Below are 229,314 nucleotides of genomic sequence, written 5' to 3' on the forward strand. Positions count from 1 at the left end.
CCGGCCTCTTCGCGGGCTTGCCCGCTCCCACAGGTCTGCGGATTGCCCAGGCCTGTGGTGATCCTGTGGGAGCGGGCGTGCCCGCGAAGAGGCCGGGCCTGAAAACAACTGATCCAGGAAGGATGCCATGGCCCCACCCCCGGTAACCGGTCTTATCCTTTCTGGCGGCGGCGCCCGCGCGGCCTATCAGGTCGGCGTACTGGCCGGCATCGCCGAGCTGCTGCCGGCCGGCGCGCACAACCCGTTTCCGGTCATCGTCGGCACCTCTGCCGGGGCCATCAACGCCGTTACCCTGGCCAGCGGCGCTACCCATTTCAACGATGCCGTGCAGCGGCTCACCGCCTTCTGGCAGAACTTCCGCAGCCATCTGGTCATCCGCAGCGACTGGCCCGGCGTGGTCCGCCAGGCCAGCCGCTTCGTCGGCCACAGCCTGCTCGGGTTGGGCGGGCAGGCGCCAGTGGCACTGCTGGACAGCAGCCCATTGCGCAGCCTGTTGCAAGCACACCTGAACCTGGACGGCATCGGCCATTCCCTTGCCGCCGAGCAACTGCGTGCCGTGGCAGTCACCGCCTTTGGGTACGAGTCTGGCCAGGCGGTCACCTTCTACCAGGGCCGCGGCACCATCGAAGCCTGGTTGCGCCACCGTCGCATCGGCGTACCCACGCCGTTGACCATCGACCACCTGCTGGCCAGTGCGGCGATCCCGTTGCTGTTCGCCCCGGTACAGTTGGGTGACGAATACTACGGTGATGGCGCGGTGCGCCAGTCGGCGCCGATCAGCCCGGCCCTGCACCTGGGCGCCAGCCGGGTGCTGGTGGTCGGGGTCAGTGGCAACCCGCAGCGGCCAGCGCCGCCGTTGCCGACCCAGCGGGTGTTCAGCGGGCAGCAGCCGAGCCTGGCGCAGATTGGCGGGCACATGCTCAACAGCACCTTCATCGACAGCCTGGAAGATGACATCGAACTGCTGCAGCGGCTCAACCATTTGAGCCGGTTGCTACCGGCGCACCTGGATGCCCGGCGCCTGGGGCTGGCGCCGATCGACGTGCTGGTAGTGGCGCCCAGCCAGCCACTGGACGAAATCGCTGCCCGGCATCGGCGCGAGTTGCCAGCGGCATTGCGCCTGTTCCTGCGGGGGCCGGGGGCGACGCGCACCAGCGGGGCGGGGGTGTTGAGCTATTTGCTGTTCGAGGCGAGCTATTGCAGTGAGCTGATCGAACTGGGGCGAAGGGATGCTCTGGCCAAGAAGCGGGAGCTGTGCCAGTTCCTGGGGATTTGATGTTGGCTGTACCGGCCTCTTCGCGGGCTTGCCCGCTCCCACAGGTACCGCACAACCTTCAGGAATTGTGCAATACCTGTGGGAGCGGGCAAGCCCGCGAAGAGGCCAAGCCTGCTTACTCGGCTATCTGCAACTTGCGCGCCTGGGTATACACATACCGCACTTTTTCGTACTCGAACGGCGAGTTCAGCTGGCCATAGCGGAATTTGGTGGTATAGCGCTTGTCCACCACTTTCAAGGCAAAGATTTCCGGGTGGTCGGTGCTGGCTTCGGCCACGTTCAGGTAGTTGATGGCTTGCTCGCCCGCATAGTCCACCACCAACCCGGTGGTATCACGCAGGTTCGATGGGCCCAGCACCGGCAGCATCAGGTACGGCCCGTCTGGCACACCATAGAACCCCAAGGTCTGGCCAAAGTCTTCGCTCTGGCGCGGCAGGCCCATGCTGGTCGCAGGGTCCCACAGCCCACCTACGCCAATGATCGTGTTGAACATCAACCGGGCAGTGATCTCTGCCGAGCGCTTGGCCTTGAGCTGCAGCACGCTGTTGAACAGGTTCGGCACATCGCCGATGTTGTTGAAGAAGTTACTTACCCCGGTACGCACGAAGCGCGGTGTGACGTACTGGTAGCCACTTACCAGCGGCAGCAGCACCCACTGGTCCAGCCGGTAGTTGAAGTGGTAGATGCGCCGGTTGATCGACTCCAGTGGGTCGTACACGTTCAGCGCCTCCAGGGTGGAGCGCTCGAACTCGCGCTGGTCCAGCCCCGGGTTGAATTTGAGCTCGCGCAGCGGGTCGATGAAGCCATCGGCCTCGGGTACCAGCGGTGCGGCAGTCACTTGCGGATCAGCCTCGATCACGCTGGCGCGAGGCGCGGTTTCGGCGGCCAGGGTGTGGCCGGCGGCAAGCAGGGCAGTGGCGAAGAGGAGTTTGTTAACCACGGAAGAACTCCAGCATGGCGTCACTGTTGACGCGGTAATTGAGGTTGCCGCAATGGCCGCCATGGGGGTAAAGGGTCAGGCGCTCACCAAACACCTTGCGCAGGAAGCCGATATCGCCCGGGCCGAGGATGACGTCGTCGGCGTTGTGCATCACGGCAATCTTGTCGCTGCTGCGCAGGTAGTCTTCCAGGGCATACAGGCTCACCTGGTTGGTAAGTTGCAAAATGCTGTTGCCGTCGGTGCGGGCGCGCCACATCGGGATCACCTGCTCGGTCATGTAGCAGTCGAAGTCGCATTGCAGGGCGCGTTTGAAGAACGGGGTGAGGCTGCTGCCTTCGGTGATCGGGAACTTCGGCGGAATGATCAGGCCACGGCGGTTGATCAGGTCGGAAGTGAAGGCGATGTCGGCCGCCGAGAAGCGGAACGAGGTGCCGATCAGCATGGCCATCTGCTCGTTGGACAAGTGCTGTTTCGACTGCTGGAAGTCGTACAGCAGGGCGTCGTTGAGGTCGATGTAGCCCTTGTCCTGGAAGTAACGCGTGAGCTTTTGCAGCATCAGTTCATAGAACGTGGTGCTGCGGTCGATGCCCTTGACCTGGGTTTGCACCAGCTTGTCCAGGTTGTTGATCGAGGTGTACAGGTTGACCGGCGGGTTGAGCAGCAGCACGCGCTTGAAGTTGAAGCTGCGGCGGGTTTCGTCCAGGTGGCTGACAAAGGCCGCATCGAGCGCGCCCAGGCTGTAGCCGGTGAGGTAGAACTCGCTGATTGGCAAGCGCGGGTGCTGGGCACGTACGGCCTGCATCACCCGGTACATGTCTTCGGCGTCTTCCTGGCTGACGCCGGGGGTGGCAAAACGCGAGGCGGCGCTCATGAAGTCGTAGCTGGTGGGCGACGACAGCTGCACCACGTGGAAGCCGGCCTGGTAGAAGAGCTTCTTCAGGTATTCGTTGATGCTGCTGCTATAGGGCGCGCCGGTGCCCGCGATGATGAAGATCAGCGGTGCCTCGTGGTCCTGCCGGGCCATGCGGTACTTGAGCTTTTTCACCGCCCAGAAGTTGTCGGGCAGGGTGAACTCGCGCTCCGGGCGCAGGTTCAGGCTGTAGTCGGACTGGTTGATTTCGTCGTCGCTGGGCAGGGTCGGGCGCTGCTCCGGCGGCGTGGTGGCGATGGTCGCCTCGAACGGGTTGGTCAAGGGGTAGCCGTAGCTCGCGGCGTCGATATCCCGCGCCGAAGCGGCCACAGCCATGAGCAGGCTGCCGAGCAAGGCAGCGAGGCGCAAAGATCGAAGCATGTAATCCCCCAAAAGAACGCAAGGTCGAGCAGTGTGCAGGCTAGGACCACATCAACGCGGGCAAAGTTGCCTGGCGCGGTGGCCTTTGGTGTGCTGGTTATCTGCAACATAGCTGCAGGGTTGTGATTTTGCCTTACATCGGGGCATAAGCGATCATGGATGCTTTCGATTACCGCTATTGGAGAACGGGATGTCTCGTGCGCTGCCAGCTGCTCTGCTTGTGCTGTTTCTCGGGCTGTGGCTCGCTGCCAGTTATGGTGTGCGCTATGGGCTGATGGAGGATGGCCAGTGGGTTGGGCTGTGCACGGTGCCGGCGGCGTACTGGCAGTGTGAGGTGCGGTCGTTGCTGGGGTTGGGCATTCACCACCAGGTGCTGGCCTGGGGCGGGTTGGGCCTGGCGCTGCTGGCGCAGGTGGTTTCCGGCCGCGCCGGCTGGTGGCTGGCGGTGTTGGCCCTGGTGCTCGCGGTGCCGGCGCTGGTGCTGTACACCGCCAGCATCGCGGTGTTTGCGCTGGTGCTGGCGGGGTTGCGCCTGGTCAGGAGACCGCAGCAAGGCTGACAGGGGCCGCTACGCGCCCCATCGCAGGCAAGCCAGCTCCCACAGGGTCATCACCGCCTGAACGCACTGCACACTCCTGTGAAGGGCCAACTGACTTGCTCGATATCTGAACGCTTGCGCGGTCCCTGTGGGAGCTGGCTTGCCGGCGATGGGGCGCGTAGCGGCCCCAGGGTCTCAAACCTTGCGCACCCGCAAGCTGCGCCACAAGGCAGCGGTCATCAGCACACTCACCACCGCCCAACCCCAGGCCTGCTGGTTCTGCAACCCTTCGACAAACAGTTGCGGCGCCACCCCGGCTCCGACGATAAACGCCAACAACGCCACCTCCGCACGCCGCGCCCGCACCGGCCACAGCACATACACCAGCGCCGGCAACGCCAGTGCCGCACTGGGGAAGCTACGGTAGCGTGGGTCGAACACCATCGCCAGCATGCTCACCGCCGCGGCAAAGCCGGCCGCCAGCAACAGCCAGCCGGCCCGCGCCTGCAGCCAGGCGAACAAGCGTTCGCGCCAGCCCGCCCGCTGCGCCAGGGCCAGCAGCGCATGGGCCAGCACCAGCAGGTTCAGCCCGGCCAGCACCACCGCCCATACCCACTCCCCGGCAAAGCGCGCATGGGTGCGCATCAGTTCGCCCCACAGCCCCAGGCAAGCCGCGCCAAACGCCGCCAGCACTGGCAGCAACAGTGCCGCCTGCGCGCTGGCGGGGCGCCCGGCGAGTACCAACATGGCCGCCATCAACAGCACACTGGCCAGCAACCACTGCGGCCAGTAATGCAAATTGCTCACCGGCCCTTCAAGTACGCCCTTGTCCTGCCGGTCGGCATCGTAAAGCCCCCAGTACCCGCCCACTGCACCTTCGTTGGCGCGCTTCCAGGGCTGGTCGAATGCTTCGATCAGGTTGTAGTGCCAGCCGTTGCTTTCAGCCATGGCCACAAAGCCGCGAATGAAGCGCGCCTCGTTGACCCGGCTGGGTAGGGCGGTTTCGCGCTGGCGGCCTTCGCTGGGCCAGCCGGTTTCACCAATCACGATGTCCTTGGGCGCAAAGCGCGTGCCGAATACCCGGCGCACATCGGCCACGTGGGCCAGGGCGTCATCGATGCCGCGTGGGTCGTCCTCCCAGTAGGGCAGCAGGTGGATGGTCAGGAAATCCACCGCCGGGGCAATCTGCGGGTGCTGCAACCAGAACTCCCACACATCCGCGTAGGTAACCGGCACCTTCACCTGGCTTTTCACCCGGGCGATCAGCTTGGCCAGGTGTGCACCGGTCACCTCTTTGCGCAGCAACGTTTCGTTGCCCACGATCACCGCGCTGACCACATCGGGGTTGGCGTTGGCGGTGGCGATCAGCAGCTCGATTTCCTTGTCGGTGTCTGCCGGGTGGGCGTTCACCCAGGCGCCCAGCATCACTTTCAGGCCATGCTTGCGCGCCAGCGCGGGGATTGCCTCAAGACCGGTCATGGAATAGGTGCGGATGCACTGGAATCGCTCAGCCAGCAACGCCAGGTCGGCGTCCATGCGTGCCGGGCGCAAACGAAACGGCTGGTCGTAGGGCGACTGGTCCTTGTCGAACGGCGTGTAGGACGCGCACTGCAACTTGTGTGTCGGGCTGGCCGCGTCGGGCAGGTGCACCGGCTTGCCAAGCCCGTACCAGAGCCCCGCAAGCCCGAGCAGGGCCAACAGGCAGGCGAGCAGGTACAGCGGTAACAGCAAGCGGGCAGAACTGGGCATCGGGCGGTCCATCGTCAGGCGCAAAAGGGTAGATAGTAGCCCGGCGCCAAAGCTTTGGCATGCAAGGATCGCGCAGGCTGCTGTAGGCCGATGGCGCTAATGGCACAGTGCTGTCGCATATGGGGCAGGTACAGGTCGCAGCTGGATCAGGTCGCCCGCTGTTGCAGGCAGATGATGCAATCTCCAAGACCTGACGAGGGGATGCTTTGATGGCAACTTTGAAAAAAATGCGACGTTTCCTGGGTGTAGGCACCGCCCTGGTACTGGGAATGAGCGCAGCACAGGCAATGGCCAAAGAAGTAAGCATTGGTTACGTGGATGGCTGGGCCGACAGTGTGGCCACCACCAACGTGGCCGCAGAAGTGATCAAGCAGAAGCTTGGCTACGACGTGAAGTTGCAGGCCGTGGCTGCCGGGATCATGTGGCAGGGCGTTGCTACCGGCAAGCTCGATGCAATCCTGTCGGCATGGTTGCCCGTTACCCATGGTGAGTATTGGGCCAAGAACAAAGACAAGGTGGTCGACTACGGGGCCAACTTCAAAGATGCAAAAATCGGCCTGATCGTGCCGGAGTACGTCAAGGCCAACAGCATTGCCGACCTGAAGACCGACACCAGCTTCAAGCAGAAAATCGTAGGTATCGACGCCGGCTCCGGCGTGATGATCAAGACCGACCAGGCCATCAAGGACTACGACCTGACTGGCTACAAACTGCAGGCCAGTTCTGGCGCAGGCATGATTGCCGAGCTTACCCGTGCCTATGACAAGCAGCAGTCCGTTGCAGTGACTGGCTGGGTACCCCACTGGATGTTTGCCAAGTGGAAGCTCAAGTTCCTTGAAGACCCTAAAGGCGTCTACGGTGCGGCTGAAACCGTAAACAGCATCGGCAGCAAGCAACTGGACAAGAAAGCCCCTGAGGTTGCCGAGTTCCTGAAAAAGTTCCAGTGGCAGTCCAAGGATGAAATCGGCGAAGTCATGTTGGCGATTCAGGACGGTGCCAAGCCTGAAGCGGCGGCCAAGGACTGGGTGGCCAAGCACCCTGATCGTGTGAAGGAGTGGACCGGCAAGTAAGAACTTCAGGGCCAGTTTTGCTGCTTCGCGGGCTTGCCCGCTCCCACAGGTGTATCACTGCCCTCAGGCCTTGTGATCCCCCTGTGGGAGCGGGCAAGCCCGCGAAAGGGCCGGCACTTTGTTACGCAATCGGTAAAACACCGTTGCATCTAAGACTAAGGTCGTCTGGTTGCCGTCCAACAGCCGCATAAAGTAAGGGCGTGGGTTTCATCCCCTACCTGTGCTGCTAGGACAAAAACAATGAACGACAGCATTTACCTCTCGATACAAAACAGCCCCCGCTTCAAGGAGCTGGTTACCAAACGCGAACGGTTCGCCTGGATACTCTCGGCGATCATGCTCGGCCTGTACTGCGCCTTCATCCTCCTGATCGCCTACGGTCCTCAAGTGCTCGGCGCCAAGCTCAGCCCTGAGTCGTCGATTACCTGGGGCATCCCCCTGGGCGTCGGCCTGATCGTTTCGGCATTCGTCCTGACCGCCATCTACGTACGCCGCGCCAACGGCGAATTCGATGAGCTGAACAAGGCCATCCTGAAGGAGGCGCAACAATGATTCGCCACGCCAAAGCCCTGGCCGTACTGGCCTGCGGAGCCTTCGCACCCGCCGTGTGGGCCGCCGATGCCCTGACCGGCGAGGTGCAGAAACAACCGCTTAACGTTTCCGCCATCGCCATGTTCGTGGCCTTCGTCGCCTTCACCCTCGGCATCACCTACTGGGCCTCCAAGCGTAACAAGTCGGCGTCGGACTACTACGCTGCCGGCGGCAAGATCACCGGCTTCCAGAACGGCCTGGCAATCGCTGGCGACTACATGTCGGCAGCCTCCTTCCTGGGTATTTCCGCGCTGGTGTTCACCTCTGGCTACGACGGCCTGATCTACTCGATCGGCTTCCTCGTCGGTTGGCCGATCATTCTGTTCCTGATCGCCGAACGCCTGCGCAACCTGGGCAAGTACACCTTTGCCGACGTGGCCTCGTACCGCCTCGGGCAAAAGGAAATCCGCACCCTGTCGGCCTCCGGTTCGCTGGTGGTGGTGGCCTTCTACCTGATCGCGCAGATGGTCGGCGCCGGCAAGCTGATCGAGCTGCTGTTCGGCCTGGACTACCACGTGGCGGTGATCCTGGTCGGTATCCTGATGTGCCTGTACGTGCTGTTCGGCGGCATGCTGGCCACCACCTGGGTACAGATCATCAAGGCCGTGCTGTTGCTGTCCGGTGCCAGCTTCATGGCGCTGATGGTGATGAAGCACGTCGGCTTCGACTTCAACACGCTGTTCTCCGAAGCCATCAAGGTACACGCCAAGGGCGAGGCGATCATGAGCCCGGGCGGCCTGGTCAAGGACCCGATCTCGGCCTTCTCGCTGGGCCTGGCGCTGATGTTCGGTACCGCCGGCCTGCCGCATATCCTGATGCGCTTCTTCACCGTCAGTGACGCCAAGGAAGCGCGCAAGAGCGTGCTGTACGCCACCGGCTTCATCGGCTACTTCTACATCCTTACCTTCATCATCGGCTTTGGTGCCATCCTGCTGGTCAGCACCAACCCGGACTTTAAGGACGCAGCAGGCGCCTTGCTGGGCGGCAACAACATGGCGGCAGTGCACCTGGCCAATGCCGTGGGTGGCAGTGTGTTCCTCGGCTTTATCTCGGCTGTGGCCTTCGCCACCATCCTGGCAGTGGTTGCGGGCCTGACCCTGGCCGGTGCCTCGGCGGTGTCCCACGACCTGTACGCCAGTGTGTGGCGCAAGGGCAAGGCCAACGACAAGGACGAGATCCGCGTGTCGAAGATCACCACCGTCGCCCTGGGCGTGCTGGCGATCGGCCTGGGTATCCTGTTCGAGAAGCAGAACATCGCCTTCATGGTTGGCCTGGCGTTCTCCATTGCCGCCAGCTGCAACTTCCCGGTCCTGCTGCTCTCGATGTACTGGAAGAAGCTGACCACCCGCGGCGCCATGATCGGCGGCTGGCTGGGCCTGATCAGCGCAGTGACGCTGATGATTCTTGGCCCGACCATCTGGGTACAGATCCTCGGCCACGAGAAGCCAATCTACCCCTACGAGTACCCGGCGCTGTTCTCGATGGCGATTGCCTTCGTCAGCATCTGGTTCTTCTCGATCACCGACAAGTCCAAGGCGGCTGATGACGAGCGTGCGAAGTTCTTCCCGCAGTTCGTGCGTTCGCAGACTGGCCTGGGTGCCAGCGGGGCGGTTTCCCACTGATGCTGTAGCTGCCAGACCCTGAAACGCACAACGCCCCGCTAGCCGGGGCGTTGTGCGTTTCAGGGTCTGGCAGCGGATAGTGGCAAAATGAATTTGCTTGGGAAATTTCCTAAATTCGCTCGGAACGGTCCTAATCATTCCGCGCCAGCGTTCACGAATAATCGCCTCCACTGATCGGGCAGTCGCCCGTCAGCCTGTGATTCCTTCAAGGAGATTTGATTCGTGAAACGTATGTTCTTCGCCCTTCCGCTGGCCTTGCTTTTCGCCGGCGCGGCCCACGCGGTCGACCCGATTGAAAAACAGGTGCAGGTAACCGCCCAGGTACCGACCGATGCCTTCTTCGTCGAGCCGGTTGGCGGCAACTGGATGAACGACCCTCAGGAGTTGGGCTGGAACCCCTACCAGGCCAAGCTCGAGCCAATCCGCAAGGAACTGCAAGTCAAAAGCACCGTCGGCCCTATCACCGCCTACCTGGTATCGCCTGCCGTGATTGCCAGTGGCACCAACAACATCGGCCTGGACGTCAAGGTTGGCGACACGGTATTGCAGACCACGCCAAACGAAGTGGTCAGCGCCAGCCAGGCAGCACCGGGGGCGATCATCGGCTTTGAAGTCGCCGCACAACCGGCACCCGCTGCGGGCTACGAGCCAGGCAACTACCAGGGCCTGGTAAGCATGATCTTCGAAACCGCCGCACCCTGATTCGCCCTTACCGTTCATTCGTTGTTGCCTGCTCCTGCCCTCGGCCCCTGCCGCGGGGCGGGCAGGTATTGCCTGCAAGCGACACTCATGACCAGATACTTCCCGTTACGTGCGCTGTACCGCAGCCTGCCGGTGGCAGCCTGCCTGGCCGTTGCACCTGTAAATGGCCAGGCAGCGCCTGCGGCATTCGGCGGCACCGAAGGCCTGCCGCGAGAATTCGAGGCGCACTTCTATGAAGTACCGCTGGCCGTCAGGGTGGACCTGGACGGCCGCTACCTGGGCGATGCCATGGTGGTGCTCAGCCGCGATCAACGCGTGCAGTTGCTGGAATTTACCGAAACCCTCGACAGCCGTGAGCCGGAGAGCCTGCGGCGGCGCTGGCGCGAACGCCTGGTCGACGGCCGGCCACTGGGCGACTGCCAGGTGGATTGCCCCGATGGCTTGCGCGCAGTGCATTACAGCCTGGTCAATTCGCAGCTGTCACTGCTCACCGACCAGGCCGAAGCGTCAACGGCAGGCGAGCGTTACCATCGGCTTCCCGAACAGGGCAGCTACGGCCTGCTGCTGCGCAACCAGCTCAACCTGGTGAATGACGGCCGCGCCACCAGCGGGCGCTATGCGCTGCAAGGGCAGGGCAGCCTGGGTAACTGGACAACCTTGGCCGATGGCCAGCTCGACCGTGGCAGCGATAGCCAGCAGAGCACGCGTTACCGGGTTGACCAGCTGTATGGGGAACGTCTTGTACAAGATCACTTCTACCGGCTTGGCTATTTCACCCCCAGTGCCCAGGGCCTGACCCGCCAGCCACGGCTGATGGGCACCAGCCCCGATACCACCCTGGGCCTGATGTTCGGCAGCAGCGACAGCCTGGCCATCGACAATGGCGCGCCCAGTGCGACGCCCATCTACGTCACCCCCAACCGCCCCGCCGTGGCGGAGATCTACCGCAATGGCGTGCTGATCAACAGCCAGCCGGTGCAGCCAGGCCTGCAGACGCTGGACAGCAAAGTGCTGCCCGGTGGCATCTATGAAGTGGAAATACGCCTGGTCGAGGACGGCCAGGTCACCTCGCGCAGCCAGGCGTTCATCTACAAACCCAGCAACTGGCGCAGCACCGATGCCCCGTGGCGCTACAACCTGTACCTGGGCCGACAGAGCAGCGTGTTGAGCAACTGGCAGCACGACGCCGATGACAGCCTGGCCGCAGGCGTGCTGGCCAACTACCTGCTACACCCGCGGGCTATCGTCGGCCTGTCGGCGCAGCGCATCGACGAGACCGTGCAATACGGAACTTCGCTGGACTGGGATGTACGCGACCGCTTCAAACTGTACGGCAACCTGTTCCGGGCCGAGGGCTACGGCAATGGTTATGACCTGCAACTGATCCATGCCGGTGAAAGCAGCTCGTTGGTGGCCAGCCAGAGCAGCACCTGGCTGGCGCGCCCGGAGTCGCTGCGCGAGGCCCGTGAGCCGACCAACTGGCAGGCCCGGCAAACGCAGACGTCACTGTCGTACAACCACCGCCTGGACCCGCGCAATACCGCCAGTGTGCGTGTGTCGCACAGCACCGGGGCCAACGCGGGTACGGGGGTGGACCTGGGCTGGTCGTACTTCGGCCAGTTACTGGGTTCGCAGGCCAACTGGCGCCTGTCGCTGTTCGACCGGCCGGGCAACGTGGGCACCGGCGAGGCACGCAGCCGCGGTGTCAACCTGAGCCTCAGCATGAGCCTGGGCGGCGTGGGTGGCCGGCGCCTGTCGGCCAGCGTCGGCACCCGTACCGCCCGCGACGGCGGGCGTGACCTGAATGCCGCGTTGGCCTACCAACAGGACGTCGACCTCGGCCCGCTGCGCAGTGTTGGCCTGACCGCCAGCGCCGACCGCTATGGTGCCGGCCTGGGGGGCGACACGCAGTTTGAAAACCAGCAGTTGCATGGCGATGCCTACTTCCAGCGCTCCTCGTACAACGGTGAGTTCAGCGGCGGCCTCAACCTTGAAAGCATGCTGGCGGTGGGTGCCGGCAAGGCAGCGGTGAGTGGCCAGTACCTGCCCCACCAGGCGGGGATCATCGTCGATGTGGAAAGCGACATCGAAGGGCTGAAGCTGCGTGCAGACGACCGTCATGGCGGTACTGCCAACTTGCGGCCAGGGCGCAACGTGGTGCCGGTGGCGGCCTACAAGGCCGGCCATGTGCAGTTCGACCTCGAAGGTACCGACGCCACCGCAGCCGTGATCCAGCCGTCCAGCGTGGACTACCACCTGAACCGTGGCGGCATCGCCTACCGGCAACTGCGGGTATTGCGCACCCTGACCGTGATCGGCCGCCTGCTCGACAGCCATGGGCAGCCGCTGCGCGGTGCCCAGGTGATCAACCACGCCAGCCGCAGTGTCAGCGAAGCCGATGGCTTTTTCGCGGTGGAGATGAGCGAGTCCACCCCCACCCTGGAAATTCGCCAGCAAGGGGAGGCGGTGTGCCTGCTGACGCTGGACCTGGCGCAACTGGCGCGTGAAGACGATGTGCTGTTGGCCGGCGACCAGCGTTGCACGCCGGCAAGCCTGGCCAGAGCCGCCGCCGCGAATGGCGCGCGCGGCGAGAGCTAGACCTTGACCTTGATCACACACAGAGCCGCCCTACCGTCAGTTCAGACGGGTCCTACAACTCCTGCGACTGCAGCCGTTTTACGGTATGCCCATCGCTACACTCACCCAAGGAGCCTTCAACTTTGAACATCCATCGCCTGATCGCCCTGGCTTTGCTGGTTGTGCCGCTGGCAGCCAGCGCGGCACCCGAGCTCAATGTCGGCGCGCTTTACGACTACCTGGACGGCGGCAAGAGCACCTTGCTTAAGCGGGTGCGCAACGGCGGCGATACAACCGCCTTTGTCAAGGTCAGCGTCGCCGAGCTGGTGTACGACAGCGATGGCAATGCCCGCGAAGTCAATACCGATGGCCTGCCGCTGGAGCAGCGCGGCCTGGTGGCCAGCCCGGCGCGGCTGATCGTGCCGGCCCAGGGTATGCAGGCCGTGCGTTTGCTGTACCGCGGCGAGCGCGACAAAGAGCGTTACTTCCGCTTGCGCTTCGTGCCGGTACTGCCAGAGCTGGGCGATGGCTTTGCCGTCGATGCACAGGAGGCCGAAGAGTACCGCGAACACCTCAAGGCCGGGGTCAACCTGCTGGCAGGCTACGGCTCGTTGCTGTTCGTGCGGCCGGCCGAGGCGCAATTCCAGACGCCGGTGCAGCGCCAGGGCGGCAAGCTCACGGTCAGCAACCAGGGTAACAGCACCGTGGTGCTGGACCAGTTCCGCCAGTGCCAGTCCGCCGGTGAAGCGTGCGAGCCGGCGACCAAGCATCACTTGCTGCCTGGGCGTACCCGAGAGTTCGAAGGGCAGGCGGGTAAATTGCACCAGTTCGAGTTGCATGAAGGCTCAACCCTGACCGCGATGGCGGTGGAAGGATGAGGCCGGCCAAGGGCATGGCGGCATTGGCCAGTCTGCGCAATGCCCTGGCGCTGGCGATGTTGTTGCTGGCACCACTGGCCAGCGCGATCGAGTTGACGATTACGGCGCAATACAGGGGGGGTGGTTCGGGGCGGTTCGAAAATACCACGCCCCCGGGCCATATGTGCGAGCGCTGGCCATTATCGTGCCGGGGCAGGACCACTGTCGATCTGCCTATCACCTTTACAAAAAAAACGGTAAAAGGCGCGCCGGACTGGCGTGACAGAGGCTTCGTGAAAGCACCTGCCGGGCGGGATATCGAGGTTTATCATGACTCTGGCGAGCCGCGGCGCATGCACTTCAAGTGGGAGCTGTTGAGCTTCGCTGCGTACAGCTCACGGCTTGATCGCAACCCTTTCTGGAACCTGCTGGGAGGTGGTTGCACCAGCGGCGGCAACAGCGGCGGCTGGGCGAATGGCCGAGCCGCGCACGCTATTTTTCTATCCAATCCTGATGCCCCCGAGCCGTGCTGGGCTGATAGTACTTATGCACCAGAAGGCACGGTCATGACGGTCGACATGACGGAATTCGCCGCCGCCTTTGTGCTGGATATGCCACCGCCTTACCGCCTCAGGTCCGGCATCTATCGCGGTACGACTACCTACCGCATAGGCCCGGGTGGCGATTTCGACTTCGGCAACGATGTCACCAACCTGAGCACTGACACCCTTACGCTCAACTTCGAGCTCGACGTCCAGCATCCCTTCCTTGTCGAGTTTCCACCTGGCTCCGAGCGCGCCGTGCTCGAACCCAAAGGGGGTTGGCAGGCCTGGCTGTCCGGCGGCAAAGCGCCTGGGCGGCTTTACCGAGACCTGCCGTTCCGCTTGTGGTCGACCGGCCCGTTCAAGGCCTACAAGCTGTGCCAGTACGACAGCGGCGCGGGTTGCGCGATCCGCAATGACAACAACGAAGATGCCGCCGTGCAAGTCAGCCTGAGCCTGCCGCCGGGCGTGCAGTACCTCGGCAACCCGGTTAATCACGTGGCCTTGCCGACCGGCCGACATGCGGCGCTGTATTTCGAGGCATCGATGCCGACCCTCAATCGCCCGGGCCAACTGCATTTCGAGGCTGGCCGCGACGAGGTGCAGGGCATGCTCAAGAACCCGGGGCAGACCTACACCGGTCAAGTCACCGTGATCTTCGATGCCGAGTTATGACGTGGCATTTTCCAGGAGCAAGCCATGCACAAGGTCCTGGTGGTAGACGACCACCCGTTCATCCGCGCCACCGTGTGCATGCTGCTGCGCAAGGAGCGGCTCGATGTCGTCGGCCAGACCGACAATGGCATCGATGCGGTGCGCCTGGTGCGTGAGCTGGGCCCGGACCTGGTGATCCTCGACATCGCCATGCCTGGGCTGGATGGCCTTGAGGTGATCGCCCGGATCAAGGCCTTGACGCAGCCGCCCAAGGTCCTGGTGCTGACGTCGCAATTGCCCGAGGCCTATTCGCTGCGTTGCATGCAGGCTGGCGCGGCGGGCTTCGTGGCCAAGACCGATGAGCTGGACGAGTTGGGCAAGGCGGTGCGCGCAGCCTTGTCGGGCTATACCTATTTCCCCGAGGTGGCGCTGAGCTCGGTGCACAAGCAGGACCTCAAGTACACGGACGCGCAATGCATTGCCTCGTTGACCGACCGCGAGCTGATGGTCTTGCAACAGCTGGCCCGTGGGCTTAGCAACAAAGCAATCGGCGAGGCCATGCTGCTAAGCAACAAGACCATCAGCACCTACAAGGCCCGGCTCATGGAAAAACTGCGGGTCAACTCGCTGATCGACCTGGCGGACTTTGCCCGTCGCAATGCGCTGCTCTAGTCGCTGCCCGTGCCAATCCGAACCTTGCTGCTGTGGCTGCTGTACTGCCTTAGCCCATTACCCGTCCTCGCCGCACCGCAACTGTACACCCGTGGCGTGGAGGCGGGTGCCCCTGCGCAGCTGGCCGCCGCAGACTTGCGCTGGCTGTGGGAGAAGCGCCAGCTGAACCTGGGCGTCATCGGCCGCGACAATCCACCCTTCGACATGCTCGGTACCGGTCATGCCTACGAAGGCATCAGCGCCGAGTACGCCAGTCTGCTGGGCGAGAAGCTTGGCCTGGAAGTACGCCTGAAAGTATTCGACACGTACAGCGCAGCGTTTGCTGCCTTGCGCGCGGGTGCTGTCGACATGGTCAGCTCGGTATCCGCAGAACAGGCGCAAGCGGCAGATCTGCATGTGTCTACCCCCTACATCATCGACCAGCCACTGCTGTTGGCCAGCGAGCGCGGTGTCAGTGGCGGCAGCGAAGGCACCCGGTTGCTGATGGTCGACGGTTATCGACCGTTGCCACTGCTGCAGCGCGAACACCCCAATGCACGGATACTGCTTCACCCAACACCTTACAGCGCCCTGGCGGCGTTACAGCTCGGGGAAGCCGAGCTGTACCTCGGCAGTGGCCTGGGCACTCGCTACCTCTTGGCCCGCGGGCAGTTGCCCGGCATCGAAGCCGTCGAGTGGCCAGATTTGCCAGCTCAGGCCTTGGGCTTTGCCATGCTCGACAACGAAGGCCCACTCCCCCGGTTGGTCGACGCCGTTTTGCAAGGCCTTGACGAACAGCAGCATGCCCGCATTCGCGGGTATTGGAGCCCCCAGCCTGCCAGCCCGGGCAAACCCGGGCGGGTTGAACTCACCGAAGCACAGCAGCGCTGGCTGGCGACAAACCCCGTAGTCAAAGTGTTGCTCGGTGAGCAGCAGCTTCCGTTGAGCTACCGCGATGGGCATGGCCAATTGCGCGGTTTGAGCCTGGACGTGCTGGACCGCATCAGCCGCCTCACCGGTTTGCGCTTCGAGGTACAGGCGGGCAGCGATGTCCAGCGCATGATCGAGCAGGTACGCGGGGGCCAGGCCGACCTGGTTGCCGGCCTGGCATATAGCCCGGCACACGCCCGCCAACTGCGGTTCAGCCGCGCTTACTTGAGCGCTGCGCAGGTGTTGGTGACGCGCAACGAGGCGGGAGCGCCCGGCAGCCTGGAGCCGTTCGACAGGCAGGTGCTGGCACTGGACCAGGCACGCTCGCTGGTTGCGCGTCACTCCCCTGGCAGGCTGCGTATCACTGCCAGCCTTGCGCTGCCACCGGTGCATTTCGCCTTTGCTGGCAGCCACGCTGACGAACAGCTATTGGGTATTGTCGATAAGGCCTTGCTCGCACTGCCACCGGCGGAAATGGAGGCCATGGTGCGACGCTGGCGTAACCCGACGATCGTTGACGATGGTTTCTTGCACCGCTATGGCGGTCGCGTGCTGGCGGGGTTTGCCACCACGTGTAGCCTGTTGCTGCTGGCCCTGCTGTGGGTCCGCTACCTGCGCCGGATGCAGGTACAACTGCGGCGTGCAAAACGTGACGCTGATGCGGCCAACCAGGCCAAGACGCAGTTCCTTGCCGCCATGAGCCATGAAATCCGCACACCGCTGCATGCCCTGCTGGGTATGCTGGAGCTTGCCCGACGCAAAGCCGGGCAGGGCGAACTGGACCACCTGGCCATTGAAGTGGCGGCTGATGCCGCCATGGGGCTACAAGAGCTGATAGGGGATGTGCTCGATATCACACGCATCGAAACCGGCCAGTTGCAGCTGGTACTGGTGCCTGTGAGCCTGCGCGAGCAGGTGGCGCGGGTTGTGCAGTTGTTCGAGCAGCAGGCGCACGGCAAAGGGCTTGCCCTGAACGTGGTGTGCAAAGGCGCGGTGAACAACTGGGTCATGCTTGACCCGGTGCGTTTCAAACAGGTGCTGGCCAACCTGGTCAACAACGCGATCAAGTTTACCGCCCAGGGCGAGGTGTTGGTGAGCCTGAGCATGCAGGCTGCTGCCGGCCGCGCAAGCGTGTTGCTGGAAGTTGCAGACACCGGCATCGGCATTGCCCAGTGCGAGCTGGCAAGCCTTGGCCAACCGTTTCACCAGGCCAGCAACCAGCGCCAGTCACCGCGTAGCAGTACCGGGCTAGGGCTTGGCATCAGCCGCAGTTTGTGTGAAATGCTCGGCGGGCAGTTGCGTTTGCACAGCGTGCTGGGCCAAGGCACGCGGATTGAAATCCGCCTTGACCTGATGCTGGCAGCTGCGCCGGTACTGGCTGCCCCGGTGCTGCCACAGGGTGATCCAGCCAGGCTGGCTGGCCTGCGCGTGCTGGTCGTCGATGACTACCCGGCCAACCGCTTGTTGCTGGCGCACCAGCTGGAGTTTCTTGGCCATCAGGTCCAGGTTGCCGAGGATGGCGATCAGGCCCTGCGCCTGTGGTTACGGCACCCGTTCGATGTGGTCATCAGCGATTGCAACATGCCCAGGCTTGGCGGTTTTGCGCTGGCCAGGGCAATTCGCGAACACGAGCGGCGCAGGGGCCTGCCACGCTGTCGGGTGGTGGGGCTCACCGCCAGCGCCATGCAGGCGGAGCGCCGCCGCGCCAGAGCAGCGGGTATGGACCATTGCCTGTTCAAGCCGCTGGACCTGGATACGCTCAAGCAGACATTGCGTGCCTGCCAGCCGACCGGTCAGGGGCCACCAATTGTCGATCTGGCACATCTGCACAAACTGGTCTGTGGCGACCAGGCAGTATTGGTGGCCCTGATGGCCGACCTCGCCAAAAGCAACAGGGAGGACCTGGCAACACTCGCCGCGTCGTTAAACCAGCCGTCGGCGCTTGCCGAGCTGGCCCACCGGGTAAAAGGTGCGGCGCGCATTGTACCGGGGCACGCCTTGATAGCGCTGTGTGAACAGCTTGAGGCGCAGTGCGGGCACTACCCGCCTAACCCTTTGCAGGTGCGCCGGGCAGCCCTTGCGCTGAAGGAAGCGATGCTGCGCCTGGATCGCTGGCTGGCCAGCTACCTCGCGCAGCACGCGGACTTGCCTGGAGCCCCGCCGCCAGGCGGGGTGGCTCATATCATGCCTAATAGCAGCAGCACGAGCAGGATGACCAGCACCACGCCGACAATACCGGACGGGCCGTAGCCCCAGCTGCGCGAGTGTGGGAAGACCGGTAAGCCACCGATCAGCAGCAGGATCAGGATGATGATGAGGATCGTGGTCATGGTGGAGTCCTTGCGTGGTTGAGGGGCAAGGGCCTCGGACTGCAGGCCTCTTGTAACTTCGGACTGCTGCCGCTTGGGAAAGATTCCATTTTGTGTGCTGCGAAGCTGCCGGCACTGACTACATGGTCATGCCCGCCCATTCACTACCCTGATGAACCCTGCCGATACACAGGTCCTTGTTTAGACTCCCCTCACTACCCACCTGAACAAGGCCTGCCACCATGCAAAACCGCATCATGATCACCGGCGCCGGGTCCGGCCTCGGGCGCGAAATCGCCCTGCGCTGGGCGCGTGAGGGCTGGCGCCTGGCGCTGGCCGATGTCAATGAAAGCGGCCTGCTCGAAACCCTGGAGCTGGCCCGGGCGGCCGGTGGCGAAGGCTTCGTCCAGCGCTGCGACGTGCGTGACTACAGCCAGCTCACCGCGTTGGCCCAGGCCTGCACCGAGCAGTTTGGCGGCATCGATGTGGTCGTCAACAACGCGGGCGTGGCCTCGGGTGGGTTCTTCGCCGAGCTGTCGCTGGAGGACTGGGACTGGCAGATCGCGGTCAACCTGATGGGCGTGGTCAAAGGCTGCAAGGCCTTCTTGCCGCTGCTGGAGCGCAGCAAGGGGCGCATCATCAACATCGCCTCGATGGCCGCGCTGATGCAGGGCCCAGGCATGAGCAATTACAACGTGGCCAAGGCCGGCGTGCTGGCGCTGTCGGAAAGCCTGCTGGTGGAGCTGCGCCAGCTGGAGGTGGCGGTGCACGTGGTGTGCCCGTCGTTCTTCCAGACCAACCTGCTGGATTCGTTCCGCGGGCCCAACCCGGCGATGAAGGCCCAGGTGGGCAAGTTGCTGGAGGGTTCGCCGATCAACGCGGCAGAGATTGCCGAGTATATCCATCAGCAAGTGGCAGCCGGCGAGTTCCTGATCCTGCCCCACGAGGCAGGTCGACAAGCCTGGGCACTGAAGCGCGAAGCCCCCGAGCGACTGTATGACGAAATGGCCGGCATGGCGGTAAAAATGCGTGCCAAGGCGCATTCTCGGTGAAAGATCTGTAGGAGAAGTTACCGGCAAATGTAGGGCGCTTCTGATTTGCCGTGGAAGTATTGAGTAGGTTTATGTCCACGAGGCACGCTCCGTTTTTACCTGTCGCTGAAGGAGCGGAACATGCTGGTAATCGGGCGCGAAGTGGGCGAGATCATCGTGATTGGCGATGACATCCGCATCATGGTGGTAGAGACGCGAGACGGGGTGGTGCGCTTCGGGGTAGAGGCGCCGAGGGCGGTGCCGGTGCACCGGGCCGAAGTGTACAAGCGCATCAAGCAGGGAGGGCAGGGCAAGACCCGCAGGGCTTGATGGAGCCTGTGCCGGCCTCTTCGCGGGCACGCCCGCTCCCACAGGGTTACCACAAAGCCGGAACGTGTGGAGCACCTGTGGGAGCGGGCTTGCCCGCGAAGGGGCCGGGCCTGCTAATCGAGCAACTCGCGGGGCACATCATGCCTGGCCAGCAACTGGCACTGCTGGCTCTCCGGGTCGAACAGGATGAACGCCTGCCCTTTGGCCAACGCCTGGCGCACCCGCAGCACGCGGGTTTCCAGCGGGGTATCGTCGCCGTTATCGGTGCCGTCACGGGTGACGAAGTCTTCGATCAGGCGGGTCAGGGTTTCGGCTTGCAGTTGGTCGTAGGGGATCAGCATGGTGGGCGTTGTCTAGGGTATTGGTGCAGGCATGCTACGCGAAACCTTCGGGTTTTTGGGGCCGCTCTGCGGCCCATCGCAGGCAAGCCAGCTCCCACAGGGACCGCGCAAGGATCAGGCTTGTGGTGCCCCTGTGGGAGCTGGCTTGCCTGCGATGGGCTGCAAAGCAGCCCCCAGGGCCCTCAAACCTTATTGCCAACCAGGCTGTCCACCGCCGGCACCCGCGTGTCGCTTTCCATCTGGGCATCGTGCTCCAGCTGGTGGCTGAACCTTTCAAGCGAAGCATTGGCCGGCTGCGAGTCGCTGGCGAACACCGGTGGGCTCAGCAGGTACGCCGACAGCAACCGGCTCAATGCCGCGAGGCTGTCGATGTGCGTGCGTTCGTAGCCATGGGTGGCATCGCAACCAAATGCCACCAGGGCAGTACGTATATCATGCCCCGCTGTCACCGCCGAGTGGGCATCGCTGAAGTAGTAGCGGAACAAGTCGCGTCGCACCGGCAGGTCGTGGTCGCCGGCAAGCTTGAGCAGGTGCCGGGACAGGTGGTAGTCGTAAGGCCCCGACGAGTCCTGCATGGCCACGCTCACCGCATGCTCGCTGGAGGCTTGCCCGGGTGCTACCGGGGCGATGTCGATGCCAACGAATTCGCTGACGTCCCAAGGCAGGGCGCCGGCTGCGCCCGAGCCGGTCTCTTCGGTGATGGTGAACAGTGGGTGGCAGTCGATCAATGGCTGGTGGCCACTCTCTACCACGGCCTTCAAAGCGGCGAGCAGTGCCGCCACGCCGGCCTTGTCATCCAGGTGACGGGCGCTGATGTGGCCACTTTCGGTGAACTCGGGCAGCGGGTCGAAGGCAACGAAGTCACCAATGCTCACGCCCAGCGCTTCGCAGTCGGCGCGGGTGGCGCAGTAGGCGTCGAGGCGCAGTTCAACGTGATCCCAGCTGACCGGCATCTGGTCGATGGCGGTGTTGAAGGCATGCCCGCTGGCCATCAGCGGCAGCACGCTGCCACGCACCACACCGGTGTCGGTGAACACGCTTACCCGGCTGCCCTCGGCAAAGCGGCTGGACCAGCAACCGACTGGCGCCAGGCCCAGGCGGCCGTTGTCCTGCAACTGGCGCACGCTGGCGCCGATGGTGTCGAGGTGGGCCGAGACGGCGCGGTCGGGGGAGGTTTGCCGTCCCTTGAGGGTAGCGCGGATGGTGCCGCGGCGAGTCAGCTCGAAGGGGATGCCCAGCTCGTCCAGGCGTTCGGCCACGTAGCGCACGATGGTGTCGGTGAAACCGGTGGGGCTGGGGATGGCGAGCATCTCCAGCAGCACGCGTTTGAGGTAGTCGAGATCGGGTTCCGGGAGTCGTTCGGACATGAGTACTCCTTGAAAGTTGTGTTGGTTTCTTCGCGGGCATGCCCGCTCCCACAGGTAATGCACAAGTCCCACGCCCTGTGGCGGACCTGTGGGAGCGGGCGCGCCCGCGAAGAGGCCATCAGCTATTACGCCAAAGGCCGGCTATGCGGAAACAGCAGGTCGATAAACCGTTCGGCCGTAGGCTGCGGTTCATGGTTGGCCAACCCGGCACGTTCGTTGGCTTCGATGATCACGTACTCCGGTTGCCCGGCATCGCGCACCATGAAGTCCAGCCCTACCACCGGTATCTCCAGCGCCCGCGCTGCGCGCACGGCCGCGTCGGCCAGCACCGGGTGCAGGCGTTCGGTTACGTCTTCCAGGGTGCCACCGGTGTGCAGGTTGGCGGTGCGCCGCACGGCCAGGCGTTGGCCGGCAGGTAATACATCGTCATAGGCAAAGCCTGCCGCGCGCAGGGTGCGTTCGGTTTCGTCGTCCAGCGGAATGCGGCTTTCACCCCCGGTTGCCGCCTGGCGTCGGCGGCTCTGGGCTTCGATCAACTGGCGGATGCTGTGTTTGCCGTCGCCCAGCACCTGTGCCGGGTGGCGGATGGCGGCGGCCACCACGTCGAACCCGATCACCACAATGCGCAAGTCGAACCCCGCATGGAAACTCTCCAGCAACACGCGGCTGTCGAACTGGCGGGCGTGTGCCACGGCGCGGGTGATGTCGTCGATGCAGGTCAGGTTCACCGCCACGCCTTGGCCTTGTTCGCCGTCCACCGGTTTGACCACCACCGCGCCATGCTCGTCAAGAAAGGAAAGGTTGTCGTCGGCGTTGCCCGCCAGCTGCTGCGCGGGTACCTGCAGCCCGGCAGTGTGCAGGGCGTGTCGGGTGAGGCGCTTGTCCTGGCAGAGGGTCATGGTCACGGCGCTGGTGAGGTCACTGAGCGACTCGCGGCAGCGAATGCGGCGCCCGCCCAGGCTCAGGGTAAACAGGCCGCCCGCGGCGTCATCTACCTGCACGTCGATGCCGCGGCGCAAGGCCTCGTCAACGATGATGCGGGCGTAGGGGTTCAGCGCTGCCTCAGGGCCCGGGCCAAGGAACAGCTGCTGGTTGATGCCGTTCTTGCGCTTGACCGCAAAGGTGGGCAGGTTGCGAAAACCCAGTTTCTGGTAAAGGCGCTTGGCCTGGCGGTTGTCGTGCAGCACCGACAGGTCCAGGTAGGCCAGGCCACGGCTCATGAAATGTTCGATCAGGTGGCGCACCAGCACTTCGCCGACGCCGGGGCGGGTGCAGTGTGGGTCCACCGCCAGGCACCACAGGCTGCTGCCATGCTCCGGGTCGTCAAAGGCTTTTGCGTGGTTCAGGCCCATGACGCTGCCGATCACCGCGCCGCTGTCTTCATCTTCGGCCAGCCAGTACACCGGGCCACCCAGATGCCGCGGTGTGATCCGTTCGGCGTCGACCGGCAGCATGCCGCGCGCCTGGTACAGGGTGTTGATGGCCTGCCAGTCGGCCGCGTTTTGTGCCCGGCGCACGCGAAAGCCGCGGAACACCCGCTGTGCTGGCCGGTAGTCGGTGAACCACAGGCGCAGGGTGTCGGACGGGTCCAGGAACAGTTGCTGCGGGGCCTGGGCCAGCAGCTGCTGGGGCGCGGCCACATACAAGGCGATGTCGCGCTCGCCGGGGCATTCGTCCAGCAGTTCTTCGGCCAGGCTGGCCGGGTTGGGGTAGGTGTGGCCGATCAGCAGCCGGCCCCAACCGCAGTGCACGGCACGCGGCTGGTCGTGGGGCTGGCTGCCATCGCCGGCCAGGCGCGCTTGCAGGCGTTCGTAGGACGGCGCCTGGCCGCGCAACAGGCGCTGACCGTATGCGATTTCGTGGGCTTTCATCGGTCAGATTCCTTGTTCACTCAGCCACAGGTTCAGCGCTGCCAGCTGCCACAGCTTGGAGCCGCGTAGCGGCGTAAGCTGGCCGTGTGGGTTGCTCAGCAAACGGTCGAGCATGGCCGGGTTGAACAGGCCCCGGTCCTGGCTGGGGTCGGTCAGCAGTTCGCGCACCCAACCCAGGGTGGCGCCCTCCAGGTGCTTCAGGCCCGGTACCGGGAAGTAACCCTTCTTGCGGTCGATCACCTCATGCGGAATCACCCGCCGCGCCGCCTGCTTGAGCACCTGCTTGCCGCCGTCGGGCAACTTGAAGCGCGCCGGGATGCGCGCCGACAGCTCCACCAGGCGGTAGTCGAGGAACGGCGTGCGCGCTTCCAGGCCCCAGGCCATGGTCATGTTGTCCACGCGTTTGACCGGGTCGTCCACCAGCATCACCGTGCTGTCCAGGCGCAGGGCCTTGTCCACGGCGTCGCGGGCACCGGGGCGGGCGAAGTGCTCGCGTACGAAATCGCCAGCTGCGTCGGTTTCCAGAAGCCAGGGCGCCTGCACGGTGTCGCGGTACTCGGCGTGGCTGCGGTCGAAGAACGCATCGCGGTAGGCCGCAAAGGCATCTTCGGCGCCGTCCACCTGCGGGTACCAGTGGTAGCCGGCGAACAGCTCATCGGCGCCCTGGCCGCTTTGCACGCCTTTGCAGTGCTTGGCCACTTCCCGTGACAGCAGGTAGAAGGCGATGCAGTCGTGGCTGACCATTGGCTCGCTCATGGCGCGGAAGGCGGCCGGCAGCTGGTCGATGATCTCGTGTTCGGCAATGCGCAACTGGTGGTGGCGGGTGCCGTAGTGTTTGGCGATCAGGTCGGAATACTGGAACTCGTCGCCACGCTCGCCGCCGGCATCTTCAAAGCCGATGGAGAAGGTCGACAGGTCGTCCACGCCCACTTCGCGCAGCAGGCCGACCAGCAGGCTGGAATCAACCCCGCCGGACAGCAGCACACCGACGTCGACGGCGGCACGTTGGCGGATGGCCACGGCGTCGCGGGTGGCGTCGAGCACGCGGGTGGTCCAGCCTTCCAGGTCCAGCTCTCGCTCGTCCGGGTTGGCGCCGTATTTCAGCTGCCACCAGGTCTGGCGTTCCACTTCACCATGGCGGTCGATGCGCATCCAGGTGCCGGGCTCCAGCTTCTGCACATTGGCCAGCAAGGTGCGCGGCGCCGGTACCACGGCGTGGAAGTTCAGGTAGTGGTTGAGCGCGACCGGGTCGAGCATGGGGTCGATGTCGCCACCCTTGAGCAAGGCCGGCAGGGTCGAGGCAAAGCGCAGGCGTTCGCCGTTGCGTGACAGGTACAGGGGTTTGACGCCCAGGCGGTCGCGGGCCAGGAACAGGCGCTGGTTGTCGCGCTCCCAGATGGCCAGGGCGAACATGCCGTTGAGCTTGGGCAGCAAGGCAGCGCCCCAGGCGTGATAGCCCTTCAATAACACCTCGGTGTCGCCATCGGACCAGAAGGTGTAGCCCAGGTCCTGCAACTCCTGACGCAGTTCGGGGAAGTTGTAGATGGCGCCGTTGAAGGCCAGCGAAAGGCCCAGGGTGTTGTCGACCATCGGCTGCGCCGAGCCGTCGGACAGGTCCATGATTTTCAGGCGCCGGTGGCCCAGGGCAATCGGGCCCTGGCTATGGAAGCCCCAGGCATCCGGGCCACGCGGGGCCAGGTGGTGGGTGATGCGCTCTACCGCAGCCAGGTCGGCTGGGCGAGGGGCTTGGTCGATGGGGGTGAAACGCAACTCTCCTGCTAATCCGCACATAAGTCCTTACCGGTTTTTCCGTTGGGGAGGTGATGCCCCGGATTAGGGCACCTTAAGGAACTGACCTATGTGCTTTGTGAGAGTTTTAGAACAATCTGTTATATGGGGCTGCTGTGCAGCCCTTCGCGGGCACGCCCGCTCCCACAGGTTTTTCGCCAGCCCCTGACATTGCGCGATCCTTGTGGGAGCGGGCGTGCCCGCGAAGGGCCGCATAGCGGCCCCATCCCTTATTTGCCCCGGATCAACCTGCGCAGGGCAAACCGGTTCGGGTGACAAGCCTCCGCTACCACCCGCGGCAACGGCAACGGCTCCCCACACACCCAAGCCGCCACCAGCTCGCCGCTCAGCGGCGCCGTGATCAACCCGCGCGACCCATGCCCGCTGTTCACATACAAGCCCTCCAGCCAAGGGCAGGCTACATCCGGCACCTGCCGCGCATCCCGGCTCAGCACCGCATACGCCTCGGCAAACGCCGGCCCATCGGCCACCGGCCCGACAATTGGCAAGTAGTCCGGGCTGGTGCAACGAAATGCCGCGCGCCCCTGCAATTGCTCAGGGTCCACCTCTGCCGCGCCAAGGCGCTGGGCCAGATCAGTCGAGATCTCATCCAGTAACGCCAGGTTGCCCTGATGCTCGGCCACTGTCGGCGCCAGGTCTTCGCTGTGGAAATCAAAGCTCGCGCCCAAGGTGTGCTCACCCCCGCGCGGCGGCGCCACATAACCTTCCGCGCACACCACGGTGCGCAGTGCCCGGCTGCTGGCGGTGGCCGGCAGGCGGGTGATCTGCCCACGGATGCGCTTGAGCGGCAACTGCGCGCAAGGCTCGAAGCGCCGCACCTCGGCGGCACCGGCCAGAACCACCACCGGCGCGCTGGCCAGCAGGCGCTCGCCAGCCCAGGCTTGCCAGTGGTCATCCACCTTGCGCAGCTCGATGACTTCCTGGTGCGTCAGCAGGCGAATCCCGGGGTGCTGCAACTGCTGCCCGCATAGCGCTGGCGGATGCACCCAGCCGCCTTCGGGGTAGTACAAGCCGCCAGCCGGCAAGGCTACCCCGGCGATGGCTTCGGCTTCAGCGCGTTCCAGCGATTGCAGCAGGTTGTGGTCGAAGGCAGCGGCCAGCTTGCCCTGGCGCTCGGCTTCCTTGCTGTCGAAGGCAAGTTGCAGCACGCCGCAGGCATCCCAATCGTGGCCACGTTGCAGGCGCTCGAGCTGGCGCCGGGTGTAGCCGAAACCGGACAGGATCATTTGCGACAGCGCAGTGCCATGGGCAGACAGCTTGAGGTACAACACCCCTTGCGGGTTGCCCGAGGCCTCCTGCGCCGGGCCATCGTGGCGCTCCAGCACGGTCACCTGCCAGCCACGCCGGGCCAGGCTGGCTGCGGTTGTGCTGCCCGCGAGCCCGGCGCCGACCACCAGGGCCTCACGTGGGCCAGGTGCGGTACGCGGGCGCGCATACCAGGGCGCGCTGGGGCCGGGCTGTGGGCCGACGTAAGCGCCGCTCATCACCTCCCACTTCTTGCCGATGCCCGGCACCTTCTTCATGGCAAAGCCAGCTTCGACCAGGCTGCGGCGTACCCACCCCGTGGTGGTGAAGGTGCCCAGCACGGTACCCGGGTGCGACAGCCGCGCCAGTTGCGCGAACAGCTCCGGGGTCCACATGTCGGGGTTCTTGGCCGGGGCGAAGCCATCGAGGAACCATACATCGATCTGCGCATCCAGCTGCGGCAGCTGTTCCAGCACATCGCCAATCAGCAGGGAGAGGGTGACCCGGCCATTGGCCAGCGTGAACTGTTGAAAGCCAGGGTGCACCGCCACGTACTGTTCCAGCAGCGGCTCGGTATAGGCTGCAAGCTCTGGCCACAGGCGCACCGCACGTACCATGTCGTCGAGGCCGAGAGGGTATTTCTCGACACTCACAAAGTGCAGGCGTGCGTCGCTGTGGGCATGTTCGTCAAACAGCTGCCAGGCACAGAAAAAGTTCATGCCAGTGCCAAAACCGGTTTCGCCAATCACCGTGCAGGTATGCGGGGCCAGGCTGGCAAAACGCTCGGCCAGGCGGGTCTGGCCAAGGAACACGTGTTTGGTTTCTTCAATGCCTTCGTTGACCGCGAAATAGACGTCGTCGTATTGCCGCGAATGGGGGCGGCCTTGGTCGTCCCAGTCGATCTGGGCGTGCTGGAGGAGGGTGGACATGGTTGGCTCGGTTGCAGCAGATGCGCGGGATTTTATGCCATCTGATGATTTTGCGCAGGCACAGGCCGCCCACAAATCCGCTAGTCTTGCTTATCCATTGAAGGAGCCAGTGCATGTTCGAATCCGCCGAAATCGGCCACAGCATCGACAAGGAGGCTTACGACGCCGAGGTACCCGCTTTGCGCGAGGCCCTGCTCGAAGCCCAGTACGAACTCAAGCAGCAGGCGCGCTTCCCGGTGATCGTGCTGATCAACGGCGTTGAAGGCGCTGGCAAGGGCGAGACGGTCAAGCTGCTCAACGAGTGGATGGACCCGCGCATGATCGATGTGCTCACCTTCGACCAGCAAACCGACGAAGAGCTGGCCCGCCCGCCGGCCTGGCGCTATTGGCGGGCCCTGCCACCGAAGGGGCGGATGGGCGTGTTCTTTGGCAACTGGTACAGCCAGATGTTGCAGGGGCGGGTGCACGGGGTGTTCAAGGATGCCGTGCTCGACCAGGCCATTACCGGCGCCGAGCGGCTGGAGGAAATGCTGTGCGATGAAGGCGCGTTGATCATCAAGTTCTGGTTCCACCTGTCCAAGAAGCAGATGAAGGCACGGCTGAAATCGCTCAAGGACGACCCGCTGCACAGCTGGAAGATCAGCCCGCTGGACTGGCAGCAGTCGGAAACGTATGACCGCTTCGTGCGCTTTGGCGAGCGTGTGCTGCGCCGTACCAGCCGCGACTATGCGCCTTGGCATATCGTCGAAGGCGTCGACCCGAACTACCGCAGCCTGGCGGTGGGGCGCATCCTGCTGGAAAGCCTGCAAGCTGCGCTAGCCAATAACCCCAAGGGCAAGCACCGGGGCAACGTTGCCCCGCTGGGCCGAAGCATCGATGACCGCAGCCTGCTCGGTGCCCTGGACATGACCCTGCGCCTGGACAAGGCCGACTATCAGGAGCAACTGGTCACCGAACAGGCCCGCCTGGCCGGCCTGCTGCGTGACAAGCACATGCGTCGGCATGCCCTGGTGGCCGTGTTCGAAGGCAACGATGCCGCTGGCAAGGGCGGCGCCATTCGCCGGGTAGCGGCGGCACTGGACCCACGCCAATACCGCATCGTGCCGATTGCCGCGCCCACCGAAGAAGAGCGCGCACAGCCGTACTTGTGGCGGTTCTGGCGGCATATTCCGGCGCGTGGCAAGTTCACCATCTTCGACCGCTCCTGGTATGGCCGGGTGCTGGTGGAGCGGGTTGAGGGCTTCTGCACCCCGGCCGACTGGATGCGCGCCTACAGCGAGATCAATGACTTTGAAGAGCAATTGGTGAATGCCGGCGTGGTGGTGGTCAAGTTCTGGCTGTCCATTGACCAGCAGACCCAGCTGGAGCGCTTCGAAGAGCGCCAGCAGATCCCGTTCAAGCGCTACAAGATCACCGAGGATGACTGGCGCAACCGCGAAAAGTGGGACGACTATGCCCAGGCGGTGGGCGACATGGTCGACCGCACCAGCAGCGAGATCGCGCCATGGACGCTGGTGGAGGCCAACGACAAGCGCTGGGCGCGGGTGAAGGTGTTGCGCACCATCAACCAGGCGCTTGAGGCGGCGTTTGCCAAGGACAAGAAATAGCCGAAGGTGATGTCGCCTGTTCTGGCCTCTTCGCGGGCACGCCCGCTCCCACAGGATCATCACAGGGCTGAGCGTTGTGCGGTCCCTGTGGGAGCGGGCAAGCCCGCGAAGACGCCGGAACAGGCACTTCATTTGCCAAACCATGCCCCGAAAGAATGACCTGATGAATTCTTTTCTCGGCACTCTCCACCGTAGGCACCCTCCAAGCCCGTAGAATTCAATCACCCCCACCACGGGCTTGATCGAGGACACTATGCACACCACTTCCGGCCGTTGGAGCTACGGCCTGTTCCTGGCACTTCTGACTGCGCTGCTTTGGGGTATCCTGCCGATCAAGCTCAAGCAGGTGCTGCAAGTGGTCGACCCGATCACCGTTACCTGGTACCGCCTGCTGGTCTCCGGTGGCTTGCTGTTCGCCTGGCTTGCGGCCAAACGGCGGCTTCCTTCATTCGCCAGGCTTGCGCCCAAGGGCAAGGGCCTGGTGGCAATTGCCGTACTTGGCCTGATGGGCAACTACGTGCTGTACCTGATCGGGCTCAACCTGTTAAGCCCCGGCACTGCGCAGTTGGTGGTGCAGCTCGGCCCGGTGCTGTTGCTGGTGGCCAGCGTATTCGTGTTCCATGAGCGTTTCAGCGTGGGGCAGGGCGTTGGGCTGCTGATATTGCTGGCGGGTTTCGGGCTGTTCTTCAACCAGCGCCTGGAAGAGCTGCTGACTTCGCTAGGCACCTACACCACCGGCGTGCTGACCATTCTGCTGGCCACCAGCATCTGGGTGTTCTACGCCCTGAGCCAGAAGCAGTTGCTGACCGTGTGGCATTCCCAGCAGGTGATGATGGTGATCTACCTCAGTTGCGCTGCGCTGCTGACGCCTTGGGTGCACCCGCTGGAGGCGTTGCAGCTGACCCCGGTGCAGGGCTGGCTATTGCTGGCCTGCTGCCTTAACACCCTGGTGGCCTACGGCGCGTTTGCCGAAGCGCTGGCGCATTGGGAGGCATCACGGGTGAGTGCCACGCTGGCACTGACGCCGTTGGTGACCTTTGTTGCGGTGGCACTGGCGGCGCTGGTGTGGCCGGAGTATGTGCAGGCTGAGGACATTAACGCCCTGGGTTATGTGGGGGCGGTGACGGTGGTGTTCGGCTCGGCGCTGGTGGCGCTGGGGCCATCGCTGGTGGCCGGGTGGCGTGCCCGCAGGGCGCGGTTGGCCCGGGTTCATTGATCGACTGCACCGGCCCTATCGCCGGCAAGCCAGCTCCCACAGGGATCCCATATCTCCCAGGCCTGTGGTAGTCCTGTGGGAGCTGGCTTGCCGGCGATAGGGCCGGCGCAGGCATTAAAGAACTTAGCCTTTGCCACCCGGTGCCAGCATGTTCTCTGGCCTTACCCACTGGTCGAACTGCTCATTGGTCAGGTACTTCAACTCCAGCGCAGCCTCGCGCAAGGTCTTGCCCTCGCTGTACGCCTTCTTGGCAATCTCTGCCGCCTTGTCATACCCGATATGCGGGTTAAGCGCCGTCACCAGCATCAACCCGCGCTCCAGGTGCGCAGCCATCTGCCCGGCATCCGGCTCGATGCCCGCCACGCAGTGCAGCTGGAAGTTGCTGCAGCCATCGGCCAGCAGTTCGATCGACTGCAACAGGTTATGGATGATCACCGGCTTGAACACATTGAGCTGCAAATGACCCTGGCTGGCGGCGAAGCCGATGGCCGCGTCGTTGCCCAGCACCTGGCAGGCCAGCATCGACAGCGCCTCGCACTGGGTAGGGTTGACCTTGCCCGGCATGATCGAGCTGCCCGGCTCGTTGGCCGGCAGGCGCACTTCGGCCAGCCCGGCGCGTGGGCCGGAGCCGAGCAGGCGCAGGTCATTGGCGATTTTCATCAGGGCCACGGCCAGGGTCTTCAGGGCGCCCGCCAGGCTGGTCAGCGGTTCGTGGCCGGCGAGGGCGGCAAACTTGTTCGGCGCGGTGACGAACGGCAGGCCGGATTCCGCCGCAAGTTCCGCAGCGATGGCCTCGGCAAAGCCATGCGGGGCATTAAGGCCGGTACCCACGGCAGTGCCGCCCTGGGCCAGCTCGCATACCGCCGGCAAGGTAGCGCGGATGGCACGCTGGGCATAATCGAGTTGGGCGACGAAGGCTGAAACCTCCTGGCCGAAGGTGATCGGCGTGGCGTCCATCATGTGCGTACGGCCGGTCTTAACCAGCTTCTGGTGGCGCGCCGACAACTCGGCCAGCCCCGACGACAGCTCGGCAATCGCCGGCAGCAGTTTTTCATGCACGGCCTGGGCCGCTGCAATGTGCATGGCCGTGGGGAAGCAGTCGTTGGAGCTCTGCGAGCGGTTGACGTGGTCGTTGGGGTGCACCGGTGCCTTGCCGCCGCGGCCCTTGCCGGCCAGTTCGTTGGCGCGCCCGGCAATCACTTCGTTGACGTTCATGTTGCTCTGGGTGCCGCTGCCGGTTTGCCAGACGACCAACGGAAACTGGTCGTCATGCTGGCCCGCCAGCACTTCGTCGGCCGCTTGTTCGATCAGCCGGGCGATGTCGGCCGGCAGGTCGCCGTTGCGGTCGTTGACGCGTGCCGCGGCCTTCTTGATCAGCGCCAGGGCGTGCAGTACCGCGAGGGGCATGCGCTCCTTGCCAATGGCGAAGTTGATCAGCGAACGCTGGGTCTGCGCACCCCAGTAGGCGTTCTCCGGAACTTCCACCGGGCCCAGGCTGTCTGTCTCGATACGGCTCATTCTGTACTCACTCCTGTGTAGTTCGAATTCGCAGTTTAGGCCCTGAATCGACCGAGCGGTTCAGTCGCTCGTCGTGCCACTTGAGCACATCGCCACCACGGCGCAGAATGCTCTACTCTGAGGTACCCGCCTCCCTCTCCTTGAAGGAAATGCAATGACCCGTCTCCGTGTCCTTTGTGCCGCCGTTGCCCTGGTTTGCGCCAGCGGCCAGGTACTCGCTGCCACCGCCAGCCATAACGCTGCTGCCGAGAAATTCCTGACCCTGGCCAACGCCGACAAGCTGGGCACCCCGGTGTACATGCAAGTGCAGCAGATGTTCGCCCAGCGCTTCGCCCAGACCAAGGCTCCGGCCGCCAAGCAGCCAGTGCTGGAAAGCTACCAGGCCAAGGCCAACGCCGCGCTGGACAACGCCATCGGCTGGAACAAGCTGAAGCCGAAGATGGTCGACCTCTACACCCAGACCTTCACCGAGCAGGAACTGAAAGACCTGGTCAAGTTCTACGAGTCGCCGCTGGGCAAGAAAGTACTGCGTGAAATGCCCAAGGTCACCCAGCAGTCGGCCCAGCTGACCCAGCAGAGCCTGGAGCCAGCAGTGCCGGTGGTGAACAAGCTGCTGGAAGACATGACCAAGGAGCTGGACCCGAACGCTGGCAAGGCCGCTGCCCCAGCCAAGAAGTGAGCACCCCGCGATGACCATGCAACAGCGCATTGAACAACAGCTGGCCGCTCTGGCGCCGCAACACCTGCAAGTGCTCAACGAAAGCCACATGCACAGTCGTGGTCAGGAGACCCACTACAAGGCAGTGATCGTCAGCGAGCAGTTTGCCGGGTTGAACAGCGTCAAGCGCCACCAGAAGGTGTACGCCACCATGGGTGAGCTGATGGGCGAAATTCACGCCCTGGCCATCCACACCTACACCGCCGAGGAGTGGGCCAAGGTCGGTGTTGCACCGGCCTCGCCGGTGTGCGCGGGCGGCGGGCACTGAAACCTTTCTGTTGTTCTGGTAGAATCTGCAACATCCCAAAGGGGGCCGCTGCGCGGCCCATCGCAGGCAAGCCAGCTCCCACAGGTACAGCGCTCTTCTTGAAGCTGGCGCTGTACCTGTGGGAGCTGGCTTGCCTGCGATGGGCTGCGAAGCAGCCCCCTGTTTTTTGCTCAACCCGGTCCGCCCCTTACGAGGGCAACCACCTGGAGAACCTGCTTCATGTCCCAAGCCATCGTCGTCGCGGCGCTGTACAAATTCGTTACCCTTGAAGACTACGTCGAGCTGCGCGAGCCGCTGCTCAAGGCCATGCTCGACAACAACGTCAAAGGCACCCTGTTGCTGGCCCATGAGGGCATCAACGGTACCGTGTCGGCCACCCGCGAAGGCATCGATGGCCTGCTGGCCTGGTTGCGCAACGACCCGCGCCTGATCGATGTCGACCATAAAGAGTCGTACTGCGACGAACAACCGTTCTACCGCACCAAGGTCAAGCTCAAGAAAGAGATCGTCACCCTCGGCGTGCCGGGCGTTGACCCGAACCAGGCGGTCGGCACCTACGTCGAGCCCAAGGACTGGAACGCCCTGATCAGCGACCCGGAAGTGCTGCTGATCGACACCCGCAACGATTACGAAGTGGCCATTGGCACCTTCAAGGGCGCCATCGACCCCAAGACCGAAACCTTCCGCGAGTTCCCGGACTACATCAAGGCCAACTTCGACCCCAGCAAGCACAAGAAGGTCGCCATGTTCTGTACCGGCGGCATCCGTTGCGAAAAAGCTTCCAGCTACATGCTCGGTGAAGGCTTTGATGCGGTCTATCATCTTAAGGGCGGCATCCTGAAATACTTCGAGGAAGTGCCTCAGGAAGAGAGCCTGTGGGACGGCGACTGCTTCGTCTTCGACAACCGCGTCACGGTGCGCCATGACCTGAGTGAAGGCGAGTATGACCAGTGCCACGCCTGCCGCCACCCGATCAATGCAGAGGAGCGCGCGTCCGAGCACTATTCGCCAGGTGTCAGCTGCCCGCATTGCTGGGACACCCTGAGCGAAAAGACCCGGCGCAGCGCCATCGACCGGCAGAAGCAGATCGAGCTGGCCAAGGCCCGCAACCTGCCGCACCCGATCGGTTACAACTACAAAGCCGAGGCCTGATGCATGTCTGCACGCCTGATCTATGTGATGGACCCGATGTGCTCCTGGTGCTGGGGTTTCGCGCCAGTGGCGGCGGCCCTGATCGCCCAGGCGCGTGAAGCGGGCATTGCCACCCGGCTGGTGGTGGGTGGCTTGCGCACCGGTGGCAGCGCCCTGGACAGCTCTACCCGCAAGTACATCCTCGAACACTGGCAGGCGGTGGCCGAGGCTACCGGCCAGCCGTTCCGCTTCGAGGGCGCCATGCCCGACGGTTTTGTCTACGACACCGAGCCGGCCTGCCGTGCCTTGGTCACCGCCCGCGAGCTGGATGCCGAGCGTGTCTGGCCGTTGCTGGCGTTGATCCAGCGTTCGTTCTACGAGCAGGGCGTGGATGTGACCACTGCGCCACAGTTGGTCGAGCTGGCGGAGCAGGCAGGCTTCGACCGCGCCGTGTTCGCCGAAACCTTCGCCCGTGCCGATACACGCGCTGCCACCGCAGCCGATTTCAGCTGGGCCCAGGACTTGGGTATTGCCGGTTTCCCGACCCTGCTGGCCGAGCGCAATGGCCAACTGGCCTTGCTGACCAACGGCTACCAGGCGCTGGAACGCCTGCAACCCTTGCTCGGCCGCTGGCTGCAGCAGGCCGCCTGTGCTTGATGTGCCTGGGTCACCCGACCCGGTGCCGGGCAAACCTCATACTGCGGGCGATCGACTGAGCTGGGCGGAAATCCGTCGCCTGGCCATGCATCACAAGAAGAACCTCTGGTCCGCCAATTTCATCGCCGTACTGGCAGCCTGTTGCAGCGTGCCGATTCCGCTGCTGCTACCGCTGCTGGTGGATGAAGTGTTGCTGGGCCATGGCGATGCCGCGCTGAAGTGGATGAACCACTTGTTGCCGTCTGGTTGGCAGGTAGCTGCCGGGTACATCGGGCTGATGCTGGCACTTACCCTGTGCCTGCGCCTGGCTGCACTGGCGTTCAACGTGGTGCAGGCCAAGCTGTTCGCCGGCCTGGCCAAGGACATCGTCTATCGCTTGCGCATCCGCCTGATCGAGCGGCTCAAGCGCATTTCGCTGAAGGAATACGAGAGCCTGGGCAGCGGCACGGTGACCACCCACCTGGTCACCGACCTGGACACCCTCGACAAGTTCGTGGGCGAAACGCTCAGCCGCTTCCTGGTGGCCATGCTGACGTTGACCGGCACTGCGGCAATCCTTATCTGGATGCACTGGCAGCTGGCCTTGCTGATCTTACTGTTCAACCCGCTGGTGATCTACTTCACCGTGCAGCTCGGCAAGCGCGTCAAACACCTGAAAAAGCTTGAAAACGACAGCACTGCACGCTTTACCCAGGCGCTGACGGAAACCCTCGATGCCATTCAGGAAATTCGCGCCAGCAACCGCCAGGGCTACTTCCTGGGGCGCCTGGGGCTGCGGGCCCGCGAAGTGCGCGACTACACCGTGGACTCGCAGTGGAAAAGCGATGCCAGTGGCCGTGCCAGTGGCTTGCTGTTCCAGTTCGGTATCGACATTTTCCGTGCGGCAGCCATGCTTACCGTGCTGTTCTCCGACCTGTCGATTGGCCAGATGCTGGCAGTGTTCAGCTACCTGTGGTTCATGATCGGCCCGGTGGAGCAGTTGCTCAACCTGCAATATGCCTACTACGCCGCCGGTGGTGCGCTGAGCCGCCTTAACGAGTTGCTGGCGCGCGCTGACGAGCCGCAGTACCCGGCCGCCTGCGACCCGTTCGCCGGGCGCGAGACGGTGGGCATCGACGTGCGCGACCTGCGCTTTGCCTATGCCGACGAGCCGGTGCTGGACAACCTCGGCTTGTCCATCGCGCCGGGTGAAAAGGTGGCGATAGTCGGCGCCAGTGGTGGTGGCAAGAGCACCTTGGTGCAACTGTTGCTGGGCCTGTACAGCGCCCAGGCCGGGACTATCCGCTTTGGGGGCGCCAGCCTGCAGGAGATCGGCCTGGAAACCCTGCGCGAAAATGTAGCGGTGGTATTGCAGCACCCGTCGCTGTTCAACGATACCGTGCGCGCCAACCTGGCCATGGGCCGCGATTGCAGCGATGACGCCTGCTGGCAGGCGCTGCGCATCGCCCAGCTGGATGCCACCATCGCCGCATTGCCGCAGGGCCTGGACAGTGTGGTGGGGCGCTCGGGCGTGCGCTTGTCGGGCGGCCAGCGCCAGCGCCTGGCCATTGCCCGCATGGTGCTGGCCGAGCCCAAGGTAGTGATCCTTGACGAGGCCACCTCGGCCCTGGATGCGGCTACCGAGTACAACCTGCACCAGGCCTTGGCGCGCTTCCTCAGCGGCCGTACCACACTGATCATTGCCCACCGCCTGTCGGCGGTGAAACAGGCCGACCGGGTGCTGGTGTTCGATGGCGGGCATGTGGCCGAAGATGGCGACCACCAGCAGCTGATTGCCGAAGGTGGGTTGTATGCCAAGCTTTATGGGCACCTGCAGCAGAGCTGAATCCCTTCCTGCCTTCACCGGCCATGTGGGAGCGGGCGTGCCCGCGAAACAGGCAACGCATTGGATGGCACCGGCTTTGCCGGTGTTCGCGGGCACGCCCGCTCCCACAGAGATTGTGCAATCTTTCAGATTTTGAAGCTCCCACGAGGGCCAATAAAGGCCCTGTACAAATCCCCCGACTCCTTGTCATAAAAATCCCCTCCACAGCGATGGCAAATGGCCTACGCTGTGCTTGTCTGGGTTGATTTGCGCCTTATCTGCTCTGTGACAGGGAATCCATGAAGGGACATCGCACTCTAGAAGCGCCCAAGCTGCTTGGCATCACCTGGCCCTTCATCGCCGTTGTGGTCTTCCAGGTGGCGCTGGGTAGTCTCAGCCTGTATACGCTGTCGGCCGTGCGCGCCTATGTCGCGGGCGAAAGCCTGTGGTCCAAGGCGCAGAAAGACGCCATCTATTACCTCAACCTGTACGCCGAAACCCGCGACGACAGCACCTACCAGCGCTATCGCCAGGCTATTACCGTGCCCCAGGGCGACCACCAGTTGCGCGAGGTGCTGGACCAGCCCAACCCTGACCTGGATGCCGCGCGCCAGGCGGTGCTGCAAGGCGGCAACCACCCCGATGATGTCACGCGGATCATCTGGTTCTACCGCAACTTCCGCAATGTCAGCTACATGCAGACAGCCATTGACTACTGGGACATCGGCGACGATTACCTGGCCAAGCTCGATGTGCTGGCCGGCGAGATGCGCCAACGCTTTGCCAGTGGCCCCGTCGACGCCCAGACGTTAAGCGGCTGGAAGGCCCGTATCGTTACCATCAACGAGGGTGTTACCCCCGCCGCCAAGGCCTTCAGCGATGCCTTGGGTGAAGGCTCGCGCATGCTGCTGCGGGTGCTGATGATCACCAACCTGCTGACGGCGATGTTCCTCATTTCCATCGCCTGGCGCCGCTCCAGCAAGCTGCTGGCCCAGCGTCAGGCCTTTGCCAGTGCCTTGCAGGAGGAAAAGGAGCGGGCGCAGATCACCTTGCAGGCCATTGGCGATGCGGTGATTACCACCGATGTGGACGGCTGCATCGGCTACATGAACCCGGCCGCCGAGCAATTGACCCACTGGCAGTCTGGGCAGGCCCAGGGCTTGCCGCTGTCGGCGCTGTTCAGCCTGGTGGACGAGCAAGCCGAGGAAGACGGCGGCAGCCTGGTAGAGCAGGTGCTCAGCGGCAGCCTCAAGGGGGGGGCCGAGCATGCCCGGCTGATCCAGCGCCTGGATGGCAGTACCGTGTCGATCAACCTGGTGGGCTCGCCGATCCTCAATGACGGCCAGGTCAGCGGCATCGTGCTGGTGCTGCACGACATGACCCAGGAGCGCCAGTACATTGCCAACCTGTCCTGGCAGGCTACCCACGATGCGTTGACCGGCCTGGCCAACCGCCGCGAGTTCGAATACCGCCTGGAGCAGGCGCTGAACGGCCTGGCGCGTCAGGCCGGCCGGCATTCGCTGATGTTCCTTGACCTTGACCAGTTCAAACTGGTCAACGATACCTCTGGGCATGCCGCGGGTGACGAACTGCTGCGGCACATCTGCGCCGTGCTGCAATCGGGCCTGCGCGAAGGTGACACCCTGGCGCGGCTGGGTGGCGACGAGTTCGGCGTGCTGCTGGAAAACTGCCCGCCCGACCAGGCCGAGCGCATTGCCGAGCAATTGCGCCAGATGGTGCAAAGCCTGCACTTCGTGTGGAAGGGGCGACCCTTCGTCACCACCGTGAGCGTTGGCCTGGTGCACATGGCACAGGCCCCCGGCACCCTCGAAACCTCGCTGCGCGCCGCCGACATGGCCTGCTACATGGCCAAGGAAAAGGGACGCAACCGCGTGCAGGTGTACCACGCCGACGACAGCGAACTGTCCATGCGCTTTGGTGAAATGGCCTGGATCCAGCGCCTGCACGTGGCCCTGGAAGAAAACCGCTTCTGCCTGTACGCCCAGGAAATCGCCCCGTTGAAAACCTTCGAAGGCCCGGGGCATATTGAAATCCTGCTGCGCCTGCACGACGAAAACGGCCGCACCATCCTGCCCAGCAGCTTCATTCCGGCGGCCGAACGCTACGGTCTGATGACCGCGCTGGACCGCTGGGTGGTGCGCAATGTGTTCCAGGTCATCCGCCAGTGCCTGGACGAAGGGCGCGAAGGGCCGCTGTCGATCTGTGCAATCAACTTGTCAGGGTCGAGCATCGGCGATGACAAGTTCCTCGAATATCTGCAGCGGCTGTTTGTCGAATACGCCATCCCGCCACGGATGATCTGTTTCGAGATTACCGAAACCAGCGCCATCGCCAACCTGGGCAGTGCCATCCGCTTCATCAACGAGTTGAAGGGGCTGGGTTGCCGCTTCTCGCTCGATGATTTCTGCGCGGGCATGTCGTCGTTCGCCTACCTCAAGCATTTGCCCGTGGATTTCCTGAAAATCGACGGCAGTTTCGTCAAGGACATGCTCGACGACCCGGTCAACCGGGCCATGGTCGAGGTCATCAACCACATCGGCCATGTCATGGGAAAACGCACCATCGCCGAGTTTGTCGAAACACCCTTGATCGAGCAGGCCCTACAGGAAATAGGCGTGGATTACGCCCAGGGCTACCTGATCGAACGCCCCCAGGTGTTCACCTGTGACAGTCTGCAGCGCCAACGGATCGCCGCCCGGCCTCTGTTGCAGCGGGCACCTGGCACGTTTCGCTAGCTAGAAATCACAAGGATCAAGGAGCTGAAAAGTGATTGATGCATTCGTTCGTATCGGGCCTTTGATGGACCCCGCCAGCTACCCCCAATGGGCCCAGCAACTGATTGAAGACTGCCGCGAAAGCAAGCGCCGGGTGGTCGAACATGAGTTCTACGGGCGCCTGCGCGACGGGCAGTTGAAGCAGTCGACCATTCGTCAGTACCTGATCGGTGGCTGGCCGGTAGTGGAGCAGTTTTCGCTGTACATGGCCCACAACCTGACCAAGACCCGCTATGGCCGCCATCAGGGCGAAGACATGGCGCGGCGCTGGCTGATGCGCAACATTCGCGTTGAACTGAACCATGCCGACTATTGGGTGAACTGGTGCCAGGCGCACGGGGTGCACCTGCACGAATTGCAGGCGCAGGAAGTGCCGCCCGAGCTGAACGGCCTGAACGACTGGTGCTGGCGGGTGTGCGCGACCGAGAACCTGGCGATTTCCATGGCCGCGACCAACTACGCCATCGAAGGCGCGACCGGCGAATGGTCGGCGGTGGTGTGCTCGACCGACACCTATGCACAGGGCTTCCCTGAGGAAGGGCGCAAGCGGGCGATGAAGTGGCTGAAGATGCATGCCCAGTATGACGACGCGCACCCGTGGGAGGCGCTGGAGATCATCTGTACCCTGGCCGGCGAGAACCCGACGTTGGGGCTGCGTACAGAGTTACGCAGGGCGATTTGCAAGAGTTATGACTGCATGTTCCTGTTCCTGGAAAGGTGCATGCAGCTGGAAGGGCGCCAGCAAGGCCGTTTGCGCCCAGCGTTGGCGGCGGGCTGATCTGCTCTCCTGTGCCGGCCTCTTCGCGGGCTCGCCCGCTCCCACGGGGACATCACTGCCCTCAGGCATCGTGCTATCTCTGTGGGAGCGGGCAAGCCCGCGAAGAGGCCAGTGCAGGTTTACTGGGCGTTGAACGCCTGCCCGTTCACCCCGGTGCTGTCCGGCCCCATCAGGTACAGGTACACCGGCATGATCTCTTCCGGCAGCGGGTTGTTCTGCGGGTTTTCGCTAGGGTACGCCTGCGCCCGCATTGCCGTGCGCGTGGCGCCCGGGTTGATGCTGTTGGAGCGCACCGGCGCCACGCCTTCCAGTTCGTCGGCCAAGGTCTGCATCAGGCCCTCGGTGGCAAACTTCGAAACGCCATAAGCACCCCAGTATGCACGGCCTTTGCGCCCGACACTGCTGCTGGTGAACACCACCGATGCGTCTTCCGACAGCTTCAGCAGTGGCAGCAGGGTGCTGGTGAGCATGAAGGTGGCATCGACGTTGATGTGCATCACGCGCATGAAGTTGTCGCCTGACAACTGCTCCAGCGGCGTGCGCGGGCCGATGATCGAGGCATTGTTCAGCAGGCCGTCCAGGCGGCCGAACTGGTCCTCGATCATCACCGCCAGTTCGTCGTACTGGTGGGGCAGGGCGGTTTCCAGGTTGAACGGGATGACAACCGGCTGCGGGTGCCCGGCGGCTTCGATCTGGTCGTAGACCTCGTTCAGGTTGGCCTCGGTCTTGCCCAGCAGCAGTACGGTAGCACCCAGCGCGGCGTAGGCCTTGGCAGCGGCGGCACCGATGCCGCGGCCGGCACCGGTAACCAGGATGACCCGGCCTTGCAGCAGGTCGGGGCGGGCGGTGTAGTCGAACATCAGATTTTTCCCTTGTTCATTGGGCAGCGCCGAACCCTGTGGGAGCGGGCATGCCCGCGAACACCGGCAAAGCCGGTGCCATCCACCGCAGTGCCTGCTTCGCGGGCGTGCCCGCTCCCACAGGGTCCGTCGTCAGCCGTAGCAACTCAGCAGCCGCACAGTGCGCTGTCGATCACCTTGCGCAGTTCCAGCGGGTGGTCCACCACCACGTCGGCGCCCCAGTTGTTGGGGTTGTCCTCTGGATGAATATAGCCGTAGCGCACGGCCGCCGTGCGGGTGCCGGCGTCGCGGCCAGACTCGATATCGCGCAGGTCGTCGCCAACGAACAGCACGGTGGCCGGGTCCAGGTCCAGTGTCTTGCAGGCCAGGATCAGCGGCTCGGGGTCGGGTTTGCTGTTTTTCACGTGGTCCGGGCAGATCAGCAGCGCCGAACGCTCGGCCAGGCCCAGTTGCTGCATGATCGGCTCGGCAAAGCGCACCGGCTTGTTGGTGACCACGCCCCACAGCAGGTTGCCTTTCTCGATATCGCTCAGCAACTCGGCCATGCCATCGAACAGCTTGCTGTGTACCGCGCAGTCGCGTTGGTAGCGTTCAAGGAACTCCAGGCGCAAGGGCTCGAAGCCCTCGGCTTGCGGGTCCATGGCGAACGTGGCCGCAACCATGGCCCGGGCACCGCCGGAAATCACATCGCGGATCAGTTTGTCATCGACGGGCGGCAGGCCGCGCTCGGCGAGCATGGCCTGGCAGATGGCGATGAAGTCCGGCGCCGTGTCGAGCAAGGTGCCGTCCATGTCGAAGAGTACTGCTCGCAAACGCATGCTTATTCCTCGCGCAGGGTCTGGATCATGTAGTTGACGTCGACGTCGCTGTTGAGCTTGTAGTGCTTGGTCAGCGGGTTGTAGGTGAGGCCGATGATGTCCTTCACCTGCAGGCCGGCATCGCGGCTCCAGGCGCCCAGTTCGGAGGGGCGGATGAACTTCTTGAAGTCATGGGTGCCACGCGGCAGCATCTTCAGGATGTATTCGGCGCCGACGATGGCCAGCAGGTAGGCCTTCGGGTTGCGGTTGATGGTGGAGAAGAACACCTGGCCGCCCGGCTTGACCATGCGGTAGCAGGCGCGAATCACCGAAGACGGGTCGGGCACGTGCTCGAGCATTTCAAGGCAGGTGACCACGTCGAACTGTTCAGGCATTTCCTCGGCCAGCGCTTCGGCGGTGATCTGCCGGTATTCCACTTGCACGCCGGACTCCAGCTGGTGCAGCTGGGCCACCGCCAGGGGCGCTTCGCCCATGTCGATGCCGGTGACCGTGGCACCGCGCAGGGCCATGGCTTCGCTGAGGATGCCGCCGCCGCAGCCTACGTCCAGCACTTTCTTGCCGGCCAGGCTGGCGCGTTCGTCGATCCAGTTGACGCGCAGCGGGTTGATTTCGTGCAGCGGCTTGAACTCGCTTTCGCGGTCCCACCAGCGGTGGGCCAGCGCTTCGAACTTGGCGATTTCGGCGCGGTCGACGTTGCTCATTGAACAGTCCTCTGAAACTTCGCAAAATTGCGCCGGAGTATACCCGAGCGCTCGGCCCCGAGGGTCGCTATAATCGCCGGTTTTTGACATGCGAACGACGGGGAGAGGCGATGCGCGAGCGACTTTTGGCGGCGGAGAAGGTGACCGGGATCCGCTGGCAGGGCGGCATCTTGCACCTGCTCGACCAGCGCCTGCTGCCGTCGGAAGAACGCTGGCTGGCCTGCGACAATGTTGCGCAGGTGGCGGCGGCAATCCGCGACATGGCGGTGCGCGGCGCTTCGGCCATCGGTATTGCTGCGGCCTATGGCCTGGTGCTGGCCCTGGAAGAGCGGCTGGCCGAAGGTGGCGACTGGGAGCTGGACCTGGAAGAAGACTTCCTTAGCCTGGCCGAGGCGCGCCCCACGGCCGCCAACCTGTTCTGGGCACTGAACTGCATGCGTGAGCGCCTGCAACGGCTGCGCCCGGATGAAGACGTGTTGGCAGCACTGGAGGCCGAAGCAGTGGCCATCCACGAGAGCGACCGTGAAGCCAACCTGACCATGGCCCAGCAAGGCATCGAGCTTATCCGTCGCCACCAGGGCAATGCCCAGACCCTGCTTACCTACGGCAATGCCGGCGCCCTTGCCAGCGGCGGCTTTGGCACCGCGCTGGGGGTGATCCGCGCCGGCTACCTGGACGGTATGGTCGAGCGGGTGTATGCCGGTGAGACCCGCCCCTGGCTGCAAGGCTCGCGGCTGACTGCCTGGGAGCTGGCTGACGAGGGCATCCCGGTGACCCTGTGCGCCGACTCGGCGTTGGCCCACCTGATGAAGACCAAGGGCATCACCTGGGTGGTGGTGGGTGCAGACTGCATTGCGGCCAACGGCGACATGGCCAGCAAGATCGGCACCTATCAGCTGGCGGTCAGCGCCATGCACCACGGTGTGCGTTTCATGGTGGTGGCGCCGAGCACCAGCATCGACCTGAACCTGGCCACTGGCGAGGACATCCCGCTGGAAGAGCGTGATGCCGATGAGCTGCTGGATTACGCGGGTACCCGGGTGGCGCCGGATGTCGAGGTGTTCAACCCGGTGTTCGACGTGACCCCGGCCGACCTGATCGATGTGATCGTGACCGAGCGCGGCGTTGTGGAACGGCCGGATGCCGCCAAGCTGGCGCAGTTGATGTGCCGCAAGCGGTTGCACTGATAGTTGTTTTACCTGCGCCGGCCTCTTCGCGGGCTCGCCCGCTCCCACAGGGATGGCACAAGGCCCTGTGGGAGCGGGCATGCCCGCGAAGAAGCCAGTGAAAACTCCAGGATTGAAACCCGCTTCTGGCCGCCTGCCACATCTCCCCACCGCCCCCGCCTTTGTGATAACATCCGGCAGTTTCCAAGACCGCCCAGCATGGCGGCCTTCATTGCGCAGATCCATGGCACAACTCATTGATTTGTCGTAAGTCGTCGCACCCTTATGCGCTGCGGCGGCGAGCTTCGTTCGGCCCTTGATGGAGCTGCGAAGTTTCACCAGAAAAAGGAATCAGGCTTCTCATGGGCGAACTGGCCAAAGAAATCCTCCCGGTCAATATCGAAGACGAACTGAGACAGTCTTACCTCGACTACGCGATGAGCGTGATTGTCGGGCGAGCGCTGCCCGATGCGCGTGACGGCTTGAAGCCCGTGCATCGTCGCGTTCTCTATGCGATGAGCGAACTGGGCAACGACTGGAACAAGCCGTACAAGAAATCCGCCCGTGTGGTCGGTGACGTGATCGGTAAGTACCACCCGCACGGCGACACTGCGGTCTACGACACCATCGTGCGTATGGCCCAGCCGTTCTCGCTGCGCTACCTGCTGGTCGACGGCCAGGGCAACTTCGGTTCGGTGGACGGCGACAACGCCGCAGCCATGCGATACACCGAAGTGCGCATGACCAAGCTGGCTCACGAGCTGCTGGCCGACCTGCACAAGGAAACCGTCGACTGGGTGCCCAACTACGACGGCACCGAGCAGATCCCGGCGGTCATGCCGACCCGTATTCCCAACCTGCTGGTCAACGGTTCCAGCGGCATCGCCGTGGGCATGGCAACCAACATCCCGCCACACAACCTCGGTGAAGTCATCGACGGTTGCCTGGCGCTGATCGACAACCCGGAAGTCACCATCGATGAGCTGATGCAGTTCATTCCCGGGCCAGACTTCCCGACTGCCGGTATCATCAACGGTCGCCAGGGCATCATCGAGGCCTATCGTACCGGTCGTGGCCGCATCTACATGCGCGCCCGTTCCGAAGTCGAAGACATCGACAAGGTCGGTGGCCGCCAGCAGATCGTCGTGACCGAGCTGCCGTACCAGCTGAACAAGGCGCGCCTGATCGAAAAGATCGCCGAGCTGGTAAAAGAGAAGAAGATCGAAGGCATCACCGAGTTGCGCGACGAGTCCGACAAGGACGGTATGCGAATCGTCATCGAGCTGCGCCGCGGCGAGGTGCCGGAGGTGGTGCTCAACAACCTCTACCAGCAAACCCAGCTGCAGAGCGTATTCGGCATCAACGTGGTGGCCCTGATCGACGGCCGTCCGCGCCTGCTCAACCTCAAGGACCTGCTTGAAGCGTTCGTCCGTCACCGCCGTGAAGTGGTGACCCGCCGTACCGTGTTCGAGCTGCGCAAGGCCCGCGAGCGTGGTCACATCCTTGAAGGCCAGGCGGTTGCGCTGTCCAACATCGACCCGGTCATCGCCCTGATCAAGGCCTCGCCGACCCCGTCCGAAGCCAAGGAAGCCCTGGTTTCCACGCCGTGGGAATCCAGTGCCGTGCAGGTCATGGTCGAGCGCGCAGGCGCCGATTCCTGCCGCCCTGAAGACCTGCCGGAGCAGTACGGCCTGCACGATGGCAAGTACTTCCTGTCGCCGGAACAGGCCCAGGCCATTCTTGACCTGCGCCTGCACCGCCTGACCGGCCTGGAGCACGAGAAGCTGCTGGCCGAGTACCAGGAAATCCTCGAGCAGATCGGCGAGCTGATCCGCATCCTCAGCAGCGCCGAGCGCCTGATGGAAGTGATCCGCGAAGAACTGGAAGCCATCCGCGCCGAATACGGCGATGCCCGTCGTACCGAAATACTCAACGCCAGCCACGACCTCAACTACGGCGACATGATCCCGGAAGAAGAGCGCGTGGTCACCATCTCCCACGGTGGTTATGCCAAGACCCAGCCATTGTCGGCCTACCAGGCCCAGCGCCGTGGCGGTAAAGGCAAGTCGGCTACCGGCGTGAAGGACGAGGACTACATCGAGCACCTGTTGGTCGCCAACAGCCACGCCACCCTGTTGCTGTTCTCCAGCAAGGGCAAGGTGTACTGGAAGAAGACCTACGAAATCCCTGAAGCGTCCCGCGCTGCCCGTGGTCGCCCGTTGGTCAACCTGCTGCCGCTGGAGGAGGGTGAGCGCATCACCGCCATGCTGCAGATCGACCTCGAAGCGCTGCAGCAGAACGCCGACCTGGACGAAGAGCTGGAAGACGCTGAAGACACCGTGCTCGAGGGTGAGCTGGTAGAGCCCGAGGAAGTCGACGAAGAAGACGGCGACACGCCGGAGTGGGTCGCCGAGCCGACCGGCGCGTACATCTTCATGGCCACCGCTTCCGGTACCGTCAAGAAGACCCCGCTGGTGCAGTTCGCCCGTCCGCGCTCCAACGGCCTGATCGCCCTGAAGCTTAAAGAAGGTGACACCCTGATTGCTGCGGCCATTACCGACGGCGCCAAGGAAGTCATGATGTTCTCCGACGCCGGCAAGGTCATCCGCTTCGCCGAAAGCGTCGTGCGTGAAATGGGCCGTACTGCCCGTGGCGTGCGCGGCATGAAGCTGGGCAAAGGTCAGCAGATCATTTCCATGCTGATCCCGGAGTCCGGTTCGCAGATTCTCACCGCATCCGAGCGTGGCTTCGGCAAGCGCACCCCGCTGTCCAAGTTCCCGCGGCGCGGCCGTGGTGGCCAGGGCGTTATCGCCATGGGTACCAAAGGGCGCAACGGCTTGCTGATTGGTGCTATCCAGGTGCAGGAAGGCGAAGAGATCATGCTGATCTCCGACCAGGGCACGCTGGTGCGTACACGGGTTGGTGAGGTTTCCAGCCTGAGCCGTAACACCCAGGGTGTTACGCTGATCAAGCTGGCGGCTGACGAGACGCTGGTGGGCCTGGAGCGTATCCAGGAGCCGTCCGAGGACGAACTCGATGATGTGATCGAGACGGACGAGGAGGGCGTCGAGGCCGAAGCGCCAGACAATGATGAGGCTGCGGGTGCCGAAGAGGCGCCGCAGGAGTAAGCAAGTGTAAAACCCGAACGGGGCGACCAAGGTCGCCCCGTTTGACTGATAACTGCAGGCAATGCCTGCCCTGTGGGAGCGGGCGTGCCCGCGAAGCAGACACTGCGGTGGATGGCACCGGCTGCGCCGGTGTTCGCGGGCAAGCCCGCTCCCACAGGGTCCCTGCTAGCCCATGCAATGGTTTTTGTTCTATTTGGCAGAGCGAGAGTGGATGTGAGCAAACGAGCCTTTAACTTCTGCGCAGGCCCTGCCGCGCTTCCTGACGCTGTTTTGCAGCGCGCCCAGGCCGAGATGCTGGACTGGAACGGCAAGGGCTTGTCGGTGATGGAAATGAGCCATCGCAGCGACGACTACGTGGCCATCGCCGAAAAGGCCGAGCAGGACCTGCGTGACCTGCTGTCCGTCCCCTCCAATTACAAGGTGCTGTTCCTGCAGGGCGGTGCCAGCCAGCAGTTCGCCGAAATCCCGCTGAACCTGCTGCCGGAAAACGGCACCGCCGACTACATCGAAACCGGCATCTGGTCGAAAAAGGCCATCGAGGAAGCGCGCCGCTTCGGCAACATCAACGTTGCTGCCAGCGCCAAGCCCTACGACTACCTGGCCATCCCGGGCCAGAACGAGTGGAGCCTGACCAAAAACGCCGCCTACGTGCACTATGCGTCCAACGAGACCATCGGTGGCCTGCAGTTTGACTGGGTGCCAGAAACCGGTGACGTGCCGCTGGTGGTCGACATGTCGTCCGACATTCTCTCGCGCCCTATCGATGTGTCGCAGTTCGGCCTGATCTACGCTGGCGCGCAGAAAAACATCGGCCCTAGCGGTCTGGTAGTGGTCATCGTGCGCGAAGACTTGCTGGGCCACGCTCGCAGCAGCTGCCCGACCATGCTCGATTACAAGGTTTCGGCTGACAACGGTTCGATGTACAACACCCCGGCCACTTATTCCTGGTACCTCTCGGGCCTGGTCTTCGAGTGGCTGAAAGAGCAGGGTGGCGTCGATGCCATGGAGCAGCGCAACCGCGCCAAGAAAGAACGCCTGTACGGCTTCATCGACAACAGCGATTTCTACACCAACCCGATCAGCGTCAACGCCCGTTCGTGGATGAACGTGCCGTTCCGCCTGGCTGACGAGCGCCTGGACAAGGCCTTCCTCGCCGGTGCCGATGCCCGCGGCCTGCTCAACCTCAAGGGCCACCGTTCGGTGGGCGGCATGCGTGCCTCCATCTACAACGCCCTGGGCCTGGAAGCGGTTGAAGCGCTGGTTGGCTACATGGCTGAATTCGAGAAGGAGCACGGCTGATGTCCGAACAGGAGCTCAAGGCGCTGCGCGTACGCATCGACAGCCTCGACGAGAAAATCCTCGAGCTGATCAGCGACCGCGCCCGTTGCGCCGAAGAAGTAGCCCGGGTCAAGACCGCTTCGCTGAAAGAAGGCGAAAAACCGGTGTTCTACCGCCCCGAGCGTGAAGCTGCGGTGCTCAAGCGCGTGATGGAGCGCAACAAGGGCCCGCTGGGCAACGAAGAGATGGCGCGGCTGTTCCGCGAGATCATGTCTTCGTGCCTGGCCCTTGAACAGCCGCTGAAAATTGCCTACCTCGGCCCTGAGGGTACCTTCACCCAGGCTGCGGCCATGAAGCACTTCGGCCATGCGGTGATCAGCCGGCCGATGGCGGCCATCGACGAAGTGTTCCGCGAAGTGGCGGCCGGCGCCGTCAATTTCGGCGTGGTGCCGGTGGAAAACTCCACCGAAGGCGCAGTCAGCCACACCCTGGACAGCTTCCTTGAGCACGACATGGTGATTTGCGGCGAAGTCGAACTGCGCATCCACCATCACCTGCTGGTGGGCGAGAACACCAAGACCGACAGCATTACCCGCATCTACTCCCACGCCCAGTCGCTGGCCCAGTGCCGCAAATGGCTGGACGCGCACTACCCGAACGTAGAGCGCGTGGCGGTATCGAGCAATGCCGAGGCGGCCAAGCGCGTCAAGGGCGAGTGGAATTCGGCGGCGATCGCCGGTGACATGGCGGCCAACCTTTATGGTTTGACCCGCCTGGCCGAAAAGATCGAAGACCGCCCGGACAACTCTACGCGCTTTTTGATGATCGGCCAGCAGGAAGTGCCGCCAACCGGCGACGACAAGACCTCGATCATCGTCTCGATGAGCAACAAGCCAGGTGCGCTGCACGAGCTGCTGGTGCCGTTCCACGAGAACGGCATCGACCTGACCCGCATCGAGACCCGCCCGTCGCGTAGCGGCAAGTGGACCTACGTGTTCTTCATCGATTTCGTAGGCCACCACCGCGACCCGCTGATCAAGGCGGTGCTGGAGCAGATCAGCCAGGAGGCTGTGGCGCTGAAGGTGCTGGGCTCGTATCCGAAGGCGGTGCTTTGATTCAAGGCCTTTGGGGCTGCTTTGCAGCCCTTCGCGGGCGCGCCCGCTCCCACAGGCAGCGTGTGATGCCGATCTCTGTGGGAGCGGGCATGCCCGCGAAGGGTCGCGCTGCGGCCCCAATGGCCCTAACAGGCTGTCTAGATTTCTGAACAGGGTTCACACCAGTGGTAAAAGCAGCAAAAACCAAACCCGCACCAATCATCAACCGCCTGGTCGTGGTCGGCCTCGGCCTGATCGGTGGCTCCTTCGCCAAAGGCCTGCGTGAAAGCGGCCTGTGCCGCGAAGTGGTCGGTGTCGACCTGGATGCACCCTCGCGCAAGCAGGCTGTGGCCCTGGGCGTGGTCGACCGCTGTGAAGAAGATCTCGCTGCCGCCTGCGTGGGGGCCGATGTCATCCAGCTGGCCGTACCGATCCTGGCCATGGAAAAGGTCCTGGCGCGCCTGGCCCGGCTCGACCTTGGCAACGCCATTATCACCGACGTCGGCAGTGCCAAGGGCAATGTCGTCCGTGAGGCACGTTCGGTCTTCGGCCAGCGCCTGCCGCGCTTCGTCCCCGGCCACCCCATCGCCGGCTCCGAGCAGAGCGGGGTAGAGGCCTCCAACGCCACCCTGTTCCGCCGCCACAAGGTCATCCTTACGCCACTGGCCGAAACCGACCCCGCCGCGCTGGCCCTGGTCGACCGCCTGTGGCGGGCGCTGGATGCCGATGTGGAGCACATGTCGGTCGAGCGCCATGACGAAGTGCTGGCCGCCACCAGCCACTTGCCGCACCTGCTGGCCTTTGGCTTGGTCGACTCGCTGGCCAAGCGCAATGAAAACCTCGAGATCTTCCGGTACGCTGCGGGAGGCTTCCGCGATTTCACAAGAATCGCCGGCAGCGACCCGACCATGTGGCATGACATCTTCCTCGCCAACCGCGACGCTGTCCTGCGCACGCTAGATACATATCGCAGCGATCTCGACGCCTTGCGCGACGCGATCGCTGAAGGGGACGGGCACCAGCTGCTGGGTGTATTCACCCGCGCACGGGTTGCCCGCGAGCATTTCAGTAAAATCCTGGCCCGCCGGGCCTATGTGGACGCTATGAACGCCAACGATCTGATTTTCCTGGCCCAACCGGGTGGCCGCCTGAACGGGCGGATCCGCGTACCGGGCGACAAGTCGATTTCCCACCGCTCGATCATGCTCGGCTCGCTGGCCGAAGGCACCACCGAAGTCGAAGGCTTCCTCGAAGGTGAAGACGCGCTGGCGACCCTGCAGGCATTCCGTGACATGGGTGTGGTCATCGAAGGCCCCAACCACGGTCGCGTGACCATTCACGGTGTTGGCCTGCATGGCCTCAAGCCGCCGCCGGGGCCACTGTACGTGGGTAACTCCGGTACCTCGATGCGCCTGCTGTCGGGCCTGCTGGCCGGCCAGCCGTTCGACGTGACCATGACCGGTGACGCCTCGCTGTCCAAGCGCCCGATGAACCGTGTGGCCAACCCGCTGCGCGAAATGGGTGCTGTGGTCGAGACCGGCCCCGAAGGCCGCCCGCCGCTGACCATTCGCGGCGGCCACAAACTCAAGGGTCTGACTTACACGCTGCCAATGGCCAGCGCCCAGGTCAAATCCTGCCTGCTACTGGCCGGCCTGTACGCCGAAAGCAAGACCACCGTCACCGAGCCTGCACCGACCCGCGACCACACTGAGCGCATGCTGCGCGGCTTCGGCTATTCGGTCGAGAGCAATGGCCCGGTGGCTTCGTTGCAGTCTGGCGGCAAGCTGACCGCCACCCGCATCGAAGTGCCAGCCGACATTTCCTCGGCGGCATTCTTCCTGGTAGCGGCGTCCATCGCCGAAGGCTCCGAGCTGGTGCTGGAACACGTCGGCATCAACCCGACCCGTACCGGTGTCATCGACATCCTGCGCCTGATGGGCGGCGACATTACCCTGGAAAACCAGCGTGAAGTCGGCGGCGAGCCGGTGGCCGACCTGCGTGTTCGCGGTGCGAAGCTGAAAGGTATCGACATCCCGGAAGAGCTGGTGCCGTTGGCCATCGACGAATTCCCGGTGCTGTTCGTGGCCGCTGCCTGCGCTGAAGGGCGTACCGTGCTGCGTGGCGCCGAAGAACTGCGGGTGAAGGAATCCGACCGTATCCAGGTGATGGCCGACGGCCTGATCACCCTCGGCATCAAGTGCGAGCCGACCCCGGACGGCATCATCATCGATGGCGGCCAGCTGGGCGGTGGCGAAGTGCATGGGCACGGTGACCACCGTATCGCCATGGCCTTCAGTGTGGCCTCGCTGCGCGCCAGCGCGCCAATCCGCATCCACGACTGCGCCAACGTCGCCACCTCGTTCCCCAACTTCCTGGCGTTGTGCGCCGAAGTGGGTATCCGCGTGGCGGAAGAGGGCAAGTCGTGAATTCGCAGGCGCCAGTCATCACCATCGACGGGCCAAGCGGCTCGGGCAAAGGCACGGTCGCCGGCCTGCTGGCCCGCGAGCTGGGCTGGAAGCTGCTGGACTCCGGCGCGCTGTACCGCTTGCTGGCGTTCAACGCCAGCAACCACGGCGTCGACATGACCAACGAAGAGCTGCTGACCAAGCTTGCCGCCCATCTGGATGTGCAATTCATCGCTGCCGAGCCCGGTAAGCTGCAACAGATCATCCTTGAGGGTGAGGACGTCAGCAATGTCATCCGTACCGAAACCGTCGGCGCGGGTGCGTCGATGGTGGCTTCGCTGCCGGCCGTGCGTGATGCGCTGCTGGTGCGCCAGCGCGAGTTCCGCGAGGCGCCGGGGCTGATCGCCGACGGCCGCGACATGGGTACCGTGGTATTCCCCGACGCGCCGTTGAAGGTTTTCCTCACCGCCAGCGCGGAGGAGCGGGCACGTCGCCGCTACCTGCAGTTGAAGGGCAAGGGTGAAGATGTTAGTCTGTCGAGTCTGCTGGATGAGATTCGTGCGCGTGATGAGCGCGATACCCAACGTGCAGTGGCCCCGCTGAAACCAGCGGCCGATGCCATTCAGTTGGACTCTACCGAGTTGTCCATCGAGCAGGTGTTGCAACGTATCAGGAGCGAGATCGCCCAGCGCGACCTTCTCTGATAGCCAGGAGAGCAGGCAGGTTCACCAGTCAACGTCTTGCCGGCTTTCCTTTACTTAAAACAGACCCACATTGTCTGGAATGTGGCGAGGGGCGTTTGTTTCGCCCGAATCTACAGGAATTAAAATGAGCGAAAGCTTTGCAGAACTCTTTGAAGAAAGCCTGAAAACCCTCAATCTTCAGCCGGGTGCCATCATCACCGGTATCGTTGTCGACATCGACGGCGACTGGGTTACCGTACACGCTGGCCTGAAGTCCGAGGGTGTCATCCCGCTCGAGCAGTTCTACAACGAAGCTGGCGAACTGACCATCAAGGTCGGTGACGAAGTTCACGTTGCGCTGGACGCGGTAGAAGACGGCTTTGGCGAAACCAAACTGTCCCGTGAAAAAGCCAAGCGCGCCGAGTGCTGGATTGTTCTGGAAGCAGCTTTCGCCGCCGAAGAAGTGGTCAAGGGCGTTATCAACGGTAAGGTTAAAGGCGGCTTCACTGTCGACGTTAACGGCATCCGTGCGTTCCTGCCGGGCTCCCTGGTTGATGTCCGCCCAGTGCGCGACACCACCCACCTCGAAGGCAAAGAGCTGGAATTCAAGGTCATCAAGCTGGACCAGAAGCGCAACAACGTTGTTGTTTCGCGTCGCAGCGTGCTGGAAGCCGAGAACTCCGCCGAGCGCGAAGCCCTGCTGGAAACCCTGCAGGAAGGCCAGCAAGTCAAAGGTATCGTCAAGAACCTCACCGACTACGGCGCATTCGTGGACCTGGGCGGTATCGACGGCCTGCTGCACATCACCGACATGGCCTGGAAGCGCATCAAGCACCCATCGGAAATCGTTAACGTTGGCGACGAAGTCGACGTACGCGTTCTGAAGTTCGACCGCGAGCGCAACCGCGTTTCGCTGGGTCTGAAGCAAATGGGCGAAGATCCGTGGGTAGCTATCACTGCCCGTTACCCAGAAGGTACTCGCGTACAAGCTCGCGTTACCAACCTGACCGACTACGGCTGCTTCGCTGAGCTGGAAGAAGGCGTTGAAGGTCTGGTACACGTTTCCGAAATGGACTGGACCAACAAGAACATCCACCCGTCGAAAGTCGTTCAGGTTGGCGACGAAGTGGAAGTCATGGTTCTGGACATCGACGAAGAGCGTCGTCGTATCTCCCTGGGCATCAAGCAGTGCAAGTCCAACCCATGGGAAGACTTCTCCGGCCAGTTCAACAAGGGTGACAAGATCACCGGTACCATCAAGTCGATCACCGACTTCGGTATCTTCATCGGTCTGGACGGCGGCATCGACGGCCTGGTTCACCTGTCCGACATCTCCTGGAACGAAACCGGCGAAGAAGCCGTACGTCGTTTCAAGAAGGGCGACGAGCTGGAAACCGTCATCCTGTCGGTCGACCCAGAGCGCGAGCGCATCTCCCTGGGCATCAAGCAGCTGGAAGACGATCCGTTCTCCAACTTCGTTGCTGTCAATGACAAGGGCGCTATCGTCAAGGGCATCGTGAAAGAAGTTGACGCCAAAGGCGCCATCGTCACCCTGGCCGACGACATCGAAGCCACTCTGAAAGCTTCCGAAATCAGCCGTGACCGCGTTGAAGACGCGCGTAACGTCCTGAAGGAAGGCGAAGAGATCGAAGCCAAGATCATCAGCGTTGACCGCAAGTCCCGCGTTATCAGCCTGTCGATCAAATCGAAAGACGACGCTGAAGAGCGCGAAGCCATCCAGAGCCTGAAAAACGCTCCGGAAGCTGCTGCCGACACCACCATGGCTGCGCTGCTGCGCGAAGCAATGGCCAAGCAGAACTGAGTTCTGTTTGATCGGTAAAAAGGGCGACCCTCGGGTCGCCCTTTTTTTGTGCCGGAAATGGCGCGTTGTGCATATGTGGGAGCCGCGCTTGCCGGCGATGGGCTGCGAAGCAGCCCCAATGCAGGCGACACCCTTCTGACGGGTTGTGAATGGCTTGACACTTTGGGGCCGCTGCGCAGCCCATCGCCGGCAAGCGCGGCTCCCACATTGCTGCGCGCGCGGTAGACCATTCTTGAATTACTTCAATCTTGAATTTTTTTATTAAGTCAAGAACCACCCTGTTCAAATCCTTCCCGGCGTGCTACAAACTGGTTAAGCAATGATCTAGCTGCTTGATAACGAAGGGAAAAATATGACGAAGTCGGAGCTGATCGAACGTATTGTCACCCATCAGGGGCTGCTCTCGTCCAAGGACGTAGAGCTGGCCATCAAGACCATGCTTGAACAGATGTCGCAATGCCTGGCTACCGGCGATCGCATCGAGATCCGCGGTTTTGGCAGCTTCTCGCTGCACTATCGCGCCCCGCGCGTTGGGCGTAACCCGAAGACCGGGCAGTCGGTCAGCCTCGAAGGCAAGTTCGTGCCGCACTTCAAGCCCGGCAAAGAGCTGCGTGACCGGGTCAATGAAGAAGACGAGGCCGAAGCCTGATCATTCTAGGAGCAATCTGATGCGTAACCTCAAGCGCGCCCTGGCGGCGGTGTTCGTGCTGCTGTTGGCGGCTGTGGTGCTGTTCTTCGTGCTGGAGAACCAGCAGGCCGTATCTCTGGTCCTGTTCGGCTGGGCTGCGCCGGAAGTGCCAGTTGCTGTGTTGGTGCTGGCAGCCTTGGTCATCGGCCTGGCCGTCGGGCCGTTGCTGGGAGCCTACGGCGTGCAGCGCAGCAAGCGCAAAATCAGGGCGTCTGCTCGGCAGGCAGCACTGAGCGGCAACTAAGGAAATTTCCTACACCTGCTTCGGAAAGCCTCACCTATGCATGCACTGGCCGTCATGGAGTAATAGCCCACTTCATTTTCGGCCCAGGCGAGTGTGTGCAGCATGGAATTTCCCAGCCTTTCCCATCACGGTGGAACCCGCGGCGTTACCGGGTCTTGCCACCAGTTGCACCTCGGTCCGTCTACCAGTCTGCTGGTCGACTGTGGTCTGGAGCAGGGGGGCGAGGCCGCGCCAGGCACAGATACCTCCTCGCTCGGCTTCGATGTGCAGGGCATCGAGGCCCTGGTCATTACCCATGTCCACCTTGATCATGTTGGCCGCATACCTGCGCTGCTGGCTGCCGGCTTTCGCGGCCCCATCCTGTGTAGCGAACCCTCTGCACGACTGCTGCCACTGGTACTGGAGGATGCGTACAGGCTAAGCATCAGCAGCGAGCCTGCGCAGGTGGCTCGGTATATCGATTTCATTCGCGGGCTTATCGTGCCGCTGCCTTTCGGGCAGTGGCACGCGGTGGTCGATCGCCCTGGCCTGATTTGCCGCATTCGCCTGCAGCGAGCCGGGCATCTGCTGGGTTCGGCATATGTCGAGTGCGACATGCAGCATGGGCAGGCCAATACACGCTATGTGTTCTCTGGTGACCTGGGTGCGTGCGGTAACCCGTTACTGCGCCCTGTGCAGCCCCCGGAGCGGGCTGATGTGCTGGTGCTGGAAAGCACCTATGGTGACCGCTTGCATCCGCATGCCGGCGACCGCAGGCAGCGTCTGGAAGGCGCCATCGATCGCGCCCTGGCTGACAAGGGCACCATTCTCATCCCGGCTTTCAGCCTGGGGCGCACCCAGGAACTGCTGTACGAGCTTGAAGACATACTTCATCGCAAGGCTTTGCTGGGCATCGCTGGCCCCGGCCCCGATGGCGATCCGGTCGACTGGTCGCAGTTGCCCATCATCCTCGACTCACCCCTGGCTCAACGCATCACCAGCGTGTACCGCGACTTGCACGAATACTGGAATGAAGAGGCCAAGGCACGCCTTGCTGAGGGGCGTGACCCGCTCGGGTTCAGCCAACTGATCAGTGTCGACACCCATGCTCGCCACCAGCAAGTGGTCAACTACCTCAAGAGCACTGGCCGGCCGGCCATCGTGATTGCAGGCAACGGCATGTGTTCGGGTGGGCGCATCGTCAATTACCTCAAGGCCATGCTCGAGGACCCGCGGCATGAGGTAATGTTTGTGGGGTATCAGGCCAAAGGCACGCCGGGGGCGGTGATACAGGCCTGCGAAGGAGCGGAAGGGTTTGTGCAGATTGATCTGGATGGGAGGATGTACGAGGTCAAGGCGAAAGTCATGACGCTGTCGGGGTACTCGGGGCATGCTGATCAGGCAGCATTGGTAGGGTTCGCCGCAGGGGTACAAAGCGCGCCAACAGCTATCGCGTTGGTGCACGGCGAATCACGCGCAAAAACTGCTCTGACTGCTGCGTTGCTGCGTCAAATGCAAGCGCGTGGCTGGGCTACCCAAGTGCAAATTGCAAGATAAATCCCCAGGGTAGGGAACGATAGGCATGCGCGGTGTCTGATAGCCATTAGCGCTGGCACTGGCTTTGGGTTTCGCCCGTGACTGCTTCGAACTTGACTGCGCAAGCCGCGCGTTGGGCTTGGCGCGGGCAAGCTACAAATAGAATTCTCTGGTATTCTAATTGTTCAAGCTTGCGTCTTTAGCCTATGGATAGCCAGGGATTACACACGCTGGGCGCGTAATTTAGCGTCGCCGCGCACTGTGCGGCGGCGGTCAGAAATAAGACACATGCCGGCTGCTTGAAACCAGATATTCAAGTGGCCTTTTAAGGATCCGAATATGGAATTGATCCCGGTAATTCTATCCGGTGGCGTTGGTAGCCGTTTGTGGCCAGTATCCCGTGAGGCTCATCCCAAGCCGTTCATGACCTTACCCGATGGGCAAAACCTCATCCAGAAGACTTTCCTGCGCGCGGCGCGGCTTGACGGTGTGGTCGAGGTACTTACAGTCACCAACCGCGAGTTGCTGTTCAAGACCGAAGACGAATACCGCACCATCAATACCAAAGGTCATCCCCAGGGGTACATCCTAGAGCCGTTCGGCCGCAATACCGCAGCTGCTGTCGCAGCCGCAGCGTTGCAACTCCATGAGTCCCATGGGCCCCAGGCCCATATGCTGGTACTGGCTGCAGATCACCTGATCCAGAACGACGCCGCGTTTGCCCAAGCGGTGACCAGCGCAGTTCGGCTTGCCGAGCTAGGCTGGCTGGTAACATTCGGCATCAAGCCACAGTACCCGGAGACTGGTTTTGGCTACATTGAAGCCGCTGCCAGCGGAGTGCTGGATGGCGGGTTGAAGGTTGAGCGCTTCGTTGAAAAGCCGGACGCGAAAACTGCAGAAGCCTATGTAGCTGCTGGCAATTATTTCTGGAACGCCGGGATGTTCTGCTTCCAGGTGGGTACCGTGCTCGAAGAGTTCAAAGCCCACGCACCTGACGTGCTGGAGGCGGTTAAAGTCACTGTCGAGGCTTCGCGCCGGTCAACCTCCAAGGGTTATAGCTGCCTTGCTCTAGACGCCGAATTTTTCACCAACGTGCCCGATATTTCCATCGATTACGCCTTGATGGAGCGCTCGCGGAAGGTCGCTACCATACCTTGTGATATCGGCTGGAGCGATATTGGCTCGTGGAACGCCGTCAGCGAGCTGACGCCACCAGATGAATGCGGCAACCGCTTCGAAGGTGAGGTCATGGCCTACGAGGCGCGTAACAACTACGTCAGTACCGAGGATCGCCTGGCTGCGCTGGTGGGCGTTCAGGACTTGCTGGTGGTGGACACCCCAGACGCGCTGCTGATTGCGCACAAGGACCATGCACAGGACGTCAAGCACATTGTCAAGCGCCTGAAAAGCGATGGCCACGCAGCGCATTTGCTGCACCAGACGGTCCACCGTCCGTGGGGCACCTACACCACGCTGGAAGATGGAGATCGCTTCAAGATCAAGCGCATTGTGGTCAAGCCTAAAGCGTCCCTCTCTCTGCAGATGCATCATCATCGCAGTGAGCACTGGATCGTGGTCAGCGGTATGGCCGTGGTCGTGAACGACGAACAGGAACTCATGCTCAACACTAATGAATCCACGTTCATTCGTGCCGGGCACAAGCACCGCCTGCAGAACCCTGGTGTAATCGACCTGGTGCTGATCGAAGTACAAAGTGGCGACTATCTCGGCGAAGACGATATCGTCCGCTTCGAAGATAACTACGGTCGTTGCGACGCCTGAATTCAGGCCTTCCCCGTCGGCCCGCCGCTGCCTTGTCCAGCTGCGCCGGGCCGGCCTTCGGTGGCAACCCGTTACCGGTAACCTCTTCAGTTCGGTGTCGTTCAGGCGCCAGCGCACCAAGTGAGATGTATGTACGCACCTATTCAGACCCGCTGCTTCAAAGCCTATGACATTCGGGGCCAAGTGCCGGCCGACCTCAGTGACGATGTAGCCTACCGTATTGGCCGGGCATTGGTTGCCGAGCTTGGCGGGCACACTTATGTGGTCGGGCGCGACATGCGCCTGGAAAGCCCCGCTTTGTCCCGTGCACTGATGCAAGGTTTGACTGAAGGCGGCGCCGATGTTATCGACATTGGCCTGTGCGGCACCGAAGAGGTTTATTTTGCCACCAGCCATTACCAGGCAGACGGCGGCATCATGGTCACGGCCAGCCACAACCCCAAGGGCTATAACGGCATGAAGCTGGTGCGCGAGCAGTCGCGCCCGATCAGTGGCGACACGGGGTTGAACGACATCCGTGATCGGGTAGAGGCAGGCCACCTCGGTGACCATGCCGTTACCCCAGGTCAGGTCCGCGAGGCCTTGGACAAAAGCGCCTACATCGACCATCTGCTGACCTACGTAGACCTGGCTGCGCTTAAACCCCTTAAAGTGCTGGCCGACCCAGGCAATGGTGCAGTCGGTCCTGTAATCGAATTGCTCAAGGCCCGCCTGCCGCTGAACATTACCCTGATCAACGGTGAACCAGACGGTAACTTCCCGAACGGGATCCCCAACCCGCTGCTGCCCGAGAACCGCGACCTAACCCGCCAGGCCGTTCTTGCAACCGGCGCCGACATGGGAATTGCCTTTGACGGTGACTTTGACCGTTGTTTCTTCTTTGACAGCCACGGCCGCTTTATCGAGGGTTATTACGTGGTGGGTCTTTTGGCCGAAATGCTGTTGGCCAAAAAACCGGGCAGCAAGATTATTCACGATCCGCGCCTTACGTGGAACACGATCAAGCAGGTAGAAGCTGCCGGAGGTATAGCTATCCAGAGCAAGACCGGGCACGCCTTCATTAAAGAACGCATGCGTGCCGAGGATGCTGTGTATGGCGGCGAGATGAGCGCGCATCACTATTTCCGTGATTTTGCTTACTGTGACAGTGGCAACATCCCGTGGTTGCTGGTGGCAGCGCTAATGAGCACGACCGGCAAGAGCCTGGCGCAGTTGGTGGACGAGCGTATTGCTGCTTTCCCATGCAGTGGCGAAATAAACTATGAGGTGGTCGATGTGAAGGGCACCATCGAAAAAATTCTGGCCTTCTACCTGCCTCACAACCCAAGCGTCGACCGCACCGACGGCATCAGCGTAGAGTTCGCTGACTGGCGCTTCAGCCTGCGCGGCTCCAATACCGAGCCGCTGCTCCGTCTTAATGTGGAGAGCCGGGGTGATGAAGCTCTGGTCGCTCAACGTGTTGCAGAAATCGCACGCCTGATTCAAGGATAATTATGTTTGGCATGTTTCGGGGCGTCTGGGACTACAGAGGTTTCATTCTCACGTCCATCAAGAACGAATTCATCTCAAGGTTCGCGCGTAGCAAGCTGGGCGGCTTGTGGATGATTATCCACCCCTTGGCGCAAGTGGCGATCTATGCCTTGATCTTGTCCAACGTCCTGGGGGCTCGCCTGCCGGGCATCGATAACAAGTATGCTTACGCTCTGTACTTGATCGCCGGTATCCTGGCCTGGAACTTGTTTGCCGAAATCGTCCAGCGTTGTCTCTCGGTTTTCATCGACCAAGGCAACCTGATGAAAAAAATGCGTTTCCCGCGCATCGCGTTGCCGGTGATCGCTGTTGGTTCCTGTTTGCTTAACAATCTGTTGTTGTTCGCAGCAGTCATGGCCGTGTTCGCGGTTCTTGGTCATGCGCCGGATGTTCAGATTCTGTGGTTACTGCCGCTGACCTTGGTAGTGGTGGCCCTTGCGGTTGGTATTGGCTTGGTTCTAGGGGTATTGAACGTGTTCCTGCGTGATATCGGCCAGGTTGTACCGATTGTGATGCAGGTGTGGTTCTGGTTCACGCCTATCGTGTATACGGTGAATATCGTACCCGATTACCTGAAGGGTACCCTTAGCGCCAACCCGATGTATCCGATTGTCACGGCTTACCACAACGTGCTGGTTTACAAGCAGGCACCCGAGATTAGCGAGGTTGGCGTGGTATTGGCCATTGCGGTTGGGCTGATGGTGCTCGGCCTGTTCCTGTTTCGCCGTGCCTCAGCCGAAATGGTGGACTCTCTATGACCCTGCTCGCCGTCAGCAACGTAGGCAAGGCCTACCGCAGTTACCGTTCGGAATTGCAGCGTATTGCGCGCTGGTTCTACCTGCCGGTCAGGGCTAGCAGCGAACATTGGGTGCTCAAGCACATCAGCTTCAACATCGAGGCCGGTGAAGCCATTGGACTGGTGGGCCAGAATGGGGCCGGCAAGTCGACATTGCTGAAAATGATCACTGGGACTCTGCAGCCAACCGAAGGCAATGTTCATGTGCATGGGCGTATTGCCGCCATCCTGGAGCTTGGCATGGGCTTCAATGGTGAACTGACCGGCCGCCAGAATGCTTATCATGCTGCGGGGTTGATGGGGTTTGCTACTCAGCAGATCGACGGCGTGATTGATGACATCGAAGCTTTTGCCGAGATCGGCGAGTACTTCGATCAGGCTGTGCGTACCTACTCCAGCGGCATGCAGATGCGCGTGGCATTTGCTGTGGCTACCGCCTTCCGCCCGGAGATCCTCATTATCGATGAGGCATTGTCGGTGGGGGATAGTTACTTCCAGCACAAAAGTTTTGGCCGCATCAAGGAGTTTCAGAAAGCCGGCACCACGCTGCTAATTGTTTCCCATGACCGCGGCTCGATCCAGGCCCTGTGCAACCGGGCGATCCTGCTGGATGGAGGCACCGTTATCAAGGACGGCCCACCTGAAGAAGTGATGGACTACTACAACGCCATTATTGCCCAGAAGGAAAACGCCACCGTCGAAGTTCAGACATTGTCCGATGGCACTAGGCAGACGCGCTCCGGTAGTGGCAAGGCAAGCATCGAAACGGTTGCCATGCACAATCGTGAAGCCGCCACGGTCGAATATATCTCGGTAGGCGAAGAGGTTTGCCTGCGTATCCAGGTCAAGGTCAATTCACCTATACCGGAGCTGGTGGTGGGTTACGTGATCAAAGACCGCCTTGGCCAGGATGTATTTGGCACCAATACCCATCACTTGAAATGCATTCGCACAGATTTGGCTGCAGGTGAGTTACTGACGTACAGTTTCCGTTTTCCTGCAAACCTTGGCGTGGGGTCGTATTCGGTAGCAGTAGCCCTGCACGCGGGCGACACCCATATTGCCGATAATTATGAGTGGCGTGACCTGGCGTTGGTATTCAACGTTGTGAACATGTCCGAACAAACCTTCGTAGGCCTGGCGTGGATCCCGCCGACCGTGGAGTGCAATTGATGAATGCTGGTTTCTACAGGGCTTTCGAAGACCGCTACCGTGGTTCGAGGGAGCTCATCACCCAGCGGCTCGAAGCCTACTTGCCGTTTCTGCAGCCCCTGAAAACACTTTATGCCGACTGCCCCGTATTCGATATCGGCTGTGGCCGTGGCGAATGGCTGGAGTTGATGAAACGCGAAGGCTTCACGCCAATGGGTGTCGACCTGGACGAGGGGATGCTGGAAGCCTGCCGAGCCGCCGGCCTGCCTGCGCAAAAAGCTGATGCACTGCAAGCCCTGCGGGGGCTTGCGGATAACAGCCAGGTGGTAGTGAGCGGCTTTCATATCGCAGAGCATGTGCCGTTTTCGGTACTTGGCGAGCTGGTGAGCGAGGCGCTGCGCGTTTTGCGCCCGGCCGGCTTGCTGATTCTGGAAACCCCCAACGCTGAAAACGTGATGGTGGGTACCAACAATTTCTATCTCGACCCGACCCACGATCAGCCGATCCCCAATTTGCTGATGTCGTTTCTTACGGAACACACCGGCTTCGTTCGATCCAAGGTAGTGCGCCTCCAGGAAGCCGCCGCATTACACGATGAGCAGGCCCGGGTAGGGGTGCGCGAAGTGCTGTCCGGCGCCAGCCCCGACTATGCAGTGGTTGCCCAGAAGCAAGCGGGCGCGCAGCAACTGGCCAATTTTGAGGCAGTGTTCGAAGCCTCCTACGGCTTGTCGCTTGATGATATCGCCCTGCGGTACGACCAAGGCATCGAAAGCCGTTTCGGCAACTTGGAGAATAGTGTAGAGGAGGTGCGTGCCACCTTTTTCGAGCCCGCCGAGTTCCAGAGGCTGATGGCCGAAGTGAGCCAGCAGCAAACCCAGCAATTGCTGGCGATGAAAGAGCATTACGAAGCCGCCGCAGAGGCCTCGAACCGCCAGTGTGGTGCTATGCAGGAGGCGCTCAGCCAAGCCCTGGCGAATGCCGAGGCCATGACCCAGGAACGCAACGCTGCCCTGGATAATTGCCATTGGCAACACATGCGTGCCCAAGGCGCCGAGCAGCAGATTGAAGCCATGCGTAACAGCACGTCATGGCGGATTACAGGCCCTCTGCGCGTTACCGGGCGGGTAGTGTTGTGGCCGTCCCGCCACGGTAAAGCGTGGTTGCGCAAGAAGCTGCGTCTCGCCGCACCACACGCCCGGTTGTGGGTGGCTCGCCGCCCAGCTGTGCGCCGCCTGGCGCTGGCAATGTTGAACCGTACCCCTTGGCTGGCTACCAAGCTGCGAAACCTGCTGGCCCCCGACCCGGCTAGCGTAGCCGTTGACCACCAGCACGGCGTGATCGATCACGCCCCTTTGACACCGCGAGGCCGCGCTATCGAAAACGCCCTCCGAGCTGCAATGAAAAAGGGCTAACACCGAATGCGTATTGTAATTGACATGCAAGGCGCGCAAACCGAAAGCCGCTTCCGTGGCATCGGCCGATACAGCGTATCCTTGGCTCAAGGTATTGTTCGCAATCGCGGCGACCACGAGGTTTACCTCCTGCTCAATGGCATGCTCAGCGAAGGGATTGAAGCCATTCGTGGCGCCTTTGACGGCTTGCTGCCGCAAAGCCATATCCGTGTCTGGTATGCACAAGGCCCGGTGGCAGGCATCAACCCGGCGAACCGGAGCCGTCATGAAGTGGCCAAGCTTGTTCGCCAGGCTGCTATCGATGAACTGCAGCCCGATGTAGTGCACATCACCAGCGCGGTAGAGGGCTTCATCGACGACGCGGTAATCGGCCACCCGCCTGAGAACAAGCGGGCCATTCTCAGCGTCACCCTTTATGACCTGATCCCGCTGACCAACCCGCAGCAATACCTGGATCACGCCCAGTACAAGCAGTACTACATGGACATTGTTGGTTCTTTCAAGGACCACGGCGTGTTGCTGGCGATCTCGGAATGTGCCCGTCAGGAAGCACTCTCGTTGCTGCCGTTGGACCAGCACAAGGTGTTCAATGTGTCGGGTGCAGCAGACGAGGTTTTCCAACCCGTCACCCTCAGCGATGAAGCGCGCAGCGCACTCAAGGCCAAGTTCAGGCTGCGCGATGCATTTGTGCTGTACTCCGGCGGGGCAGATGAGCGCAAGAACCTGTCTCGGCTGATTGTCGCGTTTGCCGACGTCAAGCGGGAAGTCAAAGATGTGCAACTGGTGTTCGCTGGCAAGATGTCTCAGCACATTGTCGAGCGATACCGTGGCGAAGCATTGGCGCAAGGGTTGAGTGAGGATGACCTAGTGTTTACTGGTTTCATCACTGACGATGAGCTGGTAGCGCTGTACAACACTTGCCGCCTTTACGTATTCCCGTCCTGGCATGAGGGCTTTGGCCTTCCGCCGTTGGAGGCCATGAAGTGCGGCGCTCCGGTGATCGGGGCGAACACATCTAGCGTGCCCGAAGTGATTGGTTGGGACGAAGCTACCTTTGACCCGCTCGACACAGCCTCCATTGCCCAGAAAATGAACCAGGCGCTGGTAGACGATACCTTCCGCGAGGCCATGATTAGCCACGGCCTGGAGCGCGCCAAGCTATTTTCCTGGGACCTGACAGGCAAGGCTGCCGTTGCCGCGTTCGAACAGTGCGTGCAAGACCAAGCAGCTGTTAGCCAGCCGGTGGATGAGGACTTGCCTGCCGAGCAACGCATCCAGCAGCTGGCCGAGGCGCTGGTTGCTTCGGTTGACCTGGGCAACGGCGAGATTGATGTCGAGCGCCTGGCGAAGGCCATAGATTATTCGCTGCAAGGGCCAACTGCCAAACCGAATCTGTTGGTGGATATTTCACAACTTTGCCGACATGATGCTAAAAGCGGTATTCAGCGCGTAGTTCGAAGCATTCTCCTGGAGTGGCTGACCAACCCGCCCGAAGGCTATACTGTCACGCCGGTCTACACCAAAGTAGAGGAGTCGTTCTACCGCTACGCCAGGCAGTTCACGGCCCAGTTCCTCGGTAATGTCCCCGGCGATGACGACGTGGACGAGGCCATCAGCTACAAGGCCGGTGATGCCTACATCTGCCTGGACCTGCTGCTGGATATGCTCCCGCAGCGCCAGCCGTATCTGGACACCATGCGTGCCCACGGTGTAAGCCTGTTCTTCGTAGTGTACGACCTGCTGATCTTGCAGATGCGCCACTTCTTCTCGGACCACCTGCACCCGTTCTACGTTGACTGGATCAACACCATCGCTCGCTACGACGGTGCGATGTGCATTTCCCGCGCGGTAGGGGATGAACTGCAGGCGTGGATGGACGAAAACGCACCCAAGCGTAACCGGCCATTCCGCATCGGCGTGTTCCACCTCGGTGCCGACATTGATCAGTCTGTACCGACTACCGGCACACCGGAAGACCCGGCCATGCGCATCGAAGCCTTGCAACTCAACCCTGCCTTCCTAATGGTCGGTACGCTGGAACCGCGCAAAGGGCACCTGCAAACGCTGGAGGCTTTCGAGTTGCTATGGCAACGGGGTGTGCAGGCGAACCTGGTGATTGTTGGCAAGCACGGCTGGCTGGTGGAAGAGCTGGCGGCCAGGCTTACCGACCACCCCGAGCGCGGCAAGCGCCTGTTGTGGCTCGAAGGGGCAAGCGACGAGTATCTCGAGCATCTGTATCAGCAATGCGACTGCCTGCTGGCTGCGTCGTATGGTGAAGGCTTTGGCCTGCCGCTGATCGAAGCGGCACAGCACGGGCTGCCGATCATTGCCCGCGACTTGCCGGTGTTCCGTGAGGTAGCGGGCGAACATGCCTGGTTCTTCGCCGGCAACGACGCGCGTGACATGGCGGACAGCATCGCTGCCTGGCTTGAATTGCATGCTCAAGACCAGCACCCCAAGTCGGTCGACATGCCGTGGCTTACCTGGCAAGGCAGCGCGCAACAGCTAATTGGCGAAATCAGCAAAAATGCGTTTTGACCGCATCGCCTTGAAAAACTGCATGGACGGGAACATAGAATAATGGGTTTGAAGCTTGACTCAACAGGGAGAGCCGGCTTTGCGTTCGCGTTGGCTTTCGGGTTGTTCTTTGTATTGCGGCACTTCCCGCTGGACTTCATTTTTGGCACCAATTCGTATTGGCAGACTGAAGTCGAGGACGTAACCCAATATTTCGCGGGTTTCAATGCGTTCTTCAACGCGCCGTTCAGCTACCCGCTGCTGGCATTTGACGGCATAAACTATCCGCAGGGGACCAGGGCTACGTTTGTAGATGCAATACCCTTGTATGCCTTCCTGCTGAAAGTCTTCGTGCCGAAGAGCTTCGCTCCGTTCAACCCGTTCGGCCTGTGGATCGCAGGCTGCTTCATCGCCCAGGCCATATGTGCGTGGTGGATTTTGCGCGAACTGCGGGTGCGCTCATGGCTGGCGCTTGCAGCTGCTGTGGTTTGCCTGGTGAGCATGCCCGAGTTTACTTCGCGCATTGCACATGTGTCGTTGATGTCGCAATGGATCGTGCTGTGCGCATTGGCGATGTACCTGCGCTGTCGCAACACCGGGCAGCCGCATGGCTGGGCCTGGGGCGTACTGCTGGTTGCCGGCTTCTACGTCAACATCTACCTGTTCGCCATGGCCAGCGCAATTTACCTGGCAGGCTATCTGGGGAGCGCTGATCGTTTCAGTGCTGCGTCTATTGCCCGAGCCCTGGTGCCATTCGTTGTGATAGGGGTCAGCTTGTTCCTGACCATATTCCCGATGGGTGAGGCAGCAGTGTCAAAGGAAGGCGGGTTCGGTGTGTTCTCGATGAACCTGCTGTCACCGCTGCATGGCGGTAAGTACCTGCACTTCCCCAACCCTGAGATGCCAGGGCAAGGTGAAGGCTTCAACTACCTTGGCATGGGCGTGCTGCTGGCCTTTGTACTGAGCCTGGGGTTGAACCGCAAGCATAACGACGGCACATTCGCCCGCCATAAGGCGCTCACTTGGCTGATGGTGCTGTTCACAGTCTATGCGTTGTCCAACGAGATCTATCTGGGCACAAGTCACCTGGTATCGATCGACTACCCGTCAATCCTGGGGCCGATCACTTCTCAGTTCCGAGCCTCTGGCCGGTTCTTCTGGCCGGTAGGCTTTTGCGTGGTGATCTTCTCCATCACCTACCTGTATCGCCGGCTGGATACCAAGGTGTTCGCAGCATGCATGCTGGTAATGCTGGCTGTGCAAATCAGCGATTTGTCTGCATTCCGGCGCTTGCTGGTGGCTGTGGCCAGCAGGCCGGCTGAGCCCGTGTTGACTCAGGCCGCGTGGAGCGAGCAGGCAACGAAAGATACCAAGTACCTGTATTTTTTCCCTAAGTTCAAATGTGGCCGTGGCGACCAAGTGCTACAGACGTTGATGCCGGCCATGCGTTACGCTGCCGTTAACAATATCAAGATCAACACCGGTTACGTTGCTCGCTCCAACGCCAACTGCAGTACCGAGAGCACCCAAGCGGAAATTGCCGGGTCGCAATTTGCACAGTCCATGTACGTGTTCAATGCTGGCGACTTCCCGCAGGTTGATCAGGTCAAGCAGTTTTTCCCACCAAACCGTCAGCCTGAGTGCAAAGTGATCGACTTTGCCTATGTCTGCCGTGTCGGCCAAGCAGGGCAGATGAACCCATGACCGAACCGAACAAGCGCACAATCTCGTTGGTATCGCCTTTCTACAATGAGGAAAAAGGCGTTGATGCGTTTTTTCAGCGCATCAATGAAGTATTTGCCCATTTGGCCGATCGCTACGAACTCGAAGTGATCGCTGTCAACGATGGTAGCCGCGACCGCACCTATGATCAATTGGTCCAGGCCAAGGCAGAGAATGCCTACCTGACCGTCGTGGACCTGTCGCGCAACTTTGGCAAGGAGGCCGCGATCTCAGCAGGACTCGACTTCGCGACTGGCGATGCCATTGTGCCGATAGACTCTGATCTGCAGCACCCGCCAGAGGTCATTCTGGAACTGGTCGAAAAGTGGGAGCAGGGCGCGGAAGTGGTTTTGGCCAAGCGCGTTGACCGCGAAACCGACCGGCCAATCCAGAAGCTGACGGCCAACTACTTCTACAAGGTCCACAACCGCATCTCGGACATCGACATCCCCGCTGACGTGGGTGACTTCCGCCTGATGGACCGAAAGGTCGTCGACGCGTTGAAGACGTTGCCGGAGAGCCGCCGCTTCATGAAGGGGCTGTTCGCCTGGGTGGGCTTCCGTACCACTACCGTCGAGTACAAAGTGGCTGCCCGGGAGCACGGTACTTCCAGCTTCAACACCTGGAAGCTGTGGAACTTTGCCATCGAAGGCATTACCAGTTTCAGCTCGGTGCCATTGCGTATCTGGACTTACCTGGGCTGCGCGGTATCGGCGCTATCATTCGTCTACGCGGCCTTCCTGCTGGTGAAAACCTTGTTCTTTGGTGTGGATTTACCCGGTTACGCGTCGATCATGATCACGGTGCTATTTGCCAGTGGTGTGCAACTGATCGGTATCGGTGTGCTGGGGGAGTACGTGGGGCGGATTTTCACCGAGTCGAAGAACCGACCTGTGTATATCGTGCGTGATGTGATCAAGTGAGGCACATCATCCCGGCGCGTTATCACGAGTTCATACGTTTTGGCTTGGTCGGCGTTGCCAACACCGCTGTGCATGCCGGTATCGTGGTGGCATTGATGGAACTGCTTGCGCCACCGGCCTTCGTGGCCAACGGTGTGGCGTTCTGTTTTGCGAACGTGATGTCCTACCTGCTTAACAGCCGGTTTACTTTCCACACACCGGCCAGCCTGCTAGGTTATCGGCGTTTTCTGGCGGTGTCGTTGGTATCGTTGGGGCTGACATTGCTGATCACCTCTGTGGTTGAGTACCTCGGCCTGCATTACGCGGTGGGCTTGGTGATGGTGATCTTTGTAGTGCCGGTATTGAATTACCTGGTGATGAAGCTCTGGGCTTTCAAACCAGCCGGGTGATTTCCTGTGTGGTAGCGGGCCATCACCGGTGTTGAATCCTTGGCCCGCCAACTCGCCTCACAGGTAGTGCGCAGTTCTCAGGCTCACCGGCTATCTGTGGTGGCCGGCGCCCGTGTTGACTGAGTGGTACGCTGCCTAACCGGCCGCATTCTCCTGGTTTACAGGCGCGAGAGTTGCAAGCCTGGCTCCCTTTCCGAAAATCCGCTTGCCAAGATGCATGGTAGGTACCTCGACTAGCCGATAAAGCACGTAGGCAAGCGTCAGCACGAAGATCAGTGTCAACAAACCCGACACCGGGAACGACAGGCCCTGGTCCATCAGAATACGCAGGCACAGATAGCCGATGATCGAGTGTGTTACATAGATCGAGTAGCTGATATTGGCAATGAAATCCAACGGCGCAAACGGGCGGAAATACCGGCGCAGCATGTAACTGGCGCTGAACAGGATAAGGCCGTAAACATAGTTTTGCGGCACCGATGGCATCTGCACATCCCAGTCGGTGTGTGGCCAACACACCAGGAACACCAGCACCAAAATGGCCACATAGGCCAGTAACTGTCGAGTCGTGTAGGTACCGGTGTAATGATGATAGAAGCCGGTACCAATGAACATGAAGATCACGCACATCAACTCGGTTTCAAGCGACTCCACCAAGCCGACGCGCAACTCCCAACCCGCCAGCAATGTGGGAAGCGCCTCGCACGCCGCGAGCACCGCGACGGCGAACAAAATCACCGGGAAGGCATTGCCGGCCTTGATTGAGCGATACAACAGGGCGGCGATGATATAGAACTTGATCTCGATGGCCAGGGTCCAGTTGACCATGTCGATTGAGGGGTAATGCAAGTTGCCCTGCAGGAGGAACAGGTTGGCAAACAGCCGATCCAGCGCCATGGAGAACGGCTGCCCCCAATATCGACTGGACATATAGACCAGCCCCAGCATGATCAGCGATGCGACGATATAGGTCGGGTAGATACGCAGAAACCGGGCGATCAGAAACTTCGCAGGTTCCAGACGATTCAGCGAAAACGGGATGACAAAGCCGCTTATCAGGAAGAAAACCGAAACGCCAAAGGGTCCATAGTTGAAGGTGGGTATCGTCAGCCAGTAGATCATGCTCGACGAAGGCCCTTCCACGACTGGGGCATGAATATAGGATGCCACCACATCCCGTGAAAACCAATAAACGCCGCACCAGTGGACGATGAGCACGGCGATCACCGCCACGCCTCTTAACTGGTTGGCGAAAAGCGCTCTATCTGAAGCTTGTTGCATGCCGGTTCTCCTTGAGATGGAGGCATTGTAGTGGTCACCCAGATTCAGGAGAAGCGCATTGCCATTATTCTGTAACCGTCCTATAGAACCGGCTAAGCTCGGCTATGGCAAAACTCGAGAGAATCCCCATGCGACCATGGATAGGCGTAATGCTGGCAGCAGCCCTTGCTGGCTGCGGAACCGTACACACTGTGTCTAACGAGGCCAAGGCGGTAGATGACCTGGCGAAATGGCAGAGTGATTGCCACAGCATCCCCAGGGCCTATAGCGGTGTCGCATACCAGTTTTGCAACCTGAACGGCCCACCCAGAACGGGCGCCCATTGGGCACCGTTCCCCATTCTGGTCGACATGGCTGCGTCTGGCATTGCCGATACGATCATTCTTCCCTACACCGGCTATTGGCAATACAAGCGCGGTAATGTCCCCATTCGCCGCCTGGAATATTGAATTTCAGCCATAGCCGCTGAGCTGGCAGGTGGATAAGTGGTCAAACTCCGCGGCAATCAGCGCACCCACGCTTACTTTAACCAGGGATGATTGTTCGAACGATTGGGGTTTTTTTGATGACGTAAGTGATTACCCCACACACAACAAAAACCACCGCCATCACGGTCGGGATAGCCAGCCACGGGTTGGTGAAATTCCAGGCGAGGCCATTGTGGTGCAGCTCCCAGATAACCATCGGGTGCATCAAGTAGATGCCGAAGGTGAGGTTACCGAAGAAAATCATCGCTCTGCGGATTCCCGGATATCGGCCGAGCAAAAGCTGGGCAAGGTACCTGACAACGCAGAACAGGAAAATGGAAGCAGCGACCACGAACGGAGCGAAGTACTCATAAAACAGTTCGGTATTGGTCGCAGCGTTTTTGGAGTAATACCATGTCAGTACTGCGGTTCCTGCACTGCACAGCAGATAGAGCACCACGCCTGCGTACAACCCTTTCAGGCTCATCTTGAAATGGTGGTACAGCAGCGCGCCTGCCAGCATATAACCGGGGTAGATATAGAAAAAACGCGTATCAATGAACGCCCGGGCTTCACCGAAGACGCGTTCGGCGAACGGTACGATACTGGCCGCTATCAACCATACCCCAAGTACCAGGCACTGCAGTCTCAATGGGCTGCTGCGGAAAAAGCCCGCCAGAACAGGAATAAAGAAGTAGGCAGCCATCAGCGTGTACAGGTACCACAAGTGGCCTGCCACCGGCCAGCGCACGATTGCAACCAGCCAGTGTTTCAGCTCCGAGAGGTCTGGCAGTATCAGCCCGGTGACCTTGTACTTGTTGTAGGCTAGATAGAGCAATGACCAGGCAAGTAGCGCGAAGCCCATTCGCCATACACGGCGTAGTACGCTGCTGACGCTGTGCGAGCGCGGCAGTAGCAATGCACCGGTGATCATGAAGAAAATCGGTACACTGGCTCGCGACAGGCTCTCGTAGGTGTTCACCCCCCACCAGTGTGGCGCCAGCTGGGCAAACCCGGTGGCAGAGACATGAATCAGAATGACCATGAGGGTGGCGATGATCCGTAGCCCGTCAAGTGACACGTCGTGGTTTTTGATGGCCGGCTGCTCCAGCCCAGACAGATGGGGTGAAGATGTCGCGGTTAAATTGTTCACGGGTTTTACCCATTTTTTTATTGAAGGGCGGAAAATAGTCGAGTTCCTTCAGGCAAAGAGCTCAGCGTGGCTCAGAGCCACGCCCAGTTGGTCCTTGGCGGAAAGCAGCGGCGCTAGGTCATGCGGCCATTCAATACCTATCTGTGGGTCGTTCCAGGCAATGCATCGCTCGCTCTGCGCAGCATAGAAGCCAGTGGTCTTGTACAGGAAATCGGCTGTCTCGCTCAGCGTGACAAAACCGTGAGCGAAGCCAGCAGGGATCCACAGCTGACGCTTGTTTTCGGCCGAAAGCACTGCGCCTACCCATTTGCCGAAGGTAGGGGAGGAGCGGCGAATGTCTACCGCTACGTCGAATACCTCGCCATGCACAACGCGGACCAGTTTACCTTGAGCATGGGGAGTTAGTTGGTAATGCAAGCCGCGTAGCACGCCCTTTGTCGAACGGGAGTGATTGTCCTGGACGAAGTCGGCCTGCAGGCCAACCACTTCATCAAAGACACGGGCGTTGAAGCTTTCGTAGAAGAAACCCCGGTCGTCGCCAAATACCTTTGGGGTAAGTAGCAGCACGTCGGGGATGGCAAGAGGTTCCGCCTGCATTAGAAAACCTTGACTTGAAGAAGATTACGTAAGTACTGCCCGTAGCCGTTTTTCAACAGGGGCTGCGCCAACCGCTCTACTTGTTCAGCATCAATCCATCCCGCGCGATAGGCGATTTCTTCAGGGCAGGCTATTTTCAGGCCCTGGCGACGCTCCATGGTGGCAATGTATTGGCTTGCATCGAGCAGGCTGTCGTGAGTACCTGTGTCCAACCATGCGTAGCCGCGACCCATGATTTCAACTTGCAACTGATCTTGCTGCAGGTACAAGTTGTTCAGGTCGGTAATCTCAAGTTCTCCTCGGCCAGAAGGCTTGAGTTGCCGGGCAAGGTTGACTACCTGATTATCGTAGAAATATAGCCCGGTGACGGCATAGCTCGACTTGGGCGCTTTGGGCTTTTCTTCGATTGAAAGGACGCGACCGGTGCTGTCGAACTCTGCGACACCATAGCGTTCCGGGTCATGCACGTGATAGGCAAATACCGAAGCCCCATGCTGACGGCTGTGTGCATTCAACAGCAGAGCCTGGAAGTCGTGGCCATAAAAGATATTGTCACCCAGTACCAGTGCACAACAGTCGTCGCCAATGAAGTCGGCCCCGATGGTGAACGCCTGGGCAAGGCCGTCCGGGCTTGGCTGTACAGCGTAGGTCAGGTTCAGGCCCCATTGGCCGCCGTCCCCCAGCAGTTGCTCGAAACGGGGTGTGTCTTGCGGGGTTGAGATAATCAGGATATCCCGAATGCCGGCCAGCAACAGCGTGCTGAGCGGGTAGTAGATCATGGGTTTGTCATATACCGGCAACAGCTGCTTCGATACTGACAGGGTAGCGGGGTGCAGACGAGTGCCTGAACCACCCGCGAGAATAATTCCTTTACGCGCCATTTGCAGTCCTTATCGCTGGATCTCGTCCAGCATGCGTTGCACACCGAGTTGCCAAGGTGGCATCTTGAGGTTGAAGGCTTTTTCGAGTTTATCCAAATTCAAACGCGAGTTGCGTGGCCTCGCCGCCGGTAATGGATAATCTTCGGTTCGGATCGCACCAATCTGCTCAGCCGCAACTTTTAACGGCCAACCTTGACGGCCGGCATGCTCGAGTACGAACTGTGCATAGCCATGCCAGTTTGTCTCACCTGCGGCTGCCAAGTGATAGATACCGGCAAGCTCGCGGGCATCGTCCCGCGTGGAAATCTGGCTCATGACATGAGCTGTTACATCGGCGATCAGCTCCGCCCCGGTGGGTGCACCAAACTGATCGGCGACAACATTCAATGCCTCGCGCTCCGTAGCCAATCGCAACATGGTCTTGGCGAAGTTCTGACCGCGTGCCGCGTATACCCAGCTGGTACGGAAAATCAGAGCGCGAGTACCGCTAGCCAGGACAGCTGCTTCGCCGTCACGTTTGGTACAACCGTAAACCGAAAGTGGGTGGGTTGGTGCGTCTTCCGACCAGGGTAATGACCCGCTGCCATCGAACACATAATCGGTGGAGTAGTGGATCAGCCAGGCGCCGATAGCCGCCGCCTGCTGCGCCAGTACTCCAGGCGCGTCGGCGTTGATGCGCCTGGCCAGTTGTGCCTCGTTCTCTGCGCCGTCAACCGCGGTGTAAGCGGCAGCGTTGACGATAATGTCCGGCCTCAATGCCCGTATCGTCGCCGCGATGGCGTCCAGGTCTGTGAGGTCGCCGCACAATCCCGGACAACCATTACGGTCCAACGCCGTTACATGACCAAGCGGTGCGAGTGAGCGCTGCAGCTCCCAGCCTACCTGGCCATTTTTACCCAATAGCAAAATTTTCAAGATTCAACAGAACCATATTGCTGCGCTACCCAGTCGCGGTAGCTGCCATCGATGACGCCAGCTACCCATTGCTGGTTGTCCAGATACCACTGCACCGTCTTGCGGATACCCGTGTCGAATGTTTCTGCGGGCCGCCAGCCAAGCTCTCGCTCGATCTTGCGTGCATCGATGGCGTAGCGGCGGTCATGGCCGGGGCGGTCTGTGACATAGGTAATCAGCTCTGCATACTGTCTGACAGATTCACCGGTGTTCACGTTGATGACATCCCGCTCGCTGGCGGGCGCCATTTCATCGAGCAATGTGCACAGTGTGCGAACGATGTCGATGTTGGCTTTCTCATTCCAGCCACCGATGTTGTAGGTTTCCCCACAGGCACCGGCTTCCAGCACGCGGCGGATACCGGCGCAGTGGTCTTCGACGTAGAGCCAGTCGCGAATCTGCAGGCCATCCCCGTACACAGGCAATGCCTTGCCGGCCAGAGCATTCACGATCATCAGCGGAATCAACTTTTCCGGGAAGTGGAACGGCCCGTAGTTGTTGGAGCAATTGGTGGTCAGTACTGGCATGCCATAGGTATGGAAGTACGAACGCACCAAATGATCGCTGGCGGCCTTGCTAGCCGAATAGGGGCTGTTCGGGGCGTATGCGGTGGCCTCGGTGAACGCCGGTTCGTCGCTACCCAGCGTGCCATAGACCTCATCGGTAGAAACATGCAGGAAGCGAAAGCCTGCCTTGGCTTCCCCCTCCAGTTGGTTCCAGTAGGCCCGGGCCGCTTCCAGCAAGCGGAAGGTGCCAACCACGTTGGTTTCAACAAATGCTTCGGGGCCTGCAATGGATCGGTCAACGTGAGACTCGGCGGCAAAGTGCACCACTGCCCGTGGGCGATGCTCGGCGAACAGCCGTGCAAGCAGGTCGGCGTCGCAAATGTTGCCTTGAATGAACCGATGCTGGTGGTGGCCTTCCAGCGATTGCAGGTTGGCCAGGTTGCCAGCATAGGTCAGGGCATCGAGGTTCAGCACCTCTTCGCCACTTTTCCCACACCATTGCAGCACGAAGTTGGAGCCGATGAAGCCGGCTCCGCCTGTGACTAGAATCATGTCAGTTCCTCTGTCTGCAGCAGGGGATAGTCAAGGATCGACGTATAGGCCTCGCCCAGCTGCTTGCACAAGCGCTTCAAATTGTACTGCTTGGCACGTTTGCGCCCGGCAGCTCCCAGCGTGCGAATTTTTTTCGGGTTCCGGCAGAGCTGGCGCAGCCTGTTGGCAATCGCTTTGGTGTCACCGTGCTCGAAGGTGTGGCCATTGACACCTTCATCAACCAATTCGGGCAGCGCCCCCCAGCGGTAAGCCAGTACTGGGCGGCTGGCGGCCATGCCTTCGAGCAGCGTACGGCCAAAGGTTTCCTGGCAGTGCGACAGGTTGAGCACAATGTTAGCTTGAGAAATGGCAGTTTGCGGGCTGGTTGCGTAGGGCAACAGGCTGAAGTTGGCCGGCAGTTGGCCGCGCGCTTGCAGTGTTCTCAGGGCGGAAACACTTGGGCTATCTGGCCCAATCAGCAACAACTGAAGGTTAGGCGTGTCTCTTACGGTGTCGCAGGCCAACTGCAGCAGGTCCTGGATACCTTTTTTCGGCAAGTTGCTGCTGATCAACGCGGCCGTGACACGCTTGTTGTCAATGACGTTAGGAAGGTCGAATGCCTTCAGGTCAATGATGTTGCTCACCACGTGCGTGGCCCCTGGCTTCGACAGGTGCTGCGCAGTAAAGGCTGAGTTGGCCAGTACGTGATCGGCGCGTTCCAGGGCTTGCTCCACAACCTGTGGCGCAGCAAGGCCGATCGCGGCGCAGAGTGCCGGGTCATGGGCCGGGGACTCGTGTGCATGCAGCACTGCCGGTACGTTTTCATTGCGTGCAGCCAACAATGGCTCGCGCAGCATCAGGGTGTTGGCCTGGACCAACTCTACCGAATGGTCACGGATCAGCGTGCGGAAGCGTTCCACTGCCAGCGGGCATGGCGCTGTACTGGCTGCCCATGGTCGAGTTGGAATACAAGCGACGAACAGCGAGCGGGCGCGCAAGTCATCGATATAGGCCATGTTGGCAACGCATGGCACGCTGACCAACACGTTGAGTCGCAGGGCGTTGCAGGCATCGAGTACATCCAGCAGGCTGCGTTCGGCACCAAAGAGTTGCACATCGGCCGCGTGGGCGCACAGCAACACGGTTGGCCTGCCCGGACGATTCGCCTGGCTACCCGTGAAAGTAGGGTGGGTGGGGTTGTAACCTGCCTGGCGACCGACCTGTTCGTAATGCACCAGCGGCGGCAGGCCACTGTCGCGGGCCTCTATGCACTGTTCCAGATACCAGGCTGTATTGAAGTTCGGGCCCGGCTCGCGGCCTTCGGCAAAACCGTTGGCAACATAGTGTTCCCAAGGGCTGATGCCGGCGTTTGCTACATCGGGGTAACGTTGCAGGTACCAGGCTGCGTCGAACAAGGCTGGTAGCCCTGTGGCGTTATCTTGCACCGGGGCCGGCTCGAGCGGCTCAGGACCGTCCGCCAAGGCATTAGCAGGGGCGGGGTGCTCGGCTACCGGGTGCTGCTCTTCGCTTGGCGGACGGTCCTGAGCTACTGGTGCAATTGCCAGCAGCTTGGCTTCACGTACGGAGTCCACTACCTGGCAGCTTTGCAAGCTTTGAAGGACCGGTACTTGATCCAATGGGGAGGCCAACAGATGACGCCCTACGACCACCACACGCTGGGCGACCAGTGGCTGCTCGGCCAGCACGATGTCCACCGCACCGAGGACGGCCTTGCGAAGTATGTAGGGGCCCACCGGTTCGGGGCGCTGATAGTCTGGCCAATGCAGCAAGGCAACACGTTCACCTTGCCCTTGCAACCTTTCCAGTATCACGCGCAGGGCCTTGGCGCTGCGCGCTGTTTCGCCAAGGTCGCTGATCAACAGCCAGTCGTAGCTGGCCTGGGCAGATGACGTACGCAGCATCGGTGCGGGTGCCGGGAAGGCGCGTTCACCACCGCTTTCAGGCAAGCGCAGGTCAGCCGCATCTTCTGCCATTGCATGCCAGGTATCGGCCAGAGCGCTGTACAGCTGGCGCAGGCCGAAGAACGTCGAGCGCAGATGCGTGCCGGAAGCCATGGTCAGCGACTGTGGCAGGTGACGGGCAATCACCAGCGGCACCCCAGGCAGCAGGTAAAGCAGTGCCTCGTCGCCATGGCGACGTTGCAGGCGCTGGCGCAGCTCATGGTCGGCCGCGACACGCACCTCATCCCAGCCGCCAAGTTCGCGCACGGCATCGCAGCGCATCATGATGGTGGAAACGCTCGGTTCGATCAGGCTGTTTTCCATGCGCCAGCATTGGAAGTGCAGCTCGGTATCGGCCCTGACCCACTCAGCCAGGGTACCGACCAGGCCCGGGTTCTGCAGCAATGGAGTGGCCATGAGCTCCAGGCGCTGAGGGTGGGACCAGTCGTCGCTGTCATGGTTGACCACGAACGTGCCGGTCGCATGTTTCAACGCTGTATTGCGCGCCGCGTAAGCACCGCGGTTTACCGGTTGCTGTAGCAGCACGATGCGCGCGTCTTCGCGGGCCAGCTCAGAAACACGCTCGACCGTGGCATCGCTGCTGCAGTCATCGACAACCAAAATTTCCAGGTTGCTCCAGCTTTGAGCCAGCAGGCTGTGCAGGGCGGTTTCAATGAATGCCTCGGCGTTGAACGCCGGCATGATCACGCTGATCTTGGGCTGGGCCTGGGGCGGAACCTTCGCTGCAGACGCGGCCTGAAGGTTATCCAGAGTCAGCGCAGCCGCGGGGTTGCGCAGGGCAACCGGTGCCAGGTCGGCAGCGGCAAGTGCACGGTTAAGCCAGAAAAGGCGCAGGGCGGCTTGCGGCTGGTGCTGGGTGCCCTTGGTGGCCAGCGACACATTGGCGGCTGCCAGGCACAAGTCGGCTTGCAGGCCTTTTGCTGCGATAGCCTCGGCGATGCAGGCTTGCGCAAGCGACTGCTGGCCATTGCGTAGCAGCACCTCGGCCCTTAGCAATATTGGGCCAAGGGTGCCGATGTAAGGTGGCAGTGGCTGTGCAAGGGCGTCGATGTATGGCAGTGCGCTCGGCCATTGCGAGGCACTGGCATGCCAGCGGGCCAGGGCCCAGGAAGCGTAGGCGTGCTCCTCACGGTCCTCGGTGTGTGCCTGCAGGGCACTGAGCTCGGGCAACGCCAACCCGCTGAATCCGCCCCAAAGGGCCGACTCCAGGCGAAAGGCCTGCAGATACCGGGGCAAGCGGCCCTCAGCCGCACCATGCTGTTCATAGTGCTGTTGCGGGTCTACCCCCGCAGCCGCTACATCTGGATAAGTCGCTACGTACCACTGGGGGTCGACCACGCTGTTGTACGGGCTTGCAGCCTGGGGATTAGACATTGGCAGCCACCCGGCTGATCACTTTACGGGCACGGTGCAGCGTGTGGTTGGATTGGTCCATGGCCGCGAGAATTTCGCGATTGGCCAGGTAGTAGTTCTCCAGCTCTTCCTGAACCAGGTGCAGTTGTGAGAGCAACAGCTCGTTCTCTTCACCCAGCGCCTGAGCATTGGCTGTAGCACCAGCCAGGTCCACGCCGGACTGCTGTTGCGCGGCGAGGGTCTGGTCCAGCTCTTTCTTCAGCTTGGCGTACTTGTCGTTGAAACCCTGGCTTTCCAGGTGGCGCTTTTCCAGCTCTTCCTGCACTTCGTGCAACTGGGCCAGCAGCAGTTCGCTTTCTTCCTTGTAGCGCTGTGCAACGCTATGGTCGGTATGCACCTGTCGGGCTTTTTGTTGCGTAGCGCGAGCCTGTGCTACTTCCAGCTTCAGGGCTGCTACCTGCTGCTCCAGTGACTGGCTGGCCTGATGGCGCTTTTCCAGCTCTTCCTGCACGTTATGCAGTTGAGCCAGCAGCAGCTGGTTTTCCTCAGCCAGTGGCTTGGAGCCCGCGCTGGCAGCGCTTATAGCCTGGGTAGCCTGCTGCTTGTCCGTAAGCGCCTGGGCCAGCTGTTGCTGCAGGCTGCCGTGTTGGTCCCTGAGTAGCTGGCTTTCTGCTTCACGATCCGCCAGCGCTTGCTGTGCGCGATGCAGCTGCGACAGTACCTGCTCGCGCTCATCGTGGCGGCTTTGCTGGGCATTGCGCGCTTGCTCGGTTTCACGACGCAGGCTGGTGATAGCCCTTTCCCGTTCATGCAACTGCAGTTGAGCGTTGGGCAATTGCCGGCCGGCATGAATAAGGTCCAGCAGTTCGATCAAGCCTGTTGTAGTTGGCAGTGGGCGATTGGAGCGGAACTCCGGTTCACCGTTTGGCAGCCATGCTGCAGCTTCCAACGCTTCATACAGGGTCCAGCTTTCCGGCGCCATCTGCTCGAAGACGCCGGCCAGTGTTGCCGCCAATGGGTCGGCAAACAGCTGCACTGGCTGGTCGTTATAAGCCAGGCCCAGGCGCTCGAACAACGCTTGCGGCGTCACCCTGTCGATGTTCACCAGAGTCAGCCGTTGACGCAGCGTGCGTCGCAGTTGCAGCACCGCGCGTTGCTCGGCCTGCCACTGGTGCAGTGCCGCCGCGACATCGACGGTGGCACCGTCGGCCAACCAGGACCAAGGTGCGCGGTACAGCCACACGCGCTGGTGTGCCCCCGAAGCGTGGGTGAAGTCGACGCCGGCCATGAACTGTGCAGCGGGTTTCCACTGAATCGAAAATGCGTCGTCAAATGAGGCGCCTACATACGCGCGGCTGGCCTGTTCACTCAGGCCGGAGAGTAGGGTTTGCATCAATGTCTCCATAAAAACGGTAGCCATGTCATGGCCGCGCTCAGTCCTTGCTGTACAGGTCGCGGGTATAAATTTTGTCGAGTATATCGTTGATTTCATCGGTAAGCCGATTGGCTACAACGACATCGCAGCTGCGCTTGAACTCTTCAAGGTCAGTCAGGACCGGAGAGTTGAAAAAGGTCGCAGTTTTGAGCACCGGCTCATAGACCACCACCTCCACCCCCTTGGCCTTCAGGCGCTTCATGATGCCTTGAATGGACGAGGTGCGGAAATTGTCCGAGCCGGCTTTCATGATCAATCGATAGATACCCACTCGCCGCGGCTGGCGCTTGAGAATGGCCTCGGCGATGAAGTCTTTACGGGTACGGTTGGAGTCGACGATTGCCCGAATGAGGGTTTGCGGCACGTCGCTGTAGTTGGCCAGCAATTGCTTGGTGTCCTTGGGCAGGCAATAGCCGCCGTAGCCGAAGGAGGGGTTGTTGTAGTGGTTGCCAATCCGCGGGTCCAGCCCGACGCCTTCGATGATCTGGCGGGTATCCAGGCCGTGGCTTTCGGCGTAGCTGTCCAGTTCGTTGAAGTACGCTACGCGCATGGCCAGGTAGGTGTTGGCGAACAGCTTGATCGCCTCGGCTTCGGTAGCGCCGGTATGCAGTACCGGCACGTCTTTCTTGATCGCGCAGTGCTGCATCAGTTCGGCGAATAGCTTGGCCCCTGCGGTGTGCCCGCCAACCACGATGCGCGAAGGGTACAGGTTGTCGTAGAGCGCCTGGCCTTCACGCAGAAATTCAGGCGCAAAAATGATGTCGTCATAACCGAACAACCGCCGCATGCGCTCGGTAAACCCGACGGGCACTGTGGACTTGATCACCAATGTGGCCGCCGGATTCACTGCGCGCACATCGCGGATGACCGACTCGACGGAGCAGGTATCAAAACGGCCGCTTTCAACGTCATAGTCGGTGGGTGTGGCGATGACGACAAAGGCCGCATCGGCGTAAGCCTCTGCGCCATCGAGCGTTGCTTGTAGGTTGAGCGGCTTGTTAAGCAGATAGTCTTCAAGCAACGGGTCGACAATGGGCGAGCGCCGCTGGTTGATGGCGTCTACCTTGGCCGGGTCGCGGTCCAGTGTTACTACGTGCACGTGTTGAGCGAGCAGGGCGGCATTGGCAAGGCCTACGTAGCCCATGCCGACGGCTGTGATTTTCATGCTCTGCATACCCAGGCAGCGGGCCGTGGCAGGCACCGGGGAGAGGTGATGTTCATATTGTGCGTTCCCTTGCGCGCCTAGGCGTACTCAACCGCAGATAATGGAAGCGGGCCGGCTTGTCAGCCGGCCCTGCGAAGTGCCAACTCGGTGCGTTGCTGCCTGGGCTATTTCAGGCAAGCATGCAACAGGGGTATCAACCGTTGCAGGCGTTCGCCTGTATCTGGCTTGGTTGCCCGCATCGAGGCCCCGGCAACAGCCTTGCTTATGGCCGCATAACCCCAAGGTTTATGGGCACGGATAAGTGCCGACTGCTGGTCGTCCGCTTGCCGGAACTCATTGTACAGGCTGGTATTGGGCGAGGGCAGTTCCTGCAGCCAGTCCTCGGGACGGGCCAGGGCAATCATCGGAATATCGCGTTGCTTACAGAATACCGACAGGTGCAGGTCTGCCATGCCCGGAGTACCGAAATGGGTAAGGTCCAGCCCACGCAACAGGCCCGAGTGGAACGCTACGGTGCCAGTGCCCAGGTTGTTCACCAGCGCATCCCGTTCCAGTTCCTTTTTGAACATGTGCACCTTGCGGAAGGATGTGAAGTAACCATCTGCCTGCTCTGGCAGTAGTACCCCATGCACACCGATGACCGCCTGACGCTCGTAGTCTTCGATGCGACGTACCATGCTGGCAACGTAGTCAGGGGGATAGACGATGTCGTCATCCGCGGTGAAGTAGTAGCAGTCTTCTGCAAGGGCGGAAAACGCCAGGAACTTGCCGTTGTCGCGCAGACCCGGGTGGTCTTTGGACAGGTACACCGTTACCTGGGGGTGACAATTACGGACGAAGTCTGGGATCGAATCATAGCGGTCCAGGTAGATATGCAACGCGTCTACCTGAGGCGCGAGGCTAGCGAGTACCTGGCGCAGCAACTCGGCGCGTTCTGGGATGGAGCACAGACTAACGACCACGGGTTGGGTGGGGTTGGCGAGGCTGCTAAGCGCCGGTGGAACGGGGATCAGGTCACGAATGACCGGGAAGCGGAAGAATTCGCTAAGGCGTTCTATCCCGAGTTGTTGATGTAGGTGAGTAAACGCCTCGTGGTAAACAGCGTTGTGAGTCAAGCCATTATCGGGGGAATATCCTGCGTCTGAAAAGGGTGCAGTTAGTGGGATTTTATCCCCTATACTCGTATTGTAGACAAGTGAGTGCTCCATTTCAGTGATCGAGTAACCCTCAGTGGCTATCCAAGCGTGCAAGCGCGAATTGAATTCGCTCTGAAGTGAATTTTCATAGTAGTCCAAATAGCCAGTGCGCTCAAACACCAAGCGCTTAAGGGCAAGCGTCGGTGCTGGTGAGGGGGGGGGCAGCTCAGACCTGACGACTTGGTTTGATGGTATGAGAATATCCAGACGGTTTTCCACCACAGCGGCAACCTCTGTTTTTAGCAGGTGATGCATGCTCAGGCGAATGCGCTCTGGATGAGAAAGTTCATTTCCTGATTGAAAGAATAAGTAGTTGCCATGAGATTTCTGTATGGCAAGGTTTCTTGCAAAGCCCTTGCCGAGGCAAGTATTTAATCGATGGCAAAAGAGATTGCCGACTGTTCTCTGTAGTCGCTGCAATATTGGCCATGTGTCATCTGAGCTGAAGTCGTCTACAATAATTAGCTCTAGGTTTTCCCAGCTCTGGCGAAGTACTGAGCTTACTGCTTCTTCTATTAGTTCGGCATCATTGCTGGTTGTCATTAGGACCGAAACTAAGGGCGTAGGAGAGCCTGATAATGGCAATGAGTTTGGTGAAGCTTCGGCGATACGTCTGTAGATTTCCTCGAGTGGTATGAATGACAAGTCAGCGTTATTGCCAGGGGGTGTTTGATGAGGCGATGTTGATACTGATTCGGCTTCGTGTGCAGTGTTTTTGGAAGTGCCAAGTTTTTTGTGGGCGATATTTAGGTTGAATTGATAAAGGCGGGCAAGTTCTGGCTGTTCAAGAATCGCGCAAGTATAAAGTTCAATTGCTAACGCATACTGTCCAGCATTAAATGCCGCCTGGGCACGATTGGTTAGCGACATTTTTGAGGCTCCTGATCGCAGGAAGGTTTTGGCGTGCTTCTGTTTGAGAGGCTTGAGTGGGGTCGTGCATTTTTCAATTGAAACGGCTGAGGGGTCGGTGGTTTTACCTAATACAAGGTTTTGGATGTTCGCAGTGCCGGAGCCCTTCAGCTGTAACGCTATACGGATATAATGGCATTCATCAGGAATAATAAATGAGTATGCCGCGCCTGCACTATTTATGCTGTGCCCAATACCAACTCTGCTAGCGTTTTCGAACTCGAAGACTGTCTTAATTTCGGGTAGGTCGTGCTGTAAAATTAGGCGAATCTGATTGTTGGACAATAAGTTTAATTCGCTGCGGCTAAAGCGCTGCGCAGCGTAAAGCGTAGCAGTTGCATCGTCGTCGAGGTGCGATGTGAGTATTAAGCTATCGCCTTGGAGTTCGAGTTCGATTTTTTCAGGTAGCCGAGTTTTAAGCCAGCTGTAAAGCACGTCGCCAGTTATTTGTACAGCCTTAATTGATACTGAGGGGTCGCAATAGTCAGCGGCGGTAAGGCGCTCAGCAATTGGTAGGATATCTTCGGCTAAAGATAATCCTGTGTTAAGCGGTATATCACCCGTGAATTCGGTGACTTGCGAAAGGCTTAAGTGGTAGCCGTTGCGGCAGTATTGAAACTCATCGGTAGCCAGCGAGGAAATAGACCAGTCAACTGTTGCGCCATCTAAGTCATCAATCTGCTCTTCCAGCCATCCTGCTGGCAATTTTGAAGAAAGCATTATTGATGAGCGCGCTAGTAATTTATCGACGAGGCTATATTGCTCTCCATCTTCGTTGAGTATGCAGGTATCTTTTTCTGCTGAGAAATGGGTTTTTTTACCAATCGTATCAGCTTGAATAAACTGAGTTGCGAGAGAAAGATCCGTTAGGTAATTGGGGCCATAGTAGTCATCGCTGGAAAAATAAGTCAGCCAAGAGTGCTTAGTTATGGCGGTTTGAAATGCAGTTATGAAATCAGATTTATTAGTATATATGCTGATTCGAGAAGCGTGCGGCTCAGTTGTACGTGTGTCATCGCTTTCATACACACGGAGGATTAATGAGCGGCAAGGATGCTGCTGGCGTTTGATGTTTTCAATGGCTGCGCATTCTGAATCAAGGGTTCGCACTACTGTGAAAACTAACACTTCAGATTGGGCGGGCTGCCAGCGTTCACCGTTGATTCGAGATTTGATGTACTGTAGTCGATGCTCGTATGTGTGCTCTTTTAAGACGCTGCGAAGCGCCATCAAACGTTGTTTCCGATAACTTGTTTCGTCACGCCACGCTGAAGATATCTTGTTTTTAAGTTCGGCCTTGTCAGGGTCTGAGATAACCAAATCTCCAAAGAATAGATTTAGTCCTTTGGAGGGATTGCTGACCACTATGCTGTTGCTGCACATGAGTTCGTAAACTCGTCGTGCAAACATGCTTTGCGATTGCGTTACGGTGTTTATGTTTAGGGCGAATCGATAGCCCTTGTAAGCTACGTCGATCTGATCGAACGGTAAAAACCCCTTGATTAGATGGGTGTATTCAGTTGGGAATTTAGTGTCGGCTTTGTTGTTGTTATAATTGCGATCATAAATGTCTAGTCGACCTATGTCTGATATGGCCTGAACTAGCGAGTTGAATTCTCTTTGGCGTTCGGGGTAGCGTTGATACCATGAGCCCGCAAAGCAGAATGCGTTTTTTCTAGCCATGGAAGAAATAGGATTGTGCACGGTGGGTTGCACAGCAAATGGAAGCAAGGATACTCGATCATGCCCTAGTGCTTTCTTATAGCGTGGTATGCAATCGATATCTGTAGTGAAAACATGGTCGAAGTATCGAACTAATGGCAAGAAGGTCCCAAAGTGAACCGGGTCTTCTTTGTTCCAAAAGACGGTTGGAATGTTAAATTCTTTGCACAGGCTTACACATTCCAAAATTTCCAAAGATGGTGGTGATAGTTTTCTATGCCAGGTGTTGTCTAGCCCTTGCCATGCTGATTCCACGAATAAGAAGTCGGCATTGCTGCGTGGAACCTCTACCCGGTAAGAGTCTGGGGTGAGGTGGGTAACCCGCTCGCAAGCTTCTGTGAGTGCTGTGGTAGTAAAATCGTCGGAAATGAGTAATATATTCAAGTTGGTTAGATCGCAAATATTTTATGTCTGAAGAGGTCAGATAAGGACTCTAAAAGGTCTAACCGCTTTGGTGAGGCTGGTAATGACATACCGAATATTGCGAGTATGTGCGGATTTAGTTGTTTCGTTAGTGAGGCGCAAGAGCGAGGAAAAATTTGCATTACCCATGATAGCATGTAAGTTCACCTCGCTCGCGATTGGTTAGTTTGGCTTTAGAGTCCTGTTGCTACGCGCCGGAGGTGGAGTCTCAATCTCCGGAATTTCCCATTCTCTACGCTTGTAGCCGTCAATCATAATGCCTCCTAAGTAAAGGTCGAAGTCTTCAGAAAACTTGAAAATACTTCCGAAGTATGGGCCGCCAGGAGTTGGTGTGAGTTCACCAATATAAACGTCAGTGCCGGTTGTATACATGTCGACACTGATAAAAGGGCGATCGATTTCTTTGGATGCCTTTTTAGCAGCTTCTAACATGTCGAGATAGTTCCTGGGTTTAGCTGGGGCTCCCAGTTTTGTAAATTCACCTGTTGTTGTGGCTCGTGAGTCTGTAATTACTTCGAAATTCCCATCGAAAAAACAAATCTCGTCAATTTTGGGGTTTCGATCAATTTGTAAAATAAACTCAGGATTGCCGTTGAATGTATATATTTTGTAGTCGAACGGTATTTTGAGAGGGCCGTTTTCCCCAATTACTAACTCCTCAGCGATTAGCGGGCTTTTATGTCCCTTACAGAGTCTGCGGATGTCGGCCACAATTTCTGATTCGGTCATCAGCTTGTTGGAGAGCTGTTCGAAATAGCCACCCTTCACACGATAAAGGAGATAAATGCCGGCCTTAGAGGATAAATTGGTTAGCTTCAAGGCTACTGGGTCAGGAAGCTCGTCGAATATGACTGCTTCAATAGAGTCAAACTTCGAAATTTGGCTCGGTGTGTGGAGGCCTGCGGATGTAAGTACTTCTCTTGTAGTGAGCTTGTCGATGAAAAATCTGTTTTTATCGCTCCGCTCTGTATGGGCTTGGATAAAATCCGTAAAGTATGTGCAAATCATCAGCTTAGACCTCAACGATAGACTGGTAGTCGCCTTTTGTTATAAATTGAGTTTGTTTGCCGCTCAGAATCTCTTCGTCAGAGATCTGCCAAGTGTGATTCGTACTCTTTCCTCGGAATTGTACAAAATTGAATGAGTCTGAGGCGTAGATTTTTGAGCCAGATGCTAAAAGTGCTTTAATAAATGAGCTATCTTCGCCTGTATTAGTAGGCTGGAATTTAATGGCGTCAAATACGGCTCGTTTTATAACAAATGTCGGGCCTGCTACAAAATCAACTTCTTGATGTTTCATGCCTGAGAATCGTTTTACCAATTGTCGGGACTCTGAAAGGTACATGTAAAGTTCTTTTTTTCCTACCATGCCGTAGTTGCCAAATGTAAATGGTATTAGCATGTCAGACAGGTAGTTTTTAAAATAAAAGTCGTCATCATCCATTTTTGCAATATAGTCGCCCTTCGCCAACGTGACTGCGTGATTGAATCGTTCGCCGAGCGTAATGTCAGGGCTGTCATTGATGATGACTTCAATGCGTTTGAGTGTCGAAGATCTCCGCTTTAGCTTGTTAATCAGTTCTTCTTTTTCAGTTGTGCTGAAGTCTTGCAGTACTAGAACTAACTCGCAATTAGGGTGACTTTGTCGCGTCATATTTTCGACAATGCGGTCAATCATGTTTGGGCGTCGTGTGCATGTAATGATGCTTACAAGCGGTATGGCGGTTTCGCTGGTGATGCCCAATGCGTTTTGAATGTCTTTTAATCTGTGAGTGTAGGTGTGCTTAGTCATAACTTCGCGATAACCTAAGTGCGAAGTTTTTTCCCAGTGGTGCTCATCGTTTAGCAGCTTTTCAATAACTGCTTTGGCTTCTTCAGCATCTTTGGCGATGTGGACGATGCCAGGGAACTGTTCTTCGATAGCTTTGGATGGCGTCGAAACTACTGGGGTGCCACATGCAAGAAGCTCATAAACCCTTCGAGACATCATTGTAGGCGAGTCGATAATAGTGTTAACGTTCAAAAATACTTTGAAGCGCTTATACAGCTTAACTACTTCTGCAAAAGGCACGGCCTCTCTAATAAAGGGAGTGTATTGAGGTGGGAATTTATAACGATCACTGTCTATTTTGGACATGCGATCATAAATCGCCCCGTTGAAGTCAACGATGGAGGGAAGGAGAGCATCCATCTGTCGTTTTCGTTCATCATGGCCAACCCCATAATAAGAACCGGCGAAGCATACACTTTCTGGCTTTTTGCGAAATCTATTTGAAGGGTTGCAAATTTTTTGCTGCGCAGCAAATGGCACAGCGTACACTTTTGCATCAGGTACATCACGCTTGTAATCTGATACTTTATTGGAGTCGGTGGTGAAAATAATGTCTGCATGTTTGGCTATCGGAAGATAGCGATCATAATGCATGGGGTCTTCTTTATTCCAGAAAACGACAGGCATGCGACTCTTCGCTTTCGGAATAAGATCAAGCAGTGCCTGCGCATTGGAATGCGTCAATCCTGGTGACGTGAAAGCGTACTCCCAACGACCGCGATTGCCTTTCCAACAACTTTCTAAAAAGCAGAAGTCGGCGGTGGACTTCATGATCTGCTCGGCGTAGCCATTTCTGTTGATCGGGAATCCGGTCATTTCATGGCGCCAGCATTCCTCGGAGATCTCGTCCATTATATAAATAGATTTGAGTCGACCTCCTGAGGGTTTCAATCCTTTGGCGATGTCCTTAATCGTGCTGCTAGAGGTTAGTGGGTTTTGGTTGGCCGAAATTTTGCTGATCAGGCTATTGTTCAGGCGCTGTTCACACAAAGTTATGTTGGCTTGGAAGAACTTTTCACCAATGGTGCTTGCCAGCAATCTGTATGTCTCAAGGGCAAGCTTATAATTTCCGTTGGAGTATTCCGTTGCAGCCAACTTTGCTTTGGAGGTAAAGGGTTGTGGTTTGCTTTTGAGTTGCATGTTACTTACCGTATTTTAGGAGGGCTGGTTATGCGAAAATACCAACGGCATCAATACTAAATTGGTGGCGTCGAATTGAATCGACTTCCTCCGAAAATTGACGGTGTTTCACTAGGATGCAGATCACATCAGCTGAATCGAGCGCATGTTCTAGGGAGGTTAGAGTTAAGTTTTCTTTGAAGATTTTGCTCGGTAGTTGCTCAATGTTTGGTTCTACGGCAAGCACTTGGCATCCAAGCTCAGCGAGTTGCATGGTTGCTTTTACCGCTGGGCTTTCCCGGAGGTCGTCAATGTCAGGCTTGAACGCCAAGCCCAAGCATGCCACTTTAATATCTCGTAGCGTACTGCCTGGTTTCTTGGACATAGCCTCTGTGATGCGGGCCTTAACTTTTTCGTGAACCCACTCAGGCTTGAAATCGTTAACCTCACGAGCGGTGCGAATAAGCCGTGACTCTTCGGGGGCAGTGTCTACAATAAACCAAGGGTCCACCGCGATGCAGTGTCCGCCAACGCCTACGCCAGGCTGCAAAATATTAACACGCGGGTGGTGGTTGGCTAATGCAATCAGTTCCCAAACGTTGATTTCCAGTTTTTCGCAAATTATTGAAAGCTCATTGGCAAACGCGATGTTCACATCCCGAAAGCTGTTTTCAGTAAGTTTGCACATCTCAGCCGTACGCGCATTGGTAATAATGCACTCACCTTCTACGAAGGTTCTATAAAGCTCAACCGCCATTTTGCTAGCCTTGGCACTCATGCCGCCAATTACGCGATCATTTGATACCAATTCATGAACCACTTTGCCGGGGAGTACACGCTCCGGGCAATGGGCAACCTGTACATCGGCGTCTTCTCCGGCCTGCTGTGGGAAGCTCAGATCTGGGCGTACTTCGGACAGCCATGCCGCCATCTGTTCAGTTGCACCAACAGGAGACGTGGACTCTAGAATTACCAAGTCTCCCTTTTTCAATACTGGCGCAATAGCTTTACTAGCTGACTCAATATAGCTCAGGTCAGGCTTATGGCCGTCTTGGAACGGGGTAGGAACTGCGATCAAAAATGCATCCGCAGGCTCAGGGGTCAGTGTGGCACGTAGATAACCTTCAGTAACAGCCGCGTGTACCAAGATATCGAGTTCTGGCTCTACAATGTGAATCTTGCCACTGTTGATGGTATTCACTGCGTGTTTAGAAACATCGACACCAATCACTTTTTTCTTGCGCGAAGCAAAAAGGGTTGCGGTCGGAAGGCCGATATAGCCGAGGCCAATCATAGAAATCGTTTGAAAGGAGTATTTAGAGTTTGGCATGGTCTTTCCTGACATTGTGTGCTGCATGCTCGAAAAGTTATCGAGCATGCACGCAAGGGCTATAGGATTAAGCGTTCTGCAGCAGCGCTTGAATAATTCTTTGGCAAGCAGTGCCGTCGCCATATGGATTGTGAGCAAAGCTCATGGCTTTATAGGCGTCGTGGTCCGACAGAAGACGGTTCAGTTCACGAACAATATTTTCCACATTGCTGCCTACCAATTTTACGGTGCCAGCAGCAACGGCTTCAGGCCGTTCGGTGGTGTCCCGCATTACTAGAACAGGCTTGCCCAAAGATGGCGCTTCTTCTTGAATACCGCCTGAATCAGTAAGAATGATATGTGAGCGGGTCATCAGATGAACGAAAGGCAGATAGTCCATCGGCTCAATCAGGTGAACGTTGTTGATGCCTGATAGCAGGCGATTGACAGGTTCTCTTACGTTAGGGTTCAAATGGACTGGGTAGACGATATCAACTTCTGGGTGCTGTTTGGCAACTTCCAGCAGCGCCTGGCAGATGCGTTCAAACCCGCTTCCAAAACTTTCGCGACGGTGCCCGGTAACCAAAATCAGCTTGCGAGACGGATCCAGGAAACTAGAAGGCGCTGAGGCTTTTTTATACAGCACCTCATCGTTTTTCAGGCGATTTACAACGTCTAAAAGCGCATCGATCACTGTGTTGCCGGTGACGACTATCGAAGCATCAGCAACCCCCTCACGCAGCAAATTCGCTCGCGAGTCTTCGGTGGGGGCGAAATGAATGTTAGCCAATGCTCCTGTCAGCTTGCGGTTACCCTCTTCGGGCCATGGGGAATACAGATTACCGGTGCGCAGCCCAGCTTCAACATGGCCAACAGGTATTTGGTGGTAGTAGGCAGCCAGGGTCGTAGCAAAAGTAGTTGCCGTGTCGCCATGCACCAGGACCATATCAGGCCTGAAGTCCTGGAAGACGCTTTTCATGCCCTGCAAAATCGAAGTGCTTACATCAGTCAGGTCCTGGCCTGGCTTCATGATATTGAGATCAAAATCTGGCTTGATTTCGAACAATTCCAGGACTTGGTCAAGCATCTCTCTGTGCTGCCCAGTTACGCATACTCTCGCATCGAAGCGCTCATCTGCTGCGAGTGCAAGCGCAAGGGGGGCCATCTTGATTGCTTCGGGGCGAGTGCCGAATACTGTTAGGATTTTCATGAGATTATGCTCGTTTACACCTTATGGGGGATGGAGATAAGACAAGCGTCTTTTTCCATTTTGCGAGTAGACATCTGAGCAGTCAGGCCCTCAACTTCGATGTCTTTCAGCCATAGCTGGACGATTTCCTTTTCATCTTCACGGATGTAGTCGTCGAGCAAGATGTCGATGTGCGCACCTTTGAAGCCCGCAAGTACCGAAGGCACAGCAGGATATCGCGCATGTTTTCCGATTGATGCAGGTGGGCCGTCGACTATAATTAGTATTTTAATATCTGAACTTAGCTGCTCAGCCAATTCATGGAGGGCAGCGTGGCAGCTGTAATATGAGTATGTGCTGCCGTTGAGTGCCTTGAAGTCGGCCAAGGGCGCGAGCTCCAAATGCACGGCATCCAGCAACCCTGCATGTTGCAAGTTCGCCTGCGTTTGCGCGTGGTACTGCTCCAGGTGTTCGAATGCCACCTGCACGGTGGCGGGCTTGCCGTGTTGCTGGCGAGCAATTCTCGCCAACGCTTTGGCAATGACTACGGTTGAAGTGCCAGAGCCAAACTCGAGGACCAGGTCATAATCATTGGCGTCGATTAATTCGACCAGGTACAGCGCAAAGTCCGGGCTGATTGGCCAGCCGTGCATGCTTGGCAAATGCTCGCCGTGATTCAGATAGTTCTGAACGCCCATGAATGCCTCCAGCTGCTGTGCAGCATTGAGCATCTCGGACTTCACCGTGCGCTCCAGAGACTGGCGCACTTTGATCATTTCGGCATTCTGCTGCTTTATCTGTTCGCTCAAGGTTGCGTGCTGTTTCTGCAAATCTTCGGACAGCTTCTGAACGGCGCTTTTCTCGGTGGCGGGGCGGATGGCGCTTGTGCCTGGCTTTGGCTGGGCTTCCAGGGCTGGCAGCCCAAGCTGGCCCAGTTCCTCGCGCACGCGGGCTTGTACCAGCAGGCGTACATCTGCGCCGGGTGGGGCAATTTTCACGGCGTTCTGGAAGTGCCCCAGCGCCTGTTGCGAGCGGCCAGCAATGGCCGTGGCGCGGCCCAGAGTGTTGTGCACGCCGGCAATCAGCACCTGGCTGATCAGCTTCTTGCTGCAACCCCAGTCCTGGGCCAGGCGGGTGAACTGGCGCGCGGCGGTCATGTTGCCCAGTTGCTGGTGGGCGCCGGCAGCCAGCAGCGCCAACTTGGCGCGGTCCGGGTGATGCTGCAAGGTTTCACGTTGCAGCTTGGCAAGGCTTTGCCAGTCCCCGAATTGCCATTGCGTGCGGCTGCGCTCAAGCAGGTTTTCGTCATAGGGGACCAACTGAGCATTCAGGCTTTCATCGGCATCTTCCAGAGCAACCGGCTCGGCAGCGGGCGGTTGCTTGGCAGGTGGGGCCTTGCGAAGACGCAGCCAGTTGGCAATGGCTGTAAACATTGGCAAGCCCATTGTCAGAGCCCTGGCTCGCGCAGAAGCAGATCTTTGATCAATTCGAGCTGGGCTTCGCTCTTGACCAGTTCTTCTTCCAGCAAGCGCTGCCGATGCTGATACTCGACCGCTTCGCGTTCAAGCGTGTGCACATAACCCTGATTGACTTCGAGCGTATCCTTATGCTCTGCCAGCGCCTTCTGCAACTGGTCACGCTGTTCGCTGACCTTGTCCAGGTACGCCTTGTATTCACCAGCCGATCTGGTTTGCGCCTGGCAGGTTTCGGTGAGCCTGGCGTTGTCCTTGGCCAAGGCATCGCGTTCACCTGCAAGCTCGCTGGCCGTGGTGCCGAGCGCGTCAGCGCGGGCCTGGCGTTCGTCTGCCAGTTGGGCCTGCGTCTGGCAGGCACCCGCCAGCTCGGCCCGTTGGTTCTCCAGCGCTTCGTTGATCAGGGCCAGTTCGCTGTTGCGGCTAGTCAGTGTGGCAAGCTCTGCTCGCAGGTCGTCTATCTGGCTGGCTTGCTGTTCGTAAGCTGTAGTCAACGCTGCATGCTGTTGCCGTAGCGCTTCGCAAGCGCTGGCAAGCTGGTCGCGCTCAATGCCAATTGCATCAACTTGCGCCTGCTGGGCGTTAGCTTTGCCGACCTGTTCTTGCAGCGCCTGGTGCAGCTCGCCTTGTTGGGCTTCCATTGCTTCGCACGCAGAGAATAGCCGGGCGTTCTCGCCTGCCAGCTCATCGAGCTGTTGCTTTTGCTCGCTGGCCAGCCCGGTCAGTTCGAGCAGGGTTTCGTCGCGTTGCTGCAGTTGCTGCTCCAGCTCCTCTAGCTGCTGCTGGCTGTTTTGAGCAGCAGACGAAGACTGCGAGCGCAGCTGTGCAACTTCGCTGTGCAGGCGGTGCTGTGCCAGGCGCGTAGCGTTGCGTTCGAACAGCAGCTGGCTTTGCGGGAAAATGGCGTCCGGGTTATCGGTGACCAGCTCGAAGCCAATGCTGTCCATCCAGGCGATGATCTCGCTGGCACTGGCATCATTTTGGTACAGCGGCTCACTGCTGCATTCGATAATTACCCAGCTGAAGGTGTGCAGTGTGGCTGCCTGGGTAGCTTGAAGTAACTGCAATGCCTGCCCCGGTGCGGCAATGAGCAATGCGTGGGGGTGCCGGCCGTCCAGGGCCTTTTCGGCCACGATCGCTTCAAGGCTGCGCGCTGGCACCTGCAATGCTTCATCGCGGCGCAGGTTGGGGTAGTAGGTAAACAGGTCGGCTGCCTGGTTGAGGCTGCTGTAGGCCAGATTGTTCAGCGCTTGCAGCGTTGCCACCAGCTGTTCGTCGCCGGTAACGGCTACGGCAAGCAGGTGTTCGCCCTGATCATGGCGCAAGCGACGGCCCAGTTCCTCCGCCAGGCGTGGATGGGCCTCGGCCAGCAGCAACTGACGGCAACCCAGTTGGCGCCAGTCGCCAAGCTGGCTGCCGGTACCGGCACCCACGATCAGGCTGGTGTCCAGCCCGTCAGCGCTGTGTTCATGAATGTGGCGCAGCAGCTTTTTCATTACTCGATGGCCTCGTCCAGCCGGGTTTCGACATCGTCCAGCAGGGCTTCAAGAATGCACTGTGCCTTGCGCAGTTCATGCAGTTGCGTCATGCCAGGCAGGGTGTTGTCACTGGGCTCGCACAGCAGGTCACCCAGCAAGGCGCAGGCCTGGGTGCTGTCCGGGCGCTTGAGCAGGAACGATTTCAGCAGGGCGATGGCTGCTTCGCGCTGCTGTTGCCCAAGCAGCAGGTCAACACGCTGCGGCAGGCCGTGGTCTTGCATGAACTTCAGGCGCTTGGCCAGCGCGGCGTCTTGGGGTTGCAGGGCAATGGCCACCTGCAGGGCCTCTTCGGCCTGTTCGAACTGGCCCAGGGCGAACAAGCTGTTGGCCATGCCCAGGTGCGCCCAGTGCAGGCGCAGGTCGCAACCGGCTGCTACGCGGAAGGCGGCCAAGGCCTCGCCCGCATTGCCCAGCAACATCAGGCATTCACCCAGCTTGCAGTAGCTGAGCGGGTTTTCGCCGAGTGCACCGTTGATGGTGGCCCATGCACTTTGAGCCTCAGCAACCTCGCCGGTTTCTTGCAGGCGTGAGGCAAGCCGATAGGCCTGTGCGAAGTTGCGCAGGTTGCCAGCGAAGCGGCTGTAGTTGGCTTGCTTCATCAGTTCGGTCAGCATGCTCAGGCCAAGCGCCCGCGGTATCTGAGGGTGGCTGGGTTCGCGTCGCTCCGGGCCGAAGGCGATGGGTTCGCCGCCGAGAATGCCGCCCGTGTCTGCAACGCGTGCGGTCAGGCTATGTAACTGCCCGTCGAACAATTCGTGGGACAGTTGCAAATCGAACATATAGCAACCATCGCCTATCCCGGCAGTTTGCAGGTCCTCACGAAACTGCTGCGCAAGGCCTTGGGCAACGACTTCACCATTGGCGATGATTTCAATGGTCAGCCGTTTTTGTGGGTGAGCAGGAGCAAACGCCCAGCCGAAAGCGCGGTCGTCAAGAATGTAATCGAAATGGCCGTTGACTTCGGTGCTTGATGCTGCCGGTGCAGAGAGGGAGTTCATGGCGTTTGGTCTGCAATTGAGTACGAGTGGAGGTTTGCGGGCCGCACCAGGTCATGGCAGTGCCGCCGTAGCGCGCGCATGCGGTGGGGCAGCGACCGTGCATATTTGTCGATGCCTGGCTCGGAGGTAATAAAGTGCTTATTTACCGTGGGGTTAATCAGGCAATAAATTTTTGTTGCCATACCGCAAAACCGAGCTAATCTTGAAACTGATTGGAATAACAAAGCGCCAGACACGGCATAACGCAGTGCGGGGGGCAAAATCGCCAGCACTGTAATCAGACGTGAAATGGTTTGGGCATTGCCATCCATGCCGTACATCTATTGATTCCTTTCTTCCCGCAACCTATTGGCAGGCTGAGGGTGCTTGCGTGTAGCAAAACTGCTAACAGGCATTGCTAATCCACCGTATGGCCCGGTCAAATAATCCAAGGCCAACGCTGGGTTATAAAACGGGTCATTGTAGTGGCCAAGCGTCCAGCGCTCAATGAATTTTTGCTGTTCGCGTTGAGCCCGTGCGCGCTTTTCAGGCGCCAAATCTTTGCCGCGGCTCGCTGATTCCGCGTGGATCAGTTGTGCAAATGCGCTCCACACCAGATGCAGCCCTGATTGTTTAATTCTCAGGCAGAGGTCGACATCGTTGAATGCCACCGGGAATGTGAGCTCATCAAGTCCACCCACTTCGTCGAACACTGCTTTGTGCATGAGCATGCAGGCTGCCGTGACTGCACTTTGGCGACGCGTTAGCTGATTGAGGCCCAAATATCCCGGGTCTTCTTCTGCTAGCGTATTGCCGCTATGGGCGGCCAGGCCATTGATGCCTACTACTACACCGCCGTGCTGAACCATGCGGTTGGGCCACAGTAATTTTGCCCCCACTGCGCCTACGTTCGGCCGCAGAAGTTGCGCCACCATTTCTTTCAGCCAGCCGCTGTCAATGATTTCGATATCATTGTTCACCAGGCCGATCACGTCACCCGTCGCCAGCTGTGCTGCGCGGTTATTGATGGTCGAGTAATTGAATGGGAAAGGATGGCGGAGCACTGTGACGCCGCGCTCACTTAATGCAGTCAGGTAATCCAGCGTTTGCGGGTCTGTGGATTGGTTATCCACGACAATGAGTTCGAGATTTGGGTAATCGGTATCGTTGAGTAGGCCTTCCATGCACGCGGACAGAAGTTTGTATTGGTCACGCGTTGGCACGATCAGACTGACGCGGGGCAGTACAACGGGGAGTGGCCAGTGGGCCCGCAGCAATGCCGGGTAATGGTCTACCGTGCTCACGGTTGCACCAGCTGCCAACTGTTCGCACAGCCAGCCAATAGCCTGTTGGCGTTCGGCGCAGGGTGCTGCCTGCTCGGGGCTGGCGGCTGCATGGTGGGCGCGGTGGTACAGCACGCGGGGCAAATGACTTACGCACAGTTGGTTGCGCTGCGTGGCGAGCGCAACCGCTGAGCTCAGATCGTGCCAGTTGCAGGCCTGTGCGTCCGGCCCGGCAGGTAGCAGCGCCATCGCTTGCTCAATAACCTCTTTGCCAAATATTGCGCCTGGCGTGAAGATGTCGGCGCCGATGAACAGGTCAATGTCCCATGTGGGTTTGAACCAGGGGAAGCTGCGTTCGCCTTGTGGGCCATCCCGGTCGCAGTCGGCGTAACCCCAGGCACTACAGTCGTCCAGCAGGGTGCTGAGGTGGCTGAGCGCATGCGCTGCCAACCTGTCCCCTGCAACCAGCGGAAGGATGCGATCACAGCCCGCCTCGAGCAACTGCCGCAGCCCAGGGGTGAGCGTTTGCGGTGGCGTGGTTGCCAAGGCGTGCACGCTGGCTCGGTCAGCACCCAGGCTTGCCAGGCTGGCCTGCTCGAGGGTGTTGTCACCGTCACTGATCAACAGTATGCCGAGAGTACCTTCCAAGGCGGGGGGCGGTGCGTTGTCCAGGCGCTGAAAAGCGTCAAACCACTGTGGGTACAGATGCCAGCCTGCGCTTTTGGGTAGGCGCAAAGCCTGCTCTTTGGCGATGCCGCTCAGCAGGGCCAGGGTATGGTCGCCCTTGGCAACGGGTAACTGTTGAAGCAGCCCTTCCAGGCCCTCCGGCAGGCAACGCAAGCGCACCGGGCTGCCTGGTAGTGGCTGGCCAAGGTCATTCACCACCTCCAGCACATGCAGCTCACCATCGGCAAGTTCCCAGGGCAGGTCGAGGGAGAAGCCGTGGTCGGCGCTGGCTCGGTAGGCCAGCGCCTGGTGATGTTGGTCGCACGTTGCTTGCGCGATCTCACTGCCGCCTTCGCGTACGCTGATTTGAACGTGCCGTCGGGGTGCTTTGGGGTCCCATGCCCAGCCGCTCAAACGTAGGCCGCCTGTATGCCAAACCTGTGCAGCAATGGCTGACGTATCCGGCGCTGGCGCGGCGGGGATTTGCACCTGACCTTGAAGCGGCAAGCCGGTATTAGCGATTTGGGCTGTGATCGAGCGGGCTTCTTCCAGCCAGCTTTGGCGTAGTTGCACCGCAAAGCCGTGGAATTCGTCGCCCTCAGGAGCGCCGGGTTCGTATTGGTCGGCGCGGGCAATTGCTACGCTAGCGCCGTCGATGAGTACCTCAACGATCAAGCGTTGCTCAGGTTGCGTGGCATCGAATGCCCAGCCCTGTAATACGTCGCCCTGCAGGCCGGTGATGGCACCGGTTGCAGTGGCGGGGCTGACGATAGGGTCGCCCGCCTGGGGCGTATCAAGGGCTGCGTGGGGCATCAGGCTTGGCTCAGTAGAAAGATAATTGGGTGATCGGGGTTGCGCCGAGTGTGTCGGCAACTGCTCCGGAATTAGCGTACAGCGGCACGCCGAGTTCGGCCGAAATGGCTGCTGCGGGCCAGCCCGCCTCTGGGTTTTCAGTCAGGCTCAGTACGGCTTCACAGCCTGCCGCTTTGGCCCGCTCGGCAAATGAGAAGGCTGCTATCTGTGGCAGCAGCTGTACCGTGCCAGTGGCTTGCAGGGGTTTCAGCCAGGGTGTCTCTGCCTTTGCCAGCAACACCGTGGGCAGTGCCTGGCGTGCCAGGTGGCGCGCCAGTGCCAGCCATTGGGGCCCTGTTGTGGCATCGAGGTTGTCGCCGATCAGGATCGCGCGAAGTGTGCCTGCAGGCAATTCTGGTGATGCTGGAGTGGCGTCGGTCAACTGGTGGTTATCGTGGCGTGCAGTTGCATTTGCATATTGCAGCGCTTGCCAAGGCATTTGGATGCTGGTGGCCTCGCTTGCGAACCGCTGCCAGTCATACGGGGCGTCGTTATTCAGCAGGCGCGGATCGCTGCCGTCAATGCGGTAGGGTGTACCCAGTAGGGCAGGAAGCCGGCACAGTTCAGCAGGGCAGCGGTATAGGCTTTCGAATACGAACTCGTCTTGAGGGAGCAGGCGAAGCGCTTCTACCAGTTTGTCGAGGTCTTGTGGCAGGTCGAAATCGAGCGTCAGGGCCAAGGCAGTCAAAGGTGCATGCAAGTTGACCCAAGTTCGATGCGTGTCGTGATGCCATGTCAGGCTAAAGCGGGCGTCATTGGCCTGCGTGCTGTTCAGGTACAGGGTCTTTTTGCCCCGTGCTGGCCATTCCCCCCGCAGCTTGCCTGAATGGCGGGCAAGCTGCGCAAGGCGTGCACGTTGCAGGGCATCGCGTGCCGGCTTGATAGGATCCCGCAGGCAGAAGGCCTGATAGCGGGTTGACGCATCCGGGTACCTTTTGCGCAATACGGCGTTGTTCTGTGCTACACGTAGAATTTTTTCTGCGCCGAATGAAATGCCGCCTTGGTGCGCCACAAATACGTTGGGTGCCCCCACATGCGTCCAGCCCAGGCTGCGCGCGCGCAAGCACCAGTCGGTCTCTTCGCCGTAGCCACGGGCCAGGTGCAGTTCGTCCAGGTAGCCTACCTTGTCCAGTGCCTCGCGTTTGATGTAAAGGCAAAAGCCGCAACCGGTTTCGATATCAACCGGCGGGTTGTCGGTGCGGCGCGCAAGGTCGTCCAGTTCGGCTTGTTCGTCTGCGCTGGGCATGTCGTGGCTGACCCGGCTGCGCGGAAAGCTCATCAGTTCGCCATTGTTGGTAAAGGGCGTTGCGGAGGCGATGCTGGCATCGCTGTAGGCTGCGTGGCGCAGGCGGTCAAGCCAGTTGCCGTGAACGCGTGTGTCAGCGTTCAGCCAAACTACGTCTTTGCTTGGGCTTAGCGCCATCCCCCTGTTCATGCTGCGGATAAAGCCCAGGTTCACGGGGTTGTTCACCAATGTGATCTTCCCCTTGCCAGCCAGAACCATCAGTGCTTTGGCCAGCGCAGGTACCGGGGTGGCGTCTTCAATCACAACCAGGCGATGTGGTGTTCGGTTGCGTTTGCGGGCTTCCAGGGCGCTATTGATGCATTCCAGAGTTTCATTCAGGCCGTTGAACACCGGTATCAATACGTCTACAGCCTCTACCTTGCCGTGCTCAGGCAGCGGGGCAGGCGGTACGAACGCGGGCATTGCGAACACTGGGCTGCCAAGCAGTGCCCTGCCATTGGCAAGGTTTACCTTTACCTCTGGGGTCGGGTTGGGTACGCGAATGCGGATGCCGCCATGTGTGCCTGGCAGCCCGGCTGCACTCAGCAGTGGGTGTGGCGCACTGGCAAGGGTGTCGATTTGCCGGCCATTCACTTCTACTTTCAGGGCAGCGGGGCTTTGCAAGTTGCGCAGATCAATTGCCCAGCCGTGAATCTCCCGTCGCTCAGGCAGGTAGCGGACCACACCAAGTGTTGTCAGTGGCTCGGGCTGACCTGCCAGCAGTTTGAGTACAAAGGCCAGTTCGTTGGCGGCGGTGATCTCGGGCAGGTGCGCGAGAATCATCTGTCGTAGGGTTGCGGGGGATTCGGACTGGCTACAAGCCTGCCACAGGGACATTCGCAGCGCGGGGTCGTTGGGCTGCTTGCGCCAGGCTTCGGTAAGGTACCGGCTTGCCAGGTCGGCGTGCCCCTGGGCCAACAGGCTACGCCCGATAAGTGCGTGAATGTCGGCGCGGTCAGGCAGCGCCTGTGCGGCGTTGCCAAAAAATAAAAAAGCCAGTGCAGGCGCATCCGGGAGCGCCGCTATACCCTTCCAAACCTGTGCTTCCGGCCGATATTCGGCGATTTGCAAGGCGCGTTCCAGCACGGCAGCAGCGAGGCCTGGTTCGTTGGCCTGGCGGTGACGGTGGAAAATATCCATGAGCGTTTCACGCCCATGGTCGGGATGTCTGGACATAGGCTTGGCTTTACTACAAAAAATAAAAAGAGGGCGACCCGAAAGTCGCCCCTTTTCGCATACGACCCAGCCTTTCGGCTGGGCGTATCCGTAGCTACAGCAGGGCTAGTTACACTTGGCCGTGCAGCACAACGACGTTGTCGATGTGCTCAACAGCTTCAGCGGAACCAACGATGCCCAGGGCGACGTCAGCGTGCGAAACGCCGGCAGCCAGAGCTTCAGTCCATGCAGCTTTGCCGGCTTCGTCAGCAGTGCGGCCCAGAGCGGACTGGTACAGAGCGTCGACGAAGTCGCTGTTGGACTTGTCGGATGCTTCAGCCGAACCAACGATGGCTTTGGCAACGTCCGCACGGCTTGCGCCGTTGAACAGTGCGTCTACCCAGTTGTTCAGGCCAGCTTCTTCAGCCTCACGGCCCAGTACGTTGACGTACAGGTCGTTCACGAAGGTAGCGTTGGAAGCGTCCAGCTCCTGAGCTTCTGCCGATACTGCGATTGCAGCAGCGATGTCAGCCAGCGAACCGCCGTTGGCCAGCAGCTCTTGCCATGCAGCCGAACCGCCTTCTTCAGCGTTGCGACCCAGCAGAGCGTTGTACAGCTCGTTGATGTCGGTAGCGTTGTTGGCGCCAGCGAACTCGGAAGAGTTCAGGAAGGCGTTGGCAATGTCGGTCAGCGAGGTGCCAGCGTTGACAGCTTCAACGAAGGTCTTCGCGCCGCCAACGTCAGCGTCACGGCCCAGGATGCCTTGATACAGGCGCAGGGCAGCGGCTTCTTCGTCGCTGTGAGCCAGGGCCACAGTTTCAACGGTGTCACCGTTGACGAAGGTCAGGAACTCAGCGTTGCTGATCGAAGCGGTCTGGCCAACACCTGGAGCAGCGCTGGTCAGGTTGACGTTGAAGCCGTTGCCGGTGGCGAAGTTGTAGTCGTCACGCGAACCATCCAGTTGAACAACGTCGTAGCCTGCGCCAGTGTCGACGATGTCAGCGTGGTTGATGCCGCTCAGCACGACGGTGTCGTTGCCCGAACCGGTCTTCACGTTGTTGTTGCCAGCGCCAGCGATAACGGTGTTGTTGCCGTTGCCGGTAACGATGGTGTCGTTGCCGTCACCTGCGTCGATGTGGGTGTTCTGGTCGCCGTTCACGGTGATGACGTCATCGCCGTTACCGGTGGTCACTACCAGCTCGATAGCGCTGTCATCGGCAGTTACGGCAATGTCGGCGGCAGCGAAGGCAGCGAAGGTGGCAGGGGCAGCGGAGTTGCCCTGCAGGGTAACGACCAGGTTGGCATCGCTTTCCAGGATGTAAGTGCTGGCGCCAGCGGCTTCAGCAGCAGACAGGTCCAGGGTGACCTGGTCGCCTTTCTGGCCAGCGATCACGCCGGTTACTACCTGGGTAGGGGCGTCGGTTGGCTGCTGCAGGTTAACGCCGTCGAACGAAGCCACGCCAACGGTGGTGTCTTCGCCGGTCAGGTTCAGCAGCGAGCTGATAGCGGCAACGGTGCCGGCCGACAGGGTGGAGTTGTCCAGGTGTTGTTGCAGCTCGGCGGCCGCTACGGGGTTATCGTATTGCATGATTTGGTCCTGTTACTTCAAGCCGGTTGGCTTGCTGCACTGATTTTCTGCTGAGGCGCAGAGTTTTCCCACGGAGACTTAGAGCGGGCAGCGTTCATCTTCGTAACGGGAGTAATGGCGATATGCAGCGCCACCAGCGGCTCGTTACCGCTGGGGCCATGCATCATCTGGTTGGTTACCAGGCGCTGTGGTTCGGCAGTGCCGAATGCGATCAGGCCGGTTAATTCGTAATGCTTGCGCAGGGGGCCGACGAGGCTGAAGCCAGCACAGATCAGGGGCAGGCCCTGGTCGCGTGCGCCCACGAAGGTGCCGGTTGAAACGTAACGGCTGGGGCCGGAGCCGGCCACCATGCAGGTATAAAGCAAATCCACGCCGGTTGGCTTTTCTGGCCAGTCGATGGCAAAGCTTTCAATGAAGTCTTCGCTTTCAGGTGCGCCCACCCAGCCTTGGGGGGATACCACTTCACCCAAGTGCCGCAAGTGCGCGGTAACAACCAGGGGAGTGGGTGAACTGTTGTCACAGACGGCCTGGACCGGCTCTGCTGTCGGAATCACTGCGAACGTGCGCATGATGGCTGGGGAGGTGTCGATGCGGTCGATGCGCAGGTCGATAGGCTCGATCACGTCGTCGAACATGTGATATTCGGTGATCAGTACCGTTGTCACGCCGCCTTTGACACGCGCCACGATGGTGTCGCCGAGCTTGGTCAGCATGTTCTTGCTGATGCCTTCGGCTGGGAAGAAGTCGATGGAGCCCTTACCTAGTGGCGCTTGCTGCAGCGCAATGCACACGGGCTTTTCGGCAGGTGGCTGAGAGGCGTAGCGGAAGATGTACATGCCAGGTTCGAGCAGCGTCACGCGTGAGCTGATCTTCAGGCCGTCAAGGGTCTGTGATGGCATAGACATGGCTTTGTTAAGCTCCTTTTAAGCAAAAACACTGGCAGCTAACTTGCTCAGACCCGTGCATACACTAAACGGCCAGTGGTGGCTCCCTGCGAGTGGCGAAGATGCAGTCACAGGGAAAAGATGTCAACCTAAGAATCTAAAAAAAATTTCATGCGCCAATGGAACTTACGTAATCTCTGGATGATCCCAGTGCCCGTTTTCGCATTTCCTGATCGTGACGCTTGGCCATTATTTTGATTCCAAAATGCCTTAAAAAACAGCAATTTGAGATATTTGATGGTGTTTCTGTGTTTTTTTCAAGTTTTTATGGCGGCGGGTGAAAATGTTGGGCAGAGCTGGGGTTGCCGTTTGTCGACTGGCATATCTGGTGTTAGTGGCGATTTGCCACCTTCCAGTGAGAATGCCCGGTAGTGTTGGCTCAAGCGTGTTTGGCAGGAAATTCATGTTGCCAGGCAGCTCGTCGGCAGCAGGGTGGGGGCGAGGATAATCTGACACGCTACCGCGATGAGTGGGTGGTACACTGCCCGCCGCTTTCGCCTTTCTCAGTATGGATACCATGAGTTCACAATCCGACAACAACCTGCATGCCGCCCTCAAAGCCTGTAAAAGCAGCTTTCTCTCGGTCGGCTTCTTCAGCTTCTTCGTCAACGCCCTCATGCTGGTACCCACCTTCTTCATGATCCAGGTGTCGGGCCGCGTCGTACCCTCCAGCAGTACCTCCACGTTGCTTATGCTGACGTTGATCCTGACGGTGCTGGTTGTGACCATGGGTGCTTTGGAATGGGTGCGCTCGCGCATCATGGTCAGGATCAGCAACCGCCTGGACGTCATGCTAAGCCGCGATGTGTACCGGGCGAGCTTCAAGCGTGCGCTGACCAGCGGGGGGGCAGATGCTACAGCGCAGTCACTCAATGACTTGACGTCGTTGCGCCAGTTCTTCACCGGGTCGGGTCTGTTTGCATTCTTCGATGCGCCGTGGTTTCCCATCTACACCATTGTCATGTTCCTCTTCCATCCTTGGTTCGGCTGGATGACCCTGGCGTGTGGTGCAGTGCTGACCATCCTCGCCGTGGTCAATCACCGGATGACTGGCAGTGCGCTGGCAAGCGCAAACAAGCAAAACGTGGCCTCGAACGTGGTTACCACCAAGACGCTGCGCAATGCCGAAGTCATCGAGTCCATGGGCATGCTCGAAACCTTGATGAATCGTTGGGCGAAGCGCCAGCGCCAGATCATGATGCTGCAGTCCGAAGCAAGCGATAAGGGTGGGGTGGTCAGTACCACGTCCAAGACGTTCCGGAGCTGGTCGCAGTCAATCATGCTGGCAATCGGTGCATACCTCGTTATCACGCATGAAATCAACCCGGGTCTGCTGATGGCCGGTTCGCTGCTGCTCGCGCGGGCGCTTGCGCCAATCGACCAGATGATTGGCAGCTGGAAGGGCTTCGTAGCCGCCAAGGTCCAATACGACCGCCTGAGCAAAGTGATGGATGATCTGAAGAATGAGCCAGAGCGCATGCCTCTGCCAGCGCCGGAAGGTCATATCCAGGTAGAGAACCTGATCGTCGCTCCGCCGGGGGCCAAGTCGCCGGTATTGCGCAGCATCAGTTTCGTGGCGCCAGCCGGCTCGATTGTCGGCATCGTTGGCCCCAGCGCCGCGGGCAAGTCCACCCTGGTACGTGCGCTGATGGGCATCTGGCCGCCGCAACACGGTGTGGTGCGCCTGGATGGTGCCGATATCGCAGCGTGGGACAAGCAAGCGTTGGGCCCCTACGTCGGTTACCTCCCGCAGGACATCGAGCTGTTCGAGGGCAGCATCAGCGAGAACATTGCCCGCTTTGACAAGGTCGACCCGCAGAAGGTGGTCGAGGCAGCCCAGATGGCCGGTGTACACGAGATGATCCTGATGCTGCCAGACGGTTATGACACCGTCATTGGCAGCGAAGGTGTGAACCTCTCTGGTGGTCAGCGTCAGCGCATCGGCCTTGCACGCGCCATCTACGGCAAGCCGCGCCTGGTGGTGCTGGATGAGCCTAACTCGAACCTCGACGATGTGGGTGAGCGCGCCCTGGGCATTGCCCTGCAAAAGCTGAAAGAGTCGGGCGCAACCGTGTTCATCGTCTCGCACCGCCCCAACATTCTTACCCGCCTGGACCGGGTGCTGGTCATGGCTGGCGGTACCATTTCGCTTTATGGTGAGCGCGACCGTGTCATTGCCGAACTGGCGCAACAGGCCAAGGCCCAGCAGCGCGTTGGCCAGCCGGCCGCACCTCAGCCGCCGGTGGCTGCCCAAGCAGTACCCAACCCCGCTCCACCTGCGGCCCCAGCCGCTGCGCCTGCCGCCACGACCAGCACTGGCGCTTGAAAGGATTCCTAGATGAGCAGCAAAGCTATAACCACGTTCGACCACAACTTCGATGACATGCCCACCTCCGACCGCGGCATTCGCCGCGTCGGGTTGACCATTGTGTTTGTCACCTTTGGTATCTTTGGCACTTGGGCGGCGTTTGCGCCATTAAGCAATGCTGTTCACGGTGCCGGCACCGTGACCGTGCAGAATTACCGCAAGACCGTGCAGCACCTGGAGGGTGGCATCGTCAAAGAGCTCTATGCCCGTGATGGCGACCTGGTGAAGAAGGGTGACCCCCTGATTGTGCTGGACGAGTCTCAACTGAGTGCGGAGTACGAGTCCACCCGTAACCAGTTGATTGTTGCACGCTATAAAGAAGCACGGCTGCGGGCTGAGCGTGACGGGATGGAAACGATCCCGGCTGTATCCATGGAAGGCACCGATTCGGATCGTGCCATGGAGGCGCTGGCCGGTGAGCAGCAAGTGTTCAAGGCCCGCCATGATTCGTTGCAGGGCGAGATTTCGGTCAACCGCGAACGTATCGAACAGATGAAGCAGCAAATTGCTGGCCTCAACGACATGATTCGCACCAAGCGCAGCCTGGAAAAGTCCTATACCGGTGAAATCAAGCAGTTGAAAGAGCTGCTGGCCGAAGGCTTTGTCGACAACCAGCGCCTGCTGGAGCAGGAGCGCAAGCTGGACATGTTGAAGACAGAGGTTGCTGACCACGAATCGACGATCACCAAGACCAAGTTGCAAATTGGTGAGACCGACTTGCAGATAGTGCAGCTGAAAAAGAAGTTCGATTCCGATGTGGCCAATGAGCTTTCTGACGTTCAGGCCCAAGTGTTCGATCTTCAGGAGAAGGAGGCAGCTCTGCGCGACCGCCTTTCTCGTGTGGTCATACGCGCGCCGGAAAGCGGCATGGTTCTGGACATGAAGGTGCACACCATTGGCGGTGTGGTCAGCGCGGCTACGCCTTTGCTCGACATCGTACCGGCGCAGTCCGAGCTGGTGATCGAGGCGAAGGTGGCGACCAAGGATATCGACCGGCTGGAACTCGGCAAAACTGCCGATATCCGCTTCTCCGCGTTTAACAATGCCACCACCCCTGTTATCGAGGGCAAGTTGACCCGCATCTCTGCAGACAGCTTGATCGAGGAGCGTACAGGCGACGCATATTACCTGGTGCGGGTGAAGGTAACCGAAGACGGCATGAAAAAGCTCGGCAACCGCAAGCTGCAACCCGGCATGCCAGCCGAGGTCCTCATCAACGCAGGCGAACGCACCATGCTGCAGTACCTGTTGAAACCGGCGCGCAACATGTTCGCTGAATCGCTGATCGAGGAATGATTGTGCTGCGTTTGCTACCTGGAGTAATGATGTGCATGGTCGCCTGGCAGGCGGTGGCCGTGGAAGAGCAGGGGGCGGTAGGTGAGCAGCCGAAAGGGGTTTCGGCGTCCACGTACGCGTTGGACCTGGCGGGGCTGTACCGTGAAGCGCGCCTGGAGGACCCGCGGGTCCTCGCCGCTTACGCGCGTGCGCGCTCCGCCAGCGAGCAGCAGCGGGCGGCACTCGGGGGTTTGCTCCCACAGGTGGCGGCCAATGCCAACTCTAGCCGTATCCTGCGCAAAAATGAGGCTGAGCGCGACCTCTATAATACCGAGACTTACTCGCTCAGCCTCACCCAGTACCTGTACAACAAGCCGGCCTGGGAGCGGTACCAGAAGTCCAAGAGCGTGAAAGACCAGAAAGGTCATGAGGCCGAAGATACTTTGGCAGAGGCCACGGTCGACCTCGCCAAGCGCTACTTCGTGGCACTTGCCGCAGACGACGAGCTGGCACTGGTGCAGGCTGAACGGCGGGCGACCCAGAAAAACCTCGACCGCGTCAGCAGCATGTTCGATCGGCAAATGGCCAAGATCACTGACAAGCTCGACATGCAGGCGCGGGTGGACTTCTTGCTTGCGCAAGAAGTGGAGGCGCGCAACCAGGTGCAGGTGAGCCGCGAAGCCTTGGCTGAGATCGTCGGTCGGCCGATTACCGAGCCGCTCAGCCGTGTTCGCAACGACGTGGCATTGCAGGCCCCAACCCGGCCCTTGCAGAACTGGATCACCCAGGCGGTTGAGACCAACCCGTTGCTGAAGTCGTATCAAAGCGGGGCGGAGGCGGCCAATGCGGCGGTGCGCGAGGGTAAAGGCGAGCACTATCCGCAGCTGTCGTTGAACTTGAGTGCGCAGCAAAACGACCAAGGCTACGACAATACGCAGGCACCGCGCAGTGACAGTTATGTGGCTTCGCTGGGGGTAAAGATCCCGATCTACAGCGGTGGTTCTACTTCCGCTCGGGTGCGTGGCCTCTACGACGACCAGCTGGCAGCCGAGGAACAGCTGGAAGGCGTACGGCGTCAGGTGGTCAAGGAAACGACCACCGCTTATCTGACTGCACAGGCTGCGGTCGAAAAGATTCGTGCTAACCGCAACGCACTGTCTTCGGCGCAGCAGTCCAGCATTGCCGCGCAGAAGGCGTTCACCTTCGGTGTGGTCAATGCCGTGGATGTGCTCACCGCCGTACAGAACGAATTCAAGGCGCGCCGTGATCTTCTGAAGACCCAGTACGACTTCATCACCAACCTGTTCCTGCTCAACCGTTGGGCAGGGGAGTTGACTCAGGAAAGTGTGGATAACGTCAATGTTTGGCTAAGCCCGGTACCGGAAACCAGCTTGCCGGGTGGCGAAGTTGCGCGGGGGGATGCACGCAGCTGATCGGGCTGCGGGCGTTCGTATTGGGCATGAGGGTGGGGCAGATATCGAGCGCCGCCCGCGCGGCGATCAATATTTGCCCCACCCTCTCAAGCCGAGCCCGCGTCAGTCGTCCGGTTCGGACTTTTCCTACGCGATTTATTGTGGCGGCCTCGGGCCGTGGAACTTATTCTCCCCCAAGGCGCCCAAACCGTTCGACGGCGCCCGCCCTGTTTTGGGCGGTTCCAGGCGACCCTGAAGCTGGCAGCCCGCGTCGTGCCATTAGTTTGTAAGTCGAGTAGTGCGTACGACCTATGTATACTTCGGCATGGAACCGAAAATGCGTGGCTGGAACTGCCCGCATCAAAACCTATTAACACATGCCCGCACGGCACTATCGGAGTTGGTTAAGTCGCATGAAAGCAATCGTTACTGGGATCACTGGTCAAGATGGCGCCTACCTGGCGGAACTGCTGCTGGAAAAGGGCTATACAGTCTATGGCACCTATCGTCGTACCAGCTCGGTTAACTTCTGGCGCATCGAGGAGTTGGGCATTCATACCAACCCTAACCTGCACCTGGTCGAGTACGACCTCACCGACCTGTCGGCCAGCATTCGCTTGCTGCAAACCACCGAAGCCACCGAGGTGTACAACCTCGCAGCGCAAAGCTTCGTTGGCGTATCGTTCGAACAGCCACTGACCACCGCCGAAATCACCGGTCTGGGTGCCGTGAACCTGCTTGAGGCCATCCGTATCGTCAATCCGAAGGCGCGTTTCTATCAGGCCTCGACCTCGGAAATGTTCGGCAAGGTCCAGGAAATTCCGCAGGTCGAAACCACACCGTTCTACCCGCGTAGCCCCTACGGCGTGGCCAAGCTGTACGCTCACTGGATGACCATCAACTACCGCGAGTCGTACAACATCTTTGCCACTAGCGGCATCCTGTTCAACCATGAGTCGCCATTGCGCGGCCGTGAGTTCGTGACCCGCAAGATCACCGACTCCGTGGCCAAGATCAAACTGGGCCTGCTGGACAAGCTGGAGCTGGGCAACCTCGATGCCAAGCGCGACTGGGGCTTTGCCAAAGAGTACGTCGAAGGCATGTGGCGCATGCTGCAGGCTGAAGTGCCTGATACCTTCGTGCTCGCCACCAACCGCACCGAAACGGTACGCGACTTCGTTTCCATGGCGTTCAAGGCTGCTGGCATTGAAATCAAGTGGAGCGGCAAGGACGAGGCTGAGCAGGGTACCTGCGCAGCCAGCGGCAAGGTACTGGTTGTCATCAACCCGAAATTCTACCGCCCGGCCGAGGTCGAGCTGCTTATCGGCAACCCTGAGAAGGCTAAGCAGGTGCTGGGCTGGGAACCGAAAACCAGCCTGGAAGAGCTGTGCCGCATGATGGTCGAAGCCGACCTGCGTCGTAACGAAAAAGGGTTCTCGTTCTGATGCAAATGGCCAGCAAACGCGCGCTGATTACAGGTATTCACGGGTTCACCGGCCGCTACATGGCGGCCGAATTGCGAGCCAGTGGCTATGAAGTTTTCGGGACTGGGAGCCAGCCTTTGCAGGCACCTGACTATCGTCAGGTCGATCTCACCGATGGGCCGGGCCTGCGCGCGTTGCTGGCCGAACTGCAGCCCGATGTCGTTGTGCATCTGGCTGCCATTGCTTTCGTCGGGCACGGCGCCGCTGATGCGTTCTATCAAGTCAACCTGATAGGCACGCGGAACCTGCTCGAAGCCATCGCGGCCTGTGGCAAAACACCAGAATGCGTGTTGATTGCCAGCAGTGCCAACGTGTATGGCAACGTTTCCGAAGGGATGCTGGGCGAACAGACCCCACCAGCGCCGGCCAATGATTACGCGGTCAGCAAACTGGCCATGGAATACATGGCGCGGCTGTGGTGTGACCGGTTGCCTATCGTAATCACGCGTCCTTTCAATTACACCGGTGTTGGGCAGGCAGAAAACTTCCTGCTGCCCAAGATCGTTTCGCACTTCCGCCGCAAGGCCGACACAATCGAGCTGGGCAACCTCGATGTCTGGCGGGATTTCAGTGACGTACGTGCAGTCGTTCAGGCGTATCGCGGCCTGATCGAGGCCCGCCCCCTGGGGCAGGTAGTCAATGTCAGCTCGGGTTCCACCCACTCGCTGCGTGAAGTTATCGCCAAATGCTCCGCCATCACCGGGCATTCCATTGAGGTGCAGGTCAACCCGGCTTTTGTTCGCGCCAATGAGGTCAAGACCTTGTGTGGCGACAACAGATTGCTGAAAGCGCTGGTGCCCGGCTGGCAAACCCCCTCGCTGGATGACACTCTGGGTTGGATGCTTGCTGGTAAATGAAGCTTATCCTTTCTGTCGAGCCGATACGCTTCCCGCTCACGGGTATTGGGCGCTATACCTACGAGTTGGCTACGCGCCTACAACAAAACAGTGAGCTCGATGAACTGCGCCTGTTTGCCGGGCGCAGGTTCTTGCAGGCGCTGCCCGAGGCTAACGATAAATCGGGCGCCGTGCATGGTTTGAAGCGCTTGGTGCAAAAAAATGCCCTGGCGGTGGAGGCCTATCGGCGCTTGATGCCGTATTTGCGCGAGCGAGCGTTGCGTGGCCATGATGACTTTATCTATCACAGTCCCAACTATTACCTGCCATCGTTTGCCGGTCGTACCGTGGCGACGTTCCACGATCTGTCGCCGTTTACCTGGGCGCACTGCCACGCGCCGCAAATCGCCCGGTATTTGCAAAAAGAGCTCAAGCTGACACTTGAGCGTGCAGATGCGCTGATCACCGATTCCAACTATACCCGACAGGAGTTGGCGGATTATTTTGCTTGGCCGCTTGAGCGTATTCACGCTGTTCCGTTGGCCAGCTCGCCAGAGTTCCACCCCCGTCCGCTTGAAGCGTTGCGCGAAGTGCTTTCGCGTCACGGCCTTGAGCCCGGTGGTTATAGTCTGTTCGTCGGCACCATAGAACCGCGTAAGAATATCGAGACCCTGCTGGATGCGTATGGTCGGCTGCCCCTGGCGTTACGCCAACGCTGGCCGTTGATCCTCACGGGCTATCATGGCTGGCGGAGTGAAGCAATCCACGGCCGCATTGCCCAGGCGCAACAGCAAGGCTGGGCGCGCTACCTCGGCTTTGTTGCCGCTGAAGATTTGCCCCTGCTATTTGCTGGAGCACGGCTGTTCACGTTCCCTTCCCACTACGAGGGTTTTGGTTTGCCCGTGCTCGAGGCCATGAGCTCTGGGGTGCCTGTGGTGTGTTCCAACAGTTCTTCGCTTCCGGAAGTGGCGGGTGCGGCGGCGTTGATGTGCTCACCCGATGACGTGGAGGGCCTGAGTGGGTTGCTGTGCCGGGGATTGGAAGACGAAACCTGGCGCGCAGCTGCTGTGCAGCAGGGGTTGATGCATGCCGGGCGCTTCTCGTGGGAGCGCTGTGCACAGGCAACCATCGAGGTCTATAAATCGGTCAGGGAAAGATGATCAAGGTCCTGCATTTTTTCAAAACGTATTACCCAGACTCGATGGGGGGCATCGAGCAAGTCATTTTCCAGATTGCAGAAGGGACGCGAGCCCATGGCGTGCAACCCGAGGTGCTTTACCTCAGCCCGCGTGGCGCTGCGCGTAACGAAGCAGTGGCCAATCATGTAACACATCGCTCCAAGCTTGATTTGCATGTGGCTTCGACGGGCTTTTCGCTGTCGGCCATGAGGGATTTCGCCGAGTTGGCCGCGCAGGCCGACATTGTGCACTACCACTTCCCGTGGCCCTACATGGACCTGGTGCATTTCCTGGCGCGCCTGAACAAGCCGACGGTGGCCAGTTACCATTCCGACATCGTCAAACAGAAGTGGCTGTTGAAGCTGTATCAGCCGCTGATGAACCGTTTTTTTTCCAGTGTTGACCGGATCGTTGCTTCTTCGCCCAACTATGCTGCGCACAGCCCTGTCCTGACGCGTTTCAAGGAAAAGGTCGACATCATCCCCTATGGCCTTGACCGTGCCACCTATCCCAAGGCATCGGTTGAAAAGCTGGCTTATTGGCGTGCGCGGCTGGGCGAGCGCTTCTTCCTTTTCGTCGGCGCCCTGCGCTATTACAAAGGGCTGGATTATCTGCTGGAGGCCGCGCACATCAACCGGTTGCCGGTGGTGATCATGGGCGGCGGCTTTCTTGAGTCGCACCTAAAGGCGCAAGCGGCGCAGAAGGGGCTCGACAATGTACAGTTCCTGGGCGGCTTGGCGGATGACGACAAGGCGGCATTGCTGGAGTTGTGTTACGCATTTGCATTCCCGTCCCACCTGCGCTCCGAGTCCTTCGGTATCTCGCTGCTGGAAGCGGCGATGTATGGCAAACCGTTGATTTCCTGTGAAATGGGTTCAGGTACAACCTTCATCAACCTGGCTGACCAGACCGGTATGGTGGTTGCGCCGCGTGACGCCGTAGCGCTGGCTCAGGCCATGCAACGCTTGTGGGATGATCCGCTGATGGCGCAAGCCATGGGCGCCAAGGCGTTGCAGCGTTATGAGGAAGTATTCACTGCATCGGCAATGGCCCGTGCGTACGCGGACCTCTATCGTAGCCTGTTGTAAGAGATTACCCGGCCCTTAGGCCACGCTGCCGTGCATCGAGGCTTGTTCACAAGCGTAGCGCGCAGCCTGGGGGTACCTGGGTGAATTGAGATCGAATTTCATGGGACGACGCACGATTCTAGTGACAGGCGCCAGCGGTTTTGTTGGCGGCGCAGTCTGTAGCATGCTGGCCACGATGGACGGATTCGCCACCCGGGCGGCCGTGCGTGGCAGTGACCGAGAGCCCATTGCCGGCGTTCCGGCTGTGAGGGTAAGCGACCTGGCTGCCACCACCGATTGGGCGCTTGCTCTGGCAGATGTCGAAGTTGTGGTGCATGCCGCAGCCCGGGTGCATGTTATGAAGGAAACCGCCTCCGACAGTTTGGCCGAGTTTCGTCGGGTCAATGTCGAGGGCACTCTCAACCTGGCTAGCCAGGCTGCGGCAGCAGGAGTGCGGCGTTTTATTTTTATCAGTTCGGTCAAGGTCAACGGTGAGGTCAGTCAGCCCGGCCGGCCAATGTGTGCCGACGACGTACCGGCACCGCAAGACGCCTACGGCTTGTCCAAGCACGAAGCGGAGCAGGGGCTGCGCCGCTTGGCGGAGGCCACTGGTATGGAAGTTGTGGTGATCCGCCCGGTGCTGGTTTACGGGCCAGGTGTCAAAGCCAATTTCCATAGCATGATACGCTGGGTGCAACGCGGTATCCCCTTGCCTTTCGGTGCGATCGCAAACCGTCGCAGCCTGGTATCGCTGGCGAATCTGGTCGACCTGATTATCACCTGCATCGATCATCCGGGCGCCGCTAACCAGACTTTCCTGGCCAGTGATGGCGAAGATGTTTCGCTGGCGCACCTGTTGCGTGCTCTCGGCCATGCTCTTGACAGGCCTGTCCTGCTTCTGCCTGTTCCTTCAGGCCTGTTGCGCTGCGTAGCCCGGCTGCTTGGCCGGCGCGACCTTGCCCAGCGTTTGCTCGGCTCGCTTCAGGTGGATATCGAGAAGAACCGCCAACTGCTTGGCTGGCACCCCCCTTACACGCTGGAGCAAGGCCTGGACATGACCGCTCGATCTTTTCTGGAAAACCGCCGCTCATGATATGGCTAATTGTAGTGGCATGCGTCGCGTCCTGGTTGATGACCGCGGTATTGCGCCGCTACGCACTGTCGCGCAGCCTGCTTGATATCCCCAATGCACGTAGCTCGCATACCTTGCCAACGCCCCGTGGCGGCGGCCTGTCTTTTGTGGTGGCTGTGATGGTTGCCTTGTTGGGGCTGGCCTGGGGCAAGTACATCGCCCCGGCACAGCTTGCCAGCTTACTCGGCGCAGGCGGGCTGGTTGCGTTGATTGGTTTCATGGATGACCACGGGCACATCGCAGCACGGTGGCGTTTGCTGGGGCATTTCGGTGCCGCTGGCTGGGGGCTAGCCTGGCTTGGCGGTATGCCTCCCCTTACCGTCTTCGGCCTTGTGCTGGGGCCGGTCTGGTTGAGCACTGTCATCGGCCTGCTGTATCTGGTATGGCTGCTTAACTTGTACAACTTCATGGATGGTATCGATGGCCTTGCCAGTATCGAGGCCATTTGCGTGTGCCTGGGCGGGGCCTTGCTTTATTGGGTCAGCGGACAGGCCCAGGCTATGTGGCTGCCGGTATTACTGGCGGCTTCGGTGGCTGGCTTTCTGGTCTGGAACTTCCCGCCCGCCCGCATCTTCATGGGCGATGCGGGTAGTGGCTTCCTCGGCATCATACTGGGCTTGCTGGCATTGATGGCGGGTTCCGTAAACCCGCTATTATTCTGGGGGTGGTTAATACTTTTGGGTGTGTTTGTGGTCGATGCCACGTTTACCCTTGGGCGGCGTCTGCTGCGCGGTGACAAGGTTTACGAAGCGCATCGTAGCCATGCTTATCAGTATGCTTCGCGCCGGCACGGTAGCCATCGCTCTGTAAGCCTGGCCGTGGCGGTAATCAACTTCTGTTGGCTTTTGCCAATGGCGCTGGCAGTGGTGCTGTTCAAGGTCGATGGCGCCATGGGAACCCTGGTCGCCTATGTGCCTCTCATAATCTTGGCGGTCACCTACCATGCGGGAAGAAAGGAATAGGATGGACAAGCAAGGAAGCCGTCGTAGAGCGCTGCTGAGCCCCTGGTTTGACCAGCCAGCGCTCTGCTCATCCAAGCGAGGCCCTTTTACGCTGAGGAGTGCTGAATGAGCGACGCGAAGAAAGACAGACTGCGCCAGTACCTGGTCAATCTGTCCCGGCGCCAGAAACGCCTCACTCAGGTATGTACAGACATCGTGCTGATCTGGTTTGCGTTGTGGCTGTCCTTTATCGTGCGCTTGGGCATCGATGAAATGTACAACCCCATCGTCACGCATGCCTGGCTGTTCATGGCTGCACCGGTGGTGGCCATCCCGCTATTTATCCGGTTTGGCATGTACCGAGCGGTGATGCGCTATTTTGGCAATGATGCCCTCATTACCATCATCAAGGCTGTGACACTGTCATCGCTCATCCTGGCGGTTGTGGTGTACTGGTACAGCAATCATCAAGTGGTCGTGCCGCGGTCGATCATATTCAACTACTGGTGGTTGAGCATGGTCATCATCGGCGGTTTGCGCCTGATCATGCGTCAGTATTTTCTGGGTGACTGGTTTACCGGAGCTCATCAGATACCGTTTGCCAACCGCGATGACGGCCTCATCAAAGTCGCCATCTATGGTGCCGGAACGGCAGGCAATCAGTTGCTGGCTGCGCTTAGAATGGGGCGGGTGATGCGTCCCGTCGCTTTTATTGATGACGATAGCGACCTTGCCAACCGCGTCATTTCTGGCTTGCAGGTCTATAAGCCCAAGCATTTGCAACAGATGATCAAGGAAACGGGGGCGCAAGAGATTCTTCTGGCGTTACCCTCGGCCTCGCGTGCAAGACGAAAGGAAATACTCTCTTTCCTTGAGCCTTACCCATTGCACGTGCGCAGCGTGCCGGCTTTCGCCGACCTGGCCAGCGGGCGGGTGAAAGTGGATGATATCCAGGACGTGGACATCGCCGACCTTCTGGGGCGGGACCCGGTACCCGCCCAGGAAGGGTTGCTCGAGCGCTGTATCTACAAGCAAACCGTGCTGGTCACCGGGGCAGGGGGCTCCATAGGCTCCGAGCTGTGCCGCCAGATCATTGGGCTGGGGCCAACCACCTTGCTGTTGTTCGATCACAGTGAGTTCAACCTTTACAGCATCTTGAGCGAGTTGGAGCAGCGCATTGTGCGCGAGTCACTGCCGGTGCGACTGTTGCCGATTCTGGGTTCGGTACGCAATCAGCAACACTTGGTTGATGTGATGGCTACATGGCGCGTCGATACGGTCTATCACGCTGCGGCGTATAAGCATGTACCTATGGTTGAGCACAACATCGCTGAAGGCATCCTTAACAATGTCTACGGCACGTTGTGTACTGCCCAGGCGGCGTTGCAGACCGGGGTGGCCAACTTTGTGCTCATTTCCACTGACAAGGCAGTACGGCCGACCAATGTGATGGGCAGCACCAAGCGGCTGTCCGAGCTCATCTTGCAGGCGCTGAGCCGCGAGGCAGCACCGGTGATGTATGGGGACAGCAGCAAGATTGCCCGGGTAAACAAAACACGCTTCACCATGGTTCGGTTTGGCAATGTTCTAGGTTCTTCCGGCTCGGTGATTCCGCTGTTTCGTGAGCAGATCAAGGCGGGTGGGCCTTTGACGGTTACGCACCCGAAAATTACCCGATACTTCATGACCATTCCAGAAGCCGCCCAACTGGTGGTGCAGGCAGGTGCAATGGGGCAGGGAGGCGATGTATTTGTGCTGGATATGGGAGAGCCTGTACGCATTGTCGAGCTGGCCGAGAAAATGATTCATCTCTCGGGGCTGAGTGTACGCAGCCAAGGCAATCCGCAGGGCGATATTGCCATTGATTTCACGGGGCTGCGCCCTGGTGAAAAGCTGTACGAAGAATTACTTATTGGCGATGACGTATCACCCACAGCCCACCCGATGATAATGGCAGCCAACGAAGATTTCCTGGCGTGGGAGTTTCTGCGGGAGCGGCTGACCCAGTTGCTGGCTGCGGTTGCCGACGATGACTTCACCCGTGTGCGGCAGTTGTTGCGAGAACTGGTCAATGGTTATTCGCCTCAGGGCGAAATCGTAGATTGGGTGTATCTGCAGCGGCGCCAGGGGCCGTTGGAACGATAGAGCGCCAGGTAACGCGGCCCGACTTCCCGGCGGTGGGCCGCGTAACAGTCGCAGTTGATTATCTGACTGTTTCCAGGGCAAATTCGCTGCTACACCTGCAGCCTGCTCCAGGCATTACCATCGGCTTTCCAGCACGCCATTGCTGAAGATGTCACGCCGTTCCAGGCGCCCCACTTCCTGGTGTTTCGCCAATGCATATACCCGGTCGAAACCAGCGCGACCAACGTTCGGGAAGTATTTGGCCAGCGCCTGCTCTACCGCGCTGTCATAGTCTGCTTCGGTGATGTACCGATAAATCTCACGGAAATAGACAAAACCAAACTGGAAGCCCAGGGTTTCATCCGGGTATTCAGTGTGGCCGAAGAAGCAGTTCTCCAGGTCGATGGCGCGAGCTTTACCCTGCTCGGGCAGCATGACATTGGCAACCCACAGGTCCATATGCGAAATACCATGGCGCTGCAAGGCATGCAACAGCTCGAAAGTTGCCTCGATCACGGCGCTCACCGCTTGGGGTTTCGCACGAACTTTGCTTAACCCATCGACGTGATCGTGCAGCAATTCGGTAATGAGGAAAAAGTCCTGCATCAGCCCAAGCTTTGAGCTTGTGTATCCATAACCGATCAGGCCCGGTACCCTGGCGCCTCGCCTGGATGCTTCACGCGTGTTGATCAACTCTTCAAGGGGCCAATCGTACATCCCGTTGCGCTTTGGGGTGCCGCGTTTCATGCGCCACTTTTTTTTCAGTGAATCGAGCTTTTCGCGTTTGGCGAAAAGCTTGCTGGCGCTGCACGGAAGCGGTGAACTCACGCGTTTGGCGGTTGGTGTCTGTTCAACCAACCGCTCGATGGCTTGTTGGGTATGGCGGGGTAGGGCGGTTTGAAAATGCAGGGTAGCATCGCGATAACGCACAATATGAGGATATTCGTCCTGCCAAATCTGGGGATCACCAACCACGCCACGTCCTTATGAAATCAAAATGCCATCAATTAATGGATCCAATGATACATTTTTCGTACTACTTAGTACAATTTTTTACAAATTTGGACGATTAGCGACAGGTACCAGCAACGAAGGCTCCCTCATGGTTGACAACAGGCTGTTAGCGACACGAGCAGAACGGGCTATGTGGCACCCCGTGGAGGCCACATAAGGGGGTATCTACGTGGCTTAAGGGTGAGATCACTGATTTGTCGCTAGAAGTCGGTACAGTTAGTTGCCCAGCCTTGGGGCGGGACATTTCTCGTTCTTACTTCCGGCTCCCTGAGCCAGTAGGATGGAGTATCAAGCTCAGCCATGACTCGAAAAGGTTCGAATGAAGAAAAGTATGCTGCTGATATTCATCGTATGTACCATTGCCGGGTGTGCAGCATCCTCTGAAATGAGGACGCTGCGGGGCAAGACAGGCGTACACATCAACTGCTCAGGGCTTTCTTCGTCGTGGGACCACTGCTATCAGAAGGCGAAAACGTCCTGCGGTGCGCGGGGGTTCCGTGTAGTGGCGCGTTCCGGGGATACAGAGGAAGAGGCTGGGGACTACTTGTTCGGCATCAATCCCGCCGGGTTTACCAGCCGTAGCATGATTGTCCGTTGTAAGTAGGCACTGTACGCAGGACCTCTCGATGGATAAAACGGCGGGAACCTTCAGTGATGAGTGCGGTTAACTACTGGCCCCTGGTTCAATGAGCGATATCCATCGGACCTGACGAGGTGGGCCGAATTATGGCGATGTCCACGTGATAGTTAGCGTATTCAGTGGAACGTGCTTCGGTCCGTAAGGTGGCGCTCAATACAACCTCTTGCTGGCGGTTGATTTCTGTCAAGTGGTTCTGGAACTGGTGCTCCTTCACGACTACCAACACAACACAGTGTGCACCTTGGGCAAGTTGCGCCTTCATTTCTGTCAATGTGAACGCTAGCCCAACGTTGCGTTGATAGCTCTCGACCAGATCAGCGGTGCCGGTCGTATCCATACTGAGCACGCCTTTGATACCACGTCGACTTGCCACCTTGCTTTGAGTGAGGACATGACTGCACATCTGTAAGAAAAGCGACTCGTACCACTCCACTGCCTTCTCCCTTGGTCCAAAGGGCGTAATGAATACAACAGATCCGAGGTGGTTGCCAGTCCAGGAAGATCAATGGATGAAAAGCACAGGCATGTAAATTCACGACAACGAGTCTCAGCGTGACGAAACCGGTCCTGAGCGAAACCACGATTGTCAGTTGATTCTGACCCAAACAAAGCCATCAATGGCGCTTGTTCTTCGCTATCTCGATGTCCTTCATCAGGGCTTTGGCCATGGCCAGCAGGTAATCCGCTGCGCCCAGCGTCTTGTTGTCGTCTTCCATGTCGCCTTCGCGCACAAGGTGTCTGCAGTAGCCCAGCAGGACCGAGACGTGCTCATAGGCATCTTCGACGGGAACACCGGGTTGCACGCGGAGCAGGTCAAGTGTGGGGTTGCCGGATTAGAGGAAGGTTTTGATGCCTGCGGTGAGGATGGGGATTGGTCGTCGTTTTTCATGGTGTGATTCCAGTGCGTTGTCAGAACCCACCACCTCGATCTTTCTCACAGACAAAGGTGGCAGCCATTGCGCGGGGTGAGAAACCGATGCACTGAAAACCGGCCAAGCCGAAGCTTGCCCGCGAATGGCTGCCATTGCCGCCCGCGCGGCGCTCGGTCCCACAGGCTCTACATTACTCCCCTGCAAACGTTGCCAGCGCTTCGCGAATGCGCGCACACGCCTTGCCATCGCCATAGGGGTTATGTGCAACGCTCATCTTGCGGTACACCGCCTCATCGGTCAGCAGGGTTTTCAGCTCCCTCACAATCGATTTCACTTCTGTCCCCACCAGCCTCACCGTACCCGCCGCCACCGCCTCCGGCCGCTCGGTGGTGTCGCGCATCACCAGCACCGGTTTGCCCAAAGCCGGCGCTTCTTCCTGAATGCCTCCCGAGTCGGTCAGGATCACGTAAGCGCGGGTCATCAGATACACGAACGGCAGGTAATCCAGTGGCTCGATCAGGTGGATGTTGCGAACATCCCCCAGCAGCCGGTTGACCGGCTCGCGCACGTTGGGGTTGAGGTGTACCGGGTACACCACGTCCACTTTGGGGAATTGCTGCGCTATCTGCACCAGCGCCTGGCAGATGCGTTCGAAGCCGCCACCAAAGTTCTCGCGCCGGTGGCCGGTGACCAGCAACAGGCGGCGGTCGGCTGTCAGATAGCTGAAGTGGCTGGCGAAACAGGCGTTCAGCGATGGGCTTTGCAGCTTTTGCTCAACCTCCAGCAAGGCGTCGATCACGGTGTTGCCGGTGGTAAAGATGTGCGCGGGGTCGGTGCCTTCGCGCAGCAGGTTGTCGCGTGAGGTGCTGGTGGGGGCAAAGTGCAGCGCGGCCAGGGCGCCGGTGAGGCGTCGGTTGCCTTCTTCGGGCCAGGGCGAATACAGGTTGTTGGTGCGCAGGCCGGCTTCTACGTGGGCAATGGGGATTTGCTGGTAGTAGGCCGCAAGGCTGGTGGCAAAGGTGGTGGCGGTGTCGCCGTGCACCAGCACCACGTCGGGCTTGAACTCGGCCAGTACCGGTTTTATCCCCTGCAGGATGGCGGTGGTCACGCCAGTCAGGTCCTGGCTGGCTTTCATGATGTTCAAGTCGTAGTCGGGGTTGATGCCGAATAGCTCCAGCACCTGATCAAGCATTTGCCGGTGCTGGCCGGTGACACATACGCGGGCTTCGAAGCGGCTGTCCTGAGCCAGTTGCAGGGCTAGCGGGGCCATCTTGATGGCTTCTGGGCGGGTACCGAAAACGGTCAGGGTCTTGAGGGGCACGGCGGTGATCCTCTTGCTCGGGTCCTTGAAGCGCGGCGGTTCCATTGCTCAAGAAATCTAGCAGGCGGGCAGTGGGGTGCCAGTTTGCAGGGGGGTGTTGGCCGGTTGGCGGGTGGGGGTGGTTTGCGTGACGGGCCTTGTTCGGCGGGCGCTGTAGGAGAATGGTCAGGTAGCGGTAGGTAGGCGTCATCAGACAAACGGGGTGTTGCCGGCAGGCACGTGGCAAACCCTTGGGTAGCAAGGAGCGGGGGTGTCGATGGCGAAATAGCCATCGTTTTTGGGTGGGCGAGGCTGGTCATTTTGCTGACCGATTCGGTAACCATTCGCCGGGGTTAGTGGGTGTTTCGCTACCGGGGTAAACGCTAGGGTTATTGGCGCAGCTCAAGGAAAACGGCTGCTGGAAATATGACCAACCCAAGGAGTGTTGACCATGCGAAATAAACTTCTGTCGTCCCTGCTGCTGCCGCTGATCGCCAGTCTGTCCTTCTCCGTAAGCGCCGCCCCGGCCAGCGCCACGGCGGTGCCCGAGCCGGTACCGGTAGTGGCTCAGGCGCCTGCGCAGGCGGCGCCACGGCTGGACCTGAACAAGGCAGATGCGCTGACCCTGCAAAAGGAGCTGAACGGGATAGGAAAGGCCAAGGCCGAGGCGATCGTGGCCTACCGCGAGGCCAATGGGCCGTTTGCTTCGGTGGATGAACTGCTGGAGATCAAGGGGATCGGGAACGCGTTGCTGGAGCGCAACCGCGACAAGGTGATGGTGGAGTAAGAGGGGGGTGGGCTAGGGCTTTTTGCCCTGGCCCTGATAACTAAAAGTTTGACGTTTTAACCGTTTGACTCTTTAACCTGTTGAAAATGAGTCCCTGGAGCGGCCTTGCGTCGCGATGGGGTGCAAAGCGCCCCCAGATTGTCAGCGTCACCGCACCTATTGCCGGGGCCGCTGCGCGGTCCTTTCGCGACGCAAGGCCGCTCCCACACCGGCTGCGCCTATCTGTAAGGCAGCCGTGCTTCGCCAGCGCCTGTCAGCGGTCTTGCGCATCCTTGGCGTCCGCCTCGGCATTGCGCTCATGCACCTTGCGCAGCTGCTCATCGGTCAGGGGCAGTTTTTTCGCCGTGTCGCGAAGCATCATCAACCCACCAACGATGGAGCCGAGGGCTATGATGAGGATCAGCCAGGCATACCAGGGCATTGTCGTTCTCCTTGAATGGGATAATGGGCACCGCTTGTATGAATTTTGAGCAATTGCCCGTTCCAATGGTTCAATTATAGGAGCCAGGCCGTGCCGGGCCAATTCCGTGACCCGCGGGCCCCAAAGCCTGCGTTACTTCGTTTACAATGCGCGCCGTTTTCGACTTGCCAAGAGACCCTGCCATGTCCGCCTGCCAGACGCCCCTGATCGTCGCCCTGGATTTCCCTACCCGTGAGGCCGCCCTGAAGCTGGCTGACCAGCTTGACCCTGCGCTGTGCCGGGTAAAGGTTGGCAAGGAGCTGTTCACCAGCAGCGCTTCGGGCATTGTCGAAACCCTGTGCGACAAGGGCTTCGAAGTGTTCCTGGACCTTAAGTTCCACGACATCCCCAACACCACTGCCATGGCGGTAAAGGCTGCGGCCGAGATGGGGGTGTGGATGGTGAACGTGCATTGCTCCGGTGGCCTGCGCATGATGGCCGCCTGCCGTGAAGAGCTGGCCAAGCGCAGCGGCCCGCAGCCGTTGCTGATTGGCGTGACCGTGCTGACCAGCATGGAGCGTGAAGACCTGGCTGGCATTGGCCTGGATGTCGACCCGCAGGAGCAGGTGCTGCGTTTGGCGGCTTTGGCACAGAAGGCAGGGATGGACGGTTTGGTGTGTTCGGCACTGGAGGCTCCGGCACTGAAGGCCGCGCACCCGTCGCTGCAACTGGTGACCCCGGGTATTCGCCCGGCGGGCAGCGCGCAAGATGACCAGCGCCGTATCCTCACCCCGCGCCAGGCGCTGGATGCCGGGTCGGATTACCTGGTGATTGGCCGGCCGATTAGCCAGGCTGCGGACCCGGCGCAGGCGCTGGCTGCGGTGGTGGCGGAGATTCGTGGGTAAGTAGCTCGCGTTGACGAAAAAGGCCAGTACGCGAGTGCTGGCCTTTTTTATTTCTGTGTCCTGTATGAGCTCTTCATAATACAAGACTGCTTCTACAGGCCCTTTACCTAGCTTGTGGGCGATGCGGTCCGGGTGGGAGCGGGCGAGCCCGCGAAGCAGGCGCTGCCGTGGATGGCACGGGCTTCGCCCGTGTTCGCGGGCTCGCCCGCTCCCACAGAGATTGCGCGAGCTTGAAGATTTTGAATAAGACAGTTGATCCCACAAGGGAAGGGTCGCTGGCCGTCAGTGACGCTTGTTCTTGGCAATCTCGATATCGTTCATCAACGCCTTGGCCATGGCCAGCAGGTAGTCGGCCGAGCCCAGAAACTTGTGGTCGTCTTCCATGTCGCCTTCGCGTACCAGATGCTTGCAGTAGCCCAGCAGGACAGAGACGTGCTCGTAGGCATCATCGATCGGGACGCCGGGTTGGACGCGCAGCAGGTCCAGGGTGGGGTTGCCGGCTTCGAGGAAGGTTTCGATGCCTGCGGTGAGGATGGGGGAGTGGTCGTTCTTCTTCATGGTGAAAGTCCAGTGCGTTACGGGGAGCATTCACCTCGATCTTTCTCACGGACAAAGGTGGCAGCCATTGCACGGGGTGAGAAACCGGTGCACTGAAACCGGCCAAGCCGAAGCTTGCCCGCGAATGGCCGCCATTGAACAATCAGGGCAGCAGCGCATGACAGGTTCTCACACCCGGTCACCAACACGGCGACCCGGTGAAGTTATCCCTGGGGCATTTCCCCGACAATTCAGCTGCTTCTGACCGCTGCGTAGGATAGTTCGCTTGCTGCGCCGAATTGAAGGGGTGGGGGCAAGGTTCAGGAAAGTCTGACGCGCTGGCCGTGTTGCACATATTGTCGGGGCCGCTTTACGGCCCATTCGCCGGCAAGCCAGCTCTCATAGAACTGCGCACCACTTACTGATTTAGCAGGGACCCTGTGGGAGCGGGCGTGCCCGCGAAGAATCCAACGCGGTGCATGGCACCGGCTGCGCCGGTGTTCGCGGGCGCGCCCGCTCCCACAGGGTACGCGATGTGCCCGGCATCAGTTCTCTGCGCGACAGCGCAGCCCAATGGGCTGGGCAATCTCCCACAGATACAGCGTCAGTCTTGAGCCCTGCGCGATACCTGTGGGAGCTGGCTTGCCGGCGATGAGGCCAGTATTGGCTACCTCATGCTCAGACCTTGAGCACCAATTTGCCAAAATTCTCCCCACTGAACAGCTTCAGCAGTGTTTCAGGGAACGTCTCCAGCCCCTCCACCACATCCTCTTTACTCTTCACCTGCCCACTGCCCAGCCACCCGGCAATCTCAAGCGCGGCCTTGCCGTAGTCCTTGCTGTAATCCATCACCACAAAGCCTTCCATGCGCGCACGGTTCACCAGCAGCGACAGGTAGTTGGCCGGGCCTTTCACGGCTTCCTTGTTGTTGTACTGGCTGATGGCGCCGCAAATCACGATTCGGGCCTTGAAGTTGATGCGGGTCAGCACGGCATCGAGGATGTCGCCGCCCACGTTGTCGAAATACACGTCAACGCCTTTCGGGCATTCGCGCTTCAGGCCGGCCAGCACGTCTTCGGCCTTGTAATCGATCACCCCGTCAAAGCCCAGCTCGTCCTTCAGGTACTGGCATTTCTCGGCACCGCCGGCAATGCCCACCACACGGCAACCTTTGACCTTGGCAATTTGCCCGACAATGCTGCCCACCGCCCCGGCCGCGCCGGAGATGACCACGGTGTCGCCGGCCTTTGGCTGGCCAACGTCCAGCAGGGCGAAGTAGGCGGTCATGCCGGTCATGCCCAGCGCCGACAGGTAGCGGGGCAGGGGCGCCAGGTTGGGGTCGATCTTGTGCAGGCCCTGTGCCTCGCCGGTGAAGTAGTCCTGCACGCCAAGCGCGCCGCTTACGTGGTCGCCCGGCTTGAAGGCAGGGTTGTTGGAGGCAACCACTTCGCCCACACCTAGCGCACGCATCACCTGGCCCAGGGCCACGGGTGGAATGTAGGACTTGCCTTCGTTCATCCAGCCGCGCATGGCCGGGTCCAGCGACAAGTACAGGTTGCGCACCAGCACCTGGCCTTCGCCAGGTTGTTCGGCGGGCACGCTTTCGAAGGTGAAGTCGTCACGGCGCACGGCGCCGACCGGGCGTTTGGCGAGCAGGAAGCGGCGGTTGGTCTGGGTCATGGCGGGTCCTTGTGGGCAGTGGAGGGAATCAGGCGTTCAATCTACCTTGTTGATGTAGGTAGGTGGTTAACATCACTGACAAGCATGGTAGCCCAACCGGTGGGGTGATGATGCTGCCCGGCCAAGCGGTGCCTGACTATGCTCTGAACCCCACCATACCTTCACAGGAGCACGCGATGAGCATGACCTTTTCTGGCCAGGTAGCCCTGGTTACCGGCGCTGCCGCCGGCATTGGCCGGGCAACCGCCCTGGCCTTCGCCCGTGAGGGCCTGAAAGTGGTGGTGGCCGACCTTGACCCGGTTGGCGGTGAGGCAACGGTGGCGTTGATTCAGGCGGCGGGTGGCGAAGCGCTGTTCATCGCCTGCGACGTAACCCGCGACGCCGAGGTACGCCAGTTGCACGAGCGCCTGATTGCCGCATACGGGCGGCTGGACTACGCCTTCAACAACGCCGGCATCGAGATAGAGCAAAACCGCCTGGCTGAAGGCAGCGAGGCGGAGTTCGATGCCATCATGGGCGTGAACGTGAAGGGTGTGTGGCTGTGCATGAAGTACCAACTGCCCCTGCTAATGGCCCAGGGCGGTGGGGCGATCGTGAATACCGCCTCGGTAGCGGGGCTGGGGGCGGCGCCGAAGATGAGCATCTACAGCGCCAGCAAGCACGCGGTGATCGGCCTGACCAAGTCGGCGGCCATCGAGTACGCGAAGAAGGGCATCCGCGTGAATGCCGTGTGCCCGGCTGTTATCGACACCGATATGTTCCGCCGCGCTTACGAGGCCGATCCCCGCAAGGCCGAGTTCGCCGCCGCCATGCACCCGGTCGGGCGTATTGGCAAGGTCGAGGAAATTGCCAGTGCGGTGCTGTACCTGTGCAGTGACGGTGCGGCGTTTACCACCGGGCATTGCCTGACGGTGGATGGCGGGGCTACGGCGATTTGAGCGCAGGCCGCGTGGCCTTCTTCGCGGGCTCGCCCGCTCCCACAGGTACAGCGCTGGCCTCAGGTTGGGTGCGATCCTTGTGGGAGCGGGCACGCCCGCGAAGAGGCCGAGCCTGCCAACGCTGATCTCAGCCCATATTGCCCACCCGCACACAGCACGACCTCTACCAGCCTGTTAGCGACACGCACATAGCTATTTGACACTATTCTGACGCCAGGCCCTTGTCCACCGGTTGGCAACGTTGCCACCCTTGGCCTTCAGGAAAACCTGGCACACAGAAGGGGAATCGGCATGGGCGCGAGCAAGCACGGTGTGCTGGCCAACCTGGGCATGGCCCGCAAACTCGGCCTGGGCTTTGCCCTGGTACTGGTGCTGACCCTGGCTGTGGCGGCCATCGGCATCGCCGCGTTACACAGCGTTGGCCAGCGCTTCGACAGTTTGCGCCAATTGGCCCAGTTCAATACCGATCTGTTGCGCTTGCGTCAGCATGAGCAGGCGTTTGCCCTGCGCTCCGACATCCAGCAGGCCGAAGCCTTGCGCAGCGGGCTGCAGGGCCTGGCCGAGCGCGCCCGTGGCCTGCCGGCACTGACGGCGGCCGAAGCCGACCTGGCAGCTTACGGCCAGGCGTTCGAAGCCTTTGTGGCGGCGGTGCAGGCCAAAGAGCTGGCGTTGGACATGGCCAGTTGGTCGGTGTCCAGCGTGGCCAATAACCTGGATGTGTTGCAGGCCGGCTTGGCCGACGACGGGGTGTATACCCTCAAGCAGTCCCAGGGCCAGCAGGGCGGCGAGTTTCTGGAGCAGGCCGCGCAGGTGTCGCAGGTGTCGCGGCTTATGCTGCAGGCCATGGACGAAGCGCGGGTGCGGCTGGAAAAAAGCCGCAAGGGTGAAGAGGGCGTAAGCCAGGAGCGCATTGCCCAGACGGTGGAGGCCGCCAGCCTGGTCGGCCAGTTGCAGGGCGCGGTCAGTGATGCCGGCTACCAGAATGTGCTGGGAGAGGTGGCGGGGCACATTGGCAGCTTCTCGGAAAAGCTCAACGAGTACACCGACCAGCTGGCCCGCGAGCAGGGGCTAAAGGCCCAGTTGCAGGCCAGTGCCGAGCAGGTTACGAGTCGGGTTGATCAGGCCTACCTGGGGCAGGAGCAGGCCTTGCAGGGCGAACTGCAGCGCAATGCCCTGGCCATCGCGCTGGCCACCGGCCTGGCGCTTTTGGTGGGTGTGCTGGCGGCCTGGCTGATTACCCGTGCGGTAGTTGGCCCGCTCAAGCATGTAATCGCCCGCGCCCAGCGCATTGCCGCTGGCGAACTGGGGTTCGACGCCCAGGCACCACGTGGTGACGAAGTAGGGCAACTGATGCAGGCCATGCAGCAGATGGCCGCAGGCTTGTCGGGTATTGTCAGTGGCTTGCAGCAAGGTATCGAGCAGTTGGCAGGAAATGCCCAGGCATTGTCGGCGGTGACCGAGCAGACCAACCGCGAGGTCGGTAGCCAGAAGGAGGAAACCGAGCAGGTGGCCACCGCCATGCAGCAGATGACCGCCACCGTGCACGATGTAGCGCGCAACGCCGAGGAGGCGGCGCAGGCGGCCCAGGCGGCAGACGCCAAGGTCGAGTCGGGGCAGCAGGTGGTGCGTCAGAGCATGCAGCGCATCGAGCAACTGGTGGCGGCGGCGGAGACGGCCAGCGCGGGCATCGACAGCCTCAGTGCCGAAATCCACACCATCGGCGATGTGCTGGAAGTGATCAAAAGCGTGGCCGAGCAGACCAACCTGCTGGCGCTGAACGCCGCCATCGAAGCCGCCCGCGCGGGTGAGCAGGGGCGCGGTTTTGCCGTAGTGGCCGATGAGGTGCGTGCTTTGGCGCGGCGTACCCGGCAGTCTACCGAGCAGATCGAGGCATTGGTCTCCAGCTTGCGTGGTAACGCGCAGCAATCGGTGGCGCAGATCCGTGGCAGTACCGAGCTGGTGCGCCTGGCGGTGGCTGACGCATTACAGACCGAAAGTGCACTGGGCAGCATTGCGGCGGCGGTGTCGTTGATTCAGCAGATGAACCAGCAGATTGCGGCGGCGGCCGAGCAGCAGAGTTCGGTGGCGGAAGAGATCAGCCGTAGTGTCACGCAGATCCGCGGTAGTGCCGACCAGGCGGCGTTGGCGATGCAGGACAATGCCAGGTCAAGTATCGAACTGGCGCAGCTGGGTAGCGATTTGAAGGGGATGGTGGGGCATTTCAGGTTGTGAGCCCGGCCCTGCCCATTTGTTGCCTGTACCGGCCCTTTCGCGGGCTCGCCCGCTCCCACAGGGATATCACAGGGCCTGAGGCCGGTGGAATACCTGTGGGAGCGGGCGAGCCCGCGAAGAGGCCGGTATAGGCAACCACTGCCCTCAGCCCTTGCGCGGGTTGAGGGTCAACAGGGCCAAAACCCCCGCCACAATCCCCCAGAACGCCGACCCAATCGAGAACAAGGTCAGCCCCGAGGCCGTCACCATAAAGGTAATCACAGCCGCCTCCCGCTCACGCGCCTCGCTCATGGCCACGGTCAGCCCGTTCATGATCGAGCCGAACAGCGCCAGTGCGGCAATCGACAGCACCAGCTCTTTCGGCAGGGCCGCAAACAACGCCGCCAAAGTCGCGCCGAACACCCCGGCAATGCCGTAGAAAATCCCGCACCATACTGCCGCGGTGTAGCGCTTGGCAGGGTCTTCATGGGCATGCGGCCCGGTGCAGATCGCCGCGCTGATCGCCGCCAGGTTTACCCCGTGCGAACCGAAAGGCGCCAGCAGCAGCGAGGCAAAGCCGGTGGCCGAAATTAGCGGCGAGGCCGGCACCTGGTAGCCGTCGGCACGCAGCACGGCCACCCCGGGCATGTTCTGCGAGGTCATCGCCACCACAAACAGCGGAATGCCAATGCTGATGGTTGCCGCCAGCGAGAAGCTTGGTGTGGTCCACACCGGTTTGGCCACTTCCAGGTGGAAGCCGCTGAAGTCCAGCAGGCCCAGCGCGCCGGACAACGCCGTGCCTACCAGCAGTGAAGCCAGCACGCAGTAACGCGGCGACAGGCGCTTGACCAGCAGGTAGCTGAAGAACATGCCCAGCACCAGCAGTGTGCGGTGCTGCGCGGCAACGAAAATTTCGCTGCCGATCTTGAACAGGATGCCCGCCAGCAATGCCGAGGCCAGCGAAGCCGGAATGCGTTTGACCAGGCGCTCAAAGCTGCCCGTCAGGCCGCAGATGAGCACCAGCACGGCACAGGTGATGTAGGCACCAATGGCCTCGCCGTAGCTCACCCCGCCCAGGCTTGTGATCAGCAAAGCCGCGCCGGGGGTGGACCAGGCGATGGTGATCGGGGTGCGGTAGCGCAGCGACAGGCCGATGCTGCAAACCGCCATGCCGATCGACAGCGCCCAGATCCATGACGAGATCTGCGCGTTGGTCAACCCGGCCGCCTGGCCGGCCTGGAACATCAGCACCAGCGAACTGGTATAACCGGTAAGCATGGCAATAAAGCCGGCGACCACCGCCGACGGGGAGCTGTCTGCCAGGGGCCGCAGGCGTGCGGAAGTGGCATCGGTCATGAACAAAGTCCTTGTAAAGGTGTAAGCAGTTTTTTCAGACTACAGCGCGCAAGGTTGATCCTTGCCATACAGCGGCCATTGCTTTTAGCCGTACAGTCGCCAACTATTGGGCGCAAATGCAAAACTGCTTGGAAGGGGAGGGGCAATGTACAAGGTCTATGGCGACTACCAGTCGGGCAACTGCTACAAGGTCAAGCTGATGTTGAGCCTGTTGGGCCATTCGTATGAATGGCACCCGGTGGACATCCTCAAGGGCGAGACCGAAACACCCGAGTTCCTGGCGATGAACCCCAACGGCAAGGTGCCGGTGCTGGCGCTGGAAGACGGCAGCTACCTGTGGGAGTCCAATGCCATTCTCAACTTCCTGGCCGATGGCAGTGAGTTCCTGCCCAGCGAGCCGCGCCTGCGCACGCAGGTATTGCAGTGGCAGTTCTTCGAGCAGTACAGCCATGAGCCGTACATTGCCGTGGCGAGGTTCATCCAGTTCTACCTGGGGCTGCCGGACGACCGCCTGGAGGAGTACCGCAAGCTGCACAAGGGTGGCTACAAGGCGCTGAAGGTAATGGAGCGGCAGTTGCAGATGACGCCGTACCTGGTGGGTGAGCAGTACTCGATTGCCGATGTGGCGTTGTATGCATACACCCATGTGGCGCAGCAGGGCGGTTTTGACCTGGCTGACTACCCGGCAGTAAGGGCCTGGCTGGAGCGGGTTAGCAGCCACCCGCGGCATGTGCCGATGGTAGGATAGTTTTTAATTGTACCGGCCTCTTCGCGGGCGCGCCCGCTCCCACAGGTAAACCACAGTATTCAGCCTTGTGGTAATCCTGTGGGAGCGGGCATGCCCGCGAAAGGGCCGGCACAGGCTGTCAAAAAACTTCAGGCCGAAGCAAACCGCTCATCCAGGTAGGCAATGATGGCCTTGGACTCATACATCCAGGTCACCTTGCCACCTTCCTCGATGCGCAGGCACGGCACTTTCACCCGGCCGCCACCTTCTTGCAGGGCCTGGCGGTGCACCGGGTCGTTCTTGGCATCACGCAGCGCCACCGGCACGTTCAGCCGGTGCAGGGTGCGGCGGGTTTTTACGCAGAACGGGCAGGCATGGAATTGGTACAGCGCCAGGCCCTTGGCCGCTTGTTCGACGCGGGCCTGGGCGGCAGCGTCGCGCTTGCGCTTGGCCGGGCGGCTGATCCAGTCACCGAACACGATGAGCTGGCCGAGGCCAACCCGCAGGGCTTTGACGATCATGGGCAACTCCTGAAATGAAAAAGCCGACCCTGCAGGGTCGGCTTGGGGTCAGCAGCCAATCATTTGATCAGGCTGAGGAACTCGCTACGGGTGGCGGCGTTTTCGCGGAACTCGCCCAGCATCACCGAGGTGATCATGGTCGAGTTCTGCTTCTCGACACCGCGCATCATCATGCACATGTGCTTGGCTTCGACCACCACGGCTACGCCGGCGGCGCCAGTTACCTGCTGCACGGCTTCGGCGATCTGGCGGCTGAGGTTTTCCTGGATCTGCAGGCGGCGGGCGTACATGTCGACGATACGCGCGACCTTGGACAGGCCCAGTACCTTGCCCTTGGGCAGGTAGGCAACGTGTGCCTTGCCGATGAACGGCAGCATGTGGTGTTCGCACATCGAATACAGCTCGATGTCCCGGACCAGCACCATTTCGCTGTTGTCAGAGCTGAACAACGCGTTGTTGGTGACTTCTTCCAGGGTTTGCTCATAACCGCGGCAAAGGTATTTCATCGCCTTTGCTGCCCGCTTGGGCGTGTCGAGCAGGCCCTCACGGGAGACGTCCTCACCAATCTGGCTGAGGATCTCGGTGTAGTTCTGTTCCAGGGACATGGATCTACCTGTAGGAAAAATCGCAAAAACGAAGGGTACGGCGGTGCGGACGGCGCTGCAAGCGCGGCGTTACTCGTCGCGGCCTTCGAGCATGGTTCGCTTGAGCATTACATACACGGCACCGGTGCCACCGTGGCGGGCGCTGCACGAGGCAAAACCCAGCACCTGCGGGTGCTGGCGCAGCCAGGTGTTGACGTGGCTCTTGATCATCGGGCGCTTGCCGTCCAGGCGTGCGGCCTTGCCGTGGGTCACCCGCACGCAGCGCACCTCCAGCCTGGTGGCTTCGGCGATGAAGTCCCACAGGGTTTCGCGGGCCTTTTCCACGGTCATGCCGTGCAGGTCGAGGCTGCCTTCGAACGGAATCTGCCCCAGTTTCAGCTTGCGCAGCTGGCCTTCCTGCACGCCGTCGCGGCGCCACATCAGTTCGTCTTCGGCGCCAACGTCGATAACGAACTGATCGGACATGCCGTCGATCACCAGGGCCTTGTCGCTGCGCACTGTCGCTGCCTGGCGCAGGCCAGCCAGCTTCTGGCGGTCGGCCTTGGGCTTGCCGACGTCGGCACGGTCGTGGCGGATTTGCTTTACGCCGCGCACTTCAGCCTGGAACAGGGAAAAATCGTCGTCTTGCATGATGCCTCCACGTGGGCGGCGTAGTTTACGCGACTGTGGGGCAGTGTGCAGCCTGTGCTGGCCCTTTCGCGGGCACGCCCGCTCCCACAGGTACCCTGCTGCCCTCAGGCCCTGTGATATCCCTGTGGGAGCGGGCGTGCCCGCGAAAGGGCCAGTGCAAGCGATACAGCACTATCAATCGTGCTTTTTCATCAGGTGCGGCGACAGGTTCAACTCACGCCCGCGACGCAAGCGAATCCGGCTGCGCCGCCAAAACCGCACACCCAGCCACAACAGCAGCAAGCCAGCCCCGGCAAGGATGCTGGACAGTGGCTTGTTGGTGTTGAGTTCTTGCAGGGCAGGGTAGTTGCCCAGCAGGCCGGCAACGCCTGCCATGGCCAGCAACACGCCCAGGGTCGCCAGCAGGGCCGACAGGCCGGCCGCCAGGCGGGCGCCCCAGTTACGCGGTTGGCGCGGGCGCAGGCGCTTGGCGTCGAAACTGCCTTTAAGCTTCATTCCGCTCTCCTCTGTGGATATCCGGAATTCGACCTGCTGCCGCCCATCGGGTTCCGCCCGGCTGCCGGGCGGTCGCGCCCGGTCGCTTAGATCAGGCTGGCGGTGGGGGCCACGCAAGCGAAGTTGTCGGCCATCACGGCCATTTCGCACTGGTGGATCTGCGCGGCCGGGATGACGCCATCCTTGAAGGCCAGGTCGCGGGTCGCCGAGGCGTCTTCCACCAGGGTGCAACGGTAACCATAGTCCTTGGCGCGGCGCACGGTGGTGCTGACGCTGGAGTGGCTCATGAAACCGCAGACAATCAGGTCCAGATGGCCCAGCGCCTGGAGTGTTTCGTGCAGCTGGGTGTTCTTGAAGGCGTTGGGCATGCGCTTTTCAATGACGATTTCGCCTTCCTGCGGCTCGAGCCCCGGAATGAACTGGCCGGCCGGGCCCTGTGGGTCGAAGCGGCCACCGACAGTGCCCAGGTGGCGAACATGGATGATCGGGCGGCCGCTTTTGCGTGCAGCGTCGAGCAACCGGGCGATGTTGGCCACGGCCTCGTCCATGCCCGACAGCTGCAGGGGCCCACTGAGGTACTCCTTTTGCGCATCGATGATGATCAGGCTGGCGTGGCTCAGCTTGGCCGGCGGGTAATCGCGGCCAGTGAGGCGGAACATCGTGGTTGGAACGGACATCAAGGGCTCCTTCGATAGGGCTTTTGTATACCTATTCTCCCCTGCCTTGGCGCCAATGGGAATGGTTGACAACGTAAGCGGCATGATTACTGGCCTGTGGCTAGCCATTGGGCAAGGCAAACAAACAAATGTGCGGGTGGGGCTGTTAGACTTTTGTCCGGTCTTAATCAGGAGTACCCCGTGATCACATCCCGCCTGCGCACGCTGCGCGACTACATCCGCTGGGCGGTCAGCCGCTTCCACGAGCACGACCTGTTCTTCGGCCACGGCGCCGACAACGCCTGGGACGAAGCCCGCCTGCTGGTACTGGGTGCCGTGCACCTGCCGTGGGAGGTCGCCGACAGCTACCTGGACTGCATGCTCGAGGACGACGAGCGTGTGCGCCTGCAGCACCTGCTCAAGCGCCGTATCGAAGAGCGCGTGCCGGCCGCCTACCTGCTGGGCGAGGCGTGGTTCTGCGGCATGTCGTTCATCGTCGACGAGCGGGTGCTGGTGCCGCGTTCACCCATTGGCGAACTGATCGAAAAACGTTTCGAGCCGTGGCTGGCCAGCGAGCCGGCGCGCATTCTGGACCTGTGCACCGGCTCGGGCTGCATCGGCATCGTCGCCGCCGACGTGTTCCCCGAGGCCGAGGTAGTACTGGCCGACCTGTCGTTCCAGGCCCTTGAAGTGGCCAACCAGAATATCGAACGCCACGGCCTGGATGGCCGCGTGTACACGGTGCAGGGCGATGGCTTTGGCGGTTTGCCGGGGCAGCGTTTCGACCTGATCCTGTCCAACCCGCCGTATGTCGATGCCGAAGACTTCGACGACATGCCGGCCGAGTACCACCACGAGCCTGAGCTGGGCCTGGCCTGTGGCAACGACGGCCTGGACCTGGTGCGGCGCATGCTGGCCGAAGCGGCCGAGCACCTGACCGACAAAGGCTTGCTGATTGTTGAAGTGGGCAACAGCCAGGTGCACGTCGAGGCGCTGTACCCCGAGGTGGACTTTGCCTGGCTGGAATTCGAGCGTGGCGGGCATGGGGTGTTCATGCTGACGGCCGAGCAGTGCCGCCAGCACCAGGAGCTGTTCAAGGCCCGGGTCTGAGTCTGGAGGGGGCTGCTTTGCAGCCCATTCGCGGGCTTGCCCGCTCCCACAGGGATATCACCGGTCCATGTGGGAGCAGGCAACGCGGTGTCAGCGAGTGGCAATCCAGATCAACAACCCCGCCTGAAACACCGCAAACGCTACCAGGCAGGTAATGGTAAAGCGCAACCCGCCGTCTTCACGCTGGTATTTGGCCACCCGCTCATCGCGCTCGCGCAGTTGCGCTTCCTTCTCCTGCAACTGCTGATCGGCCTGCTGCAACAGGTTGGCCGCATCCAGAATCTCCACCCGCTGCACGCGCTCGCTGCTCCAGGCCGCCTTGAGCTGGCCCACGGTCATGTCCACGGTGCGGCCCTTCAGGTGCTGGCCATCTTCGTACTCCACTTCAATGCCCACCCCGCGCAAGCAGTGGTCGCGGCGCAGGCGTGACTCTTCGCTCAGCGCATCCTTGCTTGCCAGCGGCATGCCCTCTACCCGGTAGTGCGACCACTTGCGCTGCAGCCACAGCACGGCCTGGGCCAGCATGAAGCGGCCGATGCCGCGGTTCACAGGCTCCAGTTGCAGGCCGTGCTCATTGCCAATGCGCACCAGGCGTTCGTCATGGTCAACGCGGATGTCCAGGCGGTTCTGTTCCTTGTGCACTTTCTGCCCGGGTAGCTGGATCTCCATGCGCAACAGGCTATTGGCCTTGTCATGGCGCTCGGCATAGCCGAACTGCACAAAGCGCAGCGGCCGGGCGCCGGTGCTGCGGTCGGTGGGCAGGGCGGCCAGGCGCAGCAGCTGGAAGTGTTCGACGGCAAGGTCGGCCCAGGGCAGGGCGGCGCTTGGCTGGGGGTCTTCGGCCGGCTCTACGGCGGCGGGGGCGGTCGTCATCAGGGCTTGTCCTCGGCTATGCCTGCTGTATCGGCAGGCTTGCCGCGGACCTGAGCCCGTTTCGCTTACGCCGCAGGCAAATGCTGGATGAACGTCACAATTTGCTCACCCAGCTCGCGCGCCAGCGGCAGCTCGGGGTTGAGGTAGCTGTCGCGCTGCTGGCTCATGCCTTTCGGGCTGATGCGCAGCATGTGGTTCATGCCGTCGATCAACACCAGTTGCGCGTCCGGCTTGGCTGCTTTCAGCCGCTCGGCATCATCAACGTCCACCTGCACGTCGTTGCGCCCCTGCACGATCAGGGCGGGCATGGGCAGGCGGGCAAAGGCCGCCGCCGGGTTTTGCCGGAACAGTGAAATCAGGTACGGCTGCACGCTGGGGCGGAACACCTGGCGCAGCGGTGCCGGCACCTCCAGGCTGGTTTGCCCGGCTTGCAGGCGATCGAGCAGGGCGCTGCCACCGGCCAGTTGCGCTGGCGGCAGGCGCTGGGCCAGTTGTTCGCGCAGCACCTCGGCCAGTGGCCTGCCGCTGCCGGCGAGGGTGATGACCGCACTGGCACCGGCCTGCTCGGCGGCCAGGCTGGCGATCAGCGCGCCCTCGCTGTGGCCGATGAGAATCAGCGGGCCGAAGCGCGGGTCGGCCTTGAGCTTGTGGCTCCAGGCGACCACATCGGCCACGTAGCGATCCACGCTGAGGTCTCGCTCGTCGGGCGTGGCCGGCTGGCTGGCGGCTACCCCGCGCTTGTCGTAGCGCACGCTGGCGATGTGCTCGTTGGCCAGCAGCAGGGCCAGGCGCTTGAGGTTGTCGACCCGGCCCGACGCCGGGTTGTTGCCGTCACGGTCGGTGGGCCCGGAGCCGGCGATGATCAGCACCACCGGTGGTGGGGTGGCCTGTTGCGGCAATAGCAGGCTGCCGTGCAGCACGCCCTGGCCGGTATCCAGGTCGATGGGGCGTTGCAGCACGGTGGGGGTGGCGGCCTGAGCCAGGCTGGTGCACAGCAGGAAGAGCAAGGCGACGAAGCGCGACATCATGCGGTACTACATGGGGAGATGGTGGTTTGACCCAATGTTTTCGGGAAGGTTCTCGGGGTGCGCATGGCAGGTTCGGCCTCTTCGCGGGCATGCCCGCTCCCACAGGTATTTCACAATGTTCAGGTCTGTGGGAGCGGGCGTGCCCGCGAAGAGGCCAGCACAGGCGATCAAACCATCTGTATACTGCCCCTTTCGTCCATTTCAGGCAGATCTCGCGGAGCGTCCATGTCCGGCAATACCTACGGCAAGCTGTTCACTGTCACCACCGCTGGCGAAAGCCATGGCCCGGCATTGGTCGCCATTGTCGATGGATGCCCACCGGGCCTGGAAATTTCCCTGACCGACCTGCAGCACGACCTCGACCGGCGCAAGCCCGGCACCAGCCGGCACACCACCCAGCGCCAGGAAGCCGACGAGGTGGAAATCCTCTCCGGCGTGTTCGAAGGCCGCACCACCGGCTGCTCGATCGGCTTGCTGATCCGCAACACCGACCAGAAGTCCAAGGACTATTCGGCCATCAAGGACCTGTTCCGCCCGGCCCATGCCGATTACACCTACCACCACAAGTACGGTATCCGCGACTACCGCGGCGGTGGCCGCAGTTCGGCCCGCGAAACTGCCATGCGCGTGGCTGCTGGCGCCATCGCCAAGAAGTACCTGGCCACCCAGGGCATCACCGTGCGTGGCTACATGAGCCAGCTGGGCCCGATCGAAATCCCGTTCAAGACCTGGGAATCGGTAGAGCAGAATGCTTTCTTCAGCCCCGACCCGGACAAGGTGCCGGAGCTTGAGGCTTACATGGACCAGCTGCGCCGTGACCAGGATTCGGTGGGTGCCAAGATCACCGTGGTGGCCGAGGGCGTAATGCCAGGCCTGGGCGAACCGATCTTCGACCGCCTGGATGCCGAACTGGCCCACGCGCTGATGAGCATCAACGCAGTCAAGGGCGTGGAAATCGGCGCCGGCTTTGCCAGCGTGGCCCAACGCGGCACCGAGCACCGTGACGAGCTGACCCCGCAAGGCTTCCTCAGCAACAACGCTGGCGGCATCCTGGGTGGTATTTCCTCGGGTCAGCCGATCGTTGCCCACCTGGCATTGAAGCCTACCTCCAGCATTACCACCCCGGGCCGCTCGATCGACATCGACGGCAACCCGGTGGACGTTATCACCAAAGGCCGCCACGACCCGTGCGTGGGCATCCGCGCCACGCCGATCGCCGAGGCGATGATGGCCATCGCGCTGATGGACCACCTGCTGCGCCACCGCGCGCAGAATGCTGATGTGAATGTGAATACCCCGGTGCTGGGCCAGCTCTGATTCACCCGTGCCGGCCTCTTCGCGGGCTTGCCCGCTCCCACAGGTAATGCGCTGCCCTCGGGCCCAGTGATATCCCTGTGGGAGCGGGCAAGCCCGCGAAGAGGCCGGCCCAGGTTCCCACAAGGCCACCCCATGCAACCCATCCCCTACTGGCGCCTGTCCAGCTTCTACCTGTTCTACTTCGCCTTGCTAGGTTCCACCGCCCCCTTCCTGGCGTTGTACTTCGACCACCTGGGTTTCTCCCCGGCGCGCATCGGCGAGCTGGTGGCCATCCCCATGCTGATGCGCTGCGTCGCCCCCAACCTGTGGGGCTGGCTGGGCGACCGCACCGGGCAACGCTTGCTGATCGTGCGCCTGGGGGCGTTGTGTACCCTGGCCACCTTCGCCCTGATCTTCTTCGGCAAAAGCTACGCCTGGCTGGCGCTGGTGATGGCCCTGCATGCGTTCTTCTGGCACGCGGTGCTGCCGCAGTTCGAGGTCATCACCCTGGCCCACCTGCACGGGCAAACATCGCGCTACAGCCAGGTGCGCCTGTGGGGCTCGATCGGCTTCATCCTTACCGTGGTGGGCCTGGGCCGCCTGTTCGAATGGCTGAGCCTGGACATCTACCCGGTGGCGCTGGTCACGATCATGGCCGGCATCGTTGCCGCCAGCCTGTGGGTGCCCAACGCACAACCTGTGGAGCAGGGCGAGCGCAGCCGTGCGGGTGGCTTCCTGCTGCAGCTGCGGGCCCCAGGGGTGATCGCGTTCTACGCCTGCGTGGCGCTGATGCAGCTAAGCCATGGGCCGTATTACACCTTCCTTACCCTGCACCTCGAGCACTTGGGTTACAGCCGCAGTGCCATTGGCCTGCTGTGGGCGCTGGGCGTGGTGGCCGAAGTGCTGATGTTCATGGTCATGAGCCGCCTGTTTGCCCGCTTCAGTGTGCAGCGCGTGTTGCTGGTGAGCTTCCTGCTGGCGGCCTTGCGCTGGCTGTTACTGGGCAACCTGGCGGGTGAGCCTGCTGTACTGATCTTTGCCCAGTTGCTGCACGCGGCCACATTTGGTTGCTTCCATGCCGCCAGCATCGCCTTCGTGCAGGCCAGCTTCGGCGCCCGCCAGCAGGGCCAAGGGCAGGCGTTGTATGCGGCGCTGTCGGGCACCGGTGGTGCCTTGGGGGCGTTGTATTCGGGTTACAGCTGGAAACTGCTGGGGCCCACCTTCACCTTTGGTATGGCCAGTGCCGCAGCTTTGGCCGCAGCCGTTATCATTGCCCTTTGTTCGCAACCGACCAGGACCCGCCCCTGATGAGCATTCTCAGTGTTTTCCACCCCTCAAGCCCGGAACTGCCGAACAAGGTGTTGACCCACCACGACGACATCGCTGCCACCCTGGCCGAGCAGGGCGTGCGCTTTGCCCATGCCGAGCACGGCCTGCGGGTGCGACCTGGCACGGCCCGCGAAGAGGTGCTGGAGACGTGCCGTGAATACCTTGATCAGCTGATGACGTCACACGGCAGCAAAGCCTTCGTGTTGTTGAACCGTGAGGGTGACGACCCGGTGCAGGCCGATGTGCGTGATGAACATGTGCATGACGCCGACGAGGTGTTTGCCGTGGTCAGCGGGCGGGCTCAGGTTGGGCTGCGCTTGGGCGACTGGGTGTGTTCGCTGCTGTGCGAGAAGGGTGACCTGCTGGTAGTGCCGGCGGGGACGCGGCGCTGGGTTGAGCTGGGGGATAAGCCGTTTTGCCTGGCGTTTCGGTTGTATGGCAGCGAGCAGGGCGTGCAGGCGCAATTTACCGGGGACGTGACTGCGCGGGCGTTTCTGGGGATCGACGAGTTGTAATGCCTGTGCTGGCCTCTTCGCGGGCTCGCCCGCTCCCACAGGGATATCACTGTCCAGTAGGGCAGCGCTGAATCTGTGGGAGCGGGCGAGCCCGCGAAGAGGCCAGATCAGGCAACGTAAAATTCAACGATAAGTCGGCAGGGCAAAGCGCTGCTGGCTCTGCAACATCGAAATCACAGGCAACTCACTGGCCTGTTCAGCCAGGTCCCGGCGAATGGCGCTGATCGCCCAGGACAGCTGCTCGGCACTGTGCAGTTGCCCATAGGTGAGCACCCGGCGGGTAACCTTGCCATCCGCTGCGCGCAGGGTCAGCAACACACCGCCGTCAGGGCGGGCCTGGGTTTTCACCTGGTAAGCAGAAAATACCGAGACGAACTTTTGCTGGATGAGGTCCATATCAACTCCTGGCTGTTGTGTGGCAGACATGAGTGGATAGTTGCAGCGACCGTGCCAGAACGCGAATTCAGGAAAACCCCGTAAATACAGGAGCTTAGGTAGATTGTACAGAAGCACCATCGTGCAGCCTGCATGGTCATGCATTTTGCACAGTGCATTTTGCACGGGTCAGCCATTGCCTATCAGCCCCATAGAAACTGAACCTTTGACCACACTGGCATGCCTGACAAAAAATTGGGCAATCATTTCTGCCAGGAGGTTCCAATGACTCGCCAAGCCGCCCCCGCCACCATGACCGACGACGAAACCGCCGCATTCGCCGAGCAGGTATTCGAACGTGCCCGCCAGGGCGATGCCGAAATGCTCGAGCGCCTGCTTGGCAGCGGCCTGCCGGCCAACCTGCGCAATCACAAGGGAGACACGCTGCTGATGCTGGCGAGCTACCACGGCCACCACGATGCAGTACGCGTGCTGCTGGCCAACGGTGCCGACCCGCTGATTGCCAATGACAATGGCCAGCTGCCCATTGCCGGGGCCGCATTCAAGGGTGACCTGGCCATGATCCGCCTGCTGCTGGAGCATGGCGTGCCGGTGGATGCTGCCGCACAGGACGGGCGCACCGCACTGATGTTGGCGGCCATGTTCAACCGCTGCGAAATCCTCGACTTCCTGTTGGCCCAGGGTGCCGACGCGGCGCGCCAGGATGCCCGTGGTGCGACTGCGCTGATGGCGGCGCAAACCATGGGCGCAGTGGACGCTGCCGCACGCCTGCAAACGCTGGTCGGTTAACCGCAAGGGGGCATTTGCGGCTATCCTTGGCGACTTTTCACCCGTCGCAGGCCCCTTTCATGAAAACTCAGTTGCTCGAATTCATCAGCCTCATTGGCGCCGGCTGCATGCGCGAGGCCGATATCGAGCGCATCGCCGACGAGGCCGCCCAGGCCTATGCCGACCCGGCCGCCTTCCTCGCCGCCAACCCTGATATCAACTACGACGACACCTTCCCGATGCCGCTGGGTGAATGGGTGGTACTGGGCAGCCTGCCGGACACCGTGGTGTTCCAGGCCGACAGCTACCAGGACCTTTTCCAGCAGATCAGCGACTCGTTCGACAACAGCGTGCCGTTCACCCTCAAGCCCAAGCAGCTGGCCCGCACCGAGCCACTGACCGCGCTCAACCGCATTCAGGTGCAGATGGGGGCGTTGAACAAAGAGGCCGGGGGTTATGTGCTGCTGAACTTCAGCCAGTTGCTGGATGACGAGTTGCAGATGGTGATGGTGGGGCAGAACGACCTGGCTCGGGTGCTGGAGTTGGGGGCTGAGGTGGGCATCAAGGTTGAGCCGGCGCTGGAAGCCCTGAAGGTCGCCGTCCACATTTGAGTTCACCTATTGCTTCTTCGCGGGCTTGCCCGCTCCCACAGGCACATCACTGGACCTGAGGGCAGTGGAGTTCCTGTGGGAGCGGGCGAGCCCGCGAAGAGGCCAGTACAGGCAGCGTGAACCTTCAGCCCAGCGCCGTATCCAGAAACATCATCACCGCAAACCCACCCATCAACCCCAGCGTCGCCGCCGTCTGGTGCCCGTTGCGGTGGGTTTCGGGTATCACTTCGTGGCTGACCACAAAGATCATCGCCCCGGCCGCCAGGCCCATGCTGATCGGGTAGGCGAGGGCAAAGCCGGTGGAGATCCCCAGCCCGATCACCGCCCCCAACGGCTCCATCAACCCCGAGCCGACCGCCACCAGCGCAGCCTTGAGGCTCGACAGCCCGGTAGCACGCAATGCCAGCGCCACAGCCAGCCCTTCAGGGATGTCCTGGATGGCGATGGCACTGGTCAGCGGCAGGCCGATATTCATGTCGCCATTGGCAAAGCTCACACCAATCGCCATGCCTTCAGGCAGGTTGTGCAAGGTGATCGCCAACACAAACAGCCACACCCTGCTGATGCGCTCGGCCTCGGGGCCGCAGGGGCCGGTGCTTTCGTGTTCGTGCGGGGTGAAACGGTCCAGGCCCAGCATCAACAGCACACCCAGGCCCATGCCCAGCACCACGGTAAACGCCGCAGCCGGGCCGTTGCCGGTGATCTCGCGGGCGGCATCCAGGCCCGGCAGAATCAGCGAAAACGAACTGGCGGCCAGCATCATGCCGGCGGCAAAACCCAGCATCACGTCCTGGGTGCGGGCACTGACATCGCGTAGCACCACTGCCAGCACCGCGCCCAGGGCGGTGGCGCCAAAGCCCGACAACCCGCCCAGCACGGCCAGGTGCAGGTTGTCGGCGTGGTCGCCATTTACCGCGTTCCACAGGCTGGCGCCCAGCAACACGATCACCGCCAGCAGGCTAAGGCCCAGGCCGGCGCTGAGCCAGGGGGTATTCACGACCTGCTGGCGCCAGGCGCTCAGCAATGAGGGTGGGGCGGCACTTTGCGTGTGGGCGGGGGGCATGCGAACCTCGAATCAGTGAATACTGGCAGTCTACTCAGGGACCTGTGCCAACGGCCAAGGATTCCCTTCTATCGCGCTGATAGCTGACTATGCTGTGCAGCGAAGCCTTTGGACAGGAGTTTTGGCATGGGGTCGACATTCAACAGCCTGGTGGGGCTGATTATCCTGGCGCTGGATATCTGGGCCATTCTCAATGTGATCAAGAGTGGCAGCGAGGTGGGCATCAAGGTGTTGTGGATATTGCTGATTGCGCTGCTGCCGGTGGTGGGGCTGGTGATCTGGGCGATTGCCGGGCCGCGGGGGAATGTGCGGATCTGAAAGCTTGTGCCGGCCTCTTCGCGGGCTTGCCCGCTCCCACAGGTACAGCACAACGCCAGGGCCTGTGGTAATCCTGTGGGAGCGGGCAAGCCCGCGAAGAGGCCGGCACAGACAAAACCCGGAACACCCCCGTGACAAAATTTTCACATTGGTTTAAACAGAATCCGCTCCCGCACAATGCTGCGTTGGTCTAGCGCCAGCGCCTCTTCGCAAACCGCAATCCTAGGACCTTCCCATTCATGGCTAACACGGACGCCTTGAAGCAACAGGGCGCGCGAACGTCGTTTTCGCCGACTCTGAAATCCCACCTGGCCTATACGCTGCTCAGCGGCCTGGTGATCATGCTGATGCTCAGCCTGGTGCGCCTGGCGCTGCTGGTCTACAACAGCGACATGGTCGGCGATACGCCGTACTCCACCGTTGCCGAAGGCTTCCTGAACGGTTTGCGCTTCGACCTGCGCGTTGTGGTCTACCTCAGCATCCCGCTGCTGCTGGCCATTCTCAGCCCCTGGGCCATGGCCCGGCGTGGCGTGTTCCGCTTCTGGCTGACCCTCACCTCGAGCGTGGTGATGTTCCTCGGCCTGATGGAAATGGACTTCTACCGCGAGTTCCACCAGCGCCTCAACGGCCTGGTGTTCCAGTACATCAAGGAAGACCCGAAAACCGTCATGAGCATGCTCTGGTACGGTTTCCCGGTGGTGCGCTACCTGCTGGCCTGGGCCTTCGGCACCTGGCTGCTGAGCCTGCTGTTCAAAGGCATCGACCGCATCACCCGGGGTGAGGGCGTGCAGCGCGTTGCGCCGTGGTACAACCGCCTGGCGGTGTTCATGGTGATTTTGCTGGTGGCTGTGGTCGCCGCCCGCGGCACCCTGCGCCAAGGCCCGCCGATGCGCTGGGGTGATGCCTTTACCACCGACTCCAACTTCGTCAACCAGTTGGGCCTGAACGGTACCCTGACCTTGATCGACGCCGCCAAGAGCCGCTTCGGCGAGGACCGCGCCAACATCTGGAAGCCGGTACTGGAGCAGAACGTGGCCACGCAAAGCGTGCGCGAACAGCTGCTGACGGCCAACGACACCCTGGTCGATGCCGACGAGGCTGCCATCCGCCGCGACTTCGTGCCGCCGGCAGAGGGCACCCTGCCGATCAAGAACGTGGTGGTTATCCTGATGGAGAGCTTTGCCGGCCACTCGGTAGGCGCGCTGGGCAGCCCCAACAACATCACTCCGTACTTCGACAAGCTGGCCAAAGAAGGCCTGCTGTTCGACCGCTTCTTCTCCAACGGCACCCATACCCACCAGGGCATGTTCGCCACCATGGCCTGCTTCCCCAACCTGCCAGGTTTCGAATACCTGATGCAGACCCCGGAAGGCGGCCACAAACTGTCTGGCTTGCCAGCCCTGCTCAGCGCCCGCGACTACGACGATGTGTACGTCTACAACGGTGACTTTGCCTGGGACAACCAGTCCGGGTTCTTCGGCAACCAGGGCATGACCACCTTCATCGGCCGTAACGACTTCGTCAACCCGGTGTTCTCCGACCCGACCTGGGGCGTGTCCGACCAGGACATGTTCGACCGCGGCAACGAGGAACTGGCCAAGCACGATGGCAAGAAGCCGATCTACGCGCTGCTGCAGACGCTGTCCAACCACACCCCGTATGCGCTGCCGAAGGACCTGCCGGTCGAGAAGGTGACTGGCCAGGGCCGCCTGGACGAGCACCTGACCGCCATGCGTTATTCGGACTGGGCGCTGGGCCAGTTCTTCGAGAAGGCGCGTAAAGAGCCGTACTTCAAGGACACCCTGTTCGTCATCGTCGGCGACCATGGCTTTGGCAACCACCAGCAGGTCACCGAGCTGGACCTGGGCCGTTTCAACGTGCCGTTGCTGCTGATTGCCCCGGGCATTCAGGAGAAGTTCGGTGCGGTGAACCACACCGTGGGTACCCAGGTTGATATCGTGCCGACCATCATGGGCCGCCTGGGTGGCCAGACCCGTCACCAGTGCTGGGGCCGCGACCTGCTCAACCTGCCCGAGGGCGACCAGGGTGTGGGCATGATCAAACCGTCGGGCAGTGAGCAGATCGTCGGCCTGGTACAGGGCGATCGCATCCTGATCGAGTCCAAGGACATGAGCCCGCGCATGTACCGCTACCAGCTGGGCAGCGAGTTCAAGGCCGAGCTGATCGAAAGCCCCGACCAGCCGGAAATGCTCAAGAAGCTGGAAGCGTATATCCAGACAGCGACCAAGAGCCTGCTGGACAACACCGCCGGTGTGGTGCACGGCACGCCGAAGTAAGGCTGCAAGAAGGGCCGCTTTGCGGCCCGCTCCCACAGAACTACGCATCACTTACTGATTTAGCTGGGACCCTGTGGGAGCAACTGTCTTATTCAAAATCTTCAAGCTCGCGCAATCTCTGTGGGAGCGGGCGCGCCCGCGAACACCGGCAAAGCCGGTGCCATCCACTCCGTTGCCTGTTTCGCGGCGGTTCGACGCCTCGACGCGCCCGCTCCCACAGTAACTGTGCTGGCTTCGAGTTATGCCTGTGCGGGTTTACCCGCGAAGAGGCCGGTAGCCTCAGCGGCTAACCGGCAGGCTTAGCTCAGAAGTAGCCCCGTCGGCCGTAGTGACCGTCGCAGTAAAACTGTGCAACCCGCCGATGTTCTCCAGCACCTGGGCAAACCGTGCCTGCCCTTGCGTGTCGCTGTTCACCAACACCTCCCCGAGGTACTGCTGCGCCTCGGTACCCTGCGCCTCGGCATTGCCAAAGAACTCCACCCGCAACAGGCTGGCCACCGGCCCCTGCACCTCGCCGCGCAGCACATTGCCTTCCAGCGCAATCAGCCGTGGTGCCTGCTGGTTATGGTTTGGCAGTGGCTGGCAAGGCTTGGGCTCGCCCTTGGCATCGCAGATGATCGCCTGGTCTTTCTTCGGCAACTCGGCCCCGACCCCGCGTGAACCCACGTAAAGCGCATGCGCCTGCGCCGGCACGCCAAACACGATGGCGCCGGTGCGCTGGTCTGGCACGCACGAACCGCCCGCCTCGCAGCGGCGGATATCCTGGCTGTTGCCCCAGATGCGGTTGGCGCTCAAGCGCGTTGCCGTGGTGTCCGGCTCCGGCCGCAGGGCCACGCCGATGCGGTTGCCGTGGATCAGGTTGCCGTCGAGGATGTTGCCTTCGCCGGTCACGCTGACGCCGATCGAGTTGCCGCTGAAGGTGTTGGCCGCCAGGTAGTTGCGCTTGCCCCAGTTGATCTGCAGGCCGTCGGAGTAGTTTTCGAAGCGGTTGCGTACCACGCTGTTGTCGTTGCCCAGCAGAATCTCGATGCCCTGCGAGGGCTCAGGGTTGGCCGCGGTGGAGCGGAACAGGTTGTCGGCCACCAGGTTGAAGGCGGCGCCGCGGGTCAGTTCCAGGCCGTCGCCATTGTCGATCAGCTGGTTGCGCAGCACCTTGTTGTTGTTCGTGGTGGTGGCGGTGGGGTTACCCGCGCCGTCGTCACCGGTCAGCATGATGCCCGCGCCGCCTTTGTTGGCGACGATGCGGTTGTCTTCGATCACGTTGCCGCTGGCGCGGTTGACCAGGATGCCGATGCAGAAGTTGCGCACCTCCAGGCCGCTAAGGTGCACGCCCTGGGTGTCACGCAATACCAGCCCGGGGTTTGTGGTGGTACGCACGTTGGTGCCGAACTGGCCGGGCAAGGCGCCGGGGCAGGTGCGTACACCCTGGTCCTTGATGTAGGCCGAACCGTCGATGGCGATGTACTGCCCATCGTGAGCCCAGGGTAGGCCGGTGATGCGTACCGGGCCTTTGATTTCCGGCAGGGCACGGTTGGGGCGGATCACGTAGGGCGGTTTGCCGACGGCGGCGATGTCGATGCGGTACTGGCCGGGGTTCTGGTTGCTGGTTTCGATGGCCCAGCGCAGCGTGCCGGGCTGGCCGTCGTCGGCATAGTGGTCGACACGCAGGGTTTCGGGGCTGGCCGGTGCGGCGGCAAGGGCGGGCAAGGGGAGCAGTGGCAGCAAAGCCACGAGTGCAGGCATCAGACGCATGGGGTGCGGGTATCCGGAAGACGTTGTTCTTATGGAGTGCCCGCCTGCTTTGGGCGGACGTTTGCGGGGGATTCTAGGGCAGCCGTGATGGCTGCGCAGAGGGGCGGGGGCGATTCGGTGCGGTATTCGCCCGCAGTTTTACCGCTTGGCTCAAGCGATACAAATTTGTTGAAACTCCTGGCGAAGGCGGTGGGTCCACCCTCTGTCGACACGGTTTATGTGTCTCCCATTGCAGGAGTTTTGCCATGAGCGGTACTAAAGACAAAGCGAAAGGCTTGGCCAACGAAGCGATCGGCAACATCAAGCAGGGGGTCGGCAAGGTGACCGACAACGACAAGCTGCGGGCTGAGGGCAAGGCGCAGGAGCTCAAAGGCGAGGCGCAGCAGATCAAGGGTAATGTGAAGGATGCAGTGAAGAAGCCTTGATTCAAGGCAGCCTGACCCGGCCTCTTCGCGTGCTTGCCCGCTCTTTGTGGGAGCGGGCAAGCCCGCGAAGAGGCCGGACCTGTTGTAAGCAAATTCTTCAAGCATGGCCGGGAGCAGCACAGCAACCGCATGGTCTATTAGACTTGTCTGTTGTAATGATCAAGCGGCGAAAGGAGACGCTATGATTTTCCCCGACCTGCGCGGCCTGCCCCTGCACCGCGTGCTGGTACGCACCGTCAAGGAATTTCTTGACGACGAGATGTCTACCTACGCCTCCGCGCTGGCTTACCAGGCGTTGTTCTCGCTGTTCCCCTTCCTGCTGTTCCTGATTGCCCTGATCGGCTTTCTGCACTTGCCGGATTTCTTCTCCTGGTTACGCATGCAAACCGAAATGGTACTTCCGCCCCAGGCATTGGAGCAGGTGAACCCGGTCATCGACCAGTTGCAGCAGTCCAAGGGTGGGCTGCTGTCGGTGGGTATCGTGATTGCCTTGTGGACCGCCTCCGCAGGCGTCCGCCTGATGATGAGTGCCATGAACGCGGCCTACGACGTACCCGAAGGGCGCCCGGTATGGAAGCGCATACCGCTTTCCATCATTTACACCGTTGGCCTTGCCGGCATGTTGCTGGTAGCGGCGGCGCTGATGGTGCTGGGCCCGCAGGTCATGGAGTGGATCGCTTCGCAGGTTGGCATGCAGGAGTTCATCGTCACGCTGTGGACCATCCTGCGCTGGCCGGCGATCATCATCCTGCTGATGGTGGCCGTGGCCGTGATCTACTACGTGATGCCTGATGTGAAGCAGAAATTCCGCTTCATCACCCCAGGCTCGGTGCTGGCGGTGGTGGTGTGGATCGTGGCTTCGCTGGGCTTTGCCTACTACGTGAAAACCTTTGCCGACTACAACGCCATGTACGGCAGCATTGGTGCAATCATCGTGCTGTTGCTGTATTTCTATATCTCGGCCGCCGTACTGCTGCTTGGCGCCGAAATGAATGCAGTGATCGAGCACATGTCAGCCGAGGGCAAAAAACCGGGCGAAAAGGATTTCGGTGAGCACAAGGCCCCGGACACCATTACTGTGCTGGGCCATGAGCACCCGGCTTCGAGCGAGCCGCAACCATCCGAGCCGAACCCCAGATGATCCGTGACATTCTCAAGATGGGCGATGAACGCCTGCTGCGCATCGCCCCGCCCGTGCCCGAGCACCTGTTCGGCACGGCCGAGCTGCAGCAGCTGATCGACGACATGTTCGAAACCATGCGCCATGTGGGCGGTGTAGGCCTGGCCGCGCCGCAGATTGGTATCGACCTGCAACTGGTGATTTTCGGCTTCGAGCGCAGCGAGCGCTACCCGGATGCCGAAGCTGTGCCGCAGACCATCCTGATCAACCCGGTGATTACGCCGACGTCCACCGAGGTCGAGGACGGGTGGGAAGGCTGCCTGTCGGTGCCTGGCCTGCGCGGCGTGGTGCCGCGCTTCACGCGCATCTGCTACGAAGGGTTCGACCCCCAGGGCAACCCGATCAGCCGTTTTGCCGACGGCTTCCATGCACGGGTGGTGCAGCACGAGTGCGATCACCTGATCGGGCGCTTGTACCCGTCGCGCATCCAGGACTTCGCCAAGTTCGGCTACACCGAGGTACTGTTCCCCGGGCTGGACGTTAGCGAAGACTGAGCCCGCTCCAGCGCTACCAGGCGTTTGCTGCGCTGGTAGCGCAGCAGGCGGCCGGCCAGGGCTTCGGGCAGTTGGTCGGCCACGTGGAAACCCAGGCGCTGGTAGAAGGGCGCCAGGTCCGGATGGCAGAACAGCCAGACCGACCCCTTTGCCTGCTCCAGCGCCGCGTCGATCAGTCGCCCGGCTACCCCTTTGCTGCGTTGTTGCGGGTCGACGAACAGCCCGGTCAGCCAATAGCCATCGCCCACGGGGCTCAGGCTCAAGCCCGCAATGATGCCCGGCGCCCTTGCCACCCACAGTTGCGCGTCGCTCGCAGCACGCATGCGCGAGCCGTGCTGGCGGTAAAAATGGTCCAGCAGCCGGCGTTCTGGGGCCGAAAGTGCCGAGCAGTGAAGATTTTTTAATGAGATGGCGAGTCCTGCCCTGATAGCTGGCCAAAGGCTCTGGCCTGATAGTTTGCGGCCAATTTGACGCAGATTGTTGCAAATCCGGCAAGGGTGAATATCCCACTACGGGGTTCAACTATTGCCAAGCGGGAGTAGACTTTTACACATCCCCCCTGGCAGTACGAAGCGGGATCGGTACTTCGTGCCATCTTCACCGTAGATGGCAACTTCTCCGCGCCGTTTACGGCAATAGAAGTCAATCGATCAGCTTGAATGCTCAAAAGGCAAACCCACATGAAACCATTACTGATTCTTGCATTGGTCGGTATGTCCTCGTTCGCCCTCGCCGATGAGGCCAAACCCGTCTCCAGCCAGCCTGTGGCCCAGCAGTACGACTACTCCATGAACCTGGATATCAAACGGGTGATCAACCTGTCGACCATCCCCAACGTCTGCGAAGTGGTACCTGCGACCATGACCTATGAAGACCACCAGGGCCAGGTGCACACCATCCAGTACCGGGCCATGGGTGAGGGTTGCCAGCAGGGCTGATCATAGCTGCGCCTGGTACCGATGGCCTCCGTCGTCGTCTCGCTGTGATGGGGGCCACCCGTCGTATCTCAAAGTCACCCATGTAAAATCCTGAACGAATATCGAGGAAAAAGTGCTATCTTTATTTGATAGCATTTTTCGATGAACACTCGATACCGCAAAATTCTTGATGCAGTTTTCCGCACGCCGACCACGGCGTCGCTGGCTTTCTCCGAGATTGAGGCACTGGTACTCCATCTAGGGGGGCAGGTGCTGGAGCGGCAAGGCTCAAGGGTCAAGATGATGCTTGGCGGCCAATGCTGGAGGTGCCATCGGCCTCATCAGGGCAAAGAAGCCAAGCGGTATCAGATTGAAGAGGCCCGTGAATTTCTCTTGCGGGCAGGAGTCAGGACATGAGTTGCATGCGCTACAAAGGCTATGCCGCGCGTATCGAGTACGACGCACGTGATGACATCTTCGTAGGCCGTGTGCTCGGTATGCGGGACATCATCAGTTTTCACGCAAGCTCGGTGCCCGGGTTGCATGATGCATTCCGCGAGGCGTTGGAAGACTACCTGGCCGACTGTGCAGAGCAGGACATCGCACCGGAGAAACCAGCCTCGGGTAAAGTGATGCTGCGTATACGCCCTGAAGTTCATGCCGCCGCCAGTGTTGCTGCCCGTGCTGCCGGCAAAAGCCTGAACCAGTGGGCTGACGAGGTTTTTGAACAAGCGGCAATGGCCTGAGGCAGGGCGCCCCCGGGTGCTACCGTGGCACCATCAACACACAATAATTTCCAACACCTGTCGATTCCTCCGCCCCCCGTTCGACCATAGCTGAAGGCACGCTTCACAGTGTGCCCACACCCTATGTCCTGTCGGAGGAACCCCCGATGAGCACCGCAGCCGAAACCGAGATCCGTCAACTGATCGAGCGCTGGATGCAGGCCGTGCGCGATCGCGACATCCCTAATATCACCGCCCCCTACGCCGACGACATCGTGGCCTTCGATGCCATCCAGGCCCTGCAATTCAAAGGCAAGGCCGCCTACACGGCGCACTGGGAAATGTGCATGGGCATGTGCACCGGCCCCATGGTCTTCGAGCTGGCCGAACTCACCGTACACACCGCTGGCGACCTGGCGCTGGCCCACTGGCTGAACCGCTGTGGCCCGGGCGATGACGAAAGCCAGTGCGGCTTCATGCGTGCCACCGTGGGCTATCGTCGTCAGGGTGGCCAGTGGCAGGTGATCCACGAGCACTGGTCGGCGCCGTTCGACATGGAAACCCAGAAAGCCCTGTTCGATCTCAAGCCCTGAGCCGTTATCGCCAAACGCACTTTGCCGATGCCCTGGAGGCGACCATGAAATACCTGTGCCTGGTCTATTGTGACGAGGGGCTGCTGCACAGCCTGCCTGACAGCCCGGAAGATGCTGAATGCATGGCCTACGCCGAAGCCATCCAAGGCTCCGGGCGCATGCTGGCGGCGCAGGCGCTGAAGCCGGTGCAGACGGCCACCACGGTGCGCGTGCGTAACGGGCACATGAGCCTGACCGACGGCCCGTTTGCCGAAACCAAGGAGCAACTGGCCGGTTTTTACCTGGTGGAGGCTCGCGACCTGAATGAAGCGCTGAACATCGCCAAGGGCATTCCCGCCGCACGGGTCGGTAGCGTCGAGGTAAGGCCTGTGCGCGAACTGCAACCCTGACCGCTACGGAGAACAACAACATGAGCCTTGCACCCACTGCGCACGCGCAACACGAGTTGTGCATCAGCCGCCTGATCGACGCACCACCGGCCAAGGTGTTCCGCGCCTGGACCGAGCCCCAGTGGCTGATGCAGTGGTGGGGGCCGCACGGCATGACCACCCCGGAGTGCGAGATGCAGTTGTGGGCCGGCGGCCTGTTCCGCACCCTGATGCGGGCGCCCGATGGCAGCGAGTATCCGACCCAGGGCGTATTTCTGGAAATTGCCGCGCCACGTCGGCTGGTGTTCACCGATGCCTTCAGCCCCGGTTGGGTGCCGTCGAACAAAGCCTTCATGACCGCTGTGATCAGTTTTGACGAAGAGCAGGGCAAAACCCGCTACACCGCCCGCGCCTGGCATTGGAATGCCGCAGACTGCCGGGCCCATGAGGAAATGGGCTTTTACCAGGGCTGGGGAGAGAGCCTGGACCGCCTGGTGGAGGTGGTGACCCAGCGGATGCCCGACTGATGACGGTGCTGGCGCAGGTGCGCGCCGAAGTCGAGGCGGTGTACCGGCGGGAGTCGCGGCGCATCCTGGCAACGTTGATCCGCCTGCTGGGTGATTTCGACCTGGCCGAGGAGGCCATGCATGATGCCTTCTTCATCGCCGTCGAGCGCTGGCAGCGCGATGGCATCCCCGATAACCCACGGGCGTGGCTGGTGTCCACCGGGCGCTTCAAAGCCATCGATGCGCTGCGCCGGCGTGCCCGTTTCGACCGCTCGCAGGCAGACTTGAGCATGCTGCTCGAAGGCCAGGCACAAGACCCCAGCGAAGAAGAACTGCTGGCAGACGACCGCCTGCGGCTGATCTTTACCTGTTGCCACCCGGCCTTGTCCGCCGATGCCCAGGTACCGCTGACCCTGCGTGAAGTCTGCGACCTGACCACCGAACAGATTGCCCGCGCCTTTTTGCAAAGCCCGGCCACCATTGCCCAGCGCATTGTCCGCGCCAAGGCCAAGATCCGCGATGCCGGCATCCCTTACCAGGTGCCGGAGCTGAACGAACTGCCCGAGCGCCTGGAGAGCGTGCTGCGGGTGATCTACCTGGTGTTCAACGAAGGCTACTCGGCGTCATCGGGCGAGGCGCTGGTGCAGCAGGACTTGAGCGACGAAGCCATTCGCCTGGCACGGTTGCTGGTGCAGTTGCTGCCCGATCCGGAGGCGGTCGGCCTGTTGGCCTTGATGCTGCTGCAGGCATCGCGGCAGCAGGCGCGCACCGATACCCAAGGCAACCTGGTGGTGCTGGAGCGGCAGGACCGAAGGTTGTGGGACCGGCAGCGCATAGATGAGGGTTGCGAACTGGTGCGCCAGGCTCTGCAAAGCCGGGCGTTCGGGGCCTATACCGTGCAGGCGGCGATAGCCGCGGTTCACGCTGAAGCAGCAACGGCTGAAGAAACGGACTGGGGGGAGATCGTCGGGCTGTACGACGTGTTGCAGCGGCATTGGCCGTCCGCGGTGGTAGAGCTGAACCGGGCTGTGGCGCTTTCGAAGCGGGATGGACCGGAGGCCGGTTTGCGGGCCGTCGAGGGAATTCTGGTGCGTGGTGAACTGCTGGACTATCACCTGGCACATGCGGCGCGGGCTGAGCTGCATTACCAGCTCGGGCAGGTGGAGGAGGCGCGGGCGGCGTGGCGGCAGGCGCTGGCCTTGACCCGGCAAGAGCCCGAGCGCAGGCATATCGAGCGGCGGTTACAGGCCACTGAGTAATGTTTGCAGTACTGGCCTCTTCGCGGGCAAGCCCGCTCCCACAGGGATCTCACAGCATCTGTGGGAGCGGGCTTGCCCGCGAAGAGGCCAGTACTGGCTAAATCAGTTTTCAGCTAGCCACAAAGTTCGGCGGCGACACCAGCTCGACAGTTTGCTGCTTGCGCGGTGCCAGGATCTCGGCCTCACCCTCGACCACCAGCTCATCGTTCTGGTTGTACACATTGGTGGCAATGCGCACCTTGAACTTGGGCAGCTTCTCGAGGATTTCCAGGCGCACGGTCAGGGTGTCACCAATTTTCACCGGCTTCTGGAAGCTCATTTTCTGGCCCAGGTAGATGGTGCCAGGCCCTGGCAGGGTGCAGGCCACAGCCGCACTGATCAGCGCGCCGCTGAACATGCCGTGGGCAATACGTTCGCGGAACATGCTCTTGGCCGCGAACTCGGCGTCCAGGTGCACCGGGTTGTGGTCACCGGACATTGCGGCGAACAGCTGGATGTCGCGTTCTTCAACGGACTTTTCAAACGTGGCCTTCTGACCGACTTCGAGGGCTTCGTAAGGCGTGTTGGTGACCTGGGACATCGGGGCTTCCTTAAGCAGTAGGCGAGGGCGGCTATCATTCACTGCGCACAGGGCGGCCAAGGGCCAGTGCCTGTTCAAGCCAGCCGAGGATATCGGCGGTGACCTCGTCACGGTTGGTTTCGTTGAGTACTTCGTGCCGCGCCTCAGGATAGACGCGCAGCTGTACATGTCGATTGCCGGTCGCGCGCAGGGCGTCGGCCAGGTGGGTGAGACGCTTGCCGGCACTGACCGGATCACATTCACCCCCGATCACCAGCATGGGCAGGTTCGGATCGATCTGCGCGAGGTTACCCGGCTGGCTGATCTGCGCCAAGCCTTGCAGCAGGTCGAGCCACAGCTGGTTGCTGCAACGAAAGCCGCACAACGGGTCGTTGACGTACAGGTCGACCTCGGCCGGGTCGCGGCTGAGCCAGTCGAACGCTGTGCGGTTGGGTTTGAAGGCCTTGTTGAACGAACCGAACGACAACCATTCGATCAGCGCACTCTTGCCCAGTGGCCCCTGGCGCCAGCCTTCCAGCCGGGCAATCAGCCGCGCCACGCGGTACAGCGCCGCCGGCTGGTAGTTGGAGCCACTGAGGATCGCCCCGTGCAGGCTGGCGCTGTGGTGCAGCAGGTAGGCCTGGGCGATGTAGCTGCCCATGCTGTGGCCAAACAGGAACAGCGGTGTGCACGGGTACTGCTGCCCAATGTGCTGGGCAAGCAGGCCCAGGTCGTTGACGATGGCATTCCAGCCATGATGGCGGGCGAACAGGCCGAGGCTGCCCAGCTCGGCGGTGCGCCCGTGGCCGCGCTGGTCGGCGGCGAACAGGGCAAAGCCGGCGTCGTTCAGGGCATGCCCCAGGTGGTGGTAGCGCCCGGCATGTTCGGCCATGCCATGGGCCAGCAGCACCACGGCTTTCACCGGTTTGGCCGGCAACCATTGGTGCACGTACAGGCTGCAGTGCTCGCTGGCAGGTAGCCAGAAGGCGTCGTGGGGCATGGCGGATCCTTGTGCGCACAGGTACCCGGACAGTGTATGCACAACCGGCCGGATTGCAGGAAGGGCACAAATAAGATTCACAATGTTAATGGCGGCACTTGGCGTGTATGCCACCTTGGACTTACCTGCTAACGTCGGATCAACGCCTTTTCGCCCGTAGGCGATCAGGTAGTGGACTAAAGGACGCAGTGCAGGTCCAGGCAGAGGAACAATAATAAATGCAAGCCGACTTCTGGAATGACAAGCGCCCGGCGGGCGTGCCTTCCACCATCGATATCAATGCCTACGCCTCGGTTGTCGAGGTGTTCGAGCGCTCCTGCAAGCGCTTTGCCGACCGCCCGGCATTCAGCAATCTGGGCGTGACCCTGACCTACGCAGAGCTGGAGCGCCACTCGGCAGCCTTCGCTGCCTGGTTGCAGCAGCACACCACGCTCAAGCCCGGTGACCGCATCGCGGTGCAGATGCCCAACGTGTTGCAATACCCGATCGCCGTCTTCGGTGCCATGCGCGCCGGCCTGATCGTGGTTAACACCAACCCGCTGTACACCGAGCGCGAAATGCGCCACCAGTTCAAGGACAGCGGCGCACGCGCGCTGGTGTACCTGAACATGTTCGGCAAGCGTGTGCAGGAGGTGCTGCCCGACACCGGCATCGAGTACCTGATCGAGGCCAGGATGGGCGACCTGTTGCCCACCGCCAAGGGCTGGCTGATCAACACCGTGGTCGACAAGGTCAAGAAGATGGTGCCGGCCTATCACCTGCCCCAGGCGCTATCGTTCAAGCAGGTGCTGCGCCAAGGCCGCGGGCAGTCACCCAAACCGGTACCCCTGAGCCTGGACGACATCGCGGTGCTGCAGTACACCGGCGGCACCACGGGCCTTGCCAAGGGCGCCATGCTCACCCACGGCAACCTGGTGGCAAACATGCTGCAGGTGCTGGCCTGTTTCTCGCAGCACGGCCCCGATGGGCAGAAGCTGCTCAAGGACGGCCAGGAGGTAATGATCGCACCGCTGCCGCTGTACCACATCTATGCCTTCACCGCGAACTGCATGTGCATGATGGTCACCGGCAACCACAACGTGCTGATTACCAACCCACGGGATATCCCCGGCTTCATCAAGGAGCTGGGCAAGTGGCGTTTCTCTGCGTTGCTAGGCCTGAACACCCTGTTTGTAGCGCTGATGGACCACCCCGGTTTCCGCCAACTGGATTTCTCCGCCCTCAAAGTCACCAACTCCGGCGGCACCGCGCTGGTCAAGGCCACCGCCGAACGCTGGGAGGCGCTTACTGGCTGTCGCATCGTCGAAGGCTACGGCCTGACTGAAACCTCGCCGGTGGCCAGCACCAACCCCTACGGCAAGCTGGCGCGCCTGGGTACGGTGGGCATCCCGGTGGCGGGTACCGCGTTCAAGGTGATCGATGATGACGGCAACGAACTGCCGCTGGGCGAGCGGGGCGAGCTGTGCATCAAGGGGCCGCAGGTGATGAAGGGCTATTGGCAGCAGCCTGAAGCCACGGCTCAGGCGCTGGATGCAGACGGTTGGTTCAAGACGGGTGATATCGCCATCATCGACCCGGACGGCTTCACCCGCATCGTCGACCGCAAGAAGGACATGATCATCGTCTCGGGCTTCAACGTTTACCCCAACGAGATCGAGGATGTAGTGATGGGCCACCCCAAGGTCGCCAACTGTGCAGCCATCGGCGTGCCGGACGAGCGCTCCGGCGAGGCGGTGAAGCTGTTTGTAGTGCCGCGTGAGGGTGGGTTGAGTGTTGAAGAGCTGAAGGCCTACTGCAAGGCCAACTTCACTGGTTACAAGGTGCCCAAGCATATCGTGCTGCGCGAGTCGTTGCCGATGACGCCGGTGGGCAAGATCCTGCGGCGGGAGTTGCGTGATATAGCTTGAGTGTTGTGTTGGCTTCTTCGCGGGCTTGCCCGCTCCCACAGGATCACCACAACCTCGGACATTGTGGTGATCCTGTGGGAGCGGGCAAGCCCGCGAATGCTTTTAAACAGCTCTAACAAGCTCAATACAGCCCGATTAGCGACATTTTGGTTAAAAACTCTAAAAATGACCTGTATTGTTCATTGAGTCATTTTTGTGACTGCAAGGCCTGTTTTGGCCTCTAGGCGACCCCAAACAAAGCTGTTACTCTCGGGCCGCTTTCAGATGATCCGGTTTGCAACGAACCACCGTCTCATATCAATAATAAGCGCATAGACGCGCCAATCGAACTTCGCTGTTGCTGAAGGAGTGGGCTTCCATGATCGAACATTTTTGGAAGGATAAGTACCCAGCCGGGATTACGGCGGAAATCAATCCTGACGAATTCCCCAATATCCAGGCAGTACTCAAGCAATCCTGCCAACGCTTTGCCGACAAACCGGCCTTTAGCAACCTGGGCAAGACTATCACTTATGGCGAGCTGTATGCGCTGTCGGGGGCGTTTGCCGCCTGGTTGCAGCAGCATACCGACCTGAAGCCGGGTGACCGCATTGCCGTGCAACTGCCCAATGTCCTGCAATACCCGGTCGCGGTCTTCGGTGCCATGCGTGCCGGGCTGATCGTGGTCAACACCAACCCGCTTTATACCGCGCGGGAGATGGAACACCAGTTCAACGACTCCGGCGCCAAAGCGTTGGTGTGCCTGGCCAACATGGCCCACCTGGCTGAAAAGGTGGTGCCCAAGACCCAGGTCAGGCACGTTATCGTCACTGAAGTGGCCGACCTGCTGCCGCCGCTCAAGCGCTTGCTGATCAACAGCGTGATCAAGTACGTGAAGAAGATGGTGCCGGCCTACAACTTGCCGCGTGCCGTACGCTTCAACGACGCGTTGGCATTGGGCAAGGGCCAGCCGGTTACCGAGGCCAATCCGCAGGCCAACGACGTGGCGGTGCTGCAATACACAGGCGGTACCACGGGCGTGGCGAAGGGGGCGATGCTGACCCACCGCAACCTGGTGGCCAACATGCTGCAGTGCCGGGCGCTGATGGGCTCCAACCTGCACGAAGGCTGCGAAATCCTTATCACCCCGCTGCCGCTGTACCACATCTATGCCTTTACCTTCCATTGCATGGCCATGATGCTGATCGGCAACCACAACGTGCTGATCAGCAACCCGCGTGACTTGCCGGCCATGGTCAAGGAACTGGGCAAGTGGAAGTTCAGCGGCTTTGTCGGCCTCAACACCCTGTTCGTTGCCCTGTGCAACAACGAGGCGTTCCGTGCCCTGGACTTCTCCGCGCTGAAAATCACCTTGTCGGGTGGCATGGCCCTGCAACTGAGCGTGGCTGAACGCTGGAAAGCCGTTACTGGTTGCGCCATCTGTGAAGGCTACGGCATGACTGAAACCAGCCCGGTGGCGGCGGTGAACCCGGCAGAGGCCAACCAGGTGGGTACCATTGGCATTCCGGTGCCGTCGACCCTGTGCAAGATCATCGACGACGCCGGCAATGAGCAGCCGCTTGGCGAAGTGGGCGAGCTGTGCGTCAAGGGCCCGCAGGTGATGAAGGGCTACTGGCAGCGTGAAGACGCCACCGCCGAAATCCTCGACAGCGAAGGCTGGCTGAAGACCGGTGACATTGCGCTGATCCAGGCGGATGGCTACATGCGCATCGTCGACCGCAAGAAGGACATGATCCTGGTCTCGGGCTTCAACGTGTACCCGAACGAACTGGAAGATGTACTGGCGGCCTTGCCGGGCGTGTTGCAATGCGCGGCCATTGGTGTGCCGGACGAGAAGTCGGGTGAAGTGATCAAGGTGTTCATCGTGGTCAAGCCGGGCATGACCGTGACCAAGGAGCAGGTGATGGAGCACATGCGTGCCAACGTTACCGGCTACAAGGTACCGCGCATGATCGAGTTCCGTGATTCGCTGCCAACTACCAACGTGGGCAAGATTTTGCGCCGCGAGCTGCGTGATGAAGAGCTGAAGAAGCAGGGGCTGAAGAAGATCGCCTGATCGACTTCACTGGCCTCTTCGCGGGCACGCCCGCTCCCACAGGTATTGCGCCGAGCCAGAGGGCTGCGCTGTACCTGTGGGAGCGGGCGTGCCCGCGAATGCTTCAGCGCAGTTTTTCCAGCATCTGGTAGTACCACATCCCCGCCGCCAGCAGCGGATTGCCCAGCAAATCCCCCATCGGCACCCGCACATGCTTGCACTGGGCAAAGGTGTCGAACTTCTCCAGTGTGCCGGTCAATGCCTCGGCCATGATCTCGCCCATGATGTGGCTGGTGGCAATGCCATGCCCCGAATAACCCTGGCAATACCACACGTTGTCCGACAGCTTGCCCAACTGCGGAATGCGGTTGACCACGATGCCCATGGCGCAGCTCCACTGGAACTCGATAGGCACGCCCTTGAGCGCCGGGAAGGTGCGTTCGATGCACGGGCGCAGCTCACCTTCGATGTCGCGTGAATCCTTGCCCGAGTAATTGGCGCCACCGCCAAACAGCAGGCGCTTGTCGGCCGTGAGGCGGTAGTAGTCGAGCACGAAGCGGCAGTCGTACACCGCCAGGTCCTGCGGGTTGATCTGCTCGGCCAGGTCACCCAGCGGCGCGGTGGTGACAATGCCGCCCATGGCCGGGAAGATCTTGCCCTTGAGCTGGCGCTTTTCCAGCTTGTGGTACACATCGCCAGCCAGCATCACCTGGCGTGCCTCGACCCGCCCATGGGCGGTGACCACTGCCGGGCGTGGGCCGTGGACGATGTCCAGCACTTCGGAATTCTCGAAAATTAGTGCACCCAGGCTGTGGGCAGCGCGGGCCTCACCCAGGCACAGGTTAAGCGGGTGCAGGTGCAGGTTGCGCAGGTTCTTCAGGGCGCCCAGGTACAGCGGGCTTTGCAGGTGCTCGGCCACTGCAGCGCGGTCGAGCAATTGCACCTGTTCGCCCATGCCACGGCGTTGGGCCTCGGCCTCGAAAGCGCGCAGCTCGCTCAGGTGCGAGGGCTTCATCGCCGCATGCAGGTGGCCGTGCTTGAGGTCGCAGTCGATGCCATAGCGCGCTACGCGCTGCTCGATCACCTGATGGCCGCGCCAGCGCAGGTGCCAGATGAAATCGTCGACCTCGGCGCCCAGGTGGCTGCGCATTTGCGAGCGCATGGCTTCATCGCCGGACAGGCTGCCAGTGACCTGGCCACCATTGCGGCCGCTGGCGCCCCAGCCGATGCGGTTGGTTTCGACAATGGCCACTTTCAGGCCACGCTCGGCCAGTTCCACCGCCGTAGCCACGCCAGTGAAGCCGCCGCCGATGATGGCCACGTCAACCTGCACCGTGCCCTTGAGCTGCGGGTACTCGGTGTGGTCGTTCAGGGTGGCGCTGTAGTAGGACGGCGCACGCTGCGCCGGGCCGTTGTTCAATGCTGCGTTCATGGGTATTCCTTGTTAGGTAGGGGCTCAGGCCTGGTGCAGGTACCAGCGCCAGTCCTGCTCGCTGACTTCGGCCATGAACTGGCGATACTCGGCGCGCTTGACCTTCAGGTACACGCCGAGGAAGTCTTCGCCCAATGCTTCGCGGGCCCAATGGGAATGCTGCAGGGCGTCAAGGGCTGTCAGCCAGTCGGTGGGCAGGTGCTCGGTGGCCTGCGCATAGCCGTTGCCCTCCACCGGTGCGCCTGGGTCCAGCTGTTCGCGGATGCCGCGATGGCTGGCGGCAAGAATTGCCGCAGCAGCCAGGTAAGGGTTGGCATCGGCGCCGCAGATGCGGTGCTCCACATGCCGGCTGTTGGCCGGGCCGCCGGGCACGCGCAGGCTCACGGTGCGGTTGTCCACGCCCCAGGTCGGGGCCAGTGGTGCATAGCTGTTGGCCTGGAAGCGGCGGAACGAGTTGGCGTTGGGGCAAAACAGCAGCAGCGATTCGCGCAGATGGCGCAGCATGCCGGCGACGGCCTGGCGCAGCAGCGGGGTGCCGGCCTTGTCCTCGCTGGCGAACAGGTTGTTGCCGTGGCTGTCGGCCAGGCTCAGGTGCATGTGCATGCCGGTACCGGCCAGGTTGGCAAACGGCTTGGCCATGAAGCAGGCCTGCATGCCATGGGCATGGGCCACACCTTTTACCAGGCGCTTGTAGCGCACGGCCTGGTCCATGGCCTGCAGGGCGTCGCCGTGCTCAAGGGTAATTTCAACCTGACCGGGGGCGTATTCCGAAATGGCGGTGCGCGCCGGAATGCCCTGGGCCTTGCAGGCGGCGTACAGGTCGGCGAGGAACGGTTCGATCTGTTCCAGTTCACGCAGGCCATAGACCTGGGTGCTGCGCGGGCGGCCGCCATCATTGTCCAGTGCCGGTTGCGGGCGGCCTTGGGCGTCACGCTGCTGGTCGAGCAGGTAGAACTCCAGTTCGCAGGCCATCACCGGGTGGTAGCCGTCGGCTTTCAGCGCTTCAATGGTGCGCAGTAGCACATGGCGCGGGTCGGCGATGCTGGCTGGCAGGCCTTCGCTGGGGTGCATGCTGACCTGCACGGCGGCGGTCGGCACACGCCGCCAGGGCAGGCGCACCAAGCTGCCATCCAGTGGGTAGGCGCGGCAGTCGATGTCGCCCACGTCCCACACCAGGCCGGAGTTTTCCACGTCGTCGCCGTTCAGGGTCAGGCCAAGGATGGTGCTGGGCAGCGGCCGGCCGGTCTGGTACACGGCCAGCAGTTCGTCACGGTGCAGCAGCTTGCCGCGTGGTACGCCGTTGGCGTCGAGGATGAACAGTTCGAACAGCTCGATATCGGGGTTGTCAGCCAGGAAACGGGAAGCCTGCTCTACAGGTGCAAAGTGCATGATGAATTCGCTCACGGGCGCACAGGACTTCGCGCAAAAAAGCGCGGTCCAGTTGAGTCAAACGGCCAGACGATGGCCGGGTTTGGTCACAATGGCGTGAGCGAGGTGTCTGGTGGGCGTGCGTGGCGGCAGTGCCACAGCGCCCAGAAGGCGAGGATGATGTGCACCAGCGGATTTTCCCCGGCACGGCTCCGGGCCTTCGGTAGCGAAGGGCGGGAAGACGGTGGGGCGATGGGCTGGGCGGGAGTCATGCCTTTGATACTCACATGCGGCGTAAGGTTGATTAAAGCAGTGAATGGCAACCTTTACATCGTACCTGGCTAAACATTTGATTGCCTGTACCGGCCTCTTCGCGGGCATGCCCGCTCCCACAGGGTTACCTCCAGCCTGAAATTGTGGGGGACCTGTGGGAGCGGGCAAGCCCGCGAAGAGGCAGGCACAGGCAGCAGAGAATCGGCAAATCTGCGACAATCGCGCATCCTTCGAATGCCGATCATGAAAAAGCAGGCCCACCTGCATCACTAAAAAGCCCCATGACTGACCACGCCATCGACAAACTGCTGCAAAACCTCGATCACGCCATGATTGCCGACCGCCATCGCCTGCGCCGGCAACTGCACGAACTGCGCAAGCGCCCCGACGAGGCCAAGCTGGCGCAGTGGGTGGAGAAGGTCCAGGCCTCCTGTGCCCAGGTCACTGCACGTCAGCAGAGCGTGCCGACCGTGCGCTACGACGACAACCTGCCAATCGCTGCCAAGCGTGACGAAATCAAGAAGGCCCTGGCGGAAAACCAGGTGCTGGTGATCGCTGGCGAAACCGGTTCGGGCAAGACTACCCAGCTGCCGAAAATCTGCCTGGAGCTGGGCCGTGGCAGCCATGGCCTGATCGCCCATACCCAGCCGCGCCGTATCGCAGCACGCAGCGTTGCCACACGGGTTGCCGAAGAACTGGGCACCCCGCTGGGCGGGCTGGTCGGCTACCAGGTGCGTTTCGAAGACCAGAGCGATGCCAACACCCTGGTCAAGCTGATGACCGACGGCATCCTGCTGGCCGAAACCCAGCACGACCGTTTCCTGGAACGCTACGACACGATCATCGTCGACGAAGCCCACGAACGCAGCCTGAACATCGACTTCCTGCTCGGCTACCTGAAGACCCTGCTGCACCGCCGGCCAGAGCTGAAGCTGATCATCACTTCGGCAACCATCGACCTTGAGCGCTTCTCCAAACACTTTGACGGCGCGCCGATCATCGAGGTGTCCGGGCGTACCTTCCCGGTGGAAACCTGGTACCGCCCGCTGACCAGCGAGCAGGACGAGGAAGGCAACCAGATCGAGGACGACCTCACTGTCGATCAGGCGATCCTTGCCACCCTGGATGAGCTGGCACACCACGAACGCAGCGAAGGCAAGGGGCCGGGCGATGTGCTGATCTTCCTGCCGGGCGAGCGGGAAATTCGCGATGCCGCCGAGATCCTGCGCAAGGCGCAATTGCGCCATACCGAGATCCTGCCGCTGTATGCACGCCTGTCGCCGGCCGAGCAGCAGCGCATCTTCCAGTCCCACACCGGGCGCCGGGTGATCCTGGCTACCAACGTCGCGGAAACCTCGCTGACTGTGCCTGGCATTCGCTACGTGATCGATACCGGCACCGCGCGTATCAGCCGCTACAGCTACCGCGCCAAGGTACAGCGCCTGCCGATCGAGGCTGTGTCGCAGGCCAGTGCCAACCAGCGTAAGGGCCGTTGCGGCCGGGTCGAGCCGGGCATTTGCGTACGCCTGTACAGCGAAGAGGATTTCAACGCAAGGCCAGCGTTTACTGACCCAGAGATCCTGCGCACCAACCTGGCGGCAGTGATCCTGCAGATGCTGCACCTGCGCCTGGGCGCTATCGATGCTTTCCCGTTCATCGAGCCGCCAGATGGCAAGGCCATCAGCGACGGCTTCAACCTGTTGCAGGAGCTTTCAGCGGTCAACCGCGAGAACCAGCTGACCCCGCTTGGCCGGCAGCTGGCGCGTTTGCCGATCGACCCGCGGCTGGGCCGCATGTTGCTGGAGGGCGCCCGCCAGGGCAGCCTGCAGGAAGTGCTGATCGTTACCAGTGCGCTGTCGGTGCAGGACCCGCGTGAGCGCCCGCCGGAACGCCAGCAGGCAGCCGACCAGGCGCATGCGCAGTGGAAGGATGTGGACTCCGATTTCGCCGCGCTGGTCAACCTGTGGCGCGGCTTTGAAGAGCAGCGCCAGGCCCTGACCGCCAACCCGCTGCGCAGCTGGTGCCGCAAGAACTTCCTCAACTACCTGCGCCTGCGCGAGTGGCGCGATGCCCATCGCCAGCTGGCACTGATCTGCCGTGACCTGCAGCTGACGGTGAACAAGGAACCGTCCGACTACCAGAAGATGCATAAGGCCATCCTCAGCGGGCTGCTCAGCCAGATTGGCCAGAAGACCGAAGAGGGCGACTACCAGGGTGCCCGTCAGCGGCGCTTCTGGGTGCACCCGTCGTCAGGCCTGGGGCGCAAGCGCCCGCAGTGGGTGATGGCCGCCGAGCTGGTCGAAACCACCAAGCTGTATGCGCGAATGGTCGCCAAGATCGAACCTGACTGGATCGAGCCGCTGGCTGGCCACCTGGTCAAGAAGAACCACTTTGAACCGCACTGGGAGAAGAAGCGCGGGCAGGTTGTGGCCTATGAGCAGATCACCCTGTACGGCCTGATTCTGGTCGGCCGCCGCCCGGTGCACTTCGGCCCGATCGACCCGGTTACTTCACGCGAGCTGTTCATCCGCGAAGGCCTGGTGGGTGGCGAAATCCAGTCGCGGGCCAAGTGCCTGGCGGCCAACAAACGCCTGCTTGAAGACCTCGACGAGCTGGAGGCCAAGGCCCGCCGGCGCGACATCCTTGCCGATGAAGAAACGCTGTACGCTTTCTACGAAGCGCGCTTGCCGGCGGAAATCCACCAGACTGCGACTTTCGACAGCTGGTACCGCATGGGCAGCCAGAAGGACGCCAACCTGCTGATCATGCGCGAGGAAGACGTGCTGGCCCGCGAGGCCAGCGAAGTGACCGCAGCGCAATACCCCGACAGCATGCAGGTGGGCGAGCTGCGCTTGCCGCTGAGCTACCATTTCGAGCCCGGCCACCCACGTGACGGCGTGACGGTACGGGTGCCGGCGCCGCTGCTGCCAAGCCTGCCAGGCGAGCGCCTGGAATGGCTGGTGCCGGGCCTGCTGGAAGCCAAGTGCGTGGCGCTGATACGCAACCTGCCAAAGGCCCTGCGCAAGAACTTCGTGCCGGTACCGGACTTCGTCAAGGCCTCGCTGGCGCGCATGACCTTTGGTCGGGGTGCACTACCGCAGGCCTTGGGCCAGGAGTTGCTGCGCATGACCGGGGCGCGTGTGCCCGACGAGGCCTGGGACGAGTCGGTCCAGCTGGTCGAAGGCCACCTGCGCATGAACATCGAAGTGGTCGATGGCCAGGGCAAGTTCCTTGGCGAAGGCCGCGATCTTGCCGAGCTGACGGCACGCTTTGCCGCTGCCAGCCAGGCGGCGCTGGCGGTACCGCGTGATGCCAAAAGCGAGCAGCCGGTGCAGGCCAAGGCCTTCACGGAAGTGAAGCAGACCGCTCAACAGAAGATCGCGGGGCTTTCGATGACCGTGTACCCGGCGCTGGTGGACGAGAACGGCACCGTGCGCGAAGGGCGTTTCTCGACCCAGGCTGAAGCCGAGTTCCAGCACCGCCGTGCCCTTCAGCGCCTGTTGTTGCAGCAGTTGGCCGAGCCCGCCAAATTCCTGCGTGGCAAATTGCCGGGCTTGACCGAGCTGGGCCTGTTGTACCGTGAAATGGGCCGGGTCGAGGCACTGGTCGAGGACATCCTGCTGGCCAGCCTGGACAGCTGCATCCTCGAAGGTGAGCAGACGTTGCCACGAGAGGGTGCGGCTTTGGCCGGGCTGGCTGAGCGCAAGCGCGGTAGCTGGGCCGAGCACGCCGAGCGCCTGGCGCGCCAGACCCTGGAGGTGCTGAAGCTGTGGCACGGGTTGCAAAAGCGCTTCAAGGGCAAGATCGACCTCAGCCAGGCGGTGGCGCTGAACGACATCAAGCAACAACTGGGCAACCTGGTTTACCCAGGCTTTGTGCGTGAAACGCCCGGGGTGTGGTTCAAGGAGTTGCCGCGTTACCTCAAGGCGGTGGAATTGCGCCTGGAGAAACTGGGTTCGCAAGTGCAGAAGGACCGCGTGTGGAGCGGCGAGCTGGCCAACCTGTGGGCGCAGTACAAGGCCCGTGCCGACAAGCATGCCCAGGAGGGCAAGCGGGATGAACAGCTGGCGTTGTACCGCTGGTGGCTGGAGGAATATCGGGTGTCGCTGTTTGCTCAGCAACTGGGGACCAAGGTGCCGATTTCCGACAAAAGATTGAGCAAACAGTGGAGCCAGGTGGAAGGCTAACTTCCTTGATTTGTGGCACACTTCAGTGAGTTTGGGGCCGCTTTGCGGCCCTTCGCGGGCACGCCCGCTCCCACAGGTACAGCAATGTGCTTGGGAGCGGTGCGATCCCTGTGGGAGCGGGCGTGCCCGCGAACGAGGGCGCAGCCCTCGCCCTTGAATTGGCACTAAAGTGCCATAACCTGTCATATTCCCAGCCAGCGCCCCGTGGCGATGGCCTTTGACCAGAGGAACGACCGTGCATAACGTCGTGATCAGCGGCACCGGCCTGTATACCCCGGCCCAGAGCATTTCCAACGAAGAACTGGTGGCCTCTTTCAACGCCTGGTCGCAGCAGTTCAACCAGGACAACGCCGCCGCCATCGAGCGCGGTGAAGTCGAAGCGGCGCCGGTTTCCGACGCGGCGTTCATCGAAAAGGCCTCGGGCATCAAGAGCCGCTTCGTGATGGACAAGGCCGGCATCCTCGACCCGCAGCGCATGAAACCACGCCTGCCGGAACGCACCAACGATGAGCCGTCGGTGCTCTGCGAAATGGCCGTGGCCGCTGCCCGTCAGGCATTGGAGCGCGCCGGCCGTACGGCTGCCGATGTCGACGGGGTGATCGTTGCCTGTTCAAACCTGCAGCGCCCTTACCCTGCCATCGCCATCGAGGTGCAACAGGCGCTGGGCATCCAGGGCTTTGCCTTCGACATGAACGTGGCTTGCTCGTCGGCCACGTTCGGCATTCAGACCGCCGCCAACAGCGTGGCCCTGGGCCAGGCGCGTGCGGTGCTGATGGTCAACCCGGAGGTGTGCACCGGCCACCTGAACTTCCGTGACCGCGACAGCCATTTCATTTTCGGTGATGCCGCCACCGCCGTGTTGCTCGAACGTGCCGATCAGGCCACCTCGGCGCACCAGTTCGACATCGTCAGCAGCAAGCTGTGGACCGAGTTCTCCAACAACATCCGCAACAACTTCGGCTTCCTCAACCGCGCGGCGGAAGAGGGCGAGGGTGCGGCAGACAAGCTGTTCATCCAGGAAGGCCGCAAGGTGTTCCGCGAGGTGTGCCCGAAGGTGGCAGAGCTGATCGGTGAGCACCTGCAGGAAAATGGCCTGCAACCGAGCGATGTGAAGCGCTTCTGGTTGCACCAGGCCAACCTCAGCATGAACCACCTGATCGTCAAGAAACTGCTGGGGCGAGAAGTGGCCGAGGAAGATGCACCGGTGATTCTGGACCGCTACGCCAACACCAGTTCGGCGGGGTCGGTAATTGCCTTCCACCTGTACCAGGATGACCTGGCCAAGGGGGCGCTGGGGGTGTTGAGCTCGTTTGGTGCGGGGTATTCGATTGGTAGTGTGATTCTGCGCAAGCGCTGAGTCTTTTGGCGCCTGTACCGGCCTCTTCGCGGGCTTGCCCGCTCCCACAGGTACTCCACAGTTCTCAAGATCTGTGGTGATTCTGTGGGAGCGGGCAAGCCCGCGAAGAGGCCGGCGCATTTCTGCCAGGCAAAAAAAAGCGGGAAACGCCGGATGGGGTCGGCGTTTCCCGCTTCAGAGTGAAGCAGAGGAGGGTGCAGCTTAGAACTTGGCTTCCAGGTCTACCTGCAGCGTGTCTACGTCAGCATCGCTGTTCGGCAGGTTGGAGTAGTCGGTCTTGGCCATCAGGTAGGCCGCGCCCAGGGCGAAGTTCTTGTCGATTTCGTAACCCACTTTGAACTTGTGGCCACGGGAGCCGGTGAAGCCGTTACCGAAGTCAGAGTCGGTGAACAGGCTGACTACACCGTTACGTTGTACGTCGCGGTAGTTGTAGTCCAGGCTCCAGGCACCGATCTTGCTCTTCACACCAGCCAGCCAGGCCTTGTCCTTGCCGTCGGTGCTTTCGGTGTTCTTGACGAACTGGCCGTAAGCCGACAGCGGGATGGCGAAGCCGGTGAAGTCGATCTGACCGAAGCCTTCAACCAGGTTGAACTCGTCGGTGGTGTTGCCCAGCGAACGCAGGGCGGCCGAGGCCTTGTCGTTGTCGTAGCCGTAGATGCTGCCGCCAACGGTAACCTTGACGGTGTCAGCCGCGTTGAACTTGGTACCCAGCTGGGCCGCGTACAGCTGCGCGTCGTGCTTGAACTGCACGCCGTCGCCGTCGACGTTGTCCTTCAGGTTGTAGTGGCCGATGCTGCCGAACACTTCGGCCGGGCCGAGGTTGGTCTTGTAGGTAGCCGCCACGCCTTCCGGGTTGATGTCGCTGTCCCAGATGATGTCGCCCATGCTCACCCAAGGCTGGTTCATCTTGCCGCCGATCAGGTGCAGGTTAGGCACGGCAGTCGGGTGCCAGTCGAGGTAGGCCAGGTCGACCCACAGCGATTTCTTCTCGAAGTAGTTGTCCAGGCTCTGGTTGGTCGAGCGGGCATCGGCGCTGCTGCCGGTGGCCACACGCACGCCGGCGTCGACTTGCGGGTTGATCTCGCTGTAGAAACCGACACGGGCACGTACGCGCTCACGGTCCTGGTTGCCGCTGCGGGAGATCGGGTTGTCGACGTTGACGTCTTCGTAGCGCAGGCGTACATCACCCTTGATCTGGGTCTTGGCGGCCCATGCCACTTTTTGTTCGAAGTTGCTCATCCGTTCAGACTGAGCTTTCTGGTCGGCCTTTTCCTTGGTTTCTTTTGCCAGGTCGCCCTGCAGTTCGTTGTACTGCGCCTGGTTGATCGAGCCGTTGGCGCGGAGCATTTCGAGCAGCTTGGCGTCGACAGCAGCACTGGCCGGGGCGCTCAGAGCCAGCATCATGCCGGTGAGGCTCACTCCGGTAAGTGTAGAAACAAGACGCATAAGGTTCTCCCTACTGAAAAAAATGGGGGAGGCTCAAGCGCCTGCCCCTGCGTTGGCATGTCTTCGGAAAGGGCCTGACTAGACAGGTTCTGGGGTTCCGGAAAACAGGCGCAAGTATTGCGGGGGCCAATGACAGATTAATGTCTAATTAGTGGCACTGTTGTTAAGTAATTGAGAATAAAAGGATCAGCCTGGCGTTCGTCATTTGAGTGCCGGGCCGTCCTTGGGGATACTGAAGGCCTTCACACAGCGAGCCGAAACCGTGACCAGCCTGTACAGCCTTGCCCAATTGCGTGATCTTCCGGCGGCCACCTGGGATGCCTTGGTACCCGTAGGCCAGCCGTTCCTGCGCCATGCCTTTCTCAGTGCGATGGAGGACAGCGGCAGCGTGCAGCGCAGCACGGGCTGGGCTGCCGAGCACCTGGTGCTGGAGCGTGACGGGCAGGTGCGGGCGCTGATGCCGGCGTACCGCAAGTGGCACTCATATGGCGAGTATGTGTTCGACCATGGCTGGGCCGATGCCTGTGAGCGGGCCGGCATTGCCTACTATCCCAAGCTGTTGGGGGCAGTGCCGTTCAGCCCTGTCAGCGGCCCGCGGCTTTTTGCGGCCGACCCGGCTGACGGTTTGATGATGTTGCAGGCCCTGCCCGAGTATCTGGCCAAGGGTGGGCTTTCTGGCGCGCACATCAACTTCACCGACTCGGCGCTGGACGCGCAACTGGCAGCCCAGCCGGGCTGGATGGAGCGCCTGGGTTGCCAGTTCCATTGGCAGAATCGCGGCTACCGCGACTTCCAGGACTTCCTCGACAGCCTGAGTTCGCGCAAGCGCAAGCAGATGCGCAAGGAGCGTGAGCAGGTGGCGGGGCAGGGCATTGATTTTCGCTGGTACCGGGGCGATGAACTGGATGAAGCCCAGTGGGATTTCGTCTTCCTCTGTTACGCCAACACCTATGCGGTGCGCCGCCGGGCGCCGTACCTTACACGCGAGTTTTTCAGCTTGCTGGCCGAGCGCATGCCCGAGGCTGTGCGCGTGGTGATGGCCCGCCAGGGCGGGCGTGATGTGGCGATGGCCTTGAGCCTGGTGGGGGGCGACAGCCTGTTTGGCCGTTACTGGGGCTGCCTGGATGAATTCGACCGGCTGCATTTCGAGACGTGTTTCTACCAGGGCATGGAGTTTGCCATTGCCGAGGGGTATCAGCGTTTCGATGCCGGGGCGCAGGGGGAGCACAAGCTGATACGCGGGTTCGAGCCGGTGTTGACGCGGTCGTGGCATTACCTGCTGCACCCAGGGCTGCGGCGGGCGGTGGAGGACTTCCTGGTGCAGGAGCGGGCAGGGGTGAGGGGGTATGCCGAGGAGGCGCGGGGGATGTTGCCTTATCGTCGGGACTGAGGATTTTGTATTGCTTGTACTGGCCCTATCGCCGGCAAGCCAGCTCCCACAGGATTACCACTGGCCTTGAAGTCTGTGGAGGACTTGTGGGAGCTGGCTTGCCGGCGATAGGGCCAGTCCAGGACTCAGTCGACCCCGACAAACCCCCCGGTCTGGTGATGCCACAACCTGGCATACAGCCCTTGCTGCTCCAGCAGCTCACTGTGGCTGCCGCTCTCGACAATCCGCCCCTTGTCCAGCACCACCAGCCGGTCCATCCGCGCAATGGTGGACAACCGGTGGGCAATGGCGATCACCGTCTTGCCCTGCATCAGCGTCTCCAGGCTCTCCTGAATGGCTGCCTCCACCTCCGAGTCCAGCGCCGAGGTGGCTTCGTCCATGATCAGGATCGGCGCATTCTTCAGCAGCACGCGGGCAATGGCGATGCGCTGGCGCTGGCCGCCCGACAGCTTGACCCCACGCTCACCGACATGGGCATCGAAACCGGTGCGGCCCTGGGCGTCCGAAAGCTGGGGGATGAACTCGTCAGCCCGCGCGCGGCGCACGGCTTCAAGCAGCTCCGCTTCGCTGGCGCCGGGCTGGCCATACAGCAGGTTGTCGCGGATCGAGCGGTGCAGCAGCGAGGTGTCCTGGGTGATCATGCCGATCTGCGCACGCAGGCTGGCCTGGCTCACTTGGGCAATGTCCTGGCCGTCGATGAGGATACGCCCGCCCTGCACGTCGTACAGGCGCAGCAGCAGGTTGACCAAGGTCGACTTGCCCGCCCCGGACGGGCCGATCAAACCGATTTTTTCGCCAGGGCGGATGTTCAGGTTGAGCCCTTCGATCACGTTGGCGGCCTTGCCGTAGTGGAAATCGACATCGTCGAAGCGCACCTCGCCGCGGCTGACCTTGAGCGCCGGCGCGTTGGGCTGGTCGGTGACGGTGACCGGCTGGGCGATGGTCTGCAGGCCGTCCTGGACCATGCCGATGTTCTCGAAGATGCCATTGACCACCCACATGATCCAGCCCGACATGTTGACGATACGGATCACCAGGCCGGTGGCCAGTGCGATGGCGCCAACGGTGATCAGCGACTGGCTCCACAGCCATAGCGCCAGGCCCGTGGTGGTGACCACCAGCAGGCCGTTGAGGGTGGTGATGACCACGTCCATGCTGGTGACCACGCGCGCCGCCAGCTGGGTTTTCTCGGTTTGTTCGCGGATCGCTTCGCGGGCGTATTGCTGCTCGTAGTCGGTGTGGGCGAACAGCTTCAGGGTGGCGATGTTGGTGTAGCCATCGACAATGCGCCCCATCAGCTTGGAACGGGCGTCGGAAGAAATCACCGAACGTTCCTTCACCCTGGGTACGAAGTAGAAGAGCGCGGCGATGTAGCCGACGATCCACAGCAGCAGCGGCAGCATCAGGCGCCAGTCGGCCTCGGCGAACAGCACCAGCGAGGTGATGGCGTAGATCAGCACGTGCCATAGCGCGTCCACCGCCTGCACGGCGGAGTCGCGCAGCGAGTTGCCAGTCTGCATGATGCGCTGGGCGATGCGCCCGGCAAAGTCGCTCTGGAAGAAGTTCAGGCTCTGCTTGAGCACGTAAGTGTGGTTTTGCCAGCGGATCAGGCTGGTCATGCCGGGGTTGATGGTCTGGTGCACCAGCAGGTCGTGCAGGCCGAAGAAAACCGGCCGCAGCAGCAGTATCACCACCAGCATCCAGACCAGCTCGCCACTGTGCTCGCTGAAGAAGTTGGCATTGGGCGTGCCTTGGGCCAGGTCGATGATGCGGCTGAGGTAGCTGAACATGGCCACCTCGATCAGCGAGGCGAACAGCCCGACCACCAGCAGGGCAAGAAAGCTGGGCCATACCTGGCGCAGGTAATACAGGTAGAACGGCCACACGGTGGTCGGAGGCGACTCACTGGGTGCTTCGCGAAAAATATCGATCAGTTGTTCGAAACGGCGGTACAGCATGGGTAACGACACTCCTGTTCCATCCGACCCTCAGGCGGTTTCACGTCCCTGTGAAGCCCCGTGGTCAGTCGATGCGTTTGGCCGACTTGATGTAGACCGGGTCGGCCGGTACATCACGCATGCCTTTCTTGGTGGTGGTCGGCGAGTTGACGATCTGGTCGACCACTTCCATGCCCTTGGTCACCTTGCCGAATACGGCATAGCCACGGTCACGCCCCGGGTTGAGGAAGTCGTTGTCGGCCACGTTGATGAAGAACTGGCTGGTGGCCGAGTTCGGGTCCGAGGTGCGCGCCATCGACAGGGTGCCGCGGGTGTTCAGCAGGCCGTTGCTGGCTTCGTTCTTGATCGGATCATTGGTGTTTTTCTGCACCATCTGGTCAGTGAAACCACCGCCCTGGACCATGAACCCCGGGATCACGCGGTGGAAGATGGTGTTGTTGTAGAAGCCGCTGTCCACGTAATTGAGGAAGTTCTTGGTACTGACCGGCGCCTTCTCGGCATTCAGTTCGATTTCGACCTGGCCGAAGCTGGTGTCCAGCATAACGTGCGGGGTCTTGTCAGAAGCCATGACACTGGTGGCGAAGGCAACCGAGCAGGCGGTGAGCAGGAGTTTTTTCAGCATGGGCTCAAAGATCCTTGAGAGGTGGAAGCGGCTGCGAGGAACTGCAACAGGGTCTGGTTGAAGACCTCGGGTTGATCGAGGGGCGTAGCGTGCCGGGAATCGTCGACGACGACCAGCCTGGCGTTGGGCATCAGGGCGACGTAACGCTCTTTCAGTTGTATCGGGGTGTAATCGTGGTCGGCGGCAATGACCAAGGTAGGACAGTGAATCTGCCCGATGCGTTCCTGCACGCCCCAGTCGACGATGGCGTCGAAGCTCTTGAGGTAGGCGCGTTTGTCGTTGCGGGCCCAGCGTTGGGCCATCTTCTGCCGCAGCTCGGCCTGGTGGGGCTTGGGGAACAGGCGCTCGGCCAGGCCCTTGCCGACGGTTTCGACACTGAGCAACCGCGCCAGCCCCCAGCGTTTCAGCCACCAGACCCAGTCGCTGCGGCTACGGCGCTTGACCTCGGGGGCGCTGTTGACGATGCACAGGCTGCGCAGCCACTGCGGGTGGTCGACTGCGAACTGGAAACCCACCATGCCGCCCATGGACAGGCCGACGAAGTGCACGGGGCCGGTGTGCAGGTGTTCGAGCAGGGCCAGCAGGTCGGCACTGAAGGTGGCTATCTGGTAGCCGTCGCGGGGTTTGTCGGAGCGACCATGGCCGCGGATGTCCATCAGGATCACCCGGTAGTGGCGGCTCAACACCGGCACCTGCAACTCCCAGTCCTGGCAGCTGGAGCCAAGGCCGTGCAGCAACACCAGGGGTTCGCCCTGGCCATATTCCTCGTAATGCAGTGCGCATCCTTCGTGTTCGAAATAGGCCATGGGCGCGGTCCTCTCAGGCTTGCGGGGGGGCTGCGAAGGGCACGTCCAGTGGCGCGGTGTCGAAGTTGCGCAGCAGGTCGATGAGAATCTGCGTGGCCGGGCCCAGGGTCTTCTCTTTGCTCGAATAAAGGTAGAACAGTGGGTGGCGGCTGCCACCCTGATCCAGCTGCAGCGGCTTGAGCACGCCTTCACGCAGCTCGCGCTCGATCATGTGCCGGGGCAGCCAGGCAAAGCCCAGGCCGCTGCTGACGAAGGTGGCGGCGGTACCCAGGCTGCCGACCGTCCAGCGCTGTTCGGCCCCCAGCCAGCCAACGTCACGCGGCTGGGCGCGGCCGGAGTCGCGGATTACCACCTGCAACTGGCTTTCCAGGTCCTGGAAGGTGAGCTCGCGGCCCAGCCGGTGCAGGCTGTGCTCGGGGTGGGCGACGGCGACGAACTCCACCGCGCTCAGTTCGGCGCCAAGATAGCCGCCAATGCTGTAGCTGCTGATGGCCAGGTCGGCGATGCCTTCGTGCATCACTTCTTCCACGCCAGACAACACTTCTTCACGCAGGCGCACCCGGCAGCCGCGGCTTTGCGGCATGAACGCGGCCAGGGCGCGCACCAGCCGGGCGCTGGGGTAGGCGGCATCCACCACCAGGCGCACTTCGGCCTCCCAGCCTTGCTCCATGTGGTGGGCGAGGTCTTCGAGCTGGCTGGCCTGCTTGACCAGGTGGCGCGAGCGGCGCAGCAGTACGTTGCCAGCCTCGGTGAGCACGGCCTTGCGGCCATCGATGCGCAGCAGTGGCACACCCAGTTGTTCCTGCATGCGGGCCACGGTGTAGCTGACCGAGGACTGCGAGCGGTGCAGGGCCTCGGCGGCCTGGGCAAACCCGCCGTGATCGACCACTGCCTGCAGGGTTCGCCACTGGTCAAGGGTTACGCGCGGCGCTTTCATCTTTCGCTCCTGTTGTCCTAAGCTGCGCTCTTTCAAGGAGAGCGGCCCATGAAGAAATGTTGTGCGGCAATACTGATGTGCCTGCCCCTCGGGGCCATGGCCTACCCCATCGACGTGGAGAAGGAACTGACCGGGGTAAAGCTGGACTACACCGCCTATGACACGGCCTACGACATTGGCGCCATTACCCTCAACAACTATGGGCAGGTACCGGCCGCCTGCAAGGTGACGTTCCGCAATGGCCCGGAGGCACCCAGGGTACGCCGGGTGAACGTACCGGCGGGTAAAAGCGTCGATGTCACCGCCAAATTCAACCGGCAGATCATCAAACTGCGGATCGCCTTGAATTGCACGGCGGAATAAACCGATAAATCGATAGATTGAACCCACTTTTTACGCTTTTTTATCGATAGGTCAACCTTTAATCTCACCTCCATCGAATCGCAACCCTTTTTGCCGATGGAGGCACCCCATGTCCCGCGTACTGATCATCGAAAGCAGCGCTCGCCAGCAGGATTCCGTTTCCCGTCAGCTGACCCGTGATTTCATCCAGCAATGGCAGGCTGCCCACCCGGCCGATCAGATTACCGTGCGCGACCTGGCGGTGAGCCCGGTGCCGCACCTGGACGCCAACCTGCTGGGTGGCTGGATGAAGCCCGAAGAGCAGCGCAGTGCCGCCGAACTGGAGGCCCTGGCCCGTTCCAACGAACTGACTGATGAATTGCTGGCAGCGGACGTGCTGGTGATGGCCGCGCCGATGTACAACTTCACCATCCCCAGCACCCTGAAGGCCTGGCTGGACCATGTACTGCGTGCCGGCATCACCTTCAAGTACACCCCGACCGGCCCGCAAGGCCTGCTGACCGGCAAGCGCGCCATCGTGCTGACAGCCCGTGGTGGCATCCATGCCGGCGCCAGCAGCGACCACCAGGAACCTTACCTGCGCCAGGTGATGGCCTTCATCGGCATTCACGATGTCGACTTCATCCACGCCGAAGGCCTGAACATGAGTGGCGAGTTCCACGAGAAGGGCGTCAACCAGGCCAAGGCCAAGCTGGCGGCGGTGGCCTGAGGCTTGAAGAATTCCCAACCCTGACACCTGTTTTTGCTCCTTTGGGTGTACCTGCCCGGCCAATGGCCGGGCTTTTTTATGCCTGGTGTTTTGTGGATGGCTGTGCCGGCCTTTTCGCGGGCTTGCCCGCTCCCACAGGTACATCACAGGACTCAGGTGCGGTGATATACCTGTGGGAGCGGGCAAGCCCGCGAAGAGGCCGGCACAGCCCCCACATTCCTCATGGTTGAACACAAAGCCCGCAACCCGCTAAGGTCGCGGCCTTGATTCACGAGAGGCAACCATGGGCTACCTGATAATCGTCGCGCTGATCCAGGCGTTTTCCTTCAGCCTCATCGGCGAGTACCTGGCCGGGCACGTCGACAGCTACTTCGCCGTGCTCGCGCGGGTAGTGCTGGCCGGCCTGGTGTTCCTGCCGCTGACCCGCTGGCGCCAGGTCGAGCCGCGCTTCATGCGCTCGATGCTGCTGATCGGCGCGCTGCAGTACGGCATCACCTACGTCTGCCTGTACCTGAGCTTTCGCGTGCTCACCGTGCCGGAAGTGCTGCTGTTCACCATTCTCACGCCATTGCATGTAACGCTGATCGAAGACGCCATGAACCGGCGCTTCAACCCCTGGGCGCTGCTGGCGGCTTTGGTTGCCGTGGCCGGTGCGGCGGTGATCCGCTTCGACAGCATCAGCGGTGAGTTCTTCATCGGTTTCCTGCTGCTGCAACTGGCCAACTTCACCTACGCCGCCGGCCAGGTGCTGTACCGCCACCTGGTTGCATGCAACCCCAGCGACCTGCCGCACTACGCACGCTTTGGCTACTTCTACCTGGGCGCCTTGCTGGTGGTGCTGCCGGCCTTCCTGCTGTTCGGCAACGCCCAGCACCTGCCAAGCACACATGTGCAATGGCTGGTGTTGCTGTTCCTTGGCTTGTGCCCGACGGCGTTGGGCCTGTACTGGTGGAACAAGGGCGCATGCCTGGTTTCGGGCGGTACGCTGGCGGTGATGAACAACCTGCATGTGCCGGTGGGGCTGCTGCTGAACCTGTTGATCTGGAACCAGCACGAGCCTTTGGGGCGGCTGTTCATCGGCGGCGGGATCATCCTGGCGTCGGTATGGTTGAGCCGCCTGGGTGCGCGGCCCCAGGCACCGCTGGTCGGCAAGGCCTGACATGCACACCATCTTCGTCATCGTCGCGCCGATCTTTGCCCTGATCCTGGTCGGCTTCCTTTGCCGCAAGACCAACAAGCTGGGTGACAAGGCCGCCGCCGAGATCAACAAGATGGTGGTCTGGCTGTGCCTGCCGGCGTTGCTGTTCAAGGTAACTGCCACCGCCACCTGGAGCGAGATCTGGCACCCAGGGTTCATCGTGGCTTTTGGTGCAGGCGCCCTGGCGATGTTCGTGGTCACGCTGGCGTGGCGGCTCTACAGCGGTCATGGCCTGGTGGCATCGAGCATCGACGGGCTCAGTGCGGGGTATGCCAACACTGGCTACATCGGCATCCCGTTGTGCCTGTTGCTGTTTGGTCAGGCGGGCTTGCAGCCGGCGCTGATCTCGTCGCTGATCGTGGTGTGCCTTGTGTTCGCCATTTCACTGACGCTGATTGAGATCGGGTTGCAGGAAGAACGTCATGTCGGCCGTGCCATCGTGGTGGTGGGCAAGGCGCTGGCGAAAAACCCGTTGGTGATTTCGCCACTGGCAGGCGCTGCCTGGGCGGTTTCCGGGTTGGGCCTGGCGGAACCGGTGATGCACTTTCTCGACATGCTGGCGCTGGCGACCACGCCGTGTGCGCTGATATCGCTGGGTGCATTTCTGGCTGAAAAACGTACAGGGTCGCAGGCCAGCCCGTGGCCGTTGGTGGCCTTGAAGTTGGTAGGGCAGCCAGCGCTGACCTGGGTGCTGGCGTTCAAGGTATTCAGCTTGCCGACCATGTGGGCGGCGTCGGCGGTGCTGTTGGCGGCACTGCCGACCGGGACCGGGCCGTTCATGCTGGCGGAGTACTACAACCGTGAGGCGGGGCTGATATCGCGGACGATCTTGTTGTCGACCGTGGCTTCGCTGGTGACCTTGACCGGGTTGTTGTACTTGCTGGGGTATGCGGGATAGCGGAAGGCCCTATCGCCGGCAAGCCAGCTCCCACAGGGATATCACAAGGCCTGAGGTCGGCGCTGCACCTGTGGGAGATTCTATGGTTTCTGGCAAGGGCATCAGGGTTGCCGTGGCGAGCACCTGTGAGCCCTGATGCGATCCCTGTGGGAGCTGGCTTGCCGGCGATGGGCTGCAAAGCAGCCCCGGCAATCTCAAGCCTCGCTCATCTCTTCCAACCGACGCGGCAAAGGCTCCTGCGCCACACGTCCGCTCAACCCCACGCGCATGTCATTGCCACTCGGCTGCTGATACAGGCTCAAGCCAAACTCCGGCAATACCGCCAGCAGGTAGTCGAAAATATCCCCCTGAATCCGCTCATAGTCTGCCCACACCGTGGTGGTGGTAAAGCAGTAGATCTCCAGCGGCACACCCTCGGCCGTGGTCTGCATCTGCCGCACCATGCAGGTCATGTTCGGGTGCACGTTGGGGTGGTTTTTCAGGTAGGCCAGGGCAAACGCGCGGAACGTACCGATGTTGGTCAGCTTGCGGCGGTTGGCCGACAGCTCGGCCACCGGGCCCAGGGCTTCGTTCCAGCTTTGCAACTCCTGACGCTTGCCGGCCAGGTAGTCGCCCAGCAGGCTCACCTGGGTCAGGCGCTGCTCTTCTTCGCGGGTAAGGAAACGCACACCGGCAGCGTCAATGAACAGGCTGCGCTTGATCCGTCGGCCACCGGACTGCTGCATGCCGCGGTAGTTGCGGAACGACTCGCTCATCAGGCGCCAGGTGGGGATGGAGACGATGGTCTTGTCGAAGTTCTGCACCTTCACGGTGTGCAGGGTGATGTCCACTACATCGCCATCGGCACCTACCTGCGGCATTTCGATCCAGTCGCCCACATGCAGCATGTCGTTGCTGGTCAGCTGCACACTGGCGACGAATGACAGCAGGGTGTCCTTGTACACCAACAGCAGCACCGCCGACATGGCACCCAGGCCCGACAACAGCAACAGCGGCGAGCGGTCGATCAGGGTGGCGACGATGACGATGGAGGCAAAGATCCACAGCATCATCTTGGCCAGTTGCACGTAACCCTTGATGGAGCGGGTGCGGGCGTGCTCGGTGCGGGCGTAGATGTCGAGCAGGGCATCCAGCAGGCACGACAGTGCCATGGTCATGAACAGCAGGGTGAAGGCCAGGGCGACATTGCCCAGGAAGTGCTGGGCGGTGTCGGACAACTCCGGCACCAGCTTCAGGCCAAATTGCAGCACCAGTGACGGTGTGGTCTGCGCCAGGCGGTGCAGGACCTTGTTGTGGCGCAGGTCGTCCAGCCACTTCAGCGCCGGTTGGCGAGACAGCAGGCGGGCGCTGTGCAGTACCAGGAAGCGTGCCAGGCGGCCGATGACCAGGGAAATCAGCAGCAGTACCGCCAGGCCGATGGCGGCGTGCAGCATGGGATGTTGGTCGAGGGTGCCCCACAGGTCGAGGGAGTCACGCCAGATTCGTTGGATATCCATGGGCTTGCGTACAGTCTTTTGCGAAACGAAGTGCCATTAGAGCGCGGATGGCGGCAAAGTTGCCAAAAGAAATTCGGCTAAGCCGGCAGAAAACGTTACCCTATGCAACTGAATTTCCCGCACTTGCCTGAGGTTACCTCCGTGTTCTCCCAATTCGCCCTGCATGAACGCCTGCTTAAAGCCGTGGCCGAGCTTAAATTTGTCGAGCCAACCCCGGTGCAGGCTGCGGCCATCCCCCTGGCCCTGCAAGGGCGCGACCTGCGCGTGACCGCGCAGACCGGTAGCGGCAAAACGGCAGCCTTTGTACTGCCGCTGCTCAACCGCCTGGTCGACCTGAAAGGTGGGCGGGTAGAGATCCGCTCGCTGATCCTGCTGCCGACCCGCGAGCTGGCCCAGCAGACCCTAAAGCAAGTGCAGCTGTTCTCGCAGTTCACCTACATCAAGGCGGGCCTGGTCACCGGCGGTGAAGACTTCAAGGAACAGGCCGCGATGCTGCGCAAGGTGCCGGACGTGCTGATCGGCACCCCGGGCCGCCTGCTCGAGCATCTCAATGCCGGCAACCTCGACCTGTCCCACGTGCAAGTGATGATCCTCGACGAAGCCGACCGCATGCTCGACATGGGCTTCGCCGAAGACATGGAGCGCCTGTGCAAGGAATGCGAGAACCGCGAGCAAACCCTGCTGTTCTCCGCCACCACCGGTGGCGCGGCCCTGCGCGACATCATTGGCAAAGTACTCAAAGACCCTGAGCACCTGATGCTCAACAGCGTCTCGCAACTGGCCGAGGGCACCCGCCAGCAAATCATTACCGCCGACCACGACCAGCACAAAGAGGCGATCGTGCAGTGGCTGCTGGCCAACGAAACCTTCGACAAGGCGATCATCTTCACCAATACCCGCGCCTTGGCCGACCGCATCTACGGCCACCTGGTGGCCAAGGACGTCAAAGCCTTCGTGCTGCACGGCGAAAAGGACCAGAAGGACCGCAAGCTGGCCATCGAGCGCTTCAAGCAGGGCAGCTCCAAGGTGCTGGTGGCCACCGACGTGGCGGCCCGTGGCCTGGACATCGACGGCCTGGACCTGGTGATCAACTTCGACATGCCTCGCAGCGGTGACGAATACGTGCACCGCGTGGGCCGCACCGGCCGCGCCGGTGGCGAAGGCCTGGCGATCTCGCTGATCACCCACAACGACTGGAACCTGATGTCGAGCATCGAGCGCTACTTGAAGCAGCAGTTCGAGCGCCGGGTGATCAAGGAAGTGAAGGGTACCTACAGCGGGCCGAAGAAGGTCAAGGCGTCGGGCAAGGCTGTTGGGGCCAAGAAGAAGAAGGTCGACAAGAAGGGCGGCGACAAGAAAGCTGCCGCCAAGCGCAAGCCAACCGCCAAGCCGAGGCCAAACGCACCGCTGGCCAGCGCTGACGGCCTGGCACCGCTGAAAAAGCGCAAGCCTGCTGCTGAGTAATATTCAGTAGCGAGGCTTGCTTCTTCGCGGGTAAATCGGATCGCCGCACCGCCGCTCCCACAGGTATTGCACAGCTTTCGAAGGCTGTGGAGTACCTGTGGGAGCGGCGGTGCGGCGATCCGATTTACCCGCGAAGAGGCCGGCACAGGCGACAATTAATCAGCCTTCTTCTCCGCCGTTTTCAATTCCTTGATCCGCTGGTCAATCAGCTGACACTTGTCGGGCAAGTCCTTGCTCGCCGTCTCCAGATCCATACCCTGAAGCTCGTCATTGATCTCCTTGGCCTTCTGCGGGTTCTGCTCGGTCAACTGGGTAACCAACCCGGCCAGCTCTTCACGTTTCTGCGTCGCTTCCTCTGGTGTGCAGGCCCACGCGGGCAGAGCGCAGAGCAGGGCGGTGGCGCAGGCAATGGGTAGCAGCGGTTTCATCCTTTTTACCTCCAGCGGTGGCTATGCGCGGTGGAGGGCTGCGGGTGTGGGGAAGTTCAGGGCTTGCGACCGGTGGATCATTTCCATGATGGAAGTAGTCCGTTTCTGAAGTGCCTCAATATCCCCTTTGCGCCGTTGAACAGCGCGCTACATCACTCTAGGCTCGGAGGAAAAGAGGGGGTATTGTATGTACAGCTGTAAATACAGGGCGTCCCATGTTCTTTGAATGGGACGAAGCGAAAAACCAGATCAATATCCGCAAGCACGGCATCGATTTTGCCGACGTGCCTGATATGTTCAACCACCCCATGCTGATCCGGCGCGATGAGCATGTGGCGTGTGCTGAAGAGCGTTGGGTCAGCATCGGATGGCTGAAGGCGCTGATAGGCGTCGTCGTGTACACAGAGAGGCGGGGTGAAGTGATACGCATTATTTCCGCGAGAAAAGCCACCAAATGGGAGGCCAGACACTATGACCAAATCATCCAAAACTGACTGGAACCGGCTGGCCCGGCAGGACGACAAGCATATCGATACAACAGATATCCCGGAGCTCGACGAGGAGTTTTTCCGTCAGGCCGAGCTGCGTGTTCCTGCCAAGCAGGCAGTGACCATTCGCCTGGACTCAGATGTCCTAGCCTGGTTCAAAGAGCAGGGCAGCGGTTACCAGACCCGCATAAACCAGTTGCTGCGCCAGTACATGCAAGCTCAGCAGAAGCCGCGCTGAGCTTTTCCAGGCGCTGCGGCACGTAAATGGTAGCGATCTCGGGGTGGTCCAGCATCACTGGGAGGCCGGTATGTCAGCCTGCGATGTGGGGACGCGCTGTCATGTCTATGCCGAGTGCTTTCATGACGGTCAGGAACGATTTGAGGGTTGGGTTGCCATGCTCGCTGAAAGACCGGTAAAGCTGTTCACGAGACAGCCCGGTTTCTTTTGCCAGCTCGCTCATGCCTTTTGCTCGCGCTACCACGCCGACAGCTTTGGCGACATAGCTGGCATCCCCAGTCTCAAGGGCATCGGTCATGAACACCGCTATTGCTTCGGGGGTGGTGAGGTATTCGGCGGGGTCGAATTCAGAGAAGGTTTCAGTCATTTTGCATCCTCCACGAACGCAGAATCTGGTGGGCAGCCTTGATGTCTCGTTGTTGGCTGCTTTTATCGCCGCCGCACAAAAGAATCACGAACGTGCTGCCCGCCTGATGGAAATACACCCGGTAACCAGGCCCATAGTGAACCCTGAGCTCACTGACGCCGTGGCCGACCGGTGATACGTCGCCAGGCAGGCCCTCCATCAACCGGTTGATCCGAGAAATGATTCGGGCTCTGGCGCTGATGTCCCGGAGGCCGGTCACCCAATGTCTGAAACTGCTGGATTCGATTTTCTTCATCGAGTGAATGTAGTTTATAAACTACACGTGGCGGTCCCGCAAATGGTTTCTGCCTATTGCCGTAGCAGCGTCTTCAGGGTCACGCACATCTTACCCACCAAGATCTTTCGGAACACCGCACCTCACTGGCGAGTCCCAACCTGTGTACCCCTTTCGTCCACAGCAGGAGCCCGTAGCCATGAGCATCGCCTACGACTGGGACCTGATCGAACGCTTGCTGCACGAGGTGCAGAACGGCGGCGGTCACAGCTTTACGCCACGCCCTTATGCCGAGCAGCACGCTGCCGCGCTGGCCGCCAAAGGCGAGCCGGTGGGTGACCTGGACCACCTGAAAACCCGTGCCTGCGAATATGAAAAGTTGTTGTTCGACCGCGGCTTTATCGAAAGCCGGCCTGAAGAGGACGGCGGCAACGGCGAGAACTTCGTGCTGACCGAGCGCGGCTCGCGGCTGATGAGCCTGATCGACAGCAGCATCCCGGGCTTCGAGCACCCGCGCCAGGTGCTCGATGAGCAGGAGGATGCGCTGGATGAAGCCACCTTCGAGCGCGTGTCTTCGAAGGCGCAGATCGCTTGAGGTCGTTTTGAGGCTGGCAAGATCGGGTACGCAAACCCGATAATCGGTAGCTTCTGAATACTGCCGAGCCTATGCCCATGCCTTCGATCACCCCAGAGGCCCGCCTATGAGTGCGGTCCGCAAGAACCCTGACGCCTTCGCCTTTCAGGTGATGCTGGGGCTGTGCCTGATCTGGGGTTGCCAGCAGGTGCTGATCAAAACCGCCGCCGTCGATATCGCGCCAGTAATGCAGGCAGCGCTGCGCAACGGCATCGCTGCCGTGCTGGTGGCGCTGATGCTGTGTTGGCGCGGAGGCTGGGAACAGCTCGGCAATACCTGGCGTGCCGGGTTGCTCGCTGGCGGTCTGTTCGGCGTGGAGTTCCTGTTCATTGCCGAGGGTTTGAAGCTGACATCGGCGGCGCACATGTCTGTGTTCCTCTATACCGCACCGGTGTTCACGGCGCTGGGCCTGCATTTCCGGCTGCCCAGTGAGCGCCTGCGGTTGTTGCAGTGGCTGGGGATTCTGTTGGCATTCGGTGGCATTGCCATGGCATTTGCCGGCGGCATGTCGTTCGAGGAGATGGATGGCCGCATGTTGCTGGGCGATGCCTTTGGCGTAATCGCCGGGCTGGCCTGGGGCGCGACTACGGTTGTGGTGCGCTGCTCGCGGCTTTCTGAAGCGCCGGCGACCTTGACCTTGTTCTATCAACTGGCGGTGGGTTTTGCCGGGTTGTTGCTGATTGCCCTGCTCAGCGGACAGATCGGCGCGGTGTCGTTGACGCCGCTGGCCATGGGCAGTGTGCTGTTCCAGGGGATTGTGGTGTCGTTCGTCAGTTACCTGACGTGGTTCTGGTTGCTGCGTAAATACCTGGCGTCGAACCTGGCGGTGTTTTCGTTCATCACCCCGCTGTTTGGGGTGACCTTCGGTGTACTGCTGCTGGATGAGCCGCTGAGCTTCAACTTTGTAATTGGCGCGCTGATGGTGTTGCTGGGGGTGATCCTGGTGAGTGCCGAGCCTTGGGTGAAGCGGCAGTTGCGGCGGTTGGTCGGGTAAGGGGTAGCTTGCACCGGCCTCTTCGCGGGCTTGCCCGCTCCCACAGGTATTGCGCAGAACTTGAGGGTTATGCAGTCCCTGTGGGAGCGGGCAAGCCCGCGAAGAGGCCGGCACAGGCAACCAAAATTCAGGATGTAACCCTGGCCTGGCAGGTACCAACCTGCTGTGCCCCACTGCCAATCAGCACCAGCCCCCCAGCCACCACCAACCCACCCGCAGCCAGCATCAGCGCCGGTTGCAGCCCACCGCTGTAATGGCTGCTGACCGCAGCCAGCAACGGCCCGCTCAATTGCCCCAAAGCAAAGCACGCAGTCAGCAGCCCGGCATTGCGCTGCGTTGCATGGGGTGCCAGCTCCCGCGAGCGCTGCATCACCAGTTGCATGCAGGCCAGGAAAGGCCCACCACATAGCACCACACCCAATGTCAGCCCGATACCCCCGCCCATCAGGCAGGCCAGCACGCCAAGCCCTTGCAGCCAAAGGGTAGCGGTGAGCCAGAGCGAGGTGCGGCCGCCGCGGCGCAGGCTCACCAGCAGCACACCCAGCGCTGCCGCCAGGCCAAACGCCGGCCAGAACAGGTCGGCCAGCCACTGGCCACGAAACTGCTGGTTGGCCATTTGCGACAGGAAGGTGGCCGGCAGGATGTAACCCACGCCATACAGCGCATACACCAGCCCCAGGCGGCCAATACCAACGCTGCGGGTCGGGCCTTGGTCCGCTGGCGTTGGCGCAGGCTGGAGTGCCCTTGGCAGCCATGGCCGCACGGCCAGCAGCATCACCAGCGCGGCCACGGCATAAATCAGCCACAGCGCCGCCGAGCCCAGCCCCAGCACATGCGCCACCAGTGCCAGCAGCCCGGTTACGGCAATACCCAGGCCGGGCCCGGCGAACACCAGCGCACCCAGGCGCTGGCGGTTGTGGGCGTTGGCCACCTGCTGGCTGAGGCTGGTGATCATCACCAGCACCCAGGCACTGGCCACGCCGGTGCCAAAGCGCAGTAGCACATGGCTCCAGAACCCGTCGGCGCCCCATGAAGCCAAGGTCAGCAGCACGCACAGCCACAGCCCGCCATGCAGGCGCAGGCGCACCTGGCCGGGCGATCGGGCAAACATGGCATCCACCGCACCAACGAAATAGCCCAGGTAGTTGGCAGCTGCGACCAACCCGGCGACCGTAAGGTCCAGCTGGCCTTCGGCAATCAGTTGCGGTAATTGCGGGGTGAGGGCGAAGCGGCCGATGCCCATGGCCATCATCAGCGCCACGGCGCTGGCCAGCAGTTGAATGAGTGGCGACATGATGAGTCTCCTGCACGGATGTAAGCGATGACTGGCAGGGTAGGGCGGTTTCTTTTTCAATAAAATTGAATAATGATGATCAAGTTGTTCTGTTTTGGAGAATGCCGTGGAGTTCAGCCAGCTGCGTATCTTTCAGGCGGTAGCCGAGGAAGGGTCCATCACCCGTGCCGCCGAGCGCCTGCATCGGGTGCCGTCGAACTTGTCCACACGCCTGCGCCAGCTCGAAGAGCAGTTGGGCGTCGAGCTGTTCCTGCGTGAACGCCAGCGCTTGCAGCTGTCGCCGGCAGGCAAGGTGCTGCTGGACTACGCCAACCGCATGGCGGTCCTGCGCGACGAGGCGCTGGCCGCCGTGCGTGGCGGCCAGCCTGCCGGTGATTTTGTGCTGGGTACCATGTACAGCACCGCTGCGACCCACCTGCCGGCGCTGCTGGCGCGTTATCACCAGGCTTACCCGGCGGTAAACCTGCAAGTGCGCGCCGCGCCCAGCGGCGAGTTGCTCGAAGGCCTGCTCAACCACAGCCTGGATGCCGCGCTGGTAGATGGCCCGCTGAACCTGGCCGGGCTGGATGGGGTGCCGTTGTGTGATGAGCAGCTGGTGCTGATCACCAGCCCCGAACACCCTGCGGTGCACAGCGCCAAGGACGTGGTGGGCAAGGCCGTGTTCACCTTTCGCCAGGGTTGCTCGTACCGTATGCGCCTGGAGGCCTGGTATGCCCATGCCCATACACCGATGGGGCGGGTGATGGAGATCGAGTCGTACCAGAGCATGCTGGCCTGCGTGATCGCGGGGGCAGGGGTGGCGATGATGGCCCGCTCGATGCTCGACAGCCTGCCCGGGCGTGACCGGGTAAGGGTGCACCCACTGCAGGCGCCGTTCGATCAGGCGGTCACCTGGCTGATGTGGCGCCAGGGCATGCGCGGGGCAAATTTGCAGGCGTGGATCGATTTGCAACAAAGCGAAACGATTGACCAGTCGTCGGAATGCGCCGCCACGGCTTGATCCGGGTCAAAATGGCCCTTATCTGTAAGAGCAGAGGCATGCGTAATACAGGACATCGGGCTATGATCTGTATGAAACATCGCAGGATTGATTTGCCGTGAGGCTGACCCGTCAAGGGGGTATTATGAATAAACCACTGTCCAACTGGCTCCACGACCTGGCGGTCGCCTTGGGGCTGATTCCACCACCCTTGCAGCCGGTGCCGATCCCGACTGATGAAGAGCAGCGCAAGCGCCAACCCCGTCGTCGCTGATCCTACTGAAGAGCAAGACAAAGGCCGCTGCACCTGGGTGGGTGCAGCGGCCTTTTTGTGTCTGCTGGTTGTGCGTTGCTTGTACCGGCCTCTTCGCGGGCAAGCCCGCTCCCACAGGGTGATCACAGGCCTTGAAGGCTGTGGGAATCCTGTGGGAGCGGGCTTGCCCGCGAAAGGGCCAGTGCAGGCAGCAGATACCTGTCAGGCCAGGTTCACAGCACCGACGGGTTTACGCGACATCAGGCTAACCACCACAAAGCTCACCAGGCCAACAGCCAGGCTGTAGTAGATCGGCGTATTGGCCTCCAGCCCATCCTTGAACATGAACAGCAGGGCGGTGGCAAAGCCCAGCGACATGCTGGCGATGGCGCCGGCGGTGGTCGCACGCTTCCAGAAGATCGCACCGATCAGCGGGATCAGCATGCCGCCGACCAGCAGGTTGTAGGCCAGGGTCAGGGCGTTGATCACGTCGTTCACCATCAGCGCGATACCCAGTACCACCAGGCCGGTGAGCAGGGTGAACAGCCGGCTGAGGCCCAGGCTCGACTGTTTGCCGCCGCGCAGCTTGGGCAGCAGGTCTTCGGTCACGGTGGTCGAGGCAGCCAGCAGGCCGGCACTGGCGGTGGACATCATCGCCGCCAGGGCGGCTGCCATCAGCAGGCCACGGATGCCATCGGGCAGGGTGCTCTTGATCATCTCGGCAAAGGCGTTGTTAGGGTTGGCCAGGTCGGGCATCAGCACATGGGCAGCCATGCCGATGGCCGCGCAAGCCAGGCCGTACAACACGCAGTACACACCGGCAACGGTACCGGCACGCTGGCAGACCTTCTCGTCACGTGCAGTGAACACACGCTGCCAGATGTCCTGGCCGATCAGAATGCCGAAGAAGTAGATCAGGAAGTAGGTGATGATGGTGTCCCAGCCAATGGTGGTCAGCTGGAAGCTGGCCGCCGGCAACTTGGCCACCAGGGTGTCCCAGCCACCGGCCTTGTACAGGCACACTGGCAGCAGGATGAACATCAGGCCGACGGTCTTGATCACGAACTGGACGATGTCGGTCAGGGTCAGCGACCACATGCCGCCAATGGTCGAGTACAGCACTACCACACCGCCGCCGAGCAGCAGCGAGGCCCAGAACGGCAAGTCGAGCAGCACCTGCAGCACGGTGGCCATGGCGAGGGTCGAGGTAACGCCGATCATCAGTGCATAAGCCAGCATGATCACGGCACTGGCCTGGCGCGCGGTAGGGTTGTAGCGCTGCTCGAGCACCTGGGTCACGGTGAAGATGCGCAGGCGCAGCAACGGCTTGGCCAGGAACAGGTTGATGGCAATGATGCCCAGGCCCAGGGCTGCGCACAGCCAGAAGCCGGAGATGCCGTGGACGTAGCCCAGGCGCACGGTGCCAACGGTAGAAGCGCCACCCAGCACGGTGGTGGCCATGGTGCCCATGTACAGGACCGGGCCGAGGTTGCGCCCGGCTACCAGGTAGTCTTCATGGGTTTTCGCGCGCCGCATGCCATACCAGCCAAGCCCTAGCATGCCGGCGGTATAGATCATTACAACAATGATGTCCAAGGCCATTGGGGGTCTCCCGATTATCTTTATTATGGCGAGATCGACCACGCGGGCGCGTTTTCGGCGCCCGGCGGTCTTGTCGTGTTGTTGGCGGGCCTCTGTGGCCCTCCCTCATGGCTCCTGCCGGGGTGTAGCGGTGTTAACGACGCACCACGCCCGGTAGTACGCAGAGCATCTCGAACAGCAGGTTGGCACCGAGCAGCGACGTGTTGCCGGTGGTGTCGTAAGGCGGGGAGACTTCGACAAGGTCACAGCCGATCAGGTCCAGGCCGTGGCAGCCGCGAATGATCTCCATCGCCTGGATGGTGGTCAAGCCGCCGATTTCCGGGGTACCGGTGCCAGGGGCCCAGGCCGGGTCGATGCCGTCGATGTCGAACGACAGGTACACCGGGCCGCCGCCGACCTTTTCCCGTACTTCAGCCATCAGTGGTTCCAGCGACTTGTGCCAGCACTCTTCGGCCTGGACTACGCGAAAGCCCTGGCGGCGGCTCCAGTTGAAGTCGTCGGCGGTGTAGCCCTGGGCGCGCAGGCCGATCTGCACCACGCGGTCGCAATCGAGCAGGCCTTCTTCCACGGCACGGCGGAAGGTGGTGCCGTGGGCGATCTTCTCGCCGAACATGTGGTCGTTGACGTCGGCGTGGGCATCGATGTGCACCAGGCCGATCTTGCCGTGCTTCTTGTGCAGCGCACGCAGGATCGGCAGGGTGATGGTGTGGTCGCCGCCCAGGGTCATCGGGATGACATTGTGCTCGACGATTTCATCGTAGGCTTCTTCGATGATGCGCACGGCGTCGAGCAGGTTGAAGGTGTTGATTGCCACGTCACCGATGTCGGCCACCGACAGCGAGTCGAACGGCGCAGCCCCGGTGGCCATGTTGTAAGGGCGGATCATCACCGACTCGGCGCGGATCTGCCGTGGCCCGAAGCGGGTGCCGGAGCGCAGCGAGGTGCCGATGTCCAGTGGCACGCCAATAAAGGCGGCATCCAGGCCTTCGGCGCTTTGCAGGTGGGGGAGACGGAGCATGGTGGCGATGCCGCCGAAACGCGGCATTTCGTTGCCGCCCAGTGGTTGGTGGAGAGTCTTGTCCACGGTGGGCCTCATCAGTCGGTCGATTGTTCTGTTTGTTCGAACCTGTGCCGCCGCGCGCCTTCCACAGGGGAGTTGCCGGCGGGCAGGGACATTTCGGCCAGTCTGCTCAAGGTAGTGCCGGGGAAGAATCGCTACCGACAAAAACTTAGTTCAGGAATTTCTGAACTAAAGCTGGCCGCAGCGGTTAGACTGCGCGCTAATACTGTTGCGGAACCGTTGCACCATGGCCTCGACCTTGCCCGACCTGAAACTGCTGCGCATCTTTGTCAGCGTGGTGCGCCACCAGGGCTTCGCCAACGCGCAGCGTGACCTGAACCTGTCGACTTCGGCCATCAGCACCTACATGAGCCAGTTGGAAAGCGCACTGGGCATCGTGCTGTGCCACCGTGGGCGTGGCGGTTTCAGCCTGACCAGCAAGGGCGAGCTGTTCCATCAGGAAACCCTGCGCCTGCTGGCTGAACTGGATGGCTTCGAGCAGTACGCCGCTGCCCTCAAGGGTGAGCTGCGTGGCACCCTCAACCTTGGGGTGATCGACTCCACGGTCGGTGACCGGGCCTTGCCGCTGGCCGAAGCCATCGGCGCCTACAGCCAGGAGCATCCGGCGGTGCACCTGCACCTGTCGGTGTCCAGCCCGTACGAGCTGCAACTGGGCGTGCAGGACAACCGCCTGGACTTGGCCATTGGTGCGTTCTCCTCGCGCATGAGCGGCCTGCTCTACCAGCCGTTGTACCGTGAACAGCACTGGCTGTACTGCAGCAGCCGCCACCCGCTGTACACCGAGCGGCGCATCCCCGAGCAGGTGGTGACCCAGCAACGCATGGTCGGGCGTGGCTACTGGAGCCAGGCCGAGCTGGCCCGGCATGGTTTCAAGCACAGTGCGGCGACAGTGGAGAGTATGGAGGCGCAGTTGATCCTGATCCTTTCCGGCGCTTATATCGGCTATCTGCCCGAGCACTACGCGCAGGCCTGGGTCGACAAGGGCGACTTGCGGGTGCTGTCGCCGTCGACCTTTGGCTACCAGGCACCGTTCTCGCTGATCATTCGCCGTGGGCGCACCCGCGAGCCGCTGATCCAGACCTTCCGCGACCTGCTGAAAAGCCAGCTCAACGTGGGTTGATAAACACGTTGTTCATGTATTTCGTCGGGAGGCTCTAATTTCCTGCATGGGGTGGCCGCTAACCTGATAGCGCTCTGCTACATATCAACTTGCGCTGATGATTTTTCCCCCATTCATCCTGCAAGGATCGCCCAAGATGCGCATGAATTTGCCCGTCACTGAGCACGAAAGAACCTTTTCCAGCGATCAACGCCTGATTTCCACCACGGACCTGAACAGCCGCATCACCTACTGCAACGACGCCTTCGTGGCGATCAGCGGCTTTACCTACGACGAGCTGGTCGGACAACCCCACAACCTGGTGCGCCACCCGGATATGCCACCGGCGGTGTTCGGGCATATGTGGGAAACCATCAAGCAGGGCAAGCCGTGGATGGGGGTGGTCAAGAACAGGGCCAAGAACGGCGACTACTATTGGGTCAGCGCCTATGTCACGGCGATTTACGAGCAGGGCCGCATCAGTGGCTATGAGTCGGTACGTTCGGTGCCCACGCGTGAACAGATCCGCCGTGCCGAGGCATTGTATGCACGGCTGCGGGCCGGCCATGCGGCGGTGCCCTGGGCGGCGCGGCTTGGGCATGGCCTGGGGCATGGCTGGCCGCTGATTGGCGCGGGCTTGCTGTCTGCGGCGGGCTACCTGTGGCTGCCACCCTATGCAGCGCTTGGGGTGCTGATGGCCAGCCTGCTGCTGGCCTGGTACCTGGTCGAGCACCGGCAGAACCAGGCCATCCGCCGTACGCTGGCCGAGCACCCCAAGGCCTTCACCAGCCCGCTGGTGGCGCTGACCTACAGCGACAACCCCGGGCTGCAGGGCCAGCTCGACCTGGCCATCATCAGTGAGGAAGCACGGCTGCAAACGGCTTTGACCCGTTTGGTGGATGCAGGCGTGGGGGTGAAGTCGCGGGCGGCGCAGTCATCCGATCTGTCGGATGCGCAAGCGCAAATGCTCGACCGCCAGCGCAGCGAGACCGACCAGTCCGCCACGGCCATCGCGCAGATGGCGGCGACCATCCAGCAAGTCACCCACAACGTGCAGAGTACGGCACATGCGGCGGGTGATGCCGACCAGCTGGCGCAACAGGGCAGCGAGCTGGCGCTGCAAAGCCTCAAGGCCATGGGTAGCATGAGTGATGCGGTCAATGACATCGGCCAGGCGGTCAATGCATTGGCCGAGCAAACCCAGTCGATTGGCAGCGTGGTCGATGTGATCACCTCGATTGCCGAGCAGACCAACCTGTTGGCACTGAACGCAGCCATCGAGGCGGCGCGCGCCGGCGAGCAGGGGCGCGGGTTTGCCGTGGTGGCGGATGAAGTACGTTCGCTGGCCCAGCGCACCCGTGCTTCGACCGATGAGATTCACCACATCATTGCCTCACTGCGTGCAGGTGCCGAGCGAGCGGTGAGCACTGCCAGCCGGGGCGAGCAGATCTCGCGGGACAGCGTGCACAGCGTCGAGGCCGTGCAGGCGGCGTTGAGCGGCATAGCCCAGGCGGTCAGCCGTATCACTGGCATGAGCCAGCAGATGGCCACGGCGTCGGAGCAGCAGAGCCATGTGGCCGAGGACATCAACCAACAGATCGTGCGGATTGCCCAGTTGTGTGACCAGAGTGCCGGGCAGGCCAGGCAAGGGGCGGAGATCAGCCAGGACCTTGAGCGCATGGCCGAGTACCTGCATAGCCTGGCGGAGCGCTTCAACCGCTGAAATTGCCGGGGCCGCCTTGCGGCCCATTCGCAGGCAAGCCAGCTCCCACAGGTTCATCGCAGGCCTGAGCCTTGTGCAAAACCTGTGGGAGCTGGCTTGCCGGCGAATGGCCCGCAAAGCGGGCCCAGGTTCTGTGGCAAAATGTCCCCGCCAAGGAGACCCCCATGCCCAGACCCCGCTGCGAGCGCTGTCAGCGCCCGCTCGACCATTGCCTTTGCCCACTGATTCCCGCACTCGACAGCCGCACCCGCGTCATCCTGCTGCAGCACCCCAGTGAAACCGCCCATGCCCTGAATACTGCGCGCCTGGCTGCCCTCGGCTTGAACAATGCCGAGTTGCGCATTGCAGAGGTGTTCGAGGACTTGAGTGAGTTGTTGGCTACGCCCGGTTACCGCCCCGCGCTGCTGTTCCCGGGGGACGACGCCCAGGTGGTCTCGGCGTATGGCGAAACCGAAGACAAACCCCTCCTGTTGATCGTGCCCGACGGTACCTGGCGCAAGGCGCGCAAGCTGCTGTACATGAACCCGTTGCTGGAGGGGTTGCCGAGGGTGACTCTGGGGGCTGTCACGCCTTCACGTTACCGGCTGCGCAAAGCGCCGGAAGCGGGGGCACTGTCGACGATCGAGGCGGTGGTGGGGGCGTTGAATGCGCTGGAGCAGCCGGTTAGCTTCGATGCGCTGCTGGCACCGTTCGAGGCGTTGATCGAAGGGCAGATCAGGGCCATGGGCGAGGAGACGTTCCAGCGTAACCATGGCACCGATTGAGGGCAGGGGCGCTGCGCAGCCCATCGCGACGCAAGGCCGCTCCCACAGAAAACCGCGATCCCTTGTGGGAACAACTGTCTTGCTCAAAATTTGAAGCCTGCGCGATCCCTGTGGGAGCGGCCTTGTGTCGCGATGGGCCGCAAGGCGGCCCCGGCTATCTCAAAGCCGATCAACGCATCTCGGGCAAACGCGCCTCGGTACGCACCTCGGTAGTGGCCAGCGCCTCTGGCGGCAGCGAAATATGCTGCTTGGTCAGCAACTCACCCATGGTCGCCAACACGCGGTAGCGCGAGAACTCCTCGGTATAACGCACTTCGGTGTAGCGGCGGTCGGCGTTGTACAGCTCGTTTTCACTGTCGAGCACGTCCAGCAGGGTACGCTGACCCAGGCCGAACTGGTCCTGGTAGGCGGCTCGCACGCGCTTGGTGGTCTCGGCGTATTCACGCGCAGTCGGCAGCTGCTTGCTGGCGTTGTTCATGGCGTTCCACGCCAGGCTCAGGTTCTCGGTCAACTCGCGCAGGGCGTTGTTGCGGATGTCCAGGGCCTGGTTGATCTTGTGCGCGTCGGATTGCAGGCGGGCCTTGTCGCTGCCGCCGCGGAACAGGTTGTAGTTCATCTCCACGCCAGCTTGCCAGTCGTTGTTGTTGTGGCCTTTCTCGCCGCCGGTGTTGTTGTTGGCACCGGTTGCCAGAATGGCGTCGAAGCGCGGGTAGAAGGTCGACTTGCCCACTTCGTACTGCTGCTCGGCGGCGTTGACGTCAGCCTGGGCAGATTTGATGTAGGGGTTGTTCTGACGCATGCTGTCGCGTGCGCCGTCGAGGGTTTCAGGTACCTCGCCCTTGATGGTCTGCGGGCTTTCCAGCTCGTCCGGGGCACGGCCGATCACGCTGAAGAAGTTGGCCTCGGCATCGGCCAGGTCGACTTCGGCGGTATCCAGGTTGTTTTCTGCCAGGGCGCGACGTGCGCGGGACTGGTCAAGGTCGGCGGTGCTGCCGACGCCGCGCTCGTTACGCAGGCCGATCTGGTCGTTGACGCGCAGGTGGGCTTGCAGGTTGTTCTTGGCCAGGGTCACCAGCTCGCGGCGCTTGAGCACTTCCAGGTACACCTCCACTGCACGCAGGGCGACATCCTGGGCAACTGCCTGGGTGTAGTAGGCGCGGGAGGTGGAGACTGCCTCGGTACGGCCCACTTCATTCGACGTGTTGAAACCGTCGAAGATCATCTGCCGCAGGCGCAGCTCGGATTGCGTGTAGTTGAGGGTTTCCTTGTTATGGTTACCTTCGGCACGGGTGGTGGCGTTGTCCGAACGCTGGCGACCATAGCCTGCGACCAAGTCCACGGAAGGGTAGTAGCCACCACGCGCAAATTTGACGTCCTCATCGGCCGACAGCTTGCTGTTGCGGTTGGAGCTTACTTGCGGGTGGTAGTCCACGGCGCTCTGGACGGCCTCGGTGATCGACATCGCCTGTACGTTGGCACTCGCCAGGGCCAACAGTAATGCACTGGTGATGGGGTTCAAAACGCGCATGGTACATCTCCCTGATCCTGGAATTGATCCTGCTGCTCGCCAAAAAAATGACGATAAAGATATCGCGTATAGTGTTGCAGGTTTTTAACAACACAGCTAAGTACATTCAACGCGATATGCAAGAAGATTTATTCATATCAAATTGCCATATAAGACCGATATTGTCTAATAGCGCTGACAAGAAGTGCAGGGCATGATTGCGCTCAAAGCCACGAAAGCCAGATTCTACGGGGCTTTAGCGCGGTTCCAGAACAATTTCAGATAAAGAAAATTTCAGTTAGGCGAAAGTGATATTTGGCGACAAAAAAATGTCACCTTGGTGTGCGCAGGGTTTTTTGCCTGACGATATACAGGCTCACCAGCACGGCGCTGGTCAACATGAACGCGCGCGCCCAGAACAGGGGTACCAGATAGCACGATAATCCGATGCTGGCCCACATCAGGCCGATGGCGTAGACCTTGCCCTTGAGGGGGATGCCCTCACCACTGAGGTAGTCGCGGATCCATGGCCCGAGCTTGGGGTGATGAACCAGCCAGTGGTGAAAGCGCGGCGAGCTGCGGGCAAAGCAGGCTGCCGCCAGAAGCAGGAAAGGGGTGGTGGGCAATACCGGGAGGAATATCCCCAACACCCCCAGCGCGACGCTGAGCCAGCCTATGGCCAGCAGCAGGTAGCGCACAGGAGACTTAGTGGTGGCGTGGCTTGAGCAGTGCCGGCTTTTCGTCAGGCGCGTGCAGCAGCAGGAACAGTGCGCTCAACGCCTCAGGGATCTGTACGATCATGTCGTCCTGCAGGTTGGCGTTGCTGGCGATGTCGGCGAACTCTGGCTGTTCGTCGAACAGGCCCGAGCCAACCATGATCGGCAGCAGCATCTCGCTGACTTCTTCTTCAGCGTTCTCGAACCAGGCCTCTTCACGCAGGAACACGCCTTCCATGAAGCCGATGCACCAGCCGCGCAGGTCGGAATCGTCCGGCTCGTCGGTCAGGTCGAGGTCGCATGGCAGGTCGAATTCTTCATCGCTGGCCAGCTGACGGGCAATGTGCGCTTTCAACGCTACCAGGGTGGCTTCGATCTCGGTGCGCTGGGCCTCGCTGGCGTAGTGCGGCTCTTCGGCGAACAGGGCGTCGATCCATTCGCGCTCGGGCACTTCTTCGGCGTTGATCGACAGGGCGGTGAGGTAGCCGTGGGCGGCGACGTAGTCCAGCGCTTCTTCGTGCAGCTCGTCGGCGTCGAGGAAGGCTTGCAGGCGGGTCAGTTGCTCGGCGAAGGACATTACAGGGCTACCTTGGGGAATAAACGATAACGAATTCTAGCACCTTGCAGCGGCAGCAGGGTAAGGGAACGTCTATCGCCATGGTCCACTGCGCAGGGCGGTGCTGCGGTATACTCCGCGGTTTTTCATCCAGGGGCGGGTCTTGCCGGCTGCCTGGCAAAAACCGCTTACGCTTTTGGCGTGTGCGGGGCGGGTTTTTCGTCCAGCCTGCTTCCAGGATGGTACGGCGATTTGTGGAGTTGCACATGCTCGAACAGGCTCAGCGCGTTCTCAAGGATATCTTCGGCTACGACAGTTTCCGTGGGCGCCAGGCGGCAATCATCGAATGCGTGGCCAATGGCGGCGATGCCCTGGTGCTGATGCCCACCGGTGGCGGCAAGTCGTTGTGCTTCCAGGTGCCGGGGCTGTTGCGCCCGGGCCTTACAGTGGTGGTCTCGCCGCTGATCGCGCTGATGGATGACCAGGTGGCCACGCTGGACGAACTGGGTGTGCCGGCCGCCGCGCTCAACTCCACGCTGACGGCGGAGCAGCAGCGGGAGCTGGCCGGGCGCCTGCGCCGGGGCGAAGTGAAGATGCTGTACCTGGCCCCGGAGCGCCTGATGCAGCCGCGCATGCTCGATTTCCTGCGCGATCTGGACATCTCGCTGTTCGCCATTGATGAAGCTCACTGCGTTTCGCAATGGGGCCACGACTTCCGCCCTGAATACCTGCAACTGGGCCAGCTGGCCGAGCTGTTCCCGCATGTGCCGCGCATCGCGCTCACCGCCACCGCCGACATGCGTACCCGCGAAGAAATCGTCCAGCGCCTGCACCTGCAAGGCGCCGAGCGCTTCCTGTCGAGCTTCGACCGGCCCAATATCTTCTACCGCATCGTGCCCAAGGAAGCGCCGCGCAAGCAGCTGATGGCCTTCCTTGGCGAGCGCCGCGGCAACGCCGGTATCGTTTACTGCCTGTCGCGCAAGAAGGTCGACGAAACTGCCGCCTTCCTGTGTGACCAGGGCTTCCCGGCCCTGCCGTATCACGCCGGCCTGGCCGCTGAGACGCGGTCTGCCAACCAGCACCGCTTCCTCAACGAGGAAGGGCTGATCATGGTCGCCACCATTGCCTTTGGCATGGGCATCGACAAGCCCAACGTGCGCTTCGTTGCCCACCTCGACCTGCCCAAATCGCTTGAGGCCTATTACCAGGAAACCGGCCGTGCCGGCCGTGACGGCCTGCCCTCCGATGCCTGGATGGCCTACGGCCTGCAGGACATGGTGATGCTCAAGCAGATGCTGCAGAACTCCGAAGGTGACGAGCGCCACAAGCGCATCGAGCAGCACAAGCTCGACGCCATGCTGGCGCTGTGCGAAGAAACCCGCTGCCGCCGCCAGTCGCTGCTGGCCTATTTCGACGAAACCCTCGAACAGCCATGCGGGCATTGCGACAACTGTGTCGACAACATCCAGACCTGGGACGCCACCGAGCCGGCCCGCCAGGCGCTGTCGGCGGTGTTCCGCACGGGCCAGCGCTATGGCGTCGGCCATCTGGTCGATGTGCTGCTGGGCAAAGACACCGAAAAAGTGCGCAATTTCGGCCACGAGAAGCTGTCGGTATTCGGCGTCGGCAAGGGCTTGGCCGAGGTCGAATGGCGTTCACTGTTCCGCCAGCTGGTGGCGCGAGGCCTGGTCGATATCGACCTGGAAGGCTACGGCGGCCTGCGCCTGTCCGACAGCTGCCGGCCGCTGCTGCGCGGCGAGGTGACGTTGCAACTGCGGCGTGACCTCAAGCCGCAGACCACGGCCAAGGCCTCGTCGTCCAGTGGCGGCAGCCCGGCCAGCCAGTTGGTGCGTGCCGAAGAGCGCGAACTGTGGGAAGCGCTGCGTACCTTGCGGCGCAAGTTGGCAGAGGAGCACAGCGTGCCGCCCTATGTCATCTTCCCCGATTCGACGCTGCTGGAAATGCTGCGCAGCCAGCCGGTCAGCCTCAGCGACATGGCCCAGGTCAGCGGTGTGGGTGCGCGCAAGCTGGAGCGCTATGGCCAGGCGTTCCTTGAAGTGCTGAACAACAGTGGTGGCACGGAAGATGCGCCGAAAGTGGTGCTCGACTTGCGCCACGAACTGGTCAGTCTGGCACGCGCCGGCATGACCCCGGCGCAGATCGCCGGGCAGCTCAACTGCAGCGAGAAAAACGTGTACAGCCTGCTGGCCGAGGCCCTCGGCCGCCAGGAGCTGAGCCTGGACCAGGCCCTGGACCTGCCGGAAGACCTGCTGATGGAAGTGCAGGATGCCTTCCTTGATGGCGAGGGCGAGTTGCCGCCGGTATCGGCGATAGCACCACTGTTCGGGGCGCGAGTGCCGGAAGGGGTACTGTATTGCGTGCGTGCGGCACTGGCCGCCGAGTTCGAGTTGTAAGGGGCGACCGGATCGAAGGCAGAACCGCCATCTGCTGACCTTTGTCATCCTTTTTGACGATTATCGAACAATGAGGCGCGCGCGAGCCTTGCCTCATGGGGCGGGCCATGGTTAGCTGCCTAATAATTAGATCTATTCGATGAGTTGCTTATGCCCCTGACCGACAATCAACACCGCTTCGGCATGCAGCTGGCCCAGATGTCCCGGGGTTGGCGTGCCGAACTGGACCGCCGCCTGGCCGGGCTCAACCTGTCCCAGGCGCGCTGGCTGGTGTTGTTGCACCTGGCCCGTTTTGAAGAGGCCCCGACCCAGCGCGAGCTGGCCCAGAGCGTGGGTGTGGAAGGCCCGACCCTGGCGCGCCTGCTCGACAGCCTGGAGGCGCAAGGGTTGGTGCGTCGGCAGGCGGTGCTGGAGGATCGGCGGGCGAAGAAGATCGTGCTGTGCCCGCCGGCCAAGCCGCTGATCGACCAGATCGAAACCATCGCCAATCAGCTGCGGGTGGAGCTGTTTACCGGGGTGGACGAAGCAGACTTGCAGGTGTGTATGCGGGTGCATGCGAAGATCCTGGCCAACCTGGAAAAGTCCTGAGGGCCATTGGGGCTGCTTTGCAGCCCTTCGCGGGCTTGCCCGCTCCCACAGGAGAATCGCAGCCCCCTGTGGGAGCGGGCAAGCCCGCGAAGGGCCGCAAAGCGGCCCCATTATTCAGAAGGTATGCCCCAGGTTCAGGTACACCGCCTGCTCATGCGCACTGTTGGCGCCATAGGTGAAGTTCAGCGGCCCCAGTGGCGTCTCCAGCCCCAGGAAGATGCTCGCCGCATTGATGTACCCGCTGTCGAACTCGTTGTCGTTGTTCCATGCCCGCCCGCGCTCAAGCGAGCCACCGATGTACAGCGGGAAATCCAGCGGCACATAGGCCCGTGGCGTCAGGCGGCGGTAGTAGACCACCCGCATCAGGCTCACGTTCTGCCCCGATACCGAGTCCTGGCGAAAGCCCGACAGCTCCCGCGCTCCGCCCATCACGAAACTCGACGTCACCACTTCGGTGTCATCCAGCGTGCGCCCGTAGCGCCCACCTAGCACGAAGGTGTTCGGCCCGCTGCTGATGGCCTTGTCCAGGTTGAACAGCCACTGCCGGTAATCCTGGTCGGAGTCCAGCGACTTGTCGTACTTGCGCAAGGTCAGGCCAATGTCCTCACCGCTGTGCGGGAAATACACGTTGTCGAGGGTGTCGAACGAGTACTTCAGTTCATAAAAGCCTTCGTTGAAGCTGACCTTGGGCAGGTCCTGGTCGCCAATGCGTACCTCGGCCTCGCCCCAGGCCTTGCCCACGCCCAGGCGCACTTCACCGTTGGTGCCGATCTGCCGCCCCACATTCAGGCCAAAGCCGTAGCGCTCCAGGCGGTATTCGGCAACGGGGTCGTTGTCCAGAGTGGCTTCGATGTTCTGCGAGCCAAAGTCCAGGTATGGCGCAATGAAGTAACGTGAGCCTACATCCAGCGGTTGGTAGAACTCGCTGTACAGTTCTTGCTGGTCGCCAATCTGGCCACGGGTCAGCCATTCGGCACCCAGGCTGTTGATGCCGTTGACCCGGTAGCTTGCGCCCAGGTTGAAGGCGCTGTCGCCGCGCAGGTCGTCCGACAGGTTCAGGCCCAGGCGCAGGTAGTCGGTGCCGCCGCGTCGGCCGCGGGCGTTGATGACCAGGGTATTGTCGTCGCCCTTGTGCACCACGCGGTATTGCACCCGGTCGAAGTAGTCCAGGCCGTACAGGGTGCCCATGTCGGTCTGCAAGCGGTCGAGTTCCAGCGGCGCATCCAGCGGCTGGCGAATGTACGATCGGATCACGTCATCACTGACCTTGGAGTCGTTCTCGATCCGGATCGCGGTAATCACTGGCGTGCGCTGGCGTGGTGACCGGGCCGCGGCCAGGTCGCTGTCGCCCTCGGGCTGGCGCAGGGTAGCCAGGCGTGGGTCGAGCAGGCGGGTGGCGCGGTAGCCCGCGTCGATCATGTCCCGGGCGCGGCCGAAATCGGTCACGCCAAATGCGGTGAGCGGCGGCTGGATGAGGATGTCGTCGCGGTGCAGGCTGGCCAGTTGTTCTTCCGAGTTGTGGCGGGTCATCAGGGTGATCGACTGGTTGAGCACGTCGACCACCGTGGCCAGTTGCTTGCGGTCACGCAGCGGGGTGCCGATGTCGACCACGATGGCCAGGTCCACACCCATTTCCCGCGCCACGTCGAGCGGGATGTTGTCGACCATGCCGCCGTCCACCAGCAGGCGGCCATCCAGCTCGACCGGGGCGAATACGGCGGGGATCGACATGCTGGCGCGGATTACCTGGGGCAGGTGGCCGCGGCGGAACACCACTTTTTCGCCACTGGCAATATCGGTAGCCACTGCGCGGAAGGGAATGGGCAGCTTGTCGAAGTCACGGGTGTCGGCGGTGTGCGCCAACTTGCTTTCCAGCAGCAGCGCCAGGTTCTGGCCCTGGATTACCCCCAGCGGCAGGCCCAGGCTGCCGTCATCGCGAAAGCTGAGCTTCTGCTTGACCAGGAAATCGCGGTCATCCTGTTTGCGCCGGAACGGTACGTCCTTGCGCGGCGGGGCGTCAGACAGCGCCTGTTGCCAGTCCAGGGTAGTGGCAAGCTTTTCCAGCTCTGCGACGCTGTAGCCTGAGGCGTACAACCCGCCGATCACCGCCCCCATGCTGGTGCCGGCAATGGCGTCAATGCGCACGCCCTGTTCCTCCAGCGCCTTGAGCACCCCGATGTGGGCCAGGCCACGGGCGGCGCCACCAGACAGTACCAGGCCGACCTTGGGCCTGAGCGGTTCGGCGGCGGCTGCTGTGAGGCAGGTGAGGGTGAGCAGCAAACAGAACAGCAAACGGCGCATCGTGAGTCTCAAACCGTGGGCTAAAGACCGCTAGTATAAGCGGCCCCTTACCTGGAGATGCTTCACATGGCCGACAGCAAACCGGAAATCGTCATCACCTATTGCACCCAGTGCCAATGGCTGCTGCGTGCCGCCTGGCTGGCCCAGGAACTGCTCAGCACCTTCGGCGACGACCTTGGCCGGGTAGCCCTGGAGCCGGGCACTGGCGGTATTTTCCGCATCAGCTGCAATGGCGTGCAGATCTGGGAGCGCAAGGCCGACGGCGGTTTCCCCGAGGCCAAGGTGCTGAAGCAGCGGGTGCGCGACCAGATCGACCCGCAGCGCGACCTTGGCCACAACGATCGCTGATCAGGCACCCTCGGCCAGTGGCTGCTTGGGTGGCTGCTTGGGCGGCTGCTCGGCGGCCAGGCGGCTGGACAGCACGATGGCGAAGATGATCAGCGCACCCCCCAGCAGCATGCGCAGGGTGGGCGTTTCGGCAAACACCACCCAGGCTACGGCAATGCCGTAGACCGGCTCCATGCCGAATACCACCGCGGCGGTGCGCGCCTTGATCACGGCCAGGCTGGCCACAAAAAGGCTGTGCGCCACACCGGTGCAGAAGATGCCGAGCAGGGCAATCCACAGCCAGTCCTTGCTGGCTACGCCGGCCAGGCCCGGGGCTGCGAACGGCAGCAGGCACAGGCCTACCACCAGGTTCTGCCACAGTGCTGCCTGTACCGCAGGCAAGCGCCCGGAACCGGCGCGGTTGGTGAGTGACAGCAGCGAGAACAGCAGCCCCGAAAGCAGTGCCCACAGCAGGCCGCCGGTGGCCTCGCTGGCCAGGTCGAAGGCTGGCGTGACCAGTATCAGGCCGATGCTGACCAGCAGTACCAGCACGGCCTCGTTGCGGCGGATGCGTTCGCGGAACAGCAGGCCTTCGAGGATGACGGTGAAGGCAGGGAAGCTGGCGAAGCCGAGGGTGGCGATGGCCACGCCGCCGACCTTGACGGCGATGAAGAAACTGACCCAGTGGCCGGCCAGCAGTACCCCGCCGAGCAGCAGGCGGCGGATGTCCTGACCGTTCAGGCGTTGCCAGCCCGGGCCGGCAACGCTGGCGAACAGGGCCAGGGCCAGTACGGCGAAGGCGGCGCGGCCGAACACGATGATTGCCGGGCTGGCGCTGGCGGCCAGTTTGCCGAATACGCCGGTCAGGCCGAAGAACAGCGCGCCAATGTGCAGGGCGCCGAGGGCGGTGCGGTGGTTCATGGTGGTCCTTGCTCAAGATCTTTATTGGCTTTGCCGGCCTGTTCGCGGGCTTGCCCGCTCCCACAGGTACTGCACAAGTCGTGAAAGCGGTGCGTTACCTGTGGGAGCGGGCAAGCCCGCGAAAGGGCCGGCACAGGCAAAGTGTAAGGGCGCAGGCAAATACATTCTGTCGCAAGACTGCTGTCAGTTGTCGCCAGGCTCTCGCCGCAAGGCCAACGGCGTACAGCCAAACGCCCGCAACATCGCCGCCGAAAACGCACTCTGCGAGCTGTACCCCACCTGCGCGGCAATCTCACCCATCGGCAACAAGGTCTGGGTCACCAGCCGCCGCGCCTTGAGCAAGCGCCGCTGGCGAATGTAGTCCATCGGCGTCATCCCGCACTCTGCGATGAAGCGCGCATGCAACCGGGCACTGGAAAGTCCGGCCAGCCGCGCCAGATCGGCCACTTGCAGCGGGTAGGCAGCCTGTTGCTCGATATGCGCATCGAAGGCGGAATAGGGCAGGCGGCGGCTGGCAGTAACGCTGGCTGCCGCAGTGGGATTGAGGCTGGCCAGCAGCAGCGCTGCGCCCTGCCGTGCAATCAGCGGGTCATCCATGGGGCTGGCGGCCAGCCAATCCACCAACTGCTGTTGGCGGTGGTCCAGGCCCAGCGCGGCGGGGCGGTCGAGCAGGCGGCGGCTGGCATCGGCGTGCTCGCCCAACTGCTCGTGCAACCATTGTTCCCCAGGCACATCGAGCACCAGGCAATGGCTGCCGCCATCGCTGGCGCAGGTGTGATGCGCACCCGCCGGCACCACGACCAGCCCCTGCCGATCAATGCCGGCGCCTTGCCCTTGCACCTCGAACTCCAGGCGGCCGCGCAGGCCGAACACCAGTTGCGGGTGTTCGTGGCTGTGGGCAATCAGGCTGTCGCGGTAATGACGCAGCGAAAGGATCGGGCCGGCGGTCATGGGGAGTCCTCGCAGGGCAGAAGCCCATTGTGCCTCATTCGCTGCACACCATCACTCGTCACCGTTCTGCCACGGCGCTGTCACCTACGCCTGCCAGTCTCCAGCAAACTGCGCCGGAGCCTGCCCATGACCCATGCCGAACTGTCCCGTCCCTCGCGCAAGCAACGCGTGCGTACCCTGTGGATCTCCGATGTACACCTGGGTACCCGTGACTGTCAGGCCGAACACCTTTCGCAGTTTCTCAAGGGCTACCAGGCCGACCGCGTGTACCTGGTAGGCGACATCATCGATGGCTGGAAGCTGCGCGGCGGGATCTACTGGCCGCAAGCCCACACCAACGTGATTCGCCGGCTGCTGACCATGAGCAAGCGCGGTACCGAGGTGATTTACGTCACAGGAAACCATGACGAATTCCTGCGCCGTTATTCCAGGCTGATCCTGGGCAACATCCAGCTGGTGGATGAGGCCGAGCACTTGACCGCCGATGGCCGACGCCTGCTGGTGATCCATGGTGACCAGTTCGATGTGATTACCCGTTACCACCGCTGGCTGGCGTTTCTGGGTGACCGCGCCTATGAGTTCACCTTGGTGCTGAACCGCTGGCTCAACCACTGGCGGGCGCGTTACGGCTATGGCTACTGGTCGCTGTCGGCGTACCTGAAGCACAAGGTCAAGGGGGCAGTGAACTTCATCAGTGACTTTGAGGATGCCATTGCCCACGAATGTACCCGGCGTGGCTTTCATGGAGTGGTGTGCGGGCATATCCACCATGCCGAGATCCGCAAGGTAGGGGAGGTGGACTACCTCAATTGCGGCGATTGGGTGGAGTCGTGCACGGCGTTGATCGAGCATTGGGATGGCAGCATCGAGCTGTACCGGCTGGCAGAGGCGCAGGCGCGTGAAGCGCAGGATGCGGCTGCCATGCGGGAACCGGCATAGGGGCTGCGCTGTAGCCCCTATCGCGGTGCAAGGCTGCGCCTACAGCCTGACTTTACCCAGCAGGATATCCCTGAACATCACGAAATCCCCGGCCAGGCTGTACAGCGGGTAGGTGAAGGTCGCCGGTCGGTTTTTCTCGAAAAAGAAATGCCCGACCCAGGCGAAGCCGTAGCCGAACAGCGGCACGGCCAGCAACAGCAACCACTTGCCACTGCCAATGGTATAGGCCAGCAGCGCAATCACCAGGCTGGTGCCGACAAAGTGCAGGCGGCGGCAGGTGGGGTTGCTGTGCTCCCCCAGGTAGTACGGATAGAACTCGGCAAAACTGCGAAACTGCGCTGTGCGGTTCATGGCAGTGCTCCGGGATTAATACTTCTGGACGAGATGCACGGCGTGGAGCCTGATTCGAGTCTAGAGTGACTCACGGAGCCTATCAGTGACAATAGGCGCCAAATGAGTATCCTTGGGGTTCACCGCAGGAGCGGTCGATAAAAGAAGCCTGTCATGAGCGAAAGAACCACGTCAGCCAGTTGGGCATCAGGGATTGTGAAGGCACTCGAACTGGAAGGGCTGGACTGCCGGGCCATGTTCAAGCAGCTGGGGCTGGATTTTGCTGCCCTCGACGACCCTGACGCACGCTTCACGCAAGACTCCATGACCCGGCTCTGGCAGCTGGCGGTCGAATTGTCGGGCAATGAGGCCATAGGCCTGAACATGGCGCGCGTGGTACGCCCGGCGTCGTTCCATGTGGTGGGCTACGCGCTGATGTCCAGCCGCACCTTGGCCGAGGGCTTCGAGCGCCTGGTGCGTTTCCAGCGGATCATCGCGGAAAGCTCCGACCTCAGCTTTATCCTTGGCCCCGAGGGCTATTCCCTGATCCTGACCGTGCACGGCGACCATCTGCCGCCAACCCGGCACAGTGCCGAAGCATCGCTGGCCTGCGCACTGGCGCTGTGCAAATGGCTCAGCGGGCGGCCGGTGCAACCGCGTCGGGTGCTGGTGCAGGGGCCGCAGCCAAAGGACATCGAGCCGTACAAGGTCGCGTTCCATTCACCCTTGGTGTTCGGCGCGCCGCATGATGCGCTGGTGTTCGAACGGGCCGACATGGAGGCGCCGCTGCCGACCGCCAACGAGGCCATGGCAGTGCTGCACGACCGTTTTGCCGGGGAGTACCTGGCACGCTTTTCCGAAAGCCGGGTGACCCACCGTGTGCGCCAGGTGTTGTGCCGCATCCTGCCGCAGGGTGAGCCCAAGCGCGAAACCCTGGCCCAGGCCCTGCATTTGTCGCAGCGGACCTTGCAGCGGCGCCTGCAGGAGGAGGGCACCAGCTTCCAGACCTTGCTCGACGACACCCGTCGCGAGCTGGCGGAGCAGTACCTGGCCCAGCCCGGCATGACCCTGTTGGAGACGGCCTACCTGCTGGGCTTCGCCGACCCCAGCAACTTCTTCCGGGCCTTCCGTCGCTGGTTCGATTCCACGCCCAGCGAGTACCGTGCCCGCATCGGCGCGGGAACCGAAGGGGTCAGTGACGCCAGAACGCCGGCATACACAGCACCAGCACCGTGATGATTTCCAGGCGGCCGAGCAGCATCCCGGCTGCCAGGATCCACTTGGCCGCGTCTGGCAGCGTGGCATAGTTGCCCGACGGGCCAATCACTTCGCCCAGGCCTGGGCCCACGCCCGACACCGTGCCGGCAGCACCGGTCAATGCGGTCATCCAGTCCACGCCCAGCAACGACAACAGCAGGGCCATGACGCAGATGGTGATGGCGAAGAAGAACGAGAACGTAAGAATCGAACGCACGATGTCTTCGTCGAGGCGGTGGCCGTTGTATTTCTGTTTGATCACCGCTCGCGGGTGAATCAACTGGTTAAGGCTGGCCTTGAGCAGGATGTAGGCCACCTGGAAGCGGAAAATCTTGATACCGCCTGCCGTCGAACCGGAGCAGCCGCCAACGAAGCCCAGGTAGAAGAACAGCATCAACGAGAAGTTGCCCCACAGGCTGTAGTCGCCCAGGGCGAAACCGGTGGTGGTGACCACCGAGGTTACGTTGAGTGCCACATGCCGCAGGGCATCGAGCCAGTGCAGGTTGGTGCTGTACCAGTACCAGGTGCCCAGCACCAGCCAGGTAACCAGCAACATGCCCAGCAAGCCCTGCACCTGCTGGTCGCGGATCAGTGCCTTGCGGTTGCCGCGCAAGGTCGCTACGTAAAGGGTGAACGGCAGGCTGCCCATGATCATGACCACCACTGCAACCCAGTGCACGGCCGGGATATCCCACTTCGCCAACGACTGGTCAGAGGTGGAGAAGCCGCCGGTCGAGATTGCCGACATGGCGTGGTTGATCGCATCGAACGGGCTCATGCCGGCCCACCAGAAGGCCAGCGAGCCAAGGATCGAGAAGCCGACGTACACCCCCACGATCGACTTGGCGACCATGTGCGAGCGCGGCATGACCTTCTCTGAACGGTCGGACGACTCGGTCTGGAACAGGCGCATGCCACCGATGCGCAGCAACGGCAGGATCGCCACCGCCATGGCGATGAAGCCGATACCGCCGAGCCAGTGCAGCATCGAGCGCCACATGAGAATGCCCGGCGACATGCTGTCGAGCCCGCTGAGCACGGTGGCGCCGGTGGCGGTGATGCCCGACATGCTTTCGAAGAACGCGTCGGTGTAACTGATGTGCTGGGTCAGCAGGAACGGCAGGGCGGCAAACACGCACACCACCAGCCAACTGCTGACCGTCAGCAGGTACATGTCGCGCGGGCGCAGGTGCACATGCTCGGGGCGCCCCTGTACCACCAGGGCCAGGCCGGCGATAAAGGTGATCAGGCTCGACCAGAGGAATGACGGCATGTCGCCGGTGCGCTGGAAGATCACCAGCGTCGCCATGGGCACGGCCATGCTGACGGCGAGGGTAATCAGGAAGATGCCGATGATGAAACCAATGATCCTTAAGGTCGGCAACGCCATGTGATCTGCTCTGACTCGAAACGGAAGGGCGCCATTCTACCTATGGGTCTGGTGATGTAAACGCTAGAATGGCCGCACATTCACCTGCCAGGAGGGTAGCCGATGGAGGCTCTCGACGCATTGCTCAACCGTGTTTCCGTGCCACGCCTGACCGGCCCGGCGCCCAATGCCGCCCAGCGCGAGGCGCTGTTTCAGGCCGCATTGCGCGCCCCGGATCATGGCCAGCTGCGGCCATGGCGCTTCCTGACCATCGAGGGCCAGGGCCTTGAGAAACTGGGCGAGTTGTTTGCCGAAGCCGTGGACAAGAAGGGCGATGCCAGCCAGGCAGCGCTGGACAAGGCACGTGCCATGCCGTTGCGGGCGCCCTTGCTGATCGTTGTTATCGCCAGGCTGCAAGACCACTTCAAGGTGCCGAAGTCCGAACAGCGCCTGGCGGCGGGCTGTGCGGCGCATGGCATCCTGATTGCCGCGCACGCGCAAGGTATCGGTGCGGTGTGGCGTACCGGGGACATGGCGTTCGATGCCCATGTGCACAAGGGCTTGGGGCTGGCCGAGAACGAGGAGTTGATCGGGTACCTGTATGTCGGCACGCCGCTGAACGAGCCGCGTACGGCGCCGATTCTGGAAACGGCTGACTTCGTGAGTGGTTGGGGCGAGTAACGCCGCCTTGGATTGATTGTTGTATCAAGGCCCCTGGCCCTTTCGCGGGCACGCCCGCTCCCACAGGTACTGTGCACATTTCAGGCTTTGCACGGTACCTGTGGGAGCGGGCGTGCCCGCGAAAGGGCCTGTGGCCTTGACATCACTTCAACTGCCAGCAGCCTCAGCTACAGGCAACTCCAGCCTGGCCACAAACCCACCCTGTGGATGATTGTCCAGAATCAGGCTCCCGCCATGGCGCTCCGCCGCCTTGCGCGCAATCGCCAGCCCCAGCCCATGCCCCGGCGCTTCCTGCCCCGGCGCGCGGAAGAACGGCTCACCCAACTGCGCCAGATGCTCCGGCGCCGCCCCCGGTCCATGGTCACGCACGCTTATCACTATGCGGTCCTGCTCACGCGATGCACTCACTTCTACCGGCTGCCCGACGGGATTGAAGCGCAAGGCGTTGCGCAGCAGGTTGTCCACGGCACGCTCGATCAGCGTTGGCCAACCCTGCAAGGTCAACCCGGACTGCGCTTCAAGGCGCACATCCTGGTCGGGCGCGCTGAGCAAGGCGTCCTTGCGCACGCTGCCTAGCAGGGCGTTGAGGTCGACGGGTTCGGCATGGGCCTGTTCCGCATCCACCCGGGCCAGGGCCAGAATTTCGCTGATCAGGTCTTCCAGGCGGTCACATTCGCGGGTCAGGCGCGGCCACAGGGTTTCCCGCTGCTCGGGCCCGGCCCGCTCGGCCAGGGCCAGTGCGATACGCAGCCTGGCCAGCGGCGAGCGCAGCTCATGGGACACATCGCGCAGCAACTGGCGCTGGCTGCCGATGGTGCTTTGCAGGCGTGCGCCCATCTTGTTGAAGTCCTTGGCCAGCACGCCAAACTCGTCGCGCCGCGCGGCCAGCCGTGCCAGGCTGTTCTGCTGGTAGGTGCTCTGGCCCAGGTCATGCACGGCGCTACGCAGGCGGCTTAGCGGGCGGGTAATGGACAGGGTCACCAGCAGGCTGAACAAGGTCAGCACCACCAGTGCAATGCCCAATGCACTGAGCGGCCACATCAGGCTTTCGCGGTGCCAGGCATCCAGTGCAGGGTGCGGTATGCGGTAGATCAACAGGTAGGTATCGCCCGTGTCAGGGCTGGTGTACTCCTCGGTCAGCCTGCGCCACGGCAGGCGCCGCTGGTCATTGTGCTGGCGTGCCTCGAAGGCTGCCGCACGGCGCGGGAAGGTGCCCGGCACCACGGCCTCGCCACTGTCGTCGAGCACTTGCACGTCGATCTTGTAACGGTCCTTGCGCCGCTCCAGGAAATGCTGTGCCGAATCCAGGCCTTCCTGCTCGTAATGCTTGGCCCACTTGCTGGCCAGGGTATTCAGGCCCGGGTGGCGGCTGAGGATCCAGGCGTCCTGGTTGAGCATGTGGCCCAACAGGATCGACAGGCCTGCGACCAAGGTAATGGCCAGCCAGAAGCTGGCCAGGATGCGCCAGAACAGTGAACGCAAGTGGACCTCCTAAACGGGAAAAGCCCGGCCCGCAGTGATGCGGGCCGGGCGTTGGGCGGACAGCTTACTGGGCCTTGTTGCCTTTTTCAGCTTTCCAGGCCTGGAACTCCTGCCACTCGGCTTGTTTGGCAGCGCGCTCTTTTTGCAGTTCGTCGAACTTCTTCTGCTGCTCAGGCTTGAGCAGGTTGCGCACTGCGGTGTCGGTCTTGGTACGGCTGGCTTGCAGTTCGTCCTTCATGGCTTTCTGGTCGGCGGCCGGCAGCTTGGACAGGTAGCGCTCGGTGATGTCGCGGCGCTGCTGCATCTGCTCGCCCATCAGCTTGCCGATCTGCTGGCGCTGGTCGCGGCTCAGGTCCAGTTGGTGGAAAGGCGCATCACCGCGATGATGCGGGCCGTCGTGACGCGGGCCGCCGTCAGGCATGGCCATGGCCACGGTCGGCAGGGCGGCGGCGAACATCAGGGCGATAAGGGTCTTGCGCATGGTGTCTCTCCTTTCATAGGCCGGTGGTTACCGGATGAGCACAGTCTAGGGAGATCACCGTCAAGCGCAGTCAGGGGATGGTAAAGGCTCGGTAAAGATGAACCAGGGCCGCTGCGCGCCCCATCGCCGGCAAGCCAGCTCCCACAGGGTTATCAAAGGGCCTAAGGCTTGCACAGTCCTGTGGGAGCTGGCTTGCCGGCGATGGGCTGCGAAGCGGCCCCGGCGATGTCAGAGGCAGTAGTAATAGCCACGGCTGCGCAGCGCCACGATGCGTGGCCGGCCATCGGCATGCGGGCCGATCTTCTTGCGCAGGTTACTCACATGCATGTCCAGGCTGCGGTCGTACAGGGTCAGCTTGCGGCCCAGGCCGATCTGCGCCAGTTCCTGCTTGTCCAGCGGCTCGCCAGGCTGGCGCAGCAGCGCTTCGAGAATGCGGCTCTCGGACAAGGTCAGAGTCATTTCACGGCCATCGATGCTGGCCACGCCACGGGCAGGGCTGTACACCAGGTCGCCCAGTTCCACCTGGCTGGTGGCGGCGGCGGGGTGGCTGCGGCGCAGTACGGCGCGCAGGCGGGCGGTGAGCTCACGCGGGTCGCAGGGTTTGGCCAGGTAGTCGTCGGCGCCCAGCTCCAGGCCGAGGATGCGGTCCAGTGGTTCGCCACGGGCAGAGAGCATCAACACCGGCAGTTCGGCATGCTCGCTGCGCAATTGCTTGAGCAGTTCCAGGCCACTGCCATCGGGCAGCATCACGTCCAGTACCACCGCCGACGGGGCGTGCTCGGCCAGGGCCTGGCGTGCGCTCTGGCCATCGTGGCAGGCACGTACGGTGAACCCTTCCTGTGTCAGCCAGCTGCCGAGCAGCTCGCACAGCTCCTGGTCATCATCAATCAGTAACAGCTCGCTCATGACTCACTCAATTCAACCAATGACGGCGGCTATTCGGCCCGCCAGTGGCAAAGATACCGCAGACTGATGGCAACCGTATAACTGCTGGTACCGGGTCGCCTTCTTCGCGGGCTTGCCCGCTCCCACAGGGAGCGCACAGAATCCGAGGCTTGTGCTGTACCTGTGGGAGCGGGCAAGCCCGCGAAGCAGGCGACGCGGTCTCAGATCAAGGCAGCACTTGCTTGAACGGCTTGACCACGACTTTGTCGTAAACGCCCGCAGCAATGTACGGGTCGGCATCAGCCCAGGCTTGCGCCGCAGCCAACGATTCGAACTCGGCAACGATCAGGCTACCGCTGAAACCCGCTTCGCCCGGGTCGTTGCTGTCGATGGCCGGGTGTGGGCCGGCCAGTACCACGCGGCCTTCGGCCTTCAGCTGTTGCAGGCGTTCGATGTGCGCCGGGCGGGCAGCCAGGCGTTTTTCCAGGGAGTTTGCGACGTCGCTGGCGATGATGGCGTAGAGCATGTCAATCCTTGGGTTTGGAGGTAGAAGGGTCGTCGTGCAGGTGGCGCGACAGGTACACGCCTTGCGCCACCAGGAAGATCACGGTCATGCCCAGGCTGCCGAACACCTTGAAGTCCACCCAGAAGTCCTGGAAGGTGAAGGCGACGAACAGGTTGGCCGCGCCGCAGAACAGGAAGAAGGCGATCCAGGCAACGTTCAGGCGTGCCCAGATGGCATCGGGCAGGCTCAGGGCATGGCCCATGATGCGCTTGATCAGCACCCGGTCCCCAATGAAGTGGCTGCCGGCAAAACCCAGGGCGAACAGCCAGTTCACCACCGGTGCCTTCCACTTCAGGAAGGTTTCGCTATGGAACGTCAGCGTCAGGCCGCCGAACACCAGGCAGGCTACCAGGGTCAGCCACTGGCCCTTTTCCAGCTTGCGCTGGCGCAGGAACAGCGCGCCGTACACCACCAGCGAGCTGATGATCAGCATGGCCGTGGCGCTGTAGATGCCGCCGAATTCGAAGCTGTGGCCGGCGACCTCCAGGGGGCGCGGGTCCAGCTTGTAGACGATGAAGAACAGCAGCAGCGGGATGAAATCGATGAATTGTTTCACAATGGCAGCCAGAATCGGGATGTGACGGCATAATAACAAACATCGATTCCAGCGAAAGCGCTCCTCCATGAATGTTGATCTGCACTGTCACAGCACGGCCTCCGACGGCGCCCTGTCGCCTTCGGTACTGGTTGCCCGGGCCCATGAGCACGGGGTGCAAACGCTGGCCCTGACCGACCACGACACCATCGAAGGCCTGCCTGAAGCGCGCCAGGCCTGCATTGAACGGGGCATGCGCTGGGTTAGCGGGGTGGAAATGTCATGCACCTGGGGTGGCGCGACCATCCACGTACTGGGCTATGACTTCCCGCTCGACGCACCACCTTTGCTGGCGGCCATCGAGGCGCTGCACCGTGGGCGCTGGCTGCGCGCCGAAGAAATCGACAAACGGCTGGCAGCCAAGGGCATGCCCGGCACGCTCGAAGGTGCCCGTGCCGTACAGCACGAACTGGGCGACAGCGGCAACGCCCCGGCGCGCCCGCATTTTGCCGAGTACCTGGTGCGTGCCGGGCACGTCAAGGACCGCGGCGAGGCGTTTCGCAAGTGGCTGGGCGCCGGCAAGCTGGGCGACGTCAAGCAGCACTGGCCGACCCTCGACGAAACCGTCGCCACCCTGCGCCAGTCCAAAGCGTGGGTAAGCCTGGCGCATCCCATGCACTACGACCTGACCCGCAGCAAGCGCAGACGGCTGATTGCCGACTATATTCAGGCAGGCGGGCAGGCACTTGAAGTGGTTAACGGAATGATGCCGGCCGAGCAGGTGGGCACGATGTCCATCCTTACCCGTGAGTTCGGCCTGTTGGCAAGCGCTGGCAGTGACTTCCACGGCCCCGGCACCTGGGGCGAGATCGGTGCCTACCGGCCTTTGCCCGAGGACCTGCCACCTCTGTGGCGTCGATTCAGCCATGAACAGCCTTTGGCGCTATGAACAGGACGACTACGTGAGCCAATTTTTCCAGATTCATCCGGAGAACCCACAGGCGCGCCTGATAAAGCAGGCCGTCGAGATCATCCGCAAGGGCGGGGTGGTGGTGTATCCGACGGATTCGGCCTACGCGCTGGGTTGCCAGATGGGTGACAAGACGGCCATCGAACGGGTGCGGCGCCTGCGCGGGCTGGACAAGACGCACAACTTCACCTTGATGTGCTGTGACATGTCGCAGCTGGGGTTGTACGCCAAGGTCGACACCGGCACCTTCCGCCTGCTCAAGGCGCATGTGCCGGGGCCCTATACGTTCATCCTCAACGGCACACGTGAAGTGCCGCGCCTGCTGTTGCATGACAAGCGCCGCACCATCGGGCTGCGTGTGCCGGACCATGCCATCACCCTGGCTTTGCTGGCCGAGCTGGGCGAACCGCTGATGAGCGTGAGCCTGATTCTGCCGGGCGACAGCGAGCCGATGACTGACCCCTACGAGATCCGTGAGCGCCTGGAGCATCACGTCGACCTGGTGATCGATGGCGGTTTCGGCGACCTCAAGGCGTCGACCATCATCGACCTGTCGGGTGACGAGCCGGAACTGATCCGCGCAGGCTGCGGCGACCCCACGCCGTTCATGGTCAACGCGTGAGTCAGGTAGAAACGCCCGAGGCGCCGGCTGAACAAGTGGACTCGCCCCGACAGCTGCAACTGGCCCTGGTCTATGGCGAAGCCGTGACCGAGCTGCCGCTGGACCTCTACATCCCGCCAGATGCCCTGGAGGTCATCCTCGAAGCCTTCGAAGGCCCGCTGGACTTGTTGCTGTACCTGATTCGCAAGCAGAACATCGACATCCTCGACATCCCCGTGGCAGAAATTACCCGCCAGTACATGGGCTACGTGGAGCTGATGAAAAGTGTGCGCCTGGAGCTGGCCGCCGAATACCTGGTGATGGCCGCCATGCTCGCCGAGATCAAGTCGCGCATGCTGCTGCCACGTTCGGCCGAGGTCGAGGAGGAGGAGGGCGATCCGCGGGCCGAACTGATCCGCCGCCTGCAGGAGTACGAGCGCTTCAAGGCTGCTGCCGAGGGTATCGACGAACTGCCGCGGGTGGGCCGCGACGTCGTGGTGCCACGCCTGGAAGCACCGCAGGCCAAGGTGCGCAAGTTGTTGCCGCAGGTAAGCCTGGAAGAGCTGCTGATGTCCATGGCCGAGGTGATGCGCCGCAACGACCTGTTCGAAAGCCACCAGATCAGCCGTGAAACGTTGTCTACACGCGAGCGCATGAGCCAGGTGCTGGAGCGCCTCAAGGGCGGCGCTTTTGTGCCGTTCGTCGAGCTGTTTGCCGCCGAAGAGGGCAAGCTGGGTGTGGTGGTGACCTTCATGGCGATTCTCGAGCTGGTGAAGGAATCGCTGATCGAACTGGTGCAGAATGAACCTTTCGCCGCCATTCATGTGCGGCTTCGCCCAGCGGTTGTTGAAGAACCTGATGAACCTGAATGACCCCCGCGACCTGGCGTCGCTGATCGAAGCTTTTTTGCTGGCTTCGGGCAAACCGCAATCCCTGGAGCGCCTGTACGAGTTGCTTGAAGAGGCTGAGCGCCCCGAGCCCGGCGTGTTCAAGAAGGCCCTTGAGGTACTGGGCAAGTCATGCAGCGGCCGTGCTTTCGAACTCAAGGAAGTGGCAAGCGGCTACCGCCTGCAGATCCGCGAAGACTATGCGCCCTGGGTCGGGCGCCTGTGGGAAGAGCGCCCGCAACGTTATTCGCGTGCATTGCTCGAAACCTTGGCCCTGATTGCCTATCGCCAGCCCATTACCCGTGGCGAGATCGAGGATGTGCGGGGTGTGGCGGTGAACAGCAACATCATCAAGACCATGATGGAGCGTGAGTGGATCCGTGTGGTGGGCTACCGCGAGGTGCCCGGGCGGCCGGCGATGTTTGCCACCACCAAGGCGTTTCTCGACCACTTCAACCTCAAGAGCCTGGATGAGCTGCCAGCCTTGGCCGAGCTGCGCGAAATGGAGCCGGAGCCGCTGCTCGACCCGGATGACGCGCCGGTACCGGTGCACTTGCAGGCATTGGCCGATGCCAGCATTGGGGAAGAAGAGGAAGTCGCGGAGCCGAAGGAGGAGACCAGCTTCCGTAGCCTGTTGGTGGAGCTGGATGCCATGGAAGAGGGCCTGAAGACTGATTTCGATGATTTGCGTGAAGAAGAGCCTGCGGCCTCTGTGGAAGAAGAGGGCAAGGTACAGCCCTGATTTTGCGGGTGCCTGTGCCGGCCTCTTCGCGGGCACGCCCGCTCCCACAGGTCCTGTGATATCTCTGTGGGAGCGGGCGTGCCCGCGAAAGGGCCGGTGCTGCCGATGCATCACCATTAGGCAGAAACCCCCGCCAATGCCCACAAAACCCTCTAATCTGCAGTGCGTTCCCCCGCCGAACCGCGTATGATGCGCGGCCTTTTGGCGCTTCCGTCGCCAGAAACCCCTTTTTCATTCCTACACCGGGAGGTGCCCAGATGAGTGAGCAAGACCTGCAAGATACCGAAATCACCCCTCCATCCGGCGAAAAGCTGCAGAAAGTGCTGGCACGCATTGGCGTGGGCTCGCGCCGTGACGTCGAGGCCTGGATCAGCCAGGGCCGCATCAAGGTCAACGGCGTCGAGGCCACCCTTGGCCAACGTGTCGACCTGCATGATGCCATTGCCGTAGACGGCAAGCTGATCAAGCGCGAAGAGGCCGCCGAGGCCACTCGCCGGGTGATCATGTACAACAAGCCCGACGGTGAAATCTGCACCCGTGACGACCCGGAAGGCCGCCCGACCGTGTTCGACCGCCTGCCACGGCCAAAAGAAGGCCGCTGGATCAACATTGGCCGCCTCGACATCAACACCACTGGCCTGTTGCTGTTCACCACAGACGGTGAGCTGGCCAACCGCCTGATGCACCCGTCCTACGAGATGGACCGTGAGTATGCGGTACGTGTGCGTGGTGAAGTCGACGACGAGATGATCGAGCGCCTGAAAGCCGGCGTGATGCTGGAAGACGGCCCGGCCAAGTTCACCGACATCCAGAAGGCGCCAGGTGGCGAAGGCTTCAACCACTGGTACCACTGCGTGGTGATGGAAGGCCGTAACCGTGAAGTGCGTCGCCTGTGGGAATCCCAGGGCATGGTTGTCAGCCGCCTGAAGCGCGTGCGTTTTGGCCCGGTGTTCCTCAACTCCGACCTGCCGATGGGCCGCTGGCGTGAAATGAGCCAGGGCGAAATCGACATCCTGGCCGCTGAAGTGGGGCTGCAGCCGGTAGCGCTGCCGGCCATGAAGCTCAAGGCCAAGGACAAGATGGAGCGCCTGCAGCGCAAGTCGACCCGCCCGCTGGGCCGTGGCGAGCGCGTACGCAACCTGCGCCCGGCCCACGAAGGTGCCGCTGGTGGCGAACGCCCTGCGCGTCAGCCGCGTGAAGAGGCCCCGCGCAAGAACACCCGTGGCAGCACCGTGGCCGAGCGCCCGAGCGAGATGCGCAAGCGCCCGGGCAAGCCCGATGGTGACAAACCGGCAGGCCGCGGCCGCGGCAAGCCGCGTGGCTGATTGGCCAGCGCGGTAACAAGAAACCAGTCTTCGGACTGGTTTTTTTATGCCTGTAAGAATTTGGGGCTGCTTTGCAGCCCATCGCCGGCAAGCCAGCTCCCACAGGGTCGTCACAAGTGCGGCCATTGTGCGGCCCCAAGATATTGAAGCAAAAGAATATTTCGGACGACTGGCAAGTTCTTGAACCGGCTTGTAAAGAAATTTATACAAAGGCGGGCTATTTCAGCCCTGATTCCAGATTTGACCGAACCGTGTAAACAAACCTTGCCGTCGCCGATGTGCAAAACCAGCCGCCCCGGCCTCACCCACCCTTGCCCAAACCCCCGTCTACACGGTGTTATAGCCGCCATTGCCGTGTGCAAGAGCCCGTCCACAGAGCCTGGCTGACAAAACAACAAATGGAGGCGCCATGTACGCCGATCACTTCGCCTTTCAAGGCCCTGCACCACAGGACCGCTGCGCTTTTCCTTCGGAAACGGTGCGGCGCGTTGACGCCTGCGCACTGGGGTATACAATGCGCCGCGTTTTACCTGTGACCCCTTTTGCGTACAGCGCACTCTTGATCACGCCCGGTTGATCCGCCCCGGCGGCACCTGAGGTCAGGAAACCCAAGGTAACCACCTTGCCCATTCCGCTGCGCCACGAGCGCGGTGGGTCCGATTCCGTCACAGATAAAAACAATGCAGGTGACTTCGTTCATGAGTGGACAAAACATGCATTCAGGCGAGCTAAAGCGGGGCCTGAAGAACCGCCACATCCAGTTGATCGCCCTCGGCGGTGCGATTGGTACCGGCCTGTTCCTCGGCTCGGCAGGCGTGATGAAATCCGCTGGCCCGTCGATGATCCTTGGCTACGCCATCTGCGGCTTCATCGCCTTCATGATCATGCGCCAGCTTGGCGAAATGATTGTCGAAGAGCCGGTGGCCGGCTCGTTCAGCCACTTTGCCCACACCTACTGGGGCGGTTTCGCCGGCTTCCTGTCGGGCTGGAACTGCTGGGTGCTGTACATCCTGGTGGGCATGTCGGAACTTTCTGCAGTTGGCAAGTATGTCCACTACTGGTGGCCAGAGATCCCTACCTGGGTCACGGCGGCAGCGTTCTTCGTGCTGATCAACGCCATCAACCTGATGAACGTGAAGTTCTTCGGCGAAGCCGAATTCTGGTTTGCCATCATCAAAGTCGTCGCCATCGTCAGCATGATCGGCCTGGGTGCCTACCTGCTCACCAGCGGCAGCGGCGGCCCGGACGCCACCATCGCCAACCTGTGGTCACATGGCGGCTTCTTCCCCAACGGTGTCAGCGGGCTGGTGATGGCCCTGGCGTTCATCATGTTCTCCTTCGGCGGCCTGGAGATGCTTGGCTTCACCGCTGCCGAGGCCGACAAGCCGAAGAGCGTGATCCCCAAGGCGATCAACCAGGTCATCTGGCGCATCCTGATCTTCTACGTGGGCGCCTTGGTGGTATTGCTGTCGTTGACGCCATGGGACAACCTGGTTGCCAGCATCGATGCCTCGGGTGGCAGCTATGGCAGCAGCCCGTTCGTGCAGGTGTTCTCGCTGCTGGGCAGTGACGTTGCTGCCCACCTGCTGAACTTCGTGGTCCTGACCGCCGCGCTGTCGGTGTACAACAGTGGCACCTACTGCAACGCCCGCATGTTGCTGGGCATGGCCGAGCAGGGCGATGCCCCGGCGTCGCTGGCCAAGGTCGACAAACGTGGCGTGCCAGTGCGTTCGATCCTGGTGTCGGCTACCTTTACCTTTGTTGCCGTACTGCTCAACTACCTGATGCCGCAGAACGCCCTTGAGCTGCTGATGTCGCTGGTAGTGGCAACCCTGGTGATCAACTGGGCGATGATCAGCTACTCGCACCTGAAGTTCCGCCAGCACCTGGACCGTACCGGCCAGAAGCCGCTGTTCAAGGCGCTGTGGTACCCCTACGGTAACTATGTGGTGCTTGCCTTCGTGGTGCTGATCCTTGGCATCATGCTGATGATCCCGGGCATTCAGGTTTCGGTTTATGTGATGCCAGTCTGGCTGTTCGGCATGTTTGTGGTCTACATGGTCAAGCCGCGTCGCCGGGTGAATGCCGGTGGGGCTGCGGGTCACGTAGCCAAGTAAGTTGCTCAATGCAATAGGAAGAAACCCGAAGACAGGTGACTGGCTTCGGGTTTTTTAATGCCTGTGCCGGCCTTTTCGCGGGCAAGCCCGCTCCCACAGGGAAATCACTGGACCCGAGGCAGCGCTTAACCTGTGGGAGCGGGCGTGCCCGCGAAGAGGCCGGCACAGGCAAAAACTCAGATCTGCTCCAGCAACCACCCCCTGAATGCCCGCAAAGAAGGCAATGCCTCATTGCGCGGCGGGTAGATCAGGTAATAACTGCGCTGGCTGGCAAACGCCACCCCGGGACTGTAAAGCTCACCTTTTGCCAACTCCTCCTCCACCAGTATGCGTGGCACCAGCCCGATACCAATCCCGGCCCGTACCGCCTGGATCAGGTGTGAGGTCAGCTCGAAGCTCGGCCCCAGGCGCATCGACCGGTGCGGCAGGCCATGGTGCGAGAACCACTCGCCCCAGGCGTGCGGGTTATTGGCCACATTCAACAGCACCTCTTCACTGATCCTTGCCGGGTTCCAGCCTTGGCTATCCGCACCGGCCTCCGTTGGCAGGATCACCACCAGTTCTTCGGCATGCAGGCGATGGCAGATCAGCCCCGGCAGGTCGTGGCTGGCTACGCCGATGGCAGCGTCGATCTCACTGGTATCGAAGTTGATGGCTTCGATGCGTGAATGAATGTGCACCAGCATGCCCGGGTGGGCGCCGTAGAACGCATGCAGGCGCGGCAACAACCATTTGGAGCCAAACGTGGGCAGGGTGGCCAGGCGCAAGGTGCCTACCCCCGACTGGTAGGCCAGGGCCTGCAGGGTGGCGCTGCGGATGCGCCCCAGTGCCTCGCTGAGTTCGCGCTGGTACAGGCGGCCGACATCGGTCAGCTGTACCTGGCGGCCTTCGCGGCGGAACAGGGTCAGGCCCAGTTGCTGTTCCAGCGCCTGTACCTGGCGGCTGACCGCGCTCTGGGTCAGCGACAGTTCGGCAGCTGCGCGGGTATAGCTTTCATGCCGGGCGGCGGCCTCGAATGCCAGCAGCAGCGACATGGATGGTGTCAGGTGGCGGTAATTCATTCATAAAAGTCATTGATAGCGGCAGGATTATCCGTTTGCCCCTGAAGCGAAACTACAGGAACATTGGCCTATACGTCATCCCCGCATGGCAACACCCATGCGGGTGCGACAGGAATCCCGTGAATTAGCCAATATCAAGAGGCCATCCTTCGATGATCGCCCAGCTGTCGACCCTTGCGCCAAGCGCCAACTACCCCGAATTCCTCGAAGCCCTGCGCAACAGCGGCTTCCGTGGCCAGATCAGTGCCGACTACGGCACCCGCACGGTGCTGGCCACCGACAACTCGATCTACCAGCGCTTGCCACAGGCGGCGGTGTTCCCGCTGGACGCCGACGATGTGGCTCGGGTTGCCACGCTGATGGGCGAGGCGCGCTTCCGGGATGTCAAGCTGACCCCGCGCGGTGGCGGCACCGGCACCAACGGCCAGTCGCTCACCGACGGCATTGTCGTCGACCTGTCGCGGCACATGAACAAGATTCTCGAAATCAACGTCGAGGAGCGTTGGGTGCGGGTGCAGGCGGGTACGGTGAAAGACCAGCTCAATGCCGCGCTCAAGCCGCACGGCCTGTTCTTTGCCCCTGAGTTGTCCACCTCCAACCGCGCCACCGTCGGCGGCATGATCAACACCGACGCCAGCGGCCAGGGCAGCTGCACCTATGGCAAAACCCGCGACCACGTGCTGGAACTGCACAGCGTGCTGCTGGGTGGCGAACGCCTGCACAGCCTGCCGATCGACGATGCCGCGCTGGAGCAGGCCTGCGCCGCGCCCGGCCGGGTCGGCGAGGTGTACCGCATGGCGCGTGACATTCAGGAAAACCAGGCCGAACTGATCGAAACCACGTTCCCCAAGCTCAACCGCTGCCTGACCGGCTACGACCTGGCGCACCTGCGCGACGAGCAGGGCCGTTTCAACCTCAACAGCGTGCTGTGCGGTGCCGAGGGGTCGCTGGGTTATGTGGTCGAAGCCAAGCTCAACGTGCTGCCGATTCCCAAGTACGCCGTGCTGGTCAACGTGCGCTACACCAGCTTCATGGACGCCCTGCGTGACGCCAACGCGCTGATGGCGCACAAGCCGCTGTCGATCGAGACGGTGGACTCCAAGGTGCTGATGCTGGCGATGAAGGACATCGTCTGGCACAGCGTGGCCGAGTATTTCCCGGCCGACCCCGAGCGCCCGACCCTGGGCATCAACCTGGTGGAGTTCTGCGGCGACGAGCCGGCCGAGGTCAATGCCCGGGTGCAGGCCTTTGTCGAACACTTGCAATCGGACACCAGCGTCGAGCGCCTGGGGCACACCCTGGCTGAAGGTGCCGAGGCGGTTACCCGTGTCTACGTCATGCGCAAACGCTCGGTAGGGCTGCTGGGCAACGTCGAGGGCGAAGTGCGCCCGCAGCCGTTCGTGGAAGACACGGCTGTACCGCCGGAACAACTGGCCGACTACATTGCCGACTTCCGTGCCTTGCTCGATGGCTACGGCCTGGCCTATGGCATGTTCGGCCACGTCGATGCCGGCGTGCTGCACGTGCGCCCGGCGCTGGACATGAAAGACCCGGCCCAGGCAGCGCTGGTCAAGCCGATTTCCGATGCGGTGGCGGCCCTGACCAAAAGCTATGGCGGCCTGCTGTGGGGCGAGCACGGCAAAGGCCTGCGCTCGGAATACGTGCCGGAGTACTTCGGCGAGCTGTACCCGGCGCTGCAGCGCCTGAAGGGCGCGTTCGACCCGCACAACCAGCTCAACCCAGGCAAGATCTGCACCCCGCCAGACAGTGCCGAGGGCCTTACCCCGGTCGATGGCGTTACCCTGCGCGGCGACCTGGACCGCACCATCGACGAGCGTGTGTGGCAGGACTTCCCCAGCGCCGTGCACTGCAACGGGAACGGCGCCTGCTACAACTATGACCCCAACGACGCCATGTGCCCGTCGTGGAAGGCCACCCGTGAACGCCAGCACTCGCCCAAGGGCCGTGCTTCGCTGATGCGTGAATGGCTGCGCCTGCAGGGCGAGGCGAACATCGACGTGCTGGCTGCGGCACGCAACAAGGTTTCGTGGCTCAAAGGCCTGCCAGCGCGCCTGCGCAACAACCGCGCACGCAGCCAGGGCCAGGAAGACTTCTCCCATGAGGTATACGACGCCATGGCTGGCTGCCTGGCGTGCAAGTCGTGCGCCGGGCAGTGCCCGATCAAGGTCAATGTGCCGGACTTCCGCTCGCGCTTCCTTGAGCTGTACCACGGCCGCTACCAGCGCCCGCTGCGTGATTACCTGATCGGTTCGCTGGAGTTCACCATCCCGTACATGGCCCATGCGCCGGGGCTGTACAACGCGGTAATGGGTTCGAAGTGGGTCAGCAAGCTGCTGGCAGACAAGATCGGCATGGTCGACAGCCCGCTGATCAGCCGCTTCAACTTCCAGGCCACCCTGACCCGTTGCCGTGTCGGCGTGGCCAGCGTGCCGGCCCTGCGTGAACTGACCCCGGCCCAGCGCGAGCGCAGCATCGTGCTGGTGCAGGACGCTTTCACCCGCTATTTCGAAACGCCGCTGCTGTCGGCCTTCATCGACCTGGCCCACCGCCTGGGCCACCGGGTGTACCTGGCACCGTACAGTGCCAACGGCAAGCCACTGCACGTGCAGGGCTTCCTGGGGGCGTTCGCCAAGGCGGCGATCCGTAACGCTACCCAGCTCAAGGCCTTGGCCGACTGCGGCGTGCCACTGGTGGGCCTGGACCCGGCGATGACCCTGGTGTACCGCCAGGAATACCAGAAGGTGCCAGGGCTGGACGGTTGCCCGAAAGTGCTGTTGCCACAGGAGTGGTTGATGGATGTGCTGCCCGAGCAGGCGCCGACTGCACCGGGCAACTTCCGCCTGATGGCGCACTGCACCGAGAAGACCAACGTGCCGGCCAGCACCAGGCAGTGGGAGCAGGTGTTTGCCCGCATGGGCCTGAAGCTGGTGACCGAGGCGACGGGGTGCTGCGGTATGTCGGGTACTTACGGGCACGAGGCGCGTAACCAGGACACCTCACGGACCATCTTCGAGCAAAGCTGGGCGACCAAGCTGGACAAGGAAGGGGAGCCGCTGGCGACCGGTTATTCGTGCCGTAGCCAGGTCAAGCGCATGACCGAGCGCAAGATGCGCCACCCGCTGGAAGTGGTGTTGCAGTACGCCCAGCGTTGACCTTGAGGGCCTCAGGGGCTGCTTCGCAGCCCATCGCAGGCAAGCCAGCTCCTACAGGGTGCGCGTCAGCCATGCCTAACGCGGTCCCTGTGGGAGCGGGCGTGCCCGCGAAAGGGCCGGCACAGGCAGCACAATACTCAGGCTTCTGCTACGCGATCTCGATGTCGCCGAGCCTGTCTGTACAGGTGCAGGCTCAACACCAACCCACAACCCGCCGCCCCCGCCGCAAACAGAAACATCGAAGCAAACCCGAACCCCGCTGCCACCGCGCCCACCAGTGGCCCGGTCACCCCCAGCGACAAATCGATGAACAGTGAATACGCCCCCACCGCCGCCCCGCGGTTGGCCGCTGACACCTGGTTCACCGCCTCCACACCCAGCGCCGGGAACACCAGCGAGAAACCAAACCCGCTCAGCGCTGCCCCCGCCAGTGCCAGCTCGGCACTGGGCGCCAGCCACAGCATCAACAACCCCAGTGTTTCCACCGACAGGCAGGCAATCGCCACCCGGAACCCGCCTATGCGGTTGATCAGGTTGCCAAACAGCAGTCGCGCACTGATGAAGCTGGCGCCAAACAGGCTCAGGGTCAGCGCCGCATTGGTCCAGCCGCGGCTTGCGTAATACAGGGTGATGAACGTGGCGATGGTGCCAAAACCGATCGACCCCAGCGCCAGCCCCGAGCCATGCGGGAACACCTTGCCCAGCACCCGCAGGAACGGCAGCCGTACACCACTGACGATGGGCGCAGCCTGCTTCGGCCAGGCCAGCAGCAGGCCAAGGATGCACAACAGCATGATACTCACGCCCATGCTCCACAGCCCAAGGCTCTTGACCATCAGCACGCCCAGCGGAGCGCCGATGGCCAGCGCGCCGTAACTGGCGATGCCGTTCCATGAGATGACCTTGGCGGTGTTTTCTGCCCCCACCCGGCCAATCCCCCAGCCAATCGACCCCGACCCCACCAGGCTTTCGGCGCTGCCCAGCACCAGGCGGCCAACCAGCAGGCAGGTCAGGCTCAGCCAGGGCAGGTGAGTGAGGAAGGCGCACGCCAGCATGAACACCCCGCTAAGCCCGCAGCCGGCCAGGCCATACATGACGGCCTTCTTGCTGCCGTGGTTGTCGATGATGCGGCTGGCGGTGGGGCGGCTGAGCAGGGTGGCCAGGTATTGCACGCTGATCACAAGGCCTGCAACCACGGTGCTGAAGCCCAGGTCGTTGTGCACATAGCCAGGCAGCACGGCCAGCGGAATGCCGATGTTCAGGTAGCCGATGAAGGTGAAGAGGACGATGGAAACGACTTGCAGGGTGACCGCAAGGGGGCGCGGTGAGTCGGGCATGGGGGCCTACGTGGGTTCTGGGCAGTGTGAAAACGTGATGACGGGGGTAGCCCGCAGGTCAGCCGTTTTCACACTGTCGGAGGTTGCGCGGTTTATTCCTGGTCAGCGCTGGATTGATCGTCACCATCCTGCTCGACGGCAGCTGCCGGTTCGGCGTGAACGGTCACGGATGGCTCTTCTGGGTTCAAGCTTGGGAAGGGAAGATTCGGGATTTCGTGCATCTCGTCGTTCCTCGCAAGTGTGAGTGAAAAGTCTGCGCCAGGCGCGGTTGAAGCTTCGCAAAGCTCGGGCAGGATACACAAGTCTGGATGACAGTTTGGATTTTTTACCGGTCGCTTGTCGGTTTTGCGGGCGAACAGCGGACATTTTTTCCATAAAAAATGGGGCCGCCGGGCCCCGTTTTTCAGTGCTTACTTACGGCCTTCGGCCGTTTCCGCCACCTTGTCAGTGCGTGCGCACATGATGAAGTCATTGCGGTGCAGGCCTTTGATCGAGTGGCTCCACCAGGTCACGGTGACCTTGCCCCACTCGGTCAGCAGCCCCGGGTGGTGGCCTTCGGCCTCGGCGATTTCGCCTACGGCATTGGTGAACGCCAGGGCGTGCTTGAAGTTCTTGAACAGGAACACGCGCTCCAGCTCCATGTGGCCGTCACGTACTTCGATGTTCCAGTCCGGGATTTCGCGAATCAGCTCGGCCAGCTCTTCGTCGGTGACTTTTGGCGCGTCGGCGCGGCAGGCTTCGCAATGGGCTTGGTTCAAGGCATTCATGGGGTGTTTTCCGGTTCGAGTTGTTATCGGCAAGGTCGCTCAGGCGGCGACCTTGGGTGGAAATTTCGGTGCGTGCAGGCCCAGCTGCATGGCTTTGTGGACCATGCCCATGATGTCTTCGTGGGCCAGGTCGAACAGGCGCTTCATGTTCGGCAGCACGAAATACACCGGCTGCAGGATGTCGATGCGATACGGCGTACGCATGGCCTCGATCGGGTCGAAAGCCTGATGTTCGGGCTCACCAGACAGACTGTAGACGGTCTCTTTCGGCGACGAGAGGATGCCGCCGCCATAGATCTTGCGACCCTGCGGGGTTTCCATCAGGCCAAACTCGATGGTCATCCAGTACAGCCGCGCCAGGTACACGCGTTGTTCCTTGGTCGCCGCCAGGCCGAGCTTGCCGTAGGTGTGGGTGAATTCAGCGAACCACGGGTTGGTCAGCAGCGGGCAGTGGCCGAAGATTTCGTGGAAGATATCGGGCTCTTGCAGGTAGTCCAGCTCTTCCGGGGTGCGGATGAAGGTGGCGACCGGAAAGCGCTTGCTGGCCAGCAGTTCGAAGAAGGTCTGGAAGGGGATCAGTGCCGGTACCCGGGCAACCTGCCAGCCGGTGGTGGCACCCAGCACCTTGTTGACTTCGCCCAGTTGCGGAACACGGTCATGCGGCAGGTTGAGCTGGTCGATGCCGTCCAGATATTCCTGGCAGGCACGACCCTCGATCACTTTCAACTGGCGAGTGATCAGGGTGTTCCATACCGCATGCTCTTGCTGCGGGTAATCGATAAAACCATGCGCATCGGGCTCGCGTGCCACGTATTGCGTCTGTTTCATGTGGCTCTCCTGGTGAGGGCTTTCTTGTTATGTGCAGGACATGCCTAAGTAATATCCTTGCCCAGGTCGGTTTGCACGATGGAGCGCCCGCCTTGGTGCGAACCTTTGCCCCTGCTTTTGTAACGATAATTTTACAAAAGCGCCCAAGTGTCGGAAAATACGAGGCATCTGGCTGATGCTTTCCCTGTTTTTGTCAGCTTATCTTTACGAATTTTCTGCGCGGTGTTGAAAAACATTGGCGCTTCGAGAGCCCTCATGCGTATCAAAGTGCATTGCCAGAACCGCATTGGCATCCTGCGCGATATCCTCAACCTGCTGGTGGAGTACGGCATCAACGTGCTGCGCGGCGAGGTGGGCGGTGACCATGGCAACGCCATCTACCTGCATTGCCCGAACCTGATCAACCTGCAGTTCCAGGCGTTGCGCCCTAAGTTCGAAGCGATTGCCGGGGTGTTTGGGGTCAAGCGCGTAGGGCTGATGCCCAGCGAGCGCCGGCACATGGAGCTGAACGCGCTGCTGGGTGCGCTGGACTTCCCGGTGCTGTCGATCGACATGGGCGGCAGCATTGTCGCCGCCAACCGCACCGCGGCGCAGCTGCTGGGGGTGCGGGTGGACGAGGTGCCGGGCATGCCGCTGGCGCGCTATGTGGAAGACTTCGACCTGCCGGAGCTGGTGCGGGCCAACAAGTCGCGTATCAACGGCATGCGTATCAAGGTCAAGGGCGACGTGTTCCTGGCTGATATTGCGCCGCTGCAGTCCGAGCACGATGACAGCGAGGCGCTGGCTGGCGCCGTGCTCACCCTGCACCGCGCCGACCGCATTGGCGAGCGCATCTACAATGTGCGCAAGCAGGAGCTGCGCGGTTTTGACAGCATCTTCCAGAGCTCGCGGGTAATGGCTGCCGTGGTGCGTGAGGCGCGGCGCATGGCGCCGCTGGATGCGCCGCTGCTGATCGAGGGCGAGACCGGTACCGGCAAGGAGCTGCTGGCGCGCGCCTGCCACCTGGCCAGCCCGCGTGGGCAGTCGCCACTGATGGCGCTCAATTGTGCCGGGCTGCCTGAGTCGATGGCCGAGACCGAGCTGTTCGGTTATGGCCCCGGGGCATTCGAAGGTGCACGGGCCGAGGGCAAGCTGGGGCTGCTGGAGCTGACCGCGGGCGGCACGTTGTTCCTTGATGGGGTAGGGGAGATGAGCCCGCGGCTGCAGGTGAAACTGCTGCGCTTCCTGCAGGACGGTTGCTTCCGTCGGGTAGGCAGCGATGAAGAGGTGTACCTGGATGTGCGGGTGATCTGCGCGACCCAGGTGGACTTGTCCGAGCTCTGTGCCCGCGGCGAGTTCCGGCAAGACCTTTATCACCGCCTCAACGTGTTGTCGCTGCACATTCCGCCTTTGCGCGAATGCATGGATGGGCTGGAAGGGTTGGTACAGCACTTTCTCGACCAGGCCAGCCGGCAGATTGGCTGCGCCATGCCGCGCCTGGCGCCGGCGGCGATGGATAAACTTGGGCAATACCATTGGCCGGGCAATGTAAGGCAGCTGGAAAACGTGTTGTTCCAGGCAGTTTCGTTATGTGACGGCGGGGTGGTTAAAAGCGAGCATATTCGTTTGCCGGACTATGGGGCACGTCAGCCGCTGGGGGAGTTTTCGCTGGAGGGGGATCTTTCGCAGATTGTCGGGCGCTTTGAAAAAGCGGTGCTGGAAAGTTTGATGGGGGAGTTTCCGAGTAGCCGGGCTTTAGGCAAAAGATTGGGTGTTTCGCATACCACGATTGCCAACAAGTTGAGGGATTACTCCCTGGGCAAGTCGGCAGATTAAAGCAGGTAATTAATAGCCTGTTAATGTGGCGCAATATTCTTCGCGGGCTTGCCCGCTCCCACAGGTATTGCACGGTACTTGAAAACTGTGCAGTACCTGTGGGAGCGGGCAAGCCCGCGAAGGGCCCCGCAGGGGCCCCAATCTCAAGGGTTAGCCGTTGGAGCAGCCGTTCCCCATCACGCGGTATTCGAGAATGTGCTTCTGGCCCTGGGAGTCCTCGTAGGTCATGCGGGCTGGCACGACTTCGCACACATTGGGCACTTCGCTCATGGAAATGACGCGGGCAATGTCCAGGTGCTGCGAGTAACTGTACTGTTCAACCGGAATCTGCTCGGCATCTTTGGCTTCGCCGGCCATCGCCGCGCCGCAAAGACTGCCAAGTACCAATACCAGTAAAGCTTTCATTTTCTATTTACCTGTCTAAGGTCGTGAGGGGGCACGCGGCGCTTATGGCGCCGCGAGTACAGCTAGTTTTAACTATCGGGATTAGAGGGAGATTAACGCTTGCCTTCGTGGGGGCTGTTACCAGTTGTTAATCGCCTTGCCGTTGCTGGCGAGGTGAATTCTAGGGTTGTGGCCAAGGCTGAAACAGTGGGTCTTTTGATAAAGTGTTTTGACAGAATCTGTAACAATCCTCTGGTAAAGCTCCCCGTTTTTTCGTGGCCCAGGCTGTAATCCTCATGCCAGAGCGCTTTGCCGGCACGGGCGTACCAAATTACTACCAACGTCGAATGGCTTTTGTCGCTCTGGTACAGTTACAAACGGTTCCATACAAAAACAACTATTACACCGAGGTAACACAGATGAGTGCGGCTCCACTGTATCCCGTTCGTCCCGAGGTTGCGGCCACTACCCTGACCGACGAGGCCACCTACAAGGCCATGTACCAGCAATCGGTGATCAACCCGGACGGCTTCTGGCGCGAGCAGGCCCAGCGTATCGACTGGATCAGGCCGTTCACCAAGGTCAAGCAGACCTCCTTCGACGACCACCACGTCGATATCAAATGGTTCGCCGACGGCACTCTGAACGTTTCCTCCAACTGCCTGGATCGCCACCTCGAAGAGCGCGGTGACCAGTTGGCAATCATCTGGGAAGGCGACGACCCATCCGAACATCGCAACATCACCTACCGTGAACTGCACGAGCAGGTCTGCAAGTTCGCCAACGCCCTGCGTGGCCAGGACGTGCACCGTGGTGATGTGGTTACCATCTACATGCCGATGATCCCCGAAGCCGTGGTCGCCATGTTGGCCTGTGCCCGTATCGGTGCGATCCACTCGGTGGTGTTCGGTGGCTTCTCGCCCGAGGCGCTGGCGGGTCGCATCATCGACTGCAAGTCCAAGGTGGTGATCACCGCCGACGAAGGCGTGCGCGGTGGCCGTCGTACTCCGCTCAAGGCCAACGTCGACCTGGCGCTGACCAATCCTGAAACCAGCAGCGTGCAGAAGATCATCGTGTGCAAGCGCACCGGTGGCGACATTGCCTGGCACCAGCACCGTGACATCTGGTACGAAGACTTGATGAAAGTGGCCTCCAGCCACTGCGCACCGAAGGAAATGGGTGCTGAAGAAGCGCTGTTCATCCTTTACACGTCCGGCTCCACGGGTAAGCCGAAGGGCGTGTTGCACACTACGGGCGGTTACCTGGTGTATGCCGCGCTGACCCACGAGCGGGTGTTCGACTATCGCCCGGGCGAAGTCTATTGGTGCACCGCCGATGTGGGCTGGGTTACCGGCCACAGCTACATTGTCTATGGCCCGCTGGCCAACGGCGCCACCACGCTGCTGTTCGAAGGCGTGCCGAACTACCCGGATATCACGCGCGTGTCGAAAATCGTCGACAAGCACAAGGTCAATATCCTCTACACCGCGCCAACGGCCATTCGCGCCATGATGGCCGAAGGGCAGGCCGCCGTTGCAGGCGCTGACGGCTCCAGCTTGCGCCTGCTGGGTTCGGTAGGCGAGCCGATCAACCCCGAGGCCTGGAACTGGTACTACAAGACTGTCGGCAAGGAGCGTTGCCCTATTGTCGATACCTGGTGGCAGACCGAGACTGGCGGCATCCTGATCAGCCCGCTGCCAGGCGCCACCTGCCTCAAGCCGGGTTCGGCAACCCGCCCGTTCTTCGGTGTGGTGCCAGCGCTGGTGGACAACCTGGGCAACCTGATCGAGGGCGCCGCCGAAGGCAACCTGGTCATCCTCGACTCCTGGCCGGGCCAGTCGCGTTCGTTGTACGGCGACCATGACCGTTTCGTCGATACCTACTTCAAGACCTTCCGTGGTATGTACTTCACCGGCGACGGCGCGCGCCGCGACGAGGATGGCTACTACTGGATCACCGGTCGCGTGGATGATGTGCTCAACGTGTCCGGCCACCGCATGGGTACTGCCGAGATCGAAAGCGCCATGGTGGCCCATTCGAAAGTGGCCGAGGCTGCGGTGGTGGGTGTGCCGCACGACATCAAGGGCCAGGGCATCTATGTGTATGTCACGCTCAATGCCGGTGTCGAGGCCAGCGAGCAGCTGCGCCTGGAACTGAAGAACTGGGTGCGTAAAGAGATCGGCCCGATCGCCTCGCCGGATGTGATCCAGTGGGCGCCAGGTTTGCCGAAAACCCGTTCGGGCAAGATCATGCGCCGCATCCTGCGCAAGATTGCCACCGCTGAGTACGATGCACTGGGTGATATCTCCACCCTGGCCGACCCGGGCGTGGTGCAACACCTGATCGACACCCACAAGGCCATGAACCTGGCATCGGCCTGACTTCTGTCTGTGGGAGCGGGCATGCCCGCGAACACCGGCGAAGCCGGTGCCATCCACCGTGTCGCCTGCTTCGCGGGCGCGCCCGCTCCCACACAGATCGGTGCAGGCCAAAAGAAAACCCCGCCCGGGCAACCGGCGGGGTTTTTGCTTTACTGTTACCCGACATTCATCGGTAACTGTTCTGTCACCGGCCCTGCACAGGTTCGGGGCGCCAGGAAACAAATCTGGCTTGTTTTGGTGCATTCCTGCGGCCATTTTGTGTAACACGGCACGCTGCACTTGCCGTAGTACAAGGCTTTGCCAATAATAGGCCCAGGAATTGCTAGGTCTATAGGTTCTATTTCTTGCGCTTTTGCATAATTTGCACTGGCTGTCAACATCGCCCGCAGCGGTTTCAGGCGCTTCTGTAAGTAGTTGTCGCTTTGAAGAAATATCGACTACCGGGCTATCGCTAAAATGCCACTCACTCGCTCGTGGTCTGC

The 229,314-nt window shown here is 61.3% G+C and carries 196 protein-coding genes and 2 pseudogenes; 110 read left to right on the forward strand and 88 right to left on the reverse strand.

The window, feature by feature from the left end:
- Positions 1-127 precede the first annotated feature (127 nt).
- Positions 128-1,276 (forward strand): patatin-like phospholipase family protein, encoded by a 1,149-nt coding sequence (locus ACFY9W_RS01790; protein WP_391124934.1) that lies wholly within the window; start codon positions 128-130, stop codon positions 1,274-1,276.
- Between the two features lie 115 nt (positions 1,277-1,391).
- Here ACFY9W_RS01790 and ACFY9W_RS01795 read toward each other — a convergent pair whose 3' ends face one another.
- Entirely contained in the window at positions 1,392-2,135 is a 744-nt protein-coding gene (locus ACFY9W_RS01795) for an MlaA family lipoprotein (protein WP_391125457.1), read from the reverse strand.
- A gap of 73 nt (positions 2,136-2,208) precedes the next feature.
- Positions 2,209-3,507, reverse strand: a complete 1,299-nt coding sequence (locus ACFY9W_RS01800; protein ID WP_391124937.1) for a serine/threonine protein kinase — start codon at positions 3,505-3,507, stop codon at positions 2,209-2,211.
- A gap of 190 nt (positions 3,508-3,697) precedes the next feature.
- Here ACFY9W_RS01800 and ACFY9W_RS01805 point away from each other — a divergent pair, with 190 nt between their 5' ends.
- The gene (locus tag ACFY9W_RS01805) at positions 3,698-4,066 is read left to right on the forward strand and encodes a hypothetical protein (RefSeq protein WP_391124940.1); all 369 of its coding nucleotides are present in this window, start codon (positions 3,698-3,700) and stop codon (positions 4,064-4,066) included.
- A 174-nt stretch (positions 4,067-4,240) separates the two neighbouring features.
- On the opposite strand, the gene ACFY9W_RS01810 is transcribed toward ACFY9W_RS01805, so the two are convergent.
- Positions 4,241-5,806, reverse strand: a complete 1,566-nt coding sequence (locus ACFY9W_RS01810; RefSeq protein WP_391124943.1) for a beta (1-6) glucans synthase — start codon at positions 5,804-5,806, stop codon at positions 4,241-4,243.
- A gap of 197 nt (positions 5,807-6,003) precedes the next feature.
- On the opposite strand from ACFY9W_RS01810, the gene ACFY9W_RS01815 reads away from it, so the two are divergent.
- The 9 genes from ACFY9W_RS01815 to ACFY9W_RS01855 all read left to right on the forward strand — a co-directional run bounded on the left by ACFY9W_RS01815 (position 6,004) and on the right by ACFY9W_RS01855 (position 18,240).
- Positions 6,004-6,864, forward strand: coding sequence for a glycine betaine ABC transporter substrate-binding protein (locus tag ACFY9W_RS01815; RefSeq protein WP_300024604.1), 861 nt, complete (start codon positions 6,004-6,006; stop codon positions 6,862-6,864).
- Positions 6,865-7,104: 240 nt separating this feature from the next.
- Positions 7,105-7,416 carry a DUF485 domain-containing protein gene (locus ACFY9W_RS01820; RefSeq protein ID WP_016715535.1) on the forward strand — a complete coding sequence of 104 codons (312 nt, stop codon included), beginning with the start codon at positions 7,105-7,107 and terminating at the stop codon, positions 7,414-7,416.
- Entirely contained in the window at positions 7,413-9,077 is a 1,665-nt protein-coding gene (locus ACFY9W_RS01825) for a cation/acetate symporter ActP (RefSeq protein WP_391124947.1), read from the forward strand. Before ACFY9W_RS01820 ends, ACFY9W_RS01825 begins: the two co-directional genes overlap by 4 nt.
- Before the next feature lie 222 nt (positions 9,078-9,299).
- Positions 9,300-9,779, forward strand: coding sequence for a CS1 type fimbrial major subunit (locus ACFY9W_RS01830; protein WP_391124950.1), 480 nt, complete (start codon positions 9,300-9,302; stop codon positions 9,777-9,779).
- Between the two features lie 87 nt (positions 9,780-9,866).
- Positions 9,867-12,377 carry a CS1-pili formation C-terminal domain-containing protein gene (locus ACFY9W_RS01835; protein WP_391124953.1) on the forward strand — a complete coding sequence of 837 codons (2,511 nt, stop codon included), beginning with the start codon at positions 9,867-9,869 and terminating at the stop codon, positions 12,375-12,377.
- Positions 12,378-12,499: 122 nt separating this feature from the next.
- Positions 12,500-13,234 (forward strand): molecular chaperone, encoded by a 735-nt coding sequence (locus ACFY9W_RS01840; RefSeq protein WP_391124956.1) that lies wholly within the window; start codon positions 12,500-12,502, stop codon positions 13,232-13,234.
- A 14-nt stretch (positions 13,235-13,248) separates the two neighbouring features.
- A complete protein-coding gene (locus ACFY9W_RS01845; protein WP_391124959.1) occupies positions 13,249-14,430 on the forward strand; it encodes a hypothetical protein in 1,182 nt (393 codons plus the stop codon).
- Between the two features lie 24 nt (positions 14,431-14,454).
- Positions 14,455-15,081 carry a response regulator gene (locus ACFY9W_RS01850; protein WP_391124962.1) on the forward strand — a complete coding sequence of 209 codons (627 nt, stop codon included), beginning with the start codon at positions 14,455-14,457 and terminating at the stop codon, positions 15,079-15,081.
- Positions 15,082-15,090: 9 nt separating this feature from the next.
- Positions 15,091-18,240 carry a transporter substrate-binding domain-containing protein gene (locus ACFY9W_RS01855; protein ID WP_391124965.1) on the forward strand — a complete coding sequence of 1,050 codons (3,150 nt, stop codon included), beginning with the start codon at positions 15,091-15,093 and terminating at the stop codon, positions 18,238-18,240.
- On the opposite strand, the gene ACFY9W_RS01860 is transcribed toward ACFY9W_RS01855, so the two are convergent.
- Complete coding sequence (locus ACFY9W_RS01860; RefSeq protein WP_012271016.1) at positions 18,168-18,320, reverse strand: DUF3309 family protein; 153 nt, start codon at positions 18,318-18,320, stop codon at positions 18,168-18,170. The two genes, ACFY9W_RS01855 and ACFY9W_RS01860, sit on opposite strands and share 73 nt — an antisense overlap.
- 221 nt (positions 18,321-18,541) lie before the next feature.
- On the opposite strand from ACFY9W_RS01860, the gene ACFY9W_RS01865 reads away from it, so the two are divergent.
- On the forward strand, positions 18,542-19,351 hold the full coding sequence (locus tag ACFY9W_RS01865) for an SDR family oxidoreductase (protein WP_391124968.1): 810 nt from the start codon (positions 18,542-18,544) through the stop codon (positions 19,349-19,351).
- A 120-nt stretch (positions 19,352-19,471) separates the two neighbouring features.
- Positions 19,472-19,660 carry a carbon storage regulator gene (locus ACFY9W_RS01870; protein WP_391124971.1) on the forward strand — a complete coding sequence of 63 codons (189 nt, stop codon included), beginning with the start codon at positions 19,472-19,474 and terminating at the stop codon, positions 19,658-19,660.
- Positions 19,661-19,773: 113 nt separating this feature from the next.
- Here ACFY9W_RS01870 and ACFY9W_RS01875 read toward each other — a convergent pair whose 3' ends face one another.
- The 5 genes from ACFY9W_RS01875 to mnmC all read right to left on the reverse strand — a co-directional run bounded on the left by ACFY9W_RS01875 (position 19,774) and on the right by mnmC (position 27,222).
- A complete protein-coding gene (locus ACFY9W_RS01875) occupies positions 19,774-20,001 on the reverse strand; it encodes a YheU family protein (RefSeq protein WP_051099660.1) in 228 nt (75 codons plus the stop codon).
- Between the two features lie 182 nt (positions 20,002-20,183).
- Positions 20,184-21,368 (reverse strand): osmoprotectant NAGGN system M42 family peptidase, encoded by a 1,185-nt coding sequence (locus ACFY9W_RS01880; protein ID WP_391124974.1) that lies wholly within the window; start codon positions 21,366-21,368, stop codon positions 20,184-20,186.
- Positions 21,369-21,493: 125 nt separating this feature from the next.
- Complete coding sequence (gene ngg, locus ACFY9W_RS01885) at positions 21,494-23,239, reverse strand: N-acetylglutaminylglutamine synthetase (protein ID WP_391124977.1); 1,746 nt, start codon at positions 23,237-23,239, stop codon at positions 21,494-21,496.
- A gap of 3 nt (positions 23,240-23,242) precedes the next feature.
- Complete coding sequence (locus ACFY9W_RS01890) at positions 23,243-25,030, reverse strand: N-acetylglutaminylglutamine amidotransferase (RefSeq protein ID WP_391124979.1); 1,788 nt, start codon at positions 25,028-25,030, stop codon at positions 23,243-23,245.
- A 227-nt stretch (positions 25,031-25,257) separates the two neighbouring features.
- On the reverse strand, positions 25,258-27,222 hold the full coding sequence (mnmC, locus tag ACFY9W_RS01895; RefSeq protein ID WP_391124982.1) for a bifunctional tRNA (5-methylaminomethyl-2-thiouridine)(34)-methyltransferase MnmD/FAD-dependent 5-carboxymethylaminomethyl-2-thiouridine(34) oxidoreductase MnmC: 1,965 nt from the start codon (positions 27,220-27,222) through the stop codon (positions 25,258-25,260).
- A gap of 113 nt (positions 27,223-27,335) precedes the next feature.
- Between mnmC and pap the strand changes: the two genes are divergently transcribed.
- Together pap and ACFY9W_RS01905 are read left to right on the forward strand one after the other, a co-directional pair.
- Positions 27,336-28,829: a polyphosphate:AMP phosphotransferase gene (gene pap, locus ACFY9W_RS01900; RefSeq protein WP_391124985.1), complete on the forward strand. Its 1,494-nt coding sequence runs from the start codon at positions 27,336-27,338 to the stop codon at positions 28,827-28,829.
- A gap of 253 nt (positions 28,830-29,082) precedes the next feature.
- Positions 29,083-30,045 carry an EamA family transporter gene (locus ACFY9W_RS01905; protein WP_391124987.1) on the forward strand — a complete coding sequence of 321 codons (963 nt, stop codon included), beginning with the start codon at positions 29,083-29,085 and terminating at the stop codon, positions 30,043-30,045.
- Between the two features lie 123 nt (positions 30,046-30,168).
- Here ACFY9W_RS01905 and ACFY9W_RS01910 read toward each other — a convergent pair whose 3' ends face one another.
- A complete protein-coding gene (locus ACFY9W_RS01910) occupies positions 30,169-31,563 on the reverse strand; it encodes a class II fumarate hydratase (protein WP_391124990.1) in 1,395 nt (464 codons plus the stop codon).
- Positions 31,564-31,717: 154 nt separating this feature from the next.
- Between ACFY9W_RS01910 and ACFY9W_RS01915 the strand changes: the two genes are divergently transcribed.
- From ACFY9W_RS01915 to ACFY9W_RS01945, 7 genes are all read left to right on the forward strand, one after another.
- Entirely contained in the window at positions 31,718-32,242 is a 525-nt protein-coding gene (locus ACFY9W_RS01915; protein WP_003252642.1) for a DUF2059 domain-containing protein, read from the forward strand.
- A gap of 10 nt (positions 32,243-32,252) precedes the next feature.
- Positions 32,253-32,549 carry a BolA family transcriptional regulator gene (locus ACFY9W_RS01920; protein ID WP_003252644.1) on the forward strand — a complete coding sequence of 99 codons (297 nt, stop codon included), beginning with the start codon at positions 32,253-32,255 and terminating at the stop codon, positions 32,547-32,549.
- Positions 32,550-32,768: 219 nt separating this feature from the next.
- Positions 32,769-33,701 (forward strand): rhodanese-related sulfurtransferase, encoded by a 933-nt coding sequence (locus ACFY9W_RS01925; protein WP_391124994.1) that lies wholly within the window; start codon positions 32,769-32,771, stop codon positions 33,699-33,701.
- Positions 33,702-33,704: 3 nt separating this feature from the next.
- A complete protein-coding gene (locus ACFY9W_RS01930) occupies positions 33,705-34,337 on the forward strand; it encodes a DsbA family protein (RefSeq protein WP_391124997.1) in 633 nt (210 codons plus the stop codon).
- Between the two features lie 85 nt (positions 34,338-34,422).
- Complete coding sequence (locus tag ACFY9W_RS01935; protein ID WP_391125460.1) at positions 34,423-36,162, forward strand: ATP-binding cassette domain-containing protein; 1,740 nt, start codon at positions 34,423-34,425, stop codon at positions 36,160-36,162.
- Positions 36,163-36,440: 278 nt separating this feature from the next.
- Positions 36,441-38,897 carry an EAL domain-containing protein gene (locus tag ACFY9W_RS01940; RefSeq protein ID WP_391125000.1) on the forward strand — a complete coding sequence of 819 codons (2,457 nt, stop codon included), beginning with the start codon at positions 36,441-36,443 and terminating at the stop codon, positions 38,895-38,897.
- Positions 38,898-38,928: 31 nt separating this feature from the next.
- A complete protein-coding gene (locus tag ACFY9W_RS01945; protein ID WP_391125003.1) occupies positions 38,929-39,714 on the forward strand; it encodes an iron-containing redox enzyme family protein in 786 nt (261 codons plus the stop codon).
- A gap of 119 nt (positions 39,715-39,833) precedes the next feature.
- Here ACFY9W_RS01945 and ACFY9W_RS01950 read toward each other — a convergent pair whose 3' ends face one another.
- The 3 genes from ACFY9W_RS01950 to ubiG all read right to left on the reverse strand — a co-directional run bounded on the left by ACFY9W_RS01950 (position 39,834) and on the right by ubiG (position 42,093).
- Positions 39,834-40,574, reverse strand: coding sequence for a YciK family oxidoreductase (locus ACFY9W_RS01950; protein WP_027595944.1), 741 nt, complete (start codon positions 40,572-40,574; stop codon positions 39,834-39,836).
- Positions 40,575-40,720: 146 nt separating this feature from the next.
- Complete coding sequence (gene mupP, locus ACFY9W_RS01955; protein ID WP_391125006.1) at positions 40,721-41,392, reverse strand: N-acetylmuramic acid 6-phosphate phosphatase MupP; 672 nt, start codon at positions 41,390-41,392, stop codon at positions 40,721-40,723.
- A 2-nt stretch (positions 41,393-41,394) separates the two neighbouring features.
- Positions 41,395-42,093 (reverse strand): bifunctional 2-polyprenyl-6-hydroxyphenol methylase/3-demethylubiquinol 3-O-methyltransferase UbiG, encoded by a 699-nt coding sequence (gene ubiG / locus ACFY9W_RS01960; protein ID WP_012271034.1) that lies wholly within the window; start codon positions 42,091-42,093, stop codon positions 41,395-41,397.
- 110 nt (positions 42,094-42,203) lie between these two features.
- Between ubiG and mtnA the strand changes: the two genes are divergently transcribed.
- The 19 genes from mtnA (at position 42,204) to ACFY9W_RS02055 (ending at position 68,339) form a co-directional block, all read left to right on the forward strand.
- Complete coding sequence (mtnA, locus tag ACFY9W_RS01965; RefSeq protein ID WP_391125011.1) at positions 42,204-43,280, forward strand: S-methyl-5-thioribose-1-phosphate isomerase; 1,077 nt, start codon at positions 42,204-42,206, stop codon at positions 43,278-43,280.
- A 341-nt stretch (positions 43,281-43,621) separates the two neighbouring features.
- The gene (gene gyrA, locus ACFY9W_RS01970) at positions 43,622-46,387 is read left to right on the forward strand and encodes a DNA gyrase subunit A (RefSeq protein WP_391125013.1); all 2,766 of its coding nucleotides are present in this window, start codon (positions 43,622-43,624) and stop codon (positions 46,385-46,387) included.
- A gap of 213 nt (positions 46,388-46,600) precedes the next feature.
- The gene (gene serC, locus ACFY9W_RS01975) at positions 46,601-47,686 is read left to right on the forward strand and encodes a 3-phosphoserine/phosphohydroxythreonine transaminase (RefSeq protein ID WP_391125016.1); all 1,086 of its coding nucleotides are present in this window, start codon (positions 46,601-46,603) and stop codon (positions 47,684-47,686) included.
- Positions 47,686-48,780 (forward strand): prephenate dehydratase, encoded by a 1,095-nt coding sequence (gene pheA, locus ACFY9W_RS01980; protein ID WP_391125019.1) that lies wholly within the window; start codon positions 47,686-47,688, stop codon positions 48,778-48,780. Before serC ends, pheA begins: the two co-directional genes overlap by 1 nt.
- Before the next feature lie 197 nt (positions 48,781-48,977).
- The gene (locus ACFY9W_RS01985) at positions 48,978-51,185 is read left to right on the forward strand and encodes a bifunctional prephenate dehydrogenase/3-phosphoshikimate 1-carboxyvinyltransferase (RefSeq protein ID WP_391125463.1); all 2,208 of its coding nucleotides are present in this window, start codon (positions 48,978-48,980) and stop codon (positions 51,183-51,185) included.
- A complete protein-coding gene (gene cmk / locus ACFY9W_RS01990; RefSeq protein WP_391125022.1) occupies positions 51,182-51,868 on the forward strand; it encodes a (d)CMP kinase in 687 nt (228 codons plus the stop codon). Before ACFY9W_RS01985 ends, cmk begins: the two co-directional genes overlap by 4 nt.
- 124 nt (positions 51,869-51,992) lie before the next feature.
- Positions 51,993-53,669, forward strand: a complete 1,677-nt coding sequence (gene rpsA, locus ACFY9W_RS01995; protein WP_003252673.1) for a 30S ribosomal protein S1 — start codon at positions 51,993-51,995, stop codon at positions 53,667-53,669.
- A 352-nt stretch (positions 53,670-54,021) separates the two neighbouring features.
- Positions 54,022-54,318 (forward strand): integration host factor subunit beta, encoded by a 297-nt coding sequence (ihfB, locus tag ACFY9W_RS02000; protein ID WP_003252675.1) that lies wholly within the window; start codon positions 54,022-54,024, stop codon positions 54,316-54,318.
- Between the two features lie 19 nt (positions 54,319-54,337).
- Positions 54,338-54,601 (forward strand): lipopolysaccharide assembly protein LapA domain-containing protein, encoded by a 264-nt coding sequence (locus ACFY9W_RS02005; protein ID WP_056807342.1) that lies wholly within the window; start codon positions 54,338-54,340, stop codon positions 54,599-54,601.
- A 102-nt stretch (positions 54,602-54,703) separates the two neighbouring features.
- Positions 54,704-56,137 (forward strand): MBL fold metallo-hydrolase RNA specificity domain-containing protein, encoded by a 1,434-nt coding sequence (locus tag ACFY9W_RS02010; protein WP_391125028.1) that lies wholly within the window; start codon positions 54,704-54,706, stop codon positions 56,135-56,137.
- A gap of 318 nt (positions 56,138-56,455) precedes the next feature.
- Positions 56,456-57,898, forward strand: coding sequence for a mannose-1-phosphate guanylyltransferase/mannose-6-phosphate isomerase (locus tag ACFY9W_RS02015; RefSeq protein WP_391125031.1), 1,443 nt, complete (start codon positions 56,456-56,458; stop codon positions 57,896-57,898).
- A 129-nt stretch (positions 57,899-58,027) separates the two neighbouring features.
- Entirely contained in the window at positions 58,028-59,389 is a 1,362-nt protein-coding gene (locus ACFY9W_RS02020; protein WP_391125034.1) for a phosphomannomutase, read from the forward strand.
- A 2-nt stretch (positions 59,390-59,391) separates the two neighbouring features.
- A complete protein-coding gene (locus ACFY9W_RS02025) occupies positions 59,392-60,186 on the forward strand; it encodes an ABC transporter permease (protein ID WP_391125037.1) in 795 nt (264 codons plus the stop codon).
- Entirely contained in the window at positions 60,183-61,397 is a 1,215-nt protein-coding gene (locus ACFY9W_RS02030; protein WP_391125040.1) for a Wzt carbohydrate-binding domain-containing protein, read from the forward strand. The genes ACFY9W_RS02025 and ACFY9W_RS02030 overlap by 4 nt, the downstream gene beginning before the upstream one ends.
- Positions 61,397-62,788, forward strand: a complete 1,392-nt coding sequence (locus tag ACFY9W_RS02035) for a methyltransferase domain-containing protein (protein WP_391125043.1) — start codon at positions 61,397-61,399, stop codon at positions 62,786-62,788. Before ACFY9W_RS02030 ends, ACFY9W_RS02035 begins: the two co-directional genes overlap by 1 nt.
- 6 nt (positions 62,789-62,794) lie before the next feature.
- The gene (locus tag ACFY9W_RS02040; RefSeq protein ID WP_391125046.1) at positions 62,795-65,326 is read left to right on the forward strand and encodes a glycosyltransferase; all 2,532 of its coding nucleotides are present in this window, start codon (positions 62,795-62,797) and stop codon (positions 65,324-65,326) included.
- A 42-nt stretch (positions 65,327-65,368) separates the two neighbouring features.
- Positions 65,369-67,009, forward strand: a complete 1,641-nt coding sequence (locus tag ACFY9W_RS02045) for a DUF6311 domain-containing protein (protein ID WP_391125049.1) — start codon at positions 65,369-65,371, stop codon at positions 67,007-67,009.
- Positions 67,006-67,950, forward strand: coding sequence for a glycosyltransferase (locus ACFY9W_RS02050; RefSeq protein WP_391125052.1), 945 nt, complete (start codon positions 67,006-67,008; stop codon positions 67,948-67,950). The genes ACFY9W_RS02045 and ACFY9W_RS02050 overlap by 4 nt, the downstream gene beginning before the upstream one ends.
- Positions 67,947-68,339, forward strand: coding sequence for a GtrA family protein (locus tag ACFY9W_RS02055; RefSeq protein WP_391125054.1), 393 nt, complete (start codon positions 67,947-67,949; stop codon positions 68,337-68,339). The genes ACFY9W_RS02050 and ACFY9W_RS02055 overlap by 4 nt, the downstream gene beginning before the upstream one ends.
- Positions 68,340-68,474: 135 nt before the next feature.
- Here the strand turns inward: ACFY9W_RS02055 and ACFY9W_RS02060 are convergent, their stop codons facing one another.
- A complete protein-coding gene (locus ACFY9W_RS02060) occupies positions 68,475-69,620 on the reverse strand; it encodes an acyltransferase family protein (protein WP_391125057.1) in 1,146 nt (381 codons plus the stop codon).
- A 149-nt stretch (positions 69,621-69,769) separates the two neighbouring features.
- Here ACFY9W_RS02060 and ACFY9W_RS02065 point away from each other — a divergent pair, with 149 nt between their 5' ends.
- Positions 69,770-70,069 carry a YceK/YidQ family lipoprotein gene (locus ACFY9W_RS02065; protein WP_391125060.1) on the forward strand — a complete coding sequence of 100 codons (300 nt, stop codon included), beginning with the start codon at positions 69,770-69,772 and terminating at the stop codon, positions 70,067-70,069.
- A 76-nt stretch (positions 70,070-70,145) separates the two neighbouring features.
- On the opposite strand, the gene ACFY9W_RS02070 is transcribed toward ACFY9W_RS02065, so the two are convergent.
- The 21 genes from ACFY9W_RS02070 to ACFY9W_RS02170 all read right to left on the reverse strand — a co-directional run bounded on the left by ACFY9W_RS02070 (position 70,146) and on the right by ACFY9W_RS02170 (position 102,057).
- Positions 70,146-71,240, reverse strand: coding sequence for an acyltransferase family protein (locus ACFY9W_RS02070; protein WP_391125063.1), 1,095 nt, complete (start codon positions 71,238-71,240; stop codon positions 70,146-70,148).
- A 48-nt stretch (positions 71,241-71,288) separates the two neighbouring features.
- Entirely contained in the window at positions 71,289-71,837 is a 549-nt protein-coding gene (gene rfbC, locus ACFY9W_RS02075; protein ID WP_391125066.1) for a dTDP-4-dehydrorhamnose 3,5-epimerase, read from the reverse strand.
- Positions 71,837-72,718: a glucose-1-phosphate thymidylyltransferase RfbA gene (gene rfbA / locus ACFY9W_RS02080; RefSeq protein WP_391125069.1), complete on the reverse strand. Its 882-nt coding sequence runs from the start codon at positions 72,716-72,718 to the stop codon at positions 71,837-71,839. The genes rfbC and rfbA overlap by 1 nt, the downstream gene beginning before the upstream one ends.
- Before the next feature lie 9 nt (positions 72,719-72,727).
- Positions 72,728-73,633, reverse strand: a complete 906-nt coding sequence (gene rfbD, locus ACFY9W_RS02085) for a dTDP-4-dehydrorhamnose reductase (RefSeq protein WP_391125072.1) — start codon at positions 73,631-73,633, stop codon at positions 72,728-72,730.
- Positions 73,630-74,730 carry a dTDP-glucose 4,6-dehydratase gene (gene rfbB, locus ACFY9W_RS02090; protein WP_391125075.1) on the reverse strand — a complete coding sequence of 367 codons (1,101 nt, stop codon included), beginning with the start codon at positions 74,728-74,730 and terminating at the stop codon, positions 73,630-73,632. Before rfbB ends, rfbD begins: the two co-directional genes overlap by 4 nt.
- The gene (locus tag ACFY9W_RS02095; RefSeq protein ID WP_391125078.1) at positions 74,727-78,065 is read right to left on the reverse strand and encodes a glycosyltransferase; all 3,339 of its coding nucleotides are present in this window, start codon (positions 78,063-78,065) and stop codon (positions 74,727-74,729) included. The genes rfbB and ACFY9W_RS02095 overlap by 4 nt, the downstream gene beginning before the upstream one ends.
- A complete protein-coding gene (locus ACFY9W_RS02100) occupies positions 78,058-79,437 on the reverse strand; it encodes a hypothetical protein (RefSeq protein ID WP_391125081.1) in 1,380 nt (459 codons plus the stop codon). The genes ACFY9W_RS02095 and ACFY9W_RS02100 overlap by 8 nt, the downstream gene beginning before the upstream one ends.
- 40 nt (positions 79,438-79,477) lie before the next feature.
- The gene (locus ACFY9W_RS02105) at positions 79,478-80,644 is read right to left on the reverse strand and encodes a nucleotide sugar dehydrogenase (RefSeq protein ID WP_391125084.1); all 1,167 of its coding nucleotides are present in this window, start codon (positions 80,642-80,644) and stop codon (positions 79,478-79,480) included.
- A 164-nt stretch (positions 80,645-80,808) separates the two neighbouring features.
- Entirely contained in the window at positions 80,809-84,855 is a 4,047-nt protein-coding gene (locus ACFY9W_RS02110; RefSeq protein ID WP_391125087.1) for a glycosyltransferase, read from the reverse strand.
- Between the two features lie 201 nt (positions 84,856-85,056).
- Entirely contained in the window at positions 85,057-85,902 is an 846-nt protein-coding gene (locus ACFY9W_RS02115) for an ATP-grasp fold amidoligase family protein (RefSeq protein WP_391125090.1), read from the reverse strand.
- Positions 85,903-85,906: 4 nt separating this feature from the next.
- On the reverse strand, positions 85,907-87,865 hold the full coding sequence (locus ACFY9W_RS02120; protein WP_391125093.1) for a glycosyltransferase: 1,959 nt from the start codon (positions 87,863-87,865) through the stop codon (positions 85,907-85,909).
- Positions 87,866-87,893: 28 nt separating this feature from the next.
- Positions 87,894-89,174, reverse strand: coding sequence for a UDP-N-acetyl-D-mannosamine dehydrogenase (wecC, locus tag ACFY9W_RS02125; RefSeq protein WP_391125096.1), 1,281 nt, complete (start codon positions 89,172-89,174; stop codon positions 87,894-87,896).
- 67 nt (positions 89,175-89,241) lie between these two features.
- Positions 89,242-90,363 (reverse strand): non-hydrolyzing UDP-N-acetylglucosamine 2-epimerase, encoded by a 1,122-nt coding sequence (wecB, locus tag ACFY9W_RS02130; protein ID WP_391125099.1) that lies wholly within the window; start codon positions 90,361-90,363, stop codon positions 89,242-89,244.
- 14 nt (positions 90,364-90,377) lie between these two features.
- Entirely contained in the window at positions 90,378-91,541 is a 1,164-nt protein-coding gene (locus ACFY9W_RS02135; protein ID WP_391125102.1) for a methyltransferase FkbM, read from the reverse strand.
- A gap of 248 nt (positions 91,542-91,789) precedes the next feature.
- Positions 91,790-93,310: a hypothetical protein gene (locus ACFY9W_RS02140; protein WP_391125105.1), complete on the reverse strand. Its 1,521-nt coding sequence runs from the start codon at positions 93,308-93,310 to the stop codon at positions 91,790-91,792.
- Entirely contained in the window at positions 93,310-94,350 is a 1,041-nt protein-coding gene (locus ACFY9W_RS02145; protein WP_391125108.1) for a tetratricopeptide repeat protein, read from the reverse strand. Before ACFY9W_RS02145 ends, ACFY9W_RS02140 begins: the two co-directional genes overlap by 1 nt.
- Complete coding sequence (locus ACFY9W_RS02150) at positions 94,347-94,670, reverse strand: hypothetical protein (protein ID WP_391125111.1); 324 nt, start codon at positions 94,668-94,670, stop codon at positions 94,347-94,349. Before ACFY9W_RS02150 ends, ACFY9W_RS02145 begins: the two co-directional genes overlap by 4 nt.
- Positions 94,671-97,091 carry a glycosyltransferase gene (locus tag ACFY9W_RS02155; RefSeq protein WP_391125114.1) on the reverse strand — a complete coding sequence of 807 codons (2,421 nt, stop codon included), beginning with the start codon at positions 97,089-97,091 and terminating at the stop codon, positions 94,671-94,673. It abuts the gene before it with no gap.
- A 10-nt stretch (positions 97,092-97,101) separates the two neighbouring features.
- Positions 97,102-99,555 (reverse strand): glycosyltransferase, encoded by a 2,454-nt coding sequence (locus ACFY9W_RS02160; RefSeq protein WP_391125466.1) that lies wholly within the window; start codon positions 99,553-99,555, stop codon positions 97,102-97,104.
- 145 nt (positions 99,556-99,700) lie between these two features.
- The gene (locus tag ACFY9W_RS02165) at positions 99,701-101,158 is read right to left on the reverse strand and encodes a DUF4214 domain-containing protein (protein ID WP_391125117.1); all 1,458 of its coding nucleotides are present in this window, start codon (positions 101,156-101,158) and stop codon (positions 99,701-99,703) included.
- A gap of 17 nt (positions 101,159-101,175) precedes the next feature.
- The gene (locus ACFY9W_RS02170; protein WP_391125469.1) at positions 101,176-102,057 is read right to left on the reverse strand and encodes a hypothetical protein; all 882 of its coding nucleotides are present in this window, start codon (positions 102,055-102,057) and stop codon (positions 101,176-101,178) included.
- Positions 102,058-102,619: 562 nt separating this feature from the next.
- Between ACFY9W_RS02170 and ACFY9W_RS02175 the strand changes: the two genes are divergently transcribed.
- The 10 genes from ACFY9W_RS02175 to ACFY9W_RS02220 all read left to right on the forward strand — a co-directional run bounded on the left by ACFY9W_RS02175 (position 102,620) and on the right by ACFY9W_RS02220 (position 115,940).
- A complete protein-coding gene (locus ACFY9W_RS02175) occupies positions 102,620-104,428 on the forward strand; it encodes a type I secretion system permease/ATPase (RefSeq protein WP_391125120.1) in 1,809 nt (602 codons plus the stop codon).
- Between the two features lie 12 nt (positions 104,429-104,440).
- Positions 104,441-105,766 carry an HlyD family type I secretion periplasmic adaptor subunit gene (locus tag ACFY9W_RS02180; protein ID WP_391125123.1) on the forward strand — a complete coding sequence of 442 codons (1,326 nt, stop codon included), beginning with the start codon at positions 104,441-104,443 and terminating at the stop codon, positions 105,764-105,766.
- On the forward strand, positions 105,763-107,178 hold the full coding sequence (locus ACFY9W_RS02185; RefSeq protein ID WP_391125126.1) for a TolC family outer membrane protein: 1,416 nt from the start codon (positions 105,763-105,765) through the stop codon (positions 107,176-107,178). The genes ACFY9W_RS02180 and ACFY9W_RS02185 overlap by 4 nt, the downstream gene beginning before the upstream one ends.
- A gap of 392 nt (positions 107,179-107,570) precedes the next feature.
- Positions 107,571-108,602: a GDP-mannose 4,6-dehydratase gene (gmd, locus tag ACFY9W_RS02190; protein WP_391125129.1), complete on the forward strand. Its 1,032-nt coding sequence runs from the start codon at positions 107,571-107,573 to the stop codon at positions 108,600-108,602.
- On the forward strand, positions 108,602-109,498 hold the full coding sequence (locus ACFY9W_RS02195; RefSeq protein WP_391125132.1) for a GDP-mannose 4,6-dehydratase: 897 nt from the start codon (positions 108,602-108,604) through the stop codon (positions 109,496-109,498). The genes gmd and ACFY9W_RS02195 overlap by 1 nt, the downstream gene beginning before the upstream one ends.
- Positions 109,495-110,637 (forward strand): glycosyltransferase, encoded by a 1,143-nt coding sequence (locus tag ACFY9W_RS02200; RefSeq protein WP_391125135.1) that lies wholly within the window; start codon positions 109,495-109,497, stop codon positions 110,635-110,637. Before ACFY9W_RS02195 ends, ACFY9W_RS02200 begins: the two co-directional genes overlap by 4 nt.
- Positions 110,634-111,743, forward strand: a complete 1,110-nt coding sequence (locus ACFY9W_RS02205) for a glycosyltransferase (protein WP_391125138.1) — start codon at positions 110,634-110,636, stop codon at positions 111,741-111,743. The genes ACFY9W_RS02200 and ACFY9W_RS02205 overlap by 4 nt, the downstream gene beginning before the upstream one ends.
- Positions 111,744-111,843: 100 nt before the next feature.
- Positions 111,844-112,815: an NAD-dependent epimerase/dehydratase family protein gene (locus tag ACFY9W_RS02210; protein WP_391125141.1), complete on the forward strand. Its 972-nt coding sequence runs from the start codon at positions 111,844-111,846 to the stop codon at positions 112,813-112,815.
- Entirely contained in the window at positions 112,812-113,816 is a 1,005-nt protein-coding gene (locus ACFY9W_RS02215) for a glycosyltransferase family 4 protein (RefSeq protein ID WP_391125144.1), read from the forward strand. Before ACFY9W_RS02210 ends, ACFY9W_RS02215 begins: the two co-directional genes overlap by 4 nt.
- 105 nt (positions 113,817-113,921) lie before the next feature.
- Positions 113,922-115,940 (forward strand): polysaccharide biosynthesis protein, encoded by a 2,019-nt coding sequence (locus tag ACFY9W_RS02220; RefSeq protein WP_391125147.1) that lies wholly within the window; start codon positions 113,922-113,924, stop codon positions 115,938-115,940.
- A 114-nt stretch (positions 115,941-116,054) separates the two neighbouring features.
- Here the strand turns inward: ACFY9W_RS02220 and ACFY9W_RS02225 are convergent, their stop codons facing one another.
- Positions 116,055-116,894 carry a lipopolysaccharide kinase InaA family protein gene (locus tag ACFY9W_RS02225; RefSeq protein ID WP_391125150.1) on the reverse strand — a complete coding sequence of 280 codons (840 nt, stop codon included), beginning with the start codon at positions 116,892-116,894 and terminating at the stop codon, positions 116,055-116,057.
- 358 nt (positions 116,895-117,252) lie between these two features.
- Here ACFY9W_RS02225 and ACFY9W_RS02230 point away from each other — a divergent pair, with 358 nt between their 5' ends.
- Positions 117,253-117,537 carry a hypothetical protein gene (locus ACFY9W_RS02230; protein WP_391125153.1) on the forward strand — a complete coding sequence of 95 codons (285 nt, stop codon included), beginning with the start codon at positions 117,253-117,255 and terminating at the stop codon, positions 117,535-117,537.
- Between the two features lie 79 nt (positions 117,538-117,616).
- Here ACFY9W_RS02230 and ACFY9W_RS02235 read toward each other — a convergent pair whose 3' ends face one another.
- The 3 genes and pseudogenes from ACFY9W_RS02235 to wecB (ACFY9W_RS02245) all read right to left on the reverse strand — a co-directional run bounded on the left by ACFY9W_RS02235 (position 117,617) and on the right by wecB (ACFY9W_RS02245) (position 119,766).
- Positions 117,617-118,006: a hypothetical protein gene (locus ACFY9W_RS02235; RefSeq protein WP_391125156.1), complete on the reverse strand. Its 390-nt coding sequence runs from the start codon at positions 118,004-118,006 to the stop codon at positions 117,617-117,619.
- A 181-nt stretch (positions 118,007-118,187) separates the two neighbouring features.
- Positions 118,188-118,475, reverse strand: a pseudogene (locus ACFY9W_RS02240) (DUF3077 domain-containing protein).
- 160 nt (positions 118,476-118,635) lie between these two features.
- A complete protein-coding gene (gene wecB, locus ACFY9W_RS02245; protein WP_391125159.1) occupies positions 118,636-119,766 on the reverse strand; it encodes a non-hydrolyzing UDP-N-acetylglucosamine 2-epimerase in 1,131 nt (376 codons plus the stop codon).
- A gap of 430 nt (positions 119,767-120,196) precedes the next feature.
- Here wecB (ACFY9W_RS02245) and ACFY9W_RS02250 point away from each other — a divergent pair, with 430 nt between their 5' ends.
- Positions 120,197-120,532: a helix-hairpin-helix domain-containing protein gene (locus tag ACFY9W_RS02250; protein ID WP_391125162.1), complete on the forward strand. Its 336-nt coding sequence runs from the start codon at positions 120,197-120,199 to the stop codon at positions 120,530-120,532.
- Between the two features lie 253 nt (positions 120,533-120,785).
- Here ACFY9W_RS02250 and ACFY9W_RS02255 read toward each other — a convergent pair whose 3' ends face one another.
- Positions 120,786-120,953, reverse strand: coding sequence for a DUF2897 family protein (locus ACFY9W_RS02255; protein WP_016500979.1), 168 nt, complete (start codon positions 120,951-120,953; stop codon positions 120,786-120,788).
- A 182-nt stretch (positions 120,954-121,135) separates the two neighbouring features.
- On the opposite strand from ACFY9W_RS02255, the gene pyrF reads away from it, so the two are divergent.
- Positions 121,136-121,837: an orotidine-5'-phosphate decarboxylase gene (gene pyrF / locus ACFY9W_RS02260; RefSeq protein WP_012271070.1), complete on the forward strand. Its 702-nt coding sequence runs from the start codon at positions 121,136-121,138 to the stop codon at positions 121,835-121,837.
- A 282-nt stretch (positions 121,838-122,119) separates the two neighbouring features.
- Here pyrF and ACFY9W_RS02265 read toward each other — a convergent pair whose 3' ends face one another.
- Both ACFY9W_RS02265 and ACFY9W_RS02270 read right to left on the reverse strand, forming a co-directional pair.
- On the reverse strand, positions 122,120-122,395 hold the full coding sequence (locus ACFY9W_RS02265; protein ID WP_391125472.1) for a DUF3077 domain-containing protein: 276 nt from the start codon (positions 122,393-122,395) through the stop codon (positions 122,120-122,122).
- Between the two features lie 657 nt (positions 122,396-123,052).
- Positions 123,053-124,054, reverse strand: a complete 1,002-nt coding sequence (locus ACFY9W_RS02270) for a zinc-binding dehydrogenase (RefSeq protein ID WP_391125166.1) — start codon at positions 124,052-124,054, stop codon at positions 123,053-123,055.
- A 176-nt stretch (positions 124,055-124,230) separates the two neighbouring features.
- On the opposite strand from ACFY9W_RS02270, the gene ACFY9W_RS02275 reads away from it, so the two are divergent.
- The 3 genes and pseudogenes from ACFY9W_RS02275 (at position 124,231) to ACFY9W_RS02285 (ending at position 127,224) form a co-directional block, all read left to right on the forward strand.
- Entirely contained in the window at positions 124,231-124,992 is a 762-nt protein-coding gene (locus ACFY9W_RS02275; protein WP_391125169.1) for an SDR family oxidoreductase, read from the forward strand.
- Positions 124,993-125,835: 843 nt separating this feature from the next.
- A pseudogene (locus tag ACFY9W_RS02280) lies at positions 125,836-126,315 on the forward strand (methyl-accepting chemotaxis protein); the annotation flags it as partial.
- Between the two features lie 204 nt (positions 126,316-126,519).
- On the forward strand, positions 126,520-127,224 hold the full coding sequence (locus ACFY9W_RS02285) for a methyl-accepting chemotaxis protein (protein WP_391125475.1): 705 nt from the start codon (positions 126,520-126,522) through the stop codon (positions 127,222-127,224).
- A 144-nt stretch (positions 127,225-127,368) separates the two neighbouring features.
- On the opposite strand, the gene ACFY9W_RS02290 is transcribed toward ACFY9W_RS02285, so the two are convergent.
- Positions 127,369-128,559, reverse strand: a complete 1,191-nt coding sequence (locus tag ACFY9W_RS02290) for a benzoate/H(+) symporter BenE family transporter (protein WP_391125175.1) — start codon at positions 128,557-128,559, stop codon at positions 127,369-127,371.
- Between the two features lie 145 nt (positions 128,560-128,704).
- Here ACFY9W_RS02290 and ACFY9W_RS02295 point away from each other — a divergent pair, with 145 nt between their 5' ends.
- Complete coding sequence (locus ACFY9W_RS02295; protein ID WP_391125178.1) at positions 128,705-129,307, forward strand: glutathione S-transferase N-terminal domain-containing protein; 603 nt, start codon at positions 128,705-128,707, stop codon at positions 129,305-129,307.
- A gap of 128 nt (positions 129,308-129,435) precedes the next feature.
- On the opposite strand, the gene ACFY9W_RS02300 is transcribed toward ACFY9W_RS02295, so the two are convergent.
- The 5 genes from ACFY9W_RS02300 to ACFY9W_RS02320 all read right to left on the reverse strand — a co-directional run bounded on the left by ACFY9W_RS02300 (position 129,436) and on the right by ACFY9W_RS02320 (position 132,214).
- Complete coding sequence (locus ACFY9W_RS02300) at positions 129,436-129,807, reverse strand: glutaredoxin domain-containing protein (protein ID WP_060709792.1); 372 nt, start codon at positions 129,805-129,807, stop codon at positions 129,436-129,438.
- A gap of 59 nt (positions 129,808-129,866) precedes the next feature.
- The gene (gene folE / locus ACFY9W_RS02305; RefSeq protein WP_012271077.1) at positions 129,867-130,412 is read right to left on the reverse strand and encodes a GTP cyclohydrolase I FolE; all 546 of its coding nucleotides are present in this window, start codon (positions 130,410-130,412) and stop codon (positions 129,867-129,869) included.
- A 69-nt stretch (positions 130,413-130,481) separates the two neighbouring features.
- Positions 130,482-131,042, reverse strand: a complete 561-nt coding sequence (locus ACFY9W_RS02310; RefSeq protein WP_391125181.1) for a Smr/MutS family protein — start codon at positions 131,040-131,042, stop codon at positions 130,482-130,484.
- Between the two features lie 174 nt (positions 131,043-131,216).
- A complete protein-coding gene (locus ACFY9W_RS02315) occupies positions 131,217-131,537 on the reverse strand; it encodes a hypothetical protein (protein ID WP_391125184.1) in 321 nt (106 codons plus the stop codon).
- 86 nt (positions 131,538-131,623) lie between these two features.
- Positions 131,624-132,214: an isochorismatase family protein gene (locus ACFY9W_RS02320; protein ID WP_391125187.1), complete on the reverse strand. Its 591-nt coding sequence runs from the start codon at positions 132,212-132,214 to the stop codon at positions 131,624-131,626.
- Positions 132,215-132,394: 180 nt separating this feature from the next.
- Between ACFY9W_RS02320 and prmB the strand changes: the two genes are divergently transcribed.
- Positions 132,395-133,303 (forward strand): 50S ribosomal protein L3 N(5)-glutamine methyltransferase, encoded by a 909-nt coding sequence (gene prmB / locus ACFY9W_RS02325; protein WP_391125190.1) that lies wholly within the window; start codon positions 132,395-132,397, stop codon positions 133,301-133,303.
- Positions 133,304-133,393: 90 nt separating this feature from the next.
- On the opposite strand, the gene ACFY9W_RS02330 is transcribed toward prmB, so the two are convergent.
- Both ACFY9W_RS02330 and ACFY9W_RS02335 read right to left on the reverse strand, forming a co-directional pair.
- Positions 133,394-134,176: a hypothetical protein gene (locus ACFY9W_RS02330; protein ID WP_391125193.1), complete on the reverse strand. Its 783-nt coding sequence runs from the start codon at positions 134,174-134,176 to the stop codon at positions 133,394-133,396.
- Positions 134,177-134,241: 65 nt separating this feature from the next.
- Positions 134,242-135,204, reverse strand: coding sequence for an alpha/beta fold hydrolase (locus ACFY9W_RS02335; protein ID WP_391125195.1), 963 nt, complete (start codon positions 135,202-135,204; stop codon positions 134,242-134,244).
- Positions 135,205-135,429: 225 nt separating this feature from the next.
- Here ACFY9W_RS02335 and aroC point away from each other — a divergent pair, with 225 nt between their 5' ends.
- The 3 genes from aroC (at position 135,430) to ACFY9W_RS02350 (ending at position 138,344) form a co-directional block, all read left to right on the forward strand.
- Positions 135,430-136,521, forward strand: coding sequence for a chorismate synthase (gene aroC / locus ACFY9W_RS02340; protein ID WP_391125198.1), 1,092 nt, complete (start codon positions 135,430-135,432; stop codon positions 136,519-136,521).
- 132 nt (positions 136,522-136,653) lie between these two features.
- A complete protein-coding gene (locus ACFY9W_RS02345; RefSeq protein ID WP_391125201.1) occupies positions 136,654-137,808 on the forward strand; it encodes an MFS transporter in 1,155 nt (384 codons plus the stop codon).
- Complete coding sequence (locus tag ACFY9W_RS02350; protein ID WP_391125204.1) at positions 137,808-138,344, forward strand: oxidase; 537 nt, start codon at positions 137,808-137,810, stop codon at positions 138,342-138,344. Before ACFY9W_RS02345 ends, ACFY9W_RS02350 begins: the two co-directional genes overlap by 1 nt.
- A gap of 123 nt (positions 138,345-138,467) precedes the next feature.
- Here ACFY9W_RS02350 and ACFY9W_RS02355 read toward each other — a convergent pair whose 3' ends face one another.
- Entirely contained in the window at positions 138,468-138,740 is a 273-nt protein-coding gene (locus ACFY9W_RS02355; RefSeq protein WP_391125206.1) for a DUF3509 domain-containing protein, read from the reverse strand.
- 264 nt (positions 138,741-139,004) lie between these two features.
- On the opposite strand from ACFY9W_RS02355, the gene ACFY9W_RS02360 reads away from it, so the two are divergent.
- Both ACFY9W_RS02360 and ACFY9W_RS02365 read left to right on the forward strand, forming a co-directional pair.
- Positions 139,005-139,529 carry an ankyrin repeat domain-containing protein gene (locus ACFY9W_RS02360; protein ID WP_391125209.1) on the forward strand — a complete coding sequence of 175 codons (525 nt, stop codon included), beginning with the start codon at positions 139,005-139,007 and terminating at the stop codon, positions 139,527-139,529.
- Between the two features lie 59 nt (positions 139,530-139,588).
- Positions 139,589-140,119, forward strand: coding sequence for a hypothetical protein (locus ACFY9W_RS02365; protein WP_391125212.1), 531 nt, complete (start codon positions 139,589-139,591; stop codon positions 140,117-140,119).
- Positions 140,120-140,243: 124 nt separating this feature from the next.
- Here the strand turns inward: ACFY9W_RS02365 and ACFY9W_RS02370 are convergent, their stop codons facing one another.
- Positions 140,244-141,182: a ZIP family metal transporter gene (locus ACFY9W_RS02370; protein WP_391125215.1), complete on the reverse strand. Its 939-nt coding sequence runs from the start codon at positions 141,180-141,182 to the stop codon at positions 140,244-140,246.
- 126 nt (positions 141,183-141,308) lie between these two features.
- Here ACFY9W_RS02370 and ACFY9W_RS02375 point away from each other — a divergent pair, with 126 nt between their 5' ends.
- Both ACFY9W_RS02375 and ACFY9W_RS02380 read left to right on the forward strand, forming a co-directional pair.
- A complete protein-coding gene (locus tag ACFY9W_RS02375) occupies positions 141,309-141,500 on the forward strand; it encodes a PLDc N-terminal domain-containing protein (protein WP_012271091.1) in 192 nt (63 codons plus the stop codon).
- 239 nt (positions 141,501-141,739) lie between these two features.
- The gene (locus tag ACFY9W_RS02380; protein ID WP_391125218.1) at positions 141,740-143,797 is read left to right on the forward strand and encodes a sulfatase-like hydrolase/transferase; all 2,058 of its coding nucleotides are present in this window, start codon (positions 141,740-141,742) and stop codon (positions 143,795-143,797) included.
- A 279-nt stretch (positions 143,798-144,076) separates the two neighbouring features.
- On the opposite strand, the gene ACFY9W_RS02385 is transcribed toward ACFY9W_RS02380, so the two are convergent.
- The gene (locus ACFY9W_RS02385) at positions 144,077-145,549 is read right to left on the reverse strand and encodes a NosD domain-containing protein (RefSeq protein WP_391125221.1); all 1,473 of its coding nucleotides are present in this window, start codon (positions 145,547-145,549) and stop codon (positions 144,077-144,079) included.
- Between the two features lie 245 nt (positions 145,550-145,794).
- On the opposite strand from ACFY9W_RS02385, the gene ACFY9W_RS02390 reads away from it, so the two are divergent.
- From ACFY9W_RS02390 to def, 3 genes are all read left to right on the forward strand, one after another.
- The gene (locus ACFY9W_RS02390; protein ID WP_110637020.1) at positions 145,795-145,974 is read left to right on the forward strand and encodes a CsbD family protein; all 180 of its coding nucleotides are present in this window, start codon (positions 145,795-145,797) and stop codon (positions 145,972-145,974) included.
- A gap of 181 nt (positions 145,975-146,155) precedes the next feature.
- Entirely contained in the window at positions 146,156-147,115 is a 960-nt protein-coding gene (locus ACFY9W_RS02395) for a YhjD/YihY/BrkB family envelope integrity protein (RefSeq protein WP_391125224.1), read from the forward strand.
- Entirely contained in the window at positions 147,112-147,648 is a 537-nt protein-coding gene (gene def, locus ACFY9W_RS02400; protein ID WP_391125227.1) for a peptide deformylase, read from the forward strand. The genes ACFY9W_RS02395 and def overlap by 4 nt, the downstream gene beginning before the upstream one ends.
- Here def and ACFY9W_RS02405 read toward each other — a convergent pair.
- Positions 147,603-147,971 (reverse strand): GNAT family N-acetyltransferase, encoded by a 369-nt coding sequence (locus tag ACFY9W_RS02405; protein WP_391125230.1) that lies wholly within the window; start codon positions 147,969-147,971, stop codon positions 147,603-147,605. The genes def and ACFY9W_RS02405 overlap by 46 nt on opposite strands.
- Before the next feature lie 357 nt (positions 147,972-148,328).
- Between ACFY9W_RS02405 and ACFY9W_RS02410 the strand changes: the two genes are divergently transcribed.
- From ACFY9W_RS02410 to ACFY9W_RS02435, 6 genes are all read left to right on the forward strand, one after another.
- Positions 148,329-148,586, forward strand: a complete 258-nt coding sequence (locus ACFY9W_RS02410) for a DUF2790 domain-containing protein (RefSeq protein WP_172285903.1) — start codon at positions 148,329-148,331, stop codon at positions 148,584-148,586.
- 392 nt (positions 148,587-148,978) lie between these two features.
- On the forward strand, positions 148,979-149,311 hold the full coding sequence (locus ACFY9W_RS02415) for a toxin-antitoxin system HicB family antitoxin (protein ID WP_391125234.1): 333 nt from the start codon (positions 148,979-148,981) through the stop codon (positions 149,309-149,311).
- A 146-nt stretch (positions 149,312-149,457) separates the two neighbouring features.
- A complete protein-coding gene (locus ACFY9W_RS02420; RefSeq protein WP_391125237.1) occupies positions 149,458-149,883 on the forward strand; it encodes a nuclear transport factor 2 family protein in 426 nt (141 codons plus the stop codon).
- A 44-nt stretch (positions 149,884-149,927) separates the two neighbouring features.
- Positions 149,928-150,272, forward strand: coding sequence for a YciI family protein (locus tag ACFY9W_RS02425; RefSeq protein ID WP_391125240.1), 345 nt, complete (start codon positions 149,928-149,930; stop codon positions 150,270-150,272).
- A gap of 20 nt (positions 150,273-150,292) precedes the next feature.
- Positions 150,293-150,778: an SRPBCC domain-containing protein gene (locus tag ACFY9W_RS02430; RefSeq protein ID WP_391125243.1), complete on the forward strand. Its 486-nt coding sequence runs from the start codon at positions 150,293-150,295 to the stop codon at positions 150,776-150,778.
- Positions 150,778-152,016 carry a sigma-70 family RNA polymerase sigma factor gene (locus tag ACFY9W_RS02435; RefSeq protein WP_391125246.1) on the forward strand — a complete coding sequence of 413 codons (1,239 nt, stop codon included), beginning with the start codon at positions 150,778-150,780 and terminating at the stop codon, positions 152,014-152,016. Before ACFY9W_RS02430 ends, ACFY9W_RS02435 begins: the two co-directional genes overlap by 1 nt.
- A 109-nt stretch (positions 152,017-152,125) precedes the next feature.
- Here ACFY9W_RS02435 and ACFY9W_RS02440 read toward each other — a convergent pair whose 3' ends face one another.
- Together ACFY9W_RS02440 and ACFY9W_RS02445 are read right to left on the reverse strand one after the other, a co-directional pair.
- The gene (locus ACFY9W_RS02440) at positions 152,126-152,596 is read right to left on the reverse strand and encodes a MaoC/PaaZ C-terminal domain-containing protein (protein ID WP_391125249.1); all 471 of its coding nucleotides are present in this window, start codon (positions 152,594-152,596) and stop codon (positions 152,126-152,128) included.
- A gap of 34 nt (positions 152,597-152,630) precedes the next feature.
- On the reverse strand, positions 152,631-153,575 hold the full coding sequence (locus ACFY9W_RS02445) for an alpha/beta fold hydrolase (protein WP_391125252.1): 945 nt from the start codon (positions 153,573-153,575) through the stop codon (positions 152,631-152,633).
- 218 nt (positions 153,576-153,793) lie between these two features.
- Here ACFY9W_RS02445 and fadD2 point away from each other — a divergent pair, with 218 nt between their 5' ends.
- Together fadD2 and fadD1 are read left to right on the forward strand one after the other, a co-directional pair.
- A complete protein-coding gene (gene fadD2, locus ACFY9W_RS02450) occupies positions 153,794-155,482 on the forward strand; it encodes a long-chain-fatty-acid--CoA ligase FadD2 (protein WP_391125255.1) in 1,689 nt (562 codons plus the stop codon).
- A 358-nt stretch (positions 155,483-155,840) separates the two neighbouring features.
- Positions 155,841-157,538: a long-chain-fatty-acid--CoA ligase FadD1 gene (gene fadD1, locus ACFY9W_RS02455; protein ID WP_391125258.1), complete on the forward strand. Its 1,698-nt coding sequence runs from the start codon at positions 155,841-155,843 to the stop codon at positions 157,536-157,538.
- Between the two features lie 103 nt (positions 157,539-157,641).
- On the opposite strand, the gene ACFY9W_RS02460 is transcribed toward fadD1, so the two are convergent.
- Together ACFY9W_RS02460 and ACFY9W_RS02465 are read right to left on the reverse strand one after the other, a co-directional pair.
- Positions 157,642-158,949: an FAD-dependent oxidoreductase gene (locus ACFY9W_RS02460; RefSeq protein ID WP_391125261.1), complete on the reverse strand. Its 1,308-nt coding sequence runs from the start codon at positions 158,947-158,949 to the stop codon at positions 157,642-157,644.
- A 24-nt stretch (positions 158,950-158,973) separates the two neighbouring features.
- Complete coding sequence (locus tag ACFY9W_RS02465) at positions 158,974-160,338, reverse strand: glutamine synthetase family protein (RefSeq protein WP_391125264.1); 1,365 nt, start codon at positions 160,336-160,338, stop codon at positions 158,974-158,976.
- Between the two features lie 533 nt (positions 160,339-160,871).
- Between ACFY9W_RS02465 and hrpA the strand changes: the two genes are divergently transcribed.
- A complete protein-coding gene (gene hrpA, locus ACFY9W_RS02470) occupies positions 160,872-164,777 on the forward strand; it encodes an ATP-dependent RNA helicase HrpA (RefSeq protein ID WP_391125267.1) in 3,906 nt (1,301 codons plus the stop codon).
- A gap of 235 nt (positions 164,778-165,012) precedes the next feature.
- Complete coding sequence (locus tag ACFY9W_RS02475; protein WP_391125270.1) at positions 165,013-166,134, forward strand: beta-ketoacyl-ACP synthase III; 1,122 nt, start codon at positions 165,013-165,015, stop codon at positions 166,132-166,134.
- Between the two features lie 201 nt (positions 166,135-166,335).
- On the opposite strand, the gene ACFY9W_RS02480 is transcribed toward ACFY9W_RS02475, so the two are convergent.
- Positions 166,336-167,580: a putative porin gene (locus ACFY9W_RS02480; protein WP_391125273.1), complete on the reverse strand. Its 1,245-nt coding sequence runs from the start codon at positions 167,578-167,580 to the stop codon at positions 166,336-166,338.
- A gap of 262 nt (positions 167,581-167,842) precedes the next feature.
- On the opposite strand from ACFY9W_RS02480, the gene ACFY9W_RS02485 reads away from it, so the two are divergent.
- A complete protein-coding gene (locus tag ACFY9W_RS02485; RefSeq protein WP_391125276.1) occupies positions 167,843-168,970 on the forward strand; it encodes a GNAT family N-acetyltransferase in 1,128 nt (375 codons plus the stop codon).
- A gap of 125 nt (positions 168,971-169,095) precedes the next feature.
- Here ACFY9W_RS02485 and ACFY9W_RS02490 read toward each other — a convergent pair whose 3' ends face one another.
- From ACFY9W_RS02490 to ACFY9W_RS02505, 4 genes are all read right to left on the reverse strand, one after another.
- On the reverse strand, positions 169,096-170,928 hold the full coding sequence (locus ACFY9W_RS02490; protein WP_391125279.1) for an ATP-binding cassette domain-containing protein: 1,833 nt from the start codon (positions 170,926-170,928) through the stop codon (positions 169,096-169,098).
- Between the two features lie 64 nt (positions 170,929-170,992).
- On the reverse strand, positions 170,993-171,550 hold the full coding sequence (locus ACFY9W_RS02495; protein WP_391125282.1) for a peptidylprolyl isomerase: 558 nt from the start codon (positions 171,548-171,550) through the stop codon (positions 170,993-170,995).
- The gene (locus ACFY9W_RS02500) at positions 171,544-172,356 is read right to left on the reverse strand and encodes an alpha/beta fold hydrolase (RefSeq protein ID WP_391125285.1); all 813 of its coding nucleotides are present in this window, start codon (positions 172,354-172,356) and stop codon (positions 171,544-171,546) included. Before ACFY9W_RS02500 ends, ACFY9W_RS02495 begins: the two co-directional genes overlap by 7 nt.
- 13 nt (positions 172,357-172,369) lie before the next feature.
- Entirely contained in the window at positions 172,370-173,293 is a 924-nt protein-coding gene (locus ACFY9W_RS02505) for a LysR substrate-binding domain-containing protein (protein ID WP_391125288.1), read from the reverse strand.
- 48 nt (positions 173,294-173,341) lie between these two features.
- Here ACFY9W_RS02505 and ACFY9W_RS02510 point away from each other — a divergent pair, with 48 nt between their 5' ends.
- The 4 genes from ACFY9W_RS02510 (at position 173,342) to ACFY9W_RS02525 (ending at position 176,461) form a co-directional block, all read left to right on the forward strand.
- Positions 173,342-173,656 carry a hypothetical protein gene (locus ACFY9W_RS02510; protein WP_003254609.1) on the forward strand — a complete coding sequence of 105 codons (315 nt, stop codon included), beginning with the start codon at positions 173,342-173,344 and terminating at the stop codon, positions 173,654-173,656.
- A 109-nt stretch (positions 173,657-173,765) separates the two neighbouring features.
- Positions 173,766-174,365 carry an FMN-dependent NADH-azoreductase gene (locus ACFY9W_RS02515; RefSeq protein ID WP_060497486.1) on the forward strand — a complete coding sequence of 200 codons (600 nt, stop codon included), beginning with the start codon at positions 173,766-173,768 and terminating at the stop codon, positions 174,363-174,365.
- A 283-nt stretch (positions 174,366-174,648) separates the two neighbouring features.
- A complete protein-coding gene (locus ACFY9W_RS02520) occupies positions 174,649-175,524 on the forward strand; it encodes a carboxylate/amino acid/amine transporter (protein ID WP_391125293.1) in 876 nt (291 codons plus the stop codon).
- A gap of 1 nt (position 175,525) precedes the next feature.
- On the forward strand, positions 175,526-176,461 hold the full coding sequence (locus ACFY9W_RS02525; protein ID WP_391125296.1) for an AEC family transporter: 936 nt from the start codon (positions 175,526-175,528) through the stop codon (positions 176,459-176,461).
- Between the two features lie 194 nt (positions 176,462-176,655).
- On the opposite strand, the gene ACFY9W_RS02530 is transcribed toward ACFY9W_RS02525, so the two are convergent.
- Positions 176,656-177,957 carry a mechanosensitive ion channel domain-containing protein gene (locus ACFY9W_RS02530; protein ID WP_391125299.1) on the reverse strand — a complete coding sequence of 434 codons (1,302 nt, stop codon included), beginning with the start codon at positions 177,955-177,957 and terminating at the stop codon, positions 176,656-176,658.
- A 102-nt stretch (positions 177,958-178,059) separates the two neighbouring features.
- Between ACFY9W_RS02530 and ACFY9W_RS02535 the strand changes: the two genes are divergently transcribed.
- Positions 178,060-179,421 (forward strand): DEAD/DEAH box helicase, encoded by a 1,362-nt coding sequence (locus ACFY9W_RS02535; protein WP_105946026.1) that lies wholly within the window; start codon positions 178,060-178,062, stop codon positions 179,419-179,421.
- 155 nt (positions 179,422-179,576) lie between these two features.
- Here the strand turns inward: ACFY9W_RS02535 and ACFY9W_RS02540 are convergent, their stop codons facing one another.
- A complete protein-coding gene (locus ACFY9W_RS02540) occupies positions 179,577-179,849 on the reverse strand; it encodes a hypothetical protein (RefSeq protein WP_012273612.1) in 273 nt (90 codons plus the stop codon).
- Between the two features lie 215 nt (positions 179,850-180,064).
- On the opposite strand from ACFY9W_RS02540, the gene ACFY9W_RS02545 reads away from it, so the two are divergent.
- Positions 180,065-180,343, forward strand: a complete 279-nt coding sequence (locus tag ACFY9W_RS02545) for a BrnT family toxin (protein ID WP_391125303.1) — start codon at positions 180,065-180,067, stop codon at positions 180,341-180,343.
- On the forward strand, positions 180,321-180,575 hold the full coding sequence (locus tag ACFY9W_RS02550; protein WP_391125306.1) for a BrnA antitoxin family protein: 255 nt from the start codon (positions 180,321-180,323) through the stop codon (positions 180,573-180,575). The genes ACFY9W_RS02545 and ACFY9W_RS02550 overlap by 23 nt, the downstream gene beginning before the upstream one ends.
- 73 nt (positions 180,576-180,648) lie before the next feature.
- Here ACFY9W_RS02550 and ACFY9W_RS02555 read toward each other — a convergent pair whose 3' ends face one another.
- Entirely contained in the window at positions 180,649-180,942 is a 294-nt protein-coding gene (locus tag ACFY9W_RS02555) for an addiction module antidote protein (protein WP_391125309.1), read from the reverse strand.
- Positions 180,935-181,237, reverse strand: a complete 303-nt coding sequence (locus ACFY9W_RS02560) for a type II toxin-antitoxin system RelE/ParE family toxin (protein ID WP_391125312.1) — start codon at positions 181,235-181,237, stop codon at positions 180,935-180,937. Before ACFY9W_RS02560 ends, ACFY9W_RS02555 begins: the two co-directional genes overlap by 8 nt.
- A 178-nt stretch (positions 181,238-181,415) precedes the next feature.
- On the opposite strand from ACFY9W_RS02560, the gene ACFY9W_RS02565 reads away from it, so the two are divergent.
- A complete protein-coding gene (locus tag ACFY9W_RS02565; RefSeq protein WP_391125315.1) occupies positions 181,416-181,811 on the forward strand; it encodes a transcriptional regulator in 396 nt (131 codons plus the stop codon).
- Positions 181,812-181,917: 106 nt separating this feature from the next.
- Complete coding sequence (locus ACFY9W_RS02570; RefSeq protein WP_391125317.1) at positions 181,918-182,844, forward strand: EamA family transporter; 927 nt, start codon at positions 181,918-181,920, stop codon at positions 182,842-182,844.
- A 127-nt stretch (positions 182,845-182,971) separates the two neighbouring features.
- Here ACFY9W_RS02570 and ACFY9W_RS02575 read toward each other — a convergent pair whose 3' ends face one another.
- Positions 182,972-184,138, reverse strand: coding sequence for a YbfB/YjiJ family MFS transporter (locus ACFY9W_RS02575; protein ID WP_391125320.1), 1,167 nt, complete (start codon positions 184,136-184,138; stop codon positions 182,972-182,974).
- A gap of 106 nt (positions 184,139-184,244) precedes the next feature.
- On the opposite strand from ACFY9W_RS02575, the gene ACFY9W_RS02580 reads away from it, so the two are divergent.
- A complete protein-coding gene (locus ACFY9W_RS02580; protein WP_391125323.1) occupies positions 184,245-185,138 on the forward strand; it encodes a LysR substrate-binding domain-containing protein in 894 nt (297 codons plus the stop codon).
- Between the two features lie 124 nt (positions 185,139-185,262).
- Positions 185,263-185,391, forward strand: coding sequence for a PA1414 family protein (locus ACFY9W_RS02585; RefSeq protein WP_009683677.1), 129 nt, complete (start codon positions 185,263-185,265; stop codon positions 185,389-185,391).
- 201 nt (positions 185,392-185,592) lie between these two features.
- On the opposite strand, the gene ACFY9W_RS02590 is transcribed toward ACFY9W_RS02585, so the two are convergent.
- Together ACFY9W_RS02590 and speB are read right to left on the reverse strand one after the other, a co-directional pair.
- Positions 185,593-186,972 (reverse strand): sodium:solute symporter, encoded by a 1,380-nt coding sequence (locus ACFY9W_RS02590; RefSeq protein WP_391125326.1) that lies wholly within the window; start codon positions 186,970-186,972, stop codon positions 185,593-185,595.
- Between the two features lie 133 nt (positions 186,973-187,105).
- Entirely contained in the window at positions 187,106-188,056 is a 951-nt protein-coding gene (speB, locus tag ACFY9W_RS02595; RefSeq protein ID WP_003254586.1) for an agmatinase, read from the reverse strand.
- A gap of 223 nt (positions 188,057-188,279) precedes the next feature.
- Here speB and ACFY9W_RS02600 point away from each other — a divergent pair, with 223 nt between their 5' ends.
- From ACFY9W_RS02600 to ACFY9W_RS02610, 3 genes are all read left to right on the forward strand, one after another.
- Entirely contained in the window at positions 188,280-189,173 is an 894-nt protein-coding gene (locus tag ACFY9W_RS02600; RefSeq protein WP_391125329.1) for a LysR substrate-binding domain-containing protein, read from the forward strand.
- 136 nt (positions 189,174-189,309) lie between these two features.
- Positions 189,310-190,875 carry a methyl-accepting chemotaxis protein gene (locus tag ACFY9W_RS02605; protein ID WP_391125332.1) on the forward strand — a complete coding sequence of 522 codons (1,566 nt, stop codon included), beginning with the start codon at positions 189,310-189,312 and terminating at the stop codon, positions 190,873-190,875.
- A gap of 164 nt (positions 190,876-191,039) precedes the next feature.
- Positions 191,040-191,639: a DTW domain-containing protein gene (locus tag ACFY9W_RS02610; RefSeq protein ID WP_391125335.1), complete on the forward strand. Its 600-nt coding sequence runs from the start codon at positions 191,040-191,042 to the stop codon at positions 191,637-191,639.
- Positions 191,640-191,808: 169 nt separating this feature from the next.
- On the opposite strand, the gene ACFY9W_RS02615 is transcribed toward ACFY9W_RS02610, so the two are convergent.
- From ACFY9W_RS02615 to ACFY9W_RS02625, 3 genes are all read right to left on the reverse strand, one after another.
- A complete protein-coding gene (locus ACFY9W_RS02615; RefSeq protein WP_391125338.1) occupies positions 191,809-193,167 on the reverse strand; it encodes a TolC family outer membrane protein in 1,359 nt (452 codons plus the stop codon).
- Between the two features lie 311 nt (positions 193,168-193,478).
- On the reverse strand, positions 193,479-193,844 hold the full coding sequence (locus ACFY9W_RS02620) for a DUF454 family protein (protein WP_391125341.1): 366 nt from the start codon (positions 193,842-193,844) through the stop codon (positions 193,479-193,481).
- Between the two features lie 7 nt (positions 193,845-193,851).
- Complete coding sequence (locus ACFY9W_RS02625) at positions 193,852-194,439, reverse strand: UPF0149 family protein (RefSeq protein ID WP_391125344.1); 588 nt, start codon at positions 194,437-194,439, stop codon at positions 193,852-193,854.
- A 245-nt stretch (positions 194,440-194,684) separates the two neighbouring features.
- Between ACFY9W_RS02625 and recQ the strand changes: the two genes are divergently transcribed.
- Together recQ and ACFY9W_RS02635 are read left to right on the forward strand one after the other, a co-directional pair.
- Entirely contained in the window at positions 194,685-196,832 is a 2,148-nt protein-coding gene (gene recQ, locus ACFY9W_RS02630; RefSeq protein WP_391125347.1) for a DNA helicase RecQ, read from the forward strand.
- A gap of 150 nt (positions 196,833-196,982) precedes the next feature.
- A complete protein-coding gene (locus ACFY9W_RS02635; RefSeq protein WP_016711876.1) occupies positions 196,983-197,420 on the forward strand; it encodes a MarR family transcriptional regulator in 438 nt (145 codons plus the stop codon).
- 114 nt (positions 197,421-197,534) lie between these two features.
- Here ACFY9W_RS02635 and ACFY9W_RS02640 read toward each other — a convergent pair whose 3' ends face one another.
- Positions 197,535-199,721, reverse strand: coding sequence for a patatin-like phospholipase family protein (locus tag ACFY9W_RS02640; RefSeq protein WP_391125350.1), 2,187 nt, complete (start codon positions 199,719-199,721; stop codon positions 197,535-197,537).
- Positions 199,722-199,787: 66 nt separating this feature from the next.
- Between ACFY9W_RS02640 and ACFY9W_RS02645 the strand changes: the two genes are divergently transcribed.
- Positions 199,788-200,069: a SelT/SelW/SelH family protein gene (locus tag ACFY9W_RS02645; protein WP_391125353.1), complete on the forward strand. Its 282-nt coding sequence runs from the start codon at positions 199,788-199,790 to the stop codon at positions 200,067-200,069.
- On the opposite strand, the gene ACFY9W_RS02650 is transcribed toward ACFY9W_RS02645, so the two are convergent.
- Together ACFY9W_RS02650 and ACFY9W_RS02655 are read right to left on the reverse strand one after the other, a co-directional pair.
- Complete coding sequence (locus tag ACFY9W_RS02650) at positions 200,070-200,969, reverse strand: EamA family transporter (RefSeq protein ID WP_391125356.1); 900 nt, start codon at positions 200,967-200,969, stop codon at positions 200,070-200,072. It abuts the gene before it with no gap.
- Positions 200,970-201,152: 183 nt separating this feature from the next.
- Complete coding sequence (locus ACFY9W_RS02655; protein ID WP_391125359.1) at positions 201,153-201,920, reverse strand: helix-turn-helix domain-containing protein; 768 nt, start codon at positions 201,918-201,920, stop codon at positions 201,153-201,155.
- Positions 201,921-202,046: 126 nt separating this feature from the next.
- On the opposite strand from ACFY9W_RS02655, the gene ACFY9W_RS02660 reads away from it, so the two are divergent.
- The gene (locus tag ACFY9W_RS02660) at positions 202,047-202,859 is read left to right on the forward strand and encodes a metallophosphoesterase family protein (protein WP_391125362.1); all 813 of its coding nucleotides are present in this window, start codon (positions 202,047-202,049) and stop codon (positions 202,857-202,859) included.
- Positions 202,860-202,898: 39 nt separating this feature from the next.
- Here the strand turns inward: ACFY9W_RS02660 and ACFY9W_RS02665 are convergent, their stop codons facing one another.
- On the reverse strand, positions 202,899-203,210 hold the full coding sequence (locus ACFY9W_RS02665) for an Mpo1-like protein (protein ID WP_391125365.1): 312 nt from the start codon (positions 203,208-203,210) through the stop codon (positions 202,899-202,901).
- A 153-nt stretch (positions 203,211-203,363) separates the two neighbouring features.
- Here ACFY9W_RS02665 and ACFY9W_RS02670 point away from each other — a divergent pair, with 153 nt between their 5' ends.
- Positions 203,364-204,425: an AraC family transcriptional regulator ligand-binding domain-containing protein gene (locus tag ACFY9W_RS02670; protein ID WP_391125367.1), complete on the forward strand. Its 1,062-nt coding sequence runs from the start codon at positions 203,364-203,366 to the stop codon at positions 204,423-204,425.
- Here ACFY9W_RS02670 and ACFY9W_RS02675 read toward each other — a convergent pair.
- Complete coding sequence (locus ACFY9W_RS02675) at positions 204,382-205,836, reverse strand: potassium transporter TrkG (protein ID WP_391125369.1); 1,455 nt, start codon at positions 205,834-205,836, stop codon at positions 204,382-204,384. The two genes, ACFY9W_RS02670 and ACFY9W_RS02675, sit on opposite strands and share 44 nt — an antisense overlap.
- A 102-nt stretch (positions 205,837-205,938) precedes the next feature.
- Here ACFY9W_RS02675 and ACFY9W_RS02680 point away from each other — a divergent pair, with 102 nt between their 5' ends.
- Positions 205,939-206,496 (forward strand): nitroreductase family protein, encoded by a 558-nt coding sequence (locus tag ACFY9W_RS02680; RefSeq protein WP_391125372.1) that lies wholly within the window; start codon positions 205,939-205,941, stop codon positions 206,494-206,496.
- Positions 206,497-206,643: 147 nt separating this feature from the next.
- Here ACFY9W_RS02680 and ACFY9W_RS02685 read toward each other — a convergent pair whose 3' ends face one another.
- The 5 genes from ACFY9W_RS02685 to ACFY9W_RS02705 all read right to left on the reverse strand — a co-directional run bounded on the left by ACFY9W_RS02685 (position 206,644) and on the right by ACFY9W_RS02705 (position 210,465).
- A complete protein-coding gene (locus ACFY9W_RS02685; RefSeq protein WP_391125375.1) occupies positions 206,644-207,978 on the reverse strand; it encodes an ATP-binding protein in 1,335 nt (444 codons plus the stop codon).
- 64 nt (positions 207,979-208,042) lie between these two features.
- Positions 208,043-208,459: a Spy/CpxP family protein refolding chaperone gene (locus ACFY9W_RS02690; protein WP_391125378.1), complete on the reverse strand. Its 417-nt coding sequence runs from the start codon at positions 208,457-208,459 to the stop codon at positions 208,043-208,045.
- A gap of 228 nt (positions 208,460-208,687) precedes the next feature.
- Positions 208,688-209,365 (reverse strand): response regulator, encoded by a 678-nt coding sequence (locus ACFY9W_RS02695; protein WP_391125381.1) that lies wholly within the window; start codon positions 209,363-209,365, stop codon positions 208,688-208,690.
- 205 nt (positions 209,366-209,570) lie between these two features.
- Positions 209,571-209,870, reverse strand: coding sequence for a YciI family protein (locus ACFY9W_RS02700; protein ID WP_012273585.1), 300 nt, complete (start codon positions 209,868-209,870; stop codon positions 209,571-209,573).
- A gap of 1 nt (position 209,871) precedes the next feature.
- A complete protein-coding gene (locus ACFY9W_RS02705) occupies positions 209,872-210,465 on the reverse strand; it encodes a septation protein A (protein ID WP_391125384.1) in 594 nt (197 codons plus the stop codon).
- A gap of 67 nt (positions 210,466-210,532) precedes the next feature.
- Here ACFY9W_RS02705 and ACFY9W_RS02710 point away from each other — a divergent pair, with 67 nt between their 5' ends.
- The 6 genes from ACFY9W_RS02710 (at position 210,533) to ACFY9W_RS02735 (ending at position 217,086) form a co-directional block, all read left to right on the forward strand.
- Positions 210,533-211,393, forward strand: coding sequence for a PHP domain-containing protein (locus ACFY9W_RS02710; protein WP_284354061.1), 861 nt, complete (start codon positions 210,533-210,535; stop codon positions 211,391-211,393).
- Positions 211,394-211,406: 13 nt separating this feature from the next.
- Complete coding sequence (locus tag ACFY9W_RS02715; protein ID WP_391125478.1) at positions 211,407-212,036, forward strand: L-threonylcarbamoyladenylate synthase; 630 nt, start codon at positions 211,407-211,409, stop codon at positions 212,034-212,036.
- Positions 212,037-212,161: 125 nt separating this feature from the next.
- Entirely contained in the window at positions 212,162-212,887 is a 726-nt protein-coding gene (locus tag ACFY9W_RS02720; protein ID WP_391125481.1) for a segregation/condensation protein A, read from the forward strand.
- Positions 212,874-213,644 (forward strand): SMC-Scp complex subunit ScpB, encoded by a 771-nt coding sequence (scpB, locus tag ACFY9W_RS02725; protein WP_391125387.1) that lies wholly within the window; start codon positions 212,874-212,876, stop codon positions 213,642-213,644. The genes ACFY9W_RS02720 and scpB overlap by 14 nt, the downstream gene beginning before the upstream one ends.
- Positions 213,645-213,901: 257 nt before the next feature.
- Entirely contained in the window at positions 213,902-214,969 is a 1,068-nt protein-coding gene (gene rluB / locus ACFY9W_RS02730; protein ID WP_391125390.1) for a 23S rRNA pseudouridine(2605) synthase RluB, read from the forward strand.
- A 698-nt stretch (positions 214,970-215,667) separates the two neighbouring features.
- Positions 215,668-217,086: an amino acid permease gene (locus ACFY9W_RS02735; protein WP_391125393.1), complete on the forward strand. Its 1,419-nt coding sequence runs from the start codon at positions 215,668-215,670 to the stop codon at positions 217,084-217,086.
- Between the two features lie 176 nt (positions 217,087-217,262).
- Here the strand turns inward: ACFY9W_RS02735 and ACFY9W_RS02740 are convergent, their stop codons facing one another.
- Complete coding sequence (locus ACFY9W_RS02740; RefSeq protein ID WP_391125396.1) at positions 217,263-218,147, reverse strand: LysR substrate-binding domain-containing protein; 885 nt, start codon at positions 218,145-218,147, stop codon at positions 217,263-217,265.
- Positions 218,148-218,299: 152 nt separating this feature from the next.
- On the opposite strand from ACFY9W_RS02740, the gene ACFY9W_RS02745 reads away from it, so the two are divergent.
- The gene (locus ACFY9W_RS02745; RefSeq protein ID WP_391125399.1) at positions 218,300-221,320 is read left to right on the forward strand and encodes an FAD-linked oxidase C-terminal domain-containing protein; all 3,021 of its coding nucleotides are present in this window, start codon (positions 218,300-218,302) and stop codon (positions 221,318-221,320) included.
- A gap of 137 nt (positions 221,321-221,457) precedes the next feature.
- Here the strand turns inward: ACFY9W_RS02745 and ACFY9W_RS02750 are convergent, their stop codons facing one another.
- The 3 genes from ACFY9W_RS02750 to phhA form a co-directional block, all read right to left on the reverse strand.
- Positions 221,458-222,657 carry an MFS transporter gene (locus tag ACFY9W_RS02750; RefSeq protein ID WP_391125402.1) on the reverse strand — a complete coding sequence of 400 codons (1,200 nt, stop codon included), beginning with the start codon at positions 222,655-222,657 and terminating at the stop codon, positions 221,458-221,460.
- A 410-nt stretch (positions 222,658-223,067) separates the two neighbouring features.
- Positions 223,068-223,424 (reverse strand): 4a-hydroxytetrahydrobiopterin dehydratase, encoded by a 357-nt coding sequence (locus ACFY9W_RS02755; RefSeq protein ID WP_003254532.1) that lies wholly within the window; start codon positions 223,422-223,424, stop codon positions 223,068-223,070.
- Between the two features lie 39 nt (positions 223,425-223,463).
- Positions 223,464-224,252, reverse strand: a complete 789-nt coding sequence (gene phhA, locus ACFY9W_RS02760) for a phenylalanine 4-monooxygenase (protein WP_391125405.1) — start codon at positions 224,250-224,252, stop codon at positions 223,464-223,466.
- A gap of 255 nt (positions 224,253-224,507) precedes the next feature.
- Between phhA and ACFY9W_RS02765 the strand changes: the two genes are divergently transcribed.
- Positions 224,508-226,067, forward strand: coding sequence for a sigma 54-interacting transcriptional regulator (locus ACFY9W_RS02765; protein WP_391125408.1), 1,560 nt, complete (start codon positions 224,508-224,510; stop codon positions 226,065-226,067).
- Between the two features lie 150 nt (positions 226,068-226,217).
- Here ACFY9W_RS02765 and ACFY9W_RS02770 read toward each other — a convergent pair whose 3' ends face one another.
- A complete protein-coding gene (locus tag ACFY9W_RS02770; protein ID WP_003254526.1) occupies positions 226,218-226,472 on the reverse strand; it encodes a DUF2790 domain-containing protein in 255 nt (84 codons plus the stop codon).
- Positions 226,473-226,870: 398 nt separating this feature from the next.
- On the opposite strand from ACFY9W_RS02770, the gene acs reads away from it, so the two are divergent.
- A complete protein-coding gene (acs, locus tag ACFY9W_RS02775) occupies positions 226,871-228,832 on the forward strand; it encodes an acetate--CoA ligase (RefSeq protein WP_391125411.1) in 1,962 nt (653 codons plus the stop codon).
- Positions 228,833-229,314: the final 482 nt, after the last annotated feature.

The organism is Pseudomonas sp. NPDC008258, assembly GCF_042956345.1.
GTDB lineage: Bacteria > Pseudomonadota > Gammaproteobacteria > Pseudomonadales > Pseudomonadaceae > Aquipseudomonas.

Coding starts and splice junctions, on each gene's coding strand:
- ACFY9W_RS02440 (WP_391125249.1), bottom strand. CDS start 152,596: ATGTCCCAGGTCACCAACACGCCTTACGAAGCCCTCGAAGTCGGTCAG.
- ACFY9W_RS02610 (WP_391125335.1), top strand. CDS start 191,040: ATGCCCAGACCCCGCTGCGAGCGCTGTCAGCGCCCGCTCGACCATTGC.
- ACFY9W_RS02385 (WP_391125221.1), bottom strand. CDS start 145,549: ATGCGTCTGATGCCTGCACTCGTGGCTTTGCTGCCACTGCTCCCCTTG.
- ACFY9W_RS02530 (WP_391125299.1), bottom strand. CDS start 177,957: ATGGATATCCAACGAATCTGGCGTGACTCCCTCGACCTGTGGGGCACC.
- ACFY9W_RS02480 (WP_391125273.1), bottom strand. CDS start 167,580: ATGCGTCTTGTTTCTACACTTACCGGAGTGAGCCTCACCGGCATGATG.
- rfbC (WP_391125066.1), bottom strand. CDS start 71,837: ATGCAGGCGGAACCTCTTGCCATCCCCGACGTGCTGCTACTTACCCCA.
- ACFY9W_RS02315 (WP_391125184.1), bottom strand. CDS start 131,537: ATGAAGCTTAAAGGCAGTTTCGACGCCAAGCGCCTGCGCCCGCGCCAA.
- ACFY9W_RS02605 (WP_391125332.1), top strand. CDS start 189,310: ATGCGCATGAATTTGCCCGTCACTGAGCACGAAAGAACCTTTTCCAGC.
- ACFY9W_RS02765 (WP_391125408.1), top strand. CDS start 224,508: ATGCGTATCAAAGTGCATTGCCAGAACCGCATTGGCATCCTGCGCGAT.
- ACFY9W_RS01815 (WP_300024604.1), top strand. CDS start 6,004: ATGGCAACTTTGAAAAAAATGCGACGTTTCCTGGGTGTAGGCACCGCC.
- ACFY9W_RS02360 (WP_391125209.1), top strand. CDS start 139,005: ATGACTCGCCAAGCCGCCCCCGCCACCATGACCGACGACGAAACCGCC.
- scpB (WP_391125387.1), top strand. CDS start 212,874: ATGAACCTGAATGACCCCCGCGACCTGGCGTCGCTGATCGAAGCTTTT.
- ACFY9W_RS01870 (WP_391124971.1), top strand. CDS start 19,472: ATGCTGGTAATCGGGCGCGAAGTGGGCGAGATCATCGTGATTGGCGAT.
- mupP (WP_391125006.1), bottom strand. CDS start 41,392: ATGCGTTTGCGAGCAGTACTCTTCGACATGGACGGCACCTTGCTCGAC.
- ACFY9W_RS01940 (WP_391125000.1), top strand. CDS start 36,441: ATGAAGGGACATCGCACTCTAGAAGCGCCCAAGCTGCTTGGCATCACC.
- ACFY9W_RS02495 (WP_391125282.1), bottom strand. CDS start 171,550: ATGCTGAAAAAACTCCTGCTCACCGCCTGCTCGGTTGCCTTCGCCACC.
- ACFY9W_RS02060 (WP_391125057.1), bottom strand. CDS start 69,620: ATGCAACAAGCTTCAGATAGAGCGCTTTTCGCCAACCAGTTAAGAGGC.
- ACFY9W_RS02755 (WP_003254532.1), bottom strand. CDS start 223,424: ATGAATGCCTTGAACCAAGCCCATTGCGAAGCCTGCCGCGCCGACGCG.
- hrpA (WP_391125267.1), top strand. CDS start 160,872: ATGACTGACCACGCCATCGACAAACTGCTGCAAAACCTCGATCACGCC.
- ACFY9W_RS02395 (WP_391125224.1), top strand. CDS start 146,156: ATGATTTTCCCCGACCTGCGCGGCCTGCCCCTGCACCGCGTGCTGGTA.
- ACFY9W_RS01890 (WP_391124979.1), bottom strand. CDS start 25,030: ATGTGCGGATTAGCAGGAGAGTTGCGTTTCACCCCCATCGACCAAGCC.
- ACFY9W_RS02640 (WP_391125350.1), bottom strand. CDS start 199,721: ATGCGCCGTTTGCTGTTCTGTTTGCTGCTCACCCTCACCTGCCTCACA.
- ACFY9W_RS02205 (WP_391125138.1), top strand. CDS start 110,634: ATGATCAAGGTCCTGCATTTTTTCAAAACGTATTACCCAGACTCGATG.
- ACFY9W_RS02015 (WP_391125031.1), top strand. CDS start 56,456: ATGGAATTGATCCCGGTAATTCTATCCGGTGGCGTTGGTAGCCGTTTG.
- ACFY9W_RS02555 (WP_391125309.1), bottom strand. CDS start 180,942: ATGACTGAAACCTTCTCTGAATTCGACCCCGCCGAATACCTCACCACC.
- ACFY9W_RS01915 (WP_003252642.1), top strand. CDS start 31,718: ATGACCCGTCTCCGTGTCCTTTGTGCCGCCGTTGCCCTGGTTTGCGCC.
- ACFY9W_RS01865 (WP_391124968.1), top strand. CDS start 18,542: ATGCAAAACCGCATCATGATCACCGGCGCCGGGTCCGGCCTCGGGCGC.
- ACFY9W_RS02420 (WP_391125237.1), top strand. CDS start 149,458: ATGAGCACCGCAGCCGAAACCGAGATCCGTCAACTGATCGAGCGCTGG.
- ACFY9W_RS02750 (WP_391125402.1), bottom strand. CDS start 222,657: ATGCCCGACTCACCGCGCCCCCTTGCGGTCACCCTGCAAGTCGTTTCC.
- ACFY9W_RS02665 (WP_391125365.1), bottom strand. CDS start 203,210: ATGAACCGCACAGCGCAGTTTCGCAGTTTTGCCGAGTTCTATCCGTAC.
- phhA (WP_391125405.1), bottom strand. CDS start 224,252: ATGAAACAGACGCAATACGTGGCACGCGAGCCCGATGCGCATGGTTTT.
- ACFY9W_RS02435 (WP_391125246.1), top strand. CDS start 150,778: ATGACGGTGCTGGCGCAGGTGCGCGCCGAAGTCGAGGCGGTGTACCGG.
- ACFY9W_RS02515 (WP_060497486.1), top strand. CDS start 173,766: ATGTCCCGCGTACTGATCATCGAAAGCAGCGCTCGCCAGCAGGATTCC.
- ACFY9W_RS02380 (WP_391125218.1), top strand. CDS start 141,740: ATGGCTAACACGGACGCCTTGAAGCAACAGGGCGCGCGAACGTCGTTT.
- ACFY9W_RS02175 (WP_391125120.1), top strand. CDS start 102,620: ATGAGTTCACAATCCGACAACAACCTGCATGCCGCCCTCAAAGCCTGT.
- ACFY9W_RS02290 (WP_391125175.1), bottom strand. CDS start 128,559: ATGACCGATGCCACTTCCGCACGCCTGCGGCCCCTGGCAGACAGCTCC.
- ACFY9W_RS02510 (WP_003254609.1), top strand. CDS start 173,342: ATGAAGAAATGTTGTGCGGCAATACTGATGTGCCTGCCCCTCGGGGCC.
- ACFY9W_RS02145 (WP_391125108.1), bottom strand. CDS start 94,350: ATGAACTCCCTCTCTGCACCGGCAGCATCAAGCACCGAAGTCAACGGC.
- fadD2 (WP_391125255.1), top strand. CDS start 153,794: ATGCAAGCCGACTTCTGGAATGACAAGCGCCCGGCGGGCGTGCCTTCC.
- ACFY9W_RS02345 (WP_391125201.1), top strand. CDS start 136,654: ATGCAACCCATCCCCTACTGGCGCCTGTCCAGCTTCTACCTGTTCTAC.
- pheA (WP_391125019.1), top strand. CDS start 47,686: ATGTCCGAACAGGAGCTCAAGGCGCTGCGCGTACGCATCGACAGCCTC.
- rpsA (WP_003252673.1), top strand. CDS start 51,993: ATGAGCGAAAGCTTTGCAGAACTCTTTGAAGAAAGCCTGAAAACCCTC.
- ACFY9W_RS02230 (WP_391125153.1), top strand. CDS start 117,253: ATGAAGAAAAGTATGCTGCTGATATTCATCGTATGTACCATTGCCGGG.
- ACFY9W_RS02415 (WP_391125234.1), top strand. CDS start 148,979: ATGAGTTGCATGCGCTACAAAGGCTATGCCGCGCGTATCGAGTACGAC.
- ACFY9W_RS02680 (WP_391125372.1), top strand. CDS start 205,939: ATGGAGGCTCTCGACGCATTGCTCAACCGTGTTTCCGTGCCACGCCTG.
- ACFY9W_RS02735 (WP_391125393.1), top strand. CDS start 215,668: ATGAGTGGACAAAACATGCATTCAGGCGAGCTAAAGCGGGGCCTGAAG.
- ACFY9W_RS02105 (WP_391125084.1), bottom strand. CDS start 80,644: ATGAAAATCACAGCCGTCGGCATGGGCTACGTAGGCCTTGCCAATGCC.
- ACFY9W_RS01845 (WP_391124959.1), top strand. CDS start 13,249: ATGGCGGCATTGGCCAGTCTGCGCAATGCCCTGGCGCTGGCGATGTTG.
- ACFY9W_RS02195 (WP_391125132.1), top strand. CDS start 108,602: ATGCAAATGGCCAGCAAACGCGCGCTGATTACAGGTATTCACGGGTTC.
- ACFY9W_RS02375 (WP_012271091.1), top strand. CDS start 141,309: ATGGGGTCGACATTCAACAGCCTGGTGGGGCTGATTATCCTGGCGCTG.
- ACFY9W_RS02165 (WP_391125117.1), bottom strand. CDS start 101,158: ATGCAATACGATAACCCCGTAGCGGCCGCCGAGCTGCAACAACACCTG.
- fadD1 (WP_391125258.1), top strand. CDS start 155,841: ATGATCGAACATTTTTGGAAGGATAAGTACCCAGCCGGGATTACGGCG.
- ACFY9W_RS02650 (WP_391125356.1), bottom strand. CDS start 200,969: ATGAACCACCGCACCGCCCTCGGCGCCCTGCACATTGGCGCGCTGTTC.
- ACFY9W_RS02335 (WP_391125195.1), bottom strand. CDS start 135,204: ATGATGTCGCGCTTCGTCGCCTTGCTCTTCCTGCTGTGCACCAGCCTG.
- ACFY9W_RS02500 (WP_391125285.1), bottom strand. CDS start 172,356: ATGGCCTATTTCGAACACGAAGGATGCGCACTGCATTACGAGGAATAT.
- ACFY9W_RS02030 (WP_391125040.1), top strand. CDS start 60,183: ATGACCCTGCTCGCCGTCAGCAACGTAGGCAAGGCCTACCGCAGTTAC.
- ACFY9W_RS02565 (WP_391125315.1), top strand. CDS start 181,416: ATGAGCATCGCCTACGACTGGGACCTGATCGAACGCTTGCTGCACGAG.
- ACFY9W_RS02140 (WP_391125105.1), bottom strand. CDS start 93,310: ATGAAAAAGCTGCTGCGCCACATTCATGAACACAGCGCTGACGGGCTG.
- ACFY9W_RS02770 (WP_003254526.1), bottom strand. CDS start 226,472: ATGAAAGCTTTACTGGTATTGGTACTTGGCAGTCTTTGCGGCGCGGCG.
- ACFY9W_RS01810 (WP_391124943.1), bottom strand. CDS start 5,806: ATGGACCGCCCGATGCCCAGTTCTGCCCGCTTGCTGTTACCGCTGTAC.
- aroC (WP_391125198.1), top strand. CDS start 135,430: ATGTCCGGCAATACCTACGGCAAGCTGTTCACTGTCACCACCGCTGGC.
- ACFY9W_RS02065 (WP_391125060.1), top strand. CDS start 69,770: ATGCTGGCAGCAGCCCTTGCTGGCTGCGGAACCGTACACACTGTGTCT.
- ACFY9W_RS02635 (WP_016711876.1), top strand. CDS start 196,983: ATGCCCCTGACCGACAATCAACACCGCTTCGGCATGCAGCTGGCCCAG.
- ACFY9W_RS02185 (WP_391125126.1), top strand. CDS start 105,763: ATGATTGTGCTGCGTTTGCTACCTGGAGTAATGATGTGCATGGTCGCC.
- ACFY9W_RS02600 (WP_391125329.1), top strand. CDS start 188,280: ATGGCCTCGACCTTGCCCGACCTGAAACTGCTGCGCATCTTTGTCAGC.
- ACFY9W_RS02670 (WP_391125367.1), top strand. CDS start 203,364: ATGAGCGAAAGAACCACGTCAGCCAGTTGGGCATCAGGGATTGTGAAG.
- ACFY9W_RS02310 (WP_391125181.1), bottom strand. CDS start 131,042: ATGCAAGACGACGATTTTTCCCTGTTCCAGGCTGAAGTGCGCGGCGTA.
- ACFY9W_RS02525 (WP_391125296.1), top strand. CDS start 175,526: ATGCACACCATCTTCGTCATCGTCGCGCCGATCTTTGCCCTGATCCTG.
- ACFY9W_RS01920 (WP_003252644.1), top strand. CDS start 32,253: ATGACCATGCAACAGCGCATTGAACAACAGCTGGCCGCTCTGGCGCCG.
- ngg (WP_391124977.1), bottom strand. CDS start 23,239: ATGAAAGCCCACGAAATCGCATACGGTCAGCGCCTGTTGCGCGGCCAG.
- ACFY9W_RS02270 (WP_391125166.1), bottom strand. CDS start 124,054: ATGACCCAGACCAACCGCCGCTTCCTGCTCGCCAAACGCCCGGTCGGC.
- ACFY9W_RS02115 (WP_391125090.1), bottom strand. CDS start 85,902: ATGATTTGCACATACTTTACGGATTTTATCCAAGCCCATACAGAGCGG.
- ACFY9W_RS01910 (WP_391124990.1), bottom strand. CDS start 31,563: ATGAGCCGTATCGAGACAGACAGCCTGGGCCCGGTGGAAGTTCCGGAG.
- ACFY9W_RS02370 (WP_391125215.1), bottom strand. CDS start 141,182: ATGCCCCCCGCCCACACGCAAAGTGCCGCCCCACCCTCATTGCTGAGC.
- ACFY9W_RS02005 (WP_056807342.1), top strand. CDS start 54,338: ATGCGTAACCTCAAGCGCGCCCTGGCGGCGGTGTTCGTGCTGCTGTTG.
- ACFY9W_RS02575 (WP_391125320.1), bottom strand. CDS start 184,138: ATGTCGCCACTCATTCAACTGCTGGCCAGCGCCGTGGCGCTGATGATG.
- ACFY9W_RS02425 (WP_391125240.1), top strand. CDS start 149,928: ATGAAATACCTGTGCCTGGTCTATTGTGACGAGGGGCTGCTGCACAGC.
- rluB (WP_391125390.1), top strand. CDS start 213,902: ATGAGTGAGCAAGACCTGCAAGATACCGAAATCACCCCTCCATCCGGC.
- ACFY9W_RS02355 (WP_391125206.1), bottom strand. CDS start 138,740: ATGGACCTCATCCAGCAAAAGTTCGTCTCGGTATTTTCTGCTTACCAG.
- ACFY9W_RS02490 (WP_391125279.1), bottom strand. CDS start 170,928: ATGCTGTACCGCCGTTTCGAACAACTGATCGATATTTTTCGCGAAGCA.
- ACFY9W_RS01820 (WP_016715535.1), top strand. CDS start 7,105: ATGAACGACAGCATTTACCTCTCGATACAAAACAGCCCCCGCTTCAAG.
- ACFY9W_RS01930 (WP_391124997.1), top strand. CDS start 33,705: ATGTCTGCACGCCTGATCTATGTGATGGACCCGATGTGCTCCTGGTGC.
- ACFY9W_RS02645 (WP_391125353.1), top strand. CDS start 199,788: ATGGCCGACAGCAAACCGGAAATCGTCATCACCTATTGCACCCAGTGC.
- ACFY9W_RS02035 (WP_391125043.1), top strand. CDS start 61,397: ATGAATGCTGGTTTCTACAGGGCTTTCGAAGACCGCTACCGTGGTTCG.
- ACFY9W_RS02300 (WP_060709792.1), bottom strand. CDS start 129,807: ATGATCGTCAAAGCCCTGCGGGTTGGCCTCGGCCAGCTCATCGTGTTC.
- ACFY9W_RS01860 (WP_012271016.1), bottom strand. CDS start 18,320: ATGACCACGATCCTCATCATCATCCTGATCCTGCTGCTGATCGGTGGC.
- wecC (WP_391125096.1), bottom strand. CDS start 89,174: ATGCCAAACTCTAAATACTCCTTTCAAACGATTTCTATGATTGGCCTC.
- ACFY9W_RS01825 (WP_391124947.1), top strand. CDS start 7,413: ATGATTCGCCACGCCAAAGCCCTGGCCGTACTGGCCTGCGGAGCCTTC.
- ACFY9W_RS02150 (WP_391125111.1), bottom strand. CDS start 94,670: ATGTACGGCATGGATGGCAATGCCCAAACCATTTCACGTCTGATTACA.
- ACFY9W_RS02330 (WP_391125193.1), bottom strand. CDS start 134,176: ATGACGACCGCCCCCGCCGCCGTAGAGCCGGCCGAAGACCCCCAGCCA.
- rfbB (WP_391125075.1), bottom strand. CDS start 74,730: ATGATTCTAGTCACAGGCGGAGCCGGCTTCATCGGCTCCAACTTCGTG.
- ACFY9W_RS02180 (WP_391125123.1), top strand. CDS start 104,441: ATGAGCAGCAAAGCTATAACCACGTTCGACCACAACTTCGATGACATG.
- wecB (WP_391125099.1), bottom strand. CDS start 90,363: ATGAAAATCCTAACAGTATTCGGCACTCGCCCCGAAGCAATCAAGATG.
- ACFY9W_RS02430 (WP_391125243.1), top strand. CDS start 150,293: ATGAGCCTTGCACCCACTGCGCACGCGCAACACGAGTTGTGCATCAGC.
- acs (WP_391125411.1), top strand. CDS start 226,871: ATGAGTGCGGCTCCACTGTATCCCGTTCGTCCCGAGGTTGCGGCCACT.
- ACFY9W_RS02520 (WP_391125293.1), top strand. CDS start 174,649: ATGGGCTACCTGATAATCGTCGCGCTGATCCAGGCGTTTTCCTTCAGC.
- ACFY9W_RS02690 (WP_391125378.1), bottom strand. CDS start 208,459: ATGCGCAAGACCCTTATCGCCCTGATGTTCGCCGCCGCCCTGCCGACC.
- ACFY9W_RS01935 (WP_391125460.1), top strand. CDS start 34,423: ATGCATCACAAGAAGAACCTCTGGTCCGCCAATTTCATCGCCGTACTG.
- ubiG (WP_012271034.1), bottom strand. CDS start 42,093: ATGAGCAACGTCGACCGCGCCGAAATCGCCAAGTTCGAAGCGCTGGCC.
- mtnA (WP_391125011.1), top strand. CDS start 42,204: ATGCGCGAGCGACTTTTGGCGGCGGAGAAGGTGACCGGGATCCGCTGG.
- ACFY9W_RS02210 (WP_391125141.1), top strand. CDS start 111,844: ATGGGACGACGCACGATTCTAGTGACAGGCGCCAGCGGTTTTGTTGGC.
- ACFY9W_RS02020 (WP_391125034.1), top strand. CDS start 58,028: ATGTACGCACCTATTCAGACCCGCTGCTTCAAAGCCTATGACATTCGG.
- ACFY9W_RS02660 (WP_391125362.1), top strand. CDS start 202,047: ATGACCCATGCCGAACTGTCCCGTCCCTCGCGCAAGCAACGCGTGCGT.
- rfbA (WP_391125069.1), bottom strand. CDS start 72,718: ATGGCGCGTAAAGGAATTATTCTCGCGGGTGGTTCAGGCACTCGTCTG.
- def (WP_391125227.1), top strand. CDS start 147,112: ATGATCCGTGACATTCTCAAGATGGGCGATGAACGCCTGCTGCGCATC.
- ACFY9W_RS02745 (WP_391125399.1), top strand. CDS start 218,300: ATGATCGCCCAGCTGTCGACCCTTGCGCCAAGCGCCAACTACCCCGAA.
- ACFY9W_RS02675 (WP_391125369.1), bottom strand. CDS start 205,836: ATGGCGTTGCCGACCTTAAGGATCATTGGTTTCATCATCGGCATCTTC.
- ACFY9W_RS02405 (WP_391125230.1), bottom strand. CDS start 147,971: ATGCGTGCTGCGAGCGACGCGCAACTGTGGGTGGCAAGGGCGCCGGGC.
- ACFY9W_RS02710 (WP_284354061.1), top strand. CDS start 210,533: ATGAATGTTGATCTGCACTGTCACAGCACGGCCTCCGACGGCGCCCTG.
- ACFY9W_RS02460 (WP_391125261.1), bottom strand. CDS start 158,949: ATGAACGCAGCATTGAACAACGGCCCGGCGCAGCGTGCGCCGTCCTAC.
- ACFY9W_RS02700 (WP_012273585.1), bottom strand. CDS start 209,870: ATGCTCTACGCCATCATCGCCAGCGACGTCGCAAACTCCCTGGAAAAA.
- ACFY9W_RS02625 (WP_391125344.1), bottom strand. CDS start 194,439: ATGTCCTTCGCCGAGCAACTGACCCGCCTGCAAGCCTTCCTCGACGCC.
- ACFY9W_RS01925 (WP_391124994.1), top strand. CDS start 32,769: ATGTCCCAAGCCATCGTCGTCGCGGCGCTGTACAAATTCGTTACCCTT.
- ACFY9W_RS02350 (WP_391125204.1), top strand. CDS start 137,808: ATGAGCATTCTCAGTGTTTTCCACCCCTCAAGCCCGGAACTGCCGAAC.
- folE (WP_012271077.1), bottom strand. CDS start 130,412: ATGTCCCTGGAACAGAACTACACCGAGATCCTCAGCCAGATTGGTGAG.
- ACFY9W_RS02025 (WP_391125037.1), top strand. CDS start 59,392: ATGTTTGGCATGTTTCGGGGCGTCTGGGACTACAGAGGTTTCATTCTC.
- mnmC (WP_391124982.1), bottom strand. CDS start 27,222: ATGTCCACCCTCCTCCAGCACGCCCAGATCGACTGGGACGACCAAGGC.
- ACFY9W_RS01880 (WP_391124974.1), bottom strand. CDS start 21,368: ATGTCCGAACGACTCCCGGAACCCGATCTCGACTACCTCAAACGCGTG.
- ACFY9W_RS02570 (WP_391125317.1), top strand. CDS start 181,918: ATGAGTGCGGTCCGCAAGAACCCTGACGCCTTCGCCTTTCAGGTGATG.
- ACFY9W_RS02050 (WP_391125052.1), top strand. CDS start 67,006: ATGACCGAACCGAACAAGCGCACAATCTCGTTGGTATCGCCTTTCTAC.
- ACFY9W_RS02445 (WP_391125252.1), bottom strand. CDS start 153,575: ATGCCCCACGACGCCTTCTGGCTACCTGCCAGCGAGCACTGCAGCCTG.
- ACFY9W_RS02265 (WP_391125472.1), bottom strand. CDS start 122,395: ATGAAGAAGAACGACCACTCCCCCATCCTCACCGCAGGCATCGAAACC.
- ACFY9W_RS02505 (WP_391125288.1), bottom strand. CDS start 173,293: ATGAAAGCGCCGCGCGTAACCCTTGACCAGTGGCGAACCCTGCAGGCA.
- pyrF (WP_012271070.1), top strand. CDS start 121,136: ATGTCCGCCTGCCAGACGCCCCTGATCGTCGCCCTGGATTTCCCTACC.
- ACFY9W_RS02100 (WP_391125081.1), bottom strand. CDS start 79,437: ATGCAAACCCTACTCTCCGGCCTGAGTGAACAGGCCAGCCGCGCGTAT.
- ACFY9W_RS02255 (WP_016500979.1), bottom strand. CDS start 120,953: ATGCCCTGGTATGCCTGGCTGATCCTCATCATAGCCCTCGGCTCCATC.
- ACFY9W_RS02585 (WP_009683677.1), top strand. CDS start 185,263: ATGAATAAACCACTGTCCAACTGGCTCCACGACCTGGCGGTCGCCTTG.
- ACFY9W_RS02615 (WP_391125338.1), bottom strand. CDS start 193,167: ATGCGCGTTTTGAACCCCATCACCAGTGCATTACTGTTGGCCCTGGCG.
- ACFY9W_RS02275 (WP_391125169.1), top strand. CDS start 124,231: ATGAGCATGACCTTTTCTGGCCAGGTAGCCCTGGTTACCGGCGCTGCC.
- ACFY9W_RS01800 (WP_391124937.1), bottom strand. CDS start 3,507: ATGCTTCGATCTTTGCGCCTCGCTGCCTTGCTCGGCAGCCTGCTCATG.
- pap (WP_391124985.1), top strand. CDS start 27,336: ATGTTCGAATCCGCCGAAATCGGCCACAGCATCGACAAGGAGGCTTAC.
- ACFY9W_RS01875 (WP_051099660.1), bottom strand. CDS start 20,001: ATGCTGATCCCCTACGACCAACTGCAAGCCGAAACCCTGACCCGCCTG.
- ACFY9W_RS02215 (WP_391125144.1), top strand. CDS start 112,812: ATGATATGGCTAATTGTAGTGGCATGCGTCGCGTCCTGGTTGATGACC.
- ACFY9W_RS01950 (WP_027595944.1), bottom strand. CDS start 40,574: ATGTTCGACTACACCGCCCGCCCCGACCTGCTGCAAGGCCGGGTCATC.
- ACFY9W_RS02390 (WP_110637020.1), top strand. CDS start 145,795: ATGAGCGGTACTAAAGACAAAGCGAAAGGCTTGGCCAACGAAGCGATC.
- gyrA (WP_391125013.1), top strand. CDS start 43,622: ATGGGCGAACTGGCCAAAGAAATCCTCCCGGTCAATATCGAAGACGAA.
- ACFY9W_RS02120 (WP_391125093.1), bottom strand. CDS start 87,865: ATGCAACTCAAAAGCAAACCACAACCCTTTACCTCCAAAGCAAAGTTG.
- ACFY9W_RS02155 (WP_391125114.1), bottom strand. CDS start 97,091: ATGCCCCACGCAGCCCTTGATACGCCCCAGGCGGGCGACCCTATCGTC.
- ACFY9W_RS02540 (WP_012273612.1), bottom strand. CDS start 179,849: ATGAAACCGCTGCTACCCATTGCCTGCGCCACCGCCCTGCTCTGCGCT.
- ACFY9W_RS02010 (WP_391125028.1), top strand. CDS start 54,704: ATGGAATTTCCCAGCCTTTCCCATCACGGTGGAACCCGCGGCGTTACC.
- ACFY9W_RS01905 (WP_391124987.1), top strand. CDS start 29,083: ATGCACACCACTTCCGGCCGTTGGAGCTACGGCCTGTTCCTGGCACTT.
- ihfB (WP_003252675.1), top strand. CDS start 54,022: ATGACGAAGTCGGAGCTGATCGAACGTATTGTCACCCATCAGGGGCTG.
- ACFY9W_RS02160 (WP_391125466.1), bottom strand. CDS start 99,555: ATGGATATTTTCCACCGTCACCGCCAGGCCAACGAACCAGGCCTCGCT.
- ACFY9W_RS02545 (WP_391125303.1), top strand. CDS start 180,065: ATGTTCTTTGAATGGGACGAAGCGAAAAACCAGATCAATATCCGCAAG.
- ACFY9W_RS02655 (WP_391125359.1), bottom strand. CDS start 201,920: ATGACCGCCGGCCCGATCCTTTCGCTGCGTCATTACCGCGACAGCCTG.
- recQ (WP_391125347.1), top strand. CDS start 194,685: ATGCTCGAACAGGCTCAGCGCGTTCTCAAGGATATCTTCGGCTACGAC.
- ACFY9W_RS02410 (WP_172285903.1), top strand. CDS start 148,329: ATGAAACCATTACTGATTCTTGCATTGGTCGGTATGTCCTCGTTCGCC.
- ACFY9W_RS02560 (WP_391125312.1), bottom strand. CDS start 181,237: ATGAAGAAAATCGAATCCAGCAGTTTCAGACATTGGGTGACCGGCCTC.
- ACFY9W_RS02535 (WP_105946026.1), top strand. CDS start 178,060: ATGCAACTGAATTTCCCGCACTTGCCTGAGGTTACCTCCGTGTTCTCC.
- ACFY9W_RS02695 (WP_391125381.1), bottom strand. CDS start 209,365: ATGAGCGAGCTGTTACTGATTGATGATGACCAGGAGCTGTGCGAGCTG.
- ACFY9W_RS02040 (WP_391125046.1), top strand. CDS start 62,795: ATGCGTATTGTAATTGACATGCAAGGCGCGCAAACCGAAAGCCGCTTC.
- ACFY9W_RS02170 (WP_391125469.1), bottom strand. CDS start 102,057: ATGCCATCACAGACCCTTGACGGCCTGAAGATCAGCTCACGCGTGACG.
- gmd (WP_391125129.1), top strand. CDS start 107,571: ATGAAAGCAATCGTTACTGGGATCACTGGTCAAGATGGCGCCTACCTG.
- ACFY9W_RS02200 (WP_391125135.1), top strand. CDS start 109,495: ATGAAGCTTATCCTTTCTGTCGAGCCGATACGCTTCCCGCTCACGGGT.
- ACFY9W_RS02590 (WP_391125326.1), bottom strand. CDS start 186,972: ATGGCCTTGGACATCATTGTTGTAATGATCTATACCGCCGGCATGCTA.
- ACFY9W_RS02250 (WP_391125162.1), top strand. CDS start 120,197: ATGCGAAATAAACTTCTGTCGTCCCTGCTGCTGCCGCTGATCGCCAGT.
- ACFY9W_RS02285 (WP_391125475.1), top strand. CDS start 126,520: ATGACCGCCACCGTGCACGATGTAGCGCGCAACGCCGAGGAGGCGGCG.
- ACFY9W_RS01805 (WP_391124940.1), top strand. CDS start 3,698: ATGTCTCGTGCGCTGCCAGCTGCTCTGCTTGTGCTGTTTCTCGGGCTG.
- ACFY9W_RS01835 (WP_391124953.1), top strand. CDS start 9,867: ATGACCAGATACTTCCCGTTACGTGCGCTGTACCGCAGCCTGCCGGTG.
- ACFY9W_RS02740 (WP_391125396.1), bottom strand. CDS start 218,147: ATGAATTACCGCCACCTGACACCATCCATGTCGCTGCTGCTGGCATTC.
- ACFY9W_RS02045 (WP_391125049.1), top strand. CDS start 65,369: ATGGGTTTGAAGCTTGACTCAACAGGGAGAGCCGGCTTTGCGTTCGCG.
- ACFY9W_RS01850 (WP_391124962.1), top strand. CDS start 14,455: ATGCACAAGGTCCTGGTGGTAGACGACCACCCGTTCATCCGCGCCACC.
- ACFY9W_RS02295 (WP_391125178.1), top strand. CDS start 128,705: ATGTACAAGGTCTATGGCGACTACCAGTCGGGCAACTGCTACAAGGTC.
- ACFY9W_RS02465 (WP_391125264.1), bottom strand. CDS start 160,338: ATGCACTTTGCACCTGTAGAGCAGGCTTCCCGTTTCCTGGCTGACAAC.
- ACFY9W_RS02550 (WP_391125306.1), top strand. CDS start 180,321: ATGACCAAATCATCCAAAACTGACTGGAACCGGCTGGCCCGGCAGGAC.
- ACFY9W_RS02220 (WP_391125147.1), top strand. CDS start 113,922: ATGAGCGACGCGAAGAAAGACAGACTGCGCCAGTACCTGGTCAATCTG.
- ACFY9W_RS01790 (WP_391124934.1), top strand. CDS start 128: ATGGCCCCACCCCCGGTAACCGGTCTTATCCTTTCTGGCGGCGGCGCC.
- ACFY9W_RS02320 (WP_391125187.1), bottom strand. CDS start 132,214: ATGTCCGTTCCAACCACGATGTTCCGCCTCACTGGCCGCGATTACCCG.
- ACFY9W_RS02365 (WP_391125212.1), top strand. CDS start 139,589: ATGAAAACTCAGTTGCTCGAATTCATCAGCCTCATTGGCGCCGGCTGC.
- ACFY9W_RS02095 (WP_391125078.1), bottom strand. CDS start 78,065: ATGTCTAATCCCCAGGCTGCAAGCCCGTACAACAGCGTGGTCGACCCC.